This window comes from Mesorhizobium sp. LNHC209A00, assembly GCF_000502915.1.
Lineage (GTDB): Bacteria > Pseudomonadota > Alphaproteobacteria > Rhizobiales > Rhizobiaceae > Mesorhizobium.
In genome coordinates, this window is record NZ_AYWT01000008.1 from 56,090 (window position 1) to 222,178 (window position 166,089).

Annotated in this window: 161 protein-coding genes, 1 tRNA gene and 9 pseudogenes; 69 read left to right on the forward strand and 102 right to left on the reverse strand. The window is 62.2% G+C overall.

Annotation, left to right across the window (positions count from 1 at the left end; genetic code table 11):
- The first annotated feature begins 61 nt into the window (after nt 1-61).
- The 6 genes from X739_RS146295 (at nt 62) to X739_RS146270 (ending at nt 4,819) form a co-directional block, all read left to right on the forward strand.
- Nucleotides 62-847, forward strand: coding sequence for an ABC transporter substrate-binding protein (locus tag X739_RS146295; protein WP_023795171.1), 786 nt, complete (start codon nt 62-64; stop codon nt 845-847).
- Between the two features lie 74 nt (nt 848-921).
- Complete coding sequence (locus X739_RS146290; RefSeq protein ID WP_015317854.1) at nt 922-1,638, forward strand: ABC transporter permease; 717 nt, start codon at nt 922-924, stop codon at nt 1,636-1,638.
- The gene (locus tag X739_RS146285; RefSeq protein WP_023784080.1) at nt 1,635-2,459 is read left to right on the forward strand and encodes an ABC transporter permease; all 825 of its coding nucleotides are present in this window, start codon (nt 1,635-1,637) and stop codon (nt 2,457-2,459) included. Before X739_RS146290 ends, X739_RS146285 begins: the two co-directional genes overlap by 4 nt.
- A 113-nt stretch (nt 2,460-2,572) precedes the next feature.
- Complete coding sequence (locus X739_RS146280; protein ID WP_023773747.1) at nt 2,573-3,442, forward strand: NAD(P)-dependent oxidoreductase; 870 nt, start codon at nt 2,573-2,575, stop codon at nt 3,440-3,442.
- A 5-nt stretch (nt 3,443-3,447) separates the two neighbouring features.
- On the forward strand, nt 3,448-4,152 hold the full coding sequence (locus X739_RS146275; RefSeq protein ID WP_023784079.1) for a DNA alkylation repair protein: 705 nt from the start codon (nt 3,448-3,450) through the stop codon (nt 4,150-4,152).
- 103 nt (nt 4,153-4,255) lie between these two features.
- A complete protein-coding gene (locus tag X739_RS146270; protein ID WP_023773749.1) occupies nt 4,256-4,819 on the forward strand; it encodes a DUF3299 domain-containing protein in 564 nt (187 codons plus the stop codon).
- A 9-nt stretch (nt 4,820-4,828) separates the two neighbouring features.
- Here the strand turns inward: X739_RS146270 and X739_RS146265 are convergent, their stop codons facing one another.
- The 4 genes from X739_RS146265 to X739_RS146250 form a co-directional block, all read right to left on the reverse strand.
- A complete protein-coding gene (locus X739_RS146265) occupies nt 4,829-5,320 on the reverse strand; it encodes an Lrp/AsnC family transcriptional regulator (protein ID WP_006205209.1) in 492 nt (163 codons plus the stop codon).
- A 108-nt stretch (nt 5,321-5,428) separates the two neighbouring features.
- Nucleotides 5,429-6,103, reverse strand: coding sequence for a uracil-DNA glycosylase family protein (locus X739_RS146260; RefSeq protein WP_032924315.1), 675 nt, complete (start codon nt 6,101-6,103; stop codon nt 5,429-5,431).
- Nucleotides 6,043-6,654: a glutathione S-transferase gene (locus X739_RS146255; RefSeq protein ID WP_023795172.1), complete on the reverse strand. Its 612-nt coding sequence runs from the start codon at nt 6,652-6,654 to the stop codon at nt 6,043-6,045. Before X739_RS146255 ends, X739_RS146260 begins: the two co-directional genes overlap by 61 nt.
- Nucleotides 6,655-6,687: 33 nt before the next feature.
- Nucleotides 6,688-7,311, reverse strand: a complete 624-nt coding sequence (locus X739_RS146250) for a thermonuclease family protein (RefSeq protein WP_023773752.1) — start codon at nt 7,309-7,311, stop codon at nt 6,688-6,690.
- A gap of 76 nt (nt 7,312-7,387) precedes the next feature.
- On the opposite strand from X739_RS146250, the gene X739_RS146245 reads away from it, so the two are divergent.
- Complete coding sequence (locus X739_RS146245) at nt 7,388-8,908, forward strand: HAMP domain-containing sensor histidine kinase (RefSeq protein WP_023795173.1); 1,521 nt, start codon at nt 7,388-7,390, stop codon at nt 8,906-8,908.
- A gap of 28 nt (nt 8,909-8,936) precedes the next feature.
- Here the strand turns inward: X739_RS146245 and X739_RS146240 are convergent, their stop codons facing one another.
- Nucleotides 8,937-9,935: a nicotinate-nucleotide--dimethylbenzimidazole phosphoribosyltransferase gene (locus X739_RS146240; RefSeq protein ID WP_023795174.1), complete on the reverse strand. Its 999-nt coding sequence runs from the start codon at nt 9,933-9,935 to the stop codon at nt 8,937-8,939.
- A gap of 198 nt (nt 9,936-10,133) precedes the next feature.
- On the opposite strand from X739_RS146240, the gene X739_RS146235 reads away from it, so the two are divergent.
- Both X739_RS146235 and X739_RS146230 read left to right on the forward strand, forming a co-directional pair.
- Nucleotides 10,134-10,364 carry a DUF1289 domain-containing protein gene (locus X739_RS146235; RefSeq protein WP_031241281.1) on the forward strand — a complete coding sequence of 77 codons (231 nt, stop codon included), beginning with the start codon at nt 10,134-10,136 and terminating at the stop codon, nt 10,362-10,364.
- A 10-nt stretch (nt 10,365-10,374) separates the two neighbouring features.
- A complete protein-coding gene (locus X739_RS146230; RefSeq protein WP_023795175.1) occupies nt 10,375-11,079 on the forward strand; it encodes a TIGR02281 family clan AA aspartic protease in 705 nt (234 codons plus the stop codon).
- A gap of 2 nt (nt 11,080-11,081) precedes the next feature.
- Here X739_RS146230 and dusA read toward each other — a convergent pair whose 3' ends face one another.
- Nucleotides 11,082-12,080, reverse strand: coding sequence for a tRNA dihydrouridine(20/20a) synthase DusA (dusA, locus tag X739_RS146225; RefSeq protein WP_023795176.1), 999 nt, complete (start codon nt 12,078-12,080; stop codon nt 11,082-11,084).
- Nucleotides 12,081-12,793: 713 nt separating this feature from the next.
- Here dusA and X739_RS146220 point away from each other — a divergent pair.
- The 6 genes from X739_RS146220 to X739_RS146195 are packed head-to-tail and all read left to right on the forward strand — an operon-like array spanning nt 12,794 to nt 20,075.
- Nucleotides 12,794-13,789 carry a glycosyltransferase family A protein gene (locus tag X739_RS146220; protein ID WP_023784072.1) on the forward strand — a complete coding sequence of 332 codons (996 nt, stop codon included), beginning with the start codon at nt 12,794-12,796 and terminating at the stop codon, nt 13,787-13,789.
- Between the two features lie 8 nt (nt 13,790-13,797).
- On the forward strand, nt 13,798-15,576 hold the full coding sequence (locus tag X739_RS146215; RefSeq protein WP_245273906.1) for an ABC transporter ATP-binding protein: 1,779 nt from the start codon (nt 13,798-13,800) through the stop codon (nt 15,574-15,576).
- Nucleotides 15,577-15,580: 4 nt separating this feature from the next.
- Nucleotides 15,581-16,804, forward strand: coding sequence for a glycosyltransferase (locus tag X739_RS146210; protein ID WP_023773760.1), 1,224 nt, complete (start codon nt 15,581-15,583; stop codon nt 16,802-16,804).
- The gene (locus X739_RS146205) at nt 16,801-18,180 is read left to right on the forward strand and encodes a glycosyltransferase (RefSeq protein WP_023795179.1); all 1,380 of its coding nucleotides are present in this window, start codon (nt 16,801-16,803) and stop codon (nt 18,178-18,180) included. Before X739_RS146210 ends, X739_RS146205 begins: the two co-directional genes overlap by 4 nt.
- The gene (locus X739_RS146200) at nt 18,098-18,838 is read left to right on the forward strand and encodes a class I SAM-dependent methyltransferase (protein ID WP_031241276.1); all 741 of its coding nucleotides are present in this window, start codon (nt 18,098-18,100) and stop codon (nt 18,836-18,838) included. The genes X739_RS146205 and X739_RS146200 overlap by 83 nt, the downstream gene beginning before the upstream one ends.
- Nucleotides 18,839-18,854: 16 nt before the next feature.
- The gene (locus tag X739_RS146195) at nt 18,855-20,075 is read left to right on the forward strand and encodes a glycosyltransferase family 4 protein (RefSeq protein ID WP_023795180.1); all 1,221 of its coding nucleotides are present in this window, start codon (nt 18,855-18,857) and stop codon (nt 20,073-20,075) included.
- Nucleotides 20,076-20,085: 10 nt separating this feature from the next.
- Here X739_RS146195 and galE read toward each other — a convergent pair whose 3' ends face one another.
- Nucleotides 20,086-21,069, reverse strand: coding sequence for a UDP-glucose 4-epimerase GalE (gene galE, locus X739_RS146190; RefSeq protein ID WP_023795181.1), 984 nt, complete (start codon nt 21,067-21,069; stop codon nt 20,086-20,088).
- Complete coding sequence (locus X739_RS146185; RefSeq protein WP_023784065.1) at nt 21,066-22,040, reverse strand: UDP-glucuronic acid decarboxylase family protein; 975 nt, start codon at nt 22,038-22,040, stop codon at nt 21,066-21,068. Before X739_RS146185 ends, galE begins: the two co-directional genes overlap by 4 nt.
- A gap of 348 nt (nt 22,041-22,388) precedes the next feature.
- On the opposite strand from X739_RS146185, the gene X739_RS1000000171205 reads away from it, so the two are divergent.
- The 11 genes from X739_RS1000000171205 (at nt 22,389) to X739_RS146135 (ending at nt 32,076) form a co-directional block, all read left to right on the forward strand.
- Nucleotides 22,389-22,508, forward strand: a complete 120-nt coding sequence (locus tag X739_RS1000000171205; protein ID WP_280940063.1) for an efflux RND transporter permease subunit — start codon at nt 22,389-22,391, stop codon at nt 22,506-22,508.
- 411 nt (nt 22,509-22,919) lie between these two features.
- Complete coding sequence (locus X739_RS146180) at nt 22,920-23,624, forward strand: heme-binding protein (protein WP_084056390.1); 705 nt, start codon at nt 22,920-22,922, stop codon at nt 23,622-23,624.
- Entirely contained in the window at nt 23,621-25,498 is a 1,878-nt protein-coding gene (locus X739_RS146175; protein WP_023795182.1) for a methanol/ethanol family PQQ-dependent dehydrogenase, read from the forward strand. The genes X739_RS146180 and X739_RS146175 overlap by 4 nt, the downstream gene beginning before the upstream one ends.
- Nucleotides 25,479-26,348, forward strand: a complete 870-nt coding sequence (locus tag X739_RS146170) for a substrate-binding domain-containing protein (protein WP_023795183.1) — start codon at nt 25,479-25,481, stop codon at nt 26,346-26,348. Before X739_RS146175 ends, X739_RS146170 begins: the two co-directional genes overlap by 20 nt.
- The gene (locus X739_RS146165) at nt 26,345-26,878 is read left to right on the forward strand and encodes a c-type cytochrome (protein ID WP_023773772.1); all 534 of its coding nucleotides are present in this window, start codon (nt 26,345-26,347) and stop codon (nt 26,876-26,878) included. Before X739_RS146170 ends, X739_RS146165 begins: the two co-directional genes overlap by 4 nt.
- A gap of 38 nt (nt 26,879-26,916) precedes the next feature.
- The gene (coxB, locus tag X739_RS146160) at nt 26,917-27,888 is read left to right on the forward strand and encodes a cytochrome c oxidase subunit II (RefSeq protein ID WP_051410605.1); all 972 of its coding nucleotides are present in this window, start codon (nt 26,917-26,919) and stop codon (nt 27,886-27,888) included.
- Nucleotides 27,885-29,861 carry a cytochrome c oxidase subunit I gene (ctaD, locus tag X739_RS146155; RefSeq protein WP_023795185.1) on the forward strand — a complete coding sequence of 659 codons (1,977 nt, stop codon included), beginning with the start codon at nt 27,885-27,887 and terminating at the stop codon, nt 29,859-29,861. The genes coxB and ctaD overlap by 4 nt, the downstream gene beginning before the upstream one ends.
- On the forward strand, nt 29,858-30,463 hold the full coding sequence (locus X739_RS146150) for a cytochrome c oxidase subunit III (RefSeq protein WP_023773775.1): 606 nt from the start codon (nt 29,858-29,860) through the stop codon (nt 30,461-30,463). The genes ctaD and X739_RS146150 overlap by 4 nt, the downstream gene beginning before the upstream one ends.
- Nucleotides 30,463-30,804 (forward strand): hypothetical protein, encoded by a 342-nt coding sequence (locus tag X739_RS146145; RefSeq protein WP_023773776.1) that lies wholly within the window; start codon nt 30,463-30,465, stop codon nt 30,802-30,804. Before X739_RS146150 ends, X739_RS146145 begins: the two co-directional genes overlap by 1 nt.
- The gene (locus X739_RS146140) at nt 30,801-31,679 is read left to right on the forward strand and encodes a cytochrome c oxidase assembly protein (protein ID WP_023773777.1); all 879 of its coding nucleotides are present in this window, start codon (nt 30,801-30,803) and stop codon (nt 31,677-31,679) included. The genes X739_RS146145 and X739_RS146140 overlap by 4 nt, the downstream gene beginning before the upstream one ends.
- Entirely contained in the window at nt 31,660-32,076 is a 417-nt protein-coding gene (locus X739_RS146135; protein WP_023773778.1) for a c-type cytochrome, read from the forward strand. The genes X739_RS146140 and X739_RS146135 overlap by 20 nt, the downstream gene beginning before the upstream one ends.
- Here the strand turns inward: X739_RS146135 and X739_RS146130 are convergent, their stop codons facing one another.
- The 7 genes and pseudogenes from X739_RS146130 to X739_RS1000000168245 all read right to left on the reverse strand — a co-directional run.
- A complete protein-coding gene (locus X739_RS146130; protein WP_023773779.1) occupies nt 32,077-32,883 on the reverse strand; it encodes an ABC transporter permease in 807 nt (268 codons plus the stop codon). It lies immediately after the preceding gene.
- Nucleotides 32,880-33,605: an ABC transporter ATP-binding protein gene (locus X739_RS146125; RefSeq protein ID WP_023773780.1), complete on the reverse strand. Its 726-nt coding sequence runs from the start codon at nt 33,603-33,605 to the stop codon at nt 32,880-32,882. Before X739_RS146125 ends, X739_RS146130 begins: the two co-directional genes overlap by 4 nt.
- Entirely contained in the window at nt 33,602-34,564 is a 963-nt protein-coding gene (locus X739_RS146120) for a PQQ-dependent catabolism-associated beta-propeller protein (protein ID WP_023773781.1), read from the reverse strand. Before X739_RS146120 ends, X739_RS146125 begins: the two co-directional genes overlap by 4 nt.
- Nucleotides 34,552-35,727: an ABC transporter substrate-binding protein gene (locus tag X739_RS146115; RefSeq protein ID WP_023795186.1), complete on the reverse strand. Its 1,176-nt coding sequence runs from the start codon at nt 35,725-35,727 to the stop codon at nt 34,552-34,554. Before X739_RS146115 ends, X739_RS146120 begins: the two co-directional genes overlap by 13 nt.
- Nucleotides 35,724-36,206, reverse strand: coding sequence for a hypothetical protein (locus tag X739_RS1000000167155; RefSeq protein ID WP_023773783.1), 483 nt, complete (start codon nt 36,204-36,206; stop codon nt 35,724-35,726). The genes X739_RS146115 and X739_RS1000000167155 overlap by 4 nt, the downstream gene beginning before the upstream one ends.
- A 276-nt stretch (nt 36,207-36,482) precedes the next feature.
- Nucleotides 36,483-36,785 carry a DUF982 domain-containing protein gene (locus tag X739_RS146110; RefSeq protein WP_015317826.1) on the reverse strand — a complete coding sequence of 101 codons (303 nt, stop codon included), beginning with the start codon at nt 36,783-36,785 and terminating at the stop codon, nt 36,483-36,485.
- Nucleotides 36,786-36,884: 99 nt separating this feature from the next.
- Nucleotides 36,885-37,107: pseudogene (locus X739_RS1000000168245) on the reverse strand (peptide ABC transporter ATP-binding protein); the annotation flags it as partial.
- A 160-nt stretch (nt 37,108-37,267) separates the two neighbouring features.
- On the opposite strand from X739_RS1000000168245, the gene X739_RS1000000170645 reads away from it, so the two are divergent.
- Both X739_RS1000000170645 and X739_RS146095 read left to right on the forward strand, forming a co-directional pair.
- A complete protein-coding gene (locus X739_RS1000000170645; protein WP_023795188.1) occupies nt 37,268-37,558 on the forward strand; it encodes a hypothetical protein in 291 nt (96 codons plus the stop codon).
- A gap of 101 nt (nt 37,559-37,659) precedes the next feature.
- Nucleotides 37,660-39,117, forward strand: a complete 1,458-nt coding sequence (locus X739_RS146095) for an NCS1 family nucleobase:cation symporter-1 (protein WP_023773786.1) — start codon at nt 37,660-37,662, stop codon at nt 39,115-39,117.
- A gap of 36 nt (nt 39,118-39,153) precedes the next feature.
- On the opposite strand, the gene X739_RS146090 is transcribed toward X739_RS146095, so the two are convergent.
- The 5 genes and pseudogenes from X739_RS146090 to tpiA form a co-directional block, all read right to left on the reverse strand.
- Nucleotides 39,154-39,693: a DUF1697 domain-containing protein gene (locus X739_RS146090; RefSeq protein WP_023773787.1), complete on the reverse strand. Its 540-nt coding sequence runs from the start codon at nt 39,691-39,693 to the stop codon at nt 39,154-39,156.
- Nucleotides 39,694-39,701: 8 nt separating this feature from the next.
- Complete coding sequence (locus X739_RS146085; RefSeq protein ID WP_083883046.1) at nt 39,702-41,339, reverse strand: CTP synthase; 1,638 nt, start codon at nt 41,337-41,339, stop codon at nt 39,702-39,704.
- A 297-nt stretch (nt 41,340-41,636) separates the two neighbouring features.
- Complete coding sequence (locus X739_RS146080) at nt 41,637-42,767, reverse strand: L,D-transpeptidase (RefSeq protein ID WP_023795189.1); 1,131 nt, start codon at nt 42,765-42,767, stop codon at nt 41,637-41,639.
- A gap of 395 nt (nt 42,768-43,162) precedes the next feature.
- Nucleotides 43,163-43,561: pseudogene (gene secG / locus X739_RS0134800) on the reverse strand (preprotein translocase subunit SecG); the annotation flags it as partial.
- A gap of 167 nt (nt 43,562-43,728) precedes the next feature.
- Nucleotides 43,729-44,507 (reverse strand): annotated as a pseudogene (tpiA, locus tag X739_RS01000000166340) (triose-phosphate isomerase).
- A gap of 143 nt (nt 44,508-44,650) precedes the next feature.
- Between tpiA and X739_RS146075 the strand changes: the two are divergent.
- The 5 genes from X739_RS146075 (at nt 44,651) to glp (ending at nt 50,156) form a co-directional block, all read left to right on the forward strand.
- Nucleotides 44,651-46,543, forward strand: a complete 1,893-nt coding sequence (locus X739_RS146075; protein ID WP_023795190.1) for a SurA N-terminal domain-containing protein — start codon at nt 44,651-44,653, stop codon at nt 46,541-46,543.
- A complete protein-coding gene (gene trpD / locus X739_RS146070; protein WP_023795191.1) occupies nt 46,540-47,550 on the forward strand; it encodes an anthranilate phosphoribosyltransferase in 1,011 nt (336 codons plus the stop codon). The genes X739_RS146075 and trpD overlap by 4 nt, the downstream gene beginning before the upstream one ends.
- Before the next feature lie 3 nt (nt 47,551-47,553).
- On the forward strand, nt 47,554-48,402 hold the full coding sequence (gene trpC / locus X739_RS146065; RefSeq protein WP_023795192.1) for an indole-3-glycerol phosphate synthase TrpC: 849 nt from the start codon (nt 47,554-47,556) through the stop codon (nt 48,400-48,402).
- A 66-nt stretch (nt 48,403-48,468) separates the two neighbouring features.
- Nucleotides 48,469-48,951 (forward strand): cyclic pyranopterin monophosphate synthase MoaC, encoded by a 483-nt coding sequence (gene moaC, locus X739_RS146060; RefSeq protein ID WP_023773794.1) that lies wholly within the window; start codon nt 48,469-48,471, stop codon nt 48,949-48,951.
- Nucleotides 48,951-50,156 carry a gephyrin-like molybdotransferase Glp gene (gene glp / locus X739_RS146055; protein WP_023795193.1) on the forward strand — a complete coding sequence of 402 codons (1,206 nt, stop codon included), beginning with the start codon at nt 48,951-48,953 and terminating at the stop codon, nt 50,154-50,156. The genes moaC and glp overlap by 1 nt, the downstream gene beginning before the upstream one ends.
- Before the next feature lie 32 nt (nt 50,157-50,188).
- Here the strand turns inward: glp and X739_RS146050 are convergent, their stop codons facing one another.
- Nucleotides 50,189-51,019 (reverse strand): alpha/beta hydrolase, encoded by an 831-nt coding sequence (locus X739_RS146050; RefSeq protein ID WP_023795194.1) that lies wholly within the window; start codon nt 51,017-51,019, stop codon nt 50,189-50,191.
- Between the two features lie 311 nt (nt 51,020-51,330).
- Here X739_RS146050 and X739_RS146045 point away from each other — a divergent pair, with 311 nt between their 5' ends.
- Both X739_RS146045 and kynA read left to right on the forward strand, forming a co-directional pair.
- On the forward strand, nt 51,331-52,956 hold the full coding sequence (locus X739_RS146045; protein WP_023795195.1) for an AMP-binding protein: 1,626 nt from the start codon (nt 51,331-51,333) through the stop codon (nt 52,954-52,956).
- Nucleotides 52,953-53,789: a tryptophan 2,3-dioxygenase gene (gene kynA, locus X739_RS146040; RefSeq protein ID WP_031252144.1), complete on the forward strand. Its 837-nt coding sequence runs from the start codon at nt 52,953-52,955 to the stop codon at nt 53,787-53,789. The genes X739_RS146045 and kynA overlap by 4 nt, the downstream gene beginning before the upstream one ends.
- A gap of 68 nt (nt 53,790-53,857) precedes the next feature.
- On the opposite strand, the gene kynU is transcribed toward kynA, so the two are convergent.
- From kynU to X739_RS146020, 4 genes are all read right to left on the reverse strand, one after another.
- The gene (gene kynU / locus X739_RS146035) at nt 53,858-55,105 is read right to left on the reverse strand and encodes a kynureninase (protein ID WP_023773799.1); all 1,248 of its coding nucleotides are present in this window, start codon (nt 55,103-55,105) and stop codon (nt 53,858-53,860) included.
- A gap of 62 nt (nt 55,106-55,167) precedes the next feature.
- Entirely contained in the window at nt 55,168-56,091 is a 924-nt protein-coding gene (locus X739_RS146030; RefSeq protein WP_023795197.1) for an ABC transporter permease, read from the reverse strand.
- Nucleotides 56,092-56,096: 5 nt separating this feature from the next.
- Nucleotides 56,097-56,876, reverse strand: coding sequence for an ABC transporter ATP-binding protein (locus X739_RS146025; RefSeq protein ID WP_023795198.1), 780 nt, complete (start codon nt 56,874-56,876; stop codon nt 56,097-56,099).
- Between the two features lie 58 nt (nt 56,877-56,934).
- Nucleotides 56,935-57,921, reverse strand: coding sequence for an ABC transporter substrate-binding protein (locus X739_RS146020; RefSeq protein WP_023773802.1), 987 nt, complete (start codon nt 57,919-57,921; stop codon nt 56,935-56,937).
- Nucleotides 57,922-58,070: 149 nt separating this feature from the next.
- On the opposite strand from X739_RS146020, the gene X739_RS146015 reads away from it, so the two are divergent.
- Together X739_RS146015 and lexA are read left to right on the forward strand one after the other, a co-directional pair.
- Nucleotides 58,071-58,841 carry a GntR family transcriptional regulator gene (locus X739_RS146015; protein WP_023773803.1) on the forward strand — a complete coding sequence of 257 codons (771 nt, stop codon included), beginning with the start codon at nt 58,071-58,073 and terminating at the stop codon, nt 58,839-58,841.
- A 407-nt stretch (nt 58,842-59,248) separates the two neighbouring features.
- Nucleotides 59,249-59,992 carry a transcriptional repressor LexA gene (gene lexA / locus X739_RS146010; protein ID WP_015317797.1) on the forward strand — a complete coding sequence of 248 codons (744 nt, stop codon included), beginning with the start codon at nt 59,249-59,251 and terminating at the stop codon, nt 59,990-59,992.
- On the opposite strand, the pseudogene X739_RS01000000166345 reads toward lexA, so the two are convergent.
- Nucleotides 59,986-62,536: pseudogene (locus X739_RS01000000166345) on the reverse strand (ComEC/Rec2 family competence protein). The gene lexA and the pseudogene X739_RS01000000166345 sit on opposite strands and share 7 nt — an antisense overlap.
- Nucleotides 62,537-62,639: 103 nt before the next feature.
- Between X739_RS01000000166345 and gltX the strand changes: the two are divergent.
- Both gltX and gltA read left to right on the forward strand, forming a co-directional pair.
- Nucleotides 62,640-64,064, forward strand: coding sequence for a glutamate--tRNA ligase (gene gltX, locus X739_RS146005; protein WP_023795199.1), 1,425 nt, complete (start codon nt 62,640-62,642; stop codon nt 64,062-64,064).
- A 184-nt stretch (nt 64,065-64,248) separates the two neighbouring features.
- Nucleotides 64,249-65,505 (forward strand): citrate synthase, encoded by a 1,257-nt coding sequence (gene gltA, locus X739_RS146000; RefSeq protein WP_031252145.1) that lies wholly within the window; start codon nt 64,249-64,251, stop codon nt 65,503-65,505.
- 73 nt (nt 65,506-65,578) lie between these two features.
- Here gltA and lpxB read toward each other — a convergent pair whose 3' ends face one another.
- The 13 genes from lpxB to X739_RS145940 form a co-directional block, all read right to left on the reverse strand.
- Entirely contained in the window at nt 65,579-66,757 is a 1,179-nt protein-coding gene (gene lpxB / locus X739_RS145995) for a lipid-A-disaccharide synthase (RefSeq protein WP_023795201.1), read from the reverse strand.
- A gap of 1 nt (nt 66,758) precedes the next feature.
- Nucleotides 66,759-67,649 (reverse strand): LpxI family protein, encoded by an 891-nt coding sequence (locus X739_RS0134815; protein ID WP_245273905.1) that lies wholly within the window; start codon nt 67,647-67,649, stop codon nt 66,759-66,761.
- Entirely contained in the window at nt 67,636-68,469 is an 834-nt protein-coding gene (gene lpxA, locus X739_RS145990) for an acyl-ACP--UDP-N-acetylglucosamine O-acyltransferase (RefSeq protein ID WP_023795202.1), read from the reverse strand. Before lpxA ends, X739_RS0134815 begins: the two co-directional genes overlap by 14 nt.
- Before the next feature lie 13 nt (nt 68,470-68,482).
- Complete coding sequence (fabZ, locus tag X739_RS145985; RefSeq protein WP_015317790.1) at nt 68,483-68,950, reverse strand: 3-hydroxyacyl-ACP dehydratase FabZ; 468 nt, start codon at nt 68,948-68,950, stop codon at nt 68,483-68,485.
- Complete coding sequence (lpxD, locus tag X739_RS145980) at nt 68,943-69,998, reverse strand: UDP-3-O-(3-hydroxymyristoyl)glucosamine N-acyltransferase (protein WP_023773810.1); 1,056 nt, start codon at nt 69,996-69,998, stop codon at nt 68,943-68,945. Before lpxD ends, fabZ begins: the two co-directional genes overlap by 8 nt.
- A gap of 74 nt (nt 69,999-70,072) precedes the next feature.
- On the reverse strand, nt 70,073-72,472 hold the full coding sequence (gene bamA / locus X739_RS145975) for an outer membrane protein assembly factor BamA (protein WP_023773811.1): 2,400 nt from the start codon (nt 72,470-72,472) through the stop codon (nt 70,073-70,075).
- 217 nt (nt 72,473-72,689) lie between these two features.
- Nucleotides 72,690-73,832 (reverse strand): RIP metalloprotease RseP, encoded by a 1,143-nt coding sequence (gene rseP / locus X739_RS145970; protein ID WP_023784034.1) that lies wholly within the window; start codon nt 73,830-73,832, stop codon nt 72,690-72,692.
- Nucleotides 73,833-73,926: 94 nt separating this feature from the next.
- A complete protein-coding gene (locus X739_RS145965) occupies nt 73,927-74,742 on the reverse strand; it encodes a phosphatidate cytidylyltransferase (protein ID WP_023795203.1) in 816 nt (271 codons plus the stop codon).
- Nucleotides 74,739-75,473 (reverse strand): isoprenyl transferase, encoded by a 735-nt coding sequence (locus X739_RS145960; RefSeq protein WP_023795204.1) that lies wholly within the window; start codon nt 75,471-75,473, stop codon nt 74,739-74,741. The genes X739_RS145965 and X739_RS145960 overlap by 4 nt, the downstream gene beginning before the upstream one ends.
- Nucleotides 75,474-75,505: 32 nt before the next feature.
- Nucleotides 75,506-76,060 (reverse strand): ribosome recycling factor, encoded by a 555-nt coding sequence (frr, locus tag X739_RS145955; protein WP_015317784.1) that lies wholly within the window; start codon nt 76,058-76,060, stop codon nt 75,506-75,508.
- A gap of 107 nt (nt 76,061-76,167) precedes the next feature.
- Entirely contained in the window at nt 76,168-76,890 is a 723-nt protein-coding gene (gene pyrH, locus X739_RS145950; protein WP_023784032.1) for a UMP kinase, read from the reverse strand.
- A gap of 150 nt (nt 76,891-77,040) precedes the next feature.
- A complete protein-coding gene (locus tag X739_RS145945; RefSeq protein WP_023773817.1) occupies nt 77,041-78,150 on the reverse strand; it encodes an aldo/keto reductase in 1,110 nt (369 codons plus the stop codon).
- A 35-nt stretch (nt 78,151-78,185) separates the two neighbouring features.
- On the reverse strand, nt 78,186-78,713 hold the full coding sequence (locus tag X739_RS145940; protein ID WP_023773818.1) for a nuclear transport factor 2 family protein: 528 nt from the start codon (nt 78,711-78,713) through the stop codon (nt 78,186-78,188).
- Nucleotides 78,714-78,829: 116 nt separating this feature from the next.
- On the opposite strand from X739_RS145940, the gene X739_RS145935 reads away from it, so the two are divergent.
- Nucleotides 78,830-79,774 carry a LysR family transcriptional regulator gene (locus tag X739_RS145935; protein WP_023773819.1) on the forward strand — a complete coding sequence of 315 codons (945 nt, stop codon included), beginning with the start codon at nt 78,830-78,832 and terminating at the stop codon, nt 79,772-79,774.
- Between the two features lie 4 nt (nt 79,775-79,778).
- Here X739_RS145935 and tsf read toward each other — a convergent pair whose 3' ends face one another.
- From tsf to X739_RS145910, 5 genes are all read right to left on the reverse strand, one after another.
- Nucleotides 79,779-80,699, reverse strand: a complete 921-nt coding sequence (tsf, locus tag X739_RS145930) for a translation elongation factor Ts (RefSeq protein WP_023773820.1) — start codon at nt 80,697-80,699, stop codon at nt 79,779-79,781.
- A 108-nt stretch (nt 80,700-80,807) separates the two neighbouring features.
- Nucleotides 80,808-81,590: a 30S ribosomal protein S2 gene (gene rpsB, locus X739_RS145925; RefSeq protein WP_015317778.1), complete on the reverse strand. Its 783-nt coding sequence runs from the start codon at nt 81,588-81,590 to the stop codon at nt 80,808-80,810.
- Between the two features lie 177 nt (nt 81,591-81,767).
- On the reverse strand, nt 81,768-82,379 hold the full coding sequence (locus X739_RS145920) for a LysE family translocator (protein ID WP_023773821.1): 612 nt from the start codon (nt 82,377-82,379) through the stop codon (nt 81,768-81,770).
- Nucleotides 82,376-82,654, reverse strand: a complete 279-nt coding sequence (locus tag X739_RS145915) for a DUF4031 domain-containing protein (RefSeq protein ID WP_023773822.1) — start codon at nt 82,652-82,654, stop codon at nt 82,376-82,378. Before X739_RS145915 ends, X739_RS145920 begins: the two co-directional genes overlap by 4 nt.
- Before the next feature lie 50 nt (nt 82,655-82,704).
- Nucleotides 82,705-83,535, reverse strand: a complete 831-nt coding sequence (locus tag X739_RS145910) for a cell envelope integrity EipB family protein (RefSeq protein WP_023773823.1) — start codon at nt 83,533-83,535, stop codon at nt 82,705-82,707.
- A 138-nt stretch (nt 83,536-83,673) separates the two neighbouring features.
- Here X739_RS145910 and X739_RS145905 point away from each other — a divergent pair, with 138 nt between their 5' ends.
- The 4 genes from X739_RS145905 to X739_RS145890 all read left to right on the forward strand — a co-directional run bounded on the left by X739_RS145905 (nt 83,674) and on the right by X739_RS145890 (nt 86,667).
- Entirely contained in the window at nt 83,674-84,138 is a 465-nt protein-coding gene (locus X739_RS145905; RefSeq protein ID WP_023773824.1) for a RidA family protein, read from the forward strand.
- 14 nt (nt 84,139-84,152) lie between these two features.
- Entirely contained in the window at nt 84,153-84,881 is a 729-nt protein-coding gene (locus X739_RS145900) for a glycerophosphodiester phosphodiesterase (protein ID WP_023773825.1), read from the forward strand.
- Nucleotides 84,882-84,936: 55 nt separating this feature from the next.
- Nucleotides 84,937-86,157: a GNAT family N-acetyltransferase gene (locus X739_RS145895; RefSeq protein ID WP_023773826.1), complete on the forward strand. Its 1,221-nt coding sequence runs from the start codon at nt 84,937-84,939 to the stop codon at nt 86,155-86,157.
- A 78-nt stretch (nt 86,158-86,235) separates the two neighbouring features.
- Nucleotides 86,236-86,667, forward strand: a complete 432-nt coding sequence (locus X739_RS145890; protein ID WP_023773827.1) for an HIT family protein — start codon at nt 86,236-86,238, stop codon at nt 86,665-86,667.
- 94 nt (nt 86,668-86,761) lie between these two features.
- Here the strand turns inward: X739_RS145890 and X739_RS145885 are convergent.
- From X739_RS145885 to X739_RS145870, 4 genes and pseudogenes are all read right to left on the reverse strand, one after another.
- A pseudogene (locus tag X739_RS145885) lies at nt 86,762-86,941 on the reverse strand (chloramphenicol phosphotransferase); the annotation flags it as partial.
- A gap of 56 nt (nt 86,942-86,997) precedes the next feature.
- Nucleotides 86,998-89,466, reverse strand: a complete 2,469-nt coding sequence (clpA, locus tag X739_RS145880; protein WP_023773829.1) for an ATP-dependent Clp protease ATP-binding subunit ClpA — start codon at nt 89,464-89,466, stop codon at nt 86,998-87,000.
- A gap of 6 nt (nt 89,467-89,472) precedes the next feature.
- On the reverse strand, nt 89,473-89,802 hold the full coding sequence (clpS, locus tag X739_RS145875; protein WP_010909565.1) for an ATP-dependent Clp protease adapter ClpS: 330 nt from the start codon (nt 89,800-89,802) through the stop codon (nt 89,473-89,475).
- A gap of 254 nt (nt 89,803-90,056) precedes the next feature.
- On the reverse strand, nt 90,057-90,386 hold the full coding sequence (locus X739_RS145870; protein WP_015317766.1) for a phasin family protein: 330 nt from the start codon (nt 90,384-90,386) through the stop codon (nt 90,057-90,059).
- A 284-nt stretch (nt 90,387-90,670) separates the two neighbouring features.
- Here X739_RS145870 and X739_RS145865 point away from each other — a divergent pair, with 284 nt between their 5' ends.
- Nucleotides 90,671-92,092 (forward strand): D-alanyl-D-alanine carboxypeptidase family protein, encoded by a 1,422-nt coding sequence (locus tag X739_RS145865; protein WP_023784027.1) that lies wholly within the window; start codon nt 90,671-90,673, stop codon nt 92,090-92,092.
- A 46-nt stretch (nt 92,093-92,138) separates the two neighbouring features.
- Here the strand turns inward: X739_RS145865 and X739_RS145860 are convergent, their stop codons facing one another.
- From X739_RS145860 to X739_RS145850, 3 genes are all read right to left on the reverse strand, one after another.
- Nucleotides 92,139-92,840 carry a DnaJ domain-containing protein gene (locus X739_RS145860; RefSeq protein ID WP_023773831.1) on the reverse strand — a complete coding sequence of 234 codons (702 nt, stop codon included), beginning with the start codon at nt 92,838-92,840 and terminating at the stop codon, nt 92,139-92,141.
- A 236-nt stretch (nt 92,841-93,076) separates the two neighbouring features.
- Nucleotides 93,077-93,514 carry a DUF1489 family protein gene (locus tag X739_RS145855; RefSeq protein ID WP_023773832.1) on the reverse strand — a complete coding sequence of 146 codons (438 nt, stop codon included), beginning with the start codon at nt 93,512-93,514 and terminating at the stop codon, nt 93,077-93,079.
- Between the two features lie 75 nt (nt 93,515-93,589).
- Nucleotides 93,590-94,993 carry an L-serine ammonia-lyase gene (locus X739_RS145850; RefSeq protein ID WP_023773833.1) on the reverse strand — a complete coding sequence of 468 codons (1,404 nt, stop codon included), beginning with the start codon at nt 94,991-94,993 and terminating at the stop codon, nt 93,590-93,592.
- A gap of 175 nt (nt 94,994-95,168) precedes the next feature.
- Here X739_RS145850 and X739_RS145845 point away from each other — a divergent pair, with 175 nt between their 5' ends.
- A complete protein-coding gene (locus tag X739_RS145845) occupies nt 95,169-95,885 on the forward strand; it encodes a DUF599 domain-containing protein (RefSeq protein WP_015317761.1) in 717 nt (238 codons plus the stop codon).
- On the opposite strand, the gene X739_RS145840 is transcribed toward X739_RS145845, so the two are convergent.
- The 6 genes from X739_RS145840 to X739_RS145815 form a co-directional block, all read right to left on the reverse strand.
- A complete protein-coding gene (locus tag X739_RS145840) occupies nt 95,858-96,655 on the reverse strand; it encodes a YdcF family protein (RefSeq protein ID WP_023773834.1) in 798 nt (265 codons plus the stop codon). The genes X739_RS145845 and X739_RS145840 overlap by 28 nt on opposite strands.
- Nucleotides 96,656-96,734: 79 nt before the next feature.
- The gene (locus X739_RS145835; RefSeq protein ID WP_023773835.1) at nt 96,735-98,300 is read right to left on the reverse strand and encodes an amidase family protein; all 1,566 of its coding nucleotides are present in this window, start codon (nt 98,298-98,300) and stop codon (nt 96,735-96,737) included.
- Nucleotides 98,300-98,755: a GNAT family N-acetyltransferase gene (locus X739_RS145830; RefSeq protein WP_023773836.1), complete on the reverse strand. Its 456-nt coding sequence runs from the start codon at nt 98,753-98,755 to the stop codon at nt 98,300-98,302. Before X739_RS145830 ends, X739_RS145835 begins: the two co-directional genes overlap by 1 nt.
- Nucleotides 98,756-98,762: 7 nt before the next feature.
- Nucleotides 98,763-99,050 (reverse strand): Asp-tRNA(Asn)/Glu-tRNA(Gln) amidotransferase subunit GatC, encoded by a 288-nt coding sequence (gatC, locus tag X739_RS145825; protein ID WP_015317757.1) that lies wholly within the window; start codon nt 99,048-99,050, stop codon nt 98,763-98,765.
- A gap of 87 nt (nt 99,051-99,137) precedes the next feature.
- A complete protein-coding gene (locus X739_RS145820; RefSeq protein WP_023795205.1) occupies nt 99,138-99,554 on the reverse strand; it encodes a hypothetical protein in 417 nt (138 codons plus the stop codon).
- A 24-nt stretch (nt 99,555-99,578) separates the two neighbouring features.
- Entirely contained in the window at nt 99,579-100,286 is a 708-nt protein-coding gene (locus X739_RS145815; RefSeq protein ID WP_023795206.1) for a metal-dependent hydrolase, read from the reverse strand.
- A 124-nt stretch (nt 100,287-100,410) separates the two neighbouring features.
- Here X739_RS145815 and ruvX point away from each other — a divergent pair, with 124 nt between their 5' ends.
- Nucleotides 100,411-100,917, forward strand: a complete 507-nt coding sequence (gene ruvX, locus X739_RS145810) for a Holliday junction resolvase RuvX (RefSeq protein ID WP_023773839.1) — start codon at nt 100,411-100,413, stop codon at nt 100,915-100,917.
- On the opposite strand, the gene X739_RS1000000168250 is transcribed toward ruvX, so the two are convergent.
- The 3 genes from X739_RS1000000168250 to X739_RS145800 form a co-directional block, all read right to left on the reverse strand.
- Nucleotides 100,835-101,176 carry a DUF6105 family protein gene (locus X739_RS1000000168250; RefSeq protein WP_084056376.1) on the reverse strand — a complete coding sequence of 114 codons (342 nt, stop codon included), beginning with the start codon at nt 101,174-101,176 and terminating at the stop codon, nt 100,835-100,837. The genes ruvX and X739_RS1000000168250 overlap by 83 nt on opposite strands.
- Nucleotides 101,176-101,724 carry a hypothetical protein gene (locus X739_RS145805; protein ID WP_023795207.1) on the reverse strand — a complete coding sequence of 183 codons (549 nt, stop codon included), beginning with the start codon at nt 101,722-101,724 and terminating at the stop codon, nt 101,176-101,178. The genes X739_RS1000000168250 and X739_RS145805 overlap by 1 nt, the downstream gene beginning before the upstream one ends.
- Nucleotides 101,725-101,862: 138 nt before the next feature.
- Entirely contained in the window at nt 101,863-103,491 is a 1,629-nt protein-coding gene (locus X739_RS145800; RefSeq protein WP_023773841.1) for a DNA alkylation response protein, read from the reverse strand.
- A 216-nt stretch (nt 103,492-103,707) separates the two neighbouring features.
- Between X739_RS145800 and X739_RS145795 the strand changes: the two genes are divergently transcribed.
- Genes X739_RS145795 through dprA form a run of 4 tightly spaced genes read left to right on the forward strand, consistent with a single transcriptional unit; the run spans nt 103,708 to nt 107,727 of the window.
- The gene (locus tag X739_RS145795) at nt 103,708-104,673 is read left to right on the forward strand and encodes an aspartate carbamoyltransferase catalytic subunit (RefSeq protein ID WP_023773842.1); all 966 of its coding nucleotides are present in this window, start codon (nt 103,708-103,710) and stop codon (nt 104,671-104,673) included.
- Nucleotides 104,670-105,956 carry a dihydroorotase gene (locus X739_RS145790; RefSeq protein ID WP_023773843.1) on the forward strand — a complete coding sequence of 429 codons (1,287 nt, stop codon included), beginning with the start codon at nt 104,670-104,672 and terminating at the stop codon, nt 105,954-105,956. The genes X739_RS145795 and X739_RS145790 overlap by 4 nt, the downstream gene beginning before the upstream one ends.
- Nucleotides 105,957-106,009: 53 nt before the next feature.
- Entirely contained in the window at nt 106,010-106,597 is a 588-nt protein-coding gene (plsY, locus tag X739_RS145785; RefSeq protein ID WP_023795208.1) for a glycerol-3-phosphate 1-O-acyltransferase PlsY, read from the forward strand.
- Entirely contained in the window at nt 106,594-107,727 is a 1,134-nt protein-coding gene (dprA, locus tag X739_RS145780; protein ID WP_023773845.1) for a DNA-processing protein DprA, read from the forward strand. Before plsY ends, dprA begins: the two co-directional genes overlap by 4 nt.
- 6 nt (nt 107,728-107,733) lie before the next feature.
- On the opposite strand, the gene X739_RS145775 is transcribed toward dprA, so the two are convergent.
- From X739_RS145775 to X739_RS145755, 5 genes are all read right to left on the reverse strand, one after another.
- The gene (locus X739_RS145775; protein ID WP_023773846.1) at nt 107,734-107,946 is read right to left on the reverse strand and encodes a hypothetical protein; all 213 of its coding nucleotides are present in this window, start codon (nt 107,944-107,946) and stop codon (nt 107,734-107,736) included.
- Nucleotides 107,946-108,746, reverse strand: coding sequence for a trehalose-phosphatase (otsB, locus tag X739_RS145770; RefSeq protein ID WP_023773847.1), 801 nt, complete (start codon nt 108,744-108,746; stop codon nt 107,946-107,948). The genes X739_RS145775 and otsB overlap by 1 nt, the downstream gene beginning before the upstream one ends.
- Nucleotides 108,746-110,521 (reverse strand): trehalose-6-phosphate synthase, encoded by a 1,776-nt coding sequence (locus X739_RS145765; RefSeq protein ID WP_023773848.1) that lies wholly within the window; start codon nt 110,519-110,521, stop codon nt 108,746-108,748. The genes otsB and X739_RS145765 overlap by 1 nt, the downstream gene beginning before the upstream one ends.
- A gap of 106 nt (nt 110,522-110,627) precedes the next feature.
- Nucleotides 110,628-112,790, reverse strand: coding sequence for an amylo-alpha-1,6-glucosidase (locus tag X739_RS145760; RefSeq protein ID WP_023795209.1), 2,163 nt, complete (start codon nt 112,788-112,790; stop codon nt 110,628-110,630).
- A 45-nt stretch (nt 112,791-112,835) separates the two neighbouring features.
- Complete coding sequence (locus X739_RS145755; RefSeq protein ID WP_023795210.1) at nt 112,836-113,897, reverse strand: glycosyltransferase family 4 protein; 1,062 nt, start codon at nt 113,895-113,897, stop codon at nt 112,836-112,838.
- Nucleotides 113,898-114,074: 177 nt separating this feature from the next.
- Here X739_RS145755 and X739_RS1000000170010 point away from each other — a divergent pair, with 177 nt between their 5' ends.
- Nucleotides 114,075-114,560, forward strand: a complete 486-nt coding sequence (locus X739_RS1000000170010; RefSeq protein WP_023773851.1) for a hypothetical protein — start codon at nt 114,075-114,077, stop codon at nt 114,558-114,560.
- Nucleotides 114,561-114,613: 53 nt separating this feature from the next.
- On the opposite strand, the gene X739_RS145750 is transcribed toward X739_RS1000000170010, so the two are convergent.
- Nucleotides 114,614-114,689: transfer RNA gene (locus tag X739_RS145750), tRNA-Lys, on the reverse strand.
- 252 nt (nt 114,690-114,941) lie between these two features.
- Between X739_RS145750 and X739_RS145745 the strand changes: the two genes are divergently transcribed.
- Nucleotides 114,942-115,412, forward strand: coding sequence for a BA14K family protein (locus X739_RS145745; RefSeq protein ID WP_023773852.1), 471 nt, complete (start codon nt 114,942-114,944; stop codon nt 115,410-115,412).
- 106 nt (nt 115,413-115,518) lie between these two features.
- Here X739_RS145745 and X739_RS145740 read toward each other — a convergent pair whose 3' ends face one another.
- The 16 genes from X739_RS145740 to X739_RS145665 form a co-directional block, all read right to left on the reverse strand.
- Complete coding sequence (locus X739_RS145740) at nt 115,519-115,995, reverse strand: DUF6882 domain-containing protein (protein ID WP_023773853.1); 477 nt, start codon at nt 115,993-115,995, stop codon at nt 115,519-115,521.
- Between the two features lie 31 nt (nt 115,996-116,026).
- On the reverse strand, nt 116,027-117,520 hold the full coding sequence (gene glpK / locus X739_RS145735) for a glycerol kinase GlpK (protein WP_023795212.1): 1,494 nt from the start codon (nt 117,518-117,520) through the stop codon (nt 116,027-116,029).
- 96 nt (nt 117,521-117,616) lie between these two features.
- Complete coding sequence (locus X739_RS145730) at nt 117,617-119,341, reverse strand: ABC transporter substrate-binding protein (RefSeq protein ID WP_023795213.1); 1,725 nt, start codon at nt 119,339-119,341, stop codon at nt 117,617-117,619.
- 79 nt (nt 119,342-119,420) lie between these two features.
- Nucleotides 119,421-119,708, reverse strand: coding sequence for a DUF2160 domain-containing protein (locus X739_RS145725; RefSeq protein ID WP_023795214.1), 288 nt, complete (start codon nt 119,706-119,708; stop codon nt 119,421-119,423).
- 1 nt (nt 119,709) lies between these two features.
- Entirely contained in the window at nt 119,710-120,627 is a 918-nt protein-coding gene (locus X739_RS145720; RefSeq protein WP_023773857.1) for a carbohydrate ABC transporter permease, read from the reverse strand.
- A 1-nt stretch (nt 120,628) separates the two neighbouring features.
- Nucleotides 120,629-121,495: a sugar ABC transporter permease gene (locus X739_RS145715; RefSeq protein WP_015317735.1), complete on the reverse strand. Its 867-nt coding sequence runs from the start codon at nt 121,493-121,495 to the stop codon at nt 120,629-120,631.
- Entirely contained in the window at nt 121,496-122,563 is a 1,068-nt protein-coding gene (locus tag X739_RS145710; protein WP_023795215.1) for an ABC transporter ATP-binding protein, read from the reverse strand.
- A gap of 9 nt (nt 122,564-122,572) precedes the next feature.
- Nucleotides 122,573-123,652 (reverse strand): ABC transporter ATP-binding protein, encoded by a 1,080-nt coding sequence (locus tag X739_RS145705; RefSeq protein ID WP_023795216.1) that lies wholly within the window; start codon nt 123,650-123,652, stop codon nt 122,573-122,575.
- 42 nt (nt 123,653-123,694) lie between these two features.
- Nucleotides 123,695-125,221: a glycerol-3-phosphate dehydrogenase gene (gene glpD / locus X739_RS145700; RefSeq protein WP_023795217.1), complete on the reverse strand. Its 1,527-nt coding sequence runs from the start codon at nt 125,219-125,221 to the stop codon at nt 123,695-123,697.
- 126 nt (nt 125,222-125,347) lie between these two features.
- A complete protein-coding gene (locus tag X739_RS145695; RefSeq protein ID WP_023773861.1) occupies nt 125,348-126,115 on the reverse strand; it encodes a DeoR/GlpR family DNA-binding transcription regulator in 768 nt (255 codons plus the stop codon).
- A gap of 128 nt (nt 126,116-126,243) precedes the next feature.
- Complete coding sequence (locus tag X739_RS145690) at nt 126,244-127,656, reverse strand: aspartate aminotransferase family protein (protein ID WP_023795218.1); 1,413 nt, start codon at nt 127,654-127,656, stop codon at nt 126,244-126,246.
- Nucleotides 127,657-127,772: 116 nt separating this feature from the next.
- A complete protein-coding gene (locus tag X739_RS145685) occupies nt 127,773-128,504 on the reverse strand; it encodes a peptidase (RefSeq protein WP_023773863.1) in 732 nt (243 codons plus the stop codon).
- A gap of 31 nt (nt 128,505-128,535) precedes the next feature.
- Entirely contained in the window at nt 128,536-129,327 is a 792-nt protein-coding gene (locus X739_RS145680) for a transglutaminase family protein (RefSeq protein ID WP_023773864.1), read from the reverse strand.
- A 64-nt stretch (nt 129,328-129,391) separates the two neighbouring features.
- Complete coding sequence (locus tag X739_RS145675) at nt 129,392-130,333, reverse strand: alpha-E domain-containing protein (protein ID WP_023773865.1); 942 nt, start codon at nt 130,331-130,333, stop codon at nt 129,392-129,394.
- 151 nt (nt 130,334-130,484) lie between these two features.
- Complete coding sequence (locus X739_RS145670; RefSeq protein WP_023773866.1) at nt 130,485-131,897, reverse strand: circularly permuted type 2 ATP-grasp protein; 1,413 nt, start codon at nt 131,895-131,897, stop codon at nt 130,485-130,487.
- A 171-nt stretch (nt 131,898-132,068) separates the two neighbouring features.
- Nucleotides 132,069-132,305: an Lrp/AsnC family transcriptional regulator gene (locus tag X739_RS145665; protein WP_010909609.1), complete on the reverse strand. Its 237-nt coding sequence runs from the start codon at nt 132,303-132,305 to the stop codon at nt 132,069-132,071.
- Between the two features lie 321 nt (nt 132,306-132,626).
- Here X739_RS145665 and X739_RS145660 point away from each other — a divergent pair, with 321 nt between their 5' ends.
- A complete protein-coding gene (locus X739_RS145660) occupies nt 132,627-133,046 on the forward strand; it encodes a DUF4864 domain-containing protein (RefSeq protein ID WP_023773867.1) in 420 nt (139 codons plus the stop codon).
- 6 nt (nt 133,047-133,052) lie between these two features.
- Here the strand turns inward: X739_RS145660 and tgt are convergent, their stop codons facing one another.
- Genes tgt through coaD form a run of 7 tightly spaced genes read right to left on the reverse strand, consistent with a single transcriptional unit; the run spans nt 133,053 to nt 137,632 of the window.
- Nucleotides 133,053-134,183 (reverse strand): tRNA guanosine(34) transglycosylase Tgt, encoded by a 1,131-nt coding sequence (tgt, locus tag X739_RS145655; RefSeq protein ID WP_023795219.1) that lies wholly within the window; start codon nt 134,181-134,183, stop codon nt 133,053-133,055.
- Nucleotides 134,176-134,445 carry a hypothetical protein gene (locus X739_RS145650; protein WP_023773869.1) on the reverse strand — a complete coding sequence of 90 codons (270 nt, stop codon included), beginning with the start codon at nt 134,443-134,445 and terminating at the stop codon, nt 134,176-134,178. Before X739_RS145650 ends, tgt begins: the two co-directional genes overlap by 8 nt.
- On the reverse strand, nt 134,435-135,520 hold the full coding sequence (gene queA, locus X739_RS145645; protein ID WP_023795220.1) for a tRNA preQ1(34) S-adenosylmethionine ribosyltransferase-isomerase QueA: 1,086 nt from the start codon (nt 135,518-135,520) through the stop codon (nt 134,435-134,437). The genes X739_RS145650 and queA overlap by 11 nt, the downstream gene beginning before the upstream one ends.
- Nucleotides 135,521-135,526: 6 nt before the next feature.
- Nucleotides 135,527-135,976, reverse strand: a complete 450-nt coding sequence (locus X739_RS145640) for a DMT family transporter (protein WP_023773870.1) — start codon at nt 135,974-135,976, stop codon at nt 135,527-135,529.
- Between the two features lie 12 nt (nt 135,977-135,988).
- Complete coding sequence (locus tag X739_RS145635; protein ID WP_015317720.1) at nt 135,989-136,501, reverse strand: peptidylprolyl isomerase; 513 nt, start codon at nt 136,499-136,501, stop codon at nt 135,989-135,991.
- Between the two features lie 27 nt (nt 136,502-136,528).
- Nucleotides 136,529-137,116, reverse strand: a complete 588-nt coding sequence (locus X739_RS145630) for a peptidylprolyl isomerase (protein WP_023783998.1) — start codon at nt 137,114-137,116, stop codon at nt 136,529-136,531.
- A gap of 15 nt (nt 137,117-137,131) precedes the next feature.
- Complete coding sequence (gene coaD / locus X739_RS145625; protein ID WP_023795221.1) at nt 137,132-137,632, reverse strand: pantetheine-phosphate adenylyltransferase; 501 nt, start codon at nt 137,630-137,632, stop codon at nt 137,132-137,134.
- 192 nt (nt 137,633-137,824) lie between these two features.
- Between coaD and X739_RS1000000168255 the strand changes: the two genes are divergently transcribed.
- Nucleotides 137,825-137,977 (forward strand): hypothetical protein, encoded by a 153-nt coding sequence (locus tag X739_RS1000000168255; protein ID WP_023783997.1) that lies wholly within the window; start codon nt 137,825-137,827, stop codon nt 137,975-137,977.
- 66 nt (nt 137,978-138,043) lie between these two features.
- Here X739_RS1000000168255 and gyrA read toward each other — a convergent pair whose 3' ends face one another.
- Together gyrA and X739_RS145615 are read right to left on the reverse strand one after the other, a co-directional pair.
- The gene (gene gyrA / locus X739_RS145620; protein ID WP_023795222.1) at nt 138,044-140,767 is read right to left on the reverse strand and encodes a DNA gyrase subunit A; all 2,724 of its coding nucleotides are present in this window, start codon (nt 140,765-140,767) and stop codon (nt 138,044-138,046) included.
- 235 nt (nt 140,768-141,002) lie between these two features.
- A complete protein-coding gene (locus X739_RS145615; protein WP_023795223.1) occupies nt 141,003-141,833 on the reverse strand; it encodes an AraC family transcriptional regulator in 831 nt (276 codons plus the stop codon).
- A gap of 84 nt (nt 141,834-141,917) precedes the next feature.
- On the opposite strand from X739_RS145615, the gene X739_RS145610 reads away from it, so the two are divergent.
- From X739_RS145610 to X739_RS145600, 3 genes are all read left to right on the forward strand, one after another.
- On the forward strand, nt 141,918-142,451 hold the full coding sequence (locus X739_RS145610; RefSeq protein WP_023795224.1) for a hypothetical protein: 534 nt from the start codon (nt 141,918-141,920) through the stop codon (nt 142,449-142,451).
- A gap of 32 nt (nt 142,452-142,483) precedes the next feature.
- Entirely contained in the window at nt 142,484-142,876 is a 393-nt protein-coding gene (locus X739_RS145605; RefSeq protein ID WP_023795225.1) for a VOC family protein, read from the forward strand.
- An 82-nt stretch (nt 142,877-142,958) separates the two neighbouring features.
- Entirely contained in the window at nt 142,959-143,588 is a 630-nt protein-coding gene (locus X739_RS145600; RefSeq protein ID WP_023795226.1) for a MarC family protein, read from the forward strand.
- A 17-nt stretch (nt 143,589-143,605) separates the two neighbouring features.
- Here the strand turns inward: X739_RS145600 and X739_RS145595 are convergent, their stop codons facing one another.
- On the reverse strand, nt 143,606-144,031 hold the full coding sequence (locus X739_RS145595) for an OsmC family protein (protein WP_023783993.1): 426 nt from the start codon (nt 144,029-144,031) through the stop codon (nt 143,606-143,608).
- Nucleotides 144,032-144,159: 128 nt separating this feature from the next.
- Complete coding sequence (locus tag X739_RS145590) at nt 144,160-144,684, reverse strand: single-stranded DNA-binding protein (RefSeq protein ID WP_023773877.1); 525 nt, start codon at nt 144,682-144,684, stop codon at nt 144,160-144,162.
- A 225-nt stretch (nt 144,685-144,909) separates the two neighbouring features.
- Here X739_RS145590 and X739_RS145585 point away from each other — a divergent pair, with 225 nt between their 5' ends.
- From X739_RS145585 to X739_RS145540, 9 genes are all read left to right on the forward strand, one after another.
- Complete coding sequence (locus tag X739_RS145585; protein ID WP_023773878.1) at nt 144,910-145,224, forward strand: metalloregulator ArsR/SmtB family transcription factor; 315 nt, start codon at nt 144,910-144,912, stop codon at nt 145,222-145,224.
- Complete coding sequence (locus tag X739_RS145580; RefSeq protein ID WP_023795227.1) at nt 145,221-145,682, forward strand: SRPBCC domain-containing protein; 462 nt, start codon at nt 145,221-145,223, stop codon at nt 145,680-145,682. The genes X739_RS145585 and X739_RS145580 overlap by 4 nt, the downstream gene beginning before the upstream one ends.
- Before the next feature lie 24 nt (nt 145,683-145,706).
- On the forward strand, nt 145,707-146,312 hold the full coding sequence (locus X739_RS145575; RefSeq protein ID WP_023773880.1) for an ATP-dependent Clp protease proteolytic subunit: 606 nt from the start codon (nt 145,707-145,709) through the stop codon (nt 146,310-146,312).
- A 65-nt stretch (nt 146,313-146,377) separates the two neighbouring features.
- Nucleotides 146,378-146,677, forward strand: a complete 300-nt coding sequence (locus X739_RS145570; RefSeq protein ID WP_023783992.1) for a hypothetical protein — start codon at nt 146,378-146,380, stop codon at nt 146,675-146,677.
- 696 nt (nt 146,678-147,373) lie between these two features.
- Complete coding sequence (uvrA, locus tag X739_RS145565; RefSeq protein WP_023795228.1) at nt 147,374-150,295, forward strand: excinuclease ABC subunit UvrA; 2,922 nt, start codon at nt 147,374-147,376, stop codon at nt 150,293-150,295.
- A complete protein-coding gene (locus X739_RS145560) occupies nt 150,295-150,801 on the forward strand; it encodes a GNAT family N-acetyltransferase (protein WP_051410604.1) in 507 nt (168 codons plus the stop codon). The genes uvrA and X739_RS145560 overlap by 1 nt, the downstream gene beginning before the upstream one ends.
- A gap of 592 nt (nt 150,802-151,393) precedes the next feature.
- A complete protein-coding gene (locus tag X739_RS145550; protein WP_156939890.1) occupies nt 151,394-152,362 on the forward strand; it encodes a hypothetical protein in 969 nt (322 codons plus the stop codon).
- Nucleotides 152,359-153,165, forward strand: coding sequence for a DUF72 domain-containing protein (locus tag X739_RS145545; protein WP_023773885.1), 807 nt, complete (start codon nt 152,359-152,361; stop codon nt 153,163-153,165). Before X739_RS145550 ends, X739_RS145545 begins: the two co-directional genes overlap by 4 nt.
- Before the next feature lie 183 nt (nt 153,166-153,348).
- Nucleotides 153,349-154,497, forward strand: a complete 1,149-nt coding sequence (locus X739_RS145540; protein WP_023773886.1) for a GGDEF domain-containing protein — start codon at nt 153,349-153,351, stop codon at nt 154,495-154,497.
- A 37-nt stretch (nt 154,498-154,534) separates the two neighbouring features.
- Here X739_RS145540 and X739_RS1000000168260 read toward each other — a convergent pair whose 3' ends face one another.
- The 6 genes and pseudogenes from X739_RS1000000168260 to urtA all read right to left on the reverse strand — a co-directional run.
- The gene (locus tag X739_RS1000000168260) at nt 154,535-154,711 is read right to left on the reverse strand and encodes a hypothetical protein (RefSeq protein WP_013531844.1); all 177 of its coding nucleotides are present in this window, start codon (nt 154,709-154,711) and stop codon (nt 154,535-154,537) included.
- A gap of 262 nt (nt 154,712-154,973) precedes the next feature.
- Entirely contained in the window at nt 154,974-155,669 is a 696-nt protein-coding gene (gene urtE / locus X739_RS145535) for an urea ABC transporter ATP-binding subunit UrtE (protein ID WP_023795232.1), read from the reverse strand.
- Between the two features lie 69 nt (nt 155,670-155,738).
- Nucleotides 155,739-156,485, reverse strand: a complete 747-nt coding sequence (gene urtD / locus X739_RS145530) for an urea ABC transporter ATP-binding protein UrtD (RefSeq protein WP_023783987.1) — start codon at nt 156,483-156,485, stop codon at nt 155,739-155,741.
- A gap of 6 nt (nt 156,486-156,491) precedes the next feature.
- The gene (urtC, locus tag X739_RS145525; RefSeq protein ID WP_023795233.1) at nt 156,492-157,727 is read right to left on the reverse strand and encodes an urea ABC transporter permease subunit UrtC; all 1,236 of its coding nucleotides are present in this window, start codon (nt 157,725-157,727) and stop codon (nt 156,492-156,494) included.
- Nucleotides 157,724-159,340 carry an urea ABC transporter permease subunit UrtB gene (urtB, locus tag X739_RS145520; RefSeq protein WP_023795234.1) on the reverse strand — a complete coding sequence of 539 codons (1,617 nt, stop codon included), beginning with the start codon at nt 159,338-159,340 and terminating at the stop codon, nt 157,724-157,726. The genes urtC and urtB overlap by 4 nt, the downstream gene beginning before the upstream one ends.
- Nucleotides 159,341-159,443: 103 nt before the next feature.
- A pseudogene (gene urtA / locus X739_RS145515) lies at nt 159,444-160,670 on the reverse strand (urea ABC transporter substrate-binding protein); the annotation flags it as partial.
- Between the two features lie 397 nt (nt 160,671-161,067).
- Here urtA and X739_RS145510 point away from each other — a divergent pair.
- Nucleotides 161,068-161,475 carry a hypothetical protein gene (locus X739_RS145510; RefSeq protein WP_023795236.1) on the forward strand — a complete coding sequence of 136 codons (408 nt, stop codon included), beginning with the start codon at nt 161,068-161,070 and terminating at the stop codon, nt 161,473-161,475.
- Between the two features lie 125 nt (nt 161,476-161,600).
- Here the strand turns inward: X739_RS145510 and X739_RS145505 are convergent.
- From X739_RS145505 to X739_RS145500, 3 genes and pseudogenes are all read right to left on the reverse strand, one after another.
- Nucleotides 161,601-161,917, reverse strand: a pseudogene (locus X739_RS145505) (GMC oxidoreductase); the annotation flags it as partial.
- A 29-nt stretch (nt 161,918-161,946) separates the two neighbouring features.
- A pseudogene (locus X739_RS01000000166360) lies at nt 161,947-162,734 on the reverse strand (purine-nucleoside phosphorylase).
- Nucleotides 162,735-162,819: 85 nt separating this feature from the next.
- Nucleotides 162,820-165,396 carry an ATP-binding protein gene (locus tag X739_RS145500; protein ID WP_023783981.1) on the reverse strand — a complete coding sequence of 859 codons (2,577 nt, stop codon included), beginning with the start codon at nt 165,394-165,396 and terminating at the stop codon, nt 162,820-162,822.
- Between the two features lie 325 nt (nt 165,397-165,721).
- Here X739_RS145500 and X739_RS145495 point away from each other — a divergent pair.
- A pseudogene (locus X739_RS145495) lies at nt 165,722-166,089 on the forward strand (flagellar biosynthetic protein FliO); the annotation flags it as partial.

Sequence of the window (166,089 nt, forward strand, 5' to 3'; positions counted from 1 at the left end):
AAAGCACCGCCCCACAGAGCCGTTTCGGAACGACGGCCGGGACCATAAAGAGAGGACTATCATGCGTATTGCACTGCGTATCGCGCTCGCCGCATCGGCTGCGCTGCTGACGCTCGGCGTAGCCCAGGCCCAGGAGAAGAGCCTGCGGATTGGCACCGAAGGCGCCTACCCCCCCTTCAACAACCTCACCGCGGACGGCCAGCTTGTCGGCTTCGACATCGACATCGCCAAGGCGCTTTGCGATGAGATGAAGGTCAAGTGCACCTTCGTCGCCCAGGATTGGGACGGCATCATTCCCGCACTTCAGGCCGGCAAGTTCGACGCCATCGTCGCCTCGATGTCGATCACGCCGGAGAGGCAGGAGAAGGTCGACTTCTCGCACAAATACTACAACACCCCGTCGGCAATCGCCGTGCCGAAGGATTCGCCGCTCAAGGGCGTGACCAAGGAAGACCTCGCCGGAAAGAATATCGGCGTCGCCACCACGACAACCCATTTCAACTATGCCTCGAAGACCTACACGGACAGCACCATCAAGGGCTATCCGAGCAGCCCCGAGGAACAGGCTGACCTCGCCAATGGCCGTCTCGACGCCATCGAGGACGATATCGTAGTGCTGCAGCAGTTTCTGGATTCGCCTGAAGGCGCCTGCTGCAAGATTCTCGGCCAGCCCTCGCCGCAACCTGTCGAAATTTTCGGACCTGGCGCCGGCATCGCCGTTCGAAAGGGCGATACCGACCTGGTCAACAAGTTGAATTCCGCCATCGACGCCATCCGCGCAAACGGAAAATATAAGGAAATCAACGACAAGTACTTTAAGTTCGACGTCTACGGCGCCGAGTCCTGATCATCATTGCCAAGGCGGCGGGGTTTCCCTGCCGCCTTGTTCATCTCGGGAGCGCCGTGGGGTAAGGCCAGTCAATGCCAGTCCAAAGCATATGGACGCTGCTCAGTTGGGGACCGGAGGGCTGGAGTGACGATATTGCCTATGGTGCGTTGGTCACCATCGCGCTCGCGCTTGCAACGCTGCCGATCGGCCTGACGATCGGCTTTTTCGTGGCCTGGGCCAAGCAGTCCGAAGAACCGTCGCTGCGGCTGGCCGCCAACATCTACACCACCATGTTTCGCGGCCTGCCGGAATTGGTGACGCTGTTCCTGTTTTTCTTCGGCATGCCCATCCTGCTGCAATACGTCATCCGCCTCTTCAAACCGGAGGCAACGATCGATGTCGACAGCTTCATCGCAGGCATGATCGTGCTGTCGCTGATCTTTTCTTCCTACGCCAGCGAGGTATTCCTCTCCGCCTTTCGCGCCATTCCGAAGGGCCAGTATGAAGGCGGCTACGCAATCGGCCTGTCGAAATGGCTTACCATGCGCAAGGTGATCCTGCCGCAGCTGCTGCGCATCGCCTTTCCCGGCCTTGAGAATTGCTGGCTGAGCCTGCTCAAGGACACCGCCCTCGTCTCGGTCGTCAACCTCGCTGAAACCCTGCGCAATGCCGGCGTGGCGGCACGTGTCACCAAGCATTCCTTCCTGTTTTACAGCGTCGCCGCACTGGTTTTCCTCGTCCTGGCGATCCTGTCCTCGATCGCGACCGGGTTCATCTTGCGCTCGCTAGGGCGGAGGGAGGCACGATGAGCGTCACGGAAGCGATCTCGGTCGACCGCCCGCCGCCGCGGGCACGCGGCTGGCCGCGCACCCGCATCGTCGGTTACGCACTCGTCGGCCTCTGGATCCTCTTCGGCCTCGGTATCTTCGCCTATCTCGTCTACGCCTGGAATGGCGAGTTCTTTGCCAGATATGCACCCGCCTATCTGCAGGGACTGTGGACCACGCTGTCGCTCGTCGCGATCTCGATAGTGGCCGGCGCGATCTTTTCGCTGCCCGTCACCTATGGCCGCATGTCGAAGAACCGGTTCTTGTCCGGCCTTGCCTATTGCTATGTCTATTTCTTCCGCGGCACACCGCTGCTCGTCCAAGTCTACCTCGTTTACTATGGCTTGGGCTCTTTCCGGCTGCAGCTCGAGTCCATCGGGCTGTGGTGGTTCTTCCGCGAGGCCTTTAACTGCGGCGTGTTTGCCTTTGCGCTCAACACCGCGGCCTACCAGGCCGAAATCCTCCGCGGCGCCATCGAGAGTGTTCCCAGGGGCCAATGGGAAGGTGCTGCCTCGCTCGGCCTGCACAAGCTGCAGACGCTGCGCAAGGTCATCCTGCCGCAGGCGTTCATCGTGGGCTTGCGGCCCTACGGCAATGAACTGGTTCTGATGATCAAGGCCTCGGCCATCGTCGCCATCATCACGGTCTATGACCTGATGGGCAATGCGAAGCTTGCCTACGCCAAATCCTTCGATTTCCAGGCCTATGTCTGGGTCGCCATCGTCTATCTGGTGATGGTCGAAATCCTGCGCCATGGCGTCGAATGGATCGAGCGCAGGATTACGATCCACCTCAATCGCTGAGCCGTTCCCGATCGGCCTGTGCCAGTCGATGCCGCAGCGCGCGCCTTGACGAATTCGTCGCATGGCCTAGAGCTTCCGCAGCTGAAATCTCTTTTCCGTCGGAAGGACAAGGCATGGCATCGGTGGCATTTCTCGGTCTTGGCGTCATGGGCTATCCCATGGCCGGACACCTGAAGAACAAGGGTGGCCACGAAGTGACCGTCTACAACCGCACCCAGGCCAAAGCTGAGCAGTGGGTCGCCCAACATGGCGGCGGCTTTGCCGCGACGCCGGCCCAGGTCGCCGAGGGCAAGGATTTCGTTTTTTCCTGTGTCGGCAACGATGACGACCTGCGTTCCGTGACCACAGGCCCCGCGGGAGCCTTCAAGTCGATGAAGAAAGGTTCGGTCTTCATCGATAACACCACGGCTTCGGCTGAAGTCGCGCGCGAACTGGCCGAAGCCGCGCAATCGGGCGGCTTCTCATTTCTCGACGCGCCCGTCTCCGGTGGCCAGGCCGGCGCCGAGAACGGTGTGCTGACCGTCATGGTGGGCGGCGATGAGGCCGCCTTCGACAGGGCCAGGCCAGTTATCGACGCTTTTGCTCGCATGGTTGGACTGATGGGATCGGCGGGCGCCGGGCAGCTCACCAAGATGATCAACCAGATCTGTATCGCCGGGCTGGTGCAGGGGCTTTCGGAAGGCATCCATTTCGGCAAGAAGGCAGGTCTCGACATTGAGAAGGTCATCGAGGTGATTTCCAAGGGCGCGGCCGGTTCCTGGCAGATGGAAAACCGGCACAAGACCATGAACGCCGGCAAATATGACTTCGGTTTCGCCGTCGACTGGATGCGCAAGGATCTCGGCATCTGCCTTGAAGAGGCCGATCGCAACGGGGCCAGGCTGCCGGTGACCGCGCTGGTCGACCAGTTCTACAAGGACGTACAGGCGATGGGCGGCAAGCGCTGGGACACGTCTTCGCTGCTGGCGCGGCTGGAGAGGTAGGCGCAGTGTCCGCGCCCGTTCCAGGCTGGACCGCGCAGGACATCGTCGCCCATCTGCACTCGATCGGAATCGAGCAAATCCGCGCCGGCATGGGGCGGTTCGGTATCAACACCGCGACCGCGCTCGGTGTCGCCAATGCGGATTTGCGGGCTTTGGCGCGCAAGCTGAAACGCAACCACGAGCGATCCCTGGCGCTGTGGGACAGCGGCGTTCGCGAAGCACGGCTGATGGCGGCCTTCACCGGCGAGCCGAAAAAGATCACCATTGAAGAGTGCCGCCGCTGGGCCGGCGATTTCGATTCCTGGGAGATCGTCGACACCGTCTCGGATCTGTTCGTGGATACGCTGTTCTGGCGCCAGCTGGTCGAGGAGTTTGCCGCCGACGAGCGCGAATTCGTTCGCCGCACGGCCTTCGCCATGCTGGCATGGGCGTCAGTGCATTTGAAAAAGGAACCGGACGCGACGTTTCTGTCCTACCTGCCGCTAGTCGAGGCTCATTCCCGCGACGAGCGCAATTTCGTCAGGAAAGCGGTCAACTGGGCGTTGCGGCAAATCGGCAAACGGTCGGTGGGTTTGCATGGCCCTGCCCTTGCCCTGGCGCAGGAACTTGCCAACTCCGCGAACAGGACGGCGCGCTGGATCGGCAAGGATGCGGTAAAAGAACTTTCGCATGCCAAAACCCACGAACGCCTCGCCGCCAGAAAGACCTGACAGGGCGAGGATTGCCGCGGCCGGTTCTCGCTGACAGGTGATGCGGCTCGAGCATTGACGCCACCGACAGCGGCGTCTTTACTCGCCCGCAAAGGATGCGACCATGAACCATTTTAAAGCGATCCTGGCGCTTGCGGCCGCGCTCGCGCTCTCCACCGCGGGCGCTTCGGCCGAGACCACGCACATCTTCTGGAAGGATCTGCGCCCGGCGACGCAGGCCATCGCCGAAGACGCCGGCTTGCCGATGATCGCGGCGAAACTGCCGGATCATGGCGAGACACTCTCAGTCGCCCTGTACGACAAGATCATACAGTTGGCCGGCTATGCATTGCCGGTCGATCGCGACGGAGATCTCGTCTATCAGTTCCTGCTGGTGCCATGGACGGGTGCGTGCAGCCACATGCCGACGCCTCCGCCCAACCAGATCGTGCTGGTCACACCAGCCCATCCCTACAAGATGTCCGGGGCCTACCAGTCGGTTGCCGTCACCGGCGCCCTGAAGCCGGACATGGAGAAGAGCCAACTGTTCATTCTCGACGGCGTCAGCCTCATCCAGTCCGGCTACACCGTGCGCAAGGCAGATATCGTGGGCGTCGACACGGTTCCGGACTCCGTTGTGTTGCCGGTGAACTCGCCCTGGCGCTTCCTCAACAAGAAGAAGAATTGAACGGCGGGCTCAGGCCGCGTTCGCGCCCGACTCCTTGTCCAGCACCATATAGTCGAGCGGGATTTCGGTCGTGTACTTGATCTGCTCCATGGCGAAGGACGACGACACGTCCCGGATCTCGATCTTCGCGATCAGCCGTTTGTAAAAGGCGTCATAGGCGGCGATGTCGGGCACCACGACGCGCAAGAGGTAATCGACGTCGCCACTCATCCGATAAAATTCGACCACCTCGGGAAATTCCTGGATGACCTCGGAAAACCGGCGCAGCCATTCATGGCTGTGCGAATTGGTGCGGATCGACACGAAGACGGTGACCCGCACATTGACCTTCTCGTGGTCGAGAATGGCGACGCGCCGCTTGATGACGCCCTCCTCCTCCAGCTTCTGGATGCGCCGCCAGCACGGCGTGGTCGACAGGCCAACTTTCTTGGCGACGTCGGCGACCGCGAGCGTCGCGTCCTCCTGCAGCAGGCGGAGAATTTTTCGGTCGAGGCGATCCATCGGAGGCTCCTGGTGGAATAATTTCGCTATATTCCCTTTTATTTGGGCCGTTCACAAGAAAGAAATTCTGTCCTCAGCGTTGAAAGGGAGTGATTTCTTGCTCAATGCCTAACCCAGGCGATAGCGAATTTCCGGGCGCAGGAAAGGCAGCAATTCCATTTCAAACCACGGATTCTGTTTCAACCAGCCCGTGTTGCGCCAGGATGGATGTGGCAGCGGCAGCACTTTGGGGCCGACGGAATTCTCCCAGATGGCGCGCCAGTCCATCACCGTTTCCGTCAGCGAGGCGCGCCGCGCCGCGCCCATATGCCAGGACTGCGCGTAGATGCCGATCGTCAGCACCAGGTCGATCCTCGGCATCAGCGCCATCAAGGGGGCGCGCCAGGCCGGGGCGCATTCGCGCCTCGGCGGCAGGTCGCCGCCCTTGGCGTCCTGTCCGGGAAAGCAGAAGCCCATCGGCACGATGGCGAATTTCTCGATGTCGTAGAATTCGTCGCTGGTCACATCAAGCCAAGTCCGCAAACGGTCGCCCGAAGCATCGGTGAAGGGCATGCCCGACAGATGCACCTTGGTTCCCGGTGCTTGGCTGGCGATCAGGATGCGGGCGCTGGAAGAGGGTCGCAGCACCGGACGCGGCTCATGCGGCAGCGGCTTGCCGATGGGGTTGTCCGCGCAGATGCGGCAAGCGCGGACCGTCGTGGCGAAGCTGTCCAGTTCCACGCTCAAGCGGCGGCACTCGGCCGGCTGGAGATCGCCTGATGCCACCGCGACACATTGGTGCATTCCTCCGGCACCTTGATGCGTGCCGGCTTCATGAAGTCGATCGCGATCAAACCTGTGATGTCGGCAATGGAATAGCTGTCGCCGGCGACGAATTCACGGCTACCGAGTTCAGCATCCAGCAACGTGAGAAACTCCACGGCTTTCGGCTTGTTGGCCTCGCCCCATTCGGGGATCTGCGGGATTTCCCATTCCTTCATGGCGGGATGGATATGGCGGAAAGACTGCGTGACGCTGGCGAGCAGGTTGAACTCCATCCGCCTCTGCCACATCTCGACCTGCGCCTTGCCAAGCGCGCCGTTCCCGAACAATGCCGGCTTGGGATGGAGTTCCTCGAAATAGCGGCAGATCGCGACGGATTCGGTGAGGATGGTGCCGTCATCGAGTTCCAGCACCGGCAGGCGCCGCAGCGGGTTGCGCGAGCTTACCGGCGGCTGCTTGTGCTCCAGCGCGCCCATGTCGACGGGCACCAACGGAACCGCGATCCCCTTCTCGGCGAGAAAAACCCGAACCCGCCGAGGGTTGGGTGCCCGGCCGCCGTCGAACAGCTTCATTTCGATCCTCCTTTTCCTTCTGCCAGACACGCTTCACCAGAAGCGAAAAATCTCGCGCGCCGCGTCGCCCATGGACGCCAGTGTGCCATGTTTTCGCTCGACGGCCCCGCCGTGGTGACTGTCGCGCCAGTCCTGCGGCTGGTCGAACGTGCCCGCCCAGATGCCAACCCTGGCCGCGCGGGCCGTCGCTTCCTCGCCTTCGAAAGCGCCATATGCAACGGCCCAGCCGGCCTCGACCTGGGCCCGGTTTAGGTCGGTGCCGCCGGCCTTGCAGTCGCCGAGCAACCGGCCATAGCGGTCGCGCTGCCAGCCGCTGCAGGTGACCGGCCTGCCGGCAATCAACCGCACCAGTGACTGGCGCGCCAGCGTGCCACAGGCATAATCGGCCCCGTTATTGCGACAAGTCTGGGTGTATTCCGGGGCATCGATGCCACGCATGCGGATGCGCTCGGCGCCAAGCATGATCGAATCGCCGTCATTGATGATGGCTATACCTTGAGTCTTGCGTGTCTCCACTCGATCGAGACGCGCCGCAAGCAGGATCAGCAGCCCCAGAATGATGACGGTCAGCCCGTAGTCCAGCAGCTTGCGCCACGGGCTTCTCGGGTGCGCTGCCGCGTACCTCGGGCGCGACCTTGGCGACCAGGAACGGCTCATATGGCAAACGGTTGGTTAATCATTCGAACGTAGCTTAACACCTTGAAATCGCTGCGCGCATAAATTGAAGCTTTTGATGCCCTTGCAACGCTCGAACACAGCGGACAAGTTCATTGTGGACCGCAGGAAACGGCATCGCAACAGCGATGTCGCGCGCGCGGTTCGCAAGACGCGCGACCGTCTTTCGCAGCAGGCCGGCAATCTCGATTTCGACCGCGAGTTGCTGAAGCTCCATGCCCAGGCGATGACCAGCGGTGCCGTCGTCATCCCGATGCTCGTCCTGGCGATCGCCGCGGCCGGCCGTCTGGCCGGTGTGGGCAACGAGATCGGGCTCTGGGCGTTGTTTACGCTGATCTCTTATACGATCGTCGTTTTCATGGCGCGGCGCATCGAGCGCACGGAAGCTTCCGAACTTAACGCCTTGCAAACGCGAAGGGAATTCCTGGTCGGCCACTTCCTTTGTGGTCTGGGCTGGGCCTGGTTCGTCTGGCTGGGCTGCGGGGCCTGCGAGGTCGACCAGTTCCAGGCGGTCAAGGCGGTGGTGCTGCTGTTTGCCATGGCAGGGACCGCCCTCATGGCCTCCTCCCTGAGCGGAGCACTGCTGGCGACCTTCGCGGTTCCAGTGGCACTCTACGCCTATGCCGCGACCAAGTCGTGGATGCCGGTCGGGGCCATCATGGCCGCGTTGCTTGTCCTGTCGCTGCCTTTCTTCGCCTATATTGCCAGTCACCTCAATCGCTTCTCTCTGCTGCTGTTGTCGTTCCGCTCCGAAAAGGACGCGCTGATCGCCGAAGTGGAGACGGCGAAGTCGATGTCGGACGAGGCGCGGCGGCGGGCCGAGGACGCCAACCTGGCAAAATCGCGTTTCCTCGCTTCGATGAGCCATGAATTGCGCACGCCGCTCAACGCCATTCTCGGCTTTTCCGAGGTGATGGCGAACGAGGTTCTCGGGCCGATGAGCAATCCCACCTATCGCGACTACGCCCACGACGTGCATGACTCAGGCCAGCATCTGCTCGATCTTATCAACGAGATCCTCGACCTATCGCGCATCGAGGCCGGCCGATATCAGCTCAACGAGGAGCCTGTCATGTTGCTCAACATCGTCGAGGATTGCTGCCACATGATGGAGTTGAAGGCGCGCAACAAGGACATCCGCGTCCTCCAGGATTTCGAACAGACATTGCCGCGCCTGTTCGCCGACGAGCGCGCCGTGCGCCAGATCACTCTCAACCTTCTGTCCAATGCCATCAAGTTCACCGCCACCGGCGGCGAAATCCGCGTCCGGGTCGGCTGGACGGCGGGCGGCGGACAATACATTTCGATCAAGGACAACGGTCCGGGCATTCCCGAGGACGAGATCCCGGTCGTGCTTTCAGCCTTCGGCCAGGGTTCGATCGCCATCAAGAGCGCCGAGCAAGGCACCGGGCTCGGCCTGCCGATCGTGCAAGGGCTGCTCGCCATGCATGGCGGCGAGTTCGAGCTTCATTCCAAGCTGCGCGAAGGCACCGAGGCGATCGCCATCTTCCCGCTGAGCCGGGTGATGGAAGAACTGCCGGCGCTGCCGACCGCGGCGGTGGCCGCGCGACGGCGGTAAGGGCCTCGTAAACGCCGGTGCCGTGTGGTCAACCGCGAACCGCGGCCGCCATGCCCGAACTGGTCAGTGCCGCCGCCTTGACCAGCCCAGCCGCCAGAGCGGCTCCTGCCCCTTCGCCGTGGCCGATCCCCAGATCGAGCAGCGGACGCAGCCCAAGGCGCTCGGCGGCCCTTGCATGCGCGGGCTCCGGCGACAGGCTGGCGAGAAGACAATGATCAAGCGCTGCGGGGTTCGCTGCATGCAGCACCGCTGCGGCTGCCGTTGCCGCGAAGCCATCGAGCAGTACCGGTATCCGCTGCATCCGCGCGGCAAGGATGGCGCCGGCTATCGCGGCGAACTCGCGGCCGCCGACCCGGCGCAGCGCTTCAAGCGGGTCTTCGAGATCGCGGCCGTGAAAGGCCAGCGCCGCATCGACCACCTCTGCCTTGCGAGCCCGCATCGCCGCATCGGCGCCGGATCCCGGGCCAACCCAGTCGACACCCCTGCCCCCAAAAACCGCGGCGAGCAGGGCGGCGGCGACGGTGGAGTTGCCGACGCCGAGATCGCCGAGACAAAGCAGATCGGTGCCGCCGGCAATCGCCTCCATGCCGAAGGCCATGGTGGCGGCGCAACCGCGCTCATCGAGCGCTGCGTCCTCGGTGATGTCGCCGGTCGGGATGTGCAGGGCAAGATCGAACACCTTCAGACCGAGGTCGTTGGCAATGCAGATCTGGTTGATCGCCGCACCACCGGCCGCGCAAAGCTCGACCGCGTTGGCGGTCGCCGCCACGGGCCTCGGCGAAATGCCATGCCTGGCAACGCCGTGGTTGCCGGCAAAGACAGCCATCAGGGGCCTAGTCACGGCAGGCGGAGCGCGACCGCTCCAGGCCGCGAGCCATGCGGCGATGTCCTCGACGCGGCCAAGCGAATTTTCAGGCTTGCCGGCCTTGGCAAACAGTGCGCGCACGCGCGCTTCAGCTTTGAGGTCGGCTAATGGCAGATTGCCGAGCAGGTCGCGGAAATCGTCGAAAGGCAGTGCACTGGTCATGTCGCGAACAATGGTTCCTGGAGCAGAGGAGCGGAATAGCTGCCTTGCGTGCTCGGCACAACCTCCTCGATCGTCCTTCCTGGTTTGCCGCAAAGGCGGCCACGGAAGGCGCAATCGGGAGGGCTTGCATTGGCTGCGCCGTTGCACCATGTGGAGATGGAAGAGCGGATTCCGGACCGGGTCTCTCGAGAGAAAGTCATGACGGCCATCGAATCTCCCTGCATCCTGGTCTGTTCGATCGATATGCAAACCGGCTTCTGCTTCGGTTGCGGCCGCACGCGCGAGGAGATCGGCGCCTGGATAGGGATGACGCCCGAGACGCGCCGGAGCGTGATGGCCGAACTGCCGGCCCGGCTTGAAACCGTCGAGCGCCGGCCGCGCCGGGAAACGCGCCGCACCCGCATGGCACGCGAACGCGACGCACTCTAGCGAGGGACGAGTGAGCAGCCGGCTGTTCTGGATTGTGATGGCGGTGATCGGTGTCGGGGCAGCCCTGCTCATGCTCAACGATTCCGCCGGCAGCACGTTCGGCGTCGAGAACCACGATTTTGGCCGGCTGATCTGGCTTGGGGCTTTCGGCGCCCTTATCGGCGCCGGCTTGCTGCGGTCGGCTCCGCTGGGAGCAATGGCCCGCAACCTCGGCGCCTGGGCGGCTATCGTGCTCGCGCTGATCGCCGGCTATCAATATCGCTACGAGTTGCAGGACGTCGCCAGCCGGGTGACCGCCGGTCTCGTTCCCGGCAGCCCGCTGGCGCTCGGTGTCGAAGACGGCCACGCCACCGTGACCTTGGACAAGGCCGACAATGGTCATTTCGAAGCGCGCATCCTGGTCAACGGCAACCCGGTTCGCGCCGTTGTCGACACCGGCGCCACCAGCACGGTGCTGAGTTCGGAGGACGCCCAGGCCTCAGGCTTCAATCCCGCGGCGCTCAACTACACGCTACCGGTTTCGACCGCCAATGGCATGGCGCGCGCCGCGGCGGTCAAAACCGACGAACTGGCGATCGGCGGCATCGTGCGCAAGCATATGCCGGTGATGATCGCCGCCCCCGGCATGCTGAGCCAAAGCCTGCTGGGCATGAATTTCATCGGTTCGCTGTCGGGTTTCGACGTGCGCGGCGACCGGATGATCCTCAGGGACTGAGCTCAGGCCGCTTCGGCGGCCGCTCCACCGAGTTCGACAGCCGCGAAAGCCATCTTCAGCATATCCGCCCCAGCCCCGGGTCGAGTTGCGTCGGTGGACAGGATCTGACGGTAGCGGCGCGCGCCGGGCAGCCCGTGAAACAGGCCGACCATATGGCGGGTAACATGGCCGAGCCGGCCGCCCCGTTCGATATGGCGCGCCGCATAATCCGCCATCGCATCGATCAGTGCCGCGAAATCGAACGCTTCCGACCGCGCACCGTAGAAGGCGGCGTCAACCCCGGCCAGAATGCCTGGTGTGTGGTACGCGGCGCGGCCGAGCATGGCTCCGTCGGCATGGTCGAGATGCAGCCGCGCCTCGTCAAGAGATTGAATACCGCCATTGATGCCAATGAATTTGTTTTGTTTACCAGCCTTCAGCCGGTAGACCCTGTTATAGTCGAGCGGCGGGATGTCGCGATTTTCCTTGGGGCTCAGCCCTTCCAGCCACGCCTTGCGTGCGTGCACCCACAAAGCATCGGCGCCGGCATCGAAAACCCCATTCGCCAGTGCATCGAGCGCCGGCTCCGGATCCTGTTCGTCTACGCCGATGCGGCACTTGACCGTGACTGGCACCGTCACCGCCGCCTTCATCGCCGCGACGCAGGTTGCGACGAGGTCGGGTACTTTCATCAAGCAGGCGCCGAACGTGCCCGACTGGACGCGGTCGGACGGGCAGCCGACATTGAGATTGATTTCGTCATAACCGAAGGCTTCGCCAACGCGCGCCGCTTCGGCAAGTTTTGCCGCATCGGAGCCGCCAAGTTGCAGGGCGACGGGATGTTCCACCTCATCGAAGCCAAGCAGCCGCTCTCGCGCGCCGTGGATGACCGCGTCGGCCACAACCATTTCGGTATAAAGCAGTGCATGTGTCGTCAGCTGGCGATGAAAGAACCGGCAATGCCGGTCCGTCCAGTCCATCATGGGTGCAATAGCCAGTCTATGACCTTGATTTTTCAGCATTTTCTCTTTAACATCAAATCGTTAGACCTGCCGAGTGCACACGAATTTACGCCAGAATACGACCCTTTTCGCCACGTTTCGTCTCAGTGCACACGGAGCGCACGAAAATATGGCCACCTACACAAAACTCTCGTCCGGTTCCTGGCGTGTCCAAGTCCGTCGCAAAGGTGGCTACGTCAGCGAGACCTTCCTGCGCCGAGACGACGCACGGCGTTGGGCAACCGACGCCGAGCGCCAAGCGGATCGCGGTGAGACGCCGACAAAGTCCCGAATAGCGCGCCTGAAAACCTTCGGCGAACTCATCGACCTTCATATCGACGACATGTGCGATGTAGGCAAGTCCCCTGCTCCAAGGCCGCGGGATCGTATCCCGCGTGGCGTAGCTGGCGGGTTTGGTCGCCGTGCTGTCCGGCTTGGGCCGGGGTGATCAGCGCGCCAAGACGCTGTCTTGCGGTTCAAGCGCTGTTTCGAGCCGTAAGAAAAACTGATCGTGCAAAGCGCAATCAGAGATAATTAAATTAGCAATATTGCGCATTGCGGTGTAATTTTGTGTTGCAGTGCAGCATGTCGCCATAACTCACACCGTCCAGGTTCCTGCACCACGCGCAGTCGGCAGAGCCATCGAAGTCAGGGGTGCGCGTCGCTGAGAAGCTCGCCGGGCGCCCGGTTACAGTGCCTGCATAGCCAACTGTTCGCGGAGACAACAGAGGCCCATGATCCAAGACAATACCACGGTGGGCGTCGTGGTGCCGATGTTCAATGCTGAACGAACGATTCGCGCGACCCTGAACAGCATCTGCGGGCAACACTACCAGGCGCTGGACATTGTCGTCGTCGACGACGGCTCGACAGACCTTTCTGCTTCGATTGTGGCCTCCTACACTGAACAGGATCGCCGTATCCGCTTGATAAGGCAGTCGAACGGCGGCGTTGCGAAAGCGCGCAATCGTGGAGTTGCTTCTACCGATGCGGAGTTCCTGGCTTTTGTCGACGCCGACGATCTTTGGGCCCCCTCCAAAATCGCGCTTCAGATGTGCACCTTACAGCAAGGCGGCTCTTCGGCAGGCCTGGCATATTGCTGGTTCGCCGATATAGACGGCGACGGCCGGGTATTCTCATTGCATAACCGGCCCGATGCCGAGGGTCGCGTGCTCCAACGCATGTGCAGGACGAATTTTGTTGGCAACGGAAGTTCAATGCTGGTCCGTCGCGCCGCGTTCGAGCGAGCGGGAGGCTTCGACCCTTCCTTGAGAGCTAGGAACGCACAAGGCTGCGAGGACCTGCTGATGTGCCTCAGAATAGCCGAAAGTTACGAGTTTCGCGTCGTCCCTCAGTACCTCGTGGGTTACCGGATGACGAACGCCAACATGTCGAGCGATGTCATGCAGATGCTTCGTTCTTGTGAAATTGTCCTTGCCGAGTTTCGCCAGAAGTACCCGCAGTTCGGGGACGATCTCGACGATCATCTGATCGACATGCTGCATTGGCTCGCCGTAAGAGCCTTGATCTGTGGGCGGCTTTCGGCAGCGTATGGCCTGATGAAGAAACTCTTCCTTATGGAGCCAGGGACGGCGATTTCTCGCCTGCCAAGAATGATGGACATTTATTGCCGAGCCCGGCTGGTCCCTCGGTGGGTCAAAATCCGGATGAAAAGGATGCGAAACAAGAACGCCGAGTTCCAACCCCACTACGCAGAGAGCATCTGGTGAGACTGGTCGTGCGATTGCGGCGGCTCTTTCGCCTGGCGGCGGCGCCAGCCTGGGCTGGGCCGACCGTGGTGGGGCTTGGACTGCTCGCAGCGGTTCTGGAAGGTACGGGTCTCGTTCTGTTCATTCCCCTGCTGCAGAGCCTCGGAGCCTCGCCGCCTCAGCCCGGTAGATGGCAACCGATGTTTGATAGAATCCTGTCGCCCATTCCGCATCATTACCTAACCGCCTTCCTGGTCGGAGCGCTTTGCGTCAGCATCGTCCTCAAGAATGCAGTCCATCTCGCCAACACCTGGGTAACCAGATACATCGACGGCCTCGTCGCGCACCGGTTGCGATCCAGGGTTTTCGATCAGACGATAAGTTCGTGCATCGACTACCGTGTCGAGAACAGACGAACGGACATCATCACGACGATTGCCAACAATACCTGGAAGGTCAGCCAAGGCCTGAGCCTGGCCTACCGATTGATGGTCTGCCTTTGTACCTTCGGCGTCTTCGTTCTCTTGATGCTATTGATCTCGGTCCGATTGACCTTTTTTTCGATGATTTTCCTGCTTTTCGCAGCAATGGCCATTCGTCTGGCCACGCGACGCGCTGACGAGACCGGCAAGGCCGTCGTCGAGGAAAACAAGCAGTTCGGCCTCAGGATGTGGGAAAGTATCAATTCATTGCAATTGATCCGTGCCTTCGCACAGGAATCCTACGAGCATGACCGGTTCGTTCAGACATCGGACAGGGTAAGGCGTCGTCTGTTGAGGCTCGACATGCTTTGGGCGACCCCCGGGCCTGTCTCGGAGATCTCGATCACGATCCTGATCGGTGCACTGGTTCTCATTGCCGAATCCGCAAGCATAGGAATCGCGGCTCTCGCCGCTTTCCTGTCGCTGCTTTATCGTCTCCAAGGTCCCACACGGGAATTGCTGCAGTCGAAGATTGCGCTGGACGGGCTTGCGGGCGCGATTGACGATGTGGACGAGTACCTGCGCACAACGCAAACGCCGTTTCTCAGCCAAGGCTATCTGCCGGCGCCCGCGCTCAAGACCGCCGTCGAATTTCGCGATGTCTGCTTTCGGTATGCGCCCGATCAGCCTTTGGCGCTACAGGATGTCTCTTTCAGTATCCCCGCCGGCAAGACTACGGCAATCGTTGGCGAGTCGGGTGCCGGCAAGTCAACCGTCATGGCCCTGCTCTTTCGCTTCATGGATCCGACGTCGGGGGAAGTCCTTGCCGACGGTATGCCGCTTCCATGTTTCGAGTTGCGCAGTTGGCGCAAGCGGCTGTCGCTGATGTCCCAGGAGGTGTACCTCTTCAACGATACCATCGCTGCCAACATCGCTTACGGCGATTTCGATGCTGGTCAGAATGAACTGCGCCAAGCGGCCCGCATTGCGAAGGCGGACGATTTCGTCCGCTCGCTTCCGGAGGGCTACGAGACGCAGATCGGCGACCAGGGAATGCGCGTGTCGGGGGGCCAGAGGCAGCGGATCGCCCTCGCCCGGACCATACTTCGCAATCCCGACATTCTCCTTTTGGACGAAGCCACGAATGCGCTCGACGGCGGGACGGAACAGGCGTTCCAGATCGCCCTCGAGCAATATTCGCACAATCGCACCGTGGTTGTCATTGCGCATCGCCTGTCCACCGTCCAGGCCGCTGACCAGATCATCGTGATGTCGAAAGGACGCGTGATCGAGATTGGTCCGCCGGATCAACTCCTGAAGCGAGCGGGCCATTTTTCAAAACTTCACGAGTTTCAAAACGGTCGTGTTGCCATGGGTGCGAATTAAGGCGATGGGCTACAAGATTGTCGACATCGAACTGTCAATTCCGCTGGCCCCGGTTGAGCTTGCGCCAGAGCACGACGGCGTTGGTCTCATTGCCCGCTGGCAGGGCCGGCTTGTCGGCTTTGAGATGATCGCGCTCGCCTCCGCCGCGATCCTGTCGGCGGAGCAACTGAAATCCATTGCCGATGAACGTTTCGCCGATCGGATCTTGGTTGCGAAGATGGATAAGGAATTGCTGCGGCGAAGACCGGTTGGGCAATTGCCCCTGCCGAGCCTCTCCATCGCGATTTGTACGAAGGACCGCGCCGAACGTCTTTCGAGGTTGCTGGGTTCGCTCGACAGCATCCGACTTGGAACCGCTTTTCCGAGCGTCGAAGTCGTCGTGGTGGACAATGCGTCTGTGGATTCGTCCACGCGCGAAGCAGTCGGGCGCTTCAAGGACGTTCTCTATGTATTCGAACCGAGGCCCGGGCTAGATTTTGCACGAAACGCCGCTCTTCACTCGGCCAGCGGTGGCCTGATTGCCTATCTTGACGATGACGTGGTCGTCGACCGCAACTGGCTTGACGGGCTTGCCAAAGCCTGCCGGGACAATCCCGGTGCCGGCGGCTTTACGGGTTTGGTGCTGCCGCTTCGCCTGGACACCGAGGCGCAGATCTTTTTCGAACGAAGGGGCGGATTTGGCCGCGGCTTCAGGCGTAATGAATTCCACAACACCCGATTCGACAATGCGCTGCACCCGGTAGGGTCTGGTATTCTCGGCGCCGGCTGCAACATGGCTTTCGACCGGACGCTGCTCGTATCGCTGGGCGGTTTCGACGAAGCGCTCGATACCGGAGCACCGCTGCCTGGCGGTGGCGATCTCGACATTTTCTATCGTGTCCTGCGATCAGGCCGGCCCATGATCTATGAACCGGAGTATGCCGTTTACCACGAGCATCGCGAGACTATCGAGCAATTGAGACGGCAATATTGGACATGGGGACTTGGTATGATGGCCTTTCTTGTCAAAAGCCGTCGGACCGACGGAGAGCTCAAGGCACGGCACCGTGGCATGGTTTGCTGGTGGTTTTTCGATCGGCTGAAAGCGCTGGCACGGGCCGCGCGCAAGCTTCAAGGTCGTGATTTGCGTTTCGGCATTGCAGAGTTGTGGGGCGGAATCTACGGCCTGGCAGGCGAATATGATCGCTCACGTATCCGCGTCCAGAGAATCCGGGAGCAGAACCGGTGAATGGCGACGCCTTCCGTGTCAGGCAAATCGATCTCGGCTCCGTCTGTGCGGACGCCGATGCCGGAGATACCCCTTCACTATCGATCTTCTGGTGGAAGGACTTGCCGCTGGGAATGCGAGCGTCCTTGCCTGACGAATTGCCCTACAGCGAGGCACGTCTGCGGCAGTTCGCGGCGGAATTTTCGGCAGCACAATTGGCCGCCCGCAGCACCCCGCTGGGCGCCCCCTTGCGGGCGACCTATGAAGGATCGCCCAAGTCCGCGCTCTGTTTGACGGCGGCGCTCGGGGCCGAGGACCTTGTCGGCCGCCTTGATGAACTTGCAACTGCGTCGTCAGCGTCGGCCCAGCACATCTCAGTCGTAATTTGCACGCGTGACCGCGGCCCCGCCCTGGCGGAGTGCCTTCAAAGCGTTGCAAGGCAACGCAGCGCCCCGGGCGAAGTCATCGTCGTTGATAACTCCCGCGACGGCAGCGCTCGGCCGGTATGTATCGGCTTTCCTGAGGCCCGTTACGTTCATGAGCCGCGGCCTGGATTGAGTGTTGCCCGATCCGCCGGCATCCGGGAAAGCCGTCAAGACATCATCGCGTTCACGGATGACGACGTCGAGGTTCATCCTGGCTGGACTGCCGAAATCGCACGCGCCTTTGAAGAAAGGGACGTCGAGGCCCTGACCGGCCTGGTGCTGCCAGCCCGGCTCGATACGATCGCCCAACGCCGCTTCCAGTTCGACATGGGCGGTTTTGGGACCACCTTCGTGCCGCTTCTCTTCGACCGCCGCTTTTTCGACGAGACTCGGCCAAGCGGAGCGCATGTCTGGAAAATCGGAGCCGGAGCCAACATGGCCTTCCGGCGATCAGCCTTCGATCGGGTAGGCTCGTTCGACGAGCGCCTCGGCGCCGGTGCTGCCGGATGTTCCGAAGATTCGGAGCTATGGTACCGGCTGCTAGCCACAGGAGGGACTTGCCTGTATGAACCTCGCGCCGTTGTCTTCCATCATCATCGCCGCGACTGGCCGGGCTTCAGACAGCAAATAAGAGCCTACATGAAGGGCCACGTCGCAGCTCTTGTCACGCAATATGACAATTTTGGCGATCGCGGAAACATCGATCGCATCTGGAAGCAACTGCCCGCATATTTTTTGAGAACATTCGTCAAGGCGCTTTTCGAAGGCCCCCCCGGCAGGACCAGGATCCTCGCGGCAGAGGTCGAAGGCTGGCTGGCTGGTCTTCAATTCCTCGTCCGCTTCGGCTGGCGAAAACGGCGAACATCAAATTGGTTGAGGAAGAAAATCGATGATCCGCAAGGCGCCGCTCGGACAATTCCTGTCTCGAAATCCCTTTCCAAACGCTCTGACGGACGGCCTTTTCTACCGTGAGAAGATGCGCGCGATTCATCGCGTCGCGCCCGCGGCGATCGACGGGCCCGGCCGGATACTCGAAATTGGAGGCGGGCGCAGCGGGATGGCAAGTATCCTCTATCCGAACGCTGAAGTCGTTAACCTCGATCTCGATCCCGAGTTGGGCAACCACCAGCCAGATTGGGCGAGGTCGACCTTCGTCTGCGGCGATGCCTGTGACCTCCCCTTCGCGAATGACAGTTTCGAAGTGGCGACGCTCTTCGACGTGCTTGAACACATCGAGGATGACCGTAGTGCCGCACAAGAGGCCTTGAGGGTCGTGCGCCCAGGCGGGTATGTTCTTGTCTCGACGCCACATGCGGAGTGGCATTACCCGTATTTCCGCATCATGAAGCCCTATTGCCCGCATGAAAGCGAACTGATGCAGGAATGGGGTCACGTTCGTCGCGGCTACTGGGATCCCGAACTCGCAGAGCTCTTCGACCGTGTGCCGGAACGCCGCGCCACATTTATTAACCCGGTGACGGCACTGTTTCACGACATCGCATTTTCTCGTTTCGGACGTCGTCGCCGCAAGATACTTTACGCTCTAGCGGCGCCGATAACGGCTGTCGGATACGTGCTGCACCAACGCTCGACACGCGGCACGGAGACGGCTTTTTCCTGGCGCAAATGAATTTTTGAGGCACTTGATGGGCCGCCGCTCTTCCCTCGTCATCGCCCTCTTTCCATGGGGCGACGTCGTGGAGGAATTCCTCGATCCGATAGGATTGCGGCTTAAGGATTTCGTCGAACAGATGACCGGCGGCTGGCTGTTCGGTTACGCCTCCGCTCTGCAACTGGCCGGGCATAGGCCGGTCATCGTGTGCGCTTCCGAAAATGCTTCGCGGATAGAATGCCACTACCATGCCGGCACGGGCGCGCCGATCTGGATTGTTCCCGGCGCGCGCGCGCGTCAAGGTCACTCCGCAGCGGCTCACAGTCTGCGGCGCTGGTCCGCGACGCCGCTCCCGGCATTCCGGAAGGTGCTCGCCCGATCCCAATGTGATGCAATTCTCGTTCAGGAATACGAATACACGCGGTTTGATGCGCTTGCCTGGCTGGCAGTCCGTATGCGGATTCCGCTCTATGCAACGTTCCAGGGCGGCGACCGGACGCTCTCCTGGATAGAGGCGATCGCCAGGCAGGCTTCTCTCCGTGCCTGCAGCGGCCTGATCGTCGCATCGGCAGCGGAGCGTGAACGCCTCGCCAAAGCTTACCCGCACATAGCGCTCAACATCGCCAATATCCCCAACCCCATCGATTGCGGAGAGTGGATAGCGATCGAGCGTCGGCAGGCGCGGCAAGATCTCGGCTTGGCGAGCGGGAATTTCGTCGTCGTCAACCACGGACGCATCGACGTTCGCCGGAAAGGGCTCGATGTGCTCCTGAACGCATGGTCCCTTTTTTCGCGCGATGCTTCGTCCGAACTGGTTATCATCGGCTCGGGGCAGGACCGAGACATTTTTGCCAGGCTGTTGAGCGAGGCCGCTCTACCGAATGCGAGATGGCTTTGCGACTATACCACGGACCGGGCTTTGATACGGCGTTGGCTTTCGGCGGCGGATGCCTATGTCACAGCGTCCCGCACCGAAGGTATGCCCGTCGCACCGTTGGAGGCGATGGCCTGCGGCCTTCCGATCGTTGCCACCGACGCACAGGGCCTACCCGACATCTTGGCGAATGGCGAGGCATCCGGCGGCCTCATTGTTCCAAGGGACGAGCCGGCGGCCATTGCACAGGCGCTGAAGAAACTTAAGGACGATCCGGTCATGCGAGAGCGCCTCGGACAGGCGGCGCGAAAGCGGATAGAGGAAAATTTTTCGCTCGGCGCGGTTGCTGGCGCTCTTGATCGCTTGCTGACCGCGCGGTAGCCCACCTGCGCTATATTTGTTCCAATCGGCTGCGATGCCAAGCCAGTGCTGTCTCGACGATCCTGTCGATGCCCGATTGTTCGGGCACCCAACCGAGTTCCCGCTCGGCCTTGCCGGCCTCGGCAACAAGCGCTGGCGGGTCGCCTGGCCTGCGCGGCCCGTAAGCCACCGGAAGCCGTATTCCCGAAGTCCGGCTGACGGCGTCGACCAGTTCTGCCACCGTTGTGCCGGCTCCGGTTCCGAGGTTGTAGACGTGGACGCCCTTGTCCCGGAGAAGCTTCTCCCCTGCCAGGACGTGGGCGCGCGCGAGATCGACAACGTGGACGTAGTCCCGCATGGCGGTTCCGTCGCGGGTATCGAAATCGGCCCCGTTGATGACGAAGGTGCGGCCTGGCTTCACTGCCGCCGCTATGGCAAGCGGGACGACATGTGTTTCCGGTTCATGCCTTTCGCCGATTTCGCCGTCGGGGTCGCATCCGGCCGCATTGAAATACCGAAGTACGACCGCGTTGAGGCCGCGAGCAAGCGAGATACCCTCGACCATCCTTTCTATGATGAATTTGGACCAGCCATAGGGATTGATGGGCGACTGTCGATGCGTTTCGTCTATCGGAGACCGCGTCGGAATCCCGTAAGTTGCGCAGGTGCTCGAAAAAATCAGCTTGTCCAGGCCGGCCTTCAGCATTTCCTCAAGCAGGACCAGGGTGCCGAAACTATTGTTTCGGTAGTAAAGTTCCGGCCGCTCGACTGACTCGCCAACGTAAGCGTAGGCAGCGAAATGCGCCACGGCGTCCGGCCGATACTGGTCCAGGGCGGCCGCCACAGCCGCGGCGTCGGAAATATCGGCTTCGATCAACGGTCCCCATTTCACCGCGTCGCGCCAGCCGCGCGAAAGGTTGTCAAAGGCAACAACCGACCATCCGGATTCGGCGAATGCTTTGCAGCAGTGCGACCCGATATAGCCGGCCCCGCCAGTTACCAGGACCGTCTTCATTCGGCTGCGGCGGGCCGAATGTGCCCAGATGAAAGCACGTCCTCGAAATACGCAATGGTCTTGGCAAGGCCAGCACGCAATGCAATTTTTGGCTTCCATTTGAGTTCGCGGGAAGCATATCGGATATCGGGCTGCCGCTGCTTTGGATCGTCCACGGGTAGAGGCGAGAACCTGATCTTCGATCCGCTTCCGGTAAGTTCGATCACCAGATTCGCGAGCTCGAGCATCGTGAATTCCGCCGGGTTGCCGAGATTGACAGGACCGGTGATATCGTCGGACGTCTGCATAAGACGTACCAGACCGTCGATGAGGTCCTCGACGTAGCAGAATGAACGCGTCTGCTGGCCAGTGCCGTAGACCGTTATCGGTTTGTTTTGCAGCGCCTGCACGATGAAATTGGAAACGACACGACCGTCGTCGGGACGCATCCTAGGACCGTAGGTATTGAAAATACGGGCTACCTTGATCCTCAGCTTGTGCTGTCGCCAATAGTCGAAAAACAGGGTCTCGGCACATCGCTTGCCTTCGTCATAGCAGGAACGAGGGCCAATCGGGTTCACTCTGCCCCAATAGTCTTCCAACTGCGGATGAACTTCGGGGTCGCCATAGACTTCGGAGGTGGACGCCTGCAGAATCTGTGCGCGAACCCGCTTGGCCAGTCCGAGCATATTGATCGCGCCATGGACGCTGGTCTTGGTCGTCTGGACGGGGTCGGACTGATAGTGGACGGGGCTCGCCGGACAGGCGAGATTGTATATTTCGTCCACCTCTACGTAGAGTGGAAATGTCACGTCATGACGAATAATCTCGAACGATCGGTCATCGAGGAGATGAGAGACGTTTCTGCGGCTTCCTGTGAAGAAGTTATCTGCACAAATTACCTGATGGCCCTCAGCAAGGAGCCGCTCGCATAAAAATGATCCCAGGAAACCTGCGCCGCCGGTCACCAAGATTTGTTTTGCCTGCTGCATTTTCAGGGCCTCCGGCTTAATCTTAGACAGGACTAATAAATAACCTGACGCAGGGCCATAGGCCACCGGCCCGCTTTCAATTTACGTTACGGGCAAGACATTGTTCTCGATGGACCACGGTTTGCGATCAGCGTCAGGATCCTGTCGACGCTGCCATCGGCAGGCGTCGCCGCCTTCTTGGCCTTAGTGAAGCTGTTTTAAGTGATCGCGCTCATCGGCGTGATCCTGCTCGTCGGCATCGTCAGGAAGAACGCGATTGATGATCGACTTCGCGCTCGATGGCCGCGAACGCGCAATCCGTAAGCGGAAGATGCCACCTACCGCCTGCATCCTGCGGTTCAGGGGATCATGATGACTACGATGGCGGCCCTGCTCGGCGCCTTGCCGCTGGCGCTCGGCAGCGGCGCGGGTTCCGGGCTTCGCCGGCCACTCGGTATCGCCATCGTCGGCGGCTTGCTGCTGGCCTAACTGCTGACGCCCTGCACCCACCCGTCGTCCATGTCTGTCTCAGTCGGTTCAGCCACCTCAGATGGTTCTGGCATCCCAAAGGCCGACCCCCTAAATCGTCGTGGGCTCGGTCCAGGCACCGACGTAAGCACATGAGTTGTCCGGTTTTATCGCCAGCCAAAGGGGGCTGGGGATGACACGGACAGTCTGGGCTGGGCACCAGCCTTCAAATCCAACGGCACGAATTTTTCCGAAGCAGGAACATAGAAGCATTATGCGAGTTAGGCGCGGACGCCTGCTCGCGTTCCACGATCTGCCAGGGTTCTCTTGATGTTCGACCGAATGCCCAAGACAATGTATCGCTGTCAGCTTTTCTTATCTGTCTTTGGTCTGCTGTTGCTGATGGGCGACCTGCTCCACGATGACAAGGCCATGGCTCAGCAGCCTTGTCCAGCCGATCACGATAGGCTGCTTACAGTCCTCAAAGCCAACGTGAAGGCAAGCGGCGGACCAGCCAATGGCGGCTTTGAAACCAACGAATGGGGCGCGATCGTTGCCCGCGACGGCACTGTCTGCGCGATTGCGTTCAGCGGCCCCGCGGTCGATTCGCAATGGCCGGGGAGTCGGCTCATCGCAGCGGAGAAAGCCAACACCGCCAACGGTCTCAGCCTGGCTCAAATGGCCCTGTCGACGGCCAATCTCTACGCCGGCGTGCAACCGGGTGGGCCGCTGTTCGGACTACAGGCGACCAACCCCGTCAACCAAGCCGCGGCATATGCGGGCGATCCCAAAACCTTCGGCAGCGCCAACGATCCGTTGGTCGGCAAGCCTATCGGCGGCGTCGTCGTGTTTGGGGGGGGCCTGGCCCTTTACGACGGCAAAACGATCGTCGGCGCGCTTGGCGTCAGTGGCGATTCCTCTTGCGCCGACCACAATGTCGCCTGGCGCGTTCGCGCGGCTCTCGACCTCGACAAGGTCCCGGCAGGCGTCAATCCCAACCGTAAGGATGCCATCATCTATGATCTCGATCCCGGCGGAAAAAGCGCCTCCGGCTGGGGTCACCCGCTGTGCTCGGGCACCGAGGCCGACATCGCGGCGGAACTCGGTTCAGGCGTCGGAGGCGCGACACCGAAATGAAGCAAGCAGCGCGGCGTGCAACACCCTGCGTTGACGCGGTACGCACGAACCGCCCGGCGGCAGCGGGAAAACGTCTCCAGAGCCTCCTTGCGGTGCTGCTGCTGGCTTGCACTCCCCTGCTGACGGGCGCTTCCGAAGCTCCGCCACTGTCGGCGATCTCGCCGCCTGCTTCCGCCGCGCCGCGCGACGATGGGCAATGGACGATGCCGGCCAAGAACTACGCGTCGACCCGCTACAGCGAGCTCACCGAAATCAACGAAGGCAACGTCAAGAACCTGCAGGTGGCCTTCACCTTCTCCACCGGCATCAACAAAGGCCAGGAAGCGGCGCCGCTGGTCATCGCCGGCACAATGTACATCGTGGCCCCCTTTCCCAACGTCGTCTACGCGCTCGACCTCACCAAGCCAGGCGCGCCGATGAAATGGAAGTTCGAACCCAATCCCGAACCCGCGGCGCAAGGGGTTGCCTGTTGCGACGTCGTGAATCGCGGCGCGACTTTCGCGGACGGGCGCATCTTCTTCAACACACTGGACGGTCACACCATCGCGCTCGATGCGAACACCGGTCAGCCGATCTGGAACTCCCATATAGGCAACATCAACATCGGCGAGACCATCACCATGGCGCCGTTGGTGGTGAAAGGCAAAGTGCTGGTCGGCAATTCAGGCGGCGAGATGGGCGTCCGCGGCTGGGTCAAGGCGCTCGACGCCGGCGACGGTCATGTCGTCTGGACGGCCTACGGCACCGGACCGGACAAGGACGTGCTGATCGGCCCGGATTTCAAGCCGCATTACGACATGGACAAGGGCAAGGACCTTGGCGTCACGACATGGCCGCCGGAAGCCTGGAAAATCGGCGGCGGCAACATGTGGGGCTGGATTTCCTACGACCCGGATCTCAACCTGATCTTCCACGGCACCGGCAACCCTGGACCGTGGAACCCGGATCTGCGGCCTGGCGACAACAAATGGACGTCAGGGATTTTCGCCCGCGACCCCGATACCGGAGCGGCGAAATGGTTCTACCAGTGGAGCCCGCATGACCTTCATGACTATGACGGGATCAACGAGCAGGTCCTGCTCGACATGAACTGGCAGGGCAAGCCGCGCAAGGTGCTGATCCGGCCCGAGCGCAACGGCTATCTCTACATTCTCGACCGGACCACCGGCGAAGTGCTGTCCGCGAAGCCCTACGGCCCCGTCAATTCCAGCAAGGGTGTCGACCTCAACAGCGGCCGTCTGATCGAAAACCCGGACAAGAAGACCGGTACCGGCAAGGTCGTCCGCGACATCTGCCCGACCGCGTCGGGGCTCAAGGACTGGCAGCCTTCCGCCTTCTCGCCGAAGACAGGGCTGCTCTACATACCGCATAACAATCTGTGCATGGACGAAGAAGGCGTCGAGGTGAACTACATCGCCGGCACGCCCTATGTCGGCATGAACGTGCGCATGATCCCCGGGCCTGGTGGGAACCGGGGCGCCTTCACCGCCTGGGACATCGCCGCGGAAAAGCCCGCCTGGAGCCTCAAGGAGAACTTCCCGGTGTGGAGCGGCGCGGTCGTGACCGCCGGCGATGTCGTCTTCTACGGAACCATGGAGGGTTGGTTCAAGGCGGTCAGCGCCAAGACCGGCGAGCTGCTTTGGCAGTTCAAGACGTCGTCCGGCATCATCGGCCAGCCCATCACATATCGCGGTCCCGACGGACACCAATATGTGGCGATCCTGTCGGGTGTAGGCGGCTGGGCCGGCGCCATCGTGTCCGGCGATCTCGATCCGCGCGACGCCACCGCCGCCCTCGGTTTCGTCAATGCGATGAAGGATCTCAAGGACGCGACAACGGCGGGAGGCACCCTCTATGTGTTCCGGCTGCCCTGAGCCACTCAAGCGGGCCTCGCGCCAAGCGCGAAAGGCGCTCCAGCGAATGGCAACCGCCATGGCCGCCCTTGCCTTGCTCCTCTTGCCGGCGGCAGCCAATGCCCGGGAATTGAGGGTCTGCGCCGACCCGAACAACATGCCCTTCTCCAACGCCGCCGGTCAGGGCTTCGAGAACAGGATCGCCGAGATCGTGGCAGCCGATCTCGGCGCCAGGCTGACCTATACGTGGTGGGCACAGCGCCGGGGCTTCGTGCGCAACACGTTGAAGGCCGGCCTTTGCGATCTCGTGCCCGGCACGCCGGCCAATCTCGAAATGCTGCGCACCACCACACCCTACTATCGGTCGTCCTATGTTTTTGTCACCCGCCAGGACAGTCCGGATGTGGCGTCCTTCAACGATCCGCGGCTACGCGGCATGCGGATCGGCGTGCAACTAATCGGCGACGACGGTGTCAATTCGCCTCCTGTCCAGGCGCTCGGCCGCCGCGGCATCGTCGGGCATCTCGTCGGCTATCCCGTCTATGGCGACTACTCCGCACCCAACCCTCCGGCGCGCATCGTCGAAGCGGTGGCGACCGGCGACATCGATCTTGCCGTCGTCTGGGGCCCGCTCGCCGGCTACTTCGCGGCCAAGCAGAAAGTGCCCCTCCGCGTCACGCCCGTCACGCCTCGCATTGACGGACCGCAATTGCCCATGATCTACGACATCTCGATGGGCGTTCGGCGCGAGGACGATGCGCTGCGTGGCGATGTGAACAGCGCGCTGGCCAGGCACAAGGCCGAGATCGACGCATTGCTGTCGGAATACGGCGTGCCGCGCCTCGATGGCCCGGGGGGCCCAGTGCGATGAAGCATGGTGCCGCCATGCTCTTGTTTACGGTTCTAGCGCTTACGGCATGCCAGCGCGAGGAGCGGGACACGCGCCCGCAATCCTCGCTCGGATCGGGCGAGCAGCCGACGCCTGTGACGACATTGGAACCCGGTGGACAGCGGCCCTCCGCCAGCGACAACAAGGCAGCCAGCTTCGAGGCCAATGCCTTCCACCTCAGCGAGGGCAAGCGCCTGTTCAGCTGGTTCAACTGTTCGGGCTGTCATGCCAATGGCGGCGGCGGCATGGGGCCGGCCTTGATGGACCAGAAATGGCTTTACGGCAGTTCGATCGAGAGCATCCACGCTACCATCCGCGATGGGCGGCCAAAAGGCATGCCGAGCTTCCGCGACAAGATTCCCGATGACCAGATTTGGGAGCTTGCCGCCTTCGTTCGCTCGCTGAGCGGCAACGCACCCTCGTCCGCCGCGCCGCAACGCAATGACGACATGATGCCACATCCGTCGGAAAACCGCATGCCGGATGCAGCCACACTGGGGAAATCACCGTGAAGCGCCTTGCGTCGACCGGGTTCGGCACGGCCTGCGTCATGTTTTTGCAGGGATGCTCGGGATGGCAATCAGCGCTCGACCCGAAAGGGCCCGCTGCCAGTGAGCTGGCATGGCTCATCTGGGTTTTCACCGCGCTTTGCGCGGTGATCTGGGTCCTGGTGATGATTGCTCTTGCCACGCCGTTGATGATGCGGTCGCGGGACGGCGCCGAGCCGCTCGTGCTCGACGCCGGCGCCGATCATCGAAAGTTGCGCGTTGTCGTGATCGCCGTCGGGCTGACCGCAGTGATCGTGGTCGGGCTGACCTTGCTGAGTTTCTTCGCCAACAGGACGCTTGCGGCGATCGGCTCCGACGCCGCGCTCACCATTCGCGTCACGGGCCACCAATGGTGGTGGGAAGTGCGCTACGAAGACGCCACGCCGAGCCGCATCCTGACCACGGCGAACGAGATCCACATCCCCGCCGGGGAGCCCGTGCGGCTTCTGCTGACATCGACGGACGTGATCCATTCCTTCTGGGTCCCGAGCCTTTCCGGCAAGCTTGACCTCATCCCCGGTCATATCAATGTGCTCGACATCAAGGCCGACAAGCCTGGCGTATATCGCGGCCAGTGCGCCGAGTTTTGCGGTGCGCAGCATGCGAACATGGGCACCTTCATCATCGCCGAGCCGAAGGAAAAGTTCGACGCTTGGTGGAACGACCAGTTGCAACCATCTGGCCCTCCCGCGAGCGACGAGGCCAAGGCTGGCGAGGACCTGTTTCTAAAGCGCCCCTGCGTGATGTGCCACAGGATGGGGGGCACTCCAGCGGGAGGAACCATCGCGCCGGATCTGACGCATATTGCCAGCCGGCGAACGCTCGCCGCCGGCACGTTGACGATGAGCCGAGGCAATATCGCCGCCTGGATAGCGGACCCCCAAGGCGTGAAGCCCGGTTCCCACATGCCTGTGGTGGAGCTCAACGGCGACGAACTCAACGCCATCGTCGCCTATCTCGAGGGTCTGAAATGAGCAGCGCGGATCTGACCAGCGAACGCGACCTGCCGCCGAAACGCGAGACCGCCACCAAGGGCGACCTGGCTCCCGAGCATGACGGACCGCGCGATACCGGCATGGACGATGCCAGCCTGCACCACTGGCTCACGCGGGCATGGCGCACGCCGCCCGGCATCATCGGAGCCCTGTCGAGCGTCGACCACAAGGTCATCGCAAGGCGCTATCTGATCACGGCCTTCATCTTCCTGTGCCTTGGCGGGCTGAACGCGGTCGCCATGCGAATCCAACTCTCGGGGCCGCAGCGTGGGCTGATCGGGCCGGACCTCTACAACCAGCTGTTCACGATGCATGGCGTCACCATGATGTTCCTGTTCGCTGTTCCTATCGTGCAGGCAACGGGTATCTATCTGGTGCCGCTGATGGTCGGCACGCGCAACATCGCCTTCCCGCGGCTCAATGCATTCGGCTACTGGATCTACGTCTCGGGCGGGGTCTTTGCCTGGACCTCATTCCTCCTCAACATGGCGCCGGACGTCGGCTGGTTCGCCTATGTGCCCCTATCCGGACCGGAATTTTCCCCGGGCAAGCGCGCCGACGTCTGGGCGCAAATGATCACCTATACCGAAGTGTCGTCGCTCGCCGTCGCCGTCGCCACCATCGTCACCGTGTTCAAGCAACGCGCGCCCGGCATGTCGCTGGACAAGATACCGGTTTATGTGTGGGCCCTGCTGGTCACTTCCTTTGTCGTCGTCTTCGCGATGCCGGCAGTCATGATCACCTCGACCTTCCTCATTCTCGACCGGCTTGTCGGAACCCACATTTTCAATCCCGCGGAGGGCGGCGACGCCCTGCTGTTTCAGCATCTGTTCTGGTTCTTCGGTCATCCCGAGGTCTACATCATCTTCCTGCCGGCGACAGGGATGGTCTCCTCCATCATTCCCGCTTTTGCCCGGCGACCGACATTCGGCCATTTAGGGCTGGTCCTGTCGCTGATCGCGGTGGGTTTCCTGTCGTTCGGCCTTTGGGTTCACCATATGTTTGCGACGGGATTGCCAAAGCTCGGGGCGAGCTTCTTCACGGCGTCCAGCATGCTGATCGCCATCCCCAATGGCGTGCAGATCTTCTGCTGGCTGGCGACCTTGTGGGATGGCAGACCGGTGATCCGCACGCCGCTGCTGTTCGTCTTCGGCTTTTTCTTCATCTTCGTTATCGGCGGGCTAACCGGCGTCATGCTCGCCTCGGTGCCGCTCGACCTTCAGGTGCACGACACTTATTTCGTCGTCGCCCACTTCCATTATGTGCTGATCGGCGGATCGGTATTCCCGCTGCTGGGCGCGGCCTATTTCTGGTTCCCCAAGATCACCGGGCGCATGATGAGTGAACGTCTCGGACGCTGGCATTTCGGGCTGGCCTTCATCGGCTTCAACGCGGCCTTCTTCCCGATGCATCTCGTCGGCCTTTGGGGCATGCCGCGCAGGGTCTACACCTATCCGGCGGAGCTTGGCTGGGGAAACATCAACCTGTTCATCAGTGCCGGCGCGGTGCTGTTCTTCCTGAGCTTCGTGCTGTTCACTTTCAACCTGATACATGGCGCATTGAAAGGGGCTCCGGCCGGGGATAACCCCTGGGATGCCGGCACCCTGGAATGGGCCACGTCGTCCCCGCCTCCAAGTTACAATTTCACGCGCGTTCCGATCGTGACGAATGTCGAGCCGCTGTGGGCCGAACGAGCGGCGCTCCCTGTCGCAACCGGACTCCGCGTCGATGTCCGCGAGTTGCTCATCTCGACTGTGGCGGAGGCCTACCCTGACATTCGCGAGAAGTCTGCGACGCCGTCGATCTGGCCGCTGCTGGCGGCGATCGCCGTGGGTGGCACGTTCCTCTACTCGATCTTCACGCCGTGGGCGATCGTCTGGGGCGCCGTGCCGATCGCACTCACGCTGGTCGGCTGGTTCTGGCCCAAGGGCGATCCGGAGGACGAGGAATGAACCAGCGGCCCGTCACCGACCTTTCCGCTCTCCCTACGTTCGGCCATGGTCCGCGCAGCCCGACCTGGTGGGGCACACTCGGCTTCATGGCGTTGGAAGGGACGGGCTTCGCGCTGGCGGCCGGCGCCTATCTCTACCTGGCGATGTCATGGCCCAACTGGCGTCTGAGCGCCCCGGAACCTAACCATTGGCCGGGAACCATCCTCACCCTGTTGCTGATCGCCAGCCTAGTCCCAAACCACATCCTCAATCGCTACGCCAAGCATTGCGCAATGGTACCGGTGCGAATCGGCATGGTGGTGATGTCGCTGTTCGGTCTCGCCCCGCTCGTGGTGCGCTGGTTCGAGTTCCCGGCGTTGAACATCTATTGGGACACAAACGCGTACGGCTCGATGCTTTGGGTGCTGCTTGGACTGCACACCACGCATCTGATCACCGACGTGGGCGACACGATCGTGCTGACGGTGCTGATGTTCACTCGCCATGGCTATAGCGGCCGGCGATTCGGCGATGTGGGCGACAACGTATTCTATTGGGATTTCGTGGTGCTCACCTGGATCCCGATCTACCTGCTCATCTACTGGGTACCGAGGCTAGGCTGATGCGCGCGCTGCGGTTGGGAACGTCCTGGGGTGGTCTTCTGTCGGGGCCTTTGGCTTGGGCAATCTCGACGCAGCTGAACTACGCGCTTGTTCCGTGGCAGTGCAATCGCCAGATTCCGGTCGTGCTTCCGATCGCATTGCTGCTGGCCTTGCTTTCGCTTCTCGGCGGCGTGCTTTCTTGGCGGGCACGGCGGCAGGGGGGCGCGGCTTTCAAGCCGGAGCGCACGCGCGGGACCGAGCAATTCGTCGCCGATCTCGGCATTCTTGCGGCTTTGCTTTTTGCCCTCGTCATCGTCATGCAGGGCAGCGCCGCGCTCATTCTCGACGAGTGCCTGCGATGAGCTTCGAGGCCTTTTTCTCAACCTCGATCTGCTATGGCGCCGGCGCGCCCCAAGCGGGATGGACGCTTGCCTTTCCCATCACGCTCCCTTTGGCCGCAATCGCGCTCATCTATGCGCTCGGAGCGAGCCGGCTGTGGCGCCGCAGCAGCCGGGGCCGCTCCGAGCGGACGCGGCAGGTTCTGTTGTTTGCCGCCGGCTGGGGCGTTCTGACCGGAGCACTGGTTAGCCCGATCCATGCGCTTGGCGAACGGGTGTTTGCCGCCCACATGATCGAGCATGAACTGCTGATGGCGGTAGCGGCGCCACTCCTTGTCGCCGCCTGCCCCGGCGCGGCCCTGATATGGGCATTGCCAGCCGCACTCCGCCGAGGGACGGGAAGGCTCACGCACGGCAGGATTGTCCAGGCGATCTGGACCGTTGCCAGCCGTCCCCTCAACGCAACCATCATCCACGGTATCGCGATCTGGATCTGGCACGTTCCCGTCCTGTTCGAGGCAGCGCTTCAGCAGGGCGTGCTGCACTACGCCCAGCATGCGAGCTTCCTCGGCACAGCCCTGCTGTTCTGGTGGGTGATTCTGCCGCGTTCCGGCCGCCAGCAGGCCTGTGGCAGCGCGGTCATGCATCTCTTCTTCACGTCACTGCACACCGGTCTGCTCGGCGTGCTCCTGCTGTTGTCGCCCAGACTCTGGTACCCGCAAAATGCCGGAGGCGCGGCGCTCTGGGGCCTAACCCCCATCGAGGACCAGCAGCTCGCCGGACTGGTGATGTGGGTTCCGGCTGGCCTGATCTATGGCGGAGCCGCCTTGCTGCTTGCCGGCCTTTGGATAAGCAAGAGCGGAACCAGAGAGGTAACCCATGCGCTCCGGCCTGGCTAGGATGGTGAGCGGCGCGCTCGCCGCGATCCTGCTGCTGACCGCGGCAGTCGCCGCGGCGACCTTGTGGTCCGACCGCGCTGATCGTGTTCGCAACGAATCGGACATGGCGACCGGCGGCTTGGGCGCGCGCGCCATTCCGATCATGATCGCGAACGGGTGCTCCGGATGTCATACGATCCCCGGCGTGCCGGGGGCACAGGGCCAGGTTGGTCCACGCCTCGATTCCAGCCTTGCCGACCGGGTCTTTATCGGTGGCGTGCTGGCGAACAATCCGGAGAACCTGATCCGTTGGATACGAGCGGCCAGGGAGATCAATCCGCACACGGCCATGCCATCGACTGGGATCACGGAGCAGCAGGCGCGTGATATCGCCGCCTACCTCTACGCCTTGAAATAATCAGCCCTCGCCGCCGCGCCGGGACCACAGGCCGCGGCCGGGGTCGTAGCCGACCACTGCCGCCAGGAAAAACACGACGAGGCAGGCGAGAACGACAATGGCGGAAACGGGATCGAAGCGCAGATAGAGCGTGAAGCGTATCAGTTCGACCGCCGAACTGAACGGGTTCCATGCGGCGATCGTAGCCAGCACCGGCCCCGCCTCGGCGAGCCGCCATATCGGATAAAGCGCCGTCGAGGCGAAGAACGTCGGGAAGATGACGAAGTTCATCACGCCGGCGAAGTTCTCCATCTGCGTCGAAACGGACGATACCAGCAACCCGAACGCGCCCAGCATCAGGCCTGACAGGACCAACGCCGGAAACACGGCGAGGTAGCCTAGAAGCGGCGGGCGCACGTCCCAATAACGCGCGATCAGCAGGAACAGATAGACCAGTGGCAGACCGACGACGACGCTCGCCAGCAGCCGCGCGGCAAGCAGATACCAGCGTGGTAGCGGCGCTGTCAGCAACAGGCGCATGCTGCCCATCTCACGGTCGTAGACCATTGCCAGCGAGCTTGCCATGGCATGGAAGAGCAGCATCATGGCCGCCAGCCCAGGGACGACATAGACCTCGTAGAGCACGTAGGTCTGATAGGGCGGCGTGATTGACAGGCCAAGCACCGAGCGGAAGCCGGCGGCGAAGATGGCGAGCCAGACCAAAGGCCGTATGATCGCCGAGAGCAGCCGGCCGCGCTGCCGAAGCGTTCGCAACATCTCCCTGCGTAGGATTCCCATGAGCGCCCGCACCGCGTGAGGTGTCTTCATCCCGCCTCCGTCAGCAGATCGAATGCATCGGCGAGGCTGCCGACCGCAAGATCCGCGGCGACGCGGCCGGCGCCGCCGGCCCAGCGCAGCCTGCCCTTGTGCAGCACCACCAGGTCGTCGCCGGCCGATACCTCTTCCAGGAAATGCGTCGCCCAGAGAACAGCAATACCTCGTTCCCGGCACAGCGCGCGTACGTGCTGCTCGATCGCCCGGCGCCCAGGCACGTCGAGCCCGGTCGTCGGCTCATCGAGCAGCAGGATACGCGGCTGGTGCATCAGCGCGCGAGCGATTTCGACGCGCCGCCGCTGACCGCCCGATAGCGAACGGACCGGCTCGTCGCACCGGTCGAGAACCTCCAGCCGGTCGAGTTCCTCGCGCAATCTCGTTTCGCTGATGCCGGTCTCCAGCCCATGCAGTGAGGCGTGATAGCGCAGATTTTCGGCAGCGGTGAGGTCGAGGTCGAGCGTCTGCTGCTGGAAGACCACGCCCATCTGGGCAAGTGCGGCGCCCGGATCGGTTCGCATGGAGTGGCCGAACACATCGATCTGGCCGGATCGGGCATGGTAGAGGCCGGTGACCAGCGAGAACAACGTCGTCTTGCCGGCGCCGTTGCGTCCGAGCAGCACGCACATCCCGCCTTCAGCGACCGAGAACGACACGGCATCGAGGACCCGCCGCTCTCCGAAGCTGTGCCCGAGGCCTTCGAGTGACAGCGCCTTCATGGACCGATCACCACTCCCCAGGGGCCGCGTCCCACCGGCACCGACTTCACCACCTCCTCATTTTCCAGATCGATGAACGAGATGTCGCCGGAATTTCCATTGGCGCTGACCAGGCGCTTCTGGTCATCGGACAGCGCCACATGCCAGGGCCGCTGGCCGACGAGATAGAGGCGGCGCACCGCCAGCGTCTTGGTATCCACTTCGGCCACCCGGTTGGCCGGACCGAGCGCCACATAGGCAGTGGCGCCGTCGCGTGCCATTTCGATGCCGACCGCCTGGACGCCCTCGCGGCGGATACCAGGGACCTCGAACTCGATCTTGCCGGTCTCTGCACGAGACGTGGTGTCGAAGACGGTCACGGTTCCGCGTATTTCGGAAGACACCCAAAGCTGCTTTCCATCCGGGGAGAACGCCACGGCGCGCGGACGGGTGTCGACCAGGAGGTTGTCGAGGAGTTCGAGCGTGCCGGCATCCATGAGATGCACCATGCTGGTGGTCTCCGAGGTGCAGGCAACGTAGCGGCCGTCGGCACTGACCGCCATGCCCTCGGGTTCGACGCCGACGTCGACAGTACCGATAACCTTGGCGGAGGCGATATCGACCACCGAAACCAGATTGTCGTTCTCATTGGCGACGAACAGCCGTTTACCGTCGGGATGCACGACAAAAAACTCCGGATCGGCTCCCGAGGGGAGCTGGCCGATCACCTGCCGTTTGGCAAGATCGACAATGTCGATCCGGTTGTCGTCGCCAACAGCAACGAAGAGCAGCTTCTTGTCTACCGAAGGCGCCATTCCGCGCGGGCGCCTTCCCACATTGATGGTCGTGGACAGGCTCATGCTGGCGCCATCCACCACCGCCACCGTGTTGTCCTGCTCGTTCGACACGTAGATTGTCTCCGCGGCGGCAGGTCCGGCCACGATGGACATCGACAGCAGGATCGCGATCAGAACCTGCATGCGCTTTCCTCCAGGTCGATGCCCAGCGTGTCGAGCGGCGTGCGCTGGTGCAGGAAACCCGGCTGCGGCGAACTGGAGACGAGCAGTCGCGGTCCCGATATCAGGATAGGTTGCCGCATCTGGCCGTCCCATGGCCGGAAGCTCAGACCCTGTCCCTTGAAGCCGGCGAGAAGGAAGTCGCCGCTTCGCAAATACGCCGTAATCGCCGCGGGATCGAGGCTTCGCAGGCGTGTTGCCGCTTCACCGATGCTGCGCACGGCAAGCCAGGCGGCGTAGTCGTAAGCTGTCATCCAGCGCTTGGCTTGCTTGCGAAACCGATCTTGAAGTTGGGTTGCGCCCCATTCCTCGTTGACCGCCCTCCACCCGATCGCCACGAGCCCCTGCGTCCCGGCGACCGGCCGCGGCAATGCGGTTCGGCCTTCGAGATAGGCGCCAAACTCGTCCGCCTCGTCGGCGACGACCAGCACGTCGTAATCACCGACCTGGGTGGCGGCCGGTATTTCGGTCTGCAGCGTGACATGTCCGGTGTCGGCCCGGCCATTGGCCGGCCGGAACGTCCACGGCTTGTCGACGACGATCTCGGCGCCGAAGCGTGCCGCCGAACGGCGCAACGCTGCCGCCATCGCCTGGTCCGCAGGATGCGGGCCGACGAGCAGGAACCAGCGCTGCCACCGTTTCCAAACAAAATATTGCGCCAGGCCGTCGGCGAGCATGGCGCGGCTTGGAACCGTATGCAGGAGGTTCTTGCGGCAGTCCTGCTGGCGGAGCGCATCGTCGGGCGCGCGGCTGTTGAAGAACAGCATCTTGTCCGCTACGGGCGCTGCAACCGCCTGGCTCAGCGTGGCCGCGTCGAGATCGGCCACGACGAAAGTGACGCCCGTGGCGGCCAGGCTGGCGATTGCGTCCTTCGGCGCTTCGCCTGGCTTCAGGACGCGTTCTTCGAGCTTGAAATTCTGCCCCAGGAAGCGCCCCGTCCCGTCGTCGTCGGCGATGCCCAGCCGCGCGCCCTGCAGGCCGTCATCGCTGACGGGCTGGTCGAGCGGTCCCAAAGGCAGGGGTGGCATGCGCGTCTGGCCGATATAGCCGATCACCATCGTCCGCGGTGCCGCGGACCCGGGCGCGGCGACCAACAGAAGCAGCAGGATCGAGAGCGCAAGTTTCATCCCGCTCCGCCTGCCTGCGCTCCGGCTGCGAAACACCGTGAAGCCGATCCGTCATCCCGCGCAATCCGGACGTCACGCATGATATCTGCTGGCGAGCCCTCCAGAACGACGATGCGGTCGGCCAGCGACGAGGCCTGAGCCAAGGTGTGCGTGACAATCAGCGCGGCGGACCGCGGGGCGTCAAGGCTTCGTTCGTGCACCAGCAGAGTTGTATCCGGCGTCAGGTATCGCGCTTCTTTGGGAAACGCGGCCAAAATCGTGATGCCTGCGGAATAGACATTCGTTTTCCCCACGGCGGGACGTCCGGCATGGCGCTGCAACAACTGGAGTTCAACCGCAATGCGGCGCGCGGCGTCGGCGTCTCTGCCCTGCGTGTTCAGTTCTACCCGCAGAGGACTGTTCTGCTGGAGTCGTTCAAGCACGAACTTTACCGTGTTGGCGGCATGCAAGCCGTTGATGGAGCGGTTGGGCGAGTTCATTGACGATCCGAGGATCGGCCACGTCAGATCTTCGCCTCTTCGCCCGCGGGTCGTCAACCGGCGATGGTAGAGCCGGCAATGCCGGTCTGTCCAATCCAGGTGCAATGGCGAGTTTTGCTTCTAGCATGCTTGATATTGACGCCGGTTCGCGATTCGCTCGATTGTGGGTTCAGGGAGAATTGAGAAGCGATACCTCGACATGTCCCGAAAGGGCAGACACAACCTCCATCGCGTCCGTCACGGGCGCGATCCACCAGAAGCAAAGGGGCGTGGCGGCTATCGCCGCAGCGCGTGTATGCTCGCCATGCTGTCGCTGCCCATCGGCAGCGCCATGTCATCGTCGAGAAGCCGCGTGATCCGGGCGAATCCGGTGAACGCTTTTCTGGCTTCCTCCGCCGACATCTGTCCCGACAGGGCAGCCGAGCAGCAATTCAGCGCGCACTGATACACTGGGCCACGTCGTCCCGTCGGCCATTTACGCAAGAAAACCATCGCCTCGGCAACACTATCCACTTCTTCTACAGGATGCCCCTGCCCGCGCGATATCCGCACGGGCGCAAAGAAATGCAGGTAGTCCATTGTTTCCTCCCGGTCGATCGAGATGTGCTCGATCGAACCCTGTGAAACGCCCCGCCTGGCCATTTGTTCCATACGGAAAACAGAAATGTTTAAAGAAATTTAGCGGCCGGATTGGTGCTCCCTCAACTCCGGCCGTTCCGATCGGCAGCGCTCAACCGCGATTGGGCATCGGGGGGCGCTTACGCGTCCCACTGGGCGTCGTCTGCACGACGGGAACGGCCGAGATCAGGGCCTGGCTGTAAGGGTGGGCGGGGGCTGAAAACACCTCTTCCGCCGGGCCCTCCTCGACGATCGAGCCGATATACATGACCGCGATGCGGGTTTCTCCTGGAGATCGGCAAGCAGGTTGACGATCTGCGCGCAACGGTTCGGCCACCAGGTTGCCGACGTTCTTGGCAATGCCGAGCACGCCGAGGACGTGCACCGGGCTGCCTTGCCGGGCCAGCGCGATCAGCAGGCCGACCACTGCGGCCGCAACGCCCATGTCGGCCTTCAATATCGAACATCTGCTCGCCGCGTTTTGTGCAGAGACCGCCGGAATCAACACAACGCCGAAATCCAACACGACGCTGGATGATTGTACGCTGATCATGCGTGAGACGATCAATGGCGCTGGAATAGCGCTCGCCGACACGATGACGGCCCAGAATCTGCTGCAGCAGGGCAAACTGGAAGCCGTGGATCGAGAATTCGAATCAACAGGCAGCCCTGTTTCAAAAGCGGCTCACCATCAGGGCCTGTCGATAATCGCCGTTCGCATTGAATATCTTTAAGGCCAAAGCCGGCAAATCGATTGCTTGCCGGTTCCCCTACGTCAGGCGTAACCTCTGCGGTCAACGCGTGAGGGCGCGTGCTGCAAGAAGGGGACATTGCAATGACGATACAAGGCGCATCGCCTGACCTGTATAATGAAGACCTCGCTCCTGCCAAGGTTCGGAACTGGGGACCGTTCTCGATCTTCAACGTCTGGACGTCGGACGTCCATAGCCTATGGGGCTACTACCTCGCCGCCAGCCTGTTTCTGTTTTGTGGCGGCTTCGTCAATTTCATCATCGCCATCGGCATCGGTTCGCTGATCATCTACGCACTGATGAACATGGTTGGTTACGCCGGTGTGAAGACCGGTGTGCCCTACCCCGTGCTCGCCCGCGCCTCCTTCGGCATCTGGGGCGCCAACATTCCGGCACTGGTGCGCGCCATCGTCGCCTGCTTCTGGTACGGCGCGCAGACAGCGGCCGCCTCAGGCGCCATCGTCGCATTGCTGATCCGCTCGCAATGGTTCGCCGATTTCAACGCCAACACCCATTTCCTTGGCCATTCCGGCCTGGAGGTGATTTGCTTCGTAGTCATATGGGCACTGCAACTGCTGATCATCCAACGCGGCATGGAAACGGTGCGCCGCTTCCAGGACTGGGCTGGCCCGGCGGTCTGGGTGATGATGCTGATCCTGGCGGTCTATCTCTGCGTCAAATCAGGAACCTTCGCCTTCACCAGCGATATCCCAATGGATGTACTGCTGGAAAAGACCAAGGATGCGGGGGTCCCTGGTGATCCAGGGTCTTGGACCGCACTGTTTGCCGTGGCGGCGATCTGGGTGACGTACTTCTCGGCGCTCTATCTCAACTTCTGCGATTTCGCCCGTTATGCCCCCGACCAGGCATCGCTGCGCAAGGGCAATATTTGGGGCCTGCCTATCAACCTGATCCTGTTCTCGCTGGTCGCCGGCGTCACCACCATCGCCGCATACGACGTCTACCATGAGGTGCTGCTGCACCCCGACCAGATCTCGGCCAAGTTCGACAGCTGGTTCCTGGCCGCCCTTGCCGCCCTGACCTTCGCGGTGGCGACGCTCGGCATCAATGTCGTGGCCAACTTCGTCTCGCCGGCCTTCGATTTTTCCAATGTCTTTCCCCGCCAGATCGACTTCAAGAAAGGCGGCTACATCGCGGCCGTCATCGCGCTGGTGCTCTATCCCTTTGCGCCGTGGGAAGGCAGTGCCGCATCCTTCGTCAACGTCATCGGCGCAACGATGGGGCCGATCTTCGGCGTGATGATGGTCGATTACTATCTGATCCGCAAAGGTGAAGTCGACGTCGAGGCGCTATATCGCGAGGACGGCGAGTTCCGCTTCCAGGGTGGCTGGCACGTCAATGCCTTCATCGCCGCCGGCATCGGCGCCATCTTCTCGTCGATCCTGCCCAACTTCACCAACTGGCTGCCGTCCTGGTGGGGCGTCTATGGCTGGTTCTTCGGCGTGGCGATTGCCGGCGTCATCTACTACGTGCTGCGCACTGCGGCCGTGAGCGCCAGCGCCAAGATGGCGAAAGCTTGATGAAACCAAAGCGGGGCGGCCCCGAGCCGCCCCGCTTTACCGCGCGATCATTTCGGCCAGCTTGCGCACGGTGTTCCAGTTGCGCGAGGTGCCGACGCCCATGCGCTTGTGGTTGGCAGCGGCAAGTAGGCGCGAGCTGGGCCTCTCCCTTGAAAAGACGACCCAGATGTCGCCGCCGACCAGAAGCACTTTCTCGTCCGCGGCGGCACAGGCTTGAAGCCCGGATATTGCGTCTTCGGCTACAGGTTTGCGCATTACGCGCACCGCCACCTGGTCGCCGGCTTCCACCGACTCGGTCGGGAATGGATTGCTGCTTGCGAGTTTGCGCCAGTCTTCGGCGGCACGGACGATGATATCGACGTGGCGGCCAAAGGCCTGTTCGAACGCGGATTCCAGCAGCTTCTCGAGTCCGGCGACCGAGATCCTTTCGCTCTCGAAGACCAGGTTGCCGGTCGCCACCAGGGTGCGGACATTCTTCAGGCCGAGGCTTTCCGCCATGGCCTTGAGGTCGGACATGACGACCCGCCGCCCCTCTCCCAGGATGATGCTGTAGAGAAGCGCGACATAGGTCCGCATGGAAGCCGTCAGACCAGGCGGCTCTGCTCCACCGCCGCCTCGATGAAGCTGGCAAACAGCGGATGCGGATCGAGCGGCCGGCTCTTCAGTTCGGGGTGATATTGCACGCCGATGAACCAGGGATGGTCGGGGTATTCGACCGTCTCCGGCAGCACACCGTCGGGCGACATGCCTGCAAACACCAGCCCGCAATCCTCCAGGCGCTGCTTGTAGTCGATATTGACCTCGTAGCGGTGCCGGTGACGTTCGGAAATCTGGGTGTCGCCATAGATGTCGGCGATCTTCGAACCCTTGGCGAGCTCGGCCTGATAGGCGCCGAGCCGCATGGTGCCGCCGAGATCGCCAGTAGCCCTGCGCTTTTCCAGCATGTTGCCTTTCAGCCATTCGGTCATCAAACCGACGACAGGCTCCTTGGTCGGGCCGAATTCAGTCGACGAGGCATGTTCGACACCGGCCAGCGATCGCGCCGCCTCGATGCACGCCATCTGCATGCCGAAGCAGATGCCGAAATACGGCACCTTGCGCTCGCGTGCGAATTTTGCCGCCAGGATCTTGCCTTCCGAGCCGCGCTCGCCGAAGCCGCCGGGCACCAATATGCCGTGCACCTTCTCCAGCCATGGCGTCGGGTCTTCCTTTTCGAAGATCTCCGATTCGATCCAGTCGAGCTTGACCTTGACGTGGTTGGCCAGCCCGCCATGCGAAAGCGCCTCGATCAGCGATTTGTAGGCATCCTTGAGGCCGGTATACTTCCCGACGATGGCGATGGTGACCTCGCCTTCCGGATTGTGGATACGGTTGGAGACTGCCTGCCACGGCTCCATGCGCGGCTTGGGCGCCGGCTCGATGCCGAAGGCGGCCAGCACTTCCGAATCCAGACCTTCCTTGTGATAAGCCATCGGCACGTCGTAGATATGCGGCACGTCGAGCGCCTGTATGACGGCGCTTTCCCTGACATTGCAGAACAGCGACAGCTTGCGGCGCTCTTCCTTGGGGATGGCGCGGTCGGCGCGCACCAGAAGAATGTCGGGCGCGATACCTATGCCGCGCAGTTCCTTGACCGAATGCTGGGTCGGCTTGGTCTTCAGTTCGCCCGCCGTCGGGATATAGGGCATCAGCGTCAGGTGGACATAGACGGCGTTGTTGCGCGGCAGGTCGTTGCCGAGCTGGCGGATTGCCTCGAGGAAAGGCATCGCCTCGATGTCGCCGACCGTGCCGCCGATCTCGCACAGCACGAAATCATAGTCGTCATTGCCGTCGAGGACGAAGTTCTTGATCTCGTCGGTGACGTGCGGGATCACCTGCACCGTGGCGCCGAGATAATCGCCGCGCCGCTCGCGCTCGATGATGTTCTTGTAGATACGCCCGGTCGTGATGTTGTCCTGCTGATTGGCGGACCGGCCGGTGAAGCGCTCGTAATGGCCAAGATCGAGGTCCGTCTCGGCACCGTCGTCGGTGACGAACACCTCGCCGTGCTGGTACGGCGACATCGTGCCGGGATCGACGTTCAAGTAGGGGTCGAGTTTTTTGATGCGTGCGCGATAACCTCGCGCCTGCAGGAGAGCCCCAAGGGCCGCTGCGGCAATGCCTTTTCCAAGTGAGGAAACCACGCCGCCTGTGATGAATACATATCGCGCCATGGGAGTCATCGCTTAACGCGGCCGGATTGATTCCGCCAGAGAAAAAACCGCCGCGAAGGCTTTTTCCCAAAAAGGCGCTCGGACAATGATCCCGAAAAGTGGGATCCGGTTTTCGGGACAGGCATCACGGCAAAAGGGTTTTGACCGGGACCTTAGAGCAATTCCAGGAAAAAGTGCGTAGCGGCTTTCCGTCCGGAATTTGCAGTAAAAACAAAGCAGTTACAGAGATTCCATCAAACATTGAATTGCTCTAAGCAAAACAAAAGGGCCGGCTGAGCCGGCCCTTTCGGCATGATGACGGAAACGTCAGATGATGACGACTTTGGTGCCGACCCGGACGCGGCTGTATAGATCCATGACGTGCTCGTTCATCATGCGGAAGCAGCCATTGGACGCGCTGGTGCCGATCGACTGCGGCGCGATGGTGCCGTGGATACGCAGATGCGTGTCCTTCCTGCCGTCATAGAGATAGATAGCGCGGGCGCCGAGCGGGTTCTGGCCGCCGCCGGCCATGCCGTCCTTGTACTGGCCGTAGTGCTTGGGCTCGCGCTTCTGCATGTCGAGCGTCGGGATCCAGCGCGGCCACTCCTGCTTGTCACCGACCGCGACCGTGCCCTTGAACTGCAGGCCTTCGCGGCCGACCGCGATGGCGTAACGGCGTGCGGTGGTCGACGATTCGACGAGGTAGAGTCGGCGAGCGCTGGTGTCGATTACGATTGTGCCGGCGTCATAGCCGGTGAATTCCACGTCCTGAGGCACGAATTCCGGCTTCACCTTGAACGGCTTCTTGGCGTTCTTCTGGGCAAGTGCCGAGTCGAGCGCGCGTGTCTCGGGCAGATAGCTGATCGATGAGCCAGACGAGGTTCCACCGAACAGACCCGCGAACAGGCCGCCGCTTGACTGCTTCTGGCCGCCGACGACCTCGCTGCGCAGTTCGCCATTGTTGCCCGTCAAAGCGACATTCATCGCCTCGGCTGGGATGGCCTCGGCCGCCGGGATCGGGGTGACAGGTTCGATCGGTTCGATGATCTTGACGGTCTTCTTGGCCGGCTTGGCGTCGGCCAAGTCCGTTGCCGCCGCTTTCTGGCCCTTGCTGACTAGGAACGCCTGCCGATCTGCGTCAGCCCTGGCCTTGGCCGCCTCGCGCATCGCCATTTTCCTGGCCTCGAGCGCCTTGGCCTTGGCATCCTCCTTGTCGGCAACGATCTTGGCCTCGATCTTCTTGATCTGGGCGAGATCCTCCGGCGTGGGGTTTTTCTTCTTCTTGAGAAGCTTCAACTGCGTCGCATCGCTTTTGGCAGCGACGGGGATGGCGTCGGTCTTTTCAAGCGATACCGACTGTTGTGCGGCCATGTTTGCCGGCATGGCGGCGGAGGCCGGGGAACTCATGCCGATTGCGGCGCAAAGTCCCAGGAAAATGAAGCTGCGAAGCTGCATGGCGAAGATCCGATCGTTCAATGCTTGTTGCCCACGGCGTCGCCCGACGTCCCCCAAGGACGCGAAAATGCCGCGTGCAATCTATAGTCGAATAAGCGCGTATGCCTCAAGCGCGAGACCGCGCCGCGGTCCGTCGAATCTTCGTGATTGCGCAGCATTTGCCGCGACTGTGTTCAAACGAACACAGATCGCGGTTTCGAACGTAAGGTTATTGGTTCGGAACCTGAGGCGACGCCGGCGCGGTGTTGGTGGTTCCATTGGCCGCTGGCGGCGTGGTGCCGCCGGCGGGCGCGGTGGCCGGGGCAGTTGCCAGCGGTTTTGTCGCGGCGTCGTTGCCGGACGGCGGCGTCGGCGTGGTGTTGCCGGCGGGNTGCTCGACGCCGTTGTGGCCGATCTGGCGCGGTGGCCGGGGCAGTTGCCAGCGGTTTTGTCGCGGCGTCGTTGCCGGACGGCGGCGTCGGCGTGGTGTTGCCGGCGGGTGCCGGCGTGGCCGTACCCGGCAATTGGTTGAGCACGCCCTTGCCGGCGCCATCCGAGGTCGCGGGAACCCGATCGAGAATGTCGATCGGCTTTTCGCCGTAGCGGGCAATGATCGACAAGGTCAGCGACGTCACAAAGAACGCTGCCGCCAGGATCGCCGTCGCCCGGGTCAACGCGTTTGCCGCGCCGCGCGCGGTCATGAAGCCCGATCCGCCACCAATGCCGAGACCGCCGCCTTCGGAGCGCTGCAGCAGCACCACGCCGACAAGGGCGAGCACGACCATGAGATGGATGACGATCAGTACGGTTTGCATAATTTATCCTGGCAAGGCCCTGCCCGGCCGCGGACACGGCCGGTGAATTGGAGGCGGCTCAATACAATGCTTTCACGGCATTTCCAAGCCCGTGGCCGGAATATGGGAAGCAACGCCCCCTTTGCAACGAATTTGGAAGGGATGAGACCCCGCCATCCTGGTGAATCTCAGCCCGCAATGCTGCGATAGGCTTCGGCGATACCCAGAAAATCAGCCGCTTTCAGGCTGGCGCCGCCGACCAGCGCGCCGTCTACATTCCTGACGCCCAGCAGTTCAACGGCATTGGAGGGCTTGACCGAGCCACCGTAGAGGATGCGCATCCTGGCGGCGGCGGTCCCAAGTTTTTCCGCCAGCTTTTCGCGGATATGCGCATGCGCCTCGGCCACATCGGCCGTGGTTGGCGTAAGGCCGGTGCCGATCGCCCACACCGGCTCATAGGCAATGACGGTGTTGGATGGCGTGGCGCTTGGCGGCACTGAGCCGGCGACCTGGCGCGACAGCACCTCCAGCGTGGCTCCAGCCTCACGCTCCTGCCGCGTCTCGCCGATGCACACGATGGCCACGAGCCCGGCCCGCCAGGCGGCGGTGGCCTTGGCCTGGACCGTCGCATCGTCCTCGCCGCTTTGCTCGCGACATTCGGAATGGCCGACAATGACGTGGCTGGCGCCTGCGTCCTTCAGCATCTCCGCGGAAATACAGCCGGTATAAGCACCGCTTTCCTTGGGATGACAGTCCTCGCCGCCGGCATGGACCGGCGTGCGCGACAAAATCTCCGCGGCATGGGAAAGCAGCGTCGCGGGAACGCACACCAGCGCTTCGGTCTCGGCGTCGAGCCCGCTCANCCGCTCATGAAACCGTTGCCGATCATCCTGAGCTCGTTCAGCGAGGCGCTGGTACCGTTCATTTTCCAGTTGCCGGCGACAATCGGGCGAATTCCTGGCGTCATGGTGTGCTTCTCCGGGCGATATCAAGCTCTGGCCCTCACTACCAAAATCAGGCCACAAAGCAATCGACAGTGGGCCGGAAGGGCGCTATTGCGCTTGTTTCAGACTCGGCGCATGCGAAAATGCGCATAAATCGGAAGTAACCATGCTTGGTGTATTGAGAAGCGCGGCGGGTACCTGGGTCGCGAAGACATTGCTTTCGCTGCTGGTGGTCAGTTTCGCCGCCTGGGGCATCTCCGGACGGCTGATGGGCGGCTTTGCGGGCCACGATTCGGTGATAACGGCCGGCGGCACCAAGGTATCGATCAACGAATACCGCCTCGCTTATGACCGCCAGCTCGCCGTCATGTCGCAGCAGTTTGGTCAACGCCTCACTCATGAACAGGCAAAGGCGCTCGGCATCGACAACCAGGTGCTGGCGCAACTCGTTTCCGGTGCCGTCCTCGACGAGCAGGCACGCAAGCTCGGCCTCGGCCTCTCCAAGGACCGGCTGGCCGAACTCACCCGCGAAGATCCGGCTTTCAAGGGCCCTGGCGGTCAGTTCGACCGAAGGACATTCGACTACATGCTGCACCAAGTCGGCATGCGGCCCGAGGATTATCTGAAGAACCGTGCCCAGGTGGCGGTGCGCCAGCAGATTGTCGAGGCGGTCTCGGACGGCCTCAAGGCGCCGGACACGTTTTTCAAGGCGGTCGCGCTCTATCGAGGTGAAGACCGCACGGTCGACTATTTGACTTTGCCTAGGGCGCTGGTCGAGCCGATCGCGGCGCCGAGCGACAGCGTGCTTCAGGCCTATTTCGAGGCCAACAAGAAAAGCTATGCCGCACCTGAATACCGAAAATTCTCCTATGTCCGCCTGGAACCGGCGGACATCATGGATACGACCGCGGTCACCGACCAGCAGGTCAGTGACGACTATAACAAGAACAAGGCACGCTACACCACGCCCGAAACGCGCACCATCGAGCAGCTTGTGTTCAAGACGCCGGATGCCGCCAAGGCGGCGCTCGATTCGCTCAAGGCCGGCGCTACCTTCGACAAGCTGGTGACCGCCGAGGGCAAGACCCCGGTCGACACGCTGCTTGGCACGCTCGCCAAGGACAAGATCGCCGACAAGGCGGTTGCCGATGCCGCCTTCGCGCTCAACGCCAACGAAGTCAGCCAGGTCGTGCAGGGCGCCTTCGGTCCAGTGCTGCTGCGCGTGACCGAGATCAAGCCCGAGGTGGTAAAGCCGCTCGCCGAAGTGTCCGACCAGATTCGCAAGGACCTGGCGCTGGGCGAGGCAAGCCGCATCCTTCTGGATGTGCACGACAACTATGAAGACACCCGCGCATCGGGTAGTTCGCTGGCCGACGCAGCCGCCAAATTGAAGCTTAAAGACATCACCATCGACGCCATCGATCGCAACGGCCTGAGGCCCGATGGCTCCATAGTCAAGGACCTGCCGGAATCGCCGGCGTTGATCAAGGCCGTCTTCGATGCGGAGCCGAACACCGAAAACGAGGCGCTGACCACGGCGGACAACGGCTTCGTCTTCTATGAAGTCGGTTCGATCACACCGGCCCGCGACCGCACTCTTGATGAGGTGCGCCAGAAGGTTGTCGCCGACTGGACGGCGGCCGAGACCGCCAAGCGGCTCGCCGCCAAGGCGGACGAACTCGAGAAGCGCCTCAAGGCCGGTGCCACGCTCGACGTTATCGCCGGCGAACTCAAGCTGGAGAAGCAGACCAAGCGCGGCTTGAAGCGCGAAGCCGACGATGCCGATTTCGGCAAGGAGGGCGCCGCCGTCATGTTCGGGGTCGGCGAAGGCGGCACCGGATTGATCCCCTCGCCCACCGGCGACGGCCAGATCCTGTTCAAGGTCGCCGAAGTGTTCGAACCGGCCGGCGCCGACGCCAACTCGGTGCCGGACGACGCGCAGAAATCATTCACCTCCGGCATGTCCGACGACCTGCTCGACCAGTTGGTGGCGCAGTTGCAGACGCAGTACGACGTCCGCATCGACCAGGGCGCCGTTGCCCAAGCCTCGACAAGATGAGCGCGCTGAAAACCCATATTGCCAAAGTCGCGACCGGCACCGCCCTGTCCTTCGAGGAAGCCTGCGAGGCCTTCGACATCATCATGTCGGGCGATGCGACCCCAGGCCAGATCGGCGGCTTCCTGATGGCGTTGCGCGTACGCGGCGAGACGGTGAGCGAAATCTCGGGCGCTGTCGCCACAATGCGCGCCAAGATGCTGCGCGTCGATGCTCCTGACGGCGCCATCGACATCGTCGGCACCGGTGGCGACAATTCGCACTCGGTCAACATCTCGACGGCTTCCGCCTTTGTCATTGCCGGCAGCGGCGTGCCGGTCGCCAAGCACGGCAATCGCGGCCTGTCCTCGCTGACCGGCGCGGCCGACGTGCTGATTGCCCTTGGCGTCAGGATCGACATCGCGCCGGAGCTAATCGGTAAGTGCATCCATGAAGCCGGCGTCGGCTTCATGTTCGCGCCAGCGCACCATCCGGCTATGAAGCATGTCGGTCCGGTTCGTGGCGAGCTTGGTACGCGCACCATCTTCAACCTGCTCGGCCCGCTTTCGAACCCGGCTAGCGTCAGGCGGCAGATGGTCGGCGTGTTCATGCCGGAATGGATCATGCCGGTGGCCGAAACGCTGAAGGCGCTCGGCACCGAGCATGCCTGGGTCGCTCACGGCGATGGTTATGACGAGATCACCACCACAGGCGAGACACAGGTAGCCGAACTGATCGGCGGCGAAATCCGCGGCTTCACGCTGACCCCGGAAGAGGTTGGACTGAAGCGTCATACCAAGGATGAGTTGCGTGGCGGTGATGCCGCCTACAATGCCAAGGCCTTGCGCTATATGCTGGGCGGCACCGCCGGCGCTTATCGCGACACGGTGTTGATGAATGCCGGCGCCGGACTGGTGATTGCGGGCAAGGCTACGACGCTCCGTGATGGCATCGCCATCGCCGCACAGGCCATCGACAGCGGCCGGGCGCTGCAGGTGCTCGACCGGCTGGTCGAGATTTCGAACGGGTGAACCGTGTCTGACATTCTGCGCAAGATCGAAGCCTACAAGCGCGACGAGATCGCCGCCGCCAAGGCACGCGTGCCGCTGGCAGAGATCAAGGCGCGCGCGAAGGACGCCGACGCGCCGCGCGGGTTCCTCGCCGCGCTCGAAGCGAAGCGCGGATCGGGTGGTTTCGCACTGATCGCCGAGATCAAGAAAGCAAGCCCGTCCAAAGGGTTGATCCGTGCCGATTTCGATCCGCCCAGCCTGGCCAGGGCCTATGAAAAAGGCGGCGCGGCCTGTCTTTCCGTGCTGACCGATGCGCCCTCCTTTCAGGGCGCACCGGAGTTTCTGACCGAAGCGCGAGCAGCCGTGGCGCTGCCCGCCCTGCGCAAGGATTTCCTGTTCGACCCTTACCAGGTCTACGAGGCGCGGGCCTGGGGCGCGGACGCCATTTTGATCATCATGGCCAGCGTCGATGATGCCATGGCCAGCCAACTCGAATCGACCGCTTTCGAGCTCGGCATGGATGCCCTGATCGAGGTCCACGATGAACCCGAGACGGAGCGAGCGCTGAAACTGTCATCGCAATTGATCGGCATCAACAACCGCAATCTGCGGACATTCGAGACCAGCCTCGATACGTCGGAGCGGTTGCGGGCGATGGTGCCGGGCGGTCATTTGCTGGTCAGCGAAAGCGGCATCTTCTCGCATGACGATTGTCTTAGACTGCAAAGGATGGACATCGGCGCCTTCCTGGTGGGCGAGAGCTTGATGCGCCAACGGGACGTGACTGGTGCAACGCGCTCGCTGCTCACGGGCAAGGCGTCCGATGCATCGGGCCGAAAATCGGAATCGATTTTCGGAGAGCACGATGCATAGAGTCAAAGTGATAGAGCGCACTTTGTGCGTCCGAATGGACGCACGTCGCTCTATGGCGATTTGACGATGACAGGCGCTCTCACCCATCTTGGCGCACAGGGCGAGGCCAATATGGTCGATGTCGGCGGCAAGGACGAGACGACGCGCACCGCGATCGCCGAGGGTTTCGTCTCGATGCAGCCTGAGACGCTGAAGACCATCCTCGCCGGCAATGCCAAAAAAGGCGATGTGCTCGGCACGGCGCGCATAGCCGGCATCATGGCGGCGAAGAAGACGCATGAACTGATCCCGCTCTGCCACCCCCTGCTGCTGACCAAGGTTTCCGTGGACATCGAGCCTGACCATGCTCTGCCCGGCCTGAAGGTCACCGCCCTTGCACGCGTCACCGGCAAGACCGGCGTCGAAATGGAAGCATTGACGGCAGCTTCGGTGGCCTGCCTGACCATTTACGACATGGCCAAGGCGGTGGACCGCGCCATGATCATCTCCGGCATACGGCTGGTCGAAAAGACCGGTGGCAAGTCCGGCGACTACAAGGCAGGTCTTTGATGGCACTGGTTCCGGTCGCCGACGCGCTCGAGCGCCTGCTCGACGACACTATGCCGCTGGCAGGCGAAAGCGTCCCGCTCATCGAGGCGATCGATCGTGTGCTGACTGAACCGGTCATGGCGCTGCGCACCCAGCCGCCCTTCAACGCTTCGGCCATGGACGGCTATGCAGTGCGAGCCGCTGATGTCGCGTCGGTCCCGTCGAAACTCTCGGTGGTCGGCATGGCGCCCGCCGGACGTGGCTTTGACGGCGCGGTCGGCCAGGCACAGGCAGTGCGTATCTTCACCGGCGCACCGTTGCCTGACGGCGCCGACACCATCGTTATCCAGGAAAACGTCCGGGATCTCGGCGGCGGCAACATCGAAGTGATCGAGCCCACCGCCACGTGGCGTAACATTCGCCGCGTCGGCCTCGATTTTTCCAAGGGCGACGTGCTGCTGGAGAAGGGGCGCGTGCTCGACCCGGCGGCACTGTCGCTGACGGCATCGGCCAATCATCCCCGAGTAAGCGTGGTGAAGCGGCCGCTGGTCGCCATCATCGCCACCGGTGACGAGCTGTTGCCGCCCGGCAGCGAACTCGGGCCTGACCAGATTATTTCGTCCAACTCCTACGGCGTCGCCGCTGCGGCACAATCGGTCGGTGCCTGTGCGCTCGATCTCGGGATCGCTGCCGACCGCAAGGACGATATCGCCGGCCTGGTCAGGAAAGCAGTCGCGGCGGGCGCCGATGTCATCGTCACGCTGGGCGGCGCCTCGGTCGGCGACCACGACCTGATTCATGACGTGCTGACCGGCGAAGGCATGACGCTCGGCTTCTGGAAGATCGCAATGCGTCCCGGCAAGCCGCTGATGTTCGGGCGCCTCGGCGCTATCAGATGCATCGGCCTGCCCGGCAACCCGGTAGCAAGCCTGGTCTGCTCGCAACTGTTCCTGAAGCCGCTTCTGGCACGGCTGGGCGGTCGCGACCATCGTCAGGACATCCGCCCGGCACGGCTGGGCGCCGCACTGGCGGCCAATGATCTGCGCCAGGATTACGTGCGGGCGGTGGTCAGGGAAGATGACGGCGAACTGGTGGCGACGCCGTTCGGCATCCAGGATTCCTCGATGCTGAGAATGCTGGCCGACGCCAACGGACTGGTCGTGCGCGCGCCTTTTGCCCCTGCGTCCGCCGCGGGCGACACTTGCAGGGTTCTGATGTTACGCTGAAGAATTGCATCATAACCAGCCGATAACTGGACCTATTCCGAGATCAATGTTTGCGTCAACGCATGCGCCGGATCGGCAAGGCCATCGACAACGTCGTAATGATGCCGGTCGGGCTCGACCACGGTACTGGTGGTGGCGCCAAGTCCGGTCCAGATGTTGGCCAGTAACGCATTCTGGCGCAAGAACTCGGAACGCTCTCCACCGCCGGCCCAGCAGGTGATGCGGACACCATCGATTGGCCGCAGCAGTGCCGGGCTTTCCGTCAGCGCCTCATGCTCATCGATTTTCAGCACGGCGTTCATGCCGGTGCGCATCAGCGGGCGCAAATCGTGCAAGCCGGAAATCGAAACGACGTGGCGTATGCGCCGCACGACATCGGTGGCGAGCGGTGTGGTTGTGGTCACCATGCGGCTGGCGAGATGTCCACCGGCCGAATGTCCGGTCAATATCAGCGGTCCCCCGACCATTGCCGCCGCTTTGCCGATCGCCGCCCCGATTTCGCTGACAATGCCGGCAATGCGGATGTCCGGGCAGAGCGTGTAGGAAGGCGCAGCCACGGCAAAGCCGTTGCCGACCGCGCCCTTGGCGAGATGCGACCAGCCGCTTTTATCGGACTCCAGCCAGTAGCCGCCATGGATGAACACGACGAGCCCCCTGGGCGTGGCCTCCGGCAGGAAAAGGTCGAACCGGTTGCGCGACCGATCGCCATAAGCGATGTCGAACCGTGCCCGGCCCTCCCCCGACAGTACGTCACGGAACGCTTGCGCCGGTCCTGACCAGGCGGCCGGCCAACGGTCGCTGCCGGCAATATTCGGGCCGTTGGCGTAGGCATTGTCCCAATCGGCAATGCGATGGTCGACCATCGGCACCCTCCCCGAAACAGCGTCGTCTCCGCGTAGCAATGGCCGCCACCATGTCGTGCGTCAAGGCTTTGGGGTGAAACATTTTAGGCTTGAAACAAATTTCGACTGGTGCGATCCTGCCTGCAGAAGAACCGACAGAATGGGAGGTCCGCCGTGCTTTCCGAACCTGCCGATGGTCACCTTTCCGGTGACATGTCGACAAGAGTGTAGCCGGCCGCACGAAGCCTTCCGCGAGAGACAGGAATTCAGATCCACCGCCTCCCGCCAAGTGCCTTGCACGCTGGCCGGCGGCAGACAGGGACAGCGGCGACATGCTTGGGCCTTCAGCGCATACCGACACCTTCACGCGCGATAATCTGCCGCCGCCCGAGCAATGGCCTGACTTCCTGCTCGACGGCTTTGAGTATCCAGAACACCTCAATGCCGGTGTCGAATTGACCGACAGGCTGGTCGAGAAGGGCCTCGGTGACCACACCGCGCTGATCGGCAACGGCCGCCGCCGCACCTACAAGGAACTGTCCGACTGGACGAACCGGCTCGCCCATGCGCTGGTCGAGAACTACGGCGTCAAGCCGGGCAACCGGGTGCTGATCCGCGCCGCCAACAACCCGGCAATGGTCGCCTGCTGGCTGGCCGCCACCAAGGTCGGTGCTGTCGTGGTCAACACCATGCCGATGTTGCGCGCCGGAGAACTCACCAAGATCGTCGACAAGGCCGAGATCACGACCGCGCTCTGCGACACAAGGCTGATGGACGAGATGACCGCCTGCGCCAAGGACAGCGCATTCCTGAAGCAGGTGATCGGCTTCGACGGCACGGCCAACCATGACGCCGAGCTCGACCGCGCCGCCCTTGACAAGCCGGTTACCTTCACCGCCGTCAGCACCGGCCGCGACGATGTAGCCCTGCTCGGTTTCACTTCGGGGACGACCGGCGTGCCGAAGGCGACGATGCATTTCCACCGCGACCTGCTGATCATCGCCGATGCCTACGCCCGTGAAGTCCTGCAGGTGACGCCCGACGACATCTTCGTCGGCTCGCCGCCGCTCGCCTTCACCTTCGGCCTTGGCGGGCTTGCCATCTTCCCCCTGCGCTTCGGCGCGGCGGCAACACTGCTGGAACAGGCGACGCCGCCCAACATGGTCCATATCATCGAGACCTACAAAGCGACCATTTCCTTCACCGCGCCGACCGCCTACCGGGCCATGCTGAGGGCCATGGACGAAGGCGCCGATCTGTCATCGTTGCGCGTTGCTGTCTCGGCAGGCGAGACCTTGCCGGCTCCGGTCTTCGAAGAGTGGACGCGAAAGACCGGCAAGCCTATCCTTGACGGCATCGGCGCCACCGAAATGCTGCACATCTTCATCTCCAACCGCTTTGACGACAGGAAGCCCGCTTCGACCGGCAAGCCGGTGGGCGGTTACGAGGCGCGCATCGTCGACGAGGAGATGCGCGAGGTGCCGCGTGGCGAGACCGGACGGTTGGCGGTGCGCGGGCCGACCGGCTGCCGCTACATGGCCGATGACAGGCAGAAGGACTTTGTGCGCGACGGCTGGAACCTCACCGGCGATACCTTCACGCAGGATGAGGACGGCTTCTTCCACTTCGCCGCACGTTCCGACGACATGATCGTCAGCGCCGGCTACAACATCGCCGGACCCGAGGTCGAGGCGGCGCTGCTGTCGCATCCCGATGTCGCCGAATGCGCGGTCATCGGCGCGGAGGATGGCGAGCGCGGCCAGATCGTCGAGGCGCATGTCGTGCTGGTGCAAGGTGTCCCGCCAGACGCAATGACCGTCAAGCGCCTGCAGGACCACGTCAAGGCAGCCATCGCGCCCTACAAATACCCCCGATCCGTCAAATTCATCGCCGCTCTGCCGAAGACCCAGACCGGCAAGGTCCAGCGCTTCCGGCTGCGCACGGAGAAGATCAAGTGAGCGAGCCTTACGATCCGGCCTCCGAAGGTGCAGAGATGTCGTTCAAGGAGCGCATGTCCTACAGCGACTATCTGCACCTGGAGAAAGTGCTGGAGGCCCAGACGCCGATGTCCTCGGCGCATGACGAAATGCTGTTCATCATCCAGCACCAGACATCGGAATTGTGGATGAAACTCGCTTTGCACGAGATTGGCGCGGCGATCCGCTCGATCCGTGCCGACCGCCTCGAACCGAGCTTTAAGATGCTGTCGCGTGTCGCCCGCATTTTCGAGCAGTTGAACAATGCCTGGGACGTGCTGCGCACGATGACGCCCAGCGAATACACCGAGTTTCGCGACGCGCTCGGCCAGTCCTCGGGTTTCCAGTCCTGGCAGTATCGCGCCATCGAGTTCATGGCCGGTAACCGCAACCTCGCCATGCTCGGGCCGCACACGCACCGGCCGGACCTCAGCCAGAAGCTGGAGGCGATCCTGGCGGAGCCGTCGCTCTACGATGAAGCGCTGCTGCTTCTGGCGCGCAATGGCTTCGACATCGGGCCGGACGCAAAGCGCACGGATTGGCGCGAGACGCGGACCGAGAACGAAGAAGTCCTGGTCGCCTGGCAGACGGTGTACCGCGATCCGCAGCGCTACTGGATGTTTTATGAACTGGCGGAGAAGCTGGTCGACTTCGAGGACTATTTCCGCCGCTGGCGGTTCAACCACGTCACCACCGTCGAGCGCATCATCGGCCTGAAGCGCGGTACCGGCGGCACGTCGGGAGCCTCCTATCTCAAGAAGATGCTCGAGGTCGTCCTGTTTCCGGAACTGTGGACGGTTCGCACCCGGCTTTGAACTCTCGTTTGGCTCAATTCCCGTGGGAAAAACCGCGTCACGGTTTCCCACGGGAATTGCGCCGCTTTTCAGGTCACCGCCGTCTTGACCGCGAAGCGCGCATCCTGCCAGGCGCCGGTGCGCAGGATATCTTCCAGCACCTCGACCGCCCGCCAAACATCGGCGTAGCCGACATAGAGCGGGGTGAAGCCGAAGCGGATGGTCGACGGCGCACGGAAATCGCCGATCACGCCGCGCTCGACCAGGGCCCGCATCACCTGGTAGCCGTTGGGGTGGAGGAACGAAACCTGGCTGCCACGCTGCTTGCCGTCGCGCGGGCTTTCCAGCTCCAGGCCGTAGGCGCCGCATCTGGCCTCGACGAGCTGAATGAACAGGTCGGTGAGCGCGATACTCTTCTTGCGCACCGCCGCCATGTCGACGTCGTCCCACATATCCAGCGCCCCCTTCAGCGCCCGCATCGACAACACCGGCTGCGTGCCGCACAGGAACCGGCGGATACCGCTGCCGGCCGCATAACCCTGCTCGAAAGCGAAGGGCCGCGCATGGCCCCACCAACCGCTGAGCGGCTGCTGGACCTTATCGTGATGACGCTCGGCGGCGTAGATGAAGGCAGGCGCGCCCGGGCCGCCATTGAGATATTTGTAGCTGCAGCCGATGGCGAAATCGGCATTGGCGCTGTCGAGCTCGACAGGCAGCGCGCCGGCGGTGTGGCAGAGATCCCAGACGATCAGCGCTCCGACCTGATGGGCCTTGCATGTCAGTGCCGCCATGTCGCGCAATTTGCCGGATTTGTAGTTGACGTGGTTGACCAGGATGACCGCGACGCGCTCGTCGATGAGATCCTCAATGGTCGGCGCATCAACGCCCTCAAGCCGCAACACCGTGCCGGGGCGCGTCGAGGCCACGCCTTCGGCCATGTAGAGATCGGTTGGAAAGCTGTCGCCCTCGGCGACGATGACCGAGCGGTCCGGCCGCATGCCGAGTGCGGCATGCAGCACCTTGTAGATGTTGATCGAGGTCGTATCGCAGACCACCGTCTGGCCGGCCGCCGCGCCGATCAGCCGCCCCAGTTGGTCGCCGAGCGCGACCGGCATGTCGAACCAGCCGGCGGTGTTCCAGGCACGGATCAGATCCTGCGCCCATTCCTGGGTCGCGGCTTTCCGCAGCTCGTCGAAGACGGCGGGTGCCGCGGCGCCGAGTGAATTGCCGTCGAGATAGATGACGCCTTCCGGCAAGATGAACCGGTCGCGCATGGCACGCAGCGGGTCCGCCGCGTCCATGGCTCCGACGGCTGCGAGATCGAGCGTTGCACGCATCATTTGTACATTTCCTGGTTATTCACGCCCTGGTTATTTCCGCCTTGGTGATTCACGCCGGGCTACTCACGAATAGCTTCGCGAACCGGTGCGTACCCCCGGCTGCGCTTGAGGCTGGGCAAGGCAAGCATGGCCAGCACGAACAGGCCCGTCGCAAGCTTCAGGTCAGGCGGCGGCATGCCGGCCGCAAGGCAGAACGACACCAGCTGGTAGTAGATGATCGCGCCGGCGAAGGGCGCCAGCAGTTGCCGCCAGACCGTTTGCTTGCCGACGACGGCTTCGCCGATCATCAGCGCGGCAAGGCCATTAATGAGAATTCCCAGGCCCATATTGACATCGGCGAACCCTTGCGACTGCACCATCAACGCACCGCTTGACGCCGAAAAAGCGCTGGCCAGCCCGACACCGCCTATGGTCGCGGCCCAGACATTGATGCCTTGCGCCTCGGCCATGTCAGGATTGGCGCCCACGGCGCGGACGGCAGTCCCCTTCTCGGTCCTGAAGAACATGTAGAGCAGCATGAAGGCGACAAGCGCGAGGAGACCCGCGACGACGATCTTGCTGGCGGGGAAACCCGGCCGCGCGAACGGCACCCAGTCGAACACCGAGGGCGAACCGAAGACCGACAGGTTGGACTTGCCCATGATGCGAAGGTTGATGCTGTAGAGCATCGTCATCATCAGGATGCCCGCAAGCAGCGTGTGGATGCGGAAGCGCAGATGGATGAAGGCGGTGCAGCAGCCCGCCGCGAAGCCGGCGACGAGGGCGGCGGCGATGCCCATCAGCGGCGATGCGCCGGCGGCAAGGAGAACGCCGCAGACGCAGCCGCCCAGCGGAAAAGCGCCTTCGCTGGTGAGATCGGGAAAATTCAGCATGCGAAACGGGATCATGATCCCGAGCACGACAAAGGCCAGGATCAGGCTTTGCGCCAGGGTGACCGGCATGATCGCGACGAAGCTGGCGAGAACGTCCCCAACAAAACCCATGATGATCAACTCGCCAGCAACATGCGATCGGTCTTGACGGAAAAATGGCGGATCAGATCGACAACCGTGACCCTCGCCTTCTCCTGCCCTGTGACTTCCAGGAGCACCCGGCCGGCATCGAGCATGATCACCCGGCTGCCATGGTCGACGGCGTGTTGCATGTTGTGGGTCACCATCAGGGTGGTCAGCTTCAGCGCATTGACGGCGCGCACCGTCGCGCGCATGACGATCTCGGCCGTGCGCGGATCGAGCGCTGCCGTATGCTCGTCGAGCAGCAGCAGATCCGGCGATCCTCCGACAGCCATGATCAGCGACAGCGACTGCCGCTGCCCGCCCGAGAGCAGGTCGACACGGGTATCGAGACGGTTTTCAAGGCCGAGGCCCAATATCGACAGGCGCTCCTTGTAGGACGCCAGCCGTGTGGCGTTCAGCCCCTGCCGCAGCGTGCGTTTTTGACTGCGCAGGTCGGCCAGCAGCATGTTCTCCGCCACGGTCATGCTGGCGGCGGTGCCGCGCATCGGATCCTGGAAGACGCGCGCCAATCTTTCGGCACGCTTGTGCACCGGCATCCCTGTCACATCCGCGCCATTGATCAGGATCTTGCCGGAATCCAGCACAAGAGCACCAGAAATGGCGTTGAGCATGCTGCTCTTGCCGGCCCCGTTTGAGCCGATGACGACCCCGAACTCTCCCGTGGCCAAGGACAGGCTGAGACCGTCCAGCGCGACCTTCTCGTCGGCCTGGCCTTTGTAGAACACTTTGCGCGCGGATCGTATGTCGAGCATCGTTCCTCCGTGACCTCGGGATGACGGCGCCGACGCCATCATCCCAGCAGTTCCGATGTTAGTCGACGATGCAGCCGCAATCGGCCATTGAAGCCGGTATCTCGACGCCGAACGCGGCCATCGCCTTGCGCGAGATCGTTGCCATGTGGTCCTTGTAGGCCGGGCGCGACGGCGCGATCGTCTTGGGATCCTTGCCCTTGAGGATCTCGGCGGCGATGTTGCCGGCGTTGATGCCGACCTGGGTGTAATTGACCGCGAAGCTCGCCGGCACGGTGCCGTTGCGGACCGCGCTGTCATCGGAGTTGACGACCGGGATACCGGCCTGGCGGGCGGCCGCTGAGACAGCGGCGATCGCCGGCTGAATCAAGTTCGAGGCCGGGCCGTAGATCACGTCGGCCTTGCCGGCGAACGAAGCGATACGCTGCTGGATGTCATTTACGTTGTCGATGCCGACCTCGACCACCTCGAAACCGGCGGCCGGTGCCGCCGCCTTGATCTTTTCGACCAAGGCAACGTCATTGGCCTCACCGGGATTATAAGGCACGCCGAAGCGCTTGGCGTTCGGCAGCAGCTTCTTGGTGAAGGCCATCACCGCGGCGACGTCCTGCAGATCGCTGGCGCCGGTCATGCCTTCGTCTCCGGCGTCCCATGATGGCACCAGCTTGGCCGCCACCGGATCGGTGACCGCGGCAAAAACGATCGGAATGCCGGAACCCGCGAGCGCTTTCTTGGCGATCTGCGAGACCGGCGTGGTGATGGTGTAGATCAGCTTGGGCTGCTCGGCCTGCAGCTTGGCGATCATCTGCGGCACCAGCGACGCATCGAAATTGGTGTGGCTCTCCGTGTAGACGACGTCCTTGCCCTCGACGAAGCCGTTATCCGTCAGCGCCTTCTTGAAGCCGGCTATGGCGGCGTTCAATTGCGGATGCTCGCCGAAATTGGCAATGCCGATACGGATCTGATCGGCCGCGGCACTGCCGGCGCTGACCATCAATGCGCCTGCCAGGGCCAAACCCGACAACCAAGCGGATTTCGACTTTAACATCATTTCCTCCCAGATTTGATCAGGGCCGCTTGGAAACGCGGCTGCTCCGCGATCATGGTCAGTCCGCCGGTCTGTGTCAAACATTATATATAATTGTTGTAGTAACCCAGTATCATATATACTTTTAGCCAGACGACGGATTGATCACGATGCGGGATGAGACGAGTTCCACAAAAACGGAAGCCGCCTATCAGCTGTTGCGGCGCGACATCCTGACCACGCGCCTCATGCCCGGCGCCCCGCTCAAACTGAGTGCGCTGCGCGGCACATATGGCGTCGGTTGGACACCGTTGCGCGAAGCCCTGTCGCGGCTCGAGGCCGAACGCTTGGTCACCGCCATCAGCAATCGTGGTTTTGCCGTGGCTCCGGTGTCGCGGGCCGAGCTGGAGGATCTGGCACGCGCCAGGATGGTGGTCGAGATACCCCTGTTCCTCGAATCGATGGAAAAAGGCGGCAGGGAGTGGGAGGATGCCGTAGTCACTGCCCACTACCGGCTCTCGCGTTGCAAGACGGCGGTCGACGATCCCTCCGACACGGCCGTCGACAGATGGGATGAGAACCACGAGGCTTTCCATGCGGCGCTGCTGAGCGCCGCCACATGCGACTGGCTGTTGCGGTTCCGCTCGACAATCTCGGATCAGTTGCGCCGGCATCATCGCTTTCTTGGTCTGGCGCCGACATTGCGGGCCGCGGCCGGCCTCAAGGACGGCTATGAACAGGCAATGGAGGCGTTGTGCGAAGCGATCGCGATCGAACACCATACTGCGATCATGGAAGCGGCACTCGATCGTGACGTCGAACGGGCCAAGGCGTTGATGACGGCGCATATCGGCTACACACTGCACGTCTATGTTCATAGCGAAGACAGCGGCGCGACCAGATACGCCGCCCGCGCCGGCAGCTTGAAGGGGTCGGGATAACTTCAGCGCTTCCGCGACGCCTATTCGAACGCGCTGGCCGGAGTGCGCCGAACGCCCGGGTCCATGGCCGCCCGGAGCTACCAATGGTTGGCATTTTGGTTTCGTTTCGTTCCGCGAATAATGAATCCATGAAATATACGGTACCCCTGGGAAGAAGCCTTCCAGATGGCTGATGCCAGCTCCATCGGCGGATAGGCCACAGGCCATTAACCAAACGATTTCAATGTGCCTGCCGATCGCGGAAAGGACCAGTTGCTGACGCCCTTGGGGGCAAAAAACTTCAGACCCCTTAACAAATTCATTAAACTTTAAACGGTTGCAGAACACAACTGGAACAGATAGTGTTTGTTCTGGGTTTGTTTTTTCGATTCTGGTTCAACCTTTCGTTCAATGTCTTGGGGGACGCCATGCTGACACGCAAGCAACATGAACTGTTGATGTTCATCCACGAACGGCTCAAGGAAAGCGGGATACCGCCTTCCTTCGACGAGATGAAGGAAGCACTCGATCTTGCCTCCAAGTCGGGGATCCATCGCCTGATCACGGCGCTGGAGGAGCGCGGCTTCATTCGCCGGCTACCCAATCGGGCGCGCGCGCTGGAAGTGCTTCGGCTGCCGGACTCGATCGCGCCGGGCCTCAATGCGGCAAAGAAGTTCTCGCCAAGTGTCATCCAAGGCAGCCTTGGCCAAGGCAGTCTCGGACGCCAGATCAGGCCGGCCGCTGCGCCTTCGCGCCTGCCCGCGGCCGGCAACGACGACGATGCGGTTTCAGCCGTGTCCATCCCGGTCATGGGCCGTATCGCCGCCGGTGTGCCGATCGATGCAATCCAGCATCAGACGCATTCGATCTCGGTGCCGCCGGACATGATCATGGGCGGCGAGCATTATGCGCTGGAGGTCAAGGGCGACTCGATGATCGAGGCTGGTATCTTCGATGGGGACACGGTCATTATCCGCAATGCCGACACGGCAAGCCCGGGCGAAATTATCGTGGCACTGGTCGACGAGGAGGAAGCGACGCTGAAGCGGTTCCGCCGCAAAGGCGCTTCGATCGCGCTCGAGGCTGCCAATCCAGCCTACGAAACACGCATTTTCGGGCCGGACAGGGTCAAGGTACAAGGCAAGCTGGTCGGGTTGATCAGGCGCTACTGAGCCGGCTTTCCATCGGGCTTGTCGGGTTTTTTGTACGGCGGCAGCCCCCTCGCCTCGCGTGAGAATTTTCGCTGTTCGTGCCAGGGTCGGTATGGTCCGTCGACGGCGAATTCGATCCCGGCCCGGGTCGTGGCCGACTGGGGATTGAAGAAGACGGCAGCGCTTCCCTTGCGGGCGAGCTGCCGTTTGGTGACGACGAGAACCAGCGGATTGTGGCAGGTGTCATAGGCGGTCGCGTCGTTCACGATGATCAGGTCAGCGAAAGCGCAGGCTTTCCAGGTGGTCTTGCGGTCCTCGACATAAGCAATGATCGCGCCGGAAGGGTGCCTGGCAAGGCACAGGCCTTCGCGGCAGTAGAAGGGCGATCCCGGCGGCAGGTCGGCGGGACTGGCAACGTCGAATTGCCCGTCTGTCTTGTCGAACATTTCCGGTTTGACGATTGTTTCGGAGATCAGAGCGCGCTTCCAGTTGTCGGTTGCGAATTCGTTCGGACGTTCCCGGTTGACGGCCAGTTCGCCATTGCCGATCGGCAGCGCGACCAGCCGCGCATCTTCCGAGATCAGCACATCGGGCGCGCGCGTGTGCGACACAGTCAACAGGCCGGCGAGCGCGAATGGCAGCGCCGCGAGCCGCAGCCAGGTCGTCGCCATCGTCGCGATAACCAGCGCGACGGTGACCAGCAGCACGGATTGCTGCGAAATCAGCCCGACTCCGTCGACCGGAGAGCGCTCCGATATCCACGCCGACACGGCGATCATCGNAGACGTGTGCTCTTCCGATCTCGGATTGCTGCGAAATCAGCCCGACTCCGTCGACCGGAGAGCGCTCCGATATCCACGCCGACACGGCGATCATCGCCGTCAGGCCCTTGCCCATGAGGTAGAGAGCCGGCCAATCCAGTCCGAATGGCATCAGCAGCGCGCTAGCGACGGCCAGGAACATCACGACCGACACGATCGGCATCACGGCCAGATTGGCGAACAGGCTGAGGGGCGATACCCGCTGGAAATGCCAGATGGCAAACAGTGCCGTGGCGCTGCCGGCGATAATCGACGTCATGGCCAATCCACCTGTCGCCAGCAGGAATTTTCGCGTCAGGAGCCCGGGCAGGGATCGCTTTGGCGGCGGTGGCCTGGTCTTTCCCGCACGGTGATCGGCCCAGCCGGCATAAGCGCCAACCAGGGCCGCGGTCGCGGCGAACGACATCTGAAAGCTTGGGCCGACGACCTCGTGCGGCGAGACCAGGATGACGGCGATCGCCGAGATCGCCAGATTGCGCATGGTCAGCGCAGCGCGATCGAAGAAGACGGCAATCAGCATCACCGCCAACATGATGAAGCTGCGTTCGGCCGCAACGACGACACCGGAAATCATGAGATAGGCGGCGATCGAGAACAGTGCGGCGGCGGCGGCGTATTTCTTCACCGGCCGGCGCGCGGAAAAGTCTGGTAACAGTGCGAAGGCACCACGCAGCAGACCCATGATGGTGCCGGCCACAAGCGCCATATGCAGTCCCGAAATAGAGATGATGTGATAGATGCCGGTACGCCGCATCGCTTCATTGATTTCATCGGGTATGCCGGCGCGCACGCCGACGATCAGCGCCGCCGCGATCTCGCCTTCAGCGCCGCCGACGCTGCCCCTGATGTGGTCGGCGATGGCTTCGCGGGCATTTTCAATGCCTGAGAAAAGGCGAGCCGATAGCGGCATCTCACCGTCAGCGGGGGAAACAACCGTCGGATTGCCGAGGAAGAAGCCGCTGCCGCCGATGCCGGCGAAATAACTGTCGAAAGAGAAGTCGTAACTGTCCGGCCGGACCGGGCCGGTCGGCGGCAACAGTTTGGCGTAGCCTGTGATGAGCGAGCCGGCGGTCATTCCCGGCGGTATCTTGCGTGCGGAAAGCCGGACCCTTTCCGGCGCATAGCGCAGTTTCGGCCGCGCGGTCGAAATCACGTCCATGGTCAGCCGGATGCGGCCGCTCTCCATCTCTTCGAGCGAGACCACGCGGCCGGTCAATTGCGTGGAGATTTCCGAACCCAGCATACGGGTTCCGGCTCGCCATGTTTCGACCTTCGCCGCGAGTAAACCCAGCGCGCACAACAGCACTGCCATGAAACACAGATGGGTTTTCGACCACGAACGCGAGACGAAGGCACAGACCGCCATCAGCACCACGACCGCGACGGGTTTTGGAAAGTCGGGCTCGGACGCCAGCGAGAAATAGGCGATCGCCCCAACGGCCAGACAGACCGGCACCAGCAGGAACGCGATGCCCCGGTCGAGTTCGAGCTCCGCCGCCTTGGCCACGCCATGGCGCAGGCGAGGCAAGGATATCGGGCCGATTTGCCGGCGCACGCGCACGATCCTGCCCCCGGCAGGAGACGGAGCCGGCGCCGGCCCACCCGCCCGCAGCGGCCTGGTTTCGGGCGCAGCCACGAGCGGCGATGGCAGTGGGATCGTCGGAGGCGCCGCAAAAAGGGATCGCTCGCTGACGCCGACAGTGGCATCCTCGCTTCGATCCGAGCCCCGGCCTCTTCCAGTCATCGGGTCTGCCCCTTGCACCCTCGACGCCCTATGCTACATGAACGCGCAACGCGCGAAAGTCCGCACGTTCCGCACCCAGCTTCAGACGTTTTCCGAGAGTTCCATGCCCGACAAGGTCATCACCCGTTTTGCCCCCTCGCCGACCGGCTATCTGCACATCGGCGGCGCGCGCACGGCGCTCTTCAACTGGCTCTATGCAAAGCATACCGGCGGCACGATGCTGCTGCGCATCGAGGACACCGATCGCGAGCGTTCGACCGATGCGGCCACATTGGCCATTCTCGATGGCCTGACCTGGCTCGGCCTTTCGTGGGACGGTGACGCGGTCTCTCAATTCGAGCGTGCGCCGCGCCATCGCGAGGTAGCCGAGGAACTGGTGCGCCTGGGCAAGGCCTATTACAGCTACGAGACTTCAGCCGAGCTCGAGGCAATGCGCGAGGCTGCACGCGCCAAGGGCCTGCCGCCACGGTATAACGGCCATTGGCGTGACCGCGACCCGTCGGAGGCGCCGTCCGGCGTCAAGGGCGCCATCCGCATCAAGGCACCGACCGAGGGCGAGACGGTGGTGAAGGACCGGGTCCAGGGAGACGTGCGCTTCCCCAACAAGGATCTCGACGACTTCATCATCCTGCGTTCGGACGGCAACCCGACTTACATGCATGCCGTCGTCGTCGACGATCACGACATGGGCGTCACTCACATCATCCGTGGCGACGATCACCTGACCAACGCCGCCCGCCAGACCGTGATCTACAACGCCATGGGCTGGGACGTGCCGTCGATGTCACATATCCCGCTGATCCATGGCGCCGACGGCGCCAAGCTGTCGAAGCGCCACGGCGCGCTCGGCGTCGAAGCCTATCGCGCCATGGGCTATCTGCCGGAGGCGCTGCTCAATTACCTTGCGCGGCTCGGCTGGAGCCATGGCGACGACGAGATCATGTCGATCGAGGACATGGTCTCGTGGTTCGACATTGGCGACGTCAACAAGGGCGCGGCGCGCTTCGATTTCGCCAAGCTGGAAGCGATCAACGGGGCGCATATGCGCCGTATGGCCGACACCGAGCTGTTCGATATCTTCATCGCCACCTTGCCCTATCTGGAGGGAGGCCCGGCGATGGCGGCGCGCCTCGACGAGAAGAACAAGGCGCAGCTGCTGGCAGCACTTCCGGGCCTGAAGGAGCGCGCCAAGACGCTGGTCGAGCTTGTCGACGGCGCCGGCTTCCTGTTTGCCGCTCGGCCGCTGCCGATCGACGACAAGGCGGCACTGCTGCTCAATGACGACGCGCGCAAGATCCTGCGTGGCGCTCACGAAGCTTTGAAGTCGCTGTCACACGACTGGACGGCGGCCACGGCCGAGGCCGTGATCCGCGACTTTGCGTCGGCTGGCGGCCACAAGCTTGGCGCCGTGGCCCAGCCGTTGCGGGCTGCCTTGACCGGCAAGAGCACGTCACCGGGCGTATTCGACGTGCTTGCCGTTCTGGGGCGTGAGGAAAGCCTGGCGCGCATAGGGGATCAAATCGATTAGGAGCAAACTGGCCCAAGAAGATTGGCATTGTAAGGCGGGTTTCGCAGTGCAACATTAGGCCTTGGCCCAATCTGGCACGCACCTCCTAGAATGCGGTGGCGAATACGCGCATTGCGGTGATTTCAACGTGTCGCTCCGCGGAATTTGCCTTTTGCCGGCATGAGGAAACAAGAAGGAGTTTGCAATGACCGAAGCTGCGAAAAAACTGGATGTGGGCGGCCAAGAGGAGGCCACGGCAACGCTGGAATTCGCCGGCAAGACTCACGAATTCAAGGTGCGAAGCGGCTCGGTCGGGCCTGACGTCATCGACATCGCCTCGCTCTACAGNATCGATGGCGACGCCGGCATCCTGCTGCATCGGGGCTATCCGATCGACCAGTTGGCCGAACATGGCGACTTCCTCGAAGTCTGCTACCTCCTGCTCTACGGCGAATTGCCGACCAAGGCGCAGAAGGACGATTTCGACTACCGCGTGACGCGCCACACGATGGTGCACGAGCAGATGTCGCGCTTTTTCACCGGCTTCCGCCGCGACGCGCACCCGATGGCGGTGATGTGCGGCGTGGTCGGCGCGCTGTCGGCCTTCTATCACGACTCGACCGACATCTCCGACCCGTACCAGCGCATGGTTGCCTCCATGCGCCTGATCGCCAAAATGCCGACGATCGCGGCCATGGCCTACAAATACCACATCGGCCAGCCCTTTATTTACCCGAAGAACGATCTCGGTTTCGCGGCAAACTTCCTGCATATGTGCTTTGCCGTGCCGTGCGAGGAGTACAAGATCAACCCGGTGCTGGCGCGCGCCATGGAGCGCATCTTCATCCTGCATGCCGATCATGAGCAGAACGCTTCGACCTCGACCGTTCGCCTCGCCGGCTCCTCGGGCGCCAACCCGTTCGCCTGCATCGCCGCCGGCATTGCTTGCCTGTGGGGGCCGGCCCATGGCGGCGCCAACGAAGCGGCGCTCAACATGCTGGGCGAGATCGGCCATGTCGATCACATCCCGGAATTCATCGCCCGCGCCAAGGACAAGAACGATCCGTTCCGCCTGATGGGCTTTGGCCACCGCGTCTACAAGAACTACGATCCGCGGGCCAAGATCATGCAGAAGACGGCGCATGAGGTTCTGGGCGAACTCGGCATCAAGGACGATCCGCTGCTCGACATCGCGATGGAACTGGAAAAGATCGCGTTGACCGATCCTTATTTCATCGAGAAGAAACTCTACCCGAACGTCGACTTCTATTCCGGCATCACCCTGAAGGCGCTGGGCTTCCCCACCACCATGTTCACCGTGCTGTTCGCGGTCGCCCGCACGGTCGGCTGGATCGCCCAGTGGAAGGAAATGATCGAGGATCCACGCCAGAAGATCGGCCGTCCGCGCCAGCTCTATACCGGCGCGCCGGAGCGCGACTACGTGCCGATCGCCAAGCGCTGAGACAAGTGAGTAGTGGTTAGTGGTTCGTGAGGAGTGAGGTTGGAGAGTTTTCTAACTCACTACTCGCTACTCACTACTGCCTACGCACTCGCTTGATACACCCCATCACCACCTGCGCCGCGATCTCACCGGACGGTTTGTCCGTTGCCATGCGCCGTGAAATCTCGGCGAAACCGTCTTTCTGCCAGGCGCGCATGCCACTGTCGGCCAACAACGCTTCCAGCTGGCGTGCCAGATTGTTCGGTCTGACGTATTCGTCGTAGAACTCCGGGATCAACGCGCGATCCGAGATAAGGTTGGGCAGAAGCGCCGACCAGACGGAAACGAGATACCGCGCCACGGCGCGTGCGACAGGGTCGAGCCGGTAGCAAGAGATCATCGGCACGCCGGACAGCGCCAGTTCCAGGGAGACGGTGCCGGACGCGATCAACGCCGCGTCGGCCTTGCCGAAGGCCTGCCATTTGCGCTCCGGCTCAAGGATAATCTCGGGTTTTTCATCCCAGCGCGTGACCGCGGATCGTACGGTGTCCGCGACATGAGGCACCGTCGGCAACATCAGCCGAAGCCGATGCCCGCGTGCCCGCAGCATCGACACGGTCTCACCGAACGGCTCGAGCAGCCGCCGCACCTCGCCGCGCCGCGAGCCGGGCAGGACAAGCAGCGTCTTCACGCGGTCTGGTGAAAGATCACGCGGCTGGGCCTGCGCCCTGGCGGCCGACAGCACGCCTGGATCATGCGTCAGGCGATGGCCGACATAGGTGCCGGGCGGGCCACCCAGCCGATCGAGCTCCTTCACTTCGAACGGCAGGATGCACAGGATGTGATCGACATACGGTTTCATCGCCACCGCCCTGCCCGGCCGCCATGCCCAGACGCTCGGGCAGACATAGTGGACGATCGGGATCGCCGGGTTGGCGGCGCGCACCTTTTTGGCGACGCGCAGCGAAAAATCGGGGCTGTCGATGGTGACGAGGCAGTCCGGCTTGGCATCCGCAAGCAGCCCCGCCAGCTGACCGATCCGCCGCATCAGGCGCGGCAGGTCACGCAGGACGGCGCTGAACCCCATCAGCGCGACCTCGCTGGCGTCGAACGGGGAAACCAGCCCAAGCGCCTGCAGGTGGCGGCCACCGAGGCCGACGAGTTGCACCTCGCGCCCTGTTATTTGGCGCAGCGACTGGACTATGTCGGCGCCAAGCAGGTCACCTGACTCCTCACCCGCGACGATTCCGATCTTCAGCGCCCCGTCAGCCATATCAGGACTCCGTTGCGGCCAGGCCGACAATGAACAGCCCAAGGTCATTGGCGCGCGAGAGGGTTGCGGGACCTTCGAGGATAAGGGAGCGTCCCGCCTCGACGGCAATGCCGGCAAGCCCGGCCGCATGCGCTGCTTCTACCGTCTGGGGCCCCATCGAAGGAAGATCCGCGCGCAGCTCCTGGCCAGGCTTGGCGCATTTGACCAGCACGCCGCGCGTCTTGCCGGCGATACGACCGTGGCCACGCAGCAGCCTGGCGCGGTCCAGCAATCCGGCCGTGCCCTCGATGCCTTCAAGCGCGATGGTCCGGCCGCCGACCGCGATCGCCGCCTGGCCGATATCCAGCGCCCCGATGGCTTTTGCCGCGGCAAAACCTGCCTCGATGTCGCGCCAGTCCGACGTCCGAGGCGTGGCCCAGGTCAACACCCCTTCGGCGGCGACGAGGTTCGGCACGATCTCGTGGGCACCCATGACCTTTATCCCCCGGGCCTCGAGTCCGCGCGCCACCACCTTGAGCAGTCCATCGTCGCCCCGCGCCAACGCCATGACGACGACGGGTATCACAGCGAGCAGGCTGAGGCTTGGACGCATATGTGTCAGCCTTGGCCTGCGCTTTATCTCGCCGGCAAGCACCAGATGCGTAATCCGGCTACGCTTGAGCAGCGGAATGAGCGATCCTATCGCCTCCAAGGCAAGGGTCTCATGCTCGTAACGGCACAATTCCGCCAGGCGGTCGGCCTCACCTTCCATGAGCACGATGAAGGGCGGATGACCCTGTTCGGCCAAACCGGCAGCGACTTCGACCGGAAGGCTGCCGCCGCCGGCGATGATGCCGACCCTGGCACCAGGCGGAAGTTCAAGACCAGCCGCGGCTGCCTCAGCCTTCGTCATCGGCATCGTCGCCATCGCCGCCCTTGAGCGATGGCACCGCATAGTGTCGCTTGCCGCGACTGGTGATGAAGTCGATGATCTTCATCGCTGTCGGCGACGAGGCGAACTCGACCTTGGCGAACTCGATGTTCTCGCCGACGGTGCGGGAGCGGTCGAAGATCGTCTTGTAGGCCCTGCGTAGCAGATGGATTTCGGAACGCGGCAGACCGGCGCGCTTGAGGCCGATGATGTTCAAGCCGCGCAGGCTGGCGCGGTTACCGACCGCGATGGCATAGGGAATGACATCACCGACAAAAGCCGAGCACCCGCCAAGAAAGGCGTTGTCGCCCACGCGCACGAATTGATGGACGGCGCTGAGGCCGCCAATATAGACATTGTTACCGATCTCGCAGTGGCCGCCCAATGTCGCCCCATTGGCGAAGGTGGCGTTGTTGCCGACAGCGCAGTCATGGGCGATATGGGCGTAGGCGAGGAAATTGCCATTGTCGCCGACCGTGGTTTCGCCACGGCTGGTGTCGGTGCCGACATGCATGGTCACGCCTTCGCGGATGGTGCAGTTGGCGCCGATGACCAGCGTCGTGCGGCCGCCCTTGTGCTTGGTGTTTTGCGGCGGTGCGCCCAGTGTCGCCATCGGATAGACCTTGGTCGACGCTCCGATGGTGGTCGCGCCCATCACCGAGACATGGCTGACCAGTTCGACCCCGTCGCCAATCACGGCATCGGCGCTGACATGGCAGAACGGCCCAATGCGCACACCCTGGCCGATCTGGGCGCCTTCTTCCACGACGGAGGAAGGATGGATTGACGTCTTGATTTTCATAGGCACTCAATCGTCAGTCGCCGGTGACCATCATGGCTGAAATCTCGGCCTCGGCCGCCTTGGTACCTTCGACCAGGGCTTCACAGGCGAATTTGAGCAGGTTGCCGCGCTTCTTGATTTTCTTGACATGGATCTTCAACTGGTCGCCGGGGACGACCGGTTTGCGGAATTTGGCGTTGTCGATGGTCAGAAAATAGACCAGAGACGGCTTCGATGCCCCGAGGCTGCGGATGCAGATGGCTCCGGCCGTCTGGGCCATGGCCTCGACGATCAGCACGCCCGGCATCACCGGCTGCTCCGGGAAATGCCCCTGAAAATGCGGCTCGTTTATGGTTACGTTCTTGATGCCGATGGCGGAGTCGTCGCCGTCGATGTCCACGATGCGGTCGATCATCAGAAAGGGATAACGGTGCGGCAGGAGCTTCATCAGCCCCAATATGTCGACCGCTTCCAGCGTTGTCGCCGCCACCATGTCAGCCATTGTCCTTGCCCTGCTTGCGTGCCCTGGCCATCGTGCGCAACATGGCTATCTCTCGCATGGCTTCCGCCATAGGCTGCGCCGGATAGCCACCCCAGATCTCGCCGGCGGGAACATTGCTCATGAATCCACTTCTGGCTGCAAGCTTGGCACCTGTACCAATCGTCAGATGATCCGCAAGCCCGACGCCTCCGCCCATGGTGACATTGTCACCCACCACCACGGAACCGGAAATACCCGAAAGCCCGGCCACTATGCAATTGCGACCGATGCGGACGTTATGGGCGATCTGCACGAGATTGTCGATCTTGGTACCTTGCCCGATGATCGTATCGGACATGGCGCCACGATCGACGGTGGAATTGGAGCCGATCTCGACATCGTCCTGGATCACGACGCGTCCGATCTGTGGAACACGCTCCGGCCCCTTGGCGCCTCCGACAAAGCCAAAGCCGTCCTGGCCGATCCTGGCGCCACCATGGATGATGACCCGATTGCCGATCAGAGCGTACTGGATACTGGCGCCCGGGCCGACATAACCGTCACGGCCAATCTGGCAGGACTGTCCAATGACGGCGTTGGGCGCAATGACTGTGCCGCCGCCGATCGAGACACCTGGCCCGATGACCGCGCCGGCTTCGATGATAGCGCCAGCTTCGACATGCGCCGTCGGATCGACATGGGCATGCGGCGAAACGCCGGTCTCACCGGTCATTGGCCCCGGCGTGGCGGCTGTCGGGAACAGCAGGCGCCCAACCAGCGCGAAAGCCTGCTGCGGACGTGGATGAGTCAAGACAGCAACGGTGGAAGGCGCTTTGTTCGCGAATTCGGCCGGGCATAGGACCGCCGCCGCCCGCAGCGACGGCATCAGCGCGGAATTACGCCTGCCGTCGACGAAGACAAGCGCATTTGCGCCGCCTTCATTAGCCGGCGCCAGCGCTTCGATCAAAACGTCGGATTGGCCGGAATCGACTAGCACCGAGCCGGTCAGATTCGCGACTTCGGCCGCCGTATACCGGCGTGATGGCGCGAAGAACACCGGGTCGGTCATTCCAGAAGCTATATCCAGCTAGGTCGGAACATTTCCCCCGGGTCCAAAAACCCGGGAGCATCGTTGGCCGCCGATCAGAAGCGGGTCGATATGCCGAAGTTGAATTCCTGCACGTCGTCGCTCGCTTCCTTCCTGACCGGGATTGCATAGTCGATACGGATCGGACCAAACGGTGAAGCCCACATAAGGCCGAGACCAACCGAGGCGCGCAACTTCATGCCGGTGCTCGCGATGGTTATGTCTGGGGCGGGATCTGCCCCAAGATGTTGATTGATCTTGCTACCGTATAGTGTTGCAGCGTCGGCGAACACCGCACCGCGCAGGCCGAAGCTCTCGGGAATGACCGGCAACGGGAACTGCGCTTCGGCCGAGGCGTTGAAATAGGTCACACCTCCCAGATGGTCACCCGTAGTTGGGTCAACCGGACCAATGCCATTATACGCAAAGCCGCGGATCATGCGGTCGGTGCTCTGGAATTGATCGAAGATTCGCAGATTGCCGTCGCCGCCATAAGCCTCCACATGCCCTGCGCCGGCCGAGATCAGCCCGACAAGGTCAAGCTGCTCCGACAGCGTCTGGTAGATGCTGCCACGCCCGGTAATCTTCACGAACTTTGCATCACCACCAAGACCAGCCATCTCGACCGTCGTATTGGCATAGATGCCTTCATGTGGGTTCTTCATATCGTCAATGGTGTTGTAGACCAGCCCCAGGCTGATGGACGACTTGATCCATGGACTTTGCGCGATACCATCCAAGATAGCCGGTGAAATCGTGCAATTAGGTCCATCCGGATCTCCAACGCTGGTAGCACCGCAATCGTCGTCGACCTTATACTTCTCTTGCGAGATGTTGTACGCCAACTGGGTGGTGATGCTGTTGGTGATCGGCAGTCCGAAGCGGATCGTCGCGCCGGTCGTGTCGCTGTCGTAATTGTTTTTGTATTGCCGCGTCGACTTGAAAATGTCGAAGCCGGCGGCGATGCGCCGCCCGAGGAAATAGGGCTCGGTGAAGGACAGGCTGTAGTCGCGCGAGTTCTTGCCGCCGCCGGCCGACACTTTAATGAACTGGCCGCGGCCGAGGAAGTTGCGCTCTGTGATCGATCCTTCAACAGACGGTCCAGCCGAATCGCCACCAGTCGAATAGCCAGCGCCAACCGAGAATTCACCCGTCGACTTCTCGACCACGTCGACCACAAGCACGACTTGGTCAGGGGCCGAGCCGGGCACAGTCGAAATCTCGACTTTGTCAAAATAATTCAAGTTTTCCAGGCGCTTCTTCGCGCGCTGAATGAGCACTTGGTTGAACGCATCGCCTTCGCTGACATCGAATTCGCGGCGAATGACGTAGTCACGCGTGCGGTCGTTGCCGCGGATCTCGATGCGCTCGACATAGGCCTTGGTGCCCTGGTCGACGGTGTAGACCACCGAAATCGTATGGTTCTCGAAATTGCGGTCGCCGCGCGGTGTCACCTGGGCGAAAGCATAGCCGGAACCAGCCACCTTCTCCGTCAGCGCAATGATGGAGTCTTCGACGTTCTTGGCGTTGTAGACATCGCCCTTGCGGGTTTCGACCACCGATTCCAGCGACTTGGAGTCGACTTCCGGGATCGTGCTTTCGACGCTGATGTCGCCGAAATTATAGCGCTCGCCTTCCTGGACGGTGATGGTGACCGTGTATTTGTTGGTCGCATTGTCGAGCTCGCCGACGGCGGACACGACCTGGAAGTCGGCATAACCGTGATTGTAATAGAAGCGGCGCAGCAGCTCCTGGTCGGCGCGCAGCTTGTCTTCGTCGTAGACGTCGTCGCGCAGGATGAACGAGACCCAGGACGAGCGCTTGGTGTTGATCACATCAGACAGGCGGCGGCTGGAATAGGCGCTGTTGCCGACGAAATTGATTGCCGCGATCTGTGTGCGATCGCCTTCGGTAACGTGGAAGACCACGTTCACGCGGTTGTCGCCGAGCTCCATGATCTGTGTGGTCACGCCGGCATCGTCACGGCCGATGCGCCTGTAGGCGGCCTTGACCGCCTCGACATCCGAATCGAGCGTAGCCTGAGAGAACGTGCCGCGCGGCTTCAGCTGAACCGCTGCCTGAAGCGCGTTGTCCTTGAGCTTCTTGTTGCCCTGGAACAGCACCTGGTTGACGACCTTATATTCCGAAACCTTTACCACCAGGGTCGAGCCGACCTGGTTGATCTGGACATCCGAGAACAGGCCGGTGCCGAACAGCGCCTTGACCGCGCTATCGACATCGGAGCTGGAGAAGGCCTTGCCGGGCTTGATGGTGATGTAGTTGCGGATGGTATCGGCGTCGACACGCTGGTTGCCGCTCACCTCCACCCTGCTTACGACAGCGGCTTCGGCCGCCGATGTGGCAACGAACTGCACTGCGAGCGCGCCTGGTACGACCAGAGCGGCGGACAGTGCCGCCGCTGACGCGGCGTTTAGAAACTTGGATGCTGCCTTCATCGGGCTTAATAACCTTTTCTCGTAGTCCCCACGGCGAGAAAACCGGACGTGCGGTCATTTCCCTTACCGTATTAACCGGATTTTCCCTACACGCAAGGCTTCTGGTTAATTTGTATTTACTTAACCCTGTTGCGTGGCTTTCGCGTCACTCATATCCCCGTGCATGGTAAACGGCGTCTCAATATCCGCCATGCTCAGGCCAAATTCCTTCATGATTTCAGCATCCAAAGAGATCGTTCCAGAACACGAACCCCATGAAGCACAGCACCAGAAGCAGACCGGCCCGATAGGCCATTTCCATCATCCGTTCCGACACCGGCCGGCGGATGACGGCCTCCACCCCGTAGAACAACAGATGGCCGCCGTCGAGAGGGGGAATCGGCAAAAGGTTTAGAATGCCTATCCCCACGGACAGCAGCGCGACGAGCTGCACCAGCCATTCGAAACCGAGTTTGGCCGCCTTGCCGGCCATGTCGGCGATCTTGACCGGGCCACCCAACTGGCACTTGTCCTCGCGCCCGACGGCGAAGCGCTGCAGGAACTGTCCGGTGCGCTCGATGACGTGGCCCGTTTCCTCAACGGCCGCAGCGACGGCTCCGACCGGGGTGTAGGTTATGAGGCGGGGCTGGCCGAGTTCCTTGTTGTTAACGACGCCGATCACGGCGACCTTGACCTTGTTGCCGAGCGCGTCCTCCTGCTCCATCAGCCGCGGCGACGCGGTCACCGTGACCTCCTTGCCGCCGCGCAGCATGACGAAGGTGATGGTGTCGCCGGCGCGGCCCGAGACCAGCCGCTGCACGTCGCCGAAGGTTTCAACCTTGCTGCCGTCAACGCTGACGAATCGATCGCCAGGCAAGATGCCGGCCTTGGCCGCGGGACTGTCTGTTGTAACCTCCGCGACCATGGGCTCCGCGACGTAACGCCCATAGGCGGCAAACAGCACGGAAAAGACGACGATCGTCAGCAGGAAGTTGAACAGCGGCCCGGCCACCACCGTTGCCGCGCGCTTCCAGATCGCCTGGGTGTGGAAGGCAACCTTGCGTTCCTCGTCGGTCAGCGTTTCGAGTTCTTCCGATGTCGGCTGGCTGGAGGTGGCGTTCATGTCGCCGACAAACTTCACATAGCCGCCGAGCGGTATGGCGCAAAGCTTCCAGCGCGTACCATGCCTGTCGTTGAAGCCGATGAGCTCCGGACCGAAGCCGATGGAGAAGGCCCTGACCCCGATGCCGCACCAGCGGCCGACAAGATAGTGGCCCATCTCGTGAACGAACACCACGACGGTCAGAACGAAGAGAAACGGCACGAGCGTGCCGAGAAAGAGGCCTTCCGTGCTGAAAATCGCGTGAAGAATCTCGTTCAATTCAGGCCCTCAAGTTCTTCCGCGTCGCTGGGTGACTGTGACATCAATACAGGCGAATCCAAGGCGCCCGCGCCAGATCGTGGAATGACACCGTTCAAATGGGAAACAGCCCCTGTGCCGGATGCTCGGCGCCCGCCGCGATCCAGCCGATGACGTATAGGGCAAGAGCGGCCGCGACAAGCCCGTCGACACGGTCCATGATGCCGCCATGGCCAGGGATGAGCACGCCAGAATCCTTGCGGCCGTGTCGCCGCTTGACCCAGGATTCGAAGAGGTCGCCGGCTTGGGCGACAATCGACAGCACCAGCGCCACAACACCCGGCAACGCCAGGTTGCCGGCGCCGGCGAAGGCGGCAAGCAGAAGCCCCGCGACGACACCACCGACCGCCCCGCCGAGGGCGCCGCTGCGGGTCTTGCCGGGCGAGATCGAAGGCGCCAGTTTAGGCCCGCCGACGGCGCGCCCGACGAAATAGGCAAAAATGTCGGTTGCCCAGACGACCGCGAACAGGAACAGGATGGCGACGAGGCCCGAATGGTCGCCGTCCCGCAGCAGGGCAAGCGACAGACCGGACATGCAGGCATAGGCAAGGCCGCCGGCGTCCCACTGGCCGATTTTGCGAACTCCAGCGGTGATCGCGGCTGTCGCAACCAGAATCACGACGAGCGGCAGCAGCCACCGTGCGGGCAGGCCGGCAATCAAGGCGCCGACGAAGATGACCATCAGCGCTTCCGGCAGAAAACCAAGCCCGTCGGCCTCGGCGGGCCGCGACATACGTGTCCACTCGTAAAAGATCATTGCCGCCATGACGGCGCACAGCAGCCGGAACGGCAGGCCGCCGAGCCAGGTCAGGCCGAGGGCGACAATGGCCAGCACGACGGCCGAAATGACGCGCAGCTGAAGGTTGCTCATCCCGCCGCCGGTCGCGAAGCGACGTCCTGCGGGCCCAGTCCGCCGAAGCGGCGCTCGCGGCGGGCATATTCGCGCAATGCCTCGGCGAGATGCTCGCGATTGAAATCCGGCCAGTAGCACGGCAGGAAGACGAGCTCGCTGTAGGCGGCCTGCCACAACAGGAAGTTGGACAGGCGCAGTTCGCCGCTGGTGCGGATGACCAGCTCCGGATCGGGAATGCCTTGCGTGTCGAGAGAGCCGGCAAAGCTTTCAGCCGATATCGCCTCGCTGTCCATTTCGCCGCGCGCCACGGCCGCGGCAAGCTTGCGCGCCGTGCGGACGATCTCGTCGCGCCCGCCGTAATTGAAGGCGATCACCAGCGTCAGCGAGGTGTTGTGGATCGTCAGCGATTCGGCCTCGTCGAGCAGCCCCCTGATGTCCGCCTGCAGCCCTGTGCGGTCGCCGATGATCCTGATCCGTACGCCGCTCTGGTGCAGCTCGGCAAGATCGCGACGGATGAACAGCTTCAACAGACCCATAAGGTCGCTGACCTCGGACTTCGGCCGCGACCAGTTCTCCGATGAGAAAGCGTAGATGGTCAGGAACGATATACCGAGACCCGGGGCGGCGCGCACCGCCTTGCGCAGGGCCTCGACGCCGGCGCGATGACCGGCGAGCCTCGGCATACCGCGCGCCTTGGCCCAGCGTCCATTTCCATCCATGATGATCGCGACATGCGCGGGCGTTGTCATGATCTCGCTTTCGGGTCAGCCAAGGGCCAACCCTAAACCTGCATGATTTCAGCTTCCTTGTCGGAAAGCAGATGATCAATGGTGCTGATGGTTTCGTCGGTAAGTTTCTGGACCTGGTCGGAACGCTTGCGCTGATCGTCCTCGCTGATGTCGCCGTCCTTCTCCGCCTTTTTCAGGAAATCCATGCCGTCACGGCGCACATGGCGCGCGGCGACACGGGCGTTCTCTGCGTAGCCATGCGAGATCTTGACCAGTTCCTTGCGGCGCTGTTCGTTGAGCTCCGGCAGCGGAATCCTCAGATTGGTGCCATCGACGATCGGGTTGAAGCCCAGATTGGATTCCCGGATCGCGCGGTCGACCGCGCCGACCATCGATTTGTCCCAGACCGAGACCGAGATCATACGCGGCTCCGGCACCGAAACATTGGCCACCTGGTTGATCGGCATGGTGGTGCCATAGGCCTGCACCTGGATCGCATCGAGCAGATTGCTGGAGGCGCGACCGGTCCGCAGCGAAGCCAGGTCATGCTTGAACGCGGCGATGGCCCCGTCCATGCGCCGCTTCAGATCGTCGTACTCACCACTCATCTTAGTCTCCTCGACCCGTCTGCCGCGGGTTCACTGCTTCGGGGCAAGGCCCCGTGTTCGAGCCTGATTTTCGAAAGCCGGTTTCCCCTTCCAGGGATCGGCCCCGATCATTCGTCCGCGACGACCGTGCAGCGGCCGCCGCCCCTCAGAATATCGCCGAAACCACCCTTTTCGTGGATCGAATAGACGATTATCGGAATGTTGTTTTCGCGCGCAAGTGCAATCGCAGCGGTATCCATGATGGAAAGGCCGCGATTTATGACTTCGGCGTGGCTGATGCGCTCGAAACGCGCCGCATTCGGGTCCTTTTTCGGGTCGGCCGAATAGACGCCGTCGACCTGGGTACCCTTGAACAGCGCATCGGCGCCGATTTCGGCCGCGCGAAGTGCCGCCGCCGAATCAGTGGTGAAGAACGGATTGCCAGTGCCGCCGGCGAAGATCACCACCTTGCCCTGGTTCATGTAGGCGGTTGCCTGGCGCTGCGAAAAACTCTCGCAAAGCTCGGGCATGGCAATTGCGGACAGCACGACGGCATCGACACCGATCTTGTTCAGCGACGTGCGCAACGCCAGCGAATTGATGACCGTGGCAAGCATGCCCATGTGATCGCCGGTAACGCGGTCGCCTCCCTTGGAGGCGACGGCCACGCCGCGAAAGATATTGCCGCCGCCGATAACGACACCCACCTCGATGCCCAGCGCACGGGCTTCGGCAATGTCGCCGGCGATGCGGTCGACGACCGAGACGTCGATGCCGAAATGCTGTTCGCCCATCAACGCTTCGCCCGAAGCTTTCAGCAGAACACGTCGGTAGCGGGGCTTGACCGTCATCTGGTTCCTCGAAATTCCGGCGTGGCAAGCTCTGAAGGCGAAAACGCCCCCTGCTTCGCCCGGCGGTGCTGTCATGACGGGTTGACCGGATACACGAAGGGCGCGGCGATGTCACGCCGCGCCCTTGTGCAAAATTCCAGGCTTTCTGGATCAGTTGCTGCTGATGGCAACCGCCTCGCCTTCGACCACGACCTGCAATGCGTAGCCTGACGGCTTGTCGCCGGTCACGACACCGCCCGCGACACGGACCTGGATCTCGGGACCGAAATAAGAATGCGGGAACGGCGCCGGCGTGCCGCTCACCTTGTCCAGGCGCTGGCGAAGCGCGGGCGGTATGGAGAAATCGAGCGCCGCAAGATTATCCTGCAACTGCGAAAGCCGCGTTGCTCCGAGAATGACGGTGGCTACTCCTGGCTGAGTCGCCACCCAGTTCAGCGCGACCTGAGCCATGCCGCGGCCAAGTTCGGCGGCGACTTTTTCCAGCTCCGCCACGACAGCCCAGTTGTGCTCGCTGAATTTCTGGAAACCTGGATGGGTGGTGTTGCGGAAGCCGTCGAGCCGGCCGGCATTGCCTGCCTGCACCGGGCGGTATTTGCCACTTAGCAGTCCGCTTGCCAGCGGGCTCCAGACCATGATGCCGGCGCCATGGCGTGTCCCGAACGGCACGAATTCATGCTCGATGGCACGCTCCGCCAGGGAGTATTCAAGCTGCAACGCCGAGATCGGCTCATAGCCGCGCAGTTCCGCGATCGCCTGCGCCCGCCCGGCATACCAGGCCGGCACATCGGACAGGCCGATGTGACGTATCTTGCCTACCCGAACCAGATCGTCGAGCGTACGCAGCACTTCTTCGGCCGGCGTCAGCCGGTCCCAGATATGCATGAGATAGAGATCGATATAGTCGGTGCCCAGCCGCTTCAGCGATGCGTCGATGGCACGCATGATGTTCTTGCGGCCATTGCCGCCGGCGTTCGGATTGCCGGCGTTCGAGTTCATGGTAAATTTGGTGGCGATCACCGCCTTGTCGCGCAAGCCCCGCTCGGCCACGAATTCACCGAGCCAAGTCTCGGCCGTGCCGCCGGTGTAAAGGTCGGCGGTGTCGAAGAAATTGCCCCCGGCCTCGACATAGGCGTCGAACATCGCGCGCGCCGTATCCCGGTCCGCGCCCCAGCCCCATTCCGTCCCGAAAGTCATCGTGCCCAGTGCCAGCCGGCTGACGCGCAGGCCGCTGTTGCCGAGTGTGTAGTAGCTCATCGTCATTGTCTTTTCCGATCTTGGTCCGGTTGATGCGGGCCTCATTGGCCAGGCGTCGCCTTGACCCAGGGATTGCCGCGCTCATGCGTCATGCGGAAGGTGAAGCCATCGACCTTCCAGCCAGCCGCGGAGCGCGTGAGGTGATGCTCATACGTGCCCCAGACCTCCCAGAGCGGATCGCCATTGCCCTCCATCCGGTTCCAGGCATAGCCGTTCGACACAACGGTCGCCGTGTCCGCTTCAAGGACGACCAGGTGATTGGTGCGCAGATGCAGGCTGGTCTTGCTCCCTTTGAGATTGCCGGCCCAGGCGCCGATCAGATCGTCGGAGGCGATGTTGGCCGCGGGCTGCCCGGACAGGCTGCTGAAGTCAGCGGTTACCCGTTCCGCGAAATAGCTGCGCGCACGTTTCCAGTCCTGCGCGTCGACGGCGCGGTCGATGGCATCGACGATGCGGATGACGGCGTGGTCATCGGCAAGCGCCTGCCAGCCCACCGGTTCGGCCCCGCCAGCGTCGAGCGGCGCCAAGGCAAGGCCAGCGGCGAAGGTAACGTGTTTCAAGGCATTCATGTCTCTTCTCCTCGATGCCATCAGCCAATCGCCGATGTGTTGGAGACAATGTGGACCTCTGCCTGGGCGTCGATAAGATTGCATTGTCCGCAAAGACCATGCGATATGGTTCATGAATGGATCGGGATCTGCTCAGCCATCTGCCCGTCATCATCGCGGTCGCCCGGCGCGGCGGTTTTGCCCTTGCCGCGGCCGAACTGGGCATGAGCCCTTCGGCGGTCAGCCATGCAGTGCGCCTCGTCGAGGAGCGGATCGGCCAGCCGCTGTTTGCGCGCACGACGCGCAGCGTTTCGCTTACCGAGGCCGGCAAGGCGCTGGTGGAAACGGCGGCCCCTGCCCTCCAGGATATCGCCGAGCGGATGGATCGTATCCGCAGCGTCAAGGGAAAGCCGTCCGGGCTGCTCAGGATCAACGCCTCCAACATCGCAATCCCGTTGGCGGTGACGCCGGTCGTGGCGGCAATGGCCGAGCGCTATCCCGACATCACGGTCGAGATTTTTGCCGATCAAGGTTTGGTCGACATCGTCGGCGAAGGTTTCGACGCGGGCATCCGGCTCGGCGAGATGATCGCTCAGGACATGGTGGCCATCCGACTGACGCAGCCCTTCAAAGCCGTTATCGTCGCCTCGCCCGCCTATATCGGGCGACATGGCCGTCCGCGCAGCGTGGCCGATCTCGCGAACCACAATTGTATCGGATACCGTCTCGTTCGCTCCGGTGCCCTTTACCGCTGGGATTTGACCTGGGATGGCAAGGACGTGGTCATGGAAACCAGCGGTACGGCCGTCGTGACGGACTCGCTTGCGGCAATCGATCTGGCTCTCGCCGGAGTGGGCCTTGCCTATATGTTCGAGCCGCTGGCGCGCGCGGATCTCGCTGCCGGCCGCCTGGTGCAGGTTCTGCCGCAATCGGCGATCGAGGAACCCGGCCTTTTCCTCTACTTTCCGCGTCGCGCGGCGATGGCGCCCAAACTCAGGGCCTTTATCGACACCGCGAACGAAATCGGCCGGGCATCCTCGCGGATGTCCGGCCGAAAAAACACAGGGGAAATGGGTCGGTAAGAAGTTACTTCTTGACCGCAGCGGCGACTTCCGCGGCGAAATTCGTCTCTTCCTTCTCGATGCCCTCGCCAAGGGCGAAGCGCAGATAGGCTGTGATCTTGGCCGGCGCGCCGATTTCCTTCTCGGCATCCTTAAGCGCCTGCTCGACGGTGATGTCGGGATTGAGCACGAAGGCCTGCTTCAGGAGTACGACTTCCTCGTAGAACTTGCGCAGGCGACCTTCGACCATCTTTTCGATGATGGCTTCCGGCTTGCCGGACTGGCGCGCCTGGTCGGAGAAGATAGCCTTCTCGCGCTCGACCGCGGCCGGATCGATCTGCTCGGCGGTCAGCGCCATCGGGTTGGTGGCGGCGACATGCATGGCGACTTGGCGGCCAAAGGCATTGGCGGCATGCTCGTTGCCCGTGGTCTCGATCGCGACCAGCACACCGAGCTTGCCGAGCCCATCGGCAACAGCGTTGTGCACATAGGTCGCAACCGCGCCATGCGGAACGGTGAGCTTGGCCGAGCGGCGGAAGCCCATGTTCTCGCCGATGGTGCCGACCGCGTCCTTGATGGTGTCGGTAACCGACTTGTCGGAGCCCGGATATTTGGCGGCGGCGACCGTTTCGGTCGTGCCATAGGCAAGCGCCACCTTGGCGACGTTGGCGACGATTTCCTGGAAGGCGGCATTGCGGGCGACGAAGTCGGTCTCGGAATTCACCTCGACGACGGCAGCTTCACGCACACCGTTGTCGACGCCGATCAGACCTTCGGCAGCAGTGCGGCCGGCCTTCTTGTCGGCCTTGGAGATACCCTTCTTGCGCAGCCAGTCGACGGCCTCTTCCAAGTTGCCGTTCGTTTCGTTCAACGCCGCCTTGCAGTCCATCATGCCCGCGCCGGTCAAGTCGCGGAGTTCTTTGACCTGTGCAGCCGAAATGCTCATTGTCGCCTCTTTGTTTAAATGCACCGACGCACCATCGGTATTCGATGGTGCGTCTGTTTAGCGTGCCAAAATATGAGAAAGATGAAGGCCGCAACCGGCCCTCGATTATCAAGCCTCGGGGGCTTCCGACGCCGGAGCCGGATCGAGCGCCGGTTCGACCGGAGCTTCGACCGAAGCGCCGATATCCATGCCGAGCGCGCCCTGCTGACGGGCGATGCCGTCGATGGCGGCCTTGGCGATCAGATCGCAATAAAGCTGGATGGCGCGGGCCGCGTCGTCATTGCCGGGGATCGGGAAATCGATCTTGTCCGGATCGCAGTTCGAATCGATAATGGCGACGACCGGGATGCCCAGGCGCTTGGCCTCAAGGATGGCAATCGCCTCCTTGTTGGTGTCGATCACGAACATCAGGTCGGGTGTCGAGCCCATGTCCTTGATACCGCCGAGCGCCTTGTCGAGCTTCTCGCGCTCGCGATCGAGGTTCAGGCGTTCCTTCTTGGTCAACCCTTGCGCTTCGCCGGCCAGCATCTCGTCGAGCTTGCGCAGGCGCTGGATCGAGTTCGAGATCGTCTTCCAGTTGGTCAGCATGCCGCCGAGCCAACGCGAGTTGACGTAATATTGGGCCGAACGCTGTGCCGCATCGGCAACGATGTCCGACGCCTGGCGCTTGGTGCCGACGAACAGCACGCGGCCGCCCTTGGCAACGGTGTCGGAAACCTGCTTCAGCGCCTGGTGCAGCAAAGGCACCGTCTGCGAGAGGTCGATGATGTGGATGTTGTTGCGGGCGCCGTAGATGTAGGACGCCATCTTCGGGTTCCAGCGGTGAGTCTGGTGGCCGAAGTGAATGCCAGCTTCCAAAAGCTGGCGCATGCTGAAATCAGGCAGTGCCATTCTAAGTTCCTTTCCGGTTAGCCTCCACGGACACAGGCATTTTTGGACCGAGGTCCTCGAACGCCACCGGAGGTCTCAGCCGGATTTCTCCCGGGCAGACACCAAAGTCCGTGTGTGGAATGAGCGCGCATATAGAGGGGAAGTCCGACAAACGCAAGCGGGGCGGCGCTTTAACGCCTAGCGTGCGGCAATCAGCGCTCCGGTGCCGATCATGGTGCTGCCGGCGAACCTGTTCATCAGCCGCATGCGCCTGGGTGTCCTGAACCAGCCCGAAGCCCGGCCCGCGAGCGCGGCATAGACCCCCATTGTCACGATATTGACGCTGATGACGGTCGCCACAACCAGCAGGCCATCGAAAAAGGTCATCGTGTCGAGGTCGAGAATCAGCGGCATGATCGAGGCATGGAACAGGATCGCCTTCGGGTTTCCGAGCGCTATGGACGCGCCGAGCAGGAAGGATCGTGACAATTTCGCCTGCCCCGTCCGCGGCTCATTCGATTGCGCGGCCGAGGCCCGCCACATCCTGACGCCGAGAAAGATCAGATAGGCGGCGCCGGCATATTTAAACAGGAGGAAGATCCATTCGAAGGTCTGAGCCAGGGCCACTAGCCCCAGCAGCGCCAGAGTGACGAGCACGGCATCGCCGGCGGCGACCCCAAGGCCGGCCATGAAGGCCCTCGGGAACCCACGCGACACGCCGTTGGTGATGACCGCGAACATTGCCGGCCCTGGCGTGGCGGCGGCGAGCGTCACGGCGGCGCAATATGCCAGGAATGCCGTCAGTGTCATCGCTTCGCCTTTCCGTTGGGCACCCGCACGCGCCGGAAGATGGCGACGATCTGCTCGCGGCTGCACTCGATGGCGCCGAGCCGCACCGCACGGTCGCGCTCGAAGCCGGTTATGTCATAGTGCGGAGCGGATGTCTTGGGCGGGCCCTGGTAGGACGAGCGCTTGATGCCGAGTTCGGCCGCAAAGCGATGCAACTCGTCGGTGTCGTCGGCCAGGAGATGGCACCAGAGATGGCCGGCCCATTTCCAGATCGCCGCATCGACATAGACCGCCATCAAGTGATTGCCATCAGGCCTGCCACGGCTAGCTCAATTGCCCGCCTCTGCTATTTCGATACTGGGCAAGGCTTTGTCTGGTCGAACAGCGACAGGTTGACCAGCTTGCCGGTCATCGAGAAGTCGCCATAATCCATGACGAGATCACGGGTGATGCCGTTCTCGTGCAGCTTGAAGCTGATCCGGTATTCCGGCACTTCCTCGCCGTTCTGGGCGCTGTCGTCGAAATAGGCGATGTCGACCGGCCAATATTTGTCGGTGGCAAGCTTCGCCAATGCCGGCGCTTCCGGATCCGCCTTGTCGGCCTCGCTCTTCTTACCGACGACAACCGTGGTCGTCATCACCTTGTTGGCGTCCTCGGACCCGTCGAACAGGTTCGTCTGATAGAAGTTTTCGCCTTTTTCGGCCTTTCCGATCAGTTCGACCAGGTGCTGGGTCGGAAACTGGGTGGAAGCGAGTTCGAGGCTGTTCTTCTCCGGCTTATCGATGTCGACTTTGAGGCCCTTCGCGTCTTTCGTGGCCATACCCTTGACTTCCTTGTCGAGGTTCTGGTCGACAAAGGATTTGGTCACGAACGAAAAGGTCTTGCCTTCGGCATCCTCGAAAGTCGTCGTCTGCTGGTCGGTCAGCTTCGTGTTGTCATTGGTGGCGATTTGGGTGACGAAACGGAATTTCACCGTATAGCCTTCGCAGGCCGAGCCGTTGAACTCATAGACCATGCGGCCGGTGATGCCGGTGATGCCGGACCGATCATCCGCCTTCTTGAGCGTGAGATCATAGACGGCGCGATGCGCCTGCAGCGCCGGTGCGGCGACAGCGGAGAATGTTGGCAAAAGCGCCGACAACAGAACGGCGTGGAATGCAAGGCGCGTCGCGCGCATGAGGTACTCCGATCGTCGCGGCTGATGGCAGGCCGCAGGGAAGGATGGTCCAGCTTAAAAAAAGTCGTGGCGGAAGCGAGGCAAAAATAGCAATTTCGGCCCGGCCAGCGCGGCGCCTTCCAGCAATAGGGAAAAGCAATGAGTGAAACAATCGAAAAGCGGCTAAGTGATCTCGGCGTGACGCTTCCTGTTGCCGCCGCGCCCGCCGCCAACTACGTGCCCTATTGCAGGACCGGCAACCTGCTGTTCACTGCTGGTCAGTTGCCGCTCGAGGACGGCAAGCTGCAGGCAAGCGGCCTGCTCGGCCGCGACGTCGACACGGCAAGCGGCAAGGACGCGGCGAAATACTGCGCCATCAACATCCTGGCGCAAGCCAAGGCAGCACTGGGCGACCTCGAGAAGATCCGTCGTCTGGTGAAGATCACCGTCTTCGTGGCCTCTGCCCCCGACTTCGTCGAGCAGCATCTGGTCGCCAACGGCGCCTCCGATTTCCTGGTTGCCGCGCTCGGCGAAAGCGGCAAGCACGCGCGCTCCGCCGTGGGCACCGCCTCCCTGCCGCTTAATGCCGCGGTGGAAATCGAAGCGATCTTCGAAGTCGAATGAGTGTAGGTGCTGACATGACCGACCTCTCCTGGCTGACGGCCCGGCCGGTTGCCCATCGCGGCTTTCACGACATGAACAAGACGCGCTGGGAAAACACGCTTTCCGCCTTCGCCGCCGCGGCCGAACGCGGCTACGCGATCGAATGCGACGTGCATCTGTCGTCGGATGGCGTTCCCATCGTCATCCATGATGACGATTTGCAACGGCTGACCGGGCAGGACGGTTTCGTCTGGCAACGCAGCGCGGCCGAACTTGCCGCGCTCAAGGTTGGCGGCACGGCGGACCACGTGCCGACGTTGCAGGAAGCGCTCGACCTCGTCGATGGTCGCGTGCCCATGGTCGTCGAACTGAAAGGAACTCCCGGTCGCGACGAAGGCCTGGTGGCGCGCGTCGGCAAGATGCTCAAGCACTACAAGGGCAAGGCGGCGATCATGTCGTTCGATCACTGGCTGATCCGCGATTTCCCCAAACACGCGCCCGGCATTCCGGCTGGGTTGACCGCCTATGGCAAGGACGCCAAGCTGATCGAAGCACATTTCTCCATGCTGGCGCACGAACTCGCCTTTACCTCCTATGCCGCCGGCGATCTGCCGAACCCGTTTGTCAGCTTCGTGCGCGAAAGGCTGAAAATGCCTGTCATCACCTGGACGGTGCATGATCAGCCCGCGATCGACCTGACCTTTAGATATGCCGACCAGATGACATTCGAAGGGTTCGAACCCGACCTGGTCGAAGTCGCCTGAGCAGGGTGCCCGAAACGTGACTTGTAGCGGCCCGAATGGAGCTTAAATAAGCCTCATGGATCAGGGTGACGACGGCGACGGACAAATGGCGAATGCGGACTATTCGATCCGCATCGCCGCCGGCATCGGAGCCTTTACCTGCGACGAATGGAACGGCTTTGCCGGAACCACGCGTGCCGATACAGGGGCGGAGTACAACCCGCTCGTTTCATACGCTTTTTTGAGCGCTCTGGAGGATTCCGGCTGTGCCGTGCGTCGCACCGGCTGGCAAGGTCATCACTTGCGGCTGGAGACCGCGCAAGGCAGGCTCCTCGGCGCCGTTCCCTGTTATCTCAAGTCGCACAGTCAGGGCGAATACGTGTTCGATCACGGCTGGTCGGATGCCTTCGAGCGCGCCGGCGGCCGTTACTATCCAAAACTGCAAAGTGCCGTGCCGTTCACGCCCGTCACCGGCCCTCGCCTGCTGGTCGGCAAAGGCGAGGATCAGGACGCGGTGAAGGCTGGGCTTGCCGCCGGTCTCAAGATGGTGACCGACAAGCTCGGCGTGTCCTCTGCGCATGTCACCTTCGCGCAGGAGAGCGACGTCGCGACGTTGGAAGCCGCGGGCTTCCTGCATCGCACCGACCAGCAATTCCATTTTTTCAACGAAGGCTTTTCGACCTACGACGACTTCCTCGCCACGCTTGCCTCACGCAAACGCAAGGCGATGAAGAAGGAACGACGCGAGGCGCTGGCCGATGGCATCTCGATCGACTGGCTGACCGGAAAGGACCTGACCGAAAAGGCCTGGGACGACTTCTTCGCTTTCTATATGGACACCGGCAACCGCAAATGGGGCCGCCCCTACCTGAACCGCCAGTTTTTCTCGCTGATCGGCGAACGCATGGCGGACGACATCCTGCTGGTGATGGCCAGGCGCAACGGGCGCTACATTGCCGGCGCCATCAACTTCATCGGCTCCGACGCGCTCTACGGCCGCAACTGGGGCTGCATCGAGGATCACCCTTACCTGCATTTCGAGGTTTGCTATCATCAGGCCATCGACTTCGCCATCGAACGCAAGCTGAAGGTGGTCGAGGCAGGCGCGCAGGGCGAGCACAAGCTGGCGCGCGGCTACCGGCCGGTGACGATGCATTCCGCCCACTATATTTCCCATCCTGGCCTGCGCAACGCGGTCGCCGACTATCTCAGGCGCGAGCGGCGCGAAGTGGAGCGGATGGGCGAATATCTGGAAGAACATACCCCGTTCCGCAAGGATATTGGCGACCTCGGTTGATCGCGGCGCAGCTTCGCCTTGCTGCTCGCAGGCGGCTTCGCTACACCGGACGGCAAGGCACATTTCGGAGCGTTCGCCATGACTGAGGCCGCCTACGATACCGGCAACATCTTCGCAAAGATCCTGCGAGGAGAGATCCCCTCGCATCGCGTTTACGAGGACGAAGCCGTCGTGGCTTTCATGGATGTGATGCCGCAAGGGCCTGGCCATACGCTGGTGGTGCCGAAAGCGCCGTCGCGCAACCTGCTCGACGCCGCCCCATCGACATTCGGTCCGCTTTTTTCAACCGTCCAGAAAGTGGCACGCGCCGTCAGGAAAGCTCTCAACGCCGACGGCGTCACCGTCATGCAGTTCAACGAGCCGGCCTCCGGGCAGACCGTCTATCACCTGCATGTCCATGTCATCCCGCGTTTCGACGGCATCCCGCTGAAGCCGCACACGGGCACAATGGAAAAACCTGAAGTGCTGGCTGAGAACGCCGAAAAAATACGCGCCGCGCTGGGAAGCTGATCCCGCGCGGTCTCCCCAGCACTCAAGACATTTCATTTGGCCGCTTGCGTGAGCCGTTCGATCGCACTCGGCCGCGGACGTTGCATCAGTCCGACCCGGATTGCAGCCCTATTCCGGGACGATAGCGCGGCGGCGTGATCTGCTCATAGCTGTCGACGCCCAGATTCATCCACGGGCCATCAAAGCTTTCCCCGATGGCCCTCGCGATATTCGACTTTCCTGAACGCGGCGCGCCATTGAGAATGATGATTTGACCGGTCACGCGCCACCTCATCGCCCAAATGAAAAAAGCCCCGTTCCCAGGGCTCTCTTCCAGTTTTTTATCAGGCCTCAGCCTTTTCTGGGCAGTTGAGGCACAAGGCTACGCTTGCCGCCGTCCTTGCCCTTGGGCTCCGGCTTCTGCGCCACGGCCTTCTTTGCCGCAGGCTTCTTGGCCACCGCCTTGGGCGGCTTCGGCGCGTCTTCCGGCTCTTCCTTCTTCGGCTTCACCGGCGCCTCGTCGGCGAGCGATTCGAGCTTCAGGCCGGTCTCGCCGGTTTCCTTCTTCTCGACGGTGACGCGCACCGTGCCGCCCTTCTTCAGCTTGCCGAACAGCACCTCGTCGGCCAGCGGCTTCTTGATGTGCTCCTGGATGACGCGGCCAAGCGGACGCGCGCCCATGCGTTCGTCATAACCCTTGTCGGCAAGCCAGGCGATGGCGTCCGGCGACAGGTCGAAGGTAACGCCACGCTCGGAGAGCTGGGCTTCCAGCTGCATGACGAACTTCTGCACCACCTGATGGATCACCGGCACCGGCAGCGATCCGAACGGGATGATCGCATCGAGACGGTTGCGGAATTCCGGCGTGAACAGCCGGTTGATCGCCTCGACATCGTCGCCTTCGCGCTTGGTCGAACCGAAACCGATCGCCGCGCGCTGCGCATCGGATGCGCCCGCATTGGTCGTCATGATCAGGATGACATTGCGGAAGTCGATCTGCTTGCCATTGTGGTCGGTCAGCTTGCCGTGGTCCATCACCTGCAACAGGATGTTGAACAGGTCCGGATGCGCCTTCTCGACCTCGTCCAGCAGCAGCACGCAGTGCGGATGCTGGTCGACGCCGTCGGTCAAAAGGCCGCCCTGGTCGAAACCGACATACCCGGGAGGCGCGCCGATCAGCCGCGAGACGGTGTGGCGTTCCATATATTCCGACATGTCGAAGCGGATCAGTTCGACCCCGAGCGAGGCGGCCAACTGCTTGGCGACCTCCGTCTTCCCGACGCCGGTCGGGCCCGAGAACAGGTACGAGCCGATCGGCTTTTCCGGTTCGCGCAGGCCGGCCCGTGCAAGCTTGATCGCCGAAGTCAGCGCCGTAATGGCGGTGTCCTGCCCGTAGACGACGCGCTTGAGCTCAATATCCAGGCCCTGCAGCACCTTCTCGTCATCGGCCGAAACCGTCTTCGGCGGAATACGCGCCATGGTGGCGATCGTCGCTTCGATCTCCTTGATGCCGATCGTCTTCTTGCGCTTGGCTTCCGGCACCAGCATCTGCGAGGCGCCGGTCTCGTCGATCACGTCGATCGCCTTGTCCGGCAGCTTGCGGTCGTTGATGTAGCGCGCCGACAGTTCCACAGAGGCCTTGATCGCCTCGTTGGTGAACTTCACCTTGTGGAATTCCTCATAATAGGGCTTCAGGCCCTTCATGATCTCGATAGCATCCTCGATGGTCGGCTCGTTGACGTCGATCTTCTGGAAGCGCCGCACCAAGGCACGGTCCTTCTCGAAGAACTGGCGGAACTCCTTGTAGGTGGTCGAACCGATGCAGCGGATCGCACCGGAAGACAGCGCCGGCTTCAACAGGTTCGACGCATCCATGGCGCCGCCCGAAGTGGCGCCGGCGCCGATCACCGTATGGATCTCGTCGATGAACAGCACGGCACCCGGATAATCCTCGAGTTCCTTGACGACCTGCTTCAGCCGTTCCTCGAAATCGCCACGATAGCGCGTACCGGCCAACAGCGTGCCCATGTCGAGCGCGAAGATGGTGGCATTGTGCAGCACTTCCGGCACGTCGCCCTCTACGATGCGCTTGGCCAGCCCTTCGGCGATCGCCGTCTTGCCGACGCCGGGGTCACCGACATAGAGCGGGTTGTTCTTGGAACGGCGGCACAGCACCTGGATGGTGCGGTTGATCTCGCCTTCACGGCCGATCAGCGGATCGATCTTGCCGGCCTTGGCCTTGTTGTTGAGGTTGACGCAATAAGCGGTCAGCGCGTCCTGCTGCTGCTTCTTCTTGCCGCCCTCCTCCTGTGGCTCGGCGCCGTTCGGGCCGCCCTGCTCGTCATCGGCGCCGCGCGGGCTGCGGCTCTCCGACGCGCCCGGACGCTTGGCAATGCCGTGCGAGATGTAGTTGACCGCGTCGTAGCGGGTCATTTGCTGTTCTTGCAGGAAATAAGCGGCATGGCTTTCGCGCTCGGCGAAGATCGCCACGAGCACGTTGGCCCCCGACACTTCCTCGCGACCCGATGACTGCACATGGATCACCGCGCGCTGGATGACGCGCTGGAAGCCGGCGGTCGGCTTGGAATCCTCGTCGTAGCCGGTAACCAGATTGTCCAGCTCTGTATCGATATAGGTGAGAACGGTGTGCTTCAGCTCGTCGAGATCGACGTTGCAGGCGCGCATGACGGCGGCCGCCTCGGTGTCGTCGATGAGCGCGAGCAGCAAATGTTCAAGGGTTGCATATTCATGGTGCCGCTCATTGGCGAGCGTCAGCGCCTGGTGAAGCGCCTTTTCCAGGCCTTGGGAGAAAGCCGGCATGTTACCTCACTTCTTCTCCATCACGCATTGCAGCGGATGCTGATTCTGTCGGGCGAAATCCATGACCTGAGACACTTTGGTCTCGGCCACCTCGAATGTATAGACCCCGCACTCGCCCACTCCATGATTGTGAACATGAAGCATGATGCGTGTGGCGGCTTCGCGGTCCTTCTGGAAAAAACGCTCCAGCACATGAACCACGAACTCCATCGGAGTGTAGTCGTCGTTGAGGATGAGGACCCGGTAAAGGCTGGGCTTCTTGGTTTTGGTTTTGGTGCGCGTGATGACGGCCGTCCCGCGGCCGGCCTCATTGCCGTCGCCGCCGCCGTTTTGCATCCGCGCCACTTGTCTCGTGGCAGTCAAACCGATCGTCACGTAATCCTGCCTCTTTCGAATCCCCATGCGAGTTCAACATGTAGGTGTTCGATGGACGATTTTAAGCCCTTCTGGTTAGCTGACAATATGGCTAGGTGACCAACCTGGCGGTTTTTCGCAATCGAGAAGCGCTGGCATGAAAAAACCCGGCCGCGTTTCCACGGCCGGGTTTGTCCTGCGCCCAAAGAGCCGGATCTTTAATTCTCGGGCGAAAATTACTTTGCCTTGGCAACGATCGATTCGAACGGCTTGTAGGCCTCCTTGGCGAGTTCGGCGTAGAGGTCGCCGATCTTGGTAGCCTCGGCGACGAACGCCTCGTAGGACTGCTTGGCATAGTCGGATTGAATCTCGATCGCCTTGTCCAGCGACTTGGCCGAGAACAGCTTCTCGCACGCGACGCTGCCGGCTTCGAAGCTCTTCTTGGTGTATTCGCCGGCCTCGGTGGCGATCGCCTGCGCGCCCTTTGACAAGGAGGCGAAGCTCTTCAATCCGGTGTCGGCGAACTCCTTGCCGTATTTGCTGAAGTCCTCATAGGTCTGGGTCATTTCGTACTCTCCCTGGACGGTTGACGCGCCCTGCCCCGAGCGCCGTTGTGCAATGCATAATATATATTGTGCAGCGCACAAAAGTCAAGAAGTCGGGGGCTCGCGACCCTCCAGGCAGCGGCAATGGCTAAAATTCGAATAAAGGAAGGCTCAAACTCCCGGAAAATGGTGAACGCGGCGGTTACCATAAACGGATTGGTAACGCTGCCCCGCTAGCTTGGCCGGAAGTGAGGCAGGATCCCTTTGCCGCCTCCAACGCAACGAGAAATTCAAAGGAACTACCAGTGCGTCAGGCGTTGTCGGGCATCGTTTCCAAATCCGCGTTCCCTCTTAAGACGATTATGATCCTCGCCATGGCGATGACATTCGTCGTCGCGGACGTCGCCTCGTCGCTCGCGGCGAAATCCGCGGCCATCGTCGTCGATGCCAAAACCGGCAAGGTGCTTTACTCGGCTAATGCCGATGGCCGGCGCTACCCCGCTTCGCTGACCAAGATGATGACGCTCTATCTGACCTTCGAAGCGATGGCGAAGGGCAAGATCAGCAGAAACTCGCCAGTCGTGTTTTCGGCCCATGCGTCAGCCGAGGCGCCGACCAAGCTCGGCGTGAAGCCGGGCGGATCGGTGGCGGTCGAGACCGCGATCCTGTCGATAGTGACGAAGTCGGCCAACGACTCGGCGACCGCGCTCGGCGAGATGCTCGGCGGCAACGAAACCAACTTCGCCCGCATGATGACGGCCAAGGCGCGGCAGCTCGGCATGAACGGCACGGTCTTCCGCAACGCCAACGGCCTGCCGGATCCGGGACAGTTCACCACGGCGCGCGACATGGCCACGCTCGGCATTGCGCTCAGGGAACATTTTCCCCAGTACTACGGCTATTTCGCGCAGCGATCCTTTCTCTACGGTCGCCAGCGCATCAATGGCCATAACCGTCTGCTCGGACGCATCAAGGGCGTCGACGGCATCAAGACCGGCTATACCCGCGCCTCCGGCTTCAATCTCGTCTCGTCCGTCAATGACGGCAACCGCCGCCTGGTCGCCGTTGTCATGGGCGGCACGTCGGGCGGCAGCCGCGACAACCAGATGGCAGGCCTGATCAACACCTATTTGCCGAGGGCCTCGACCCGCGGTGGCGGCGACCTCGTCGCCAAGGCGGACAGCAATGCGATCAGCGCACTTGCAAAGGTTCTCCTCCCCAAGCATGACGCGACGACCCCGGACGAAAAGCCGGTGGCCGTGGCGGAAGCCGATACGGCCGTCGCCGACGACGCGACCGTTGCACAGGGCGACAGTGAGGACGAGGATACAGCCCAAGCGGAGGCACCCAAGCTGGTTGTCCCGGCAAAGAAGGTAAAGACGGTCATCGTCTCCGCTCCCAAGGTCGCCACCGCCCAGGTCGTGGCCGCCTATGCCGAGCCCACCCCGGCTGTTGATCCGGTCAACACCGCGTCGGTTCCGCCAGGCTGGGCCATCCAGGTTGCCTCCTCGCCGAAGCAGTCCGAAGCCCAGGCTTTCCTCGACAAGACCATCAAGCAGGCTCCCAAGGTGCTGGCCGACGCTTCCGGCTTCACCGTCGCTTTCGACAAGGACGGCGCCACCTACTACCGCGCTCGCTTCGGCGGCTTTGGGTCCAAGGATGCCGCCTGGAAAGCCTGCACCGCTTTGAAGAAGAAGAAAATCGAGTGCTACGCCGTCCAGCAATAGGACTGCGTGGAAGATATCTCCCGGAAAATTTTTGCGTCGAAGGAGACTAGTTGTGATTGGAGAGCAAGACGTCCTTGGCTTCGTTAATCCGCGCCGCCAGGAAAGACGTGCCGCCGACATCGGGGTGCAGGCGCTGCATCAGGCGGCGGTGCGCCTTGCGGACATCCGCCGCGGCGGCCCCCGCTTCAAGACCAAGGACCTTGTAGGCCTCCTCCTTAGTCATGGCGCCCGCACTTGGCGCAATACCCAGCCCTTCGCCACCGTTCGTCTCAGCGTATTTGCGCCAGACGGGAAATCTGCCGTCAAGATACGTCTCTAGCAACTGCGAACTCTCCGGATCGCCGGAGAGTTCGCGGTAGAGATGCTGCAATTGCGCAAGGGTCATCGAGCCAAGCATCTTGCCATCGTGGCGGCCGGCCAGAACCAACCCTTCTAGGCCGCCAGTATTGTGATCGAGTTCCATCTCAAGTGCCGCCGTCCGCACGGTTGAGCGTTTTGCAGCAACCGGCCTGGCCCTTGGCCGGCCGGTATGCATGGCGCCGTACCAGGCGATTGCCACGAACAGGATGATGCCGCCGATGCCTTGGCGCCCGACCAGGAGCACGGTGCCGCCGACCAGCGCCAGCAGGATCGGTCCCAATTTTCTCATTCCGCTTGCGAGTTGAGCCGGATCCGCGCGGAGAAAGGCGGTCGCTACCCCCAGCAGCGCCAGCAACAACGCGACCACAATGATAATTGCGCCTAACATTTTGCACCGCCCCGCAGGGATCCTGTCCGCTCGGACAGCCGCGTGATGTCCTTCAACACTTTTCCTGCGCCAGAATCATGGCCTTTAACCGGGCCGGCAGCGGCCTGTGTCGACAGTTCCTCATCGCGCATGGATTTCAAGATGTGGCGTTGTCGCGTCGCTTGCAAGTCCAGGGCGGAGCAAGATTGAGGGCCAGAAAACGCGGGCGCGGCAGCAGGCATTCCTTCGCTCAAGCCCTAGAGCAGGCCGAGGTCGGCCAGCTCGCGCCTGAGTTTCGGCGGCATCTCGACCAATCCCGCCTTGCCCTTGCCGAGGTCGGCCGGGGCGTCCGCCGGCTTCAGGTAACGCCAGCCCTGGAAGGCGCGGCGCGGCTGCCAGTCAGTGCGCACCACCTCGGGATCGAGCATCAAATGGCAGCGGCCGATGCCGTCGTCATCGGTGAACGGCCGGATTTCCGTGATCAACTGGCGGCACTGCACGCTGCCCTTGATCACCCAGTAGAGCGAACCGCCGTCGGTCACCTCGTCGCCACGTGTCGGCATCATGCGGGTGGTGTGCCAGTGTTCGGCTGGTTCGCCGGCACGGCGGCGCTCGTCAAGACGGAAGGCGATCCACTCTTCGAGATCCTCGACACTGTCGCAACCGACGCAAAGCTTTAGGAGATTGAGACCCATCGCCCAAGGTTAGCCCGGAGCGCCGACACGTCAACGGCCTGACTGACTTCTCCACAGTGCCAGCTTGGGCCAGCCTCAACATTCAACGACATTGACGGCCAGGCCGCCAAGGCTGGTTTCCTTGTACTTCTCGTTCATGTCGAGGCCGGTTTGGCGCATCGTCTCGATCGCCGCATCGAGCGGCACGAAATGCACGCCGTCGCCTTTGATGGCCAGTGACGCGGCCGTCACTGCCTTGACGGCACCCAATGCGTTGCGCTCGATGCAAGGCACCTGCACGAGCCCGCCCACCGGATCGCAGGTCATGCCCAGATGATGTTCCAGCGCGATTTCGGCAGCATTCTCGACCTGCTCGGGCGTGCCGCCCATGACCGCGCACAGACCGGCCGCAGCCATCGCCGAGGCGGAACCGACCTCGCCTTGGCAGCCGACCTCGGCGCCCGATATCGACGCATTGGACTTGATGATGCCGCCGACCGCCGCTGCCGTCAGCAGGAAGTCGCGAATGCTCGGCTGGTCGGCCTCGGGATGGAAATGCAGCCAGTAGCGCAGCACCGCCGGCAGCGTGCCGGCGGCACCATTGGTCGGCGCGGTGACGACACGCCCGCCGGCCGCATTCTCCTCGTTGACCGCCATCGCATAGATCGACAGCCAGTCATTGGCGAGTAGCGGGTTCGGCCGGTTCTGTTGCCACTGCTCCTGCAGCTTGTCATGGAGCTGCCTGGCGCGGCGGCGCACCTTCAGGCCGCCCGGCATGATGCCGTCCTGCGACAGGCCGCGGTCGATGCAGCCCTTCATGGCGTCCCATATCGCGTCGAGGCCGGTGTCGAGCTCCTCGCGCGACATCTGCGTCTCCTCGTTGACGCGCTTCATTTCGGCAATGGAAAGGCCGCTCTTGGCCGCCATCTTCAGCATCTCGACCGCGTTCTTGAAGGGATACGGCACTTTCTTGCCCTCGGTTGTGACCGAGCCCTTCGACTTCATCCGTTGCAGCTCTTCTTCCGAAACCACGAAGCCGCCGCCGATCGAATAGTAGATGCGCTTGAGCAGCAACCGGCCGCCGGCGTCGTAAGCGTGGAACGCCATGCCGTTGGCATGACCGGTGAGCGGCGTCTTGCGGTCCAGCACCAGATCGGTGGCCGGATCGAAATGGTAGGGAGGGTGACCGGGCGGTGAAACCAGCTTGTCGGCGGTGATGCGGCTGACAATGTCGTCGGCTCGGTCGGGGTCCACCGTTTGTGGCGTCTGGCCGGCAAGGCCTAGAATGACGGCACGGTCGCTGCCATGGCCGATGCCGGTATAGGCGAGCGAGCCATGCAGGCTGGCGCCGATGCGGTAGACGTTGACGCCGGCGGGACGCGGCCAGTCGTCGCCCGCGACCTCTTCGAGGAAGCGGCGCGCGGCCGTCATCGGCCCCATCGTGTGCGAGCTCGAGGGGCCGATGCCGATCTTGAACAGGTCGAAAACCGAAAGGAACACGCTGTCTCCTGGGTCACGTCGAGGATTACATATAGGAATTCCAGCGATGTTTCCGCTCTTTTGACAGTCGCGGCGCAGCACCTGCCGACCTTGTTTGCTCCGGCAGCGACATCGAGTGCAACACGCCGTCCAAGGTCATCGAAGCAACCGGGCCGAATATGGTAGATTCGGCGCCATGGGCGATTCCTATCTTTCGACGGCCGATCTCGCGGCGCTGGGCTTTTTCCTCCTCGCATGGGTGCTGCACACGCTCGCCTCGGACGGCCACCTGGTCAGCCGCGTGTCGCTGACCACCGCCATGAATGCGCAACGCGAGGCCTGGATGCGCACCATGGCCGAGCGCGAGATCCGCATCGTCGACACCGCCATCATGAGCGGCCTGCAGCAGGGAACCGCCTTTTTCGCCTCCAGTTCGCTGATCGCGCTCGGCGGCTGCTTCGCCCTGCTTGGCGCGTCGGACCGGGTGCTTGAGGTGCTGAGCACCCTGCCCTTGGGCGGCGCGCCGTCGCGCTCGGCCTTTCAGATCAAAGTGCTGGGACTGGTGTTGATTCTGGCCTTTTCCTTCTTCAAATTCGGCTGGGCCTACAGGCTGTTCAACTACTGTTCGATCCTGATCGGCGCCGTGCCGATCCCGCATGGCGAAGCCTCGCGCAATCCCCTCACGCAAACGGCCGTGTGGCGCGCGACGCAAATGAACATGCTGGCCGGCAAGCATTTCAACTCGGGCCTGCGCGGTGTGTTCTTCTCGATCGGCTATCTCGGCTGGTTCGTCGATCCCCTGGTGTTCGTGCTGTCGACGCTTCTGCTGCTGGCCGTCCTGGTACGGCGCCAGTTCTTCTCCGCGGCGCGGCGCGCTGTGATCGGTCAGCCGCCGGGCGTCGGAAACGGCTGATCGATGCGCCCGGAAAGCCAATAGGCGAAAAGCCCGATCCATTCGCGAACCGCGATGGTCGTGTTCTGCAGCGAATCGGCCGCATTGTCGCGAAACAAGCCGACGCCTTCCCGACCCGAGGTGCGATAGTCGACCGGCCATTGGACAGTTGGAAAACCTGCCTTGTAGAACAGGGCCTTGGCGCGCGGCATGTGAAAGGCTGATGTCACCAAAAGCCATGTCTCGCCCGGTTTGGGCTTGGCCAGTTCGCGGCTGAAGACCGCGTTCTCGTATGTGTTGCGGGATTTATCTTCGAGGAGCAGCCGGTCGGCCGGGACACCCAGCGCCTCGAGGAGGCGCGGCGCGGTGTCGGCATCACCTTCGCCGTCGAAGAACAGTGAGCCGTTTCCACCGGAGACCACCACTTTTGCCTGCGGGAAACGCCGGGCGAGGATCGCTGCCTCGACCATGCGATCGCCGCTGCTGTTCAATTCATAGCCCCGGCGCGCGAGGTTGATAGCGCCCTCGAAGCCGCCGCCGAGCACGACGATGCCGTCAACCTTCTTCGGCAGCGGCGGCCTGGGAAAGCGTTCCTCCAGCGGATTGAGCATCATCGCTCCAAGTGACGTCCAGGCCGACAGCGCAAGGATCAGAAACGCCAGCACGCCGCCGCTGACGGCAAGTCGCCGGCGGCCGACGATCCCGGCGAGCAGCCCTGCCGAAAGCAGGAAGATCGTCAGGTTGAGCGGCTGGATGACGAACCAGAATATCTTGGAAAGATAATAGAACATCGCTCACTCATTAAAGTCCGCAAGGCTGTCCAAAAATCGATCGTGATTTTAAGGATCATGCGTCAGGCGAGCGATATCCTTACCACCACTTCTCCGGCTGGAATGTGCCGGCCGCCTGCTCGATGACGGCGGCGGTCTGGAAAAGCGTCTCTTCCTCGAACGGCCTGCCGATCAGTTGCAGGCCGAGCGGCAGCCCCTTGGGGTCGAGGCCGGCGGGCACGGCGATACCGGGCAGGCCGGCCATGTTCACGGTGACGGTGAAAATGTCGTTGAGATACATCTTGACCGGATCGGCGGCCATGTCCTCGTCGGCAATGCCGAAGGCGGCCGACGGTGTCGCCGGGGTCAGGATGACATCGACCCCGGCGGCGAAGACATTTTCGAAGTCGCGCTTGATCAGATTGCGCACCTTCTGAGCCTGCAGGTAGTAGGCGTCATAGTAGCCGGCCGACAGCACATAGGTGCCGATCATGATGCGGCGCTTGACCTCGCGGCCGAAGCCGGCGGCGCGGGTCTTCTCATACATCTCGACGATGTCCTTGCCCGGCACGCGCAAGCCGTAGCGGACGCCGTCATAGCGGGCGAGGTTGGAAGAAGCTTCCGCGGGCGCCACGATGTAATAGGCCGGCAGCGCGTATTTGGTGTGCGGCAGGGAGATGTCGACGATTTCGGCGCCGGCATCCTTGAGCCAGGAAATGCCCTTCTGCCACAACGCCTCGATCTCTTCCGGCATGCCGTCGACACGGTATTCCTTGGGAATGCCGACTTTCATGCCCTTGATCGGCTTGCCGATCGCCGCCTCGTAGTCCGGCACCGGCCGGTCGACGGACGTGGTGTCCTTGGGATCGACCGAGGCCATGGATTTCAGAAGAATGGCGGCGTCGCGCACGTCGCGGGCGATCGGTCCGGCCTGATCGAGCGATGAGGCGAAGGCGACGATGCCCCAGCGCGAGCAGCGGCCATAGGTCGGCTTGATGCCGACGGTACCGGTAAACGCGGCTGGCTGGCGGATCGAACCGCCGGTGTCGGTGGCGGTTGCGCCCGCACACAGAAAGGCCGACACCGCGGTCGCCGAACCACCGGAAGAACCACCTGGCACCAGCTGCGCATTGTCGAGGCTACGCTGGGTTTTCGTGCCACCTGCCGAGACGAAGCCGCCATCACCCTGATGCGTCGTCGGCATCACCACCGTATCGAGGCGCGAACGCCGCCACGGGTTGATGACCGGGCCGTAGTAGGAGGTCTCGTTGGACGAGCCCATGGCGAATTCGTCCATGTTGAGCTTGCCCAGCATGACCGCGCCGTCGGCCCACAGATTGGACGTGACCGTTGATTCATAGCGCGGCTTGAAGCCGTCGAGCACGTGGCTGCAGGCCTGGGTATGGACGCCCTCGGTACCGAACAGGTCCTTGATTCCCAGCGGAATGCCTTCCAGCGCACCGCCCACGCCCTTGAGCAGCCGGGCGTCCGACGCCTTGGCCATGTCGCGCGCCTTGTCGCCGGTCACCGCCACATAGGCATTCAGCGCCGGATTGGCGCGATCGATCGCCAAGAGATAGGCTTCGGTCATCTCGGTCGCGGTGATTTCCTTGGCGCGCAGCTTGGCGCGGGCCTGCGAAATCGTCAGTCGGGTCAGGTCGCTCATCAAAGGCTCTTTTCGTAAAACACCGACCACTCGGAATCGGGATAATCCAGCACCGGGCCGCAGCGCGAGAACCCGGCACGTTCATAGACGGTCCAGGCGGCGGGATGGCGATCGCCGGTCTCCAGCACCAGCCGCTTCAACCGTTCATCGCGCGCCAGCGCCTCGACCCGTTCGACGATTCCAGCGCCGATCTTGCGGCCACGATGCGAAGGCCTCGTGTACATGCGCTTGACCTCGCCAATGGCATTGTCATGCCGCTTGAGTGCACCACAACCAATGGCGACGCCGTTGTCGCGAGCGATGAAAACGGTCGTGTCCTTGCCCGCCATCTGCTCGACCGTCAGGTGGTAGCAGTGCTCCGGCGGCGTCAATTCGAGCAAGGTCGCGTTGAGTTCCGCGACCAGGCCGCGCACGTCGTCCTGCAGCGGAGTTTCGATGGCAATCTTGATAGCCATCGGCGCCCTACTCCACGACCTTCGGCACGAGGAAGAAATTCTCGTCGGTCGCCGGTGCGTTGGCGACGATGTCGGCCGCCTTGTTGCCGTCGGTCACGACATCGCCGCGCTTCTTCATTTCCATCGGCGTCACCGACGTCATTGGCTCGACGCCGGAAACATCGACTTCGTTCAACTGCTCGACGAAGCCCAGTATGGCATTCAACTCGCCGGTCATACGCTCGGCATCTTCCTCGCTCACGGCGATGCGGGCGAGATGCGCGACGCGCTTCACTGTCTTGACATCAACGGACATGTATTTGCCTCGGGGAAAACCAGTCCGGGCTATAGCGGCGCGGCGCGCGACGCGCAACATGTGCCGCCCGACAATCGGGCAACAGCCTCATGGCAGGGCGATGCCCTCGCACAGATAGTAGCTGCCGCTGTTGCCGCTCGCCTCGCTTTCATCGTCAATCGGCCGGACCGACACGAGATCGACCTGCGTCGGGTTCATCTGCGTCACAGACAGGACGTCAGGAAAGACATAGCCCGGCTCCTGGCATATCGCCGTCACCGCCCAGCTCGGCGAGCGTGTCGCCTTGCTGACCTGAACGAATTCGCAATTGTATTCGACGCCTTGCAGGCCGTTCTTCGAAAGAACGATGTTGCCGGCATCGATTAGCGTCTGCAGCGTATCCTTCTTGGCCTGGGTACAGAGTTCCTCCGACTGGAGATAGACACCTTCGATGAAATCATCCGCGGCAAGCGCGGGCGACGCCGCGACAAACATCGATACGCAAAGAGATCGCCCTAATGCCATGGATTTGTTCCGCTTTGGCTGTTTCTAGATGGTAATCGTTTCACCAATCTTCGGCACTGCAAGCTTGACCCCAGATCCTTCCAGCCCGGCTTCGAACTTCTCGGGCGTCGGGTCAATCATTGGAAACGTGCCGAAATGACAAGGGACCACCGTTTCAAACTTGAAGAAGCGGCGGCAGGCAAGGGCCGCCACCGCACCGCCCATGGTGAAGCGGTCGCCGATCGGAACGATGCCAATCTTTGGCTCGTGCAATTCATTGATCAGCGCCATGTCGGAAAAGATGTCGGTATCGCCCATGTGGTAGAGCGTCTCGTCTTCCGGGAAATGCAGAACCAGCCCACCCGGGTTGCCGAGATAGACGTTCTTGCCGCCCTCTTCGCCAAAGGAGGACGAATGCAGCGCCTGAACGAAAGTGGAAGTGAAACCGCCGCAATCGACCGTGCCGCCAATGTTGCCGGGATTGATCTTCTTGTCGCTGACGCCCCTGCCGACAAGGTACATGCAGATCTCGAAATTGGCGACCAGTTGCGCGCCGCTCTTGCCGAGCACTTCCAGCGCACCGCTGATGTGGTCACTGTGCCCGTGCGTCAAAAGAACATGCGTGATCCCTTCGGCCGGCCCTTCCCACCCGCCCGTCCAGGAGGGGTTGCCGATCAGATAGGGATCGATGAGGATTTTCGCGTCACCGGTTTCGATGCGGAAGGCCGAGTGGCCATACCAGGTCAGTTTCATGAATGCATTCCTCGATTTTTCCCGAGCCAAAGGATAGAACGCCGATAGCCTTGAGATCAAAGGGTATAGTGTCCGCCGGGTATCCGAAAGGACGCGTGCCGTCGAAAAACACGAGGGGAAACCGTTGGCCGTCATCACGATTGAGCAATTGCCGGCACGGCTCGCCAACGGCAGGACCTTGGCGGGGCTCGATCTCGGCGACAAGACGATCGGCGTGGCGGTTTCCGATCGGGGGTTCTCCTTCGCTCATCCGCGTCCGGTCATCATCCGGCGGAAATTCTCGCTCGACGCCGCCGTCCTTTTGGCATTGCTGAAGAAGGAGAATGTCGGTGCGGTGGCGATCGGATTGCCGATCAACATGGATGGGTCGGAAGGTCCGCGCGCACAGAAATCGCGCGCCTTCGTGCGCAACATGGCGCAGCTAAGCGACCTGCCCTTCGTGTTCTGGGATGAGCGGCTGTCGACCGTCGCGGCCGAACGGACGCTGATCGAGATGGATTTCTCGCGCGCCAAACGCGCCGGCAAGATCGATTCGGCGGCGGCCGCCTTTATTCTGCAGGGAGTCTTGGACCGGCTTCAGTCGCTCGATGCAGCCGATCGAACGGAACCGGACCCGTCCAGCGACGCCTGACCCAGCCCAATATCTCGCGACGTCTGCGAAACACCCATATCGCCACGAGCAGCAAGCCATCGAACACGCAGGCTTTTGCCACCATGCCCGGGATGGTTGCGGGGTCGATGCCGAGCATCTGACCGTAGAGCTGGAACACGAAATCGTGCAGCTGCCGGCTGAGCATCACATAGCCGAAATTCATGTCGTTGAGCGACAGGTAGAACCAGCCCCAAAACAGCGCCATCGGAGCGGCCCACAACGCGAAGATGTAGCGCATCAGCGGCCCCCTTTCCCGTTCGGGCCGGTCCGTCCCGATATCATGGAGAGCAGGGAATTATGCGCTGCGGCCTTCGCCATGCCGTGCGCCGTTGCGTGGAAATCCTTCTCATCCAGCGCAGCTACCGAACGCCGTTCGGCGAGCATCGCGACATAGGAGACCAGAAGTGCGGCCAGTTGCACGGCGATCACCATGAAGAGGCCGTTGATGCCTTGGGCGGCACCGCCGATCAGGATCATCGACATCACCCCGGAAGCGGAAATAAAGGCGATGCGAACGACGCTATCGGCGCCGGGGCTGGACGCGTCGTTGATCAGTGTATCGACAAAGGCCCAGAAGAACAGCACCGCCACGACCAGCAACGCGATCGCCAGCGGAGCGACCACGACGATGTTCTCCAGATTGACAAACTGGGCGCTCTCGACGGTCACGCCGAGCACGCCGAGAGCCGCCGTCACACCTCGATTTCCATCGACACAGATCAGCGCGAGCAGAGCAAAAACGATCGCCCAGTGCACGGACAGAAAGGAGGTCAGTACGTGTCGCATCGTGGCTCCTGCTTCGACAGGAATGACAGTGGGCTTTGCGGTTCGCCGCCGCAACGGAAACCATTTGTTAAGGTTAACGGCGACGACGGGGTCACTGGGGATTCCGGCAACGCCCCTCGAACATGAATGGCGTCTCCGTCAATTCACCGGCGGATAGAGCGTATCGATGATCATGCGCGCGTCGTGGCGCGAATCGAGCATGCCGTAGGTATTGCGCCACTGGCCCGCGAGCCGCGTCTCGACGAAAGCATCGGCGATCCGCCCTGCCCCGAGCCGACGCAACTCGGCGGCCGCCGCGGAGAGCGCAAGCTGTTCCGTCAGCAGCCGGGCCGAGCCCTCGTCGGTCGAAGCGACCTGCATGGCCGCCTTCAGGACGCCGATCGTGCCGCGCCCGCCGGCGCCGAGGTCGCGGTCGATACCGGTCAATACCTCTTCGAAAAGCCCCGGCGCGCGGCCAAGCACGCGCAGCACGTCGAGCGCCATGACATTGCCCGATCCTTCCCAGATCGCGTTGACAGGCGCTTCGCGGTAATAACGGGCGAGCGGAGCTTCCTCGACATAGCCATTGCCGCCAATGCACTCCATCGCCTCGTAAAGCAGCGGCGGCGCGATCTTGCAGACCCAGTATTTGACGACCGGCGTCATGGCGCGGGCGAACGCCGCCTCGCCGCGATCGCTCGCCGCCTCGTCGAAGGAACGCGCCAGCCGGAACGACAGGGCGGTCGCCGCGGCAACATCGAGCGCCATGTCGGCCAGCACGCGCTGCATCAACGGCTGCTCGATCAAGGTCGAACCGAACACCTGGCGATGGCGGGCATGATGGATCGCTTCGGCCAGCCCCGCCCGCATGATCGCCGAAGACGCCACCGCGCAGTCGAGCCGGGTCAGCGTCACCATGTCCATGATCGTTTTGACGCCGGCGCCGGGTTCGCCGATCATCTCCCCGATGGCGTTGACGAATTCAACCTCGGAAGACGCGTTCGAGCGATTGCCGAGCTTGTCCTTCAGCCGCTGGAAGCGAAAGCCATTGCCAGACCCGTCGCCGAGCACGCGCGGCACCAGGAAGCAAGACAGTCCCTCCGGAGCCTGTGCCAGCACCAGGAAGGCATCCGACATCGGCGCCGACATGAACCATTTATGTCCCGTCAGGCGGTAGAAGCCGTTGCCGACGCGTTCCGCCCGGGTCACATTGGCACGCACATCGGTGCCGCCCTGTTTCTCGGTCATGCCCATACCGAGCGTCAGTCCGGTCTTCTCGACCGGCGGCTTCTGGCTCTGGTCGTATTTGCGCGTCGTCACGCGCGGTGCCCATTCGCGAAACAGTTTTGGGCTTGCCATCAATGCCGCCAGCGAGGCGCTGGTCATGGTGATAGGGCAGAGATGCCCGGTTTCGAGTTCCGCCGTCAGGTAAAAACGGGCGGCCCGTACCTGATGGCGGCGGCCGATCTCGGCGTCGCCATTTTCCCAGACAGAGGAATGCAGCCCGTTGGCCACCGAGCGGCGCATCAAGGCGTGATAGGCGGGATGGAATTCGACCAGGTCGATGCGCCGTCCCTGACGATCATGCGTCCTGAGTTTCGGCGTCTCGACATTGGCGAGGCGCGCCAGCTCCTGCGCTTCTTGCGTCAGCACGAAACGGCCGAGCCCGTCGAGATCCTTGCGCACCGGATCGGAAAAGCGCTCGGCAAGTTGGATCAGCAACGGATCGCCTCGCCAGGCGTTGCCGCCCGTCAGCGGCGGCGGCTGATTCGTTACGTCGTCGGTCACGCCCAATCCTTCTAGCCAATTTTCTGGAAAGGCCCTTTGTCGGAAGGCCTCGAATCCGGGGCCGTCGGCTTAGGTATAGCCAAGCGTTGCTGCGCGCGCGATGAAAATACCGGCCGATTCAATCGGCTATCTACACGAAAAAATCGAGGAGAACGGCGTCAATCCAAAGCGGGTGCTTGCGGGCGCGAAATCCGCACCCTATAGCAGCCCCTTGAGATGACCGACGCTTCGTCCCTGCCACTCTACCCTCACCGCCATCTTCTGGGCATCAGCGATCTTTCGCCCGCCGACATCGAGCTTTTGCTCGACAGGGCGGATCGGGCGGTCGCGATCTCGCGCCAGTCCGAGAAAAAGACCTCGACGCTGCGCGGCCGCACCCAGATCAATCTCTTCTACGAAGCGTCGACCCGCACGCAATCCTCGTTTGAACTGGCCGGAAAGCGGCTTGGCGCCGATGTCATGAACATGTCGGTGGCGAGTTCCTCGGTAAAGAAGGGCGAGACGCTCATCGACACCGCGATGACACTCAACGCCATGCGGCCCGACATATTGATCATCCGCCATCAGTCGGCGGGCGCGGCGGCGCTCCTGGCGCAGAAGGTCGGCTGCTCGGTGGTCAATGCCGGCGACGGCGCCCATGAACACCCGACACAGGCGCTGCTCGACGCGCTCACCATCCGCCGCGCCAAGGGTGCGCTGTCGAAGCTGATCGTGGCCATCTGCGGCGACATCCTGCATTCGCGTGTGGCACGCTCCAACATCATGCTGCTCAACGCACTCGGCGCACAAATACGGGTGGTGGCGCCCTCGACGCTGTTGCCCTCGGGCATCGACAGAATGGGCGTGATCGTCTGCCGTTCGATGGCGGAAGGCCTGAAGGACGCGGATGTGGTGATGATGTTGCGCTTGCAGCGCGAGCGCATGGAAGGAGCCTTCGTGCCGTCGGTGCGCGAATATTTCCGTTATTTTGGTCTGGACGCCGAGAAACTGAAGGCCGCCAAGGATGACGCGCTTGTCATGCATCCTGGCCCGATGAACCGCGGCGTCGAGATCGCGTCCGAAATCGCCGACGGCCCGCAAAGCGTCATCCAGGAGCAGGTGGAAATGGGCGTCGCCGTGCGCATGGCGGTTATGGAAGCGCTGCTCGATCCCCGCCGTAATCAAGAAGGCCGCGGCGCATGAGCATCGCGGTCTTTGAACGCGCCCGCATCGTCGACCCGTCACGTGGCCTTGATGAAGTCGGCTCCGTCATAGTCGAAGGCAGGAAAATCGTTGCCGCGGGCAAGGCGGCGCTGAACCAGGGCGTCCCCGACGGCGCTACGGCGATCGACTGCGCTGGCAAGGCGATCATCCCCGGCCTGATCGATGGTCGGGTCTTCATCGGCGAGCCCGGCGGCGAACATCGCGAAACCATCGCTTCGGCAAGTGTCGCCGCGGCGGCCGGCGGCGTCACGTCCATCGTGATGATGCCAGACACCGATCCGGTGATCGACAATGTGGCGCTGGTCGAATTCGTGCTGCGCACCGCCAAGGACACGGCCGTCGTCAATATTTTTCCCGCCGCCGCCATCACCAAGGGCCTCCACGGGCGCGAAATGACGGAGTTCGGCCTGCTGCGCGAGGCGGGTGCGGTCGCCTTCACCGATGGCAGGCATACCATATCGAGCGCGCTGGTGATGCGTCGCGCGCTAACCTATGCGCGCGATTTCGGCGCCACCATCGTCCATGAAACGCAGGATGCCGATCTTGGGTCGTCGGGCGTCATGAACGAAGGCCTGTATGCCAGTTGGCTCGGCCTCTCCGGCATTCCGCGAGAGGCCGAATCCATCCCGCTCGAGCGTGACCTCGCGCTAGCGCGCCTGACGCAAGGTTCGTACCACGCCGCGAAGATCTCGACGGCAATGGCGGCAAGCGCCGTGGCGCGTGCGAAGGCCGACGGCGCTGCAGTGACATCGGGCGTGTCGATCCACAATCTGTCGCTAAATGAAAACGACGTCGGCGAGTACCGCACCTTCTTCCGCCTGACGCCGCCGCTGCGGGCGGAGGAAGACCGGCTGGCGATGATCGACGCGGTCAAGGACGGAACGGTCGATGTCATCGTCTCCTCGCACGATCCGCAGGATGTCGATACCAAGCGCCTGCCCTTCGCCGACGCCGCGGCCGGTGCCATTGGCCTCGAGACCCTGCTGGGCGCCGCCCTGCGCCTCTACCACAATGGCGACGTGCCCCTGCTCAGGCTCATCGAAACCTTGTCCACCGCGCCAGCGAGGCTGTTTGGATTGGCCGGCGGCACGCTGAAGCCAGGCGCCGTCGCCGATCTTGCACTTGTCGACCTCGATGAACCCTGGATAGTCAGTGAAAGCGGTATCCGCTCGCGCTCGAAAAACACCTGCTTCGAAGGCGCGCGGCTGCAAGGCAAGGTCTTGCAAACGCTGGTGGCGGGCCGCACAGTATTTTCTGCCTGAGCCGGCGGTAGCCATGCGACATCAGGCATGGTTGGGGGAACGCGGGGGGAACAATGACTTACAGCCCAATCCTAGCGCTGGTATTCGGCTATCTGCTGGGCTCGATACCATTCGGCCTGCTACTTACCCGCGCGGCCGGCCTTGGCGATGTGCGCAAGATCGGTTCAGGCAATATCGGCGCCACCAATGTGCTGCGCACCGGCAACAAGGGGCTTGCCGCCGCGACTTTGCTGCTCGATGCGCTGAAAGGCACGGCCGCCGTGCTGATAGCGGGCCATTTCGCGCCTGAACCCGCGATCTGGGCAGGTCTCGGCGCCTTTCTGGGTCACCTGTTCCCGGCATGGCTCGGCTTCAAGGGTGGCAAGGGCGTCGCCACTTATCTCGGCGTGCTGGTCGGCCTTGCCTGGCAAGTCGCATTGATCTTCGCTGTCGTATGGTTGGTGATGGCTTTCCTCTTCCGCTACTCATCGCTGGCGGCGCTGGCAACTGCCGTGGTGGTGCCGATCGCGCTTTATTTCCTGAGCATGCCGCGGATAGCCATTCTGTTCGTGGTGATGAGCATCATTGTCTTCATCAAGCACCGAGAAAACATTTCGCGGCTGATTGCCGGAACCGAAGGCAAGATCGGAGCCAAGGGATGAGCGAACCGGCCGCCGGGCCGCGTCTCACCGATCGCCAGCGGCTGAGTTGGCTGCGGCTAATCCGCACCCAGAATGTCGGCCCGGCCTCCTTTCGCGACCTGATCAACCGTTTCGGTTCGGCCGAAGTCGCGTTGGAAATGCTGCCGGAACTGATGATTTCCGGCGGCGCCAACCGGATCGTGCGCATCCCTTCCCTTGCCGAGGCCGAGGCCGAGATGGAGGCCGCGCGGCGAGTTGGAGCACGCTTTGTCGGTATCGGCGAGGCAGACTATCCGCCCCTGTTGCGCAGCATGGACAATCCGCCGCCGCTGCTGGCGGTCAGGGGCAATGCCGCGGTCTTCCGGTTGCCGGGTGTTGCGATTGTCGGCGCGCGCAACGCATCGCTTGCCGGAATCAAGATGGCGCGCATGCTGGCAGCCGATCTCGGACGAGACGGCTACGGCATCGTCTCCGGCCTCGCACGTGGCATCGACACGGCGGCGCATCAGGGCAGTCTCTTGACCGGTACGGTCGGCGTGCTCGCAGGTGGGCTCGACCTGCCCTACCCGCCCGAAAATGCCGGTCTGTGCGATGACATTGCGGAGCGTGGCGCCGTCATCTCGGAAATGCCGTTCGGCTGGCAGCCGCGTGCCCAGGACTTCCCGCGCCGCAACCGCCTTGTGGCGGGCGCGGCTCTTGGGCTGGTGGTGGTCGAGGCAGCGCAGCGCTCAGGCTCGCTGATCAGCGCCAGGCTTGCCGGCGAGATGGGCCGGCTGGTCTTTGCGGTACCCGGCTCCCCGCTCGATCCGCGCGCGGCCGGTACCAACGGTCTGCTCAAGGACGGCGCCACGCTGGTCACCGAAGCTTCGGATATTTCCAGGGCGATCCTTCCGCTGACCGGCATGCGAGCGCCTGATCTGCCGCCGTTTGAGGACCCACCCGACTTTTCGGCCACACCGCCACCAGGCGAGAGCGACCGAACCCAGGTGATCGAGGCGCTGGGGCCGACACCGGTGCCGGTCGACGAGATCATCCGCCACACCGGCCTGCACCCTGCCCAGGTCTTCATGGTGCTGCTTGAACTCGACCTCGCCGGCCGCCTCGAGCGTCACGCGGGTGGAAATGTGTCGCTTGTTTTGGGGGAAGGCTAACCGCCCTTAATGGCGGCCGGTCTTTTTATCTCCGGTCTCGTCGTGATCCTGCATGTTGGCGCCTAAGAAATCCTTTTGAACAAACTGGCGCCAGACCTCGTCCGCGTCCTGCGGGCGCGACGGATCGAAACTCTGCTGGCTCTCGTGCGTATTCGGGAGCGACCGCCGGCGTAGCCAAGCAGGCATGATCTCCAAGATGAGACTGGTGAATTGGGTCATCACGGACTCCTTCGGTGCAAGGGGTCGACCAGACCGGTCGATCCATCTAAATTCCGCTTGCACACCGCACCCAGCCAAGCCAAGGCCTCACCGACGTCGGCAAGCACATGGCGCGCCGCTGTCGGTCCGTGCGGTTTGATGCGGATCGACATGCCGTCAATCTCATTGACGGCCTCGAAACCATTTTCGTCGGATGTGTCGTCGCCAAGAAACACCGGCCGCCGCCCCTCGAACGCCGGCAGATCCAGAAAGCGCCTGATGGCCGCTCCCTTTGCTGCGTCCAGCGGCATCAATTCAACGCCGGCATTGCCGGCCAGCACCCGATATCCCGTAGGCAACCTGCCCAACGCCTGTTCGACCAGTTGCGTCGCGCGCTGCAACAGTTGCGGTGCCGCGCGCGTGTGGACTGCCAGGATCGGTCCCTTGCGCTCGATATAGACGTCCGAACTGCCCAGCTCCGCTTCGATTTCCTCGGCGAGTGCCGCAATGTCGGCCGGCTCTCCCGCCGCCTCGACCGGGCCATCACGGGTGAGCCTGTGCTCAAGCCCATACAGCCCGGCGGCGCGCAATCTGAGCGGCTGGAAAAGATGATCGACCGCGGCGATCGATCGTCCCGTGATGAACGCCAGAGCTCCATCCAATTGCAATTCAAGCCTCGCCAGCAGCGTACGCAATTCATCGCCGACAACCACCGCATCGGGATGCGCGGCATGTTCGAGAAGCGTGCCGTCAATGTCCAGGAACAAGGCCCACGGCCCTGTCGGGAGCTCAGGCACGGGGAGTTTTGGCAAAAGCGACATCACAGCGCCGCCACCCGTCTGCGATCGAGTAGCGAGATCACGTTGCCGGACGACGTCGGGGCTGCGCCGACGGCGCGATCGACCGCAACGCGTTTGCGCAGGCGCGCGGCATCGAGAAGCATGCTGCCTGCCCACCGGTAGACATTGTTGTCGCGAACGACCTCACGCATCCTTTGCATGCGCTGCCGCTGCTCGTCCGGCGACATCGTCAAAGCCTGCAGCAGGGCGTCGCCCATCATTGTGGCGTCGTACGGATTGACGATCAGCGCTTCCAGCAGTTCCTTGGAGGCGCCGGCGAACATGCTGAGCAGCAGGACCCCTTGTTCGTCATCGCGCGCCGCGACGAATTCCTTGGCCACCAGGTTCATGCCGTCATGCAGGCTCGTGACCATGCAAACGTCGGCGGCCCGGTAGATTTCGTAGACCTGTTCCTGCGAATGATGTTCCGTGACCATCAGGACGGGAGTGTAGCCGTCGCGGCCATAGCGCCGGTTGAGATCCTCGGCTTGACGCAGACACTCGTCGTGCAACTGTTGGTATGCGGGTAAGGTGCCGCGGCTGGGGGCCGCGATCTGCAGGAAGGCGACCTTGCCAATCCATTCCGGATGGAGCCTCAGCAGTTCGTCGAGTGCGGTAAAGCGATCGAGGATACCCTTGGTGTAGTCGAGACGTTCGACCCCGACACACAGCCTGACATCGTCCGCCAGCCCGAATTTTTCACGAACATGCCGCCGGCATTCCGCCACGTCGGGCAGTTGGGCCTGTCGCGCCGGCTCCCATTCGATTGAAATCGGATACGCGTGAACCAGGCTGATCTGGCCGCCGTAGGAGATGGCGGAATCCTCGCGCTCGATCCTGCTCTCCAGGAAGCGGTCGACGCTATCGATGAAGTTGTTGCAATGGAACTGGGTGTGGAAGCCGACGATCGAACTGCCCAGCAATCCTTCGAGGATCTTCTCGCGCCATGGGCAGATGCTGAACACCTCCGAATTCGGCCAAGGGATGTGCCAGAAGGTAATGATGATCGCTTCCGGCAGTCGCTCCCGGATCATCCGCGGCAACAGCGCGAAATGGTAGTCCTGGACCAGCACGATGGGCCGCTCATTGCGTGCCTCCGCGACGACGGTGTCGGCGAATTTGCGGTTGACCGCCTCGTAGGCCTCCCAGTCGGAGGCACGGAATATCGGTCGGGTGAAGGCTATGTGGCACAGCGGCCAAAGCCCCTCATTGGCAAAGCCGAGATAATAGCCTTGCTGTTCTTCCTCGCTCAGCCAGACACGGCGCAACGTATAGGAAGGGTTTTCCGGCGGCACTGCAATGCGGTCGTTTTCATCGACCACCAGCGTATCGGCCGAACCGCCGCCATAGGCGATCCATGTGCCCGCACAGGCGCGCGTGATCGGCTCCAGGGCGGAGACCAGCCCGCTGGCGGGCACGACCAGCTGGATGTCGTCGCCGTCGCGGTTATGGATGTAGGGTTCGCGATTTGACACCACGATCACCTGCGCATCGGGAAGTTCCTTCGCCAGAATGTGACGCAACGTTTCCGGCGACCATTGGACGAGCGCGGCGGCTGCGGATTGCCCGTTCTTTTCGAACTCCGGCAATGGACTGCGAACGGATCCTGCTTCCAGACGGGCGAGCTTGCCGTTTCCGGCCCGGCGCGCCCGTGACAGCACCACCGCGAGCGTGAGGCTTAAGATACCGACAATTACGAGAATGAGGAGCCACAGTGCGGCCGAGGGGACGACCAGGTACGAACTGTTGTCGGGCATTTCGAACTGATTACCTTTCAATGCGATACGGAAGGTCCACCGACAGGAACTCCAGCATCCTTGGCGTGGTGATCCAACGTTCAGCACACATGATGGTTCCGATTTTTCAACTCTTGACCACCAGTGGCACCAACCCTTCATGCGCATCCGCGAGGAAGGCGCCGACACGATCCCCCACGCGCTGAAACGTCAGGTCCACAGCCACATGTCCAACCGAGAGATGGCGAATGACAAGATTGTCGATGCCGATCGGCAAGTGCGGCCGGGTCACGTGAATTTCGTTCGTCCAACCGTCGATCTGTAGGCCGAGACAGGCCTGCATGAGCATGAAGGCGGAGCCCGCGGACCAGGCCTGCGGCAGGCAAGCCACCGGATAGGCAATCGGCGCTTCGCCGGCCGAGCGCGTGAACCCGCAGAACAGTTCGGGTAGCCGCATGTTGAAATGAACCGCGGATTCGAAGGTCCCGCTCATCAACCGCACCACGCTGTCGCGGATGCCGTATCGTGCTAGCCCAGCAGCGCAGATCGCGGTGTCGTGCGGCCAGATCGAGCCGTTATGATAGGACATCGGATTGAAGAAGATCGCGTCGTCCGCCAACGTTCTCAGCCCCCAGCCCGAATGGAACGAAGCCGACAGCAGCTGGTCGGCGACCATGCGGGCGCGATCCGGATTGGGAAGGCCGACATAGAGCAGGTGACCCGCATTTGACGTGCGCACCTTGCAGGGTTGGCCATCGCCATCGATCGCCAGCGCATAGTAGCCAAGCTCTTCGATCCAGAAATGGCGTTCGACTTGTTGGCGAATGGCATCGGCGCGCAGCTCCCAATTCTCCGCCCGCTCCTCTTCGCCGCGCAGCCGCGCCAGCTTTGCCAATCCCCGGAATGCCGCAAAGACGTAACCCTGCACCTCGACCAGCGCGATCGGCCCTTTCGGAATGCGGCCGTCGGCATGGAAGACGGAATCGAAGCTGTCCTTCCATCCCTGGTTGGCAAGGCCGGATTCCGCGGCGCGCTGATAGGTAAGAAACCCTGTCGAACGGCTCGCTGTCTCGATCCACTCGGCGGCGGCGCACAGCGATGGCCAAAGCCCATCGATGAAAGCCGTGTCTCCCGTGCGGTCCGCATAGGCGCAGGCGAGATGGATGTAGAGCGGCGTCGTATCGACGCCGCCATAGTAGCGGCCGAACGGCAACTCGCTCAGCGCCGCCATCTCGCCCTTGCGGGTCTCGTGCATGATCTTGCCGGGCTCGGAATCGCTGAAGGAAGAGGTCTCGGTCGCCTGGTGCTGGGCGAGAAAGGCAAGCACGCCGCGAGCCAGGCCAGGATTGAGCCAAAGCATCTGCAGAGCTGAAATCACGCCGTCGCGGCCGAAGGCGGTGGAGAACCACGGGATCCCGGCATAGGGGTAAGGCCCGGTAGCCAGTTCCGTGGTGAGCAACGCCACATCGGCACGCGCCCGTTCCATCCAATCATTAAAGACGCGGCCTGAACTGTGCAGCGTTGCCCCATGCCGGCGCTTGGCGCGCATGCCGAAACGGGCGCGCGCCGCGGCGGACCGGAACCGATCAGTTTGCGGGCGGGCCGCTGTCTTGCTTCCCACCTCTACGTACAGCGTCTGGCGGCTGCGCTTGGTGACAGCAATGAAGAAATCCGCCCGCTCGGAGGTCAGTTGATCCGGCGGCTGTGAAAACGAAATGGCCGATGTCCGCACGACCTTGTCCAGCCCTTCGTAGCGGTGCACGACCGAACTCTGATCCATCTCGGCCGTGTGCGCGGTGCCACGCCTGGAGCGGGTCGAGCCCCGGACTTCGAACATGTCGCGAAAATCGACACCAAAGCGCAGTGATACCAAGACCGTCGAATGCTCCCGGCTATAATTCGAGAGCGTGATGCGTTCATATAGCCTCTCCTGCCACAGAAGCCTGACCCGCTCGATATGGATCGCGCCCTGCGGGATCTGGCGGCCCGCGGCGCTCTCGATCGGCAGATTGGTCAGGTTGCTGGTGAACAGGACGTTGTCCTGGCTGAGCGATGCGCCAAGCAGCGACAGCGATCGTCCGCCAACCGTCAGGCGAAATTCGGAGAGCACGCGCGTGTCGTCGCGGAAGAAGCCGTCGCCGGCGCCGCGTATGTCGCCGTAGGCGTCGGCGACGGCAAAGCAATCGCCATGCTTGAGCGCGTAAAGCCGATGCGGCTCCCTGGGCGCGGTTTCGTCCAGGGAAGCCAGTGCTATCGCAGGATCGAGCTTGCGCTCGTCGAGTTGGGTAATGGTCAAGAAGATTGTCCCGTGCTGGTTTCCGAACGGGTTGAAGATCTACGAGGCCCTGCTCTCTTCGTGGCCGCTGGTCAGCCGCGAATAAGCCTCGACGTAATCCCTGGCCATTCTGTTGGCCGAAAACCGCCTTTCGAAGGCCGTTCTTATTCGTCGCCTGTCGAGTTGCAGGAGAACCGGCATCGAGGCGACGGCATCTTCGATGGTTTCGACGACAAAGCCGGTGACCCCATGATCGATGATCTCGGGCATGGCGCCGCAACTCCAAGCCATGACCGGGGTTCCGCACGCCATGGCCTCGATCACCGCAAGCCCGAAGGGTTCTGGCCAGTCGATGGGAAACAGCAAGGCGGCCGCATTGCCCAGAAACCGGGCCTTCTGGTCCTCGCCAATCTCGCCGACATACTCGACCCGGTCGCCATCGATCAGCGGCTGCACGACTTCCTCGAAATAAGCGCGGTCGCCATCGCCGACTTTGGCGGCGAGCTTCAGTTTCAGGCCGGTTCGGCGGGCAATCTCGATTGCCCGGTCCGGCCGCTTGTCGCGTGACATTCTGCCGAGAAAAGCAAGGTAGGTACCGTCCGAACCGGCCTCGAAATCGGCCTCATAAAGGTCAAGCGGCAGCCCGTGATGGATCGTCGCCAGCCAGTTCGCGGATGCGAACCGCGCCCGCTGGCTGCGGGATATGGAAATCATCGGGAACCGCGGGAACCGGTCATAGGCCTGCGCGAGGTCCGCGTAATCCAGCCTGCCATGCGGCGTCGTCACCGTGCGCTGCGGCATATCACGGAAAAACGGGAAATGCAGGAAATGGCTCAGATGGAAATGCACGACGTCGAAGTCGTCGGCCCGTTTGCGCACTTCGTCGAGCATCGACAAATGCGCAGCAATCTCCGACTTCAGCGGACGCGGATCGAGACGAAGCGCCCTTTCGCGGCATGGCACCAGTTTGGCGGAGCTCTTCGTGTCGCCGCTGGCAAACAACGTCACCTCGTGGCCGAGATCGACGAGAGCTTCGGTAAGATATGAGATGATACGCTCGGTACCCCCGTAAAGTCGTGGCGGCACCGATTCGTAGAGTGGTGCGACATGGGCAATCTTCATGTCCGGCGTCCCTCAATGAGCTGGTCATAGAGGCAAAATGCATCAGGGCCCGTATCGTTCCTATATCAGCGCAAGATGCGTCGAATGATCGATCCGTCCCCTGTTTGAGTAGATCCGCCGCCCTATTTCCTTTTGGTGCTGTCGACCTTGCGCTTGCGGCAGTCGAAGGAGGCCCAGATGCAGGAACCCAGGAATATCGCAGCCCGGCGTCTGAGCATGATCATCGAGCAATATGTCGAGGCCAGAAAACGGCATTTTGGCTTTGTGTCGACGGACCAGGCTGCCCGAGTGATCCGCAGAACCCTGAGGCCCGATCCTTCGGAGCCAGCGTTTTCCGATCACGACCTCGACGACATGGTCGCCGCCCTCGCCGTGAAAAACGGCTTGGCCGTTATCTTCGACCGTGGCGTGCGGGGACCGGCCAACGGCGCCGAGGCCGACCTGAACAGAAAGGAACCGATTATGCGAGCACCGAAGGAGACCCCGGATGTTGCCGGCGCGGTGGACGCTATCCTGAGCGATCGCACGGCCCAGCTTTCGATGAGCGCGGTGATCTCGTTGCTGCGCGAACGGACCGGAACCAAGCGATCCGACGCGGATCTGGAAGGTTTGGTTGCTAAGAAAGCCGCCGTTTTGGACGTGCACCTGTCACGGGGCGTCTGAGCAGTCGTTGCACCCGCACAGGCAAATCAAAGCGCTGGCATGTCATTTGACAATGGTGAGCGCGATGGGATTCGAACCCATGACCTACTGATTAAAAGTCAGTTGCTCTACCGGCTGAGCTACGCGCTCCCGGGGGCTCGAAAAGGCCGCCCTCGAAATTGCGCGGAACATAGGGAGAGTGCCGCGACCGGTCAACCGGAAAAGATGGGTCTCAAATCCGCTCTCTGCCCTAAATCGCTGCCCCTTGCTTGTTCCCCGGTTCTGGCGAGCAGCCCGGCGGTTTTGGTTCAGTCCGGCCATGGAGGCCAGCAGGGGGAACAAATCCGACGCACTATCGTTTTTCGCCAAAGGGACGTTCGCAAACCCTCGAGGAGAATACCAATGAATAGAATTACGACAGGCCTGCTTGCCGCCACCCTTTCGGCCACATTCGTCGCGGCGGAGGTGGTGCCGGTCAACGCCCAGCCCAACTATGTGCCACTCTCCCAGGCGGCAACGCCGGATGTTCAGACGGTGCAGTACCGGGAGTGGAGGAGAAACCGCTCTTTCGATCGCAATTTCTCGCGCAATCGAAGCTTCAGCCGCAACGGTGACATGTATTGGAATGGCCATCGCGGCTATCGTGAATATCGCCGCGGCTATCGCCGTCATGGCGACTACTGGTTCCCGCTGGCCGCCTTCGCGACTGGCGCGCTGATCACCGGCGCGATTGTCAACAACGAGAACAACCGCGTCTATGAAGGCAATTCGCACGTTCAGTGGTGCTACGATCATTATCGGAGCTACCGCGCTTCCGACAACACCTTCCAGCCGAACAATGGTCCTCGTCGGGAGTGCCGTTCGCCTTACTGATCTGGTTGGCGGAATTCGCCGATCCTTTGAAGCCCGCGCCGCAAAGCGCGGGCTTTTTGCGATGCATTTTTTTTGAACTCGTACACAGCGAACCGAAGGCCCTGCATCAGCTAGCCCACTTTATGCTTTTCAAGATCAGATAGAGCCCTCCACCTGCACCCCGCGGGGAACGATAGGCGCCGAGGGCCTCGCAAACTCGAACCATAGTCCCGGCCAATTCCCAACCGAGCGCTTCAAGATCATCGCCGGCATCCGTTACATAAGGGTGAGCAAGTTCGTCGATGCCGTTGTCCTCTCCGAAGGATCGAACGCGTTTTGCATCCTCAAGCAGTTCACCAGGCATATTCGAATTGGCCCAGGCCCAAAGCCAGTAGCCGGCCTTGCCGCTCGTCGAGCCTGCAACCTGAACCTCCGTGACCACCTTGACGATCCCTTGCTCCGAGAAGAGCAGCTTTCCGGCCGTCAGATCGTAATCATAGCGTGGCCAGTTGCCGAGGCGGAAATCTTTCTCCAACTGGGCATTCTTGGCGACGAGCTGTTTGAAAGCATCGTCACGCCATGCGGGATACCAGTCCGGCTGCATGTCCCCTCCTCCTCACCGAGTCGCGCTCGTGTTATGGCATGCTCAGCGTCCTGCGCACAGCATCGCGCCACCCAGCAAGCTTGGCGGTGCGCACGGAGGCGTCCATCTGCGGCTTGAACCGTCGCTCAAGCGCCCAGCTTTTCGCGAACTCCCCGATCTTCGGCCATACGCCCGCCTTCGAACCAGCGAGCCACGCCGCCCCCAGCGCGGTCGTCTCCAGAATTGTCGGCCGGTCGACCGGCGCGTCGAGAATGTCGGCCAGGCGCTGCATGGTCCAGTCCGATGCCACCATGCCGCCATCAACCCTGAGCACCGTCTTTGCCTTGGCGCCCTTCCAATCCTTGTGCATGGCGTCGAGCAGGTCGCGGGTCTGGTAGGCAACGGATTCCAAAGCCGCACGGGCAAACTCGGCCGGGCCGGAATTGCGCGTCAGACCGAAAATCGCCCCTCTCGCGTCCGCGTCCCAGTGCGGCGCACCAAGCCCGACAAAGGCCGGCACCAGATAGACGTTTTGCGTCGGATCGGCCTCCGCCGCCAGCTTGCCGCTCTGCTCGGCCTTGCCAATCACCTTGATGCCGTCGCGCAGCCATTGCACGGCAGCCCCAGCGATGAAGATCGAGCCTTCCAGCGCATAGGTGGTCTTGCCATTCAGCCGATAGGCAATGGTGGCCAAGAGCCGGTTCTTCGACCGCACTAGGTCGCTGCCGGTGTTGAGCAGCGCAAAACAGCCGGTGCCATAGGTCGATTTCATCATGCCCGGTTCGAAACAGGCCTGGCCAATCGTTGCTGCATGCTGGTCTCCGGCAACGCCGAGGATTCTGATTTCGGCCCCAAACAGGTTTTTCTCAGTGGTTCCATAATCATCGGCGCAATCCTTGACTTCGGGCAGTATCGCGGCGGGGATACGCAGGATGGCCAGCAGCTCCTCGTCCCAGGCATTCTCCGCGATGTTGTAGACCAGCGTGCGCGAAGCGTTGGTGGCATCGGTGGCGTGGACCTTGCCACCGGTCAGCCGCCAGATCAAAAAGCTGTCGATGGTGCCGGCGAGCAGCTCGCCCCTCTCGGCACGCTTCCTCGCGCCCTTCACCTTGTCCAGCATCCAGGCGATCTTGGTGCCGGAGAAATAGGGATCGAGCAGCAAGCCGGTCTTGCGGGTGAATTTCTTCTCGAGCTCCTGCTTCCTGAGCTTCTGGCATAGCGGTGCGGTGCGGCGGTCCTGCCAGACAATGGCGTTGTGGATCGGTTTGCCGGTCACTTTGTCCCAGATGACGACCGTCTCGCGCTGGTTGGTGATGCCGATCGCAGCCACGTCCGAAGCGTCGCGGCGGGCATTCTTCAGCGCGGCCTTCACAGTCTCAACGACGCTCGACCAGATCTCCTCCGGATCGTGTTCAACCCAGCCTGAGGCCGGATAATGCTGGGTGAATTCCTTCTGCCCGCTGCCCGCGACCTTCATCGAGCTGTCGAACAGGATCGCCCGGCTCGATGTCGTACCCTGGTCGATCGCAAGGATATATCCGGTCATTCTCCCTCCCGGTAAGCAGCTTATACGAACAGGGGAGACGGCAAGATGCCGCCTCCCCGATCATTATGACGCCGGCGCGAACGCCAGCACCAGAATTTACTTCTGCCAGCTCTTCACCAGCTCGTCGTAGTTGATGGTGATCGGCTTGTCCTTCTCCTTCTCGAGCTTCAGCTGAGGCGCCAGATTGCCGCTCTTAACCGCATCGGCGTTCCAGTAGGCAAGGTCATGCTCCTCGGCCATCTTCGGTCCGATGTCGCCCTGGACACCGGATTTCTCGATACGTGCCATCACTTTTTCCTGATCGGCGCAGAGCGAATCCATGGCTTCCTGCGGTGTCTTGGCACCAGACGATGCGTCACCGATGTTCTGCCACCAGAGCTGCGCCAGCTTCGGATAGTCCGGCACGTTGGTACCGGTCGGCGTCCACTGCACACGGGCCGGCGAGCGATAGAACTCGATCAGACCGCCGAGCTTCGGCGCACGTTCGGTGAAGCTCTTGTCATGGATGGTGGAGTCGCGAATGAAGGTCAGGCCAACCTGACTCTTCTTCACATCGACGGTCTTCGAGGTGACGAACTGGGCATAAAGCCAGGCGGCCTTGGCGCGGTCGGTCGGCGTCGACTTCATAAGAGTCCAGGAGCCGACGTCCTGATAGCCGAGCTTCATGCCGTCCTTCCAGTAGGAGCCGTGCGGAGACGGCGCCATGCGCCACTTCGGCGTACCGTCGTCGTTCATGACCGGCAGGCCGGGCTTGACCATGTCGGCGGTGAACGCTGTGTACCAGAAGATCTGCTGGGCGACATTGCCTTGCGACGGCACGGGGCCGGACTCGGAGAAGGTCATGCCCTGGGCTTCCGGCGGCGCATAGGCCTTCAGCCAATCGAGATACTTCTGGATGGCATAAACCGATGCTGGTCCATTGGTGTCGCCGCCGCGCGCGGTGCACGAGCCGACAGGCCGTGAATTCGCATCGACCTTGATACCCCATTCGTCGACCGGCACGCCATTCGGCAGGCCCTTGTCGCCATTGCCGGCCATCGACAGCCAGGCGTCGGTGAACCGCCAGCCGAGCGACGGATCCTTCTTGCCGTAGTCCATGTGGCCATAGACTTTCTTGCCGTTGACGTCGCGGCCAGTGAAGAATTCGGCGATGTCCTCATAGGCCGACCAGTTGACCGGCACGCCGAGATCGTAGCCGTACTTGGCCTTGAAATCGGCCTTGTTCTTCTCATCGTTGAACCAGTCGTAGCGGAACCAGTAGAGGTTCGCGAACTGCTGGTCGGGCAGTTGGTAGAGCTTCTTGTCTGGCGCGGTGGTGAACTTCGTGCCGACGAAATCGTCGACGTCGAGCATCGGATCGGTAACGTCCTTGCCTTCGCCCGCCATCCAGTCGGTCAGGTTGCGCACCTGCTGGTAACGCCAGTGGGTGCCGATCAGATCGGAATCGTTGACCCAGCCGTCATAGATGTTCTGGCCGGTCTGCATCTGGGTCTGGATCTTCTCGACGACGTCGCCTTCCTGAATGACGTCATGCGTGACCTTGATGCCGGTGATAGCGGTAAAGGCCGGCGCCAGCACCTGAGACTCGTACTGGTGGGTGGTCAAGGTTTCAGACACGACTTTGATTTCCATGCCGGCGAAGGGCTTGGCCGCGTCGATGAACCACTGCATTTGCTTTTCCTGGTCGGCGCGGGAAAGCGTCGAGAGCGGGCCTATCTCCTTGTCGAGAAAGGCTTTTGCTTCATCCATCCCGGCATAGGCATTACCGGCCCCGAGCAATAGGACAAGGGCCGTCGTCGATGTTAAAAATTGCCGTCGCATGTGTTCCTCCACAGTTAAAATGTTTCAAGTACGATCTGGAGCGGCCACCGGCACGCGACCGCTCCAACAGTTTCCCCCTCTATACGTAGCGGAACACGCCGATGGCGTAGACCACGGAGAGAGCGAGAGCCCACCACAGGTTGGGTCCGACTAGACCCAGCCAAGCGAGATGGATAAAGGCGCTGCCGAGCAGCGACAGGAAAAGACGATCGCCGCGCGTCGTCTCGAAGCGCAGGACGCCGACGCGCGGATTGCCGCCCGGCGAGGCGTATTCCCAGACGCCCATGCCAAGCAAAAGCAGCGCTATGACGGTGAAGAACGCGGCCGTCGGCCAGGTCCATGCCATCCAGGAGAAGTCGAGGTTCATGTTACACCCTCCCCAGGGCAAAGCCCTTGGCGATATAATTTCGCACGAACCAGATGACGAGCGCGCCGGGGATCAGCGTCAGCACGCCGGCGGCGGCGAGCAGGCCCCAATCCATGCCCGAGGCCGATACCGTACGCGTCATGGTGGCGGCGATCGGCTTGGCGTCGGTGGTGGTCAGCGTGCGTGCGATCAGCAATTCGACCCACGAGAACATGAAGCAGAAGAAGCAGGCCACACCGATGCCGCTCGCGATCAGCGGCATGAAGATCTTTACGAAGAAGCGCGGGAAGGAATAGCCGTCGATATAGGCGGTCTCGTCGATCTCCTTCGGCACGCCCGACATGAAGCCCTCGAGAATCCACACCGCCAGCGGAACGTTGAACAGGCAATGCGCCAGCGCCACCGCGATATGCGTGTCGATCAGCCCGAAGGCCGAGTAGAGTTGGAAGAACGGCAGTGCGAACACCGCCGGCGGCGCCATGCGGTTGGTCAGCAGCCAGAAGAACAGATGCTTGTCGCCAAGGAAGCGGTAGCGCGAAAAGGCATAGGCCGCCGGCAGCGCCACCGATACCGAAATCACCATGTTCATGACAACATAGGTGATCGAGTTGATGTAGCCGGAGTACCAGGCCTTCTCGGTGAAGATGGTGACGTAGTTGGCGATTGTCGGTGTGTGCGGGTAGAGCGTCATCGAGTTGACGATCTCGGCATTGGTCTTGAAGCTCATATTGATGAGCCAGTAGATCGGCAGCAAAAGTACGATGATGTAGAGCGTCGGCACGATCCACCACCAGCGTGATTCCTCGCCGCGCCGGCGCATGCGCCTGTCGAGATCGCTCTGCGACAGCGTACCGGCCAGACTTTCCGAGGCGGTCCGGTTCATCACATTGCGCTCGGTTCGTTCATTGGCGCCAGCCATTTCAGCGCTCCGCGTCGTAATTGGTCATCACGGTGTAGAACACCCATGACAACAACAGGATGATGAGGAAGTAGACCAGCGACATGGCGGCCGCCGGGCCAAGGTCGAACTGGCCGAGCGCCGTCTTGACGAGGTCGATCGACAGGAAGGTCGTCGAGTTGCCCGGCCCGCCGCCGGTGACGACGAACGGTTCGGTGTAGATCATGAAACTGTCCATGAAGCGCAGCAGCACGGCGATCAAAAGCACGCGCTGCATTTTCGGCAGCTGGATATAGCGGAATACCGCCCAGCGCGAGGCCCCGTCGATCTTTGCCGCCTGGTAGAAGGCATCGGGGATCGAGACCAGGCCGGCGTAGCAGAGCAGCACGACAAGGCTGGTCCAGTGCCAGACATCCATGACGATGATCGTCACCCAGGCATCGAACGGATCCTGCACGTAATTGTAGTCGATCCCGAGCGCGTTGAGGTAATATCCCAACAGCCCTATGTCGTTGCGACCGAACACCTGCCAGATGGTGCCGACGACGTTCCACGGGATCAGCAGCGGCAGCGACATCAGCACCAGGCAGACCGGCACGCCCCAGCCCTTCTTCGGCATGTTGAGCGCGATGAAGATGCCGAGCGGCACCTCGATTGCCAGGATGATGAAGGAAAAGATCAGGTTGCGGACCATCGCTTCCCAGAAGCGGCTGGATGAAAGCAGTTCCTCGAACCATTCGGTGCCGGCCCAGGTGAAGACATTGTTGCCGAACGTGTCCTGCACCGAATAGTTCACGACCGTCATCAGCGGGATGACGGCGGTGAAGGCCACCAGCACCAGCACCGGCAGCACGAGGAACCAGGCCTTGTTGTTCCAGGTCTTGTCCATCTATGCCCCCATCTCGACACGCCAGGAATCGGCATAGATGTTGATGCCGGCCGGATCGAACCGCACCTTCGGTTCGGCCGGCACCGTCTCGTCCTCGCCGATCACCGCCGCGATCTCCCGGCCCTCGAGCTTGGCACGCACCACCTTGTGGCGGCCGACATCCTCGACCTTGGTGATTGAAACAGCCATGCCGTCGCGGCCGAGTCGAACATATTCCGGACGAATGCCAAGCTCGACGGCGCCGGGGGGCGCCTTCGGCGCGCCCGGCAGTTCGATACGCTGCGAGCCGAGGGTCGCCGTCTTGCCGTCGATCGCCACAGGCATGACGTTCATGCCCGGCGAGCCGATGAAATAACCGACAAAAGTATGGCGCGGCCGCTCGAACAGCTCTGCCGGCGTGCCGATCTGCACGATGCCGCCATCATACATGACCACGACCTGGTCGGCGAAGGTCAGCGCCTCGGTCTGGTCGTGCGTGACATAGACCATCGTGTAGCCGAAGCGGCGATGCAGCTGTTTCAATTGCGAGCGCAGCACCCATTTCATGTGCGGGTCGATGACGGTCAGCGGTTCGTCGAACAGGATGGCGTTCACGTCCGAGCGCACCAGCCCACGGCCGAGCGAGATCTTCTGCTTCTGGTCGGCGGTCAGGCCCCTGGCCTTCTTCTTCGCCCAGGAAGCGAGGTCGATCATCTCCAGCGTCTCGCGAACCTTGCGGTCGACATCTGCCTCCGGCACGCCGCGATTGCGCAGCGGGAACGCCAGATTGTCGTAGACGGTCATGGTATCGTAGATCACCGGGAACTGGAAAACCTGCGCGATATTGCGTTCCTGCGTCGACAGATTGGTCACGTCCCTGCCGTTGAACAGCAACTGGCCGTGCGAGGGATGCAGCAGGCCCGAAATGATGTTGAGCAGCGTGGTCTTGCCGCAGCCGGACGGTCCGAGCAGCGCATAGGCACCACCATCCTCGAAAGTGTGATGCACTTCGCGCAGCGCGAAATCGGCATCCTTGCGCGGGTTCGGCAGATAGGAATGCCTGACATGGTTGACGTCGATACGCGCCATATCGTCCTCCTACGCCGCCAGCTTCGCCGCGGTCACGGCGCGGCCGTGCTCGTCGAAGACCATGATGTGACGCGGATCGATGAACACTTCGACCACCGCGTCTGTCTCGAAATCCCTGATGCCGTGGGTCAACATCACCCAGCGCACATCGGCAAAGTCGAGATGGATGAAGCTTTCGGATCCGGTGATTTCCGTGATGGTGACCTTCGCCCGCACCGGCACCGCGGAGGCATCGGGCCGGTCGAGCGAAAGATGGTGCGGCTGGAAGCCGACCGTATAGTTCGCATCGGCGATGCCGACGAGGTCAGCGGGCACCGGCAGCTTGACGCCGCCCTCAAGCAGAAAATCCGCCCCCTTCTTGGCCAGCACGATGGTGTTGAGCGGCGGATCGGCGAAGGTCCTCGCCGTCACCAGGTCGACCGGTTTGCGGAATACGTCGATGGTCGGCCCGAACTGGGTGATGCGGCCTTCCGACAGTGTTGCCGTATTGCCGCCGAGCAGCAGGGCCTCATGCGGCTCGGTGGTGGCATAGAGGAAGATGGTGCCGGCGGCCGCAAATATCCTCGGCAGTTCGGCTCGCAACTCCTCGCGTAATTTGTAGTCGAGATTTGCAAGCGGTTCGTCGAGCAGCACAAGGCTGGCATTCTTGACGATGGCGCGCGCCAGCGCGGTGCGCTGCTGCTGCCCGCCCGACAGACTGAGCGGCGTGCGGTCGAGATAAGGGGTCAGTTTGAGGAGTGCCGCCGCTTCGCGCACCTGGCTGTCGATCTTGCCCTGCTCGACGCCGGCCACCTTGAGGGGTGAGGCGATGTTGTCATAGACCGTCATCGCCGGATAATTGATGAACTGCTGGTAGACCATGGCAATCTTGCGCTTCTGCACAGGCGTGCCGGTGACATTCCGGCCGTCGAACCAGACCGAGCCGGAGGTCGGCACATCGAGGCCGGCCATCAGCCGCATCAGGCTGGTCTTGCCCGAAAGCGTGGGCCCAAGCAAAACGTTGAGCGAGCCATGCTGAAGCGTCAGCGACACGTCCCGGATGTGCTCGACCGCACCGACCGTCTTGGTGACGTTCCTCAGTTCCAGCATGACGCCTCCTCCCAGGCTTTCCGCATCAGCTCAAAACCCTCTTCATTCGGCGGCCGCGACGTGCTGCCGGCTTATGCCGCGCATGAATTCATCGAGTGCCGCGACCTGCTCGCGGTTAAGATGCAGGCCGCGCTTGGTCCGCCGCCACAGCACGTCTTCCGCCGTGACAGCCCATTCGTTTTCAACGAGATAGCGCACCTCGGCCTCGTGGAGATCGCCACCGAAATTGCGGCCGAGATCGGCAATCGACTTGGCCAAGCCAAGCAGCATCTGCGCGCGCGTGCCGTAGAGTCTCGTCAGCCGGCGCGCCAAGCGCTGGTCGAGGAAAGGATAGGCGCTTTTCAGCTTCGCCACCTGCGCATCGAAACCCGTGGCAGGAAAATCGCCGCCCGGCAGCGGCGCATCTGATGTCCACGGCTTGCCGCGCTTGCCGAGGAAACCTTCGATCTTCTCCAGCATCGATTCCGACAGCCGGCGGTAGGTGGTGATCTTGCCGCCAAACGCGTTGACCAGCGGCGCGGCGCCCTCGCCGCCATCCGCCTTCAGCACATAGTCACGTGTCGCTTCCTGCGCCTTGGAGGCGCCGTCGTCGTAGAGCGGACGCACGGCCGAATAGGTCCAGACGATGTCGGAACGCTTGACGGGAACCGCGAAATATTCGCTGGCCGCGGCACAGAGATAGTCGATCTCGGTGTCGCTGATCTTCACATCATGCGGATCGCCGGGATAGTCCTGGTCGGTGGTACCGATCAGCGTGAACTCGTCCTCGTAGGGGATGGCGAAGATGATGCGACCATCCTTGTTCTGGAAGAAATAGGCGCGCGGGTCGTCGAACTTCTTGGCGATAACGATGTGGCTGCCCTGCACGAGGCGGACATTGTGCACGTCGTTGAGGCCAACAACGCCGGACAGCACGTGGTCGACCCATGGACCCGCCGCATTGACCAGCAACCGTGCCTTGACCTCTTCGGTCTCGCCGGTCTGCAGGTCCTCGATCTTTATCGCCCAGATTCCGCCCTCGCGGCGCGCTCCAACCACTTGGGTGCGAGTGCGGATCGTTGCGCCCCGGTCAGCGGCGTCACGTGCATTCAGCGCCACCAGCCGCGCATCGTTGACCCAGCCATCCGAATATTCGAAAGCCTTTTTGAACAGCGGCTTCAAAGGCTTACCTGCCGGATCGCTTGCCATGTCGAGCGTCCTGGTCGCTGGCAGCAACTTGCGCCCGCCGATGTGGTCGTAGAGGAAAAGGCCGAGCCGGATCAGCCAGGCCGGGCGCAGACCCTTGGCATAGGGCAGCACGAAGCGCATCGGCCAGATTATGTGCGGAGCGTTCTTCCACAGAACCTCACGCTCCATCAGCGCCTCGCGCACCAGGCGGAATTCATAAAATTCGAGATAGCGCAACCCGCCATGTATCAGCTTGGTCGAACCGGATGAGGTTGCGCTGGCGAGATCGTTCATTTCGGCGAGAAAGACCGAGAACCCGCGTCCCACGGCATCACGGGCGATGCCGCAGCCGTTGATGCCGCCGCCTATGACGAAAATGTCCTGGACTGAAGATGTGTCCACCTAACTCCTCCACGATTTCGCATTGCACCATTTTTGCTCTTATGCGAAACCGTGGAGGGATTATTTCGAACTCATAACGAATGTCAAACGAAATATCGCGCGCCTTTGAGAAGACCGTGAATTGCGTCAGCCAAGCGACGTCTCGATGAGCTGAACCTCGGCCTCCTGGCAGATCTTGCGCACGGACGGGATGTCGCAGCGATCAGTGATGAAGGTGTTGACCTGCGACAGATGGCCGATACGCACAGGCGCCGTGCGTTCGAACTTGGTCTGGTCGGAAACCAGAATGACGTGCCTGGCATTGGCGATGATCGCTTGCGCCACCTTCACCTCGCGGAAATCAAAATCGAGCAGCGCGCCATCATGATCGATAGCCGAGGCGCCGATGACAGCGTAGTCGACCTTGAACTGCCTAATGAAATCGACCGCCGCCTCGCCGACAACACCCCCGTCGGAGCCGCGCACCACTCCGCCCGCAATCACCACCTCGATCGAGGGATAGACGCGCATCCTATTGGCAACATTGATGTTATTGGTGATGACCATCAGGCCGTCATGATCGAGTAGCGCCTTGCTGACTGCCTCTGTCGTGGTGCCGATGTTGATGAACAGCGAGGCGTTGTCGGGAATCAACCTGGCCGCCGCGCGGCCTATCGCTTCCTTCTCGTCGGCCGCGATCTTGCGCCTGGCTTCATACTCCATGTTCTCGATACCAGACGGGAACAAGGCCCCCCCATGGACGCGCGAAAGCAGCCGCTGGTCGCACAAATCGTTGAGGTCCTTGCGTATGGTCTGCGGCGTCACGTTGAAATGCGTAGCCAGGTCATCAACCAGCACGCGGCCGTTGTCCTTGGCCATCTGGATGATCTCGGCATGGCGCGGCGACAGATACATAAGGCAAGCTCCCGTTTTCGTTTTTCTTGCTTATAATAGAAAACGAAACCGATGAAAAGGTGCAAGCCGGCTAACGAAATCTGATGATTGTACGGGTGAACCCTCCGCGCGACCTTCATGCCGCCTTTTCAGGCCGTGGCACGCGCAATTTCGGTAATGGCGGTGAAAGCGGCATCGACGTCTCCCGCCGTCGCGTCGAACTGGCCGACCTGGAAGCGGATCGCCACCTTCCCATCGACCTTCGTTTGCGTCAGGTAGATGCGGCCATCATCGTTGATCGCGTTGACGAGCCGCAGATTGTGCTCGTCGGCATCGGCGGCCGAGGCAGCCTTGTGCCGGAACGAAAACAGCGACAGCATCGGCTCGGTGACGATCTCGAAATCCACCTCCCTTGCCAGCCGTGCGGCAAGGCCCTCGCTCCAGGCGACATGGTTGCGAATCATGGTTCGCAGGTTTTCCAGTCCATGCGCGCGCAACAGAAACCAAAGCTTCAGCGCCCGGAAGCGCCGACCAAGCGGCACCGACCATTCGGAATAGTTGATGATGCCGTCGCGGCCGTGTGTCTTGAGGAATTCGGGCTTGATGGCCAGCGTGCGAACGAGGTCCTCGGGCCGGCGAATGAACTGCATCGAGCAGTCGAATTGCGCGCCCAGCCATTTGTGGGGGTTGAAGACGATGGAATCCGCCAGCTCGGCGCCAGCCCAAAAATGCCGGTACTCCGGACAGATCATCGCCGACCCGGCCCAGGCGGCATCGACATGCAGGTAGAGCCCATGCCGACCGGCGACCGCCGCAACGGCTGCAATATCGTCCGTGCCCCCGGTGCTGGTGCCGCCGACGCTGGCGATGATGCCGGCGGGCAACATGCCGGCCGCGCGGTCGGCGACGATTGCCGCCTCGAGTGCGGTCGCATCCATGGCGCGAAAACGGCCGGCGACCGGAATGCGCACGAGATTGTCCTCGCCTATGCCTGACACCCAGATCGCCCGATCGATCGAAGTGTGCACCTGGTCGGAGGAATAGATGCGCAACCGCCCCTGCCCGGCGAAACCTTTTTTGTTGCCTTGCCAGTCCAGCGCCCGCTCGCGCATGGTCAATACCGCGTTGAGTGTCGCCGACGAGGCCGAATCCTGGATAACGCCGGAGAATCCTTCCGGCAGGCCGAGCGCCTGGCGCATCCAGTCGACGGTCCGCATTTCAAGCTCGGTCGCCGCCGGCGAGGTCTGCCAGAGCATGCATTGCGCTGCCATCGCCGACACCAGATATTCAGCCACCACCGAGACCGGCGCCGCGTTGGCCGGGAAATAGGCGAAGAAGCGCGGGTGCTGCCAATGCGTCATCCCCGGCACGATCTTCTCTTGGAAATCGGCGAAAATCCTGTCCATCGACTCCGCGTCTTCGGGCGGCGACGCCTCGATGCTCCTGTAAATGTCGCCCGGCTCGATCAGCGGCCGCACCGGCCGCTCACGCAAATTGTTGCGGTAGTCGGCGCCCCAATCGGCGGCGCGTTGCGACCATTGCCGGAAATCGTCATTGTTCATCTTGTCCTCCCGACATGATCATTCGCTGCCGGTGGTAGCCCCCCGGCTCCTCAAGATCGGATATTAGTCACCACGTGAAACATTTGAAGTCGCCGACGGGCGGCGAGATTTGCGGACTAGCCAGGAAAATCCGGCAGGCTGGCGAAGGCCGTCTTCAGCGCATTCGACCATCCATCGGAGATCGTGCGGTAATACTGGTCGTCCTGGCCGATCCGCTTTTTAAGGCCGACCTGAAAGGCGTCCTGCTCCAGGAAAAGCAGATCGAGCGGCAGGCCGACCGACAGGTTCGACTTCAGCGTCGAATCGAACGACACCAGAAGCAGTTTCACCGTCTCGGCCAGGCTCATCGTCTTTTCGTAGGCGCGAATGATGATCGGCTTGCCGTACTTGGTCTCTCCGATCTGGAAGAACGGCGTGTCCTCGGTCGACTCGATGAAATTGCCTTCGGGGTAGATCATGAACAGGCGTGGCGGGCTGCCCTTGATCTGCCCGCCGAGGATGAAGGAGGCATTGAAATAGGAATCTGCCTTCTCGCCGGCGGGCGACGATTGCGCGATCACTTCCTTCACCGTGTCGCCGAGCAGCCGCACCGTCTGATACATGGATGGCGTCTCGAGCAGCTTCTCATGGCGGTCGGTCACCGCCTTGGTGCGTTCGTCGAGCAGGCTGACCACGGCCTGTGTGGTCGCCAGGTTGCCGGCCGACATCAGCACGATGACGCGCTCGCCCGGCTGTTCCCAGACATGCATCTTCTTGAAGGTCGAGATCGAATCCATGCCGGCATTGGTACGCGTGTCCGACATGAACACGAGTCCGCGATCGATCTTGAGGCCGACGCAATAGGTCATGGAATCTCTTAAGGCGGTAATCCCTGGGGGATTACTGCTCTACCGTGACGGTGACCGCAAGCAGTTCTTCCGCCTGTCCCAGTCGAATTCCCGACACCGGCGAAGCGTCACGGTAGTCGCGACCGGTGGCCACCTTCACATAACGTTCGTCGGGAGAAATACCGTTGGCGGGATCGAAGGCAACCCAGCCGAGGCCCGCGACATGCGCTTCGGCCCACGCGTGGCTTGCCGCCTGCTCCACCGCATCCATCATCAGATAGCCGCTGACATAGCGGGCCGGAAATCCCATGGCGCGCGCGGCGGCGGCAAAGATGTGGCTATGGTCCTGGCAGACTCCGGTTTTCAGTACCAAAGCTTCCTCGGCCGAGGTCGTCGCATTGGTTGTTCCCGGCGTGTAGGCGACGCGCTCGCCAATGGCGGCCATCAGCCGGTGCAGCCTGTCAAGGTCGGTGCCCTTGCCGACTGCCTCGGTAAGATCACGGATGCCGCCGCCTATGGTGGTCAAAGCGGTCTCCTGCGCGAACAACCAGAGTGGCGCGAAGCCTTGATGAGGCCCGCAAACACCCGATGTATCGCGCGTCACCACCTCGCCCGACGCTTCGACAGTGATGAAGTCGTGGTCACCCTCGACGCTCAACAGCCTGTTGTCGTTGCCGTAATGGTCGGTAAATCGCACTTCCTCGCGCGCACCCTCGACCTTCAGCGCCCAGGACAGCACGGTCTGAGTCGGCCCGCTCACCGGAAGCAGCCGCAGCCTCTGGAGCAAATACTGCACCGGTGCATCGTAGCGGTATTCGGTCCGGTGCGTGATTTTCAGCCGCATGGCCATCTTCCGTTCGCGTGCACGATCTCTAGCGAAAAACGATATCCACTTCCCGGCATCATGCTCAATTAAACCTGTAATCCTGCGCGATCTCGTCGCCGAGCTTGGTGTTGTCGCGAATGAACCCTGCCAGGAACTCGTGCAGTCCGGCGTCGAATATGTCCTTGATCGATCCTGCTTGCAGCATTGCCTGCGTCTTTTCCGCCGTCGCATGGCAGGCATGGCGCTTGCCATAGTCGTCACCCAGGAACTTCAGATGCTCTGCCAGGAAGCGATAGCAGAAGGTCAGCGATCGCGGCATGCGGACGTTGAGGATCAGGTAGTCGGCGATGTTGGTCGGCTTGTAGTCGGCATCATAAACCCAGCGATACGAGCGATGCGCCGACACCGAGCGCAGGATCGATTCCCACTGGTAGTTGTCGAGCGTCGAGCCGACCCAGGAGATCGACGGCAACAGCACGTAGTATTTCACGTCGAGGATGCGCGCGGTGTTGTCGGCGCGCTCGACATAGGTGCCGAGCTGCGAGAAATCGAAGATCTCGTTGCGCAGCATGGTGCCGTAAAACGAGCCGCGGATCAGCGCGGTCTCGCGCTTGATCGCGTCGAGCACGTTGGGCAGGTCGCGCTCGTCGATCGGCCGCGCCAGCATCCGTTTCAGCGCCATCCAGGCTTCGTTGATGCTCTCCCACGTCTCGCGCGTCAGCGCGGTGCGCACCATGCGCGCATTGTTGCGGGCGGTCTCGATCGACGACATCGTGCTCGATGGGTTCGACGTGTCGCGCAAGAGGAAATCAGAGACATTGGCCGCGGTATAGTCCGGGTATTTCTGCTTGAAGGTGATGTCGGAGCCGGCGCTGAGCAGCACCGAATTCCACTCCTCCGACGCGCTCTGGGTGCGGGTGAGCGCCATGCGCAACCCGGCGTCGACCAGCCGCGCCATGTTTTCCGCCCGCTCGATATAGCGGTTCATCCAGTAGAGCCCGTTCGCGGTGCGGCCGAGAAGCATGTGAGGCCCTTCGGGCTAGTGAATAAGAAATAGTGAATAGGAAGTAGAAAGCGATTGAATCCCAATGGAATGTGGCATTTCTTTCCCTCTGCTTCACTACTGACTACTGACTACTGACTACTGACTACCGACTACTGACTACTGACTCAGCTCAATCATCCAGTACCCAGGTATCTTTCGTCCCGCCGCCCTGGGATGAGTTCACCACCAGTGAGCCTTCCTTCAGCGCGACGCGCGTCAGCCCGCCGGGCACGATCTGGATGCGATCCGAGACGAGTACGTAGGGCCTGAGATCGACGTGGCGCGGCGCCAGCCCCTTTTCAGTCAGGATCGGACAGGTCGAGAGCGCGAGCGTCGGCTGGGCGATGTAATTAGACGGTTTGGCCTGCAGCTTCTTGGCGAAATCCTGACATTCCATCTTGGTCGCCGCCGGGCCGACCAGCATGCCGTAGCCGCCGGAACCATGCACTTCCTTGATGACCAGTTCGTGGATGTGCTCGAGCACATATTTCAGGCTGTCCGGCTCCGAACAGCGCCAGGTCGGGATATTGCCGAGGATCGCCTTGCGGCCGGTGTAGAACTCGACGATCTCCGGCATATACGAATAGATCGCCTTGTCGTCGGCTATACCCGTGCCAGGCGCATTGGCGATGGTGATATTGCCGGCTCGGTAGACGTCCATGATGCCGGGTATGCCAAGCGCTGAATCCGGCCTGAAGGTCAGCGGATCGAGGAAAGAATCGTCGACGCGGCGGTAAAGCACGTCGATCTGCTTGTAGCCTTCAGTGGTGCGCATCGCGACATGGCCGTCGACGACGCGCAGGTCCTGGCCCTCCACAAGCTGCACACCCATCTGGTCGGCAAGGAAAGCGTGTTCGAAATAGGCGGAATTGAAACTGCCCGGCGTCAGCACCGCGATGGTCGGGGCACCCTTGGTGTTCTGCGGCCGCACGGCCGCCAGCGACTGGCGCAGCAGCTGCGGGTAGTTCTCCACTGGCCGCACCTTGATCTTCTGGAACAGCTCGGGGAACAGCTGCATCATCGTTTCACGGTTCTCCAGCATGTAGGAGACACCGGACGGCGTGCGCGCATTGTCTTCCAGAACGTAGAACTCGTCCTCGCTGATGCGAACGATGTCGACGCCGATAATGTGGGTATAGACGCCGGCCGGCGGCCGCACGCCGATCATCTCCGGGAGGAAGGCCTCGTTCCTGGCGATGAGATCCCTTGGAACGCGGCCGGCGCGCAGGATTTCCTGGCGATGGTAGATGTCGTCGAGGAAGGCGTTCAGCGCCTGTACGCGCTGCTCGATGCCTTGCGTCAGGCGCCGCCACTCATTGCCGGAAATGATGCGAGGGACGATGTCGAAAGGGATCAGCCGTTCGGAGGCTTCCTGTTCGCCATAGACGGCGAAGGTAATGCCCGTCTTGCGAAAAACGCGTTCGGCGTCCTGCATCTTCTCGGTAAGCCGGGCTGGATCCTGCTCCTTCAGCCAGTGATCGTAAGCCGAATACGGTCTTCTCAATCCGGAGACTTCCGGAAGCATTTCATCGAACGCTGCCAATCGCATACTCCCCTGTGAGGCCATTTCACTGGCGTCGTGGGAGAAAATCAAGCGCAATCGGTGATTTGGGGGAAGCGGACGACCAGTATGTTGCGGCTGCCTAAAATTAAGGCAGCCCAAATACAAGCTTGATCAGCCTTTGCCTCGTGCCCGGGCAACTGCCTCGCACTGTTAGAAAGCGCGGAAGGTGACGACGGTGAACGTGTCCTTGATGCCGGGGAGAATCTGCACCTTCTCGTTGACGAAATGGCCGACGTCTTCTTCGTCGTCGACATAGAATTTGGCGAGCAGATCGTAATTGCCGGCGGTGGAGTAGATTTCCGAGGCGATCTCGGCGTCGGCAAGCGCGCTGGCAACCTCATAGGATTTGCCCAGTTCGCATTTGATCTGCACGAAAAACGCCTTCATGGCTTCGTCCCGCTAAACTTCCAGGTCAAGCGGCCCTTCTGGCAGACTGGAGGCGGCCTTTCAAGCACTGGAATGCGCACTTAGCCGGCGCGGGCCCTGGCCACCGCCTCGCGCGGCTCCGCAACCGGCATGCCGCTCTTGGACAGCCTGCCGCCGATCACTAGCGCCGGCGTGCCCTGCAATATCGTTCGTGCATGGCTTCTGCACCGGGGCGGGACGAATATTGGCGGCCGCTGAAACCGTGAAGCGCCCGCGCGCGTATGTTAGGGTGTCTCCTGGAAAATTTTCTGGAGGCGGTTCGAGGGACGGTGGAGACAAGCCATGCGCCGCGGCTTTTTCGCATTCGCGTTCGTTTCGCTCATTTTGGCTTCCCAGGCGCTTGCCGGAGATGCCGAGATCAAGGCTGGTCAGTCCGTCATCGACGGTCAGTTGAAGGCCCTCATCGCCGATGACGGCGCCAAGGCCTACAGCTTTGCCGCCCCGAACGTGAAGCAGATATTCCCGACTGTCGATGCCTTCATGAATATGGTGACCAACGGCTACCCGCCTGTGCGCAAACCCCAGTCCTACGCTTTCGGCAAGGTCGAGCAGACTGGTCCCGGTTCTATCGTCCAGCAGGTACTGATCGTCGGCCCGGACGGCAAGGATTATGAGGCGGTGTACACGCTGCAGCAGCAGCCTGACGGCACATTCCGGATCACCGGTTGCAGCCTGCGGGCGTCGAACTCGCTCAGCACCTGAACGGGTTTACAGCGCCGGGATATCGCCCCCCGCCCAGCCTTCGCTGATCTCGGCCCCGCGCGTCTCGAAGGTGCCGGTTTCGATCGCGGCGCGGATGTGCTGCATCAGCTTCTGGTAGTAGGACAGGTTGTTCCAGGTCAGCAGCATCGCGCCGAGCGCCTCCTGCGAGCGCACCAGATGGTGCAGATAGGCACGCGAATAATCCCTGGCTGCCGGGCAGTCGCTCTCTTCATCGAGAGGGCGCGGATCGTCGGCATGGCGGGCGTTGCGCAGGTTGACCTTGCCGCGCCTCGTATAGGCCAGGCCGTGCCGGCCGGCCCGCGTCGGCATCACGCAATCGAACATGTCGATGCCGCGCGCAACCGATTTGAGGATATCGTCCGGGGTTCCCACGCCCATCAGATAGCGCGGCTTGTTATCTGGCAGTTCGGGACAGGTGATGTCGAGCATGTCGAGCATCACCGCCTGCGGCTCGCCGACGGCCAAGCCGCCGACAGCATAGCCCTTGAGCTCCATCGCGCTCAGCGCCTGTGCCGAGCGCACCCTGAGCGCCGCGTTGTCACCACCCTGCACGATGCCGAACATCGCTTTGCCCGGCTGGTCGCCGAACGCCGTCTTGCAGCGCTCCGCCCAGCGCAGCGACAGTTCCATGGCGCGCTCGATCTCCTTGATCTCGGCCGGCAGCGCGGTGCATTCGTCGAGCTGCATCTGGATGTCGGAATCGAGCAGACCTTGAATTTCGATCGAGCGCTCCGGCGACATCTCGTAAGCCGCACCATCAATGTGCGAACGGAAGGTGACGCCCTTTTCCGTCAGCTTCCTCAGCTTCGACAGGGACATCACTTGAAAACCGCCGCTGTCGGTCAGGATCGGATGCGGCCAGCGGGCGAATTCGTGCAGACCGCCGAGCCGCGCCACGCGCTCGGCCCCGGGCCGCAGCATCAGGTGATAGGTGTTGCCAAGGATAATGTCGGCGCCAACGCCGCGCACCTGGTCCATGTACATGGCCTTGACCGTGCCACCGGTGCCGACCGGCATGAAGGCCGGCGTGCGGATTTCGCCGCGCGGCATGTCGATCAGACCGCGCCGCGCCTTGCCATCGGTCGCCAACACCTTGAAGGTGAAATTCTCAGCCATTGAATTCCTTGTCGAATACCGGAGCATCCGGCGCCTGCTCGTCGAGCGCCATCCGGTATTGGATGCAGCCGCGCATGAATTTTGGCCAGGGCGGCACTGCGATTGACGGCTCGGTCTTTTCCGGCAGCAGGTCCCACAGATCGGGGTGATGCCAGCAGAGATCATGACCTGTGGAATCCCGGTGCGCGCGAATGCCGGCGCGCAGCTTTTTCACTTCCGCGATCAGCCTGTCGCGGTCGAAGGTTTGCAGATCATCGTCCATCGTTCTCCTCCCTGAACAAGAGACTGGCGTCTCCATAGGAATAGAACCTGTAACCGCTCTCGATGGCATGCGCATAGGCGGCACGCATCGTGTCGAGGCCGCTGAAAGCCGAGACCAGCATGAACAGCGTCGAGCGCGGCAGATGGAAGTTGGTCATCAGCATGTCGGCCGTGCGAAAGCGGTAGCCGGGCGTGATGAAAATGTCGGTCGGTCCGGACCATGGCGCCAAGGTGCCGTCTTCACGCGACGCACTCTCGAGCAGGCGCAGCGAGGTCGTGCCGACGGCAACAATGCGCCCGCCCCTCGCCTTTACGGCGTTGAGCGCATCGGCGGTCGCCTGGCTGACCGAGCCGATCTCGGCATGCATCTTGTGGTCCGCGGTATCGTCCGCCTTGACCGGGAGGAACGTACCGGCGCCCACATGCAAAGTGACGAAGCGGCGTTCGACGCCTTTGGCGTCCAGCGCCGCGAAAAGCGCCGGCGTGAAGTGCAGGCCCGCGGTGGGCGCCGCTACCGCACCTTCTTCCCGGGCATAGATGGTCTGGTAGTCGGCACGGTCGCGCTCGTCGTCATCGCGCTTCGAGGCGATGTAGGGCGGCAGCGGAATGTGGCCGACCGCGTGCAGCGCCTCGTCGAGGAAAGGACCGGATAGATCAAAGCCGAGCAGCGCTTCGCCGCCCTCGCCTTTTTCAATCACGGTGGCGTCGAGCTGGCCGAGGAAACAGGAATTGCCGTCATGGCCGAAATGGATGCGGTCGCCGGCGGCAATGCGCTTGCCCGGCCGCATGAAGGCCAGCCAGCGGTCCGGCGCCATGCGCATGTGCAGCGTGGCCTCGACCTGTGACTGTGCTTCGCCGCGCCGCCTGATGCCTTTCAACTGCGCCGGAATGACCTTGGTGTCGTTGAAGACCAGCACGTCGCCGCCGCGGAGCAAGGATGGCAGGCAGCCGACCGTCGTGTCCTCCAGCCCCTTGCCTGGCTTGACCACCAGCATTTTGGCGCTGTCGCGCGGATCTGCCGGGCGAAGCGCGATGCGCTCCTCCGGCAAGTCGAAGTCAAAGATGTCGACGCGCATCGGGACTCAAAACAGCCGAACGAGCAGCGCTCCGGCCAGCAGAAGCACCGCGCCGGCGACGCGGCCGAGCGAGATTTCACGCACGGCGACGCCAAGGAAGCCGACGCGGTCGATGAGCATACCCGCGAGCAACTGGCCGGCCACCAGGAACGCCATCAGGGCGGCGGCACCAATGCGCGGCGTCAGGATCGTCGACAGCGTGACGTAGAAGCCGCCGAGCATGCCGCCGGCGACAAACAGCCAGGGCGCCGGCGCCTTCCAGTCGAGCGAGATGCCTTGCAGCTTCACCACCGTCACGGAGATGATGCCAAGCACGACCGCGCCCGACAGGAACGAAAACGCGGCTGCAGCTACGGGGAGACCCAGGCCGCGCGCAAGCTGCGAATTGATCGGCGCCTGGATGGCAATGAAGGCGCCGGACAGGATGCCGAGAAGCGACCAGACGACGCCCATCATTGTCGTTTGTCCTTACTTGACGTCGGCCGCGACCTTTAGCGACACGATCTTGTCGGGATCCTGCACCGGCTCGCCGCGCTTGATCTTGTCGACATTGTCCATGCCCTCGATGACCTGGCCCCAGACCGTGTACTGGCGGTTGAGGAACGCGGCGTCGTCGAAGCAGATGAAGAACTGCGAATTGGCCGAGTTCGGGTTCTGCGAACGAGCCATAGAGCAGGTGCCGCGGCCGTGGTTCGCGTTGGAGAACTCGGCCTTCAGGTCAGGCTTTTCCGAGCCGCCCATGCCGGCGCGAGACGGCGCGAAGCTGGGCTTGCTGGAATTGCCGAATTTCACGTCGCCGGTCTGCGCCATGAAGCCTTCGATGACACGGTGGAAGACGACGCCGTCATAGGCGCCTTCACGCGCCAGTTCCTTGATGCGGGCGACATGGCCGGGAGCCAAATCGGGAAACAGTTCGATGACGACCTTGCCCTTGGTCGTTTCCATGATGAGCGCGTTCTCGCGGTCCTTGATCTCAGCCATGTCAGATATCCTTTTGTAAAAATGAACCTATTTGTCGGCGGCGATGCGCACTTTGATCATCCGGTCGGGATCGGTGACCGTGCCATTGTCCGCCTCGTCGCCCTTCTTGATCTTGTCCACCAGGTCCATGCCGCTGACGACATTGCCGACGATCGTATACTGGCCATCGAGCGGCGGCGCCGGTCCGAACATGATGAAGAACTGCGAATTGGCGGAGTTCGGATCCTGCGAACGGGCCATGCCGACCACGCCGCGCTTGTAATGCTCGGCCTGCGAGAACTCGGCAGGCAGGTCGGGCAGGTCGGAGCCGCCGGTGCCGACGGCCTGGGCATTGAAGCCCTTGTTCATGTTGCCGAACTTGACGTCGCCGGTCTGCGCCATGAAACCATCGATGACACGGTGGAATGCGACATTGTCGTAGGCATGGTCACGCACCAGCTTCTTGATCTGCGCGACATGCTTGGGCGCCAGATCGGGGCGCAGCGCGATCGTCACGTCGCCATCTTTCAGCGTGATGATCATCGTGTTTTCCGGATCTGCTGCATAGGCCGAGACCGATGCGGTCACGAGACCGGCGAGCACAACAAAGAATGAGGCGAGCCTTTTGAGCTGCATGAGGGTTCTCCGAGCTTATTTCGCGAATTTTGCGGTGAGCGCGCCGGCCACGGCCGCCGGCACGAAGGGGCGGATGTCGCCACCCATCGAGGCTATCTGGCGCACAAGTGTGGCGGTAATGGTGCGCACCGACGGGCTGGCGGGCAGGAAAACCGTCTGCAGCTCAGGCGCCATGGTTTCGTTCATGCCAGCCATTTGCATTTCGTAGTCGAGGTCGGTGCCGTCGCGCAGACCGCGGATCATGATCGAGGCGCCTTCTCTCCTGGCCGCATCGATCACCAGCCCATCGAAGGCAACCACCTTGATGCGGGCGCCGTCGCGGCCGAATTCGGCTTTCGCGGCGGCTTCGATCAACTGCACCCGATCTTCGAACGAAAACAGCGGCTTCTTGCCCGGATGAATGCCGATCGCGGCATAAACAATGTCGGCAACCGTCAGCGACGCTTTCAGCACATCGAGATGGCCGTTGGTCAGCGGGTCGAAGGAGCCGGCATAAAGGGCGATGCGTTCGGTCATGGCGGAGCTTCTAGCGAGCCTCTATCACAAAGGCAAATCCGATTGGCAGGCGGCCCATGAACCTTTTCGGCACATGAACGACAGATGAACAGCTGATCACGAAGCCTTCACGCAGCGTTCACTAGGCTGCACCCTTAATAAGATGAAACCAAAGTCCCATATCTCCGTTGTAAGGCGCAGGAGAACACGCACATGCTGATCTACATGCTCGCCACCGCAATGACCGTCGCCATGCTGATCGCCACGCTATTTGGGCTGCATCAGGAAGCACAGCGCATCCGCGTCAAGGCCACCACCAAACGCTTCGAAGGCTTTGGCCTGCGCAAGCCGTATCGCCACTATTAAGACAGTCCGCACTTGCTGCCGCGCCGGCCGACAGGCCGGCGTTGCTATGTCAAATCTACTCCAGGACTATTCGGCGTTATCCGGACCGCTGTCAGTCGAATCCGACCCCGCGCCACCCTCGACGGCCTCTTCCACTTCCTCGTCCGATTGCGGCTCCGAAATCCGCTCGACCGAAACCACCTTTTCACCTTCAGCCGTATTGAAGATCGTCACGCCCTTGGTGGCGCGGCTNCCGACCGGGAAGGTCGCCACCAGCTGGCCGATTTCGGCCGCCTTCGACACGTCGGTGGCGCGGATGCCCTTGCCGCCGCGGCCGGTCAGGCGGAAATCGTAGGACGATGAGCGCTTGCCGTATCCATATTCGGTCACCGTCAGCACGTACTGCTCATGCGCCTTGAGGAATTCGTAGCGGTCGTCCGGAAGCTCCGTCTCCTCGCCGATCTCCTCATTGGTGAGCGCGATCTCTTCTTCCTCTCCGACCGTCTCGGCGGCAAACCGCCGCTCCAACGCCGCCCGCTTGAGGTAAGCAGCGCGTTCCGCCGGTGAAGCATTGACATGCTCGATCACCGACATGGAGATGATGCGGTCGGTTTCAGCCATGGTTATGCCGCGAACGCCGACCGAATTGCGGCTCTGGAAGACGCGCACGTCGCCGACGGAGAAGCGAATGCACTGACCCGAATTCGCCGTCAGAAGCACGTCGTCATTGTCGGTGCAGGTCTCGACGCCGAGAATTTCGTCGCCCTCCTCCTCCAGCTTCATGGCGATCTTGCCGTTGCGATTGACCTGGACGAAGTCGGACAATTTGTTGCGGCGCACGGTGCCGCGCGTTGTGGCGAACATCACGTCGAGATCGCCCCAGCTGGTCTCGTCCTCGGGCAGCGGCATGATGGTGGTGATGCGCTCGCCCTGCTCCAGCGGCAGCATGTTGATCAGGGCCTTGCCGCGTGACTGCGGGTTGCCGATCGGCAGCCGCCACACCTTTTCCTTGTAGACAATGCCGCGCGAGGAGAAGAACAGCACCGGCGTGTGTGTGTTGGCCACGAACAGCCGGGTGACGAAATCCTCTTCCTTGGTCGACATGCCGGAGCGGCCCTTGCCGCCGCGGCGCTGCGCTCGATAGAGCGACAGCGGCACGCGCTTGATGTAGCCGGAATGGCTCACCGTCACGACCATGTCCTCGCGCTGGATCAGATCCTCGTCTTCCATGTCCGCGCCGCCGTCGGTGAGCTCGGTGCGGCGTGGCGTGCCGAACTCGTCGCGCACGGCGGCGAGTTCGTCCTTGACGATCTGCTGAATACGCGCGCGCGACGACAGGATGTCGAGGTAGTCCTTGATCTCGTCGCCGATCGTATTCAACTCATCGGCGATTTCGTCGCGGCCAAGCGCGGTCAGGCGCTGCAGGCGCAGTTCGAGGATGGCGCGAGCCTGTTCCTCGGACAGATTGTAGGTGCCGTCCTCGTTGATACGGTGGCGCGGATCGTCGATGAGGAGGATCAGCGATTCAACGTCGCCCGAGGGCCAGCGCCGCTCCATCAATTGCTCGCGCGCCGTCTGCGGGTCCGGCGCGGTGCGGATCAGCTTGATGACCTCGTCGATGTTGGCGACGGCGATGGCAAGGCCAACCAACACATGGGCACGGTCCCGCGCCTTGCGCAGCAGGAACTTCGTCCGCCGGCTGATCACCTCCTCGCGGAAGGTGACGAACGCCTTCAGCATGTCGGTCAGGTTCAGCAGCTCCGGTTTGCCGCCGTTCAGAGCCACCATGTTGGCGCCGAAGGAGCTCTGCAGCGGCGTGAACCGGTAGAGCTGGTTGAGGACGACGTCGGCAACGGCGTCACGCTTGAGTTCGATGACGACGCGATAACCCTGACGGTCACTTTCGTCGCGTATATCGGAAATGCCCTCGACGCGCTTGTCGCGCACCAGTTCGGCCATCTTCTCGATCATCGAGGCCTTGTTCACCTGGTAGGGAACCTCGGTGATGATGATCGACTCGCGGTCATTGCCGCGCTGCTCTATGTTGACCTTGCCGCGCATGACGATGGAGCCGCGGCCGGTGGAATAGGCGCTGTAGATGCCGGAGCGGCCAAGCACGATACCGCCGGTCGGGAAATCGGGGCCTGGAATGATTTCCATCAGCGCCGGCAGGTCGATCGCCGGATTGTCAATGACGGCGATGGCGGCGTTGCAGACTTCACCGAGATTGTGCGGCGGAATGTTGGTGGCCATGCCGACGGCAATGCCGCCCGAACCGTTGACCAGCAGATTGGGAAAGCGCGCCGGCAGAACCTTCGGCTCGGTGTCCGAAGCATCATAGGTGTCCTGGAAATCGACGGTATCCTTGTCGATATCCTCCAACAGCTCGTGCGCGACCTTGGTCAGGCGCGATTCGGTGTAGCGCATCGCCGCAGGCGGATCGCCGTCGATCGAACCGAAATTGCCCTGCCCATCGATCAACGGCACGCGCAGCGACCAGTCCTGCGCCATGCGCACCAAGGCGTCATAGATCGAGGCGTCGCCATGCGGATGGTATTTACCCATCACGTCGGCGACGGGGCGCGCCGATTTCACATATTTGCGATTCCAGTGATAGCCGCTCTCATGGGCGGCGTAGAGGATGCGACGGTGCACCGGCTTCAGGCCGTCGCGCACATCGGGCAGCGCACGGCTGACAATCACGCTCATGGCGTAATCGAGATAGGAGCGCTGCATCTCCTCGATAATGGATATCGGCTCGATGCCGCTGGGGCCGCCGTCTGTGCCGCGCGGTGTCTTCTGGTCGGTCAAATCGGATCACAATCTAATCAGGAATCACTCGCTGCTTATATAGGAAGCGAGGCCGAAACTCCAATGTCCGGGGCACTTTTCCAGTGTCAATTTTAGCGGTAATTTCAAATGGATACCACTGATTGCGACGATATGGCCACAACCCTTTCGCCGCCAGCACGGCAAAAGCCGCCAATGGACCGTTTTCCCCAGACGAACGCCGCGCGCGCGATCAATTGGAGCTCGTGGCAACTTTTCAGCGGCTGCCAACGCGCCCGGACCGATACCGGCCCGGCGTTTCACCCATGACGCGTCGAAACCGGCGATTGAAGGTCGACAGATCGTTGAAGCCGGCCTCGAAAGCAATTGTCGAGATGGCATCGTTGGACGTGCGCAATCGCACCGCCGCGCGATGCAACCGGGTCCTGAGCAGGTACTGATAGGGCGTCATGCCGGCGACCTGCCGGAAGGTGCGCAGGAAATGATAGGGACTGGTCGCGGTCTCATCCGCCAACGCTGGAAGCGAGACCGGTCCGTCGGAATCCAGTTCGATCCGCCTCATCGCCTCGGCAACCCTTTTCTGATCGCGGCGGCTTGGATCGCGACTGGCGTGCCTTGCGCCTGAGATTGTCGCCACGGCGGCACCTGCCATGCGCAGGGCGAGTTCCTCGAAGGCGCCTGCGTCGGCGATGTCGCGCGCGGCTTCCGCCTCGGCCAGCAGCGGTGCGATGGCGGGTAACGGCGGCAGCCGTGGCGTCTCGAAGGTCAGCTTCCCAGCGCCCGGTACGTCGGCGACGATCCGGTCCATATAGGCCGGCCCGAAATGGAAGGAGAGGCAACGGTCGCCGCTGCCATGCTCGTGCCCGCATTCGTAGCATGTGCCGGAATTGCCAAGGAGGAGGCTGCCTGGCGCGAGCATCGCGGTGCCTTGCTGTGCGCGATAGCGGAACGTGCCACCGGTGACCGCCGCGACGCAAAAATCTCGATGCACTTCCTCGAACGGCCGATCGCCGGCGCTGGCCGTGCAGATCACATCCGCCACATGCCAGCCAGGTCCGGATGCAAGGGTATTCGCGGTCGCCGTCATGGCCGAATATAGCAATTTTTCCCAAGCTCATAACCCCGCCGGCACCTATTGTTTGCGGTCTCCTGACAAGAAGAGGCCGCAGCCATGCTCGACCAATCCACATTTGCCGAAGCCTTGCACAGTCCCGGACCGATCGACGGGCTTGCCGAAAAACTGAACCTTTACGGCCGCTTCGCGGGTGCCTGGACGTTTGACGCCGCGCGCCATCTCAAGGACGGGACGGTGCTGACCGGACGCGGCGAGGTGCATTTCGGCTGGGCGCTGGAAGGCCGCGCCATCCAGGACGTCTGGATCCTGCCCGCGCGTGACGCCGGCCCCTCGCGATCGCTCGGCAGATGGACCTTTTACGGCACGACGCTGCGAGTCTATGACCCCGGAGTCGATGCCTGGCACATCTTCTGGAGCGACCCGCGCAACCAGTATTTCAGCCGCCAGCTCGGCCGCGCCGAAGGCGACACGATCGTGCAGGTCGGCGCCGACGGCACCGGTTCGTCGGTACGCTGGAGCTTTTCGCGCATCACCGAGAATTCCTTCCGATGGCTCGGCGAGCGCTCGCATGACGGCGTGGACTGGCGCATGGAGGTCGAGTTCCTGGCGCATCGTCAATCTAAAAGATGACATCACAACCCTTTGTATTAAAGGAGAAAACCATGTTCGATCCTATCTCGATCGGCGTTCGCGACGTCACCGCCTCCAAACGTTTCTACGATGCCGCGCTGGGGCCCCTCGGCTTCACTTGCGTCAGCCAATCGCCTGCCTCGCTCGGCTATGGTGTCCAGGCTGTCGCGCTCCAGGCTGTCGCGCTATGGGTTAACGAGGCGGCGCGCCCGGTGCCGGCGGACGAGAGATCCGGCCTGCATTTCTGCTTCGCCGCGCCGACACGGGATAGCGTCGTTGCCTTTCATGCCGGGGCGCTGCGCGAAGGCGGCAGCGACAATGGCGCACCGGGCCTGCGCGCCGATTATGGCGAGAACTATGACGCGGCCTTCGTCGTCCATCCGGACGGTTATCGCCTGGAGGCCTGTTGCGGCGCTGCCGCCTAACCTGCGGTTCTGACTGTTCCCACCGACCGGGGTTTGCTCTACCAGTGTGGGTACGGGCTTGGCCCGGCGGGAGGGGTCAGCAATGCCGAGTTTCGACAGCCTGTTCAATGCCTTCGTCACCATTCTCGTGACCATCGATCCGCCTGGGCTGGCGCCTCTGTTCCTGGCCGTGACGCGCGGCATGAACCGCGAGGAGCGCAGCCAGGTTTCCGTGCGCGCCTCGGTCATCGGTTTTCTGGTGATGGCGCTGTTTGCGGTGGCCGGGGCGTCGATCCTGTCGGTGTTCGGCATCACCCTGCCCGCGTTCCGGGTCGCCGGCGGGTTCCTGCTGTTCTTCATCGCCTTCGAAATGGTGTTCGAGCGCCGGCAGGACCGCAAGGAAAAGATCGGCGATGTCGCCATCACCAAGGACATGATTCACAACATCGCCGCCTTCCCCCTGGCGATCCCGCTGATCGCCGGTCCCGGCGCGATTTCAGCGACGGTGCTGCTCTCCGGCTCGTTTCAGGGTTTTGCGGCGCAGGCGGCCCTGGTCGGCATCATTCTTGTCTGTCTCGTCATAACCTATCTGGTCTTCGTGCTGTCGGAACGCATCGACCGCATCCTCGGCCAGACCGGCCGCTCGATCCTGACCCGCCTGCTCGGGGTTATCCTGGCGGCACTGGCCGTGCAGTTCGTGGCAGATGGCATCAAGGCGCTGATGGCCGGTTGAGCGGTATACCTACGGCCCTATTTCGCCGTCGTATCGACGATCTCGAAATCATGCGTAATCGTGGCTGTCTTGGCCATCATGGCGGAAGCCGAGCAGTATTTGTCGATCGACAGGTCGATCGCGCGTTTCACCTTGTCGGGCGACAACGCACGGCCCTTGATGATGAAATGCATATGGATCCGGGTGAACACTTTCGGGTCGGTCTCGGCGCGGTCGGCGTCGAGTTCGATCACGCAGTCCTCGACCGCCTCGCGGCCCTTTTCGAGGATATGGACGACATCATAAGCCGAGCAGCCGCCGGTGCCGATCAGCACCAGCTCCATCGGGCTCGGTCCCGGCGTCTTGCCTTCCGGGCTTGACGCCGTGCCCAGCACGACCTTGTGACCGCTGCCGGACTCGCCGACGAAGGTGCGCTCCTCGACCCATTTTACCCGTGCCTTCATCGCCAGTCCTCTTTACGTCTCCGATCGCGCCAAGGTCAGTTCAAAACCACCATGCAAAACCCCGAAAGTCCATGCGGACCCTCGGGGCATATCAAGCAAAGGTATTCGCTATTTGGTACGGCTTTCGATCAGAATGGAATTTCGTCGTCCAATTCGCGCGACGAACCACCGCCACCGCCGCCTCTGGGAGCGTTGCCGCCACCGCGGTTGAACCCTTCGTTCGGGCTCGACTGGCCGAAATCGGAACCACGGCTGCTGCCGCCACCGCTGTAGCCGCCAACCTGACCGCCCTCACCCTGGCCACGCGCATCGAGCATCTGCAACTCGCCGCGGAATTTCTGCAGCACGACTTCGGTCGTATATTTGTCGGCACCGGTCTGGTCCTGCCATTTGCGCGTCTGCAGCTGGCCCTCGACATAGACCTTCATACCCTTCTTCAGATACTGCTCGGCCACCTTGGCGATGCCCTCATTGAAGATGACGACGTTATGCCACTCGGTCTTTTCCTTGCGCTCGCCGGAATTCTTGTCGCGCCAGCTTTCCGACGTCGCGATGCGAATGTTGACGACCGGCTCGCCCGAGTTCAGGCGGCGGATTTCAGGGTCAGCGCCGAGATTGCCGACCAGAATGACCTTGTTGACGCTACCCGCCATGATATTTCTCCGCGCTATCCGAAAAAAATTTTTGTCGCAGCACCTTACAGGCTACGCACGTCAGCCGCTTGCCAAGGCTGGCTTTTCCCACAACGTTTTTGTTCCCTTTTCGTTCCTATATGCACCGCCCCCGATTGTCAAGGAATGGCAGCAATACCCGAGCGATGCATATGGGTCTCAAAACACCGCTTGCCAACTCGATAAGTATCGACTTATGCTTTTGTCATGATCGAAGCAGAGATTTTCCGCGCCTTGGCCGACCCGACACGCCGTGCTGTCTTCGAGCGTCTCGCCACAAGTGAGATGAGTGTGTCGGAATTGCGCAACGGCCTGACGGTGTCGCAGCCGGCGGTGTCGCAGCATCTGGCGGTGCTGCGGGGCGCCGGCCTCGTGGTCGAGCGACGGGCCGGCCGCAACGCCTATTATCGTGCGGATCCGCGGGGGCTTGCCCCGCTGCTCTCATGGATCGAACGCTACCGTACCTTCTGGCCGGAGCGCATCGAAAGGCTGAAGACGGTTTTGAAGGACATGGATCAATGAAAAGCCAAAGCGAAGTCTCTCCCGATGCGATCGAGTTCGAATACGATCTTGCCGAGCCGCCGGAAAAGGTTTGGCGGGCGCTTACCGTGCCGGAACTGCTCGCCGCCTGGATGATGCCCAACGACATCAGGCCGCAGACCGGCAGCCGCTTTGCCTTCGCCGGTCAAGACGCGGCGATCGAATGCGAGATTCTCGATGCCGAGCCCGAGCGCCTGCTGCGCTATTCCTGGCACGAGAAGTCGGACGATGCCGCGCACCCACTCGACAGCACCGTCACCTTCACACTCGCCCGTACCGTTTCCGGCGGCACGCATCTGCGCATCGTCCATGACGGCTTTGCTCGCAAGGCGATGCCGGCCGTGGCCATGGCGGGGGCCGGCTGCCGGCTTTCGCTGCGCGGGGCCGGAACGCCTATAGCCGCGAACACACCACGCCTTCTGCTGCTGCACGCGGCCTGAACACGGAAAATTGGAGACAGAAAAATGAGCGGTGTTGCCAGTCTTGTGCCGATGGTAATCGAGCAATCGAGCCGCGGCGAACGCGCATTCGACATTTTTTCGCGGCTGCTGCGCGAGCGCATCGTCTTCGTCAACGGCGAGATCAACGACGACGTCTCGGCGCTGGTCTGCGCGCAGCTTTTGTCGCTGGAGTCGGACAATCCCGAGAAGGAGATCTCGCTCTACATCAACTCGCCGGGCGGCATGGTGACCAGCGGCTTCGCCATCTACGACACGATGCAGTATATCAGTTGCCCGGTGTCGACCGTGTGCATGGGCTTTGCGGCATCGATGGGATCGTTCCTGCTGATGGCTGGCACGGCCGGGCGCCGCATCGCACTGCCCAACGCCACTATCCTGCTGCATCAGCCGCTGGGCGGCTTCCAGGGCCAGGCTTCCGACATCCAGCGGCACGCCGAACGCATCGGCCAGACCAAACGCCACATGACCGAACTCTACGCCCAGCACTGCGGCCGCAGCTATGAAGACGTCGAGCGCACGCTCGACCGCGACCATTTCATGACCGCTCGCGAGGCCAAGGCCTGGGGCATTGTCGACCATGTGTTCGACACCCGCAAAAAGGCTGCGTAGCTGCTCGTCGAAGATTTGACGATCCCGCTCTGGTTCCGGTGGCGGCAGGCCCCTATAACAAGGGGATGACCGACACTAATCGATCAAGAACATCGCACCGTGTCACCGCCGCCTTGGTGCTTGCCATCGTTGGCCTCGTGTCCAGATCGGCACTTGCCGACGACGCCTCGTCGTCGGTCCGGAAAAGCGCCCTGCCCGGCGTAACCGGCGACTATCGCATCGCCAAGCCGGCCCCGGCGCCCGAACCCGACGACGCGTTCCCCAGCAGCGGCAACGGGCAGTTCAAGATCGGCAATACCGACGTCAGGATTTCCGGCAGCATCACCGTCGATGTCGGAGCTGGCGGGATCAAGCCACCGAGATAGGCAAAGATCGGGCCTACCAACTGGAGCCGCCCAAAAGAACAGCCCCGCCGTGCCTTGGCAAACGGACGGGGCTTTTCTGGATCTCAAATCCATTTTTTGCCGGGAGTGTACTGCCGGCGTTTGATTTCGGATGCTTCGCGGCATTCAGCCGACGATCCGACTAGCAGTCTCTGATTTTCAGGGATACGGCAGGTCACGGTTTGTCGGGCGGCGAAAACGCCTGCCCTTGGCACTTATGCCTGCCGCGGCTCCAGTAACAACTGAAGCCCTGGGGGACTATCCGGTGGCGTCATGCTCCGCTCCTCTTGTCCGTTGCGACATTGTCGTCGTGAAGCGCAAATCGCAAATGCCTGCGGCGTCTCGCAGGCCGCCTTGGGGCGGCGAGGCCATCGATAGACGGCCGGCTTCGCTGACTTTCGAAGACTGCTCCCGTGCGTTGGCCGCGTCAACCATCAATAGCCGGTTACGGAAAAATGTGATCGCCGAGAGCCTACGTTCGGGTCAGTTTCCGCACAGCTTTGTCAGGAGCGTGTTCGGCCTTTGTTCTTTCCGCTTGCCCCCTCGCGCGAAAGGCGGTTAAACGACTTCTGTCGAGAATTGTGGCGTCTCTCGACGTGGCGGCAAAAATAACTACATACGGAATGGTCGGGGAAACCCGCCGATCCCACAAATCCAGATCCGAGGCGGCGACCTGACATGGCCGACCATAAATATCTTTCCATTCGCGGGGCGCGCGAACACAATCTGAAGAATGTCGATCTCGACCTGCCGCGTGACAGCTTGATCGTCATGACCGGCCTGTCGGGCTCCGGCAAATCGTCGCTCGCCTTCGACACCATCTATGCCGAAGGCCAGCGCCGCTATGTCGAGAGCCTCTCGGCCTATGCCCGGCAATTCCTCGAAATGATGCAGAAGCCGGACGTCGACCAGATCGACGGCCTGTCGCCGGCCATCTCGATCGAGCAGAAGACCACGTCGAAGAACCCGCGTTCCACGGTCGGCACCGTCACCGAGATCTACGACTATATGCGCCTTCTGTTTGCCCGCGTCGGCGTGCCCTATTCGCCGGCCACCGGCCTGCCGATCGAGAGCCAGACAGTCAGCCAGATGGTCGACCGGGTGCTGGCCGTCGAGGAAGGCACGCGCCTGTTCCTGCTGGCGCCCATCGTGCGCGGCCGCAAGGGCGAGTACCGCAAGGAACTGCTGGAGTTGCAGAAGAAGGGCTTCCAGCGCGTCAAGGTCGACGGCGTCTTCTATGAAATCGCCGATGTGCCGGCGCTGGACAAGAAATACAAGCACGACATCGATGTCGTCGTCGACCGCATCGTCGTGCGGGGCGACCTTGCCACAAGGCTTGCTGACTCCATCGAGACGGCATTGAAGCTGGCCGAGGGGCTGGCGGTGGCTGAGTTTGCCGACAAGCCGCTCGATGCCAGCCAGACTGGCGAGGATTCGGTCAACAAGTCGAAGAACGAGACGCATGAGCGCATCCTGTTCTCGGAAAAGTTCGCCTGCCCGGTCTCCGGCTTTACCATTCCGGAAATCGAGCCCAGGCTGTTCTCCTTCAACAACCCGTTTGGCGCCTGCCCGACCTGCGACGGTCTCGGCAGCCAGCGCGCCATCGACCCAAACCTTGTGGTGCCCGACGAGAACGTGTCGTTGCGCGACGGCGCCGTCAGCCCATGGGCGAAATCGACCTCGCCCTATTACTCGCAGACGCTCGAGGCATTGGGCAAGGCTTACGACTTCAAACTCGGCGACAAGTTCAAGGATCTTTCAACGTCGGCCCAGGAAGCGATCCTGCGCGGCACCGGCGAGCGCGAGATCACCTTCCAGTATGATGACGGCCTGCGCTCCTACAAGACGACCAAGACCTTCGAAGGCGTCATCCCCAATCTCGAGCGCCGCTGGAAGGAGACCGAATCCGCCTGGATGCGCGAAGAAATCGAGCGTTTCATGTCGGCAACGCCCTGCCCGGTCTGCAAGGGCTACCGGTTGAAGCCGGAGGCGCTGGCGGTGAAGATCGGCGGCAAACACATTGGCGAAGTGACGGAACAGTCGATCCGCAACGCCGACAAATGGTTCACCGACTTGCCGGCGCAGCTCAACGACAAGCAGAACGAGATCGCTGTCCGCGTCTTGAAGGAAATCCGCGAGCGTCTGCGTTTCCTCAACGATGTCGGGCTCGACTATCTCACCTTGTCGCGGAATTCCGGCACGCTGTCGGGTGGCGAAAGCCAGCGCATCCGGCTGGCCTCCCAGATCGGCTCGGGCCTGACCGGCGTGCTCTATGTGCTGGACGAGCCGTCGATCGGCCTGCACCAACGCGACAACACGCGCCTGCTCGATACGCTCAAGCACCTGCGCGACATCGGCAACACCGTGATCGTCGTCGAGCATGACGAGGACGCCATCCTGCATGCCGACTATGTCGTCGATATGGGTCCGGCCGCCGGCATCCATGGCGGCGAGATCATCGCCCAGGGCACGCCGCAGCAGGTGATGGCCAACCCCAATTCGATCACCGGCAAATATCTGTCGGGGGCGCTCGAAGTGGCAACGCCCGGCATGCGCCGCGAGGCGAAGAAAAACCGGCGGCTGAAGATCATCGGCGCGCGCGGCAACAATCTGAAGAACGTCACCGCCGAAATCCCGCTCGGCACCTTCACCGCCGTCACCGGCGTATCGGGCGGCGGCAAGTCGACCTTCCTGATCGAGACGCTGTTCAAGGCGGCCTCGCGCCGCATCATGGGTTCGCGCGAGCATCCGGCCGAGCATGACCGCATCGAGGGATTGGAGTTTCTCGACAAGGTCATCGACATCGACCAGTCGCCCATTGGGCGGACGCCGCGTTCGAACCCCGCCACCTATACCGGCGCCTTCACGCCGATCCGCGATTGGTTCGCCGGGCTACCGGAAGCGAAGGCGCGCGGCTATCAGCCGGGCCGCTTCTCCTTCAACGTCAAGGGCGGCCGCTGCGAGGCCTGCCAGGGCGACGGCGTCATCAAGATCGAGATGCACTTTTTGCCCGACGTCTACGTCACCTGCGACGTCTGCCATGGCAAGCGCTACAACAGGGAGACGCTCGACGTCCTGTTCAAGGGCAAGTCGATCGCCGACGTGCTCGACATGACCGTCGAGGAAGGCGTCGATTTCTTCGCCGCCGTGCCTGGCGTGCGCGACAAGCTGGAGACGCTGAAGCAGGTTGGGCTGGGCTACATCCACATCGGCCAGCAGGCGACGACGCTGTCCGGCGGTGAAGCGCAGCGCATCAAGCTCGCCAAGGAACTGTCGCGCAAGGCGACCGGCAAGACGCTCTACATCCTCGACGAACCGACGACCGGCCTGCATTTCCACGACGTCGCCAAGCTGTTGGAAGTGCTGCACGAACTGGTCGACCAAGGCAATACGGTGGTGGTCATCGAGCACAATCTCGAAGTGATAAAAACCGCCGACTGGGTGCTCGACCTCGGCCCCGAGGGCGGTGACGGCGGCGGCGAACTTGTCGCCTCGGGCACGCCGGAAGCGATCGTGCGCGAAAAGCGCAGCTACACCGGCCAGTTCCTCAAGGAGTTGCTGGAGCGTCGCCCCGGAGGCAAGCGCGAAGCGGCGGAGTGATGGGTAAGGATGATCCCATCACGATCCAGAGCAGCTTTGGCGTGAGGCTTGCCGGCCCCGAAGACCTCGCCGCGATCATCACGCTGACGCAAGCCGCCTACGCTCCCTACTCCGCTATACTCGACGCACCGCCGCTCCCGGTTACCGAGGATTATGCGCCGCGTATCGCCCAAGGCGAGGTCTGGCTGCTGGAGAGTGACGGCGAACTCGCCGGAGTGATCGCGCTGGAGCGGCATGAAGATCACGCGATGATTTTCTCCGTCGCGGTGTCGCCTGCCTTCCAGGGCAAGGGGTTCGGTATTGCATTGCTGAAACACGCCGACGAGCAGGCGCGGCAGTGCGGCCTGCCGGAGATACGGCTCTACACCAACGCGAAAATGGAACGCAACATCGCGCTCTATCTTGCTTATGGTTATCGCGAAACCGGTCGCCGGCCCAATCCCTACCGGCCAGGATGGGTGCTCGTCGACATGGCGAAGGCGTTCGACACAACCTCTGCGTCGTGATCGCTGTTGACTATCGGGGGGACGGCAATGAGCAATGATGGGGATATCCGGCCTGGCATGGACGGCCGGATTTTCGGTCCTTGGATCGTGGCCCCGGGAGAAACATCGTGACCACACGGGTTCTCATGATCGCGCTCGACGGAGCGGATGGAGCCTTGGTCGACCGGGCCAGCCAGGACGGTATGCTGCCCAGTCTCACCGCGTTGCGGGCACGTGGCAGGGTCAAATATCTGACCGCACATGCGGGCGCAACGGATGATGCGCTGTGGGCCTCGTTTCAATACGCGTCCGGGATGGGTGAACACGGTCGCTATCACTATGAGCAACGGCTGCGCAGCGGCAAATTCGGCTTGGCCTGCGCCGATGAGATCGACCGCGAGACCTTCTGGGAAACGGCGCCGGATCTCAGGATAGCCGTCTTCGACATTCCGAAATGCCGCCTCCCGCGACAGTTCAATGGCATCCATCTCGCCGACTGGCTTGTCCATGGACGTTATTTCCGCGCCCCCAAAGCTATCCGGCAGCGCTTGCCAATGACGTCGTCACGCTTTTCGGCGCAGCGCCGCCGAGCAGATGTGACCATGAAGGCCGATTGGACGACACCGAGGCCATGGCGGTCGTGGCCAATCTACGCCTTGCGGTCGCCCGGAAAGGTGCCGCCGCCCTGCACTATCTGGGCAGCGAAGCTTGGGATCTGTTCATTGTCGGGTTCAAGGAGGCTCACTGCGCCAGCCATGCACTTTGGGATCTCGTCGACGCAGCCGATCCGAAGTTCGACCCGGCCCGCAACAGTCGGCTCGGCGCCCCAATCGACATGATTCTTGGCGACATTGATCGAGCAATCGGCGATCTCGTCTCCTCAGCCGGCCCGGACACCGAGATCGTGGTCTTCTCGACGACTGAAATGCAGCCGAACGCTACGCTGGCTCACCTGATGCCAGCAATTGTCGACCGTATGAACCGCATTCTCGGTGAAACGCATTGGACTCGGTTTATGCGCAATGTCGTGAAAGCCAGGGACCAGCACTGGTGGCCGCTTTGCGAAATGCTGCCTTACAACGAGAACTGCACGGCTCTTCGCATCAATCCATCCGTGGTTTTCAAGGACGCTGGCATTGAGATCGAGCGATTGAGACTGCTCGACCAAATTGAGTTCCTCCTGATGGAATTGAGGGACGATCAGACCAGCCAGCCGGTGATCACGCTGATCGACAGGGCGGCTCTACAGCATGCCGGCACGCGCGCGACCGAACTGCCTGATCTCTTAGTGCATTATGGCGCTGGCTTGTGCCCGGGCGCGGTGCGCTCATCCAGACTCGGACGTATTGAAGCCAAGCCACCGGGATTGAGGCCCGGCAATCACGCCCCGGGCGGCTTCCTCATTGTCGTCGGGGACAAGCTCGATGCCTCGAAGGTCATCGGCATGCAGAACCTGGGGCCGATGGCAATGAGTGTCCTCAACGGTTCTGGTGGTTTAGCAACGGACAAGAGCGGGTTTGCCGGTTTCCTTGACCCTCGTGGGACGACCGCGCACATCAAGCGACAGGGAGAAATACAATGAGCAAATCGGGAACAATCCGCGCCGGCGTGGGCGGCTGGACCTTCGAACCCTGGGACACGTCCTTCTATCCCGAGAAACTGTCGAAGGCCAAGCAACTGCACTACGCCACCCGGCAGGTGCCGAGCATCGAGGTCAACGGCACTTATTATTCGAGTTTCAAGGAGCCGACCTTCGTCAAATGGGCCAACGAGGCGCCTGACAATTTCGTCTATTCGCTGAAAGGCAACCGGTTCGTCACCAACCGGCGCGTGCTGGGCGAGGCCGCTGAATCGATGATGCGTTTCCTGGGTTCCGGCGTTGCCGCGCTCGGCGACAAGCTGGGACCGATCCTATGGCAGTTCGCGCCGACCAAGAAGTTCGATCCGGACGATTTCGAGGCGTTTCTGAAGCTGCTGCCGGAAAAGCAGGACGGTGTCGCGCTGCGCCACGCGCTGGAGGTGCGCAACGACAGTTTCATCGTGCCGGAGTTCCCAGCGCTCGCCCGCAAGTACAAGGCGGCGGTCGTCTATGCCGACCATGCCAAATATCCTGACATCGCCGACATCACTGGCGATTTCATCTATGCGCGGCTGCAGACCGGCAGCGACGACAATCCTGATTGCTATACGCCAAAGGGCCTCGACGAATGGGCGGCGCGGGCCAAGGTCTGGGCGGTAGGCAAGCAGCCCGCCGATCTGCGGCGCGCCGACCCCGCCACCGACGCCCCGGTCCAGCCGCGCGACGTGTTCGTCTACTTCATCAGCGAGGGCAAGGTGCGGGCGCCGTTCGGGGCGATGGCATTGATGAAGCGGGTAGCCGACTGAAAAGGCGTCGGTCGGTTTCCAGCTACACACAGTAAGCACATAGCCTGTGCGTATTGAGCGTAGCAAAGCGCCTGTTCCTGGGCATCTTCGCCACGATCGTAACCTTATCGACACTTCCTTGCCGCATGAATGCGCCGACGCCAAGCCGCAGAGCTGGGACCGCCGCCGGCAGGGAAAGAGGGCATGTCGCTCGACTACACTTCGCTTCTGCTGGCCGTCGGTTTCTCTGCCGTTTGCCTCAGCCTGACATTGTTCGGGATGTGGCTGACCGCCCGCTCGGAAAAATTCCTGCTGACATGGGCGATCAGCCTGGTGTTCGTGGTCGGCGATATTTTTATTTATGACGCCTATATCGAGATGCCGGGACGCCTGCTCGGCATCGCGACCTCGGCGTTTCTGCTGATCGGCTTTTCGGCCATGCTGGGTGCGGCCTATCAGTTCCGAACCGGCGGCTCGCCACTGCCGCGGGCCGTGTGGGGGTGCTATTCGCTCGCGATAGCGTTGCCCCCCATGGCCCTGGGTTATGATGGCCTCGGCTTCATGGCGGAGAACATGTTTGCCGCCGTGCTCCTGTTCGTCACGGCGTTCGAATACTGGAAGGGCCGTGATGAAGCACCCGCCCTGACGATCGGCATCACTGCGCTCTATTCGGCCACGGCCACCTCCTTCGGGCTCTGCGCCATGGTTCTCGCCTGGGAAGGAAAACTGGTGCTCGGACATGCACCAAGCAATTGGGCCGAGGAACTCAGCCTCATCGTGGTTATCGCCAGCATGACAGGCATTGGCGCGCTCTCGCTTGCCCTCAATCAGGGGCGCCTGGCGAGGCACCACCATCGCGACGCCCAGACGGATTCCCTGACTGGCCTGCTCAACCGGCGAGCGCTGTTCGACATGCATGGCCATGTCCCGGTCGGCGCCTTTACAGCGGTGGTCGTCTTCGACCTCGACAACTTCAAAACCATCAACGACGAATTCGGCCATGCGGCGGGCGATGAAGTGCTGAGGGTGTTCGCCAACGAGTTGACAGCCAACCTTCGGCCGGCCGACGTCGCAGCGCGCATGGGCGGCGAGGAATTCGCGCTGGTGCTGAAGCGCACGCTGCCGGAGACCGTCGAGCAAGCAGCCGAGCGCATCCGGGCGGCTTTCGCGACGCGACTGATAGAAACCGAAGCCGGTTCCCTCACCTGTACGGTCAGCGCCGGATTTGCGTTTGGCAGCAAAGAGGGGATCAGCCTGGACAAGGTGCTCAGCGCCGCCGACAAGGCGCTCTATGACGCCAAGCGCGGAGGCCGCAACCGCGTCACCGCCTCTCCATTCCGACGCGCGAGCTAAACGCGCGTGTCATGCCAAGCCCGCCAGGCGACATGCATTAGGCCGCCATGACGATTTCATTGAAGGTATCGAGGTCGACATAGAAGACCTTGGTGATCTCCTCGATCAGGTCGTCGTAGTCACAGCCCTGTGACCTCAGAATGTTGATGGCGGCGATGATGTCGACGCGTTCGGTAAGCCGCCGCTTCTGGTAGTCTTCGACGTAACGTTCCATGGCTGTCCCTTAGCCTGTGTGCCCAAACGCGTTTGAACGACAATCAGATCGGGAAGCTAGGAAGCCTTGCTTGCGTGGAACTTGCAGGGCCTTTGCCGCGCCGCGATCCGTGATAACCAGACTGATACGGAAACGGCCGACTCACAAAGCCACGGAAAGACTAGCATGCGATGTTGCATGTGCCAGAGGCGCAGATGATGGATGTAAGAAATATTGGACTTGCCAATAAACTTCAAATCTTCAATGAAGTCCGGTGCCGATTCTAGACCGTGAGGAATTTGCGGACATCAGCCCGGTCTAAATCTTCCGCCGGGCCGGTGTGGACGATCAGGCCGCGATCCATGATGTTGACCTCGTCGGCGAGTTCGCGGCAGAAATCGAGATACTGTTCGACCAGAAGCACCGCAATGCCGGCCTGGTCGCGCAGGTAGCGTATGGCGCGGCCGATATCCTTGATGACGGAGGGCTGGATGCCTTCGGTCGGCTCGTCGAGCACCAGCAGCTTCGGTCGCATCACGAGTGCCCTGCCGATGGCGAGCTGCTGTTGCTGGCCGCCGGAGAGATCGCCGCCACGGCGGCCAAGCATCTGCTTGAGCACTGGAAACAGCTCGAAGACGTGCGCCGGCACGTTACGGTCGGCGCGCTTCAAGGGCGCGAAGCCGGATTCGAGATTTTCCCGCACGCTGAGCAGCGGAAAGATCTCCCTGCCCTGCGGCACGAATGCGATGCCCGACCGGGCGCGGTCATACGCCGCGCTCCGGTCGAGCGCCTTCCCCTCGAAGGCAACGCTTCCGCTCGTCAGCCTGTGGTGGCCGACGATCGATCTCATCAAACTGGTCTTGCCGACGCCGTTGCGGCCGAGCACGCAGGTGATTTTGCCCGCACCCGCCTTCAGCGACACCCCGCGCAACGCCTGAGCGGCGCCGTAGTGGAGCGTGGCATTGGAAACCTTGAGCATGTCAGCCCCTTCTCCAGAACCGAAGAAACGACATGTCGAAGCGATGGAATTGAACCCGCCAATGCATGCTCATCTCCCCAGATAGACTTCGACGACGCGCTCGTCGGCCGAAACGAAATCGAGCGTCCCTTCCGAGAGCACCGAGCCCTCATGCAGGCAGGTAACCTTGACGCCGAGTTCGCGGACGAAATGCATGTCGTGCTCGACGACAATGACCGAGTGGTCGCGGGCGATATCCCTGAGCAGCCGCGCGGTTTCCTCGGTCTCGGCATCGGTCATGCCGGCAACCGGCTCGTCGACCAGAAGCAGCTTCGGGTCCTGCGCCAGCAGCATGCCGATCTCGAGCCATTGTTTCTGGCCATGGCTTAGATTGGCGGCGAATTCGCGGCGCTTGTCGCCCAACCGGATGATGCCAAGGATATTATCGATCTGCCGCGCCTCGGCGGGCGATTGGCGATGGAACAGCGCCGGGAAGATCGAACGCGGCCCCTTCAGCGCCAGCATCAGGTTTTCTTCGATCGTGTGGCTTTCGAAAACGGTCGGCTTCTGGAATTTGCGGCCGATGCCCATCATGGCGATCTCGGCTTCGTCATGTCTGGTCAGGTCCACCTGGCCGTCGAAGAACACTTCGCCTTCATCCGGCCTCGTCTTGCCGGTGACGATGTCCATCATTGTCGTCTTGCCGGCGCCGTTGGGGCCGATGATGGCGCGCATCTCGCCCTTGTCGAGCACCAGGGACAGATTGTTGATGGCGCGAAAGCCGTCGAAGGACACCGAGACGCCGTCGAGATAGAGAATAGTGTTGGATTTGCTCATGGGCGCTTACTCCGCCGCCTGCGGTTCGGGGCCGGACAAGGACCATTCGCCTGGATTTCGCGCTGGCGAGCGGGCAGGTTTGGATGCCGCGGACGCCATGCCAACCTCGGTGCCGGCTTCTTCAGTCAGGGACGCCACGCGCAGCGCCCTGACATTGCCGCGCCAGCTGTCCCACATGCCGATGATGCCCTTGGGCAGGAGCAAGGTGACGGCGACGAACAGGCCGCCGAGCGCGAACAGCCAGAATTCCGGCAGCACCCCGGTGAACCAGGATTTGCCAGCATTGACCAGCAACGCGCCGATGATCGGCCCGACAATAGTGCCGCGGCCGCCGACCGCCGCCCAGATCACCACCTCGATCGAATTGGACGGCTCGAATTCGCCTGGATTGATGATGCCGACCTGCGGCACATAGAGTGCGCCGGCAATGCCTGCCATGACGGCCGAAACGGTGAAAGCGAACAGCTTTACGTTCTCGGCCCGCCAGCCGAGGAAGCGCGTGCGGCTCTCGGCGTCGCGCACGGCCATCAGCAGCTTGCCGTATTTGGAGCCGACGATCGCCCAGGTGATGAAAACGGCGAGTGCCAGCATCACCGCGCTGGCCGCGAACAGTGCCGAACGCGTCGTATCGGCCTGCACGTTGAAGCCCAGGATATCCTTGAAATCGGTCAGGCCGTTATTGCCTCCGAAACCCATGTCGTTGCGGAAGAAGGCAAGCAGCAGCGCATAGGTCATCGCCTGGGTGATGATGGAGAGGTAGACACCTGTGACCCGGCTGCGGAAGGCGAACCAGCCGAAGATGAAGGCAAGCAGGCCGGGCACCGCCAGTACCATGATGGCGGCGAACCAGAAATGGTCGAAACCGGTCCAGAACCAGGGCAATTCCTTGTAGTTCAGGAACACCATGAAATCGGGCAGGATCGGGTTGCCGTAGACGCCGCGCGAGCCGATCTGGCGCATCAGATACATTCCCATCGCATAGCCGCCGAGCGCGAAGAAGGCGCCGTGGCCGAGCGAGAGGATGCCGCAATAGCCCCAGACCAGATCGAGCGAGAGCGCCAGCAGCGCATAGCAGAGATATTTGCCGGTCAGCGCCACGATATAGGACGGAATGTAGAAGGCGCTTGTCGGCGAGACGGCTAGGTTAAGCACCGGCACGATTATAGCCACTGCCAGCAGGATGAAGATGGTGATGGCGATGCGGCGGTCCGCGCCAGCGGCAAAGAATCGTCCCGATATCATGCTTCCACCGCCCTGCCCTTGAGCGCGAACAGGCCGCGCGGGCGCTTCTGGATGAACAGAATGATCAGCACCAGCACGACGATCTTGCCGAGCACCGCGCCGGCATATGGCTCGAGAACCTTGTTGACGATGCCGAGCGAAAAGGCGCCGACCAGTGTACCCCAGAGATTGCCGACACCGCCGAAGACGACCACCATGAAGCTGTCGATGATGTAGCCGCGACCAAGATTGGGCGAGACGTTGTCGATCTGGCTGAGCGCGACGCCGGCGATGCCCGCAATGCCGGATCCCAGCGCGAAGGTCAGCGCGTCGACCCAGGGCGTCCTGATGCCCATCGAGGCGGCCATGCGGCGGTTGGCGGTGACGGCGCGCATCTGCAGCCCCCAGGGCGTGCGCTTCATCACATAGAGCAACATGCCGAACACCGTGAGCGCGAACACCAGAATCCACAGACGGTTCCAGGTGATGGCCAGTTGCCCGACGTCGAAGGAGCCGGACATCCAGGACGGATTGCCGACCTCCTGGTTGGTCGGTCCGAAGATCGAGCGCACCGCCTGCTGCAGGATGAGCGAGACGCCCCAGGTCGCCAGCAGCGTCTCCAGCGGCCGGCCGTACAGGAACCGGATCACGCCGCGCTCGATGATGAGACCGACGAATGCCGCGACCAGGAAGGCGAGCGGCAGCGCGATCACCAGCGACCAGTCGAACAGGCCGGGAAAGGACGTCCGGATCACCTGCTGGACGACAAAGGTCGTATAGGCGCCAAGCATCACCATCTCGCCATGCGCCATGTTGATGACGCCCATGACGCCGAATGTGATGGCAAGCCCGATCGCGGCCAGCAGCAGCACCGAACCCAGCGAAATCCCGTACCAGATGTTCTGTCCGGCATCCCACAAGGCCAGCGTCGAATTGATGTTGGCGATCGTTGCCGTCGCCGCGTCCTTGACCGCGCCGGAGGCACTGGCCTCGACCGAAGTGAGTAGCGAAACCGCGTCGCGGTCGCCACGCGCGCCGATCAGGGCGACCGCGGCGAGTTTGTCGGTCTCGGGCCTGTCGGAAACAAGCACCGAGGCCGCGCGGGCCTGTTCGAGCAGAGCCTTGACGCTGGCCACGGTCTCGCTGGCGATTGCCGTGTCGAGTGGCTCGATGTTGGCTGCATCGGGCGTCTTGAACATGGTGCCGGCGGCGGCCAGCCGCACGGCCGGATCCTTGGCGCCAAGCGTCAACGTGCCGAGCGCATCGCGGATAACGCGGCGCAGCGTGTTGTTGACCTTGATCTTGGCGACGTCGTCCTTGGCAGCCTCGCCCGATGCTTCGCTGCTGAGCGGATCGAAAAGCTGGACGCTTTCGCCGGCTTCCTTGCCAACAAAGACCAGGGAATCGGCTTCGCGGATATAGAGATTGCCGTCGGCGAGTGCCGAAAGCGGGTGTTCGACCAAGGAATCGCCGGTGGCGGCGAGGTCATGCACGACGGCTCCGATCTCGGAAAAGCCCTTGGCGGTAGCGAACTTGGCGATGATGGCGCGCAGATCGGCTTCGCCTGCGTCCGACGACGACAGTGTCGCCAGCAGGAACAACAGCGTCAGGCCAATCGTGCGGATCAAGGTCATCGGCTTGTGTTAATCCCTGAAGGTTTGAAATGGCGCGTCCGGACAGTGGAGGAAACCGTCCGGACGCGTGCGGTCTTGGGCGTGAAGGCCCAGCCCGGGAGGATCAGTTTGTGCCCTTGCCGCCGCACTTGCCGGTGGCAACGTTGAAGTTGCCGCACGACAGCGGCTTGCGCCAATCGGAGATCAAATCCTTGGAGTCCGGCAGGTAGTCGGACCATTCGTCGCCCATCACAAGGCCCGGCGTGCGCGAAACCGTTTCGAACTGGCCGTCAGCCTGGATTTCGCCGATCAGCACCGGCTTGGTGATGTGATGGTTCGGCATCATCGTCGAGTAGCCGCCGGTCAGGTTCGGCACGGAAACGCCGATCATGGCATCGATGACCTTGTCTGGATCGGTGGTGCCGGCCTTCTCGACCGCCTTGACCCACATGTTGAAGCCGATGTAATGGGCTTCCATCGGGTCGTTGGTGGTGCGCTTGTTATTTTTGATGAACTTGTGCCAGTTGGCGATGAACTTTTTGTTCTCAGGCGTGTTGACGCTCTCGAAATAGTTCCAGGCGGCGAGATGGCCGACCAGAGGCTTGGTGTCGAGACCGGCAAGCTCTTCCTCGCCAACCGAGAAGGCCATGACCGGGATATCCTCGGCCTTGATGCCCTGGTTGCCGAGTTCCTTGTAGAACGGCACGTTGGCATCGCCATTGACGGTCGATACGACGGCGGTCTTCTTGCCGGCCGAGCCGAATTTCTTGATCGCCGAGACTTCGGTCTGCCAGTCGGAGAAGCCGAACGGCGTATAGTTGACCATGATGTCTTCGGCCGCGACGCCCTTGGCCTTCAGATAGGCTTCGAGGATCTTGTTGGTGGTTCGTGGATAGACGTAGTCGGTGCCTTCGAGCACCCAGCGCTTCACCGAACCGCCATCCTCGCTCATCAGGTAATCGACGGCCGGAATGGCCTGCTGGTTCGGCGCGGCACCCGTGTAGAAGACGTTGCGCTCGCTTTCCTCGCCCTCATACTGGACCGGATAGAACAGGATATTGTTGAGTTCGGAGAACACCGGCAGCACCGACTTGCGCGACACCGAGGTCCAGCAGCCGAACACCGCGGCGACCTTGTCCTTCGAGATCAGCTCACGCGCCTTTTCGGCGAACAGCGGCCAGTTGGAAGCCGGATCGACGACGACGGCTTCAAGCTTCTTGCCGAGCAGGCCACCCTTTGCGTTCTGCTCGTCGATGAGCATCAGCATGGCGTCCTTCAGCGTCGTCTCCGAAATCGCCATCGTGCCCGACAGCGAATGAAGAATGCCGACCTTGATCGTATCATCGGCGGCCCTGGCCGGAGCAGACATCATCAGGCCGGCGGCAACTACGCTCGCCGAGAACATTTTTGCTATTGTCGAGAAATTACCCCTCATACGGAAGACTCCCAAGCTGGTTGATTGCACCGCGACTATGCAATGCAACCCCCGTGCCAACCGCTTTAGGCATGCCGAAACACACAGAATAGCCCAACGTTATCAGCGCGTTGCTATATTGGATTGAATCAAACAAAGAGAGCCGGTTAAAAATTGATTGAGGGAAATTTACGCAACGCATAAAGCATATGCCTAAGTTTTGCCCATTTTCCCCACATGCCTATATTTTGACCTTAGAGGCAGATCGCCGACGGCAAATGTTGCGGCGCGACGCAAAAATAGGGCAAGCTTGGTCGTTCAAGCGGACGGCATCATGACATCAACCATTTCACGCATATTCATCGGCATAGTGACTCTGGCGGCGGCAACCGGAGCCGCCCGAGCCGACTTCAGCGAGGGCAGGATGCCCGACGGCATCTACCACTGCGAGGCCTACCTGCTCGGCATGTTCCTCAACCTCGGCGACATCACCATAAAGGGAAATGTCTACCGCGGCCCGGTCACGTTCGGGACCGCGCAGCAGGGCTACAACTACCAGATGGATGCAAACGGCGTGATCTCCTGGTTGGGACCGGTTGGCGGTTACACCACCGGCGGCAACTCGCTCTCGCTCACCCAGGCAACGCTGGACGGCCAGAGTCCGCCCTCCTTCGACATCATCATGAAACAGCCCGACGGCGCCTTCACCGCCACGACTTGCACCAGGGGAAGCAATCAGTAGATCTTCCTGGCAACGACACCACCTCGGTCCGCAATCCTGCCCGCCTTCTCATGTCATCTGGATGTTACCAAGGACGGCCAGCCGGTCGGCGCGATATAGTCGGCCTGGCGGATCGCCAGCGAGACGCCGTCGGCGGCCTTCTCGCTCATCCGGTTGGTGCCGAGATTGTGCGTCGAGGGATAGGGTGGCGTCGGGAAGGTGCGTGTGGCGCCGACCGCATCGTAAAGCGCCGTGGCCTGCTTGTAGGCATGATTGCGCATTGCCGTGTCGTTGGCATGGTCGTCGAAATGCACATCGGCGATCGGCATGCCGTGCTCGTCCTTCTCGTCGCCATGCAGCGTGATGCGGTTCTCCTGGCGGGGCATGTCCTCACCGACGATCCACAGGCCGGCCATGTGGTCTAGTGGTCGAGCGCGGTGGTGAAGGAACGCCCCCAGCCGCCATGGAGGAGGTGTTGAAGCGAGAGGCCGCCTAGCGCCCTTCCGTGGCGACTTCGAGCGCGAGCCGGCTCATGTCGGTGAAAAGCGCCTGGCGTTCGGAATAGTCGGTCTGTTCGCCGGTAAGCAGATTGTCGACGACGGTCAGCAGCGACAATGCCCTCGCGCCGAAATGGGCCGATATGCGATAGAGAGCGCTGGTTTCCATATCTACTNGGTCAGCAGCGACAATGCCCTCGCGCCGAAATGGGCCGATATGCGATAGAGAGCGCTGGTTTCCATATCTACTGCCAGCGCCCCGAGCGCCCTTGCGTCGGCATAGCGGGCACGCGCTTCAGGATGGTAGAATATGTCGGTGCAGGCTGTCAGGCCGGCGTGGTGGTCGATGCCAAGTGCGGCTGCCTTGGTCAATGCGCAAGCCAGCAGCGCCGGATCCGGGCCAGCATCGGCTTCGTAAAGGCCAAAGACCTGACCGCTCTCGGTATTTTCAGGCCGTGCCGATTGCGAGATCACAAGGCCGCGCAGCTTTGCCTCGGCCCTCAGGCTGCCGCAGGTACCGGTGCGGATCAGTGTTCGGACGCCATAAAAGTCAAGCAGTTCATGGGCGTAGATCAGGAACGATGAAACACCGATGCCCGTCGCCTGAATGCTGACAGGCTTGCCGCGAAACAAGCCGGTAAAGCCGAGAGCGCCGCGTCGGCGATTGACGCAGGCCGGCGCGTCCAAGAATGTCCGCGCCATCCACGCCGCGCGCTCCGGGTCGCCCGGCAACAAAACCGTGTCGGCGTAATCGCCTTTGCCTGCCTCGATGTGTGGCGTCAACAGCCGCTCCCCAAGCCCGCCTGCTGTATTTTCAAGAATCATGGCGTTGTTACGGCGTCGTGCAAGGGCGCCGCATTGGAAGCACCTAGGATTCAAGGACATCCTTGACGATCGTGGCCAGTTGCTTCAGCGAAAACGGCTTTGGCAGGAAGCCGAACTGCGCCTCCGCCGGCAGGTTCCTGGCAAAAGCGTCCTCGGCGTAGCCGGAGACGAAGACGAACTTGATGTCCGGCTGGCGTTTGCGCAACTCACCGAGCAGGGTCGGTCCGTCCATTTCCGGCATCACCACGTCGGAAACGACGATGTCGACCTTGCCGCCCAGCGCTTCGAACACTTCCAGCGCCTCGACGCCCGAGGATGCCTCGTGAACGGTATAGCCGCGCGAGGTCAGTGCCCGCATGCCGCCCATGCGCACGGCGTCCTCATCCTCGACCAGCAGGACCGTCGCCGACCCGGACAGATCCTTGGTGCTATCGGCCAGTTTGACTGCCGCTGCCGCCGGCGCTTCACCGGCTTCGGCTGCGGTTTTCGCTTCCATGATGTGACGCGGCAGGAAGATGCGGAAGGTCGACCCCTTGCCGACTTCGGAATCGCAGAAAATGAAGCCGCCGGTCTGCTTGATGATACCGTAGACCATGGACAGACCAAGGCCCGTGCCCTTGCCGACCTCCTTTGTGGTGAAGAACGGCTCGAAGATCTTCTTCAGCACGTCGGGCGCGATGCCTGAACCGGTATCCTCGACTTCGACCACCACATAGTCGGCGGCCGCGAGTTCGCGATAGGGAAAGGTCTTGCATTCCTCGGCGGTCACGTTGCGGGTGCGCACGGTGAGATCGCCGCCGGCCGGCATCGCGTCGCGCGCGTTGACCGCCAGGTTGACCACCACTTGCTCGAACTGCCCGATATCGACCTTGACCGGCCACAAGTCGCGGCCATGGTCGACCTTGAGCTTGATGTCGTTGCCGACCAGTCGGGCAAGCAGCATCCTGAGATCGGCGAGCACGTCGGTGAGATTCAGCACTTCCGGCCGCAGCGTCTGCTTGCGCGAGAAGGCCAGCAACTGCCTGACCAGGGAGGCGGCGCGATTGGCGTTCTGCTTGATGTTCATGATGTCGGGGAAGGACGGATCCGACGGCCGGTGATTGGTCAAAAGCAGGTCGGACGCCATGATGATGGCGGTCAGCACATTGTTGAAGTCGTGCGCGATGCCACCGGCGAGCTGGCCGACGGCCTGCATCTTCTGGCTTTGCGCCATCTGCCCTTCGAGCGCCTTCTGCTCGGTTGTCTCGACGGCGTAGACGATGGCCGCTTCCTCGGCCCCTTCGCCGCCGGTGCCATCGGCCACGGCGTTGACGTAGAAACGGATATGCCGCTCATCATTGCCGGGCAGCACGGTCTCGATTGGATCGATGTCGGCCTGCCGCTGCCGGGCTTTCTCGAACGCCGCCGCAAAGGCCGGCCGGTCGCGCTCATGGATCACCGTGTCGAGCCGCACGCGGCGATCCACGGCATCGCGATCGACCACCGAGGAAAACAGCGACAGGAACGGCGCGTTGGTGCGCAGGATGCGCCCGCTGGCATCGACACCGGCAATCGCCATCGGTGTCGAGTTGAAAAAGCGGGTGAAGCGCACTTCCGAGGCGCGCAAGTCGGCCGAGGCATCCTCGCCCTGTGTGCGGTTGAGCACGATGGTGCGGGTTGGCCCGCCGACGCCCTCACGGCTGGCCGAAACGCGATGCATGAAGCGCACCGGCAGCGCCTCGCCGGTCATCGTCGTCAAATCGAGATCGATGACCGCATTGCGCGTCGTGCCGGGGTCCGCCTTGACGGAGCGCACCAGCGCCATGCCGTCACCGGCAACAATATCCGGCAAGGCGACGGCACCGGGGGTGAAGCTGGCGAGATCGATGCCCAGCCATCCGGCGAGCGTGGCGTTGATGTAGGTGACGCGGCCGTCCTGGTCGGCCGAAAAGAAACCGGCCGGCGCGTGGTCGAGGTGGTCGATTGCCTTCTGCAGATCGAGGAAGAAACGCTCCTGCTCGGCCCGCTCTTGCGAAATGTCGGCGAGCTGCCAGGCCAGCATCGGCAGCCGCTGGCCCGGAACGCTGAACGCGCGGGCGCGTGCCCGGTACCAGCGCGCGCCCGGTTCGGCCCCGGGCCGGATCGATTGCGCGAGCCGGAACTCGCCGTCGCCCGGCTGCCCGTCACGCAAGCCGGACGCCAGCCGGTAAATGGTCACCGAGGCTTCGGGGACATCGGAGAGCAATCCTTCGACCGTCTTCAGGTCAGCGGCCGACGAGGCGCCGGTCATATCGGCATAGGCGCGGTTGGCGTAGACGACACGACCCTTGGTGTCCGTGACCAGCAGGCCCTGCGACATCGAATCGACGAAGGCCTTGGACAGTTCGTCGCCCGTCGAGCGCGGTGTGATCTGCACGAAGCCGATCGCGGTCGCGAACAGGAAGCCGACACCGATCATCGCCAGTACGCCGAGCATGCCGAGCAAGAACGGATCGCCGAGGCGCTCGCGGAAAAAGCCGAAGACGATTGCGGCGCCCGTCAGGACGACGATGAAGATGATAAGCCGGGTGACCGCGCCCGGTCGCGTATTCTGGTCGACGATCGGTGCCGGATAGAAATCGCCGCGCGCTTCCTTGGCCATATGCCCCCTGCTCATGAAATCCGATGTTCCGACACCCGCCCCCAATGCATGTCGCCCAAAATGACTTCGGTTTTGGGAAAGCGACATGCATGAAAAACACGGACCTGAAACGCGTCGCATGAATCCGTTTCAGCGCGACGCGCTTTAGCCGGTTGAATCACATTCTCCTGGTCTGGAAAAGGCCCGGGCGGCAAATGTCGGATAAAAATGCTGTCGGCTGGCCTTCCCTGTGTTTCAAGCTGTTCACGATGCGTGAAGGCAACTTGCGGTAGCCAGTCGCAACGGTCTAGTGTCGCGTCACTTCCAAACCGATCGGGGGAAACCAATGCAGTGGCTGGATAGCGTGGCGGGTCCCGGTTATGCGGCGGCACTCCTGTGGACCTTCGCGGCGCTGATCCTGCTGGTCATCGTTCTCATCATCGTCAGGCTGGTGCGCAACCTGACCTTCGGCACGTTTGTCGCCGGTGGTCGCAACCGCAAGACACGGCTCGCCGTCATGGACGCAACCGCCGTCGACAGCCATCGCCGACTGGTGCTGGTGCGACGCGACGACATCGAACATCTGCTTCTGATCGGCGGCCCGACCGACGTCGTTGTCGAACGCGACATCCGCCTCGCCGCGCCGCGCCGTCCGGCGTTGACCGGAGACGGCGGCCTGCAGCCTGTCCCGGCGGCCGCGGCCCCGGCTGCGAA

Coding starts and splice junctions, on each gene's coding strand:
- X739_RS146295 (WP_023795171.1), top strand. CDS start 62: ATGCGTATTGCACTGCGTATCGCGCTCGCCGCATCGGCTGCGCTGCTG.
- X739_RS146290 (WP_015317854.1), top strand. CDS start 922: ATGCCAGTCCAAAGCATATGGACGCTGCTCAGTTGGGGACCGGAGGGC.
- X739_RS146285 (WP_023784080.1), top strand. CDS start 1,635: ATGAGCGTCACGGAAGCGATCTCGGTCGACCGCCCGCCGCCGCGGGCA.
- X739_RS146280 (WP_023773747.1), top strand. CDS start 2,573: ATGGCATCGGTGGCATTTCTCGGTCTTGGCGTCATGGGCTATCCCATG.
- X739_RS146270 (WP_023773749.1), top strand. CDS start 4,256: ATGAACCATTTTAAAGCGATCCTGGCGCTTGCGGCCGCGCTCGCGCTC.
- X739_RS146265 (WP_006205209.1), bottom strand. CDS start 5,320: ATGGATCGCCTCGACCGAAAAATTCTCCGCCTGCTGCAGGAGGACGCG.
- X739_RS146260 (WP_032924315.1), bottom strand. CDS start 6,103: ATGCACCAATGTGTCGCGGTGGCATCAGGCGATCTCCAGCCGGCCGAG.
- X739_RS146255 (WP_023795172.1), bottom strand. CDS start 6,654: ATGAAGCTGTTCGACGGCGGCCGGGCACCCAACCCTCGGCGGGTTCGG.
- X739_RS146250 (WP_023773752.1), bottom strand. CDS start 7,311: ATGAGCCGTTCCTGGTCGCCAAGGTCGCGCCCGAGGTACGCGGCAGCG.
- X739_RS146245 (WP_023795173.1), top strand. CDS start 7,388: ATGCCCTTGCAACGCTCGAACACAGCGGACAAGTTCATTGTGGACCGC.
- X739_RS146240 (WP_023795174.1), bottom strand. CDS start 9,935: ATGACCAGTGCACTGCCTTTCGACGATTTCCGCGACCTGCTCGGCAAT.
- X739_RS146235 (WP_031241281.1), top strand. CDS start 10,134: ATGACGGCCATCGAATCTCCCTGCATCCTGGTCTGTTCGATCGATATG.
- dusA (WP_023795176.1), bottom strand. CDS start 12,080: ATGCTGAAAAATCAAGGTCATAGACTGGCTATTGCACCCATGATGGAC.
- X739_RS146220 (WP_023784072.1), top strand. CDS start 12,794: ATGATCCAAGACAATACCACGGTGGGCGTCGTGGTGCCGATGTTCAAT.
- X739_RS146210 (WP_023773760.1), top strand. CDS start 15,581: ATGGGCTACAAGATTGTCGACATCGAACTGTCAATTCCGCTGGCCCCG.
- X739_RS146200 (WP_031241276.1), top strand. CDS start 18,098: ATGATCCGCAAGGCGCCGCTCGGACAATTCCTGTCTCGAAATCCCTTT.
- X739_RS146195 (WP_023795180.1), top strand. CDS start 18,855: ATGGGCCGCCGCTCTTCCCTCGTCATCGCCCTCTTTCCATGGGGCGAC.
- galE (WP_023795181.1), bottom strand. CDS start 21,069: ATGAAGACGGTCCTGGTAACTGGCGGGGCCGGCTATATCGGGTCGCAC.
- X739_RS146185 (WP_023784065.1), bottom strand. CDS start 22,040: ATGCAGCAGGCAAAACAAATCTTGGTGACCGGCGGCGCAGGTTTCCTG.
- X739_RS1000000171205 (WP_280940063.1), top strand. CDS start 22,389: ATGATGACTACGATGGCGGCCCTGCTCGGCGCCTTGCCGCTGGCGCTC.
- X739_RS146180 (WP_084056390.1), top strand. CDS start 22,920: ATGGCTCAGCAGCCTTGTCCAGCCGATCACGATAGGCTGCTTACAGTC.
- X739_RS146175 (WP_023795182.1), top strand. CDS start 23,621: ATGAAGCAAGCAGCGCGGCGTGCAACACCCTGCGTTGACGCGGTACGC.
- X739_RS146170 (WP_023795183.1), top strand. CDS start 25,479: ATGTGTTCCGGCTGCCCTGAGCCACTCAAGCGGGCCTCGCGCCAAGCG.
- X739_RS146165 (WP_023773772.1), top strand. CDS start 26,345: ATGAAGCATGGTGCCGCCATGCTCTTGTTTACGGTTCTAGCGCTTACG.
- coxB (WP_051410605.1), top strand. CDS start 26,917: ATGTTTTTGCAGGGATGCTCGGGATGGCAATCAGCGCTCGACCCGAAA.
- ctaD (WP_023795185.1), top strand. CDS start 27,885: ATGAGCAGCGCGGATCTGACCAGCGAACGCGACCTGCCGCCGAAACGC.
- X739_RS146150 (WP_023773775.1), top strand. CDS start 29,858: ATGAACCAGCGGCCCGTCACCGACCTTTCCGCTCTCCCTACGTTCGGC.
- X739_RS146145 (WP_023773776.1), top strand. CDS start 30,463: ATGCGCGCGCTGCGGTTGGGAACGTCCTGGGGTGGTCTTCTGTCGGGG.
- X739_RS146140 (WP_023773777.1), top strand. CDS start 30,801: ATGAGCTTCGAGGCCTTTTTCTCAACCTCGATCTGCTATGGCGCCGGC.
- X739_RS146135 (WP_023773778.1), top strand. CDS start 31,660: ATGCGCTCCGGCCTGGCTAGGATGGTGAGCGGCGCGCTCGCCGCGATC.
- X739_RS146130 (WP_023773779.1), bottom strand. CDS start 32,883: ATGAAGACACCTCACGCGGTGCGGGCGCTCATGGGAATCCTACGCAGG.
- X739_RS146125 (WP_023773780.1), bottom strand. CDS start 33,605: ATGAAGGCGCTGTCACTCGAAGGCCTCGGGCACAGCTTCGGAGAGCGG.
- X739_RS146120 (WP_023773781.1), bottom strand. CDS start 34,564: ATGCAGGTTCTGATCGCGATCCTGCTGTCGATGTCCATCGTGGCCGGA.
- X739_RS146115 (WP_023795186.1), bottom strand. CDS start 35,727: ATGAAACTTGCGCTCTCGATCCTGCTGCTTCTGTTGGTCGCCGCGCCC.
- X739_RS1000000167155 (WP_023773783.1), bottom strand. CDS start 36,206: ATGAACTCGCCCAACCGCTCCATCAACGGCTTGCATGCCGCCAACACG.
- X739_RS146110 (WP_015317826.1), bottom strand. CDS start 36,785: ATGGACTACCTGCATTTCTTTGCGCCCGTGCGGATATCGCGCGGGCAG.
- X739_RS1000000170645 (WP_023795188.1), top strand. CDS start 37,268: ATGTCGGCCTTCAATATCGAACATCTGCTCGCCGCGTTTTGTGCAGAG.
- X739_RS146095 (WP_023773786.1), top strand. CDS start 37,660: ATGACGATACAAGGCGCATCGCCTGACCTGTATAATGAAGACCTCGCT.
- X739_RS146090 (WP_023773787.1), bottom strand. CDS start 39,693: ATGCGGACCTATGTCGCGCTTCTCTACAGCATCATCCTGGGAGAGGGG.
- X739_RS146085 (WP_083883046.1), bottom strand. CDS start 41,339: ATGACTCCCATGGCGCGATATGTATTCATCACAGGCGGCGTGGTTTCC.
- X739_RS146080 (WP_023795189.1), bottom strand. CDS start 42,767: ATGCAGCTTCGCAGCTTCATTTTCCTGGGACTTTGCGCCGCAATCGGC.
- X739_RS146075 (WP_023795190.1), top strand. CDS start 44,651: ATGCTTGGTGTATTGAGAAGCGCGGCGGGTACCTGGGTCGCGAAGACA.
- trpD (WP_023795191.1), top strand. CDS start 46,540: ATGAGCGCGCTGAAAACCCATATTGCCAAAGTCGCGACCGGCACCGCC.
- moaC (WP_023773794.1), top strand. CDS start 48,469: ATGACAGGCGCTCTCACCCATCTTGGCGCACAGGGCGAGGCCAATATG.
- glp (WP_023795193.1), top strand. CDS start 48,951: ATGGCACTGGTTCCGGTCGCCGACGCGCTCGAGCGCCTGCTCGACGAC.
- X739_RS146050 (WP_023795194.1), bottom strand. CDS start 51,019: ATGGTCGACCATCGCATTGCCGATTGGGACAATGCCTACGCCAACGGC.
- X739_RS146045 (WP_023795195.1), top strand. CDS start 51,331: ATGCTTGGGCCTTCAGCGCATACCGACACCTTCACGCGCGATAATCTG.
- kynU (WP_023773799.1), bottom strand. CDS start 55,105: ATGCGTGCAACGCTCGATCTCGCAGCCGTCGGAGCCATGGACGCGGCG.
- X739_RS146030 (WP_023795197.1), bottom strand. CDS start 56,091: ATGGGTTTTGTTGGGGACGTTCTCGCCAGCTTCGTCGCGATCATGCCG.
- X739_RS146025 (WP_023795198.1), bottom strand. CDS start 56,876: ATGCTCGACATACGATCCGCGCGCAAAGTGTTCTACAAAGGCCAGGCC.
- X739_RS146020 (WP_023773802.1), bottom strand. CDS start 57,921: ATGTTAAAGTCGAAATCCGCTTGGTTGTCGGGTTTGGCCCTGGCAGGC.
- X739_RS146015 (WP_023773803.1), top strand. CDS start 58,071: ATGCGGGATGAGACGAGTTCCACAAAAACGGAAGCCGCCTATCAGCTG.
- lexA (WP_015317797.1), top strand. CDS start 59,249: ATGCTGACACGCAAGCAACATGAACTGTTGATGTTCATCCACGAACGG.
- gltX (WP_023795199.1), top strand. CDS start 62,640: ATGCCCGACAAGGTCATCACCCGTTTTGCCCCCTCGCCGACCGGCTAT.
- lpxB (WP_023795201.1), bottom strand. CDS start 66,757: ATGGCTGACGGGGCGCTGAAGATCGGAATCGTCGCGGGTGAGGAGTCA.
- X739_RS0134815 (WP_245273905.1), bottom strand. CDS start 67,649: ATGACGAAGGCTGAGGCAGCCGCGGCTGGTCTTGAACTTCCGCCTGGT.
- lpxA (WP_023795202.1), bottom strand. CDS start 68,469: ATGAAAATCAAGACGTCAATCCATCCTTCCTCCGTCGTGGAAGAAGGC.
- fabZ (WP_015317790.1), bottom strand. CDS start 68,950: ATGGCTGACATGGTGGCGGCGACAACGCTGGAAGCGGTCGACATATTG.
- lpxD (WP_023773810.1), bottom strand. CDS start 69,998: ATGACCGACCCGGTGTTCTTCGCGCCATCACGCCGGTATACGGCGGCC.
- bamA (WP_023773811.1), bottom strand. CDS start 72,472: ATGAAGGCAGCATCCAAGTTTCTAAACGCCGCGTCAGCGGCGGCACTG.
- X739_RS145965 (WP_023795203.1), bottom strand. CDS start 74,742: ATGAGCAACCTTCAGCTGCGCGTCATTTCGGCCGTCGTGCTGGCCATT.
- X739_RS145960 (WP_023795204.1), bottom strand. CDS start 75,473: ATGACAACGCCCGCGCATGTCGCGATCATCATGGATGGAAATGGACGC.
- frr (WP_015317784.1), bottom strand. CDS start 76,060: ATGAGTGGTGAGTACGACGATCTGAAGCGGCGCATGGACGGGGCCATC.
- pyrH (WP_023784032.1), bottom strand. CDS start 76,890: ATGACGGTCAAGCCCCGCTACCGACGTGTTCTGCTGAAAGCTTCGGGC.
- X739_RS145945 (WP_023773817.1), bottom strand. CDS start 78,150: ATGACGATGAGCTACTACACACTCGGCAACAGCGGCCTGCGCGTCAGC.
- X739_RS145940 (WP_023773818.1), bottom strand. CDS start 78,713: ATGAATGCCTTGAAACACGTTACCTTCGCCGCTGGCCTTGCCTTGGCG.
- X739_RS145935 (WP_023773819.1), top strand. CDS start 78,830: ATGGATCGGGATCTGCTCAGCCATCTGCCCGTCATCATCGCGGTCGCC.
- tsf (WP_023773820.1), bottom strand. CDS start 80,699: ATGAGCATTTCGGCTGCACAGGTCAAAGAACTCCGCGACTTGACCGGC.
- rpsB (WP_015317778.1), bottom strand. CDS start 81,590: ATGGCACTGCCTGATTTCAGCATGCGCCAGCTTTTGGAAGCTGGCATT.
- X739_RS145920 (WP_023773821.1), bottom strand. CDS start 82,379: ATGACACTGACGGCATTCCTGGCATATTGCGCCGCCGTGACGCTCGCC.
- X739_RS145915 (WP_023773822.1), bottom strand. CDS start 82,654: ATGGCGGTCTATGTCGATGCGGCGATCTGGAAATGGGCCGGCCATCTC.
- X739_RS145910 (WP_023773823.1), bottom strand. CDS start 83,535: ATGCGCGCGACGCGCCTTGCATTCCACGCCGTTCTGTTGTCGGCGCTT.
- X739_RS145905 (WP_023773824.1), top strand. CDS start 83,674: ATGAGTGAAACAATCGAAAAGCGGCTAAGTGATCTCGGCGTGACGCTT.
- X739_RS145900 (WP_023773825.1), top strand. CDS start 84,153: ATGACCGACCTCTCCTGGCTGACGGCCCGGCCGGTTGCCCATCGCGGC.
- X739_RS145895 (WP_023773826.1), top strand. CDS start 84,937: ATGGATCAGGGTGACGACGGCGACGGACAAATGGCGAATGCGGACTAT.
- X739_RS145890 (WP_023773827.1), top strand. CDS start 86,236: ATGACTGAGGCCGCCTACGATACCGGCAACATCTTCGCAAAGATCCTG.
- clpA (WP_023773829.1), bottom strand. CDS start 89,466: ATGCCGGCTTTCTCCCAAGGCCTGGAAAAGGCGCTTCACCAGGCGCTG.
- clpS (WP_010909565.1), bottom strand. CDS start 89,802: ATGCAAAACGGCGGCGGCGACGGCAATGAGGCCGGCCGCGGGACGGCC.
- X739_RS145870 (WP_015317766.1), bottom strand. CDS start 90,386: ATGACCCAGACCTATGAGGACTTCAGCAAATACGGCAAGGAGTTCGCC.
- X739_RS145860 (WP_023773831.1), bottom strand. CDS start 92,840: ATGTTAGGCGCAATTATCATTGTGGTCGCGTTGTTGCTGGCGCTGCTG.
- X739_RS145855 (WP_023773832.1), bottom strand. CDS start 93,514: ATGGGTCTCAATCTCCTAAAGCTTTGCGTCGGTTGCGACAGTGTCGAG.
- X739_RS145845 (WP_015317761.1), top strand. CDS start 95,169: ATGGGCGATTCCTATCTTTCGACGGCCGATCTCGCGGCGCTGGGCTTT.
- X739_RS145840 (WP_023773834.1), bottom strand. CDS start 96,655: ATGTTCTATTATCTTTCCAAGATATTCTGGTTCGTCATCCAGCCGCTC.
- X739_RS145835 (WP_023773835.1), bottom strand. CDS start 98,300: ATGAGCGACCTGACCCGACTGACGATTTCGCAGGCCCGCGCCAAGCTG.
- X739_RS145830 (WP_023773836.1), bottom strand. CDS start 98,755: ATGGCTATCAAGATTGCCATCGAAACTCCGCTGCAGGACGACGTGCGC.
- gatC (WP_015317757.1), bottom strand. CDS start 99,050: ATGTCCGTTGATGTCAAGACAGTGAAGCGCGTCGCGCATCTCGCCCGC.
- X739_RS145820 (WP_023795205.1), bottom strand. CDS start 99,554: ATGGCATTAGGGCGATCTCTTTGCGTATCGATGTTTGTCGCGGCGTCG.
- X739_RS145815 (WP_023795206.1), bottom strand. CDS start 100,286: ATGAAACTGACCTGGTATGGCCACTCGGCCTTCCGCATCGAAACCGGT.
- X739_RS1000000168250 (WP_084056376.1), bottom strand. CDS start 101,176: ATGCGCTACATCTTCGCGTTGTGGGCCGCTCCGATGGCGCTGTTTTGG.
- X739_RS145805 (WP_023795207.1), bottom strand. CDS start 101,724: ATGCGACACGTACTGACCTCCTTTCTGTCCGTGCACTGGGCGATCGTT.
- X739_RS145795 (WP_023773842.1), top strand. CDS start 103,708: ATGACCGACGCTTCGTCCCTGCCACTCTACCCTCACCGCCATCTTCTG.
- X739_RS145790 (WP_023773843.1), top strand. CDS start 104,670: ATGAGCATCGCGGTCTTTGAACGCGCCCGCATCGTCGACCCGTCACGT.
- plsY (WP_023795208.1), top strand. CDS start 106,010: ATGACTTACAGCCCAATCCTAGCGCTGGTATTCGGCTATCTGCTGGGC.
- dprA (WP_023773845.1), top strand. CDS start 106,594: ATGAGCGAACCGGCCGCCGGGCCGCGTCTCACCGATCGCCAGCGGCTG.
- X739_RS145775 (WP_023773846.1), bottom strand. CDS start 107,946: ATGACCCAATTCACCAGTCTCATCTTGGAGATCATGCCTGCTTGGCTA.
- otsB (WP_023773847.1), bottom strand. CDS start 108,746: ATGTCGCTTTTGCCAAAACTCCCCGTGCCTGAGCTCCCGACAGGGCCG.
- X739_RS145765 (WP_023773848.1), bottom strand. CDS start 110,521: ATGCCCGACAACAGTTCGTACCTGGTCGTCCCCTCGGCCGCACTGTGG.
- X739_RS145755 (WP_023795210.1), bottom strand. CDS start 113,897: ATGAAGATTGCCCATGTCGCACCACTCTACGAATCGGTGCCGCCACGA.
- X739_RS1000000170010 (WP_023773851.1), top strand. CDS start 114,075: ATGCAGGAACCCAGGAATATCGCAGCCCGGCGTCTGAGCATGATCATC.
- X739_RS145745 (WP_023773852.1), top strand. CDS start 114,942: ATGAATAGAATTACGACAGGCCTGCTTGCCGCCACCCTTTCGGCCACA.
- X739_RS145740 (WP_023773853.1), bottom strand. CDS start 115,995: ATGCAGCCGGACTGGTATCCCGCATGGCGTGACGATGCTTTCAAACAG.
- glpK (WP_023795212.1), bottom strand. CDS start 117,520: ATGACCGGATATATCCTTGCGATCGACCAGGGTACGACATCGAGCCGG.
- X739_RS145730 (WP_023795213.1), bottom strand. CDS start 119,341: ATGCGACGGCAATTTTTAACATCGACGACGGCCCTTGTCCTATTGCTC.
- X739_RS145725 (WP_023795214.1), bottom strand. CDS start 119,708: ATGAACCTCGACTTCTCCTGGATGGCATGGACCTGGCCGACGGCCGCG.
- X739_RS145720 (WP_023773857.1), bottom strand. CDS start 120,627: ATGGCTGGCGCCAATGAACGAACCGAGCGCAATGTGATGAACCGGACC.
- X739_RS145715 (WP_015317735.1), bottom strand. CDS start 121,495: ATGGACAAGACCTGGAACAACAAGGCCTGGTTCCTCGTGCTGCCGGTG.
- X739_RS145710 (WP_023795215.1), bottom strand. CDS start 122,563: ATGGCGCGTATCGACGTCAACCATGTCAGGCATTCCTATCTGCCGAAC.
- X739_RS145705 (WP_023795216.1), bottom strand. CDS start 123,652: ATGCTGGAACTGAGGAACGTCACCAAGACGGTCGGTGCGGTCGAGCAC.
- X739_RS145695 (WP_023773861.1), bottom strand. CDS start 126,115: ATGTATCTGTCGCCGCGCCATGCCGAGATCATCCAGATGGCCAAGGAC.
- X739_RS145690 (WP_023795218.1), bottom strand. CDS start 127,656: ATGAACAATGACGATTTCCGGCAATGGTCGCAACGCGCCGCCGATTGG.
- X739_RS145685 (WP_023773863.1), bottom strand. CDS start 128,504: ATGACCTATTGCGTCGGCCTCAAGATCGATCGCGGACTCGTGTTCATG.
- X739_RS145680 (WP_023773864.1), bottom strand. CDS start 129,327: ATGCGGCTGAAAATCACGCACCGGACCGAATACCGCTACGATGCACCG.
- X739_RS145675 (WP_023773865.1), bottom strand. CDS start 130,333: ATGCTTCTCGGCCGCACCGCGAACGGGCTCTACTGGATGAACCGCTAT.
- X739_RS145665 (WP_010909609.1), bottom strand. CDS start 132,305: ATGAAGGCGTTTTTCGTGCAGATCAAATGCGAACTGGGCAAATCCTAT.
- X739_RS145660 (WP_023773867.1), top strand. CDS start 132,627: ATGCGCCGCGGCTTTTTCGCATTCGCGTTCGTTTCGCTCATTTTGGCT.
- tgt (WP_023795219.1), bottom strand. CDS start 134,183: ATGGCTGAGAATTTCACCTTCAAGGTGTTGGCGACCGATGGCAAGGCG.
- X739_RS145650 (WP_023773869.1), bottom strand. CDS start 134,445: ATGGACGATGATCTGCAAACCTTCGACCGCGACAGGCTGATCGCGGAA.
- queA (WP_023795220.1), bottom strand. CDS start 135,520: ATGCGCGTCGACATCTTTGACTTCGACTTGCCGGAGGAGCGCATCGCG.
- X739_RS145640 (WP_023773870.1), bottom strand. CDS start 135,976: ATGATGGGCGTCGTCTGGTCGCTTCTCGGCATCCTGTCCGGCGCCTTC.
- X739_RS145635 (WP_015317720.1), bottom strand. CDS start 136,501: ATGGCTGAGATCAAGGACCGCGAGAACGCGCTCATCATGGAAACGACC.
- X739_RS145630 (WP_023783998.1), bottom strand. CDS start 137,116: ATGCAGCTCAAAAGGCTCGCCTCATTCTTTGTTGTGCTCGCCGGTCTC.
- coaD (WP_023795221.1), bottom strand. CDS start 137,632: ATGACCGAACGCATCGCCCTTTATGCCGGCTCCTTCGACCCGCTGACC.
- X739_RS1000000168255 (WP_023783997.1), top strand. CDS start 137,825: ATGCTGATCTACATGCTCGCCACCGCAATGACCGTCGCCATGCTGATC.
- X739_RS145615 (WP_023795223.1), bottom strand. CDS start 141,833: ATGACGGCGACCGCGAATACCCTTGCATCCGGACCTGGCTGGCATGTG.
- X739_RS145610 (WP_023795224.1), top strand. CDS start 141,918: ATGCTCGACCAATCCACATTTGCCGAAGCCTTGCACAGTCCCGGACCG.
- X739_RS145605 (WP_023795225.1), top strand. CDS start 142,484: ATGTTCGATCCTATCTCGATCGGCGTTCGCGACGTCACCGCCTCCAAA.
- X739_RS145600 (WP_023795226.1), top strand. CDS start 142,959: ATGCCGAGTTTCGACAGCCTGTTCAATGCCTTCGTCACCATTCTCGTG.
- X739_RS145595 (WP_023783993.1), bottom strand. CDS start 144,031: ATGAAGGCACGGGTAAAATGGGTCGAGGAGCGCACCTTCGTCGGCGAG.
- X739_RS145590 (WP_023773877.1), bottom strand. CDS start 144,684: ATGGCGGGTAGCGTCAACAAGGTCATTCTGGTCGGCAATCTCGGCGCT.
- X739_RS145585 (WP_023773878.1), top strand. CDS start 144,910: ATGATCGAAGCAGAGATTTTCCGCGCCTTGGCCGACCCGACACGCCGT.
- X739_RS145580 (WP_023795227.1), top strand. CDS start 145,221: ATGAAAAGCCAAAGCGAAGTCTCTCCCGATGCGATCGAGTTCGAATAC.
- X739_RS145575 (WP_023773880.1), top strand. CDS start 145,707: ATGAGCGGTGTTGCCAGTCTTGTGCCGATGGTAATCGAGCAATCGAGC.
- X739_RS145570 (WP_023783992.1), top strand. CDS start 146,378: ATGACCGACACTAATCGATCAAGAACATCGCACCGTGTCACCGCCGCC.
- uvrA (WP_023795228.1), top strand. CDS start 147,374: ATGGCCGACCATAAATATCTTTCCATTCGCGGGGCGCGCGAACACAAT.
- X739_RS145560 (WP_051410604.1), top strand. CDS start 150,295: ATGGGTAAGGATGATCCCATCACGATCCAGAGCAGCTTTGGCGTGAGG.
- X739_RS145545 (WP_023773885.1), top strand. CDS start 152,359: ATGAGCAAATCGGGAACAATCCGCGCCGGCGTGGGCGGCTGGACCTTC.
- X739_RS145540 (WP_023773886.1), top strand. CDS start 153,349: ATGTCGCTCGACTACACTTCGCTTCTGCTGGCCGTCGGTTTCTCTGCC.
- X739_RS1000000168260 (WP_013531844.1), bottom strand. CDS start 154,711: ATGGAACGTTACGTCGAAGACTACCAGAAGCGGCGGCTTACCGAACGC.
- urtE (WP_023795232.1), bottom strand. CDS start 155,669: ATGCTCAAGGTTTCCAATGCCACGCTCCACTACGGCGCCGCTCAGGCG.
- urtD (WP_023783987.1), bottom strand. CDS start 156,485: ATGAGCAAATCCAACACTATTCTCTATCTCGACGGCGTCTCGGTGTCC.
- urtC (WP_023795233.1), bottom strand. CDS start 157,727: ATGATATCGGGACGATTCTTTGCCGCTGGCGCGGACCGCCGCATCGCC.
- urtB (WP_023795234.1), bottom strand. CDS start 159,340: ATGACCTTGATCCGCACGATTGGCCTGACGCTGTTGTTCCTGCTGGCG.
- X739_RS145510 (WP_023795236.1), top strand. CDS start 161,068: ATGACATCAACCATTTCACGCATATTCATCGGCATAGTGACTCTGGCG.
- X739_RS145500 (WP_023783981.1), bottom strand. CDS start 165,396: ATGGCCAAGGAAGCGCGCGGCGATTTCTATCCGGCACCGATCGTCGAC.